Here is a 230,686-nt window from a genome sequence, read left to right on the forward strand (position 1 = left end):
TCGAACCTGTGCTCGGAGATCCTGCAGGTATCCACGCCGTCCACGTTCAACGAGGATCTCTCGTACAGCCATGTGGGCAAGGACATCTCGTGCAACCTGGGTTCGCTGAACATCGCGAAGACCATGGACTCGCCCGACTTCGCGCAGACCATCGAGGTCGCCATCCGCGGCTTGACGGCCGTGTCGGACCAGACCCACATCTACTCGGTGCCGTCCATCGAGCAGGGCAACAACACCTCGCACGCCATCGGCCTCGGCCAGATGAACCTGCACGGATACCTCGCTCGTGAGCGCATCCACTACGGCAGCGAGGAGGGTGTCGATTTCACCGACATCTACTTCTACACCGTGCTGTTCCATGCGCTGCGGGCCTCGAACCGTCTGGCGAAGGAGCGCGGCAGCTACTTCGGAGGCTTCCCGCAGTCCAAGTACGCGTCGGGCGAGTTCTTCGACAAGTACACCGAGCGCGCCTGGGAGCCCAAGACAGCGCGTGTCCGAGAGTTGTTCTCCCAGTCGGGAATCAGCATCCCGACGCAGGACGACTGGGTCGAGTTGAAGGCGTCGGTGCAGCAGCACGGCATCTACAACCAGAACCTGCAGGCCGTCCCGCCGACCGGCTCCATCTCGTACATCAACTACTCCACCAGTTCCATCCACCCGGTGGCGTCGAAGATCGAGATCCGCAAGGAAGGCAAGATCGGCCGCGTCTACTATCCGGCGCCGTACCTGACCAACGACAACCTGGAGTACTACCAGGACGCGTACGAAATCGGCTACGAGAAGATCATCGACACGTATGCGGCAGCGACGCAGCACGTCGACCAGGGCCTGTCCCTCACGCTGTTCTTCAAGGACACCGCGAGCACCCGCGACATCAACAAGGCGCAGATCTACGCGTGGCGCAAGGGAATCAAGACGCTGTACTACATCCGGCTGCGCCAGATGGCCCTCGAGGGGACCGAGGTCGAGGGTTGCGTCAGCTGCATGCTCTAGTGGGCTTCGCCCCCGTGCGCCTTGTGCGCATCTGACGATGCGCACAAGGCGCACGGACGGGTGTCGTACCGGTCGTGCACCATCCCCGCATGCGCATCCGGGGGGACGAACATGAACTGCATCGACTACTGGACGACCAGTCAGGCCTGTTCACTCAATCGCAAGTGACGGGCCTCGGGTACAGCCGAGACAGAGTTCGGCGCCACGTCGAGTCGGGCCGCTGGGCGATCGTTCTTCGGGGCGTCTACGCCATCGCAGCAGGTCCGCTCGATCGGGAACAGACTCTGCGCGCCGCCCTGCTCTACGGCGGCCCGGACTCCTTGCTCAGTCACCGGAGCGCAGCGGAGGAGTGGGGTCTGCGGCGAGTCTCATCGGGTGCACGCGCCCATGTCACGGTTCCCTACGGCCGTTCGGCGCGGTGCCAGAGTCCCACCAGGGTTCGATCCCGAGTGACGGCGACGGGACCGGTGGCCCGCGTCGGGTCAGTTCTACATCCCGGGGTCGTGGTGCATCGGTCCCGCGCTCATGCACACATCGTGCACGACGGGCCGCTACCGAGAACCCGTGCGGCCGACACGGCGATCGACCTTGCGACATCCGAATCGACTGCGCGCGAAGCGATGACGAGTCTGGTGTCCTCCGTGAGCAGTCGGATCGTGCGCCTCGACGACATCCGTGAGCGACTCGAGAAGCGTCGCCCCTACCGCTACCGTGTGGCCCTCGAACAGGCTGTGCGGTACATGTCCGACGGGGTGCAGTCCGTTCTCGAAGTCGCGTACGCACTCGAGGTCGAGCAGGCGCATGGATTTCCCGTCGGTGCACGTCAGAGCCCTGTTCGCGTCGACGGGCGGACATTGTTCGAGGATGTCGACTATTCGAACGTCGGCGTCGACCTGATCGTTCGCCTGGACGGCCGTCGGTTCCACGCGATGCCCGGCGTGGCCTTCCGCGACCGTCGACGCGACAATGCCGCGGAACTTGCCGGCCGCCCGCGTCTGGTCTTCGGGTACGACGAGGTGGTCGACGATCCCTGCGGTGTCGCACGTGAGGTGACGACCGTCCTCCGTCGTGAGGGGTGGGTAGGCGAGTGGTCGGGCTGCGCCCGTTGTGAGCCTCGTGCGCATCTCTGAACGCGCATGAGGCGCACGGGTCGGAGACACACGGTGTTGTGTTGGCCCCCGGGGCATGCCACAACGGGTAGTGTTGCCGTCAGTGACAATTCGCGGCCACGGCCGCATTTCTCGCAGTCCCCGGCGCACCGCAGGTGCAGCCGTGAAGCAGAGTCATCGATCAGCAGGTAGGTACCCATGGTGAAGCTCATCGATCGCGTCTCCGCGATCAACTGGAACCGCGTCGTCGACGACAAGGATTCCGAGGTCTGGGATCGGCTCACCAGCAACTTCTGGCTGCCCGAGAAGGTGCCGATCTCGAACGACATCCCGTCCTGGGACACGCTGACGGACCACGAGAAGCAGCTCACCATGCGCGTCTTCACGGGTCTGACGCTGCTCGACACGATTCAGGGCACCGTCGGCGCCGTGTCGCTCATCCCGGACGCCATTACTCCGCACGAGGAGGCGGTGTACACCAACATCTCGTTCATGGAGTCGGTGCACGCCAAGTCCTACTCGTCGATCTTCTCGACGCTGTGCTCCACGCGCGACATCGACGATGCGTTCCGCTGGTCGGAGGAGAACCCGAATCTGCAGCGCAAGGCGTCCATCGTCATGGACTACTACAAGGGCGACGACCCGCTGAAGCGCAAGGTCGCCTCGACCCTGCTCGAGTCGTTCCTCTTCTACTCGGGCTTCTACCTGCCGATGTACTGGTCCTCGCGGGCCAAGCTCACCAACACTGCCGACCTCGTGCGCCTGATCATCCGCGACGAGGCCGTGCACGGGTACTACATCGGCTACAAGTACCAGCGCGGACTCGAGACCCGCTCGCCCGCCGAGCGCGAGGAGCTGAAGAACTACACGTTCGATCTGCTCTTCGAGCTGTACGAGAACGAGACCGAGTACACGCAGGACCTCTACGACGAGGTCGGTCTGACCGAGGACGTCAAGAAGTTCCTGCGCTACAACGCGAACAAGGCGCTCATGAACCTCGGCTACGAAGGCCTGTTCCCGAAGGACGAGTGCGACGTCAACCCGGCCATCCTGTCGGCGCTCTCACCCAACGCCGACGAGAACCACGACTTCTTCTCGGGTTCGGGAAGCTCGTACGTCATCGGCAAGGCAGTCAACACCGAGGACGACGACTGGGACTTCTGACCCACCTCACCTCGGGGGACCGTCCGCTTTGCGGGTGGTGCCCTGAGTCATGTCTGGTGAGCACGTCTCGAGTGCGAGGTGCTCCGGAAACCGGAGCACGTGCGCCGTTGCGCCCTCCTGCAACGGTTGTAGCAATCTGCACCGGTTGTGACCGGTGAAGGTGGCCGAAATCGGTGAGGGTGTGCGGGCGCGCCCGACACTGAGCAGCGGTGCACACAGGACGCGGCAGGACGGCACGGTCCGGCGCCACCTACCGCCGGAACCAGGCCTCCGGGCCGTGGTCCAGCGCCTTCGCGATGCGGAGAGTCGAGGTGTCGGTGATGTCCGCGGGCAGCGCATCGCGCGCGAACCACTGCACGTCGAGGTTCTCGTCGTCCGCGACCCGCGCCTCGCCGGCGACGTACCGGGCGAGGAAGCAGACGTCGAGGTACTGGGTGCGGTCGCCGTTCGGGTAGACGATGGGCTCGGTGACGTCGACACTCGTCAACCGCACGAGCTCGGCCGTCACGCCCGTCTCCTCCAGGATCTCCCGGAGGGCGGCCGGTCCGGGTTCCTCGCCGGGCTCGAGGACGCCGGACACCACGGCCCAGAGCTCGTTGTCCTTGCGACGCGTCAGCAGCAGCCGATCGTCGGCGTCGAGCACGACGGCACTGACACCGGAGAGCCAGAGCGGATCGTGACCGATCTTGGCGCGCAGGGTGGTGATGAACTCGGGTATCGGCACTCCCGGAACGCTACCGCCGACGCGTCAGACGTAGCCGTTCAGCGTGTTCGACACGTCGGTGAGGACCGCGCCCGCAGCCACGAGGCCCTCGCCCGACCACACCGTGTCGTCGACGCTGAACACGCGACTGTCCGTCGCGGCGCCGAGGTCCTTCCAGGCGTCCGAGTCCATGACCTCGGTGCCGCGTTCCAGCCCCGCCTGTCCGTCGAACATGACGTAGATCAGGTCGCCCTCCGCGTCGGACAGATCGTCCTGCGGGAGTGCGCGGGTCTCGCCCAGCTGAGGCCCCGGTCGTCGCACGCCCGCCTGCGCGAGTACCTGCCCCGCGAAGCTGTCGTCGCCGAGCAGTTGTGTGCCGTCGGCGCCGAAGCGCACGAGAGACGCCTCGGTGATGCGGGAGTTCTGCTCGCGGCCCACGGTCTCGGCGCGTGCGCGGTACTGCTCCGTCGCACGGGTGGCGGCGTCACGTCGTCCCATCGCCGCGGCCGCGAGCGTGGACCGTTCGAGCCACGACGACGACGCGCGCGTGAGAACGGTCGGGGCGATGCCGTCGAGTTGCGCGGTGACGGCGGGGTCGAGGGCGTCGCCGCCGATGATGACGTCCGGAGCCAGTGCTCGGATCGCGTCGACGTCGGGGGAGCCCTCGGGTCCGACGCCGGCGATCTCGGCGATGCCGGTGCCGAGGTAGTCCGGGCGCAGCAGGCCGGACGGGGGAGCGGTGGGAGCGAGCGGCGCCGTGGGTGCGCCGACGACGCGCTCCCAGGTGCCGACGGCGCACGACGCGTCGAGTGCCGTCATGGTGAGAACCACGACACGTTGCGGATCGGCGGGCACCGTGGTCGCACGGCCGCTGCCGACGACGAGCCGGGTGTCACCTTGCTGACCGACCGAGTCGACCGGCTGCGGGAGCGCGCACAGGCCGGCGGTGTCACGTTCGATGCCGACGACGCCGGCTCCGGCCACGTTCGTGGTGGTCCGCACAATGGTGGAGGCGTCGTCACTCGAGGTGTCGCCGCAGGCAGAGAGGGCGAGCATCGCGGGAATCGTCGCGAGGGCGACGACCGATCGAGCGTGACGACGAGAGCGATCCGACATGGCCGAGACCTTACGGGCAGTCCGGAAGCCGGTCGCTCGGCGAGTGGCGGGCAGGCCGTGCTCCGGTCGTGGAGGCCTTCGGAAGAGGGCCTCCCGCGGGCCGGAAAATGCGACACCCGGGTGGAAGTACGACACTTCGTAGGACCCGTGCCGCAGTTCGTGTGTCATGGGGTTACGATCCATAGAGCGCACGAATTTCATGCGTCCACCTCGGGCACGGGGAGACGCGCTTTCAGGAGGATCAGTGACTGCCCTAGCGCCCCAGCCAGTCCCCGAGCTGACGGCTTCACGGCCGTACCCGCCCCGTATGGGGCCCAAGGGATCGTTCATCCACAAGATGGTGACGACCACCGATCCGAAGACGCTCGGGATCATGTACATGGTCACGTCGTTCGGCTTCTTCTTGTTCGGTGGCGTCCTCGCCCTGCTCATGCGTGCGGAGCTCGCCCTCCCGGGCATGCAGTTCCTGTCGAACGAGCAGTACAACCAGCTCTTCACCATGCACGGCACGATCATGTTGCTGCTGTACGCGACGCCCATCGTGTTCGCGTTCGCCAACTACATCCTCCCGCTGCAGATCGGTGCGCCCGACGTGGCGTTCCCACGTCTGAACGCGTTCAGCTACTGGCTGTACCTGTTCGGCGCACTCATCGCCTCGGCGGGCTTCATCACCCCCGGTGGCGCTGCAGACTTCGGCTGGACGGCCTACACGCCGCTCACCGACGCCGTGCACTCGCCGGGCGTGGGCGCGGACTTCTGGATCATGGGCCTCGCGCTCTCGGGCCTCGGCACCATCCTCGGTGGCGTGAACATGATCACGACGGTCATCTGCCTGCGTGCCCCGGGCATGACCATGTTCCGGATGCCCATCTTCACCTGGAACATTTTCGTGACGATGATCCTCGTGCTGCTCGCCTTCCCGCTGCTCACCGCGGCACTGCTGGGACTGGCGGCCGACCGACACCTGGGTGCGCACCTGTTCGATCCGGCCACGGGCGGTGTGTTGCTGTGGCAGCACCTGTTCTGGTTCTTCGGTCACCCCGAGGTGTACATCATCGCGCTGCCGTTCTTCGGCATCGTGTCGGAGATCTTCCCGGTCTTCTCCCGTAAGCCGCTGTTCGGTTACACGGGCCTGATCTACGCCACCATCGCCATCGCGGCGCTGTCCATCGCCGTGTGGGCCCACCACATGTACGCGACCGGTGCGGTGCTGCTGCCGTTCTTCTCCTTCATGACGTTCCTCATCGCCGTCCCGACGGGTGTGAAGTTCTTCAACTGGATCGGCACGATGTGGAAGGGCCAGCTGACGTTCGAGACGCCGATGCTGTTCTCGGTCGGCTTCCTGGTCACGTTCCTCTTCGGTGGTCTGTCCGGTGTGCTGCTCGCCAGCCCGCCCATCGACTTCCACGTCACCGACTCCTACTTCGTGGTGGCGCACTTCCACTACGTGCTGTTCGGCACGATCGTGTTCGCGACCTACGCCGGTATCTACTTCTGGTTCCCGAAGATGACGGGCCGGATGATGGACGAGGCTCTCGGCAAGTGGCACTTCTGGGCCACCTTCGTCGGCTTCCACGCCACGTTCCTGGTGCAGCACTGGCTCGGCGCCGAGGGATTCCCGCGTCGCTACGCGGACTACCTCCCGTCCGACGGCTTCACGGTGCTCAACTCGATCTCGACGGTCGGTGCCTTCGTCCTCGGCGCCTCGACGTTGCCGTTCCTCTGGAACGTCTTCAAGAGCTACCGCTACGGCGAGGTCGTCACGGTCGACGACCCGTGGGGCTACGGCAACTCCCTGGAGTGGGCGACCAGCTGCCCGCCGCCGCGCCACAACTTCGTGGAGCTCCCGCGTATCCGCTCCGAGCGCCCCGCGTTCGAGCTGCACTACCCGCACATGGTCGAACGCATGCGAGACGAAGCGCATGTGGGACCGGGCCACGGTGGAGGCAAGACCACCGAGGTGCTCGAGCAGGCACGCCGCGCGCCGATCGCGACCAGCGATCACGAAGGTTCGGGCGACCGCGACAAGTAGTCCTCTCGTTCCACGACCGTTCCAGCGACGAGCCCCTCTCCTCACGGTGAGGGGCTTTTCGTGTGACAAGGAGATACCTCGATGGTGGAGACACCACCCCCGCCGACGTCCGTGCTCGTGACGGTCACCGGCGGTGACAAGCCCGGTGTCACATCCGTGCTCTTCGCCTCGCTGGCGCGACACGACGTCAGCGTCGTGGACGTGGAGCAGGTGGTCATTCGCGGTCGCCTGACGCTCGGTGTCCTGGGCAGTTGCCCCGGGGACGTCGAGAGTTTGCAGGAGCACCTCGAGGAGGCCATGGGCACGGTGGGTGTCCACGTCGACGTCGAGGTCGGGGGAGCGCACGGTCGTTCGCCCCTCTCCACCCACGTCGTCGTCGTGTTGGGACGGCCCGTCACCGCGCGAGCCATCAGCGTGCTGTCGAGCGAACTCGCGCGACAGGGCGCCAACATCGACTCGATCCGCGGTATCGCCGACTACCCGGTGACGGGACTCGAGCTGTTGGTCTCGGCCCGTCCGCAGGAGGAGGGCGGGCTGTCGAGCGACGAGGCCGACGAGGCGTTGCGGTCGGCGCTCGCGACCGTGGCTGCCGGAGTCGGTATCGACGTCGCCGTCGAACGGTCCGGACTGGCTCGTCGAGCGAAGCGCCTCATCGTGTTCGACGTCGACTCGACGCTGGTGCAGGGCGAGGTCATCGAGATGCTCGCGGCGCGGGCCGGAGTCGAGGACGAGGTCCGAGCCGTCACCGAGGCGGCCATGCGAGGCGAGATCGACTTCGCGGAGTCACTGCACCGTCGAGTCGCGACCCTCGCCGGGTTGGACGCATCGGTCATCGACGACGTCGCCGAGGATCTCGAGCTCACGCCGGGCGCGCGCACCACCATTCGGACGTTGCGACGACTCGGCTATCACTGCGGCGTGGTGTCGGGCGGTTTCCGGCAGGTGATCGAGGGCTTGGCGCACGAGCTCGAACTGGACTTCGTGAAGGCGAACACCCTGGAGATCGTCGACGGCAAGCTCACCGGCCGCGTGATCGGCGATGTCGTCGATCGCGCGGCGAAGGCGGTGGCGCTGCGCCAGTTCGCCTCACAGGTCGGTGTGCCGATGGAGCAGACGGTGGCGGTCGGCGACGGTGCCAACGACATCGACATGCTCACCGCGGCGGGTCTCGGCATCGCCTTCAACGCGAAGCCGGCGCTGCGCGAGGTCGCGGACGCGGCGCTGTCCTATCCGTTCCTCGACGCGCTGCTCTTCGTCCTCGGTGTCACCCGCAGTGAGATCGAGGCCGCCGACTCCCTCGACGGCGGGGTTCGCCGCATCCCCATCCCGTGATCGACGAGGGTCCCCTGGAGGACGTCCGGCCGTCCACCCTCGAGGAGCGCCACGCGGTGCTGGTGGCCGGGACGAGTGCGGCCGGTTCCTACGGCTCGCGAGTCGATCCGCCCGATCCTGCCGACGTGCGCGCGATGCCGCTGGTGCTCCACATCCCCAAGGTCGATCCGCCGGCCCGGTCCGACCTGCTGGCCGCGGCGGCGTCCGCGACGCTGCAGGTGTGCCTGGACGAGCGCATCGCCCCGGGCGGTCCCTGGCACGAGGAGTACACGGCGTGGCTGGGTGCGCGGATCCGCAAGGTGTCCCGTCGCGCGCGGGGCGCGCAGTGGACGGCGGCGCAGGAGGTGGACGGCGTGACCGTCGACGCGGGCGGGGCGTCGGCTCGGGCCTACGTGCCGTGCCGTGTGGGTGATCTGGACCCGAGGCTGCGCAAGCTCCAGGTGGGAGGCACCGACCTGCCGGCCGACGACCCGGGACCGCACGCCGAGGGTGCCGTGCGGCTCTGGGTGGACGCGGAGCTCGAGATGACCGTCGGCAAGACCGCCGCCCAGGTGGGACACGCCGTGATGCTCGCTGCCGGTGCCATGACGGTCGAGGACGTCCGGGCGTGGCAGGACGCGCAGTGGGCCGTCAGCGTCCGTGATGCCGATGCCGAGACCTGGTCTCGCCTCGTGGCCGAGTGCGAGCGCGGCACCGCCGTCGGCGTGCGGGACGCGGGCTACACGGAGGTCGCCCCCGGGTCGATGACCGTGATCGCCGAGCTGGACGTCCCGCGCACCGCCTGAGTCAGGACGGGATCGTCGAGATGTAGACGAGCACGATCGGACCGGCCACTCGGACGGTGCTTCCCGCGGAGACGGGCGACGCGTCCACCGGTCGACCGTCGGGTGTCGCGGAGTCGAAGACGGGAACGTAACCGGGAGCCTCGTTCGGCCCGTGTCGACGGTGATCGGGGAGGACGATGTTCGCATCGCCTCCCGAGTGCACTACCAGCAGAGCCGAATCGAAGGTCTCCGCCTCGACCCCTGCGTGTCGGAGCGCGGGGATGCGCACGTCGGATCCGTCGACCCAGGCCTGCAGGGTCCGGGCGTGATCGTCGTTCCACCGATCGCCGACGATCTCGGCCCCGTCGTGGTCGAACCACATGAGATCCGGTTCGCCGCTGGGTGTGTCACGACCGGCGAAGAACTCCTGTTGGCGCAGAACGGGTGCCGATCGACGCAGCCGCAGTGCTCGTCCCAGAGTCGCCGTCAGGGCGTCGTCCCGTCTCGACCAGTCGATCGCGTGCGCATCCGCGGCCGATGTTCCCTGCGGCACGCAGTAGGCATTGTTGTTGCCGTGCTGCGTGTGTCCCAGTTCGTCGCCGGCCAGGAACATGGGTGTCCCGGTGGACAGGGCCAGGGTCGACAGCAGCGCACGCACGTGTCGATCGCGCGCCGCGAGCACGGCGGGGTCCTCGGTCTCGCCCTCGACGCCGTGATTCACCGAGAGGTTGTTGTCGGTGCCGTCACGGTTGGACTCGCCGTTGGCCTCGTTGTGCTTGGCGGTGTAGGACACCAGGTCTCGCGCGGTGAAGCCGTCGTGAGCGGTGACGAAGTTGACGGACGCCCACGGCCTGCGTCCGGTCGGCGCGAACAGATCCTCGGATCCCGCGAGGCGTGACGCCAGCTCACGCACACCGCCGTGCCCGGCGAAGAAGCGGCGCAGCGTGTCTCGGTAGCGGTCGTTCCACTCGCTCCACACGCCGCCGAACCCGCCGACCTGGTACCCGGGCCCGGTCGCGTCCCACGGCTCGGCGATCAGCTTCGCGCGGCACAGGATCGGGTCGGCCGCGATGGCGCTCAACATCGGGGCGTGCGGATCGAAGCGCCATCCGCCCGGCCTGCCCAGAGTGCTGGCGAGATCGAAGCGGAAGCCGTCGACCCCCAGTTCGGTGACCCAGTACCGCAACGAGTCGCAGACCATCCGGACGACGGCCGGGGACGCGGCGTCGACGGTGTTGCCGCATCCCGTCAGATCGATGTCGTGACCGCGGGCGTCCAGCAGGTAGTACCCGCGCGCGTCCAGGCCGCGCCACGAGAGGGAGGGGCCGTCGACACCGCCCTCGCAGGTGTGGTTGTAGACGACGTCGAGGATCACCTCGATACCCGCCTCGTGCAGCGTGTCCACCATCGTGCGGAACTCGGTGACCTCGGCGCCGGGGACCGAGGCGTAGGACGGTTCGACGGCGAAGTACGAGCCGGTGCTGTAGCCCCAGTGGTTGCGCATCCCTCGGGCGCGCACACCGGGTTCGGTGAGGCACGCGTGCACCGGAAGCAGTTCCACCGCCGTCACACCCAGCGTACGAAGGTGCTCGAGCACCGCAGGGTGAACGAGTCCGAGGTAGGTGCCGCGCAGATTCTCGGGGACGTCCGGATGGGCGCCGGTGAACGACCCGACGTGCACCTCGTACACGACGGTGCGGTCCCAGTCGGTCTCGAGTCGCGGTGCGTCCGAGGCCGGCAGGGGAGCGGTGACCACCGCGAGGGGAGCGTGTCCCAGCGAGTCGACCGTCGACTGCGGTCCGAACGGGTCGTCGCGATACGGCAGGAGGGCTCGCGCGTCGCCGAGGCTGCCGACGATGCGCCGTGCGTAGGGGTCGAGAAGGATCTTGTGCGGATCGAACCGGTGACCGGCCTCGGGATTCCACGGTCCGGAGACGCGGTAGCCGTAGACGGATCCGACGCCGGCCTCGGCGACCACGCCGTGCCAGATGCCGTACGTGCGCTGGGTGAGGAGGTGACGCGACTCCCGTGAGTCGGGGCCCGACCCGTCCACCAGACACACCTCGACGGCGTGCGCGTCGGGTGCGTGCACGGCGAAGCAGACGCCGCCCTCCACGGGGTGGGCGCCCAGCGGGAAGGGCCTGCCCGACGCGGCGGCGGACTTCGGTGAGTTCTGTTCGTGCGACACGCGTGCTGATCCTGCCGTGGATGCACCCCGCGCGTGCGGGAAGATGGAAGGCGTGTCCTCTCCTGACCCAGACCTGCTCGTCGAACTCGCCGATGTCTCCGTCGTCCGCGGAGGGACGACCCTCGTCGGCCCCGTCTCCTGGAACGTGGAGCTGGACGAGCGGTGGGTGGTCCTCGGACCGAACGGTGCGGGCAAGACCACGCTGCTGCGCGTCGCCGCGGCGGAGATCTACCCGACCTCCGGCACCGCGCACGTGCTCGGCGAGACGCTCGGGCACGTCGACATCTCGGAACTCAAGCCGCGCATCGGCCTGTCGTCCTCTGCTCTCGCCGGACGCATCCCGTCCGACGAGGTGGTGGCCGATCTGGTCGTGTCGGCGGGGTACGCGGTGCTCGGTCGCTGGCGTGAGAAGTACGACGAGGTGGACGACGAGCGTGCGGTCGACATGCTCGAGACGGCCGGTATCGAGCATCTCGCTCGCCGTACCTTCGGGACGCTGTCCGAGGGCGAACGCAAGCGTGTCCTGATCGCCCGCGCTCTGATGACGGACCCCGAGTTGCTGCTGCTCGACGAGCCGGCCGCGGGTCTCGACCTCGGAGGCCGCGAGGATCTCGTCGCCATCCTCACCGACCTCGCACTCGACCCCGACGCCCCCGCGACGGTGCTGATCACGCACCACGTGGAGGAGATCCCACCGGGCTTCACCCACGCGATGCTGCTCAAGGAGGGCGGAGTCGTGGCGCAGGGTCTCATCGACGACGTCATCACGGAGGAGAACCTGTCCACCGCGTTCAGTCAGGCCATCGCCCTCGAGCGCACCGACGGGCGCTTCTTCGCGCGGCGCAAGCGGTCGCGGTCGTCCCATCGGCGAGCGCGGTGACCGAACCGGTCGCGCTGCGGGACGCCTCCACCGTCATCCTGCTGCGCGATGCGCCGGCAGGGCTCGAGGTCTTCCTGCAGCGGCGAGTCGGACGGATGGCGTTCGCCGCCGGCATGACGGTCTTCCCGGGCGGCGGTGTGGATCCGACCGATCGCACGCCCGCGGACGGGGAGGACCGGTGGGCCGGCCCGTCACCCGCGTGGTGGGCGGCACGGTTCGGCACCGACGACGACGCCGCGGCGCGGGCCCTGGTGCTCGCCGCGGTGCGCGAGACCTTCGAGGAGTGCGGTGTCCTGTTCGCCGGGCCCGACGCGCACACCGTCGTCGCGGACACGTCCGATCACGCCGACCGGCGTCGTGCCGTCGAGAAGCATGAGATCTCTTTCGGTGAGTTCCTGGCCGAGACCCGACTGGTGGTGCGCTCCGATCTGCTGCGCCCGCACGCCCGTTGGATCACGCCCGAGGGCGAGACGACCCGTCGGTACGACACCCGCTTCTTCGTCGCGGCGCTCCCGTCCGGGCAACGTCCCGACGGCGAGACGTCCGAGGCCGTCGACGCCGCGTGGGTGCGGCCCGCGGATGCCCTCGACGAGTTCCGTCGCGGCGACCGCATGCTGATGCCGCCCACCTGGGCGTGCCTGCGGCATCTCGCCGGTCACGGGTCGGTGGCCGAGGCCATGGCCGCAGAGGCCGATCTGGCGCCGGTGCAGCCCGTCATCAGCGGATCGGGTGGATCCGTGCGGGTGAACTTCGACGGCGCCGACGAGTATCGCGCCGACCTCCCCCCACGCACCGAGCGGACGTCGAACAGCTAGCGTGCTGGCCATGGCTGAATTCGTGACTCTCGACGTGACCGACGGCATCGGCACCATCCGGCTCTCCCGGCCGCCGATGAACGCTCTGAACCGCCAGGTGCAGGGTGAGCTCCTCGAGGTGTCGCGGGCCGCCGCCGAGGATCCGGACGTCAAGGCGGTCATCGTGTACGGCGGTGAGAAGGTGTTCGCCGCCGGCGCGGACATCAAGGAGATGGCGGAGATGTCCGCGGGTCAGATGACCGACGCGATCGGCGCTCTGCAGGCCGGTCTCGGAGCGATCGCGTCCATCCCGAAGCCCACCGTCGCCGCCATCACCGGATACGCCCTCGGCGGCGGTCTGGAGGTCGCCCTCGGTGCCGATCGCCGCATTGCGGGCGACAACGCGAAGCTCGGCGTCCCCGAGGTGCTGCTCGGCGTCATTCCCGGCGGTGGCGGCACCCAGCGACTCGCCCGGCTGATCGGCCCGAGCCGCGCGAAGGACATGGTGTTCACCGGCCGTTTCGTCGGGGCCGAGGAGGCGCTCGCCGTCGGCCTCGTGGACGAGGTGGTGGCCCCCGATGCCGTGTACGAGGCGGCGCGCACGTGGGCCGGTCAGTTCGTCCGCGGTGCCTCGCGCGCCCTCGCCGCAGCCAAGGCGGCCATCGACGAGGGTCTGGACACCGACCTCGCGACGGGCCTGAAGATCGAGGCGCACGTCTTCGCCTCGCTGTTCGGTACCGAGGACCGCGCGATCGGCATGGCGTCGTTCCTCGAGAACGGCCCGGGCAAGGCCGACTTCACCGGCAACTAGCCTCCCGCACTCGTTCAGATAGGGTTCCCTTCCATGACCGCTCGTGAACCGCACACCGACACCGCCGCCTCGACCGCACCGTCGGATCCGGCGCCGCGCCCGCACGCGAGTGCCGAGGAAGTGCAGGCCGCACGGTCGGACACCAAGCTGGCCCAGGTGCTCTACCACGACTGGGAAGCGGAGACCTACGACGACAAGTGGTCGATCTCCTACGACCAGCGCTGCATCGACTACGCCCGCGGCCGTTTCGACGCGGTGGCCGGATCCGAGGCCCTGCCGTACGGTCGCGCGCTGGAACTGGGCTGCGGTACCGGCTTCTTCCTGCTCAACCTCATGCAGAGCGGCGTCGCCGCGACCGGGTCCGTCACGGACCTGTCGCCGGGCATGGTCAAGGTCGCGCTGCGCAACGCCGAGAACCTGGGCCTCGACGTGGACGGCCGCGTCGCCGATGCCGAGACCATCCCGTACGAGGACGACACGTTCGATCTCGTCGTCGGTCACGCGGTGCTGCACCACATCCCGGACGTGGAGCAGTCTCTGCGCGAGGTGCTGCGCGTGCTCAAGCCCGGCGGCCGGTTCGTGTTCGCGGGCGAGCCGACGACGGTGGGCAACTTCTACGCGCGGTGGCTGGGGCGTCTCACGTGGGAGGCCACGACCCGCACGACGCGGTTGCCGTTCCTCGCGGACTGGCGTCGCCCGCAGCAGGAGCTGGACGAGTCGTCCCGTGCCGCGGCACTCGAGGCCGTCGTCGATCTGCACACCTTCGACCCGACGGAGCTCGAGAACATCGCCGTCGCCGCCGGTGCGGACGACGTGCAGGCCAAGACCGAGGAGTTCGCCGCAGCGCTGCTGGGCTGGCCGGTCCGCACCTTCGAGGCGGCGGTGCCGGCGGAGAAGCTGGGTTGGGGCTGGGCGAGGTTCGCGTTCAACGGCTGGAAGTCGCTGTCCTGGCTCGACGAGAACGTGCTGCACCACGTCGTGCCCCGTGGCTACTTCTACAACGTGATGATCACAGGCACGAAGCCGGACACCGGCGCGCTCTGACGCGTCGGTGGGATACTCGTTCGACCTCGACGACGTCGAGTACCTGGCCGGGGCGTCCGACGCGCTGGCCGCGGTCGGTGACCGTGCGCTGACGCCCGCCACGCTGGTCTCGGACATCGGCCGGATCCGCAGCGCCTTCGGTGACCGCGCCGCCGCGCTGATCGAGACGGTCACCCTGCGTCGCAAGGCCGCGACCAAGCTGCCGTTCGCCGGAACGTGGTTGGTCACCGACGACGCGGTGCAGCAGGCCACCACCGAACAGGTGTCCCGGCACCGGGCCGAGCGGCTGCGCGGACGTCGCATCCACGACGTCACCTGCTCGATCGGCACCGAACTGCACACCCTGCACTCGGTCGCGGACATCGTGGTGGGCAGCGATCTCGATCCGGTGCGGTTGGCCATGGCACGACACAACGTTCCCGACGTGGCCGTGCTGCGTGCCGACGCGGTGGTCCCCACCACGCGCGGCACCGTCGTCGTCGCCGACCCCGGCCGCCGCGCCGGCGGCCGCCGCCGTCACGACCCCGCAGCCCTCGAACCCCCGCTTCCGGACCTCCTCGACGCCTATGCCGGCCGCGACCTGGTGGTCAAGTGCGCACCGGGTCTCGACGTCGACCGTCTCGACCTCGCGAGCCGACACACGCGGGCCGAGGTCGAACTCGTCTCCCTCGACGGCGCCGTCCGCGAGGCGTGCCTCTGGCTGGGGGAGGTGGCGGACCCCGCTGTGCGTCGCCGTGCGACGGTGCTCCGGTCGGACGGTTCCGCGTGGGAGGTGACGGACGCCGACTCGGACGCCATCGACGACGATCGCGCCCCGGGCAGGTACATCGTCGATCCCGACGGCGCCGTCGTGCGGGCCGGTCTCGTGCGCCACTACGCCGCGAGACATGAATTGTGGCAACTGGATCCACGCATCGCGCACCTCACGGGAGACGCGATACCGGAGGGGACGACGGGCTTCGAGATCCTCGACAGGTTGCCCTTCACCGAGAAGGTGTTGCGCAAGCGGCTCGCGGAGCTGGGATGCGGGTCGCTCGAGATTCTCGTCCGCGGCATCGACGTCGATCCTGCGTTGCTGCGCCCCCGGCTCGATCTCCGGGGCACCGTGCCGCTGGGGCTCGTGATCACCCGGATCGGGCGCTCGGGGGTGGCCTTCGTGTGCGGGCCGCGCACCGGGCCTCAGCGGAACGAGTAGAGGGATCCCAGCGCGGTCGGGACGACCACCTCGCCGTCCGAGCCGACGACGACTCCGGGGCTGTAGCCCTCGGCGCCGGGGAGCGCGTCGGTGTCGACCGTCTCGCCGGTGGCCGTGTCGAAGGTGACGAGTGCGAGCCCGTCACCGTCGCCGACCACCGTGTAGCCCGTGGTGCCACCCGCCAGTGCGGAGGAACCCTGTGTCACGAGATCTGGCCGCTCCCACAGCGTCTCGGGTCGCTCGCCCGCATCGCGGATCGCCCGCAGATGCGACCCCGCGCCGCCCGCGGGGACGATGGTGCCGTCCGCAGCGACGGACACGCTTCCTGCCGCGCGGTCACCGACGAAGTAGGACCAGATCTCGGAGCCGTCCTCGGTGGAGTACGCACGCACGGTGCCCTCGACGTCCGTGAGGTACACACGGTCACCGTCGGGTGACACCACGGGGCTCGATGTCACGGCGGAGGGAAGCAGGGGCGACGACCACGCCTCGGTGAGGCCGGGGGAGTCGCCGCCGGTGTAGGACAGCGCCACGAGCTGGGGAGCGATGGCGCCGGCGCGCCACAGGACGAGGTAGACGGTCGAGGACTCCAGATCGACGGCCGGTGCCGCCGCGACGGCGCAGTCCGGCCCACCGCCCAGGCAGGCCAGCAGACCGTCGTCCGCGGGCCGCAGCGTGGTGTTCGGCGCGTCCAGGGGCGTGGGATTGGGGTTCAGGTCCAGTACGGGTGCGACCGCGTTCCCGGTCTGGTTGCTCAGCACGTTGATCTGACCGAACTGGGTGACCACCAGGACGTTGCCGTCGGGCAGGAACTGCGGGGTGCGCGGTACCCCGTAGACCGGTGTGCGCCAGCGCAGTTGACCGTTCTGGTTGATCGAGCTCATGCTGCCGTCGTCACCGGCGTAGAGGTTGGACGCCGAGTCGGCGACCGCGGTCGACGAGACGCCGGAGGGTCCGAGCGAGTTGCAGAACCGCTTGCGTCCGGTCTCGCCCTGGAACGATCCGAGCGCGCAGCCGGCGTCTCCGGTCATCGTCACCGTGATCTGACCGTTGGGCGCGACGGAGGGACGTGTGGACGTGGGAGCGCCGAGAGGGCGGGTCCAGTCGAGAGCGAGGGAGCGACTGCCCTCGGTGGTCACCGAGGCGGAGTTGTGGGCGTCGGCGAGACCGCCGCGCCAGCCCTCGTCGCCCAGGATGTCGATGGGCCCGGAGTCACTGCCACAGGCCCCGAGGGCGAGGGCGCCGACCGCGAGGAGAGCGGCACCGGCTCGACGAGTGCGCACCGAGGTACGCGGGTTCTCGTCGTGCATGCACTCTCCTGATGTCGGGTGATCGGCTCGCACGAGACTAACGGCTGAAACGATGCGTCACGGTTCCGACCCCCGGTGGTCGGCCCCCGGGTTCCCTGCGGCGGCGCCGACAGTAATGTGCCGCCCATGACCAGCATGTGGAACGCGCCGTTGCGCACCCGGTGGCGAGGATCGCGGCGACGTGACCCCGACCAGGCGCGCTTCCTCACGCTCGCGTCGATGCGCTGGGTGATCGGCCACAAGGCGTACACGCCCTGGTACCTGGTGCGGTACTACCGCCTCGCGCGTTTCAAGGCCGCGAACCCGCACGTGGTGCTGCGCGGAATGGTGTTCCTCGGCAAGAACGTCGAGATCCACGCGACGCCCGAGCTGGCGCGACTCGAGATCGGTCGCTGGGTGCACATCGGTGACGGCAACGCGATCCGCTGCCACGAGGGGTCGCTGCGCATCGGTGACAAGGTGGTGTTCGGCAAGGACAACGTCGTCAACACCTATCTCGACATCGAGATCGGTGCGTCCACCCTCGTCGCCGACTGGTGCTACATCTGCGATTTCGATCATCGGACCGAGGACATCACGGTGCCGATCAAGGATCAGGGCATCGTCAAGTCGCCGGTGCGGATCGGCCCGGACACGTGGATCGCCGCGAAGGTGACCGTGCTGCGGGAGACCGTCGTCGGTCGCGGCTGCGTCCTGGGCGCGCACGCGGTGGTCAAGGGGCATGTGCCCGACTACGGGATCGCGGTCGGCGCACCCGCACGAGTGGTCCGGAACCGTCGCACCGACTGGGAGGCCGGCGCGGAGGACCGCGCGGCGTACGTCGCCGCACTGGAGGACATCGCCCGCAAGAAGTCGCTCGGGAGCGAGTGACTCAGTCCCGTTCGGGCAGTGGACGTTCGCTGATCGTGGGCCTGCCCAGCGGAAAGCGCACCCGGCGCTTCGCGGTGGAGTAGACCGTGGCGGTCTCGCGGGCCACGGAGTGCCAGTCGAAGTCGGACGTGAGTCGCGCACGTGCCGCGTCACTCCGGGTACGTGCCGCAGCGGGGTCGTCGAGTGTACGCCGCACCGCCGTCGCCAAGGAGCCGACATCGCCGGGAACGAAGGACATCCCGGTGACGCCGTCGACGACGGCTTCGCCCAGGCCGCCCGCGGTGGAGGCGACGAGCGGTGTGCCGGCCGCGGCGCCCTCGAGGGCGATGATGCCGAAGGGCTCGTATCGACTCGGCAGCACCAGCGCGTCCGCCCGGTGCAGATGCCCGAGAACGCCGTCGTGGCCGAGGGATCCGACGAACGTCACCGCCCGGCGCACCCGGTGCACACGCGCCAGATCGACGAGGTGGTCGAGCTGGGTCCCGTCGCCGACGACGGTGAGCGTGGTGCCGGGGTGCGTCCGTCGGACACGGGGGAGTGCCGCTATCAGATCCTGCACCCCCTTCTCGTACTCCAACCGACCCACGAAGAGCAGGGACGGGGCGCCGGTGCGCGCCGCGCGAGGACGGTACGTCCAGGTCCGGGTGTCGATGCCGTTGCGTATCACGTGGACCGGGGACGGAAGCGGACCGAAGAGGCGGACCACCTCGTCCTCCATTCCCGCGGAACACGTGATGACGGAATCGGATTCGTGCGCCAGCCACCATTCCACGGAGTGCACCTGGCGGTTCACGCGGCCGGAGACCCATCCGCTGTGGCGTCCGGCCTCCGTCGCGTGGATCGTCGAGACCAGCGGGACGTCGTAGTACTCGGCGAGCGCGATCGCCGGGTGCGCCACCAGCCAGTCGTGGGCATGGACGACGTCGGGAACCCACCCCTCGCCGATGCCGGGCTTGGAGAGTGCGAGGCCGGCGCGCACCATCGCGTGACCCATCGCGAGCGTCCACTCCAGCATGTCCACTCCGAAGGTGAAGTGCGCCGGATCCTCGGCCACGGCGACGACGAGCACGCCCTCGGCTACCGAGCTCACGGTGGGGTGGGTCGCCGCGTCGGAACCCGTGGGGCGGCGGGAGAGGACCACCACCTCGTGTCCGGCCGCGGCCAGTTCCACCGCGAGATGGTGGACGTGGCGACCGAGGCCGCCGACCACCACGGGCGGGTACTCCCACGAGATCATCAGGACCTTCACGCCCGCACCTCCCGACCCGTCGGTTGCAGACGCCGCGCATCGAGGTCCGGGAACAGATCGTCCGCCTGGTTCCACCCGGATGCAAGGTCGGCGGCTCGTGCGTGATGCCCGTGCACGCGGGCGTCGGCGATCTCGCGCACCGCGTGAGCGTGCTTGTGGGCGCGGTCGCGGGCGTACTGCGCGGCCGAGTCCTTGCTCACCATGAAGGCCCAGTCGCTCGAGACGGTGAGCATCGTCTCGCGCAGGATCTGGTCCGCGACACGGTCTCGCAGACCGCCGGGGGGTGCCGCGTCGACGGCGTCGAGCGCGGTGGCGGTGACCTCGGCGTTGAGATCGACCAGGTCGCGGACGGGATCGCCCGCCCACACCCGCCAGTCCTTCCCGCTGCCCCAGGAGGTGTCCGGGAGGTCGACGGGGTCACCGACGTAGCCGTCTCGCTTCGCGCCCGCGAGTGTCCCGACGCGGATGCCGGCCTCGGGGAGCGCACGCAGGATGCCGGCCAACCATGCCGGACCCTCGTGCCACCAGTGTCCGAAGAGCTCGGTGTCGAAGGCGGCGACCACCAGTGCCGGGGACCCGGTGCGCGCGTGTTCGGAGCGCAGCCGGCGGCGAACCGCGTCGACGAAGTCCTCGACGTGCGAGCGGACGGCTGCTGCGGCGCGCTCCGGTTCGTACGGTGCCTTGTCCGGGCCCGCGACGCTTCTGCCGGTGACCCGGGACGGCTTCAGCCCGGTGTCGTGGTCGTAGGTGTGGAAGTCGCGGTACGCGGAATGACCGGGATAACCGGACTTCGGTGACCACACGCGATAGCTGACCGGGAGATCGCGACCGAACGCGACGACGTGGGTGTCGCCGACCGGACGGCCGCACGTCGTGTCTCCGTGCAGAGCCGGGCCGTCGACCATGAAGTGTCCGACGCCCGCGGCGGCGTAGTCGAGTTCCATCCCTGCGGTGAAGGCGCACTCGGGTGCCCAGATGCCCTCGGTGCCGCGGCCCCACCGGCGTACGGCGTCGGCGCGTCCCTCGCGGAGCGCGAACGTCCGCAGTCGTGGGTCGAGCAGAGGTTGGAACGGGTGCATCGACGGCCCACCGAGCAGTTCGACGGCGCCGGAGTCGGCCAGTTCGCGCAGTCGGGGGGCGCCGCCGTGGCGCCAGCGGGTCTCGAACTCGTGCAGAGCGGCAGCCGATCGCCGGTGTTCGCGGTGACCGAGCGCGCGGCGGTCCGGGTCACGGGACCCGGCGGCTTCGGCGGCGCGGAGCTGCCAGTTGCCGAGCCAGTGATGCATCCCGTCGAGGCTGTACGGATCGTCCAGTTGGGCGGCGAGTACCGGGGTGACGCCGAGGGTCAGCAGATCGGTGCGGCCCTCGTCGGCCAGGGTCCGCAGGTGACAGCCCGGTGTCGAGGTGGCGAGCTGGGCCTCGGCGGAGCGGTAGGCCTGCAGGACGAGTTCGGGAATGCCGAGTGCGCCGACGAGCACGGCGGACAGCGGCGCCGCAGCAGCGGCCGGGGCGCCCGCGGGCGCGGCGACGGCTGGTTTCGGAGACCGGAACGCGACCGGTTGCCGATCGGCGGGCTCGACCAGGCCGACAGCGCGCTCCCGTGGTGGGAGTGTCGGCGCCGCAACCGATTCGGCGGCCGCCATCGCGACGGAACCGTGCGCGGAACTCGGCGTCACCGAGCCGGCGGCCAGCGTGACCGCGCTGAGAAGAAGAATCGAGGCACTCAGTGCACCTCCGAGTCGAGAGTCTCGACCGACGCGCATACGACAAACCCCCACGAACACTCGGCTGCGCACTCACCGAGACCCGACGCGCAGTGTGACCGAGGTTACCGTCGCGTGTCCTCGCTGTGGTCGAAACGAGTTGTTTCCTCGACGGAAGGGGCGGCGGCGAACGAGGTGGAGTCCTCGTCGACCGACTTCTTGCGAGACTTCTTGCGCGCCTTCTGTTCCTCGGCCGCCGCCTGCGCGGGATCGAGCAGCGCCGCGCGCAGGTCGTCGAGTTCGCGGCGGAGGTAGTCGCGCGTGGCGACCTCGCCGACCGCGATCCGGAGCGCAGCGAGCTCACGAGCGAGGAACTCGGTGTCCGCCTTGGTCTGCGCGGCGCGCGAGCGATCCTCCTCGAGCGACACCCGGTCGCGGTCGTCCTGCCGGTTCTGAGCGAGCAGGATCAGCGGGGCCGCGTAGGCGGCCTGCGTCGAGAACGCCAGATTGAGCAGGATGAAGGGGTAGGGGTCCCACTGCAGGCTCACCGCGAAGACGTTGAGCAGGATCCACACGATGACGATCCCCGTCTGGATCGCCAGGTATCGCCCCGTACCGAGGAATCGCGCGACGTTCTCGCCGGTCCGGCCGACCGAGTCGACGTCGATGTCGAGCTTGAACCGTCGGGATCCGCGTGGAGTGTCGAGGCGCTGTCTGGCGGTCGCCGCCGACTTCTCACTCATGTCCCACGTGCTCCTGTTCGCGCCAGTCGTCGGGAAGAAGGTGGTCCAGGACGTCGTCCACGGTCACGGCGCCGATGAGATGCTCCTCGGCGTCCACGACCGGTCCGCAGACCAGGTTGTACGCCGCGAAGTATCGCGTGACGGCGGCGAGACTGTCGTCCGGGGAGAGCGTCGACAGTGTCGTGTCGATCACGCCGCCGACCAGACTGGCGGGCGGTTCGCGCAGCAACTGTTGGAGATGCACGCAGCCGAGGTAGCGGCCCGTGGGTGTGGCCGTCGGCGGTCGCACGACGAAGACCAGCGACGCGAGGGCGGGCGTGAGGTCGGGGTTGCGCGCACGAGCGAGCGCCTCGGCGACCGTCGCGGACGCGCTCAGCACCACCGGTTCCGGTGTCATCAGACCACCCGCCGTGTCGGGGGAGTGCTCGAGGAGACGTCGCACCGGCTCGGAGTCCTGCGGATCCATCAGGCGCAGCAGCGATTCGGCCTCCGGCTCCGGCAACTCGCCGAGCAGGTCGGCTGCGTCGTCGGGGTCCATGGCCTCGAGCACGTCGGCGGCGCGGGCGGGGGCGAGCGCCTGCACCAGGTCGATCTGATCGTCGTCGGGCATCTCCTGGATGACGTCCGCGAGGCGCTGGTCGTCCAGGGCGAAGGCGACCTCGAGTCGCCGCTTCTCCGGGAGGTCGCGGATCGCGTCGGCCACGTCGGCGGGCCGGAGTCCCTCGAACTGGGCGAGGAGCTGTGACACACCCTGACCCGGCAGGGACAGATCGGACCAGGTGAGGCCCTGCACGTTCTGCCAGTCGAGCACGTGGATGCTGCCGCGGCGACCCAGCCGGGTGCGGTGGGGGCGCACGGCGACGCGCGCGATGACCCAGTCCCGCGTGCGGGTCTGCTCGATACCGAGGTCGACGACGACGCAGTCCACGCCGTGCAGGTCCTCGGCGTCCGGATCGTCGGTTCGCACCCGCGAGTCCAGGACCTGGGCCAGGGCCAGCACCTCGCCCGGTCGCTGGACGAAGCGGCGCATACTGACGTTGCCGGTGGTCAGCGTCACCGACGTCGGTTCGACGGCCGTCACGCGCAGCATCGGAACGAAGATCTTGCGCCTCGTGGCCAGATCGACCACGAGGCCGAGGACGCGGGGTTGCTGGCGACCGACGCGCACGGTCACGACGATGTCGCGGACGCGGCCGATGCTCTCACCGTCGGGTCCGAGCACCACGAGGCCCGCGAGCCTGGCGGCGAACACCTTGTTCACTGCTGCCATGGGCGCAACAGTAGACGGGGGCCTCGCACGCGGTGCGGGCCGATAGTGTGCCGTGGTGACCACCACAGTGCCGCGCGCCCGCCTCCGACGCTCCGTGCTCGCCGCGCCGGGCAGCAGTCCGAAGATGATGCGCAAGGCTCTGGGCCTGCCCGCCGACGCCGTCTTCCTGGATCTCGAGGACGCGGTCGCGCCGGCCGCCAAGGCGCAGGCGCGCATCGACGTCGCCGACGCGCTCGGATGGGCCGGGTGGGGCACGCAGCTCCGGCTCGTGCGGGTCAACGACTGGACGACGGAGGCCACGTTCCGCGACGTGCTCGAGGTGGTCGGACGGGCGGGTGCCCACCTCGACGCCCTCGTCCTGCCCAAGGTGCGCTCGGCCGGTGAGGTGCAGGCGCTCGATCTGCTTCTGACACAACTCGAACGCGAGTCGGACCTACCCGTCGGCCGCATCGGGATCGAGCCGCAGATCGAGGACGCCGTGGGTCTGCTCCACATCGACGCCGTCGCGACGGCCTCGCCGCGGGTGCAGACCCTGGTGTTCGGGCCGGGTGACTTCATGGCCGACGTCGGCATGCGCACCCTCACGGTGGGTGAGCAGCCGCCCGGCTACGAGCGCGGCGACGCCTACCACCACGTGCTGATGACGATCCTGCTGTCGGCGCGGGCCCACGGGCTCCAGGCCATCGACGGACCCTGGGTGCAGGTCCGCGACACCGACGGGTTCACCCGCGCCGCCCGGCATTCCGCGGCTCTGGGCTACGACGGCAAGTGGGTGCTGCACCCCTCGCAGATCGACATCGCCAACGAGACGTTCTCGCCGCGCCAGGCCGACGTCGACCGCGCCCACGACATCGTCGAGACCTACCGTCGGTACCTCTCCGTCGACGGGGGAGCGCGCGGGGCCGTCATGGTGGGGGACGAGATGGTCGACGAGGCGGGTCATCGAATGGCTCGGGCCCTCGTCGAGGCCGCCGACGCGGCCGGCATGGTGCGCAGCGGTGCGCGGCCCGCACCGGACCCCACGACCGACCCGCCAGCAGGCACAATGGAGTCATGACGAACCCCATGTCGCAGTCCGGCCGCCCCGGACAGGGCCTCCCCACCCCGCCGTCGGGCTGGCCCATCGGTTCCTATCCCACCTACGCCGAGGCGCAGCGCGCGGTCGACTACCTCTCCGATCAGGAGTTCTCGGTCCAGGACGTCACCATCGTGGGTGTCGACCTCATGCAGGTCGAGCGTGTCATCGGTCGCCTCACCTGGGCCAAAGTGATTGGCGGCGGCATCATCTCGGGCGCCTGGCTCGGTGTCTTCCTCGGACTCGTTCTCGGAATCATCACGAACACCAACTACCTGAGCGCGCTCCTCGTCGGTGTGCTGGGCGGCATCGTCTTCGGACTGATCTCGGCCACCATTCCCTACGCGGCGACCAAGGGGCAGCGCGACTTCGCGTCGACGATGCAGTTGGTCGCGGGGCGGTACGACGTGCTGTGCGAGCCGAAGACGGCCGAGAAGGCGCGCGATCTGCTGGCGCGTCTCGCCATCTGACCTCTCACCACCGACCCGTCGGTACCGAAAGCATCACGGGATTGCAACAAGCCACCGTTTTCCTCTCAGCTTTCGACTAGGTTCCACTTCGCAGGGAATGCGTGTCCAACGAAGCACACGCTGCGGAGTCGGGCCGACTGTGGCGCCTTCTCTTGCGGCAGAGGAGGCGGTCGTGCCGAAGAGGTACAGGGCGAGGAAACTCGCAGCGACAGGGGCCGCCGCGGTGGTGGCCGGAAGTCTGTTGGCGGGGTGTGGATCCTCCGACGACGGAATCGTGTTGAGCTTCTACACCGCCGCCGACGGCGCGGAGCAGTACGCGGCGGCGGCGCAGGCGTGCACCGAGCAGTCGGGCGGCGCGTACCGGGTGGAGCAGCGCACGCTCCCCAAGAGCGCCAACGATCAGCGCCTGCAGCTCGCTCGCCGTCTGGCGGGCAACGACCGCACGCTCGATCTGATGACACTCGACGTGGTCTGGACCGCCGAGTTCGCCGAAGCCGGTTGGGCACTGCCGGTTCCGGACGATCTCGAGGCGAAGCTGCGTGACGGATCGGTGCTCGAGGGCCCGCTCGCCACCGCCGAGTGGCTCGACCCCGAGACAGAGCAGAAGGACAAGCTGTACGCGGTCCCGCTGAACTCCAACACCCAGTTGCTCTGGTACCGCCCGGACATGGTGCCGAACGGCCAGCCCCCGGCGACGTGGGACGACCTCATCGCCACCGCCGGCGAGAACGCCGCCTCCGGCAAGCCCGCGGCCATCGGTGTGCAGGCGAAGCAGTACGAGGGCTTCATGGTCTGGTTCAACACCCTCCTCGAGAGTGCCGGCGGATCCGTCGTCGGCGAGGACGGCACCACCGTGACACTGAACGACACCCCCGAGCACCGCGCGGCCACCGAGAAGGCGCTCTCGATCATCAAGAGCGTCGCGACCGCTCCCGGCGCCGACCCCTCGGTCTCCCAGAGTGACGAGGGCACAGCACGTCTCGGCGTCGAGGCGGGCACCATGTTCGCCGAGGTGAACTACCCGTTCGTGCTCCCCGGACTCAAGGAGAACGCCGCCGCGGGCGGCGTGTCCTTCCTCGACCTGTCCACCGTTCCCGCCGACCAGCAGGACGCGGCGGTGAACGAGGTGTTCCGCAGCGCGCCGTACCCCTCGGTGAACCCCGGTGAGCCCGCCAAGGTCACCATCGGCGGGTTCAACATCGGTGTCGCCAAGACCACCGAGCATCCCGACGAGGCGTGGGCCGCCGTCGCGTGCCTGACCGACGAGCAGAACCAGCGCAACAACGCCGTCGACGGCGGTGTGCCGCCGGTGATCCGCTCGCTCTACGACGATCCCGAGTTCCAGGCCGCCTACCCGGCATGGGAGGGCGTTCTCGGCTCGATCGAGAGTGCCGCGGTCCGACCGGTGTCGCCCGCGTACCAGTCCATCTCGATCCTCCTGACCGACGCGCTCAACCCCCCGCAGGACATCGATCCCGTGGGAGACGTCGACAGGCTCGCCGATCTGGTCCGCCAGGCCGTGAACTCCGAAGGGCTGATCCCATGACCGTCACCGACGAGCCCCGACGCCCGCAGAAGCACGCCAAGGCGGCCGAGGCGGTGTCCGAGGGCAAGAAGGCGGAGCGCCGACTGGGGCTCCTGCTGGTCGCTCCCGCCGCGATCCTGATGATCGCCGTCACCGCGTATCCCATCATCTACGCCTTCTGGCTGAGTCTGCAGAAGTACAACCTGGCATTCCCGGACGACAAGGAATTCGTCGGACTGTCCAACTATGTCTCCGTCCTCACCGACGGTTACTGGTGGACGGCGTTCGCGGTGACCGTGGGCATCACCGTCATCTCGGTGATCATCGAGTTCGTCCTCGGCCTCGCGGTCGCGTTGGTCATGCACCGCACCATCTTCGGGCGCGGCGTCGTCCGCACCGTCGTGCTGATCCCGTACGGCATCGTCACCGTCGCCGCCGCGTACAGCTGGTACTACGCGTGGACACCGCAGACCGGCTACCTGGCCAACCTGCTTCCCGAGGGCAGTGCGCCTCTGACGCAGCAGCTTCCGTCGCTCGCCATCGTCGTGCTCGCCGAGGTGTGGAAGACGACGCCGTTCATGGCACTGCTGCTGCTCGCCGGTCTCGCGCTCGTTCCCGACGATCTGCTCAAGGCGGCCCAGGTGGACGGCGCCGGCGCGTGGACCCGACTGATCCGCATCATCATCCCGTTGATGAAGCCGGCTATCCTCGTGGCGCTGCTGTTCCGCACGCTCGACGCGTTCCGCATCTTCGACAACATCTACGTTCTGACGAAGGGCAGCAACAGCACCGGTTCGGTGTCGATCCTCGGGTACGACAACCTCTTCGGGGCGTTCAACCTCGGTATCGGGTCGGCCATCAGCGTGCTGATCTTCTTCTGCGTGGCCATCATCGCCTTCGTCTTCATCAAACTGTTCGGGGCCTCCGCACCCGGCTCCGACGCGGAAGGACGCTGACCCATGGCAGCCACCACGAAGACGAAGGCCGGCTGGTCCATCGTCAACCTTCTCGTCCTGCTGTACGCGCTGATCCCGCTCGTGTGGATCATCAGCCTGTCGTTCAAGCCGGTGGCGAACATCGCCGACGGCAAGTTCATCCCGACGACGTGGACGTTGGACAACTACAAGGGCATCTTCCAGACGTCCCAGTTCACCAGCGCCCTGATCAACTCCATCGGCATCGGTCTGATCACCACGCTCATCGCGGTGGTCATCGGCACGATGGCGGCCTACGCCGTCGCTCGTCTCGACTTCCCCGGCAAGAAGCTCCTCGTCGGCGCCGCGCTGCTCATCGCGATGTTCCCCCAGATCTCGCTCGTCACACCGCTGTTCGACATCGAGCGTGCGCTGGGCCTGTTCGACACCTGGCCGGGCCTGATCATCCCGTACATCACGTTCGCGCTCCCGCTCGCCATCTACACGCTGTCGGCGTTCTTCCGTGAGATCCCCTGGGAGCTGGAGAAGGCCGCCAAGATGGACGGTGCCACCCCGGGACAGGCGTTCCGCAAGGTCATCGCACCGCTCGCGGCACCGGGCATCGTCACCGCGGCGATCCTCGTCTTCATCTTCGCGTGGAACGACCTGCTGCTCGCCATCTCGTTGACGGCCACCGAGCGTTCGGTCACGGTGCCGGCAGCGATCTCACAGTTCACCGGTAGTTCGCAGTTCGAGGAACCGACGGGCTCGATCGCGGCTGCGGCCGTGGTCATCACCATCCCGATCATCATCTTCGTCCTGTTCTTCCAACGTCGTATCGTGGCGGGCCTGACGTCCGGCGCAGTGAAGGGATAAGTCCATGGCCGAAATCGTTCTCGACAAAGTGACCAAGCTGTACCCGGACGGTGCCGCGGCGGTGAGCGACGTCGACATCACCATCGCCGACGGCGAGTTCATCATCCTGGTCGGACCCTCCGGCTGCGGAAAGTCCACCACGCTCAACATGATCGCCGGCCTCGAGGACATCTCGAGCGGCGAGCTGCGCATCGCCGGTGAGCGCGTGAACGAGCGGGCACCGAAGGATCGCGACATCGCGATGGTGTTCCAGTCGTACGCGCTCTACCCCCACATGACGGTGCGCGACAACATCGCCTTCCCCCTCACACTCGCCAAGATGAGCAAGGAGGACATCGCGAAGAAGGTCGACGACGCCGCCCGCATCCTCGACCTGGGCCAGCACCTCGACCGCAAGCCGTCCAACCTCTCCGGTGGTCAGCGTCAGCGCGTCGCGATGGGACGCGCGATCGTCCGCAGCCCCAAGGCGTTCCTCATGGACGAGCCGCTGTCGAACCTCGACGCCAAGCTGCGCGTGCAGATGCGGACCGAGATCGCCCAGCTGCAGAAGCGTCTCGAGACCACCACGGTGTACGTGACGCACGACCAGACCGAGGCCATGACGCTCGGCGACCGCGTCGTCGTGCTCCGCGGCGGGCTGGTGCAGCAGATCGGCTCGCCGCAGGAGCTCTACGATCACCCGCGAAACCTGTTCGTGGCGGGCTTCATCGGGTCGCCGTCCATGAACTTCGTGTCGGGTCGTCTGACGGACGGCGGGGTCACCACCTCGCTCGGCGAGATCCGGTTGAGCGACGAGGCGCGGCAGAAGATCGCCTCGAAGAACGCGAAGGGGGACGTCGTCGTCGGCATCCGCCCCGAGCATCTCGAGGACGCCTCGCTCGTCGAGTCGTACCAGAAGATCAACGGCAGCACGTTCTCGGCGCGAGTCGAGGTGCTGGAGTCGATGGGGTCGGACAAGTACATCTACTTCTCCGCCGAGGGCCCCAAGGTCACCTCGCGCGAACTCGACGAGCTGGCCGCGGACTCCGGCGCGGACGGCGGCCAGTTGGTCGCTCGACTCTCGGCCGAGTCCGCCGCTCGCATGGGTGAGTCCATCGAGCTGTGGTTCGACCAGAAGCGCGTGTCGGTGTTCGACGTCGAGTCGGGTGCCAATCTGACGCTCTGACCGCTCGAACGCGACGACGGCCCCCACCGCACGGTGGGGGCCGTCGCCGTCTCGGTCGGCGCCCGTCTCAGTTCGGGGCGGCCTCCTTGAGCTGCGCGATGATCTCGTCGTTCCAGATGTGGCTGCGCACCAGGCGGTAACGCTCGCGCGCCACCCACATGTAGGCCTCGGCGTCGGTGTGGCGGGTCAACATGCCCCCGACGGACCGCACCATCCGGACGACCGGCAGGAACTCCTCACCGAACCAGCGGCGGGCGACGGTGCGCCGGTCGACGAACTCGCCGAGCTCCTGCATCAGCCGGAAACCCCAGGCCTCCACCGCATCCGAGAGTTCGGCGTACTGCCACGGATCCGTGAACTCGATCGCCTCGCGCGACTTCCCGGTGAGGGGGACACGGCTGAGGAAGATGCGCCGGTGATCCTTCACGAGGAGATCGCCCCTCGTGGTGATGCCGTCGGGGGAGATGCGGGTGATGATCTCGGTGACGTAGGCCTCGATGGTGAGACTGTGCATCGCGCAGGCGATGGACACGCGATGGTGCCCGTCGATGACGAAGTGCATGCCGCCGACGCGATACACCTCGATGGGCGGCATCGGTTCGCCGCGGCGCCAGGCGGTGGCGAGGCGCTGCCAGCGTTCGCGTGTCCGCGTCGACGTCGGGCGGAAGTACCGGTCGAAGTCGCGGGTGCGATCCACGCTGCCCACGATCGAGTCGACCCGGATGACCTCGAGTCCGACGCGGCGCTCCCGCACCTTGCCCAGGGCGGCGACCACCTCGTCGAACGGCAGGATCGTGTTGATGTCGTCCGGTTGACGGCGCAGCCAGCCGACCAGCCGCGCCACGTCCGCGCGCCGGCGCTGGCGGGAGAAGTCGTTCTGCGCGTCGGCAGCGGGGAATCCGGTGTCACGAGCCATGACGTCGCCTCTCGATGATGGGCGCGGTGTCGCCGCCCGGGGTGATGTCGATCAGGGCGTAGCCGACGGTGTTGATCACCGTGGCTCCGTGCAGCTGTCGGTCGGCCGGCCTCGTGCCGTGCGGGTGGATGTGTCCGTGGACGAGGAGCTGAGGCCGCAACCGCTCGGTGAGCGGATCGAGACACCGGAAACCGCGGTGTGGTGCGTCCTCGGCGTCGCCGACACCGAACGGTGGGCTGTGGGTCAGCAGGACGTCGACCCCGTGTGCGTCCGCTCCGCGTCGCAGCAGCGGGTGCCAGGTGTGGGTCCGGATCAGGGAGCCGGAGCGCCGCTTCTGCTGCCGTTCCGTCCACTGGTTGGGTCCGTCGCGGTAGCGGATGGACCCGCCCAGCCCCGCGATCCGCAGACCGGCGGCGCTGACGATCCGTCGATCGGCGTTGACGGCGCCGTCCGGACCGGGCCAGCTCGACGGCAGCCCGGCACGCATCCAGCCGGCTCGACCGGCCGAGTACCCGGTGAGGTCGGCGTCGTGGTTGCCGGGGACGAAGACGCACGGGGCGTCGGCGGCCTCGGCGAGGTGCTCGAGGTACTCGAACGGCAGGTCGCCCGCACCGAGGACCAGGTCGACGTCGAACGGGAGTGTGCGGGCGTTCCACAGGCCTTCGACCACCTCGTCGGACACGGTCAGCACAGTCACCACACGCAGGACCGTACCGGCACGCCGGTCCCGTCGGAGCCGGTACGGACGTCGTGGGGTTGGATGGACGGTGTGAGTGGGAGCGACGTGACAGCGCAGGTGCGAACCCATCTGCAGACGGTGCTCGGTCAGGACGACCCGTCCAGCGCGTCCGTGACCTTCCTGGGCCTCGAGCCGCTGGAGGTGTTGCTGTTCGCTGCCGACGTCGAGGGAGTCGTGCGGTTCACCACTCTCGGGTGCTCGCGGCATCCGATGGCCGACCCGTCCGACATGGTCACCGACTCGCAGCGAGGCCCGCGCGCCGAGCTGATCCTGGCCCTGCGCGGAGTCGACGAGTCCGTCGCCGAGGTCTGGCGCACGCTCGCCGTCTTCGCCGCGTCGCCCGCGGTGGAGGGCATCGTGCTGGTGCCCGACGCCCTGCTGGACGCCGGCGAGCCTCTCTGGCCCGGCGCTCCGTTCACGGCGGTGCTGTTGACGGCCGAGTCCGGAGTGGCCGACCTCGAGCTGCCCGAACCGTACGATCCGGTGCGGTTCCTGCGGGCAGTCCCGATCACCGGCACCGAGGCCGCGTGGGTGCGCCTGCGCGGAGCCGATGCGTTGCGCGACGCGTGGACCGAGGCGGGCATCGACATCGCCGACCCGCGGCGCTCGGCGGCGTCGCTGCGCCCGCCCACCTGAGCGCTCGCGCACCTGACAGACTGGGCGCGTGCTGATCGATCTCCACACCCATTCCACGTCGTCGGACGGAACCGAGACGCCCACCGAGCTGATCGCCACGGCGACCGCCGCGGGCCTCGACGTGATCGCGTTGACCGACCACGACACCACGCTCGGCTGGGACGAGGCCGTGGCCGCGGTGACCGCGACGCCCGGTGCGCCCACCCTGGTCCGTGGCATGGAGATGTCGTGCCAGGGCCGCGGAGCCGACGGTGACCCGGTGACGGTGCATCTGCTCGCGTACCTCTTCGACCCCGGGCACGTCGCCTTCGCCGAGGAGCGCAGCCGGTTGCGTGGGGAGCGGGAAGTGCGTCTGCGCAGCATGATCGACCGTATGGCGGCCGACGGCTACGACGTCGACGCCGACACCATCCTCGCCGCGGCAGGTCCGTCGGCGGGCCGCCCGCACCTCGCCCGTGCACTCGTCGCGGCCGGAGTCGTCGAGACCGTGAACGACGCGTTCACCGACCTGCTGCGGACCGGTGGGACGTACTACGTCGAGAAGGCGGACACCCCACTCGACCTCGCCGTCGAGTTGATCGCCGACGCCGGGGGAGTGCCCGTCATCGCCCACGCCCGCGCGCGCACGCGAGGTCGACTCCTGCACACCGACCACATTCTCGAGCTCGCCGCCGGTGGGCGACTCGGCGGACTCGAGGTCGATCACCCCGACCACAGCCCCGAGGACGCGGACGTCCTGCGCGACATCGCGCGCGAGCACGATCTCGTCGTGACCGGATCCTCCGATTACCACGGCACCAACAAGACGACGCCGATCGCGGCCCGCACCACCGCCGAGGACCAGTTCGACGCGTTGGTGAGCCGGGCGACGGGCGTGCCGCTCGTCGTACCCGGAGGCCGCCGGTGAAGGCGCTCAGCGGATCGATCACCGCGGGTCTCGTCGTCCTCACGGCGCTCGTCATCGCCGCCGCCGTCGTCGGAGGTGATCGGGGATTCCCCGGCCCCGGCACCGCGTCCATCGCGTGGCACGTCGCCGCCGTCGTCGCGGCGCTCCTGCTCCAGCGGATCGCCGACCATCGCTCGCGTGGGGTGTCGTTCCTCGGCTCACTGGGCGTGCTGGTGGTCGCGGGAGCCCTGCTGTGGACGCAATGGTGGGGCTGACGAGACAAGGGTGAGGCTGACCGGCACCTGTTTGCTCCCGAGGAACCGGCGGTGGCACACTGGCTCCACTCGCGATCACCGCCACCCCGTGGTGATCGACCCCGGTCACCGCTCGTCGGTGGCGCGCGAAGTCGGCTCACCCGCCGCGCACGCATCGAGATGTCGCCTGCCCTCGGTTCTCATCCCCCGGGCGCGCATCTCGACTTCCCCTCACGCCTGTGATCCGCACCCTCCGTGCGGACGATGAAGGAGCGCCCCCCAGTGACCGCCGCAACAGATCCGACCGAACACCCGACCGGCCTCCGGCCTGCCCGCGAAGATCTCACGACCATCACGGACGACGAGATCTTCCTCAGCCACGTGGGCGGCAAGCTGTCCGTCGAGCTCACCGCGCCGCTCGAGACCAAGCGCGACCTCTCCATCGCGTACACCCCCGGGGTGGCCAAGGTGAGCAGTGCGATCGCCGCCGATCAGGAGCTGGTGAACAAGTACACCTGGACCGAGCGACTCGTGGTGGTGGTCAGCGACGGCTCCGCGGTATTGGGTCTGGGCGACATCGGCCCGCGCGCCTCGCTGCCCGTCATGGAGGGCAAGGCGGCACTGTTCAAGAAGTTCGCCGGCCTCAACTCGATTCCGCTCGTGCTCGACACCAACGACGTCGACGAGATCGTCGAGACGCTGATCCGCCTGCGGCCCAGCTTCGGAGCCGTGAACCTCGAGGACATCTCGGCACCCCGGTGCTTCGAGATCGAGAAGCGCGTCGTCGAGGCACTCGACTGCCCGGTCATGCACGACGACCAGCACGGTACGGCCATTGTCGTCCTGGCTGCGCTGAAAGGCGCTGTGGCAGTGCAGAAGCGCGAGCTCGCTGGTCTGCGTGTCGTCATCTCCGGTGCGGGAGCCGCGGGCGTCGCGTGCGCGAACATCCTGCTCGCCGCGGGCATCTCGGACGTGGTGGTGCTCGACTCGAAGGGCATCGTCGGTGCGGATCGCGCCGACCTCAATCCCGTGAAGGTCGACCTCGCTTCGCGTACCAACCCGCGCGGCCTCTCCGGGACGGCTGCCGACGCCCTGACCGATGCGGACGTGTTCCTCGGGGTCTCCGCGGGGAAGATCGGGCACGAACTCATCGCCTCGATGGCAGACGACAGCATCGTCTTCGCCCTCTCCAACCCGAACCCGGAGATCCATCCGGAGGACGCGAAGAAGTACGCCGGCATCGTCGCCACCGGACGCAGCGACTTCGCCAATCAGATCAACAACGTGCTCGCGTTCCCCGGTGTGTTCCGCGGTGCTCTCGATGCGGGCGCGCGGCGCATCACCGAGAACATGAAGCTCGCCGCCGCGGACGCGATCCTGTCCGTGGTCGGCGACGATCTGAGCGTCGACATGATCGTGCCCAGCCCACTCGACCCGCGGGTCGCTCCGGCCGTCGCGGCGGCAGTGGCCGCGGCTGCGAAGGCGGACGGCGTCGCCTGAGAGGTCTCAGAGACGGGGCGCGCGGCGCAGCCGCCCCGTCCCGGGCGCCGAGACCCACACGGCGAGGGCCAGCAGGCCGTCCGCCACGAGAGCCAGCACGGCCACCAGGATCGCGCCGACCACCACTCGGTCGTAGCTGTAGAGCGCCAGACCGTCGAAGATGTACCGCCCGAAGCCGCCCAGGTTGACGAAGGCGGCGACGGTGGCGGTGGCGATGACCTGCAGGGTGGCGTTGCGGATGCCCCCGAGCAGCAGCGGCAGCGCGTTGGGAATCTCCACCCGCAGCAGCACCTGGCGTTCGGTCATGCCCATCGCCCGTGCCGCGTCCACGACGGTGGCGTCGACATTGGCCACACCCGCATACGTCCCGGCGAGGATCGGCGGAATGCCCAGGAGCACGAGGGCGATCAGTGGTGGCACCAGGCCCAGCCCGAGCAGCAGGACGAGGAACGTCAGCACGCCGAGCGTCGGCAGCGAGCGCAGACTGTTCACCAGGCCGACCAGGGCCACCTCACCGCGGCGCAGGTGCCCGATCAGCAGTCCCAGCGGAACCGCCACGACGACGGAGAACAGCACGGCGAGAAAGCTGTACCAGACGTGCTCGGTGAGACGCGTCGCGATGCCGGTGCCGCCGGACCAGTTGGCGCCGTCGAGGATGTAGCCGATCGCGTCGGAGAAGATGCTCATGCGCGGGCCCCCGTCACTCGTCGCCGGCGCGTCGAGGGCGCACCGGCGCGGGTCCACGGCGTCAACGCACGCCCGAGCAGGAACAGCAGCGCGTCGAAGACCAGGGCCAACACGACGATCGCGATGATGCCCGCCAGGATCTGGTCGGGGTAGTCGCGCTGGTAGCCCTGGGTGAAGAGCTGTCCGAGACCACCGATGCCGATGACCGACCCGACCGACACCATCGAGATGTTGGTGACCGCGACGACGCGGACGTTCGCGACGAGCACGGGAAGTGCCAGCGGCAGTTCGACGGTCGCGGCGCGGCGGAACCGTCCGAAGCCGACCGCGGTGGCCGCGTCGACGACGGCGGGGGACACCGAGTCGAGTGCCTCGGGCACTGCGCGGACGAGCAGCGCCGTGGAGTACACCGTGAGCGCGATGACCACGTTCAACGGATCGAGGACACGCAGTCCCGCGATGAGCGGGATGGTGACGAACAGTGCGAGCGAGGGGATCGTGAACGCGACGCTCGCCACCACCAGGGTCAGGCGCCGCAGCCAGCCCACCGTGCGCACGGCCGCGCCCACGGGCACCGCGACGACCAGTCCGACGAGCAGCGGCACCAGCGACAGGTACAGGTGGGTCCGCGTCAGCTCGAGGACGATGTCGATGTTGTCGATCAGCCAGCGCATCAGGGCTTCTCGAAGTACTGGCGGCCGCGCTCGCGGTCCTCGGCTCGACGCTGGTCCGCCAGCAACGCCACCACCTCGGTGGCGTCGATACCGCCGAGGACGGCGCCGTTCGCGTCGACCGCCACGCCGACGCCGGACGGCGACGAGATGGCCGCGTCCAGCGCCTGTCGCAGATCGCCCGACGGCGGGTACAGCGAACCGCCCGCGGAGGTGCTGTCCGCGATGCTCGCGCCGGATTTGAGCGCCTCGAGGCCGGTGACGTCCATCCAGCCTCGCGGACGGCCCTCGGCGGAGACGACGAGAAGCCACTGGCCCTGGTCGAGACGGATCGACGCCGCGTCCTGTTCCGACGCCGTCGTGATGGGATGCAGGGACACCCCGTCACCGTGGCGGAACGACAGTCCACGGTAGCCGCGGTCCCGACCGACGAAGGACGCGACGAAGTCGGTCGCGGGAGCCGACAGCACCACGTCCGGGGTGTCGTACTGCTGCAACGTTCCGCCGGTGCCGAACACGGCGATGCGATCGCCGAGTTTGATGGCCTCGTCGATGTCGTGCGTGACGAAGACGATGGTCTTCTTCAGATCGGCCTGCAGCCTGAGCATCTCGGTCTGCAGGTCTTCGCGCACCACCGGATCGACGGCGCTGAACGGCTCGTCCATCAGCAGGATCGGAGGATCTGCCGCCAGGGCACGCGCGACCCCGACGCGCTGCTGCTGGCCGCCCGACAGCTGAGCGGGGTACCGGGTGGCCAGCGACAGATCGAGGCCGACGCGCTCGAGGACCTCCATCGCGTCGCGACGGGCCTCCTTGCGTGAACGACCCGTCAGCACCGGAACGGTGGCGACGTTGTCGACGACGGTGCGGTGAGGCAGCAGGCCGGCGCTCTGGATGACGTAACCGATGCCCAGACGAAGCTTGACGGCGTCGACGGTCGAGATGTCTCGACCATCGACGCTGATCGTGCCCGACGTGGGCTCGATCATCCGGTTGATCATCCGCATCGAGGTCGTCTTGCCGCAGCCCGACGGGCCGACGAAGACGGTGAACGACCGGTCCTCGATCCGGAGATCGAGAGAGTCGACCGCGAGCGTTCCGTCCGGGTACTGCTTGGTGACTCCCTCGAACGAGATCACGAGACCGGCTTGTCCAGACCCTGCTCGACGACCCAGGCGTTCGCGGCGGCGGCGGGCTCGGTCTTCGCGTCGCCCGACACCTCCTGGTTCAGCGCCAGCAACTCGACCGTCGTGAGCTTGGCCGACACGGCGTCCAGGACGGCGGTGAGCTTGTCCGACTTCTTCGACGAGTTGTAGACCGGGACCACGTTCTGCGCCGGGAAGTTGTTGTCCGGGTCGCCCAGTGCCACGAAGTCGTTCTCGACGATCGCGGGCGTGGTGGTGAACAGGTTCGCCGCGGTGATGTCCCCCGCAGCGAGGGCGGCCACGGTGGCAGGGCCGCCGCCGTCGGAGATCGGGACGAAGTTGGCGGCCGGGATGTCGACGCCGTACTTGTCGCGCAGGCCGGGCAGGCCGACGGGACGCTCGGCGAACTCGGGCGGCCCACCGAACTTGACCTCACCCGCGTACGGCGCGAGATCGGCGATGTTGGTCAGGTTCCAGCGCGTCGCGGTGTCCCGCGTGACGACGACGGCGTCCTTGTCCTCGCCGGGGGCCGGCGTGGATGCCAGGAGATCGTCGCTCAGTGCCGCCGTGAGGGCGGTGTTCACCTCGTCGGGCGCCGTGGCCGTGGCCTCGGGGTCCAAGTACAGCAACAGGTTTCCGGTGTAGTCCGGGATGAGGTCGATGGAGCCGTCGCGCACGGCCGGGATGTAGGCCTCACGGCTGCCGATGGACAGGCGTGTGCTGGCGTCGAAACCGTTGGCCTTCAACGCGTCGGCGTAGATGTTGGCGATGATCTCGGACTCGGTGAAATTCGCGGAACCGACGACGATGGTGTTCGGATCGCCTCCGCTACCACCCTCACCGCCGCTGCTCAGTGGATCGGAGTCGCCGCCGCAGGCGGACAGGGTGAGTGCTGCAGCGGCCACCAGAGCGGTGGCGGCGACGCGCACGGAACGTGAGGTGGTGCGACGTGTCGTGTTCACTGTTCGAGTGTAACGATAGGCCCCGACACCGGCCCGCTTTCGGCGCCGGAACGCCGGTACCGGGTTCGAGAGGATGGTCGATGCGGGTCTGCAGGTCGGCCGTCGCGGCGCTGCTCGCGGCCTCGATGGTGGCCGGGTGTTCGAGTACCGGCGGCCCCGAGGGGACGACGCGCCCGCAGCCGCTGGTGGTCGCCGACACCGGAACTCCGGTGCAGGCGGTGCTGGCGCACCTGTACGCCGACGCGCTGTCACGCGGGGGAGCGGCCGCTCGGGTGGACACGGTCGACGGTCTCCCCGGCGCGCTCGCCGGCCTCGACGACGCCTCGGTCGCGCTCGTCCCCGGCTTCACCGGATCGTTTCTGGCGCAACTGGATCCGTCGTCCCCCGCGCGGGCGCCCGAGGACGTCTACGCCGATCTGGCGCGTGCACTGCCGGAGTGGCTGGCGGTCACCGACCAGGGTCTCGCCGAGAACGGGCCGACGGTGTCCGTCACCGCGGCCGCGGGATCGGCTCTCCCCGAAGCCACTTTGTCGGCTCTGTCTCCGCAGTGTTCCCGCCTCTCCGCCGCCGTCGACCCGGCCGTCGATGCGTCCGCGGTGACACGGGCCCTCTCCGAGAGTTACGACTGTGCGTTCGCCCCTGCCGGCCCCACCGAGGTGACGATCGTCCGGGCCACGGACCGGGTCGCCGTGGTCGATGCGACCGCCGTGGTGCTGGCCGACGATCGAGACGGCCTCACCGCCGACGTCCTCGTCCCCCTCGTCCGCAAGGGCTCCGTGGACGAGACGCTGGACCGTCCGCTGCAGATCATCGCCGGCGAACTCACCACCGCGGATCTCGCGGAGATGGTCGACCGTGTCCGCGGCGGCGAGGATCCGGGCGCGGTCGCCGCGAGTTGGCTAGGGACGCAGTCGTTCTGAGTGGGCGGTCGCGTCGCGGACGAAGGCGCCGATCTCCCGGACCGCTGTCGCCGCCTCGGCCAGCAGGGTGGCCTGCAGGTGGGCGACGTGCCACAGATCCGTGAGTTCGGTGCACCGCACCGAGACACCGGCCTCGGTCAATGCGTCGACGAAGCGAAGGATCTGGGGCCGCAGGATCTCGTCGGCGGAGTACTGGATCAACGTCGAGGGGAAGCCGGTCAACGTGCCACGCACGGGGGCGTAGCGCGGATCGGTCGGGTCGCCGTCGCCCAGATACTGCCGCGCCGAGTTCCGCAACCAGCGAGCGTCGAGCAGGAAGTCGCGCGGCGCCGGGAAGTCCTGGTCCGCCGGATCGGCCCACGGGGAGATCATCGCGACGCACGACGGTGGTGTGCCACGGTCGACGAGCGCCTGTGTCGTCGCCGCGGCCAGACCGCCGCCGGCCGAATCGCCGACCACGGCAATGTGATCGGCCGCGACACCGTCGGCGACCAGCCCGTCGAACACGGCCAGTGCGTCCTCGAGCGCGGCCGGGCAGGGGTGCTCCGGAGCCAGACGGTAGTGCGCCGCCACCACGACGGCGCCACTGTCGCGGGCGAGCGACGACGTGACGACGCGGTGCGTCAGCGGCGACCCCAGCGTGTACGCGCCACCGTGCAGATACAGCACGGCGGTGCGGCGGACGGTGGCACCGACGGTGACCCGTTCTACCGGGACACCGCCCACGGTCTCGCTGCGGATCACCGTGCCCTCCGGCAGCGGTAGCGACCGGGCCGCGACCTCGAGCAGTGTGCGCTGCACCGGAACCGGGAGGCGCGGGTTCAGAATCACCCGGAACACGGGTTTCAGAACTCGCGACACCACGGGCAACGGCAGAGTCATCGGTCGCATCGCCCGAACCTACCGTCAGCCCTACCGCTGGGTGGTCGTCCGCGGCAGGACGCGCGAGGACAGCCTGACGATGATGTCCTGGTACCGCGATCCCGTGATGCGGGCGAGGGCGTCGAGCGCGCGGGCGTCGTTGCCGATGAGCACGCGGGCCTTGTTCTTCTCCACTCCGCGCAGGATCACCAGGGCGGCCTGCTCCGGGGTGGTCTTCGCGAGGCGACGGTCGAAGAACTCGGCCACCGACTTCTGGTCCTGGCCCTCGGCGACGGTCGCGTTGCGGGCGATCGCCGTCTTGATGCCGCCCGGGTGGACACATGTGACGTGCACCGGGTGGCGGGCGATCAGCATCTCCTGGCGCAACGCCTCGGTGAAGCCGCGCACGGCGAACTTGGCTGCGTTGTACGCGGACTGGGACGGGATCGAGAGGAGGCCGAACAGGCTGGACACGTTGACCACGTGACCGTCTCCCGACTCGACGAGATGCGGGAGGAATGCCTTCGTACCGTTGACGACGCCCCAGAAGTCGACGTCGATCACGCGCTCGAGATCCTTGAACTCGGTCTTCTCGACGTCGCCGTGGAAGGCGATGCCGGCGTTGTTGTAGACCTGGTTCACCACACCGAAGTGCCGACGCACGGTCTCCGCGTAGTCGAGCACGCTGCCGCGTTCGCTGACGTCGAGGTGGTCGCTGCGGACCTCTCCGCCGCGCTGCTCCACGGCCGCCACGGTGGCGGCCAGGCCGACCGAGTCGACGTCGGACAGCGCGAGTCGTGCTCCCCGCGAAGCCAGTTCGAGAGCCAGCGCACGGCCGATCCCCGATCCGGCTCCGGTCACCACGGCCACTCGTCCACGGAACTCGCTCATCGGGAGATCGCCTTCTCGTCGTCGTTGTCGGTCGTCGCAGGGGTGGGGGTGCCGTCGACGGCGCTCACAGGCCTCGTGACGTCGCCGGCCGCGAGGGCGTCGTATGCCTCGAGGTCGAAGTTGCGGGTGATGCGGCGGAACTCGAAGGTGAAGTCCGGCCACAGCGTCGTGTTGTTGCCGTGCTTGTCGAGGTACCAGCTCGCGCACCCGCCGTTGAGCCACACCGTCTTGTTCAGCTTGGTCTGCAGGTCGGCGTTGAACTCGTCCTGCACCTCGCGGCGCACCTCGACGACACCGAGATCGTGCTTGTCGATCGTGTTGAGCGCGTCGATGACGTAGTTCAGCTGCGACTCGATCATGAACACCATCGAGGTGTGTCCCAGGCCCGTGTTGGGTCCGACCAGGAAGAACAGGTTGGGGAAGCCCGCGACCGTGGCGCCCTTGTATCCCTGCTGTCCGCGCTCGTCGAAGACCTCGGCGAGCGAGCGCCCGTCCTTGCCGAAGATGCCCTGGAAGGTGGGGGAATCGGTCACGTGGAATCCGGTGGCGACCACCAGGGCGTCGATCTCGCGCTCGGTTCCGTCGGCCGTCACGATGGAGTGCGCCCGCACCTCACGGATACCGTCGGTCACCAGGTCGACGTTCGGTCGATCCAGTGCCGGGTAGTAGTTGTTGGAAATAAGCATGCGCTTGCAGCCGATGCGGAAGTTCGGCGTCACCTTGCGACGCAGCTCGGTGTCGCGGATGCCCTTCGCGATCTGTCGACGCGCGATGAACTCGAACGCCTTCATGAGCTTGGGGACGCGGGTGAGGCCGACGACCTGGGTCTCACGCGCGGCGTAGATGCCGGTGCGTGACAGACGCTGGTAGCCGGGGAGGTACTTGAACGCCAGCTTCTCGATGCGGGTGTACTCGCGGTCGAAGCGCGGGAGGACCCACGGGGCGGTGCGCTGGTAGACGTCGAGATGGGCGACCGTCGGCGCGATGGCCGGGACGATCTGGATCGCGGAGGCGCCGGTACCGATGACGGCGACGCGCTTGCCCTCGAGGCTCGCGTCGTGGTTCCAGCGGGCCGAGTGGAAGATCTCGCCCTGGAAATCGGTGATGCCGGCGATGTCCGGGAGGTTCGGCTCGCACAGGGCGCCGACGGCGGAGACGACCTTCTTGGCCGTGAAGTTCCCCCGGGTGGTCACGATGTCCCACTGCGAGGTGGCGGTGTTCCAGCGGGCCGACTCGACGTGGCAGTCGAAGACGTGGCGGTCGTACACGCGGTACTGCCGCGCGACGCTCTCGATGTACTTCTGGATCTCCGGCTGACGGGAGAACGAGCGGGTCCAGTCCGGATTCAGCGCGAACGAGTACGAGTAGAGGTGCGAGGGCACGTCGCAGGCGGCACCGGGGTAGGTGTTGTCGCGCCACGTGCCACCGACGTCGCTGCCGCGCTCGAGGACCAGGAAGTCGGTGCTTCCCTGCTGGCTCAGCTTGATCGCGGCGCCCAGTCCTGCGAAACCGCTGCCGATGATGATGGTGTCGACGTAGCGTGCAGCGACAGCGTCGGTATCTGTAACTGGAAGACTCATGAACTCAGACTAGGTCCTTATTGAGCGCAGGTCAACAGTTACTGACGAACGTTCAGTAGTATGGAGCGCATGGACAGCGTGAAGCGAACGCGGCTCAGTCCGGAACAGCGGCGGGCCCAGCTCATCGACCTGGGGGTTGAGATGCTCTCGGAGCGCACGCTGGACGCCATCTCGGTCGAGGACATCGCCGACCAGGCGGGCGTGTCGCGTGGGCTGCTCTTCCACTATTTCTCGTCCAAGCACGACTTCCACGTCGCGATCGTCGAGCACACCAGCCGGCAGATGCTCGACGCCACCGAGCCACCCGTCGGGCTCGACCCGTTGACGACGCTCGCCGTGGCACTCGCGTCCTACGTCGACTACGTCACCGAGCACCGCTCCAGCTACGTCTCGCTGCTGCGCGGCACCGCGAGCGGGGATCCGGACATGCGGGCCGTCTTCGAGCGCACCCGCGACGTCATGGTCGAACGGACGGTGTCGCAGCTCCCGCTGCTCGGTGTCGAGCGCACTCCGCGGATCGCACTGGCCATCCGCGGCTGGGTGGCGTTCTGCGAGGAGGTCACCATCACCTGGCTGAACCAGGAGGACCTCAGCCGGGACGAGCTGATCGAACTGCTGGTGCACGCGCTGCCTGCCGTGGCGCTGCCGACGGCGGACACGACCGAGTTGTCGTGGGCGAGTGCCGACGCGGGATGACACCTCGAGCGACACCCCCTTCGATCGACGGGTCCGCACCAGTAACGTGAGGGCGTACACCGGCGCACGAGCGGCGGTCGGCAGCACGAGAGGACGGCCTTCGATGGGCGCGCAGATCAGTATCCCGACCGAGACGCGACACTCGGGAATCCTGGGAATCGGGGCCTACCGGCCCGAGCGTGTCGTCACCAACGAGGAGATCTGCAAGACCATCGACTCGAGCGACGAGTGGATCCGTACCCGTACGGGCATCGAGTCCCGCCGTTTCGCCGGGGAGAACGAGAACGTGGTCTCCATGTCGATCGAGGCCGGACGCCGTGCCCTCGAGAACTCCGGCGTGGACGCCGCCGAGATCGGCTGCGTCATCATCGCGACGTCCACTCACCTGTTGCTCACACCGCCCGCCGCGTCGATCATCGCGGACGCGCTCGGCACCGGTGGCCCCGGCGCCTTCGACCTCGGCGCGGGCTGCGCGGGCTTCTGCTACGGCCTCGCACTCGCCTCGGACATGGTTCGCGCGGGCACGTCGGACAAGGTGTTGGTCATCGGCACCGAGCACCTGAGCGTCACGACGCGACCCGACGATCGCGGCACGCGCATGATCTTCGGCGACGGTGCCGGCGCCATGGTCGTCGGCCGCACCGAGGAGCCCGGTATCGGACCGGTCGTCTGGGGTTCGGACGGCTCGCAGGCCGACGCCATCAAGCAGGACAAGGACTGGCTGCAGTACTTCGCGGACCTGAAGGAGGATCCGAACGCCGATCGTCCGTGGATCGCGATGACCGGTATCGCGGTCTTCCGCTGGGCGGCGTTCGAGATGGCCAAGGTGGCGCGCGAGGCCCTCGACAAGGCAGGCGTCAAGGCCTCCGAGCTGGACGTCTTCGTGCCGCACCAGGCGAACTCCCGCATCACCGATCTGCTGGCGAAGAGCCTCGAGCTCGCCGAGGACATCCCGGTGGCACACGACATCGCCGAGGCCGGCAACACCTCGGCCGCTTCGATCCCGCTCGCGGTGGAGGAGGTGCTGCGCACCGGCAAGGCGAAGAAGGGCGACACCGCCCTGCTGCTCGGTTTCGGTGCCGGCCTGTCGTTCGCCGGCCAGGTCGTCACGTTGCCGGAGGCCCCGACCGCCTAGGCGTGTCAGAGGTGGCGCAGGAACCGGTCGGGGGCGTCGAAGAACGCCGACCAGTCCCGGACGACCTGCGCCTCCTCCCACGTCGTGGACGACAGACCGTCCTCGCCGAGTTCGAGCAGGCGTGCACCCGGCATGGCGGCGAGCACCGGCGAGTGCGTCGCCATCACGATCTGTGAGCCCTCCTCGACCAGTTCCTTCATCACCGAGATCAACGCCAGACACGACTGGAACGACAAGGCCGCCTCGGGCTCGTCCATCAACCAGAGTCCGACTGCGACAGGGCGATCCGCGACATAGCGCAGAAACGACTGTCCGTGGGACAGCGCGTTGTAGACGACGTCGGTGTCGCGGACTCGCCGTGCGTCCGCGGACTCGAACAATCCGTGCATCGTCTCGGCGCGCAGGAAACACCCGCCCTGCGGCCGCGGTCGGGCACCGTGGCACGTCAGGTGCTTGTGCAGGTCGGTGTCCTGCGCCCCGCCGCTGGGTGACCACATCGCGTCGGCCGCACCGAGACCGAAGGCCCAGCACGCGGCCAGCGCCTCCATCAGCGTCGACTTCCCGGTTCCGTTCTCCCCGACGATCACGGTCACGGGACTGTCGAAGTCGAGCCCGGTGCGCACGATCTCGGCGACCACGGGTACCTGCAGATACCACGAAGCCGGGTCGAATCCCCTCCGTGGAGTGAACTCGACCCGGCTCAATGGCAGCGTCACAGGTGAACGGTCACCCGTTGAAGGCCGTGTCGATGATCTCGGCCTGCTCGACCGCGTGGACCTTGCTCGAACCCGACGACGGTGCGGACATCGGACGCCGCGAGACGCGCTTGATGCCGGACAGACGCTCGGGCAGCAGCTCCGGGAACGCGAGACCGAACGTCGGCCACGCACCCTGGTTGGCCGGCTCCTCCTGGACCCACCGGTACTCGGTGGCGTTGGGGTAGCCGTCCAGCGCCTCCGCGATGCGGCGGCTCGGGATCGGGTAGAGCTGCTCGACCCGCACGATGGCGACGTCGTCCCGCTTGTTCTTCTGCTTGAAGGCGAGCAGCTCGTAGTACAGCTTGCCGCTGACCATGAGCACCCGCTCGACCTTCTTGCGGTCACCGTCGCCCGAGTCGTAGGTGGGCTCGTCGAAGACGGAGTGGAACTTGCCGTCGGTGAAGTCCTCGATGTTGCTGACCGCAGCCTTGTTGCGCAGCATCGACTTCGGGGTGAACACGACCAGGGGCCGCTGGATGCCGTCACGTGCGTGACGACGCAGCAGGTGGAAGTAGTTCGCCGGCGTGGACGGCACCGCGACCGTCATCGATCCCTCGGCGCACAGCTGCAGGAACCGCTCGATGCGTCCCGAGGTGTGGTCGGGGCCCTGGCCCTCGTGGCCGTGCGGCAGCAGCAGCACGACGTCGGAGAGCTGACCCCACTTGGCCTCACCGGACGAGATGAACTCGTCGATGATGGACTGGGCACCGTTGACGAAGTCGCCGAACTGCGCCTCCCACAGCACCAGCGCGTCCGGGTTGCCCACGGAGTAGCCGTACTCGAAGCCGACCGCCGCGTACTCGCTCAGCGCGGAGTCGTAGACCAGGAACTTGCCCGGATCGTCGCTGCCGAGATTGTGCAGCGGCGTGTACTCCTCACCGGTCTTGCGATCGATGATGACCGAGTGCCGCTGCGTGAACGTGCCGCGACGGGTGTCCTGGCCGGACATGCGCACGAGCTTGCCCTCGTCGATCAGCGTGCCGAGTGCGAGCAGCTCGCCGAACGCCCAGTCGACCTTGCCCTCGTAAGCCATCTCGCGACGCTTGTCGAGGACGGGCTGCACGCGCGGGTGCACGGTGAAACCGTCCGGGACGTTGACGAACGCGTCGCCGATGCGGTGCAGAACCGACTTGTCCACCGCGGTGGTGAGCTTGGCGGGCAGCTGCTGGTCGAGCTCGACGGACTCGCTCGGCTCCGGGGTGTACTTCTCGAGTTCGCGCACCTCGTTGAAGACGCGTTCGAGCTGGCCCTGGTAGTCGCGGAGTGCGTCCTCGGCCTCCTTGAGGCTGATGTCGCCACGACCGATGAGCGACTCGGTGTAGCTCTTGCGGACGCTGCGCTTGGTGTCGATCACGTCGTACATCGCCGGCTGCGTCATCGAGGGATCGTCACCCTCGTTGTGGCCGCGACGGCGGTAGCAGATCATGTCGATGACGACGTCCTTGTGGAACTTCTGACGGAAGTCGACCGCCAGTCGAGCCACCCAGGCGCACGCCTCCGGGTCGTCGCCGTTCACGTGGAAGATCGGTGCGCCGATCATCTTCGCGACGTCGGTGCAGTACTCGCTGGAGCGCGAGTGCTCCGGCGCCGTCGTGAAGCCGACCTGGTTGTTGACGACGATGTGCACGGTGCCGCCGGTGCGGTACCCGCGCAGCAGCGCGAGGTTCAGCGTCTCCGCCACCACGCCCTGGCCCGCGAAGGCCGCGTCGCCGTGCAGCATGAGCGGCAGGACGGAGAAGCCGTCGGACGAGTCGCCCTTGTTCAGCATGTCCTGCTTGGCGCGGACCAGGCCCTCGAGGACCGGGTCGACCGCCTCGAGGTGCGAGGGGTTGGCCGTGAGCGACACCTTGATGTCGTTCTCGCCGAACATCTGGATGTAGTTGCCCTCGGCACCGAGGTGGTACTTCACGTCGCCCGACCCGTGTGCGGCGGCCGGATTCATGTTGCCCTCGAACTCGGTGAAGATCTTCGAGTACGGCTTGCCGACGATGTTGGCGAGCACGTTCAGGCGTCCACGGTGCGGCATGCCGATGACGACCTCGTCGAGGGCGTGCTCGGCGGACTGGTCGATGACCGAGTCCATCATCGGGATGACGGACTCCGCGCCCTCGAGCGAGAAGCGCTTCTGTCCGACGTACTTCGTCTGCAGGAACGTCTCGAACGCCTCGGCCGCGTTGAGCTTGCTCAGGATGTACTTCTGCTGAGCGACCGTCGGCTTGACGTGCTTGGCCTCGACGCGCTCCTGGAGCCACGCCACCTGGTCGGTCTCGAGGATGTGCGTGTACTCGATGGCGGCGTGCCGGCAGTAGGAGTCGCGCAGCACGCTGAGCACGTCGCGCAGCTTCATCTTGTCCTGGCCGTGGAAGCCGCCGACCTGGAACTCGCGGTCGAGGTCCCACAACGTCAGGTCGTGGCTGATCACGTCGAGGTCCGGGTGCATCCGGAACTTGTCCTTGGTGAACATCAACGGATCCGTGTCGGCCATGAGGTGGCCACGGTTCCGGTAGGCCGCGATGAGCTCGAGGACGCGCGTGTTCTTGTCGACGCCGCCGGTGGGCAGGTCACGACGCCAGCGGATCGGCTCGTACGGGATGGCCAGACCGTGGAAGATCTGGTCGTAGAACTCGTCGCTGATCAGCAGGTTGTGGATCGTGCGAAGGAAGTCGCCCGACTCCGCGCCCTGGATGAGGCGGTGGTCGTACGTCGAGGTGAGCGTCATCAGCTTGCCGACGCCCATCTCGGCGATGCGCTCCTCGCTGGAGCCCTGGAACTCTGCGGGGTACTCCATGGCGCCGGCGCCGATGATGGTGCCCTGGCCGTTCATCAGACGTGGAACCGAGTGCACGGTGCCGATGGTGCCCGGGTTGGTCAACGAGATCGTGACGCCGCTGAAGTCGGCGGCGGTGAGCTTGCCGTCGCGCGCACGACGGACGATGTCCTCGTAGGCAGTGTGGAACTGGTTGAACGTGAACTCCTCGCACCCCTTGATCGCGGCGACGACGAGTGACCGCGAACCGTCCTTGCCCGGCAGGTCGATGGCGAGGCCGAGGTTGGTGTGCGCGGGGGTGACCGCGTTGGGCTTGCCGTCGATCTCGGCGAAGTGCCGGTTCATGTTGGGGAACGACTTGACCGCCTGCACGATGGCGTAGCCGAGCAGGTGAGTGAACGAGATCTTGCCACCGCGGGTGCGCGCGAGGTGGTTGTTGATCACGAGACGGTTGTCGATCATCAGCTTCGCGGGGATGGCGCGCACGCTGGTGGCCGTCGGGATCTGCAACGAGGCGGCCATGTTCTTGGCGACCGCGGCCGAGGCGCCGCGGAGCACCTTGGTCGTGTCCTCCTTCGGCGCGTCCGACTCCGGCTGTGCGGGCGGCACGGCCGCGGACTTCTTCTCCGCCGGCCCGGCGGCGGCGGTCGACTTCGCGGGGGCAGCTGTGGTCACGGGCTTGGTCTCCGCCTTCGGTGCCGGCTTGTCGGTCTTCGCGGCGGCCGGCTTGTCGGCCTTCGGCGCGGCAGGCTTCTCCGCCTTCGGCGCAGCAGGCTTGTCGGCCTTCGGCGCAGCTGCCTTCGCGGAAGCGGGTGCGGCTGTGGTGGTCTCGGTGTCGGTGGCGGGATCGCCGCTACCGTTCTGCTCGGGCGTGTAGTCGGCGAGGAACTCGTGCCAGCTCTCGTCGACCGACGACGGATCGGTCTTGAAACGCTGGTACATTTCGTCGACCAACCACTGATTCTGTCCGAACTGTGTTGTAGAGCTGCTGCTCACGGCAGGTGTTCGCCTCGTTTCCTTCTTCGTTCTCGCTCAGCGCACGGCACGATCAAGGTTAGACCTTTCGGTCCGCGGCCGTGTGTCCGGATCACCCTTGTGATCGGCTTCACCGGTGTGTGGCGTGGTCGTGCCGTCGTCGGCTGCGTGACCCGCGCCACTCGCAGCCGTGGTACGTCCCTCGGTGGTTTCCCAGAGTTCGGCGTAGAAACCGTCCGAGCGCACCAGGTTCTCGTGGGTTCCGCTCTCCACGATGCGCCCGTCGTCGACCACCACGACGAGATCGGCCCGCGCGGCGGTCGCGAGGCGGTGCGCCACGATCACCGATGTCCGACGGGTGGTCACGGTGCGGCCGGCGTCCAGGACGGCTCGTTCCGTCGCCGGGTCCAGGGTCGCCGTCGCCTCGTCGAGCAACAGGATGTCGGGATCGACCAGCTCGGCGCGCGCCAGCGCCAGTAACTGCCGGGTTCCCGCCGCGAGGCCGCGGCCACGTTCTCCGACGGGCGTCGCCATGCCGAGAGGGAGTGTGGCGATGGCGGGCAGTGCCCCCACGGCGCGGGCCGCGCTCTCGATGTCGGCGCGCGTCGCGTCCGGACGCCCGAAAGCGATGTTGGAAGCGATGGTGCCGCTGAAGAGATGCGCCTCCTGCGGAACGACTCCCAGACGTCGGCGGTAGTCGCCGAGCGGGTACGACCGCACGGGCACGTCGTCCACGACGACGTCCCCGGTGGTCGGGTCGTAGAACCGCGCCATCAACTTCACGATGGTCGACTTGCCGGCGCCGGTGCGACCCACCAGTGCCACCGTCGATCCCGCCGGAACGTGCAGGTCGACCGACGTCAGCGCATCCCGCGGAGCCCCGGCGTAGCGGAAGGTGACGTCCTTCAGCGCGATGTCGCCGCGCAGTCGCGGTGGGACCGAGACCGGCGTCGACGACCCGGCCTGCTCGATCGAGCTGCGGGTGCGCAACAGGTCACCGATGCGAGTGAGACCCACGGACGCCTGCTGATAGCCGTCGAACACCTGGGACAACTGTTGGATGGGGCCGAAGAGCAGACCCAGGTACAGCACGAAGGCGACGAGGGCGCCGGCCGAGGTGCGCCCGTCGGCCACGCGGTACGCACCGACGAGGACCACGGCGGCGAGGGCGAGGTCCGACAGGAACGCGATGAACGGGAAGAACACCGAGATGGCCCGTTGCGACCGCATCCGGCTGCGGCGGTACGACTCGGAGCGGGCGAGGAACGAGCGTGCCGCAGCCGTCTGATGCCGGTACGCCTGCGTGACCCGTAGTCCGGTGACGTTCTCCTGGAACTCCGCGTTAACGGCCGAGATGCGCTCGCGTGACGTCGAGTACGCGCGAGCGGAGATGCGACGGAACACCAGCGTCGCCACCACCAGGATCGGGACGACCGACAGGGCCACCGCGGCGAGGACCCCGTCGGTGAGGATCAATGCGGCCGACACGCCGACGATCGTCAGGAGGCTGACGACGGCCGTCGACAGACCCGTCTGCATGAACGTCGACAACGCGTCCACGTCGGTCGTCATGCGGGTCATGATCCGGCCGGACAGTTCTCGCTCGTAGTAGTCGAGGCCGAGACGCTGCAGGTGCGCGTAGCTGCGGACGCGGAGCCCGAAGAGCACGCGCTCACCGGCCCGCGCGGTCACCACCGTCATGGTGCGGACCACGAGCCAGTCGACGATCACCAGCGCCAGCGCGATGCCCGACACCGCCGCGAGGATTCCGGTGGACCTCTCGGCGACACCGTGGTCGACGGCGAACCGCACGATCGACGGGAAGGCGATGGTGACGGCCGAGTCGAACGCCAGGCAGACCATGACCACCGCGAGCAGTCCGGCGACGGGGGCGAGGGTGCGCCGCAGGGTGAACGTCGACTCGTCCCGCCGAGCGGCAGCGGTGTCGACGCGCGGGTCCTCGTCGGCCGGGGCGATTCGGGCCAGGATCTCGGTCACGGCCTCGGTGGGCACGGCGCCGCCGAGTGACGACGCCATGTGACCGCCCGGACCGGGAGGGCCGCCGGCAGCCGCGCCGTCCGCGCTCGCGCGGGAGGCGGGTGAGGACGCGAACTCGGTGGAGGCGCCGTCGTCCGGCCACAGCGAGTCGGCGGGCACGTCGTCCTGCGCCGGCTCGGACTTCTCGCCTGCGCCGGACATCAGCGCGCGGAACAGGGGGCAACGCTCGTCGAGTTCGGCCTCGGTGCCGATGTCGACGATGCGCCCCCGGTCCAGGACGGCGACGCGATCGGCCAGCGCGAGCGTCGACCGGCGGTGCGCGAGCACCACCGTCGTCCGGCGTGGACCGGAACGCAGCCGGTCGAAGATCGCTGCCTCCGTGCGGGCATCGACGGCCGAGGTGGCGTCGTCGAGGACCAGGACGCGCGGGGAGGACAGCAGGACCCGCGCGAGCGCGATGCGTTGGCGTTGGCCACCGGACAGCGAGAGCCCGCGCTCACCCACCGTGGTGTCGTAACCGTCGGACAGGTCGCGGACGAAGTCGTCGGCCATGGCGCGCGTGGCCGCGTCGCGGACACTCGCCTCCGACGCGTCGGGGGCACCGAGGGCGATGTTGCGCGCGACGCTGGAGGAGAACAGGAACGGATCGTCGAACGCGACCGACACCGCCGCGCGGAGGTCGTCGGCGGACAGGTCGGCGATGTCGACGTCGCCGTTCTCGGACGTGAGCACGATGCTGCCCGACGACGGTCGGTAGAACCGCGGCAGCAGCATGGACAGGGTCGACTTGCCGCTGCCGGAGGGGCCCACCACCGCCACCGTCTCGCCCGGCGCGACCGTGAGGTCCAGTCCGTCGAGCACGGGGGCGTCGGGGTCGAAACCGAATCGGACGTCGCGCAGACGCAGCCCCAGCGCTCCGTCCGGGATCGGTACCGGATTCTCGGGTTCCTCGTGCGCCGGCCGGGTGTCGATGACGCCGTACACCCGTTCGACCGCGGCACGGGACAGCTGGGCCATGACCACGACGGACGTGAGTGTCCGGGTCACGGCGGCCATCGTGGCGACGTAACTCGCGAAGGCCAGGAACGTGCCGACGGTGATGGAACCGGACAGAGCCAACCACCCACCCAGGGCCACCACACCCACCAGACCGAGCTGCGGCAGCGCCGCCATGCCAGGGGCGAATCGGGAGTTCACGACGGCGGCGCGCAGGCGCTCGGCGTACAGCCGCCGGCCGATGCGCTCCAGCGTGTCCACGGCACGCGATTCCTGGCCGAAGCCTTTGACCACCCGCACACCGGTGACCGTCTCCTCCACGTGCCCGGCCAGTTCCGCGGCCTGCTGCTGGGCCGACCAGGTGGCCGCGTACAGCGTGGGGCGCATGCGGACCACCAGCACGCTGATGGCCGGTACGACGGCGAGCGCCACCAGGGTGAGCAGCGGCGACAGATACGCCATCACGCCGAGAGCCAGGACGAACTGCAGCAGGGCGCCCGCCGACAACGGGACCATGGCGAGCAGACCCTGCACCAGCTGCAGGTCGGTGATCGAGCGCGACACCACCTGACCGACCTGTACCTCGTCCTGCCGCTCGCCGTCGAGGCGGTGCAGCGACGCGAGCAGGCGTTGGCGCAGTCCGTGTTGCACGTCGATGGACAGGGCGCCGGCGAGGAGGCGCCGCCCGAACTGGCACGCGAAGCGGACGACGGCCAGTCCCGCGATGGCCGCGGCGATGGTGGCGATGTGGTCGGTGCGGCTGGCCGACGCGCCGTCGACGGCGGCGCGGGTGAGGAGGGGGAACATGATGTCGATGGCAGCGGCCACGAAGGTCACCGCGAGTGCGCCCACCGCGACGCGGCGATGAGCGAAGCAGTCCGACGCCAGCCTGCGGATCCACCCTCGCGAATCGGGAGTGCTCACGTCACGTCTCGGCGAGTGGTGCGCAGCCACCCGGCTCCGGCGATGCCGATGGTCCACAGCAGCAGTCCGATGACGGCAGCGGAGAACGGAAGCAGCATGTCGCCGTCCGTCCCCTTGTCCGCCGCCATGATCGCGACGGTGGTGGCTCCGGGGAGCAGGGCGGCGACCGCCTCCGCGCCGATGCCGCTGAGCACCGCGATCACGACGAGCTCTCCGATCGGTAGCCACGCGACCACGACGATCGCCGCGATGGCAGGGGAGCCGGTGAGCAGCCCGAGCCCGCAGCCGAGGACACACCACAGCGCGGAGACGACGATGCCGAGAAGACAGACCGCGATCACCAGTCCGTCGTCCACCACTGTGTTGCCCCCGAACAGTGCGAGCGACGCCACGCTGACGAGGACGGACACCACGGCGTACGCGGCACCGACGGCGGCCGAGACGAGAATCCTGGCGGCCACCACCTGACCGCGACGCGGCGCGGCGAGGAAGGTCGTGGACGCGGCGCCGTGGCGCAGGTCGGTCGCGGCGTGCACCGCGCCGAACACGGCGGCGAACAGCACCGACACGCCCACGGTGACGTACAACCCGATGAGAGCGGCGACGCGATTGGCGTCGTCGACGCCGGTGAGCGCGTCCGACGACGCGATGGCGGCGTACACGGCGCTGGCGAATCCGCCGATCAGCACGGGCGGTAGACCCAGTGCCCACCACGACCGCAACGATCCGACCCGCCGGATCTCCGCTCGGAGCAGACCGCCTGCCGTGGGGCTCATCGCCGAGCTCCGGTGAAGGCGGGATGCGGACCGACCGGGCTCGTGAGGGACAGGTAGATCTGCTCGAGGTCCACGGCGGACACCACGGTTCCGTGGACGGTCACCCCGGACGCGTGCGCCGTCGACCGGATCACGGCCTCGCCGACACCGGTGACCACGAGTCGGCCGTCGGGACCCAGCACGGCGTCGGTGTGGCCGGACGCGGCGAGGCCCAGTGCCAGGGCGGCGGGGTTCGAACTGTGCACCAGGATGCGGGCGGGACGGGTACCGCGGAGCTCACCGATACTGCCGTGGAAGACGACCGAGCCGCGGTCGAGGATCACGACGTGGTCGACGACCGCCTCGAGCTCGCGAACGACGTGGCCGGACACCAGAACGGAGCCGCCCGCACGAGCGAATCCGCGCAGGAAGTCGCGGAGCCACACGATGCCGCCGGGGTCGAGACCGTCGGTCGGCTCGTCCAGCACGAGGATGCGAGGTGTGCCGAGCAGTGCCGCCGCGAGCGCGAGGCGCTGCCGCATCCCGAGAGAGAACTCGCCGACGCGGCGACCGGCGACGTCGTGCAGACCGACGAGTGCGAGCACCTCCTCCACGCGGGAGTCGGCGACACCGAGGACGGGCGCGAGAGTGCGCAGGTGTGCGCGCGCCGTGCGGCGGGGGTGCGCGCCGCCGCCGCCGAGCACGGCACCGACGGCGCGGCCCGGCTCGACGAGTGCCGCGTACGGCAGGCCCTCCACCAGCGCCGCACCCTCGTCGGGCTGTACGAGCCCGAGGAGCATTCGCAGCGTGGTCGACGTGCCGGAGCCGACGGGTCCGAACAACCCGGTCACCGATCCGCGCGGTACGACGAACCCGATCTGCGCGGCGGCGACCGCGGTTCCGTAGGTCTTGGTGAGGTCACGCGCCTCGAGCGCGTGTCCGGGGCTCGTCTCGGTGGTGACGTGCACGCGTCAGGCGTCCGGCTCGACGACGCCCGGTGCGTCCTGCCACCGCGCCGGCGGCGGCCCGAAGGCGTCCCGTGCATTGGTGACGACGCCTTTGCCCAAGGCGCGGTTGCCGGCTCCGCCGATGACGGCTCCGATGCCCGCGGGCAGCAGCGTGCCGAGCATGACCGCCCCTCGCTTCGCGGCGTACTTGGCGACGAACTTGCGGACGAGCCGCTTGTTCAGACTGCCGAGGTTCGCGCCGGGGATCCCGGCGGTGAGCACGCGGCCCACGTTGCCGCGGCCGAGTGTCCTGCCGACGATCTCCCGGCCGGACTCACCGAGAGCGACCGCCAGCACCAGCGCACGCCGCTGTTCGTGGTCGTGCACGGCGATGCCGTGGACAGCGGCCACCGACAGGGTGAGCAGTGCGGAGGCCTCGACGAAGAAGGCCGTCTCGGTGCCGACGGCAGCGACCGACGCGACGGTGCCGATGCCGGGCACCGCGGCGGTGGCCCCGGCAGCCCCGCCGCTTCCCGTCACGGCGTTCAGGAACGTCTTCTCCAGGCGACCGATGATCTGCGCCGGCGACTCGGTGGGATGCGCGCGGCGTATTCGCCAGACGTACTTCTCGACGGCGGGGCCCTGCAGTCGGCTCCCGTTGTCGAGGATCGACACCAACGCCTTCTCGACGCGTCCTGGATCCTCGGCCATCGATCGGTCCTCCTCGTCCGCAGCGTGTGCACGAATGCCGTGCGGCCTCGCTCGTACCGTTCTACCGTGTGCCCATGACAGCCGTGTCGGACGGCGCGACCGCGGTGCCGTCGCGGCCACTCCGCGGCCTCGTGCGTCGCTACGAGGGGTACCGCCTCTCCGGCTTCGCGCCGGGCTCGCACGTCGGCATGCCGTCCGTCGACCTGACGATCATTCTGCCGATCGGGCCACCGCTCACGATCTCCCGCACCGCGATGGCGGATCAGCGGCCGGGGGAGTTCGGTGCCCTCGCGTCGGGTCTGGGGACCGAACCCGTCGTGATCGAGCACGACGGCGAGCAGCACGGTGTCCAGATCACGGTGACGCCGGCGGGGTGCCGCGCGCTGCTCCACGTCCCGCCCGCCGAGTTGCGCCAGTACATCGTGCCGTTGGAGGACCTGCTCGGGCGCGATGCCGCTCGGCTTCTCGACGGCGTGCACGCAGCGACCGGATGGCGTGAGGCATTCGCGCTGCTGGACCGCACGCTGTGCGCGCGACTGGGCCGGGCCCCGCAACCGGATGCCCGGCTGGAGCGGGCGTGGGCGCGGACCACCGGCCCCACCGCGATGTCGGTGGAGCAGGTCGCCGCGGAGGTCGGATGGAGCCGTCGACGCCTCGAGACCGCGTTCGCCTCCGAGTACGCCGTCACGCCGCGGGACGCGGTCCGGCTGGGGCGGTTCGCCCGAGCGCACGCGATGCTGCGGGTGGCCGAACCGCCCCGGCTCGCCGAGGTGGCGTCGGTCTGCGGCTACTTCGACCAGGCACACATGGCACGGGACTGGCGCGCGCTGGCGGGATCGGCGCCCTCGGTGTGGCGTGCGAACGAGGTGTTCGCATCCGTACAAGACGAGCGCACCTCCGCGGCGACAGGATCGACGGCATGACCGAGACACAGCACACCGAGACCACCCCGACCGTCGTCTGGCCCGCACTCCGCTACGACGACGCGCGTGCCGCGATCGCCTTCCTCGTCGACGTCCTCGGCTTCACCGAGGCCGCCGTGTACGGCGAGGGGGAGCGCGTCGACCACGCCGAGCTCGTCCGCCCCGGCGGCGGAGCCGTCATGCTCGGCTCGGCGCGACCGGACAGCACCATCGCGGGCCTGCCGCCCGGAGTCGGCGCCGTCTACGTTGCCGTGGGACAGGACGAACTGACGCGACTGCACGATCGCGCGCGCGAGGCCGGCGCCCGTATCGTGGAACCCCTGCGCGACGAGGACTACGGCGGCCAGGGTTTCACCTGCCTCGATCCCGAGGGAGTGCACTGGTCCTTCGGCACCTATCGGGGCCATTCGGGCTGATAGTGCTCCGCGCCTGTCGACGGCTGGTTTGGCCTGCTCGCTCCGACCCGGTAACATGGAACGTCGGTGCGTTCACGCGTGCCTGCACGAAGTGTGGTTACGAGACGTCAATCAGGTGTGCAAACCAGGATCGCGGAGGATATGGCAAAGAAGGACGGCGCAATCGAGGTCGAGGGCCGAGTAGTCGAACCCCTGCCCAATGCGATGTTTCGCATCGAGCTGGAGAACGGTCACAAGGTGCTCGCTCACATCAGCGGCAAGATGCGGCAGCACTACATCCGCATCCTCCCCGAGGATCGCGTCGTGGTCGAGCTGTCTCCCTACGACCTGACACGCGGGCGGATCGTCTACCGCTACAAGTAGTCAAGAGTCCCCGGTTCCTCGCGAGCCGGGGATCAACCATGTCCGAGGTTCGACGGGTTCGCGCGTGATCCTCGGACGCGACCAGGAGATCGAACAGACGTGAAGGTCAAGCCGAGCGTCAAGCCGATCTGCGAGAAGTGCAAAGTGATCCGCCGTAACGGCCGGGTCATGGTGATCTGCGACAACCTGCGCCACAAGCAGCGTCAGGGCTGATCAACCCCCCTCTCGAAGATCTACTTGGCTCCACATGCCAGAAGAAGACCTCCCAGCACCAGCTGCCCACACGCGGGTAGTACACCCCCGGCCGCGGAGGCCGGGGCCCCGAGCACCACATGTATGGGGACGGACTGGGAGCAGACCTCCGCACGAATGAAGGAAAACGCCACATGGCACGTCTAGCCGGTGTGGATCTTCCGCGCGAGAAGCGCATGGAGATCGCACTCACCTACATCTACGGCATCGGCCGTACCCGTTCGCAGGAGATTCTCTCCGCCACGGGCGTCAGCCCCGATCTCCGGAGCAAGGACCTCACCGACGAGGACCTGACCAAGCTCCGCGAGTACATCGAGGAGTCGCTCAAGGTCGAGGGCGACCTGCGCCGCGAGGTGCAGGCCGACATCCGTCGCAAGATCGAGATCGGCTGCTACCAGGGCCTTCGCCACCGTCGTGGTCTGCCCGTCCGTGGACAGCGCACGAAGACCAATGCGCGCACCCGTAAGGGACCGAAGCGCACCATTGCCGGCAAGAAGAAGGCGAAGTAATGCCCCCGAAGTCACGCACCTCCGGTCCGAAGAAGACCCAGAAGACGCGCCGCAGGGACAAGAAGAACGTCCCGCACGGCAGCGCTCACATCAAGAGCACGTTCAACAACACGATCGTGTCGATCACCGACCCGTCGGGCAACGTCATCTCGTGGGCGTCCTCGGGCCACGTGGGCTTCAAGGGCTCGCGCAAGTCGACTCCGTTCGCCGCTCAGCTCGCTGCCGAGAGTGCCGCGCGCAAGGCGCAGGAGCACGGCGTCAAGAAGGTCGACGTCTTCGTGAAGGGTCCCGGCTCCGGCCGCGAGACCGCGATCCGTTCGCTCCAGGCGGCAGGCCTCGAGGTCGGCACCATCTCCGATGTCACCCCCCAGCCGCACAACGGCTGCCGTCCGCCCAAGCGCCGTCGCGTCTAGCGGGAAGGAAGTAACAGAACATGGCTCGTTATACCGGACCCATCACCCGCAAGTCGCGTCGACTGCGCGTCGACCTCGTCGGAGGCGACCAGGCCTTCGAGCGTCGCCCGTACCCGCCCGGCCAGCACGGCCGCGCGCGTATCAAGGAGAGCGAGTACCTGCTCCAGCTGCAGGAGAAGCAGAAGGCACGCTTCACCTACGGCGTCATGGAGAAGCAGTTCTCGCTGTACTACAAGGAAGCGAACCGCCTCAAGGGCAAGACGGGTGAGAACCTGCTCCGCATCCTCGAGACGCGTCTCGACAACGTCGTCTACCGTGCGGGCCTCGCTCGCACGCGTCGTCAGGCACGCCAGCTGGTCACGCACGGCCACTTCTTGGTCAACAACAAGAAGGTCGACATCCCCAGCTACCGCGTCTCGCAGTACGACATCATCGACGTCCGAGAGAAGTCGCTGAGCACGCTGCCTTTCCAGATCGCCCGCGAGACCTACGGCGATCGTCCCGTTGCCGGTTGGCTGCAGGTCGTTCCGAACCGTCTCCGCATCCTGGTCCACCAGGAGCCGGAGCGTTCGCAGATCGACATCCCGCTGACCGAGCAGCTCATCGTCGAGTACTACTCGAAGTAGGGCGCTTCGCGCCCCGTGCGCCTTTTGCGTATCTCCCGATACGCACAAGGCGCACGGGGCCGTAGGCCACATCCCGAGCGTCAAATAGCGGACGCTCTTCCCAGGAGGACATCAATGCTCATTTCTCAGCGACCCACGCTGACCGAAGAGGTCATCGCTGACAACCGCTCGAAGTTCGTCATCGAGCCCCTCGAGCCTGGCTTCGGGTACACCCTCGGCAACTCGCTTCGCCGCACGCTTCTCTCGTCGATCCCCGGCGCTGCTGTCACCAGCATCCGTATCGACGGCGTTCTGCACGAATTCACCACGGTCCCCGGCGTGAAGGAGGATGTCACCGACATCATCCTGAACCTCAAGGGTCTCGTCGTGTCCTCGGAAGAGGACGAGCCGGTCACCATGTACGTCCGCAAGCAGGGCCCCGGCACTGTCACCGCAGGCGACATCGTTCCTCCGGCCGGCGTCACCGTGAACAACCCGGATCTGCACATCGCGACCCTGAACGACAAGGGCAAGCTCGAGATCGAGCTCGTCGTCGAGCGTGGCCGCGGATACGTTCCGGCTGTTCAGAACAAGGCGTCGGGCGCCGAGATCGGCCGTATCCCGGTCGACTCGATCTACTCGCCCGTGCTGAAGGTGACCTACAAGGTGGAGGCCACCCGCGTCGAGCAGCGCACCGACTTCGATCGGCTCGTTCTCGACGTGGAGACCAAGAACTCCATCACCGCGCGGGACGCGCTCGCCTCGGCGGGCAAGACCCTGGTCGAGCTGTTCGGGCTTGCCCGTGAGCTCAACGTCGAAGCAGAAGGCATCGAGATCGGACCCTCGCCCGCCGAGGCCGATCACATCGCATCCTTCGGTCTGCCGATCGAGGATCTGGACCTCACCGTCCGGTCCTACAACTGCCTCAAGCGCGAGGGTGTTCACACCGTCGGCGAGCTGGTCGGCCGTACCGAGTCGGATCTGCTGGACATCCGTAACTTCGGACAGAAGTCCATCGACGAGGTCAAGGTCAAGCTGCACTCGCTCGGCCTCTCGCTCAAGGACAGCCCCGCGACGTTCGATCCGAGCACTGTCGCCGGATACGACGCCGCCACCGGTACCTGGAGCGACACCGACACCGCCGTGAGCGATGCCGACGGCGCCGAGCAGGACTACGCCGAGACCGAACAGCTCTGACGCACTCGCGTCCCGAGCTCTTGATCAGGAGAGATTGACATGCCCAAGCCCACCAAGGGTCGCCGTCTCGGCGGATCGGCGTCGCACCAGAAGGCGATTCTCGCCAACCTGGCGACGGCGCTGTTCGAGCACGGACGGATCACCACCACGGAGTCGAAGGCCAAGCGCCTCCGCCCCTACGCCGAGAAGATCATCACGCACGCGAAGGCCGGCTCGCTGGCTCACCGTCGCGAGGTCATGAAGGACATCCGCAACAAGGACGTCGTTCACACTCTGTTCGCAGAGATCGGCCCGCACTTCGCCGAGCGCGCAGGCGGCTACACCCGCATCATCAAGACCGTCCCCCGCAAGGGTGACAACGCTCCTCAGGCCATCATCGAGCTCGTTCGCGAGCAGACGGTGTCCAACGAGGCGGACCGTGCTCGTCGTGTCCAGGCATCGCAGGCCGCGCCTGCCGCCACGAACGACGAGACCGCCGCTGACGAGGCTGCATCCGATCAGAACGTCGTCGAGGCCGTCGAGGCCGAGGCAACCGACGCTCAGGTCGAGAATGCAGACGCTGTCATCGAGGGTGTCGAGGCAGAGGACGCTCACGCGGCCAACGCCGATGAGGCAGACAAGAAGTAAGAGTGTCCTCGGACTCTCTGGGCGAGCCCGTCACCCCTTCCGGGGGTGGCGGGCTCGCCCGTTTGCGTCTCGATGTCGCCTACGACGGCACTGCCTTCGCCGGCTGGGCTCGACAACGCGACCAACGGACCGTGTGCGGTGTGCTCGAGCAGCGACTGTCCGCCATCTTCGGTACCCCACTCGAGCTCACCGTGGCCGGGCGGACGGATGCCGGCGTGCACGCCGAGGGCCAGGTCGCCCACGTCGACGTGCCGCGAACCGCGTTGGCCCGCATCGATCCTCGCGATCCCGACCGCGCACCCGACCCGTCGTTGCTGGTGCGGCGACTCGCGCGTTTCCTGCCGACGGACGTCCGCGTCCTGCGTGTGACGTTCGTGTCCGACGATTTCGACGCCCGGTTCTCCGCACTGCGGCGGCACTACGAGTACCGACTGTCCACCGCGCCCTACGGAACTCCGCCCCTCCGAGCGGGTTTCGTGGTGCCGTGGACCCGCACACTCGACGTGGCGGCGATGCAGGAGGCGTCGTCGACCCTCGTCGGCCTCCACGATTTCGTCGCCTTCTGCAAGCGCCGTGACGGTGCCACCACCGTGCGGGAGCTGCAGCGCTTCGACTGGGTGCGGGACGGAGACGATCTCACCGCGCACGTGAGCGCGGACGCGTTCTGCTGGTCGATGGTGCGTTCCCTGGTCGGGGCGATGCTGGCTGTGGGCGAAGGACGCCGTGACCTGACGTGGGTACGCGGCCTGCTGGGAGCCGGTGCGAGGTCGAGTTCGATCACCGTGGCCCCGGCGCACGGCCTGTCGCTGGTGCGTGTCGACTACCCGGTCGATGCGGAGCTGGCCGATCGCAGTCGCACGACCCGGGCCACGCGATCGTTGCCCGGTGCCTGCTGCGGCTAGCCTCTTCAGGCATGGCTCCTGTTCTCGGCGTGATCATCGGCTCGGTCCGGACGGGGCGTGTCGGCCCCACAGTGGCTCAGTGGTTCGTGCGCCGCGCCTCGGCGGACGGGCGATTCGAGGTCCGGGTACTCGACCTCGCGGATGTCGTTCTGCCGATGGATCTCTCGGGTGGCCCCGGTGTCGACGAGCTGACCCGCTGGGTGGACGGCTGCGATGCCTTCGTGCTCGTCACTCCCGAGTACAACCACGGTTGCCCGGCATCGCTGAAATTGGCACTGGACTCGGTGAAGCTCGAATGGCGTGGCAAGCCGGTGGGTTTCGTCTCCTACGGCGGCACGGCCGGGGGAGTGCGAGCCGTGGAGCAGCTGCGTCTGGTGGTCGCGGAGCTGCACATGGCATCCGTGCGCGACGCCGTGCTGTTCCCCCGAGTGAAGAAGGCGTTCGACGCGCACGGCGAGACGTCCGACGGTGCCGCGATCGATGGCGCACAGCGGATGATCGATCAGTTGCTGTGGTGGTCAGAGCGCGCCGGGCAGCCCTACCCGCGCGGCTGAGCCCGGTCGTGGGAGACCCCGCGGTCGACCGATGGCCTCGGTCTCGGCCGCGGTGGTGACGAGGCGCAGGGTGATGCTCCGCGACGCCATCGTCAGGGACACCTCGTCGGTGACGTCCGGGGACTGGTCGATGACGATGTCGGTCCCGCCGGTCGACGAGGCACGGTTCACCCGCAGCACCGTTCCCGGTACCGGAGTCGGTCTGTCTCCGGCATGATCGGCGACCACCAGATCCACCGCGGTGCCGGACTCGACGTCCGACACGGGAGTCACCACCGAGAGGGTGCCCGAATCCGCCACCGCGACGGCGAGATGGCGCCATGCATGGGGTCGGTCGGTCATCACCAGGACCACCGCACCGACGGCCACGGCGCGGAAGACGATCTGGTGGACCACGTACAGCTCGCCGTGGACGTCGACGGTGTGGACGTCCCTTCCGAACAGTCGTGCGGTGACCGTGGTTCCGTCGGAGTCGACACCGACGACCTGACCGCATCCCGCGACCGGCAGCACGAGGGTGCTCCACTGCGCTCCCTCGACGGGGTGCGTGGGCGTCGCCGGCCGGGCGGTCGACACGAGGACGTCCTCCAGGCCCTGTCGATGCAGGCCGTCGAGCGTGCTGGACCCCGCGACCCGGATCGATCGGCGCTGCGGAGATTCGGCCGACAGGTAGCCGTAGGTCGCCGTCGCTTCGGTGGTGGTCGAGAGAGCCGCCCGGACGGCGAGACTCGTGACGTCCGCGTCGTGATCGCCGATCGAGTCGACCGCCGCCGCGGTCCAGGCGGACGGTGCGAGCCGCCGGGAGCGCCAGGTCGATCCGCCGAGCCGGGCGAAGCGCCACTGCGGACGGACGTGACGGAGGGGAGCCCCACTCGTCACCAGAAGATCCGCCGCACGGATCTGATCGGCGGTGAGAAGGCTGCCCACGAGACCGTGGGTGCGCAGGACGTGCTGCAGTCGGGCCATGGTCGTGGCGAGCATCTGCACCGACCCCGCAGCAGTTCCGCCCCGACGCGCCGCGGCCGTCTCACCCTCGTGGACATCGGTCGAGAGGGAGAGGAAGGTTCGCCGCCGCGCCACCGACGCGAGCGGTCCGGCCATGGACAGGTAGGAGTCCGCGGCGCGGCGACCCCGTGCCGGACGCGTGCCGACGGAGGTGACACCCAGGTGGGTGGGCGCGTCCGTGCCCTGCGACAGTCGGTCGACGAGGTCGCGGAGCGGCACCACGGCATCGGGTGTCGCACCGCGTGAGCCGACCGTCGACCATCCGGCCGCAGCCGGTTCGACGTGGAGTTCCGCGACGATCGTCAGGTCGGATCCGTTCCACACCACACCGATCGGACCGCCGGGACGATCGAACGACAGCACCGTGCGCGCGGGTACCGGTCGATGCGCGAGAAGCCGTGGCCACGCCGAGAGGTGACCCACGACAGGACGCCCGTCCCGGGGGAGGCAGAGTCCGATCACGACGACCACTGCGGCCGTGATCGCCCATCGTGCAGGCACTCCCGACGTCGTGAGCGCGACGGCCACGCCGAGCGCCACTGCCTGCGACACCACGACGTCGCGTGCGGCCGTCATCCCCGGGCGAGTCTCGGACACCATGGCTCCTTCTCTGCGGTCGTTGTACTGTGCCCTCACGCGGGACCCCTCCATCGGGTCCGGCGTGTCCGGCGGGGGGCCGGGCCGCGTCGCCGCGGCACCGAGGGCAGGGGATATCGATGGCAGGAACACCGACCACGCGATGGCAGATCGGTGCGCATCGGTTCTCTGTGAGACGGCTCGATCACGCACTGGTCCTGGGTGACACGTCGATGCGGCACGAACCGCTGCGATCGACGGCGCGGGCCTCCGGGGTCGGCGTCGTCGTGGCGGTCCTGATCCTCGCCGGTTGCGCCGCGCTCGCCTTCGTCCGACCGGCCGCACGTATCGGTGATGCCGTGATCGTGCTGGACGACGAGAGCGGCGCTCTGTACGTCGTCGAGGACGACACGCTCCACCCCGCGTCCGATCTGGCGTCCGCCCGGTTGTTCGCCGGTCGGCCGGACGAGCCCACCGCGGTCGGTCCGGACGAGATCGCTCGACGCGCCCGAGGCGCCGCGATCGGTATCGGCGGTGCGCCGCAGGCGCTTCCGGTCACGACCGGTGCGATGGTCTGGTCCGTGTGCGAGGAGTCGGACAGCGGCACGACCGATGTGACCGTCGAACCGGTGGGGACGCAGTCCGTCGCACCGCGTCGCGCACTCGACCCCGACGACGCGCTGGTGTGGCGCCGCGACGGCGTCGACTACCTGGTGCACGGACAGGTGCGCGCACGGGTGGACCTGCAGAACACCGCCGTGACCCGAGCCCTCGGCCTTGAGGACGCGGTACCCACTCCGGTGTCGGCGGGGCTCTTCGACGCGGTGCCCGAAGCGCCGGAGATCGTGACCCCCACGGTGATCGGGTCGGGCGCTGCTGCCCCGTACCCGATCGGGGGTCGGCCCGTCGGATCCGTGGTGACGGTCGATCTCGGGGATCGCAGCGAGCACTACGTCGTTCTGCAGGACGGCGTGCAGGCGATCGGAGCGGCCACCGCGCAGCTGCTGCGCTTCTCCGATTCGGCCGGCCGGGTGGGTGTCGACGCCGTCCCGCCCGATGTGATCGCTCGGGCTCCGAGAACCGCTGCACCTCTGGCGGTCGACACGTTTCCGGAGCGACCACCGATCATCGTGACGGGCGGCGACGCCACCTGCGTGGAGTGGGTCGGGCCGGACGACTCGACGGGGCGCGGGGCGCAGACGAGGATGACGATCGGTGCGACTGCCGACGCGCGCGCCGTGACGCTGGCCGGGGCGGACGGTGCAGGGGATGCGCTGGACACCTTCTTCGTGGCACCGGGGTCCGGGCTGTACGTCGCCACCACCGGGCAGGCCGCCGACGACCCGCGCCGCGATTCCGCCTTCTACGTCGCCGACACGGGAACCCGCTTCGGCGTCCCGTTCACGCAGGACGCAGAGGCACTCGGACTCGGCGATCCGGCACCGGCGCCGTGGCCCGTCGTGGGACTGCTGCCGACCGGTCCGGCGCTGACCGTCGATGCGGCCCGTGTGGGTCACGACGGGTCCTGACGCCGGACCACCGCGCGTACCGCCAGTGCGCCGGACACGAGCAGCAGGATCCCGACGGAGGACGCCAGGGCGAGTAGTGCGTCGCGACGGTCGGTGACCGGCGGTGTCGTGCGCGGGTACAGTCGCACGGACGCGTCGTCACCCCGTGCGACCGCGCTGCCCGTCACCGCCGCCACCGGATCCAGACTGCCGTGGCCGACAGCCGAGTCCCAGTCACCTGCCGGTGAGTGCGCCGTCGTCACGATGCGGTCGACGACATCTGCCGCGGACAGCTCCGGATGACGCGCCCGCACCAGGGCGGCCGTCGCGGAGACGAACGGTGTGGCGAAACTCGTTCCCGTGAAGGCTGTTCGGCGCCCCTCGTCGTCGAGGGTGCCGTCGGCCAGACCGGTACCCGTGGCACCGAGGGACGTGACCTCGGTACCCGGAGCCGCGACGTCGACCCACGGCCCGTTCAAGCTGAACGACGACGGCCGCCCGTCCGGGTCCAGCGACCCCACGGTGAGGACGTACTCGTCGAACCACGCCGGCGACGCGAGAGTCACCGGCAACGCCGTGTCTCGTCCGTCGATGCCGCGGATGAGGTCGTTCTGCGTCCGGCACCGACGGCCGTCCAGATTCCCCGCAGCTGTGACGATCACGGCATCCCTGTCCACCGCGGCGTACCGCACGACGGCTCCCAGTGCGCCGTCGCCCATCGACGATCCAGCGCTCGCACAGGCGACCTCCGAGATGTTGACGACGTCCGCGCCCGCGTCGACAGCGGTGCGGATCGCCGCGGCCATCGACTCGACGTCGCCGTACCCCGCCGAGGTGGAACCGTTCTCGTCGGCCTCCCGCTCCGAGGACGTCGCGGCGAAGGCTGCACTGGACTGACGAATCGAGAGGATCGTGGCGTCCGGCGCTCCGCCGGCGAAGCCGGATCCCGGGACCGGCCGAGCAGCGATGAGTCCGGCGACGACGGTGCCGTGTGCATCGCAGTCCTCGAGCCCGTCGCCCGTCGAGACGTAGTCGCCGCCGGCGCGCAGAGTCGGGAGGAGCGGATGTGGTGCGACCCCGGTGTCGATGACGGCGATGATCTGACCTGCGCCTCGGGTGAGGCTCCACACGTCCGAGAACCGGAGCGTCCTCTGAGCCGCGGGTACCACCGCCGTCACGGGCGCCTCGGAGACGGCCGCGCACCGGGTGCGCTGCTCGGTCGGTTCGGACGGGGCCGCGGCAGTCGGCTCGGGGAGCAGTCCGGGATCGATCAACGGTGTGTCCGCGGCTGCCGTACCCGTCGTGGGCAGGGCCAGAACGACCATTGCTGCGACGAGACATGCGGTCACCCCTGGTCGTCGCTGAGCCGTCACAGGCCGCGCGCTGCCGAGTAGGCCCCGACGACGAGACAGACGAGAGGAACGATCGAGACCACGACGGCGAGTTCGGCCAGTTCGGCCGCCCGGCGCGCGACGGGGGAGAATCGCCGACCCGGCGCGACGACACCGATCAGGATCGCGAGGACGCCGACCGCCACCGCAGCCCCGGTCCACCACGGCCACAGGTCGGCGCGTGTGGACGCACCGACTGCGAGGACGACGAGGACGACCGCGACACCCGCGGTGACAGCGACGGCGCAGCGCAGACGATCGACACCCACGCGGCCCCGGCAGCACAGGACGGAGGCGATCGCGGCAGCGGCAGCGAGTCTGCCCGGATCGACGGTCGCGGCGATGTCGTGCGTGGCCACGACGATCGCCCCCATCGAGGCGAGCAGGGACAACCCCGTCGTGTAGCCGGTCAGGTACTGCTGAGCTGTGCGAGCACGTTCCGCGACGACGTCGACGTCGGCGAGAGCGGACTCGTGTGCGGCGACGAGGGCGGCTTCCGACGGCCGCGTCGGCGGTCCCTCGTGTCCCGGGTGGTCGAGACGAGCGCCGGCATCGGCGAGTGGTACCGGGGGAAGGCGTATTCCGGCTCGTGCGGCCGACAGTCGCGGGGCGCGGGTGAGCGCCAGGGTGCACACGCCGGCGGTGACCGCCGCGATCGTCACGGTGGGCACGTCACTCAGCGCCTCGACAGCAGCGGCGACGGCGCCCACGAGGCTCACGGTCGACACCGCGGTGAACGTGGCGCGTCCCTCGCGGCCGGCGACCATCGAGGTGACGACGGACGCCGTCGCGCTCAGCGCGAATCCGAGCACTGCGTCGGCCGCGGCATCCTGGCCGGGAACGAGCATCGTGCCCGCGGCGAACGCGAGGAGACACCCGGTCGACCTGAGACCGAAGCTCAGGGCCGAGGGGACGCGCGCCGCGGTGCACACACACGCGGCCACGACGGTGAGCAGCGCGAGGACGGCGAGACTCGCTGCCGCAGGGACTCCGCTCGTTCTCGTCGCGGTCCATCCCGCGGTCGCCAGTGCCGCCGTCGACACGACGGTGGCTGCGACGACCGAGTCGGACCGGGTCCACGAGTGGCCGTTGCAGAGAACGGCCACCGCCTCCGTCAGATCGTCGAAGACCGGCGGTGAGGACTCTCGTCCGCGGTGGAGAACCAGCACGTCGCCGTCCCGAACACCGTTGTCCAGCAACGAGAGACGCGCGTCGAGCGGCACTCCCACCATCGTCGAGAGCGACCGTGGGCCCGGCGAACGATCCGAGTCCGCGCGCTCGTCGATCAGCGCCGTCAGAGCGGGCACCGTCGCGGCGACGGCGACTCCGCCGGGAACCGAGACGTCCACCTCGACGTCCCCCGTGATCACGGTGATGCGCAGCACGGCCGGCTCGATCCGGCGTACCGCGGATTCGCGCGTCGTGGACAGCGGCGCAGCGGTCGGCGCGATGGTCATCGAAAGTCCCCCCGAACTCTCTTCCCGCGGTCGCACCGCGGGTCGTGCGAGCACTATAGGTCAGTTCGGTGACATCGCCTCGCGATATGCACAGGCACGAGGGTTCGTCCACAACCCTCGTCGTCTTCCCTCCCGGTCGTCGGCGTCCGGCGCTACGGTCTGACCCGACTCGCCGAACGGGGCGGCGAGCCACTGGGGGGTGGACGTGGTGGTCGGACGTGAGGGCGAGTACGCGACGGCGGTGGACACGCGGGTGGTCCAGGGTCGATCGCAGCGCGAGGAGGCGCCGCGGGTGCCGGGCGGCACCGTCGAGATGGAGCCGCCACCGGAGATTCCGCGGGTGGTCCCGGGGAACCCGCTCCTGAAGATGCTGCCTCTGGTCATGGTGGTCGCGATGGTCGGCATGGTTGCCCTCATGATCACGTCGGGCGCGGCCGCCAACCCGATGACGCTGCTGTTCCCGGCCATGATGGTGGTGTCCATGTTGGGGATGTTCGCCGGTGGGGGCCGCGGAGGCGGGCCACGGACGGCCGAACTCGACGAATCGCGCAAGGACTATCTGACGTACCTCGGTGCGATGCGCGAGCGGGTCCGGTCGACGGCGTCGGCGCAGCACGAGGCACTGGCCTTCTCCCATCCTGATCCGTCGACGCTGTCCTCGTTCGCCGGAACCTCACGCATGTGGGAGAGGCGGTCGACAGACGACGACTTCGTCCATCTGCGGGTGGGCGTGGGCGACCAACGACTCGCCACTCGCCTCGTCACACCCGACACGGGTCCGCCCGAGGGTCTCGAGCCGGTGTCGGCCGCCCTCCTGCGCTCGTTCGTCCGGACCCATGCCATCGTGTCGGACCTTCCCACCGCGGTCTCGTTGCGCGCGTTCTCCGTGATCGGTGTCGACGGCCCCGTCGAGGCGGCGAGAGCGCTCGTGCGCTCGATGGTGTTGCAGGCGTGCACTTTCCACAGTCCGGACGACATCAGTGTGGTGGTCGTCGTGGACGACTGCATCGCGGCGACGTGGGACTGGACGAAGTGGTTGCCGCACCACGGGGACGAGACCGCGTCGGACGGTGGCGGGCGACGGCGGCTGACCTTCGGATCGCCGGCGGAGGCAGCGCGGGACCTCGCCGTCCCGGCGGCAGACTCGTCGACCGGTGCGCGTCCCCATCGCATCGTGGTCGTGGATCGCGGTGCCGAGGACGGTGTCGAGGATGCCGAGACATGGGAGACCGTGACGAGAGGCGGGGACGTGACGGTCCTGACCGTGTCCGGTGCGGGCCGGGACGGCACCGCGGATCGCACACTCGTCCTGGTCGTCGGCGACGGCGCGGACAGGCCTGCGCTCGGCGCACGGAGCGCGGCCGGAGTCGAGATGTTCGGTACCGCGGACGGTGTGGACGTGGTCACCGCCGCCGTGGTGGCGCGGGGACTCGCTCGATTCCGGACGGGCGACACCGTCGTGCGGGCGGAGGGTGGCCCGCGCGTCCGAGCATGGGAACACCTGCCCGGCATGACGTCTCCCGACAGTCTCGACCCCGGCGTCGCCTGGTCCTCCCGTTCCGGGCGGTCGCGACTGCGCGTCCCGTTCGGACTCGACGACGACGGTCGCGTCGTCGAGCTCGACCTGAAGGAGGCCGCCGAGGGGGGTATGGGACCGCACGGACTCTGTATCGGCGCCACGGGATCGGGAAAGTCGGAACTGTTGCGGACGCTGGTGCTCGGACTCGTCGCGACGCACCCGCCCGACGTCCTGAATCTCGTCCTCGTCGACTTCAAGGGTGGGGCCACGTTTCTCGGACTCGAATCGGCGCCTCACGTCGCGGCCGTCATCACCAATCTGTCCGAGGAAGCGCAGATGGTCGAGCGGATGCGCGACGCGCTCGCGGGCGAGATGACTCGACGGCAGGAACTGCTCAGGGCCGCCGGCAATTACGCGAACGTCTCCGATTACACCCGTGCGCGCGAGGGTGATGCCGCACTCGCGCCTCTACCGGCGCTCTTCGTCGTCGTCGACGAGTTCTCCGAACTGCTGACCCGGTTCCCGGAGTTCGCCGAGCTCTTCGTCGCGATCGGGCGACTCGGGCGCTCGCTGCACATCCATCTGTTGCTGGCGAGCCAGCGGCTCGACGAGGGTCGGCTGCGCGGACTCGACAGTCATCTCTCCTACCGCATCGGTCTGAAGACGTTCTCGGCCTCCGAATCTCGATCGGTTCTGGGTGTCGCCGACGCGCATCACGTGACCGGGGGTCCGGGAGTGGGGTTCCTCAGAACGGACTCCAGCGAGCTGGTGCGCTTCACCGCGATGTACGTCTCGGGTCCCCGTCTGCGGAGCGACGAGCCCGCAGCGCTCTCGGTCGGCGCAGGCTCGACCGGGCCCCGTCTCTTCACGGCGGCGCCGGTGCCGCTGCTCGACGAGACCGCCCTCGAACCGGCGGTCGAACCGCCGTCTCCGTCCGAGTCGTCGGACGGCGGCACCGTCCTCTCCGCCGTCGTCGCGCGAGTGCGCGGTCACGGGCGTCCCGCACACCGGGTGTGGCTACCGCCGTTGGACCGGCCCGTCACACTCGACTCGGTGTCACCGGACACGGCGCTCGGCGGTGACCGGCCCGACGCGGCGGGGTCACTGCGCGCCGTGGTCGCACTGGTCGACCGGCCGTACGACCAGCGACGCGATGCACTCGAACTCGACCTCACCGGTGCGTCCGGGCACGTCGCGATCGTCGGGGGACCGCAGTCCGGCAAGTCCACCGCGCTCTGCACGCTCGTCCTCGATCTGGCTCTGCGGTACTCCCCGCACCACGTGCAGTTCCACGTCCTGGACTTCGGCGGTGGATCCGTCGGACGGCTGGTAGGCCTTCCTCACGTCGGATCCGTCGCGGTCCGCTCGGAGGCGGACGCCGTGCGACGCATCGTCGCCGACGTGGTCGGAACCGTTCGGCGCCGCGAGGAGTTGTTCCGCACCGGCGAGATCCGGTCGATGGCCGACGCGCGGCGCAGGCGAGAGTCGGGTGGAGACAGTGCACCGCCGGTGCCGGACATCGTTCTGGTCGTCGACGGGTGGAGCACGATCCGAGCCGAGTTCGAGGCCCTCGAACCGTCCCTGCACCAGCTGGTGTCGAGCGGACTCTCCTACGGGGTGCACGTCGTCCTCGCCGCGAGTCGGTGGGCCGAGCTCCGTCCCGTGGTGAAGGATGCCGTCACCACGAGAGTCGAACTGCGCATGGGTGATCCGTCGGACTCGGACATCGGCCGAGCACGGGCGATGCACGTCCCGACGCGTCGGCCCGGTCGAGGCATCACCCCGGACGGGTTGCATCTGCTCGTCGCGCTCCCGCGTGTCGACGCCATCGCCGACACCGACGATCTCGGACACGGGACCGACCGCGCGATCGCCGAGTCGGTCCACCGGTGGCGGGGTGACGCACCGACGCCCCCGGTGCGACTGTTGCCGCGTCGACTCGAGCGCGACGACCTTCTGTCGTCCGTGTCGGAGTGGTGGCCACCGTCCGCCTCGGGGACATTCGTCGCCACCGTGCCGGTGGGTGTCGACGAGAACGATCTCGCGCCGGTCGTTCTCGATCTGGCCGAGCATCCGCACCTTCTCGTCCTCGGCGACTCGGGCTGCGGGAAGACCAGTCTGCTGCGATCGATCTGCCGTTCGCTCGCGCAGGCCAACGACGCCACGTCGCTGAGAATCCTCGCCGTCGACTACCGACGAACCCTGCTGGGCGACATCCCGTCCGATCGGCTCGCCGGTCACGCGTCCACGGGCGAGCAGGCCACGACGATGGTCGCCGAACTCGCGACCTACCTGCGTGCCCGCCGTCCGGGACCGGACACCACTCGTCGCGAACTCGCTGCGAGATCCTGGTGGACCGGTCCCGAGATCGTCGTGGTCGTCGACGACTACGACCTCGTCGTCACGCCGCACGGAAACCCGCTGACCGAGTTGCTGGAACTGCTGTCGCAGGCGCGGGACGTCGGTCTGCATCTCGTCGTCGCACGTCGGTGCGGCGGATCCGCTCGGGCACTGTACGAACCGGTCCTCGCGAGGCTCAAGGACCTGGCATCACCGGGACTGGTGATGAGCGGGAGCCGAGAGGAGGGCGTCCTGCTCGGCTCCGTCCGTCCGTCCGAACTCCCACCCGGACGCGGTGTGCTGGTCGGGCGCGGAACGGCGACACTGGTGCAGACCGCGCTGTGCGAGACCGCGCCGGACGAGCGGTGACGTCGCCCGTCGGACTCGTCACGACCGTGGACGCGGTGTGGTGTTCACGGTTCGGGGTGCTGTCGAGAACTCCCGCAGACGGTTCCGCGTCCGTGGACGTCCTCGGCCACATCGACGACCGCGTCGTCACTCTCGCCGACGGACACGAGGTCGAGGTGTCGACGATGGTGTCCGAGATGTTCACCGACGCTCTGCGCGATGCGGGTGTGCACGGTGGGGACCACGACCTGGTGCTGGTGCACCCACCGCACTGGGGAGCCGTGCGCTGCAGCGTCCTCACCGCGGCCGCGCGACCCCTCGCGCGTGACGTCCTCCTCGTGTCGTCGGCGCTCGTCGCGCGGGACGCGGCGCAGTCGGCCCGGCCCTGCCCGTGCGGTGGATCACGCTGCCGAACAGTGGTTCTCGACCGCACACCGCACCGCACCACGGTCTCGACCGTGGTGAGTACGGCCCTCAGCAGCGACGTCGTGGACTGTGTTCTGACCGACCCCACGATCGGAGGGGACGACGAGCTGACGGTGTCGCGCACTCGTGCCGCGGTGGACGGAGCTCTCGCTGCCGCGCCGGCCTGCCGACTCGTCGTGCACGGCACGAGTGACACCTTGCCGCGATCCGTACTCGACGAGATGAGCGATCTGACGGTGGTGACGGTGGACGGCGAGGAGATGGCGGCAGCCGTGGTCCCGAGCGCGGGCGCGAGCCCCCTTCCGATTCCGGCCGTCACATCGTCCGTACCGGCCGAGCTCACGCCCGGTAGGACGGGCGCGTGGCTGGCCGAACGAGCCGCGGCGGCGGCCGTGGACCGTCGGCGCACGACCCGACGGCCGGTCCTGGTGGCAGCGGTGGCGACCGCGCTGGTGTGCGTCAGCATCGGCGTCGCGGCACTGACCAGCGGACAGTCGCCCGCGCCTGCGACGGAGCGGCCAGGAGCCGCAGAGCCGTCCATGATCCCGGCCGGGCCCACCCGACCCACCGCGCCCACCACCGAGCCGGCCGCCGCGACGACGACGAGCGCCCCCGCCGGCACCGACTTCTCGATCGCGGGAACGCACCTGATCGTGCCGGTGGGGTGGCATGTCGAGCCGGGTACGGAGCGGGTCGAGATCCGTCCCGACACACTCGCCGGCATGCGACTGGTGCTGGTGGTCCGCGAACTCGGTGTGGGCGTCGGACTCCCCGACGTGCAGGCCACCCTGTCGGCCGGGGTCGACGCCGCACCCGATCGCCTCGGCGGGCTCGATCGACGGTCGGACGTATCCGATCGTCCCGCGCTCGTCTACACCGAGAAGGCGTCCGACGGCTCGACGGTGGCGTGGACGGTGATCGTGTCACCGGGGGAGCAGACGAGTCTCGGCTGTCAGAGCACCGAGGCCGCGAACCCCGTGATGGCGGAGGTCTGCACCGCGGTCCTCGCGTCCCTCGTCGTCGGGTGACGCCGTGGCGGAGACGGAACCGTTCGCCGAGTCGTCGCGTCGAAGGAGGTGCAGGGGAAGTTCCGGGTACCGGCCCGGACCACACCGAGGGGGGATCGAGAGACCATGTCGCAGATGAAGACCACCGTCGAGACGATGCACGTCACCGCAGGGAAGGTGGACCAGCTGACGCTCGAGATCAAGGCGCTGCTGGACCAGCTGCGTGGCGACGTCCAGGCCGTCGGAGGGAGTTGGGAAGGCGCGGCGGCGATCGCGTTCCAGAACGTCATGACCAGCTGGGACGGCAGCGCGAACAAGTTGCAACTCGCGCTGGGTTCGATCGGGGACGCCATCAAGTCGAGCGGGACCGCCTACGGCGCTGCCGACGACGACAACACGCGCACCGTCACCGCCGCGGGCGGTTCGCTCAACCTCTGACCCGCCGATCATCTGATCTGCCCATCACTCACGTCAGGAAGGACGTTCACCATGAGATACGTGTTCGGTGCCATCGACCAGGTCACTGCTCAGATCGACGCGAAGCAGGCCACTCTCAACAGCAAGCTCGACGAACTGCGCCAGATCATCTCGCCGCTGGTGGCGGAATGGGAAGGCACGGCGTCGGAGTCGTACCAGGACAAGCAGCGCCAGTGGGACTCGGCCGCCCTGGAGCTCAATCAGGTTCTCGAGGCGGTCGGCAGTGCCGTCGGTCAGGGCAACGCCGACATGCAGGCACGCGAGGCGGCGAACCGGGGAATGTTCGCCTGATCACGGACGAGGTGGGCAACCGGGGCGCGGGGGGTCTCCGGTTGCCCATCTCCGACGGTCCGTACGACTGCGGTCGGCGCGGGGCGGATACTGGACGTCGTCATGACACTGCCGGATCAGCCCGTCACCGACCCGAGCGACCGCGACCACGCGGCTCGGGCAATCGCCCGCAACCGGGTCGCGGCGGAACGTGCGCTCACCGAGGCCCGCATCGTGTCGCTCGCACGACAGCACCAGGCCATCGTCGAAGGGTCGCGGTGGACCACGGACGACGACGAGCACGACCCCGAGGGGTCGACCATCGCGTTCGAACGCGCCGCCATCGCATCGATGTCGAGAGAGGCGCGGGAGGAACTGCGCGAACTCGACGACGCGGAGATGCGGATCGAGCGCGGCACCTACGGACAGTGCGAGGTGTGCGGCGGGGCGATCTCCGACCCCCGCCTCGAGGCGCTGCCCACTGCTCGCCGCTGCATCGACTGCACCTCTCGTCGGCGATGACGGTCGAGGGGTTTTGACCTGCCAGTACGTGGGCCGGTAAGGTACACCGTTGGCGTTCGGTACATCGAGTCGTCATGCACGACCGATACCGGTCCCTCGGGTCTCCACTGGCCGCCGAGACGACCGACCACGCGCCTGGCCAGCACCATCAGCGATGAGACAAGGAAGTTCTGTGTCCACGTACAGCCAAAAGGCCGGGGATGTCACCCGGACCTGGCACGTGATCGACGCCACCGACGTCGTTCTCGGCCGCCTCGCAGTCCAGGCAGCAACTCTGCTGCGTGGCAAGCACAAGCCCACGTATTCCCCCAACCTCGACGGCGGAGACTTCGTCATCGTCATCAACGCTGAGAAGGTCGCGATCAGCGGCAACAAGCGGACCGACAAGTTCCACTACCACCACTCGGGCTTCCCGGGCGGTCTCCGTGCGCGCAGCATCGGTGAGGTTCTGGACAAGAACCCCGACCGCGTCGTGGAGAAGGCCATCAAGGGCATGATCCCCAAGACCAAGCTCGGCAACCAGATCGCCGGCAAGCTCAAGGTCTACGCAGGTCCCGATCACCCCCACACGGCTCAGCAGCCCGTCCCGTACGAGATCAAGCAGGTGTCCCAGTGACCGCTCCCGAAGAGAACGTCGTGACCGAGACGGCCGAAGAGACCGTCCCCATCGGTGACTCCGTCGAGATCGCCGACGAGTTCGTCTCCGTCGAGGAGCCCGAGGTCGTCGCCGACATCGAGGCCGCCGCTCGTCCCGCCATCTACATCGATCGCCCCGTCACCACGGTCGGTCGTCGTAAGGAAGCCGTCGTGCGCGTGCGCATGACCCCCGGCTCGGGCGACTTCAAGCTCAACGGCCGCACCCTCGAGGACTACTTCCCCAACAAGGTGCACCAGCAGCTCATCAAGTCCCCGTTCGTCACCGTCGAGCGTGCGGACGGCTTCGACATCGTCGCCCTCCTGCACGGTGGCGGCCCGTCCGGCCAGGCAGGCGCCCTGCGTCTCGCCATCGCCCGTGCCCTCATCGAGGTCACCCCGGACGATCGCCCCGCCCTCAAGAAGGCCGGCTTCCTCACGCGTGACCCGCGTGCCGTGGAGCGCAAGAAGTACGGCCTGAAGAAGGCTCGTAAGGCATCGCAGTACTCGAAGCGCTGATCTCAGCACTTCTGGAGAAGCAGGCGCTCCGGCTGGTCCTCGGACCGCTGCGGGCGCCTGCTTCGTGTCACGGCACCTGCATTCGCTCCACCTGCTCGGAAGAGGTAACTGTCATGGCCCGGTTGTTCGGTACCGACGGAGTTCGGGGACTGGCGAACGAGGAGGTGACGGCAGACCTCGCACTACGACTCGGCCGTGCCGCCGCAGCGGTGCTCGGCGAGGTCGCCTCGTCGACCACCCGCCCCCTGGCCGTGGTCGGACGGGACCCGCGCGCGAGCGGCGAGATGCTCGAAGCCGCGATCGTGGCCGGACTGTCCTCCGCCGGAGTCGACGTCCTCACGGTCGGTGTCGTCCCCACCCCGGCCCTGGCCTACTTGACCGACGACTACGACGCGCAGCTCGGCGTCATGATCTCCGCATCGCACAACGCGATGCCCGACAACGGCATCAAGTTCTTCGCGGCCGGCGGCCACAAGTTGGACGACGACCAGGAGGACCGCATCGAAGCGTTGCTCGACGCGCCCGCCACGGGCCCCGTCGGTGCCGCCATCGGCCGCGTGCGACAGGCCCCGGACGCCCTCGCCCGCTACGAGAGCCATCTCGCGACCATCGTCACCCGACGCCTCGACGGCATCACCGTCGTCGTGGACTGCGCTCACGGAGCCGCCTCGACCGCCGCGCCGGACGCCTACCGCGCCGCGGGAGCGACCGTGATCGCCATCAACGCAGACCCGGACGGCCTCAACATCAACGACGGATGCGGGTCCACTCACCTCGACGTGGTGCAGAAGGCCGTCGTCGAGCAGGGCGCAGACCTCGGACTCGCCCACGACGGCGACGCGGACCGTTGTCTCGCAGTGGACGCGAGCGGCGCCGTGGTCGACGGGGACGCGATCATGGCGATCCTCGCGATCGCGATGCACCAGCGCGGCGAGCTTCCCGACGACACGCTGGTCGCCACCGTCATGAGCAATCTCGGACTGCACATCGCGATGCGTGACGCCGGAATCACGGTGCGCACCACCGCTGTCGGCGATCGCTACGTTCTCGAAGAACTGCGCGCCGGCAATTACGGACTCGGCGGTGAGCAGTCGGGGCACATCGTCCTGCCCGCCTTCGGCACCACCGGTGACGGTGTGCTGACGGGCCTGCAGATCATGGCCAGGATGGCCGAGACGGGACGCACCCTCGAGGACCTCGCCTCCGTCATGCGCACGCTGCCCCAGGTGCTGATCAACGTGCCCGTGCAGGACAAGTCCGCCGCGACGTCGGCTCCGCTCGTGCAGGACGCGGTGACCCGTGCAGAGGACGAGCTCGGACGAGAGGGGCGAGTGTTGTTGCGTCCCTCGGGAACCGAGCAGCTCGTCCGCGTGATGGTGGAAGCGGACACTGCAGACACCGCCCGCCGGCTCGCCGACCACATCGCGGATGTGGTCGGCGCCGTCGGCTGACGTCTCGGCCCGTCAGCCGATGAGGGCCTTGAGCTGCTCCACCTGACCCACGCGGCCAGCGGTGTCGGCTGCGATGGGGTGGATGTTCAGTGTGGTCACACCCGCGGACTCGAAGGCGGCGAGGCGCTCCTTGACGTAGCTCTCGGTGCCGATCAGCGAGATCGACCGGACCAGCTCGTCGGGAACGGCGGCCGTGGCCTCCTCCTTCTTGCCGGCCAGGTAGAGGTCCTGGATCTTCTCTGCCTCCGCCTCGTACCCGTACCGCACCGCGAGGTCGTTGTAGAAATTCTTGCCCTTGGCGCCCATGCCACCGATGTAGAGCGCGAGCTGGGGCTTGATCCACGGAAGGAACTGGTCGGCGTCGTCGCCGATGGCCACGGCGGGGCTGGCGTAGACGTCCAGCTCACCCAGAGACGGGTCGCGCTTCGCCTTACCGGCCGCGAGCGACTCGCCCCACACCGACTCGGCCTTCTCCGGATGGAAGAAGATGGGCTCCCAGCCCTGGGCCAGCTCGGCGGTGAGCGCGACGTTCTTGGGTCCGAGTGACGCGATGACGATCGGAATGTCGGCTCGCACAGGATGATTGATGAGCTTGAGGGGCTTGCCCAGACCCGTGCCCTGATCGGCGGGCAGAGGAATCTGGTAGTACTTGCCCTCGAACTGCACCTTCTCGCGGCGCCACACCTGGCGGCAGATCTCGATGATCTCGCGGGTGCGGCCGAGCGGGGCGTCGTACTTGACGCCGTGGAATCCCTCGATCACCTGGGGGCCGGACGCGCCGATACCCATCACGAATCGTCCGCCGGAGACGTAGTCGAGACCGGCGGCAGTCATCGCGAGCAGCGACGGCGTGCGGGTGTAGATCTGGAAGATGCCCGACGCCAGCTGGATCGTCGAGGTCTTCGCCGCGAGGAAGCCGATCTGGCTCACCGCGTCGAACGAGTACGCCTCGGGAATGAACGCGATGTCCATTCCCGCCCTCTCCAGGGCCCCGACCTCCTCGACCGTCTCGCTGAACCCGCCCGAGTAGTTCAATTGCATACCGATGCGCATGGGGCTCCCTGATCGCCGAAGTGTGTGTTACTCACCTGTGAAATCGGAGGTTACCGGTCCGACCGGCCGTGCCCACCGACGGCTGCCGTTTCGCGGGAACGCGGGGGAGCGGCGCTGCGTCTGATCTGTGGGGATCGCGCTCTCGAGCATCACTTCGGAAGGGACGACATGGCCAGTGGAACGTCGCGAGGCGGAACGACGCTGGACGAGGGGGCAGCCCGAGCGGCGATCGCGGCCCTCGAGGAGTCCGCGACAGCCGTACGAAGGTCCGCCGAGAGCGGTGTGGGCGGTCTGTTCGGTGTCGAGTCGGCGGGCCGGAACCATTGGGCGGAGGCGGCCGCCCTGCAGGACAGCCTCGGGCGGCTGCCGGAGGGCCTGAGGTCCTGGTCGGACGCCACCGCTGCGACCTCGGCCGCCCTGCGGGCGTCGATCGACGGCTCGGTGTCGCTCGACGATGTCACCGCCCTGCGCGTCGCGGCGCCGGGTGTGCCGGCACGGCGAGGTGACCGGTGACCGCACCGGTGCCGCCGACGATCGACGGTCTGCTGGATCTCGGGAGCGAGGGCCTGACGTTCTTCGCGACGTTCCTCCCGCTGGTCGGAGCGAGCGGCGCGCCGATGACCACGACCCACGTCGCGCTCTGCGCTCGCTACGACGAGCAACGCGGACTCGACACCGAGGCTCTCCGGGCTGACGCCGACCGCCTCGGCGCCGCGGCGGCCGAGGCGCGCGCGGAGATCGGGCGTCAGTCCGACGCAGCGGAGTCGTTGGGGCAGGCCTGGTCGGGAGATGCCGCCGACGCCGCGCTCGACCTCCTTCGACGGCAGTGCGCGAGGTCGACCGGCCACGCCGATCAGCTCGAGGCGATCGGTTCAGCGATGGCCTCCGCGTCGGCGGGGTTGCACGCGATCGTCGAGGACAAGTCGATCGCCGCCTCCGCGTTCCGCACCGACGAGGTGGGCGGTCGCGATGCAGCGCAGGTCGCGGCCACCATCGCCGGAGCCGGAGGTGCATCCGCACCCGACGCGGTGCGGACGCTGGCCTCGGTGTTCCCGGGCCTCGAGGCGATGCTGCTGTCCGCGTCGGATCCCGGCCGGCGGCAGGCCGAGGTCCTCGAACCGGTCGCAGCCCGATGCCGAGAGTGGTTGGACACCGTGTTCGTGCCGGCGATGACCGAGCGTGTGGCCGCATTCGAGGAACTGTGCACCTCGACGGAGACCGCCGTGTCCGAGATCTACGCGGCACTCTGCGCCGCTGCGGCGGACATCGACGGCTCGCCGTGGCCGAGTGGTCACGGGTCCGTCGAGGACGACGCGTGCGAGTGTGTGCCGGCGGAAGGCACCGCGCCGGCTGCAGCGACCGCGCCGGCGTCGGTGACGGCGCCGGCCGCTGCACCCGAGCCGCCGTCGCTCGCCGTCGCGCCCTCTCCTGTGGTCGCGGAGCCGCCCGCGACGCTGCCTGTCGCTCCCGTCGAGGATCGCTCACCGCTCGCCGAACTGATCGGGCGGGCGGTGCGGGACGCGGTGACCGAGGTGGTGTCGACTGCGGCGCCGTGCGACCCACCGCCCGCCGAGGCGCAGATCTCACCGGAGGCGGCGCTGACTGCGCCTGCCGAGAACGTCGAGCGCGGTCACCTCGAGGCGGAGCTCGACGGTCGCGGGGTGAGTGTCGCCCTCGGCGCGGACGGGGCTGTGGACATCCGCACCCACGACGCGGCGGGGGAGTCCCATCACTTCGCTCTCGCTGCCGGGCCTCTCGGACTGCCCGTCCTCACCGAGGTGATGGACGAGGCGGCGCCGCGATCGGATCAGCCTGCAGAGTCGTCGTCCGAGACCCCGGACACAGCGGAACGGGACGAGCCGCATCGGGAGGCAGTCGAACAGGACGCAGCGGATCAAGGGCTCCCGGTCGTCGAGGCCCCGGTCGTCGAGGCCCCGGTCGTCGCACCACCGGTCGTCGCACCACCGGACTGCATTCCCACTGCTGCGGAATCCGGCGGTGTCACGGAACCCGCTGCGCCGCAACCGGTCACGGACCCGATCGGTGAGGCAGCGACGGTCGGCGAGCCGGCGCGACCCGAGCTCGCGGAAGCCGGTCCGCTGTGAACTCGCAGAACACCGCGGACATCATCGACGCCGTCGTGCGGGAGCACCGGCGGGCGACGCGACGTGTGCGGACCCGCCTCGCAGCCATCGACGAGGAGGCTCGGAAGCGCTCGGAGGCCGCGCGGGTGGTGCCGCGTCGCGCCGGAGTGATCCTGCGATCGCCCACAGAGGCGGTGGCCGGCGACGAGGCTCCGCCGGCGGCGCCTCAGCGACCGGCGAGGTGGCTCAGCTGACGGATCGCGCTGACCTTCTTGGGGGCGTCCGCGGTCGGCGCGTTCGGGTCGACCACCTCGGTGCCCTTGACGACGGCGTCGGGATCGGAGAAGTCGGAGTACGTGTCGTCGCCCGCGAGGCGGTGCAGGAGGAAGCCGGTGAGCAGTGCCTGCACCGAGCGCCGAGTCTTCGGCTGGGCGTTGCCGACGCCGAGGAAGCTGAGCAGCTTCCGGCCCTCGACCATGCCGTCACCTTCCGACTTGTCGATCACGCGGAGCAGGGTGGGGCCACCGAGCGCATCGGCGAGCGCGACGGGCTCGGCGGTGAGGGAGTTCAGTTCGGAGGGACTGCCGAGAACCAGAGCGGGCGCCGTGACCGCGTCGGCGATGCCGGGCGACAGGGCGCGCGGAGAGGTGGGCGCCGGATAGAGCGCACCGAGAGCGGCGACGTCCGATCGCTGAGCCGCGGCGATCACCGCGGCGCCCGCGCCCATGGAATGGCCCACCAGGCCGAGCTTGGCGGGGTGCACGCTGATGTCGCCGGTGCCGAGACGGATGCCGGTGCACACGTCGAGCGCGACGAGGAGATCCTGCGCCAGGGCACTGTGGGAGGGCACCGGTCCGCGCTGCGTGTTCGGCGCGACGACGACGATGCCCCACGACGCGAGGTGCCGCAGCGTGGAGTCGTAGTGCGAGGCGCCGGTCATCCAGCCGTGCGCGAAGGCGATCGCCGGCAGTCCCGTGCCCTCACTGGGCGTGTAGATCACACCGGGCAGGCCCGCGAGAGCGAGGTCACCGCGCAGCACGCGATGGGGACCCCGCTTGGTCAGGTCGGCGACCAACTTCTGCGTCTTCGGCACAGCACTGACCGTAGTCGACGCGGCAGTTCGCCATGCCGTCGACGTGCGGGCGGCCGGAGCGCCGTCCGCGCCGAAGTAGGCTGTCGTCCCATGTGCGGAATCGTCGGGTACGTCGGACATCGTCGAGCGCTACCGGTGGTGGTGGAGGCGTTGCGCCGGATGGAGTACCGCGGATACGACTCGGCCGGCATCGCCGTCCTGGACGGGTCCGGGGGTATGGCCGTCGAGCGCAAGGCCGGAAAACTGGCGAACCTCGAGGCCGAACTGGACGAACTCGGGCGGGACACCTTCGTCGGCACCAGCGGGATCGGCCACACCCGGTGGGCCACCCACGGACGGCCCACCGATCGCAACGCCCACCCGCACCGCGACCGCGCCGACCGCGTCGCCGTCGTGCACAACGGCATCATCGAGAACTTCGCGCCGCTGCGCGCCGAACTCGAGAACGCAGGCGTCGAGTTCGAGTCGGACACCGACACCGAGGTGGCCGTCCATCTGGTCGCCGCCGCCTACGACGAGGGCCCCACGGCCGGAGACTTCGTCCAGAGCGCCCTCGCGGTGCTGCAGCGCCTCGAAGGCGCCTTCACGCTCGTGTTCACCCACGTCGATCACCCCGACACCATCGTCGCGGCCCGTCGCTCCACCCCGTTGGTCGTCGGCGTCGGCGAGGGCGAGATGTTCGTCGGGTCCGATGTCGCCGCCTTCATCGAGCACACGCGCGACGCGGTCGAGCTCGGGCAGGACCAGGTCGTGGTGATCACCGCCGACGGCTACGACGTCATGAACTTCGACGGGTCCGAGGCCGAGGGGCGTCCGTTCCGCATCGACTGGGACCTCGCCGCCGCCGAGAAGGGTGGTCACGACTACTTCATGTTGAAGGAGATCCAGGAGCAGCCCGCGGCGGTCGCGGACACCCTCCTCGGACACTTCACCGACGGTCGCATCGTCCTCGACGAGCAGCGACTGTCGGATCAGGAGCTGCGCGACGTCGACAAGGTGTTCGTCGTCGCGTGCGGCAGCGCGTACCACTCGGGGCTGCTGGCGAAATACGCGATCGAGCATTGGACGCGCCTCCCCGTGGAGGTGGAGCTGGCCAGCGAGTTCCGTTACCGCGACCCCGTTCTCGACCGCTCGACACTCGTGGTGGCCATCTCTCAGTCGGGCGAGACCGCCGACACGCTGGAGGCGGTCCGGCACGCGAAGGAGCAGAAGGCCCGAGTCCTGGCCGTCTGCAACACCAACGGTTCCCAGATCCCGCGCGAGGCCGACGCGGTGCTCTACACGCGGGCGGGACCGGAGATCGGTGTCGCGTCGACCAAGGCGTTCCTCGCCCAGGTGACGGCCAACTACCTGGTCGGTCTGGCGTTGGCGCAGGCTCGCGGTACCAAGTACCCGGACGAGGTCGCACGGGAGTACGCAGATCTCGAGGCCATGCCGGACCTGGTGAGGAAGGTGCTCGAGACGGTCGAGCCCGTTCGCGCTCTGGCCCGCGAGTTGGCGTCGTCACCGACGGTGCTGTTCCTGGGTCGCCACGTCGGTTACCCGGTGGCCCTCGAGGGTGCGCTCAAGCTCAAGGAGCTCGCGTACATGCACGCCGAGGGTTTCGCCGCCGGCGAGCTCAAGCACGGTCCGATCGCCCTCATCGAGGACGACCTGCCCGTGATCATCGTGATGCCGTCGCCGAAGGGCCGAGCGGTGCTGCACTCGAAGATGCTCAGCAACATCCGTGAGATCCAGGCGCGCGGCGCCCGGACCGTCGTGATCGCCGAGGAGGGCGACGAGACGGTGCGGCCGTTCGCCGATCACCTCATCGAGATTCCGGCCGCGCCGTCACTACTGCAGCCGCTGTTGTCGACGGTGCCGCTGCAGGTGTTCGCCGCCGAGGTCGCGCAGGCGCGCGGCTACGACGTGGACAAGCCGCGCAACCTCGCGAAGTCGGTCACCGTCGAGTGATCAGCTCTCTCGGACGATGACGGTGCCCGTCATGTTCGGGTGCACCGAGCAGAAGTACGGGTACGTGCCGGGGTCGTCGAACGTCTGACTGAACTGACCCGACGAGATCATCGGGCTGTGCAGCAGACGGGACGCCGCGTCGATGCCGATCACGTTGTGCGCGACACCGGTGTCGTCGAAGAACCACGTGACGGTGTCGCCGGGTGAGATGGTGACGCTGGCGGGGGAGTAGGCCATCGCGGCGACCGTGACGACGTTCGGCCCGGTCGGACGTTCGGCGGTGGGGGCGTCCTCGGTGCACGATGTGAGCGACAGTGCCAGTGCGGCAGTGACTCCGATCGTCGCCGCGAGTGTTGTCAGGCGAGCCATGATTCCCACGGTAGACCTGCCGTGCATTGTGGCCGGTCGGCGCTACCGTGGGACGCATGCGCCACTTCCACACCGCCGACGAGGTGCGAGCGGCGGAAGCCCCGCTGCTGGCCCGACTGCCCGAGTACGCGGCGATGCGCCGCGCGGCCCACGGACTGGCGACGGTCGTCGCTCGTGAACTCCGGGCCCGCACCGGCGGGGTGGCCGGCAGACGGGTGCTCGTTCTCGCCGGATCCGGGGACAACGGCGGCGACGCGCTGTTCGCCGGCGCCGAACTACGCCGGCGCGGCGTTGCCGTGGAGGCACTGCTGCTCCGCCCCGATCGCGCCCACCCCGCCGCACTGGCGGCGTTCCGGGCCGCCACGGGACGTGTGGTGACGCTGGCCGGCGACCCCGATCTGGTGATCGACGGCATCGTCGGCCTGTCCGCGCGGGGATCGCTCCGACCGGACGCGGCCGCGATCGTCGACGGACTCACCGCCCCCGTCGTGGCTGCGGACCTGCCGTCGGGTGTCGACCCGGACACGGGCGCCGTCGACGGTCCCGCCGTCCGTGCCGCCGTGACGGTGGCGTTCGGCGCCTACAAGCCGGTGCACGTGCTCGCGAGCGCGTGGTGCGGCGAGCTGCACCTGATCGACATCGGCCTCGTTCCGGCCGCCGCGACGATCACGTCTCCCGACGACGGCGAGGTAGGCCGCGCGTGGCCGGTACCCGGACCTGCGGACGACAAGTACTCCCAGGGCGTCACCGGAATCATGGCGGGCAGCGAGAAGTATCCCGGCGCGGGCGTGCTGTGCACGGGCGCTGCGGTGGCGGCGACGTCCGGCATGGTCCGCTACGTCGGGCAGGGCGGCGCCGAGGTGGTGCATCACTACCCGGAGGTGGTCACCGCCCGTTCGGTCGACGAGGCAGGACGTGTACAGGCCTGGGTGGTCGGGCCTGGCTTCGGCACCGACGACGACGCGGCCGACCGGCTGCGCTCCGTCCTGGAGTCCGACGTCCCGGTCCTCGTCGACGCCGACGGACTGACCGTGCTGTCGCGGCGACCCGAGCTGGTGCGCGGACGGTCGTCGGCGACCGTGCTGACACCGCACGCGGGAGAGTTCGAGCGACTCACCGGGTCCGCGCCCGGACCCGATCGTGTCCGGTCCGTCCGTGCCCTCGCGGCCGACTGGAACGTGACGGTGCTGCTCAAGGGGCGAGCGACGGTGATCGCGGATCCCGACGGCGCCGTCTCCGTCGACGACGCGGGGTCGTCCTGGTCCTCGACGGCCGGGTCCGGCGACGTGCTGTCCGGCATGATCGGAGCGCTCCTCGCGGCGGGCGTGCCGGCCCGTACCGCCGCCGTCATGGGCGCTCGCGCGCACTCGCGGGCGGCCGCGCTCGCCGCCACCGATCGAGGTCGGCGTACCGCTGCTCCCATCTCCGCCTCACCGCTGCTCCGCGCCGTTGCGGACGCGGTCGGCGACCTCCGCGCACAGGCCTGACACCCGCCACCGCACGTCGGTGCGGGGTGTCGATGGCAGAATGACGCCGGTGAACAGCGCGCAGGAGGTGCCGACGAGTCCGGTCGCACCGGCTCCGACTTCTCGCCCGCAGGCCGAGGCGCTGATCGATCTGGACGCCGTCGCGCACAACATCCGCATCCTGATCGAGCACGCCGGCGATGCTGCGGTGATGGCCGTCGTCAAGGCGGACGGCTACAACCACGGCGGAGTGGAGGTCGCTCGGGCGGCGCTCGCGGCCGGTGCTCGCGAACTCGGTGTCGCCACGGCTGCGGAGGCGCTCGGACTGCGCACCGCGGGTCTCACGGCGCCGGTGCTGTGCTGGTTGCACGCCCCCGGCACCGACTTCACGGGACTGATCGACTCGGACGTCGAGATCGGCGTGTCCTCGCCCCGTCAGATAGCGGAGGTGGGCGACGCCGCACGCCGTGTCGGCCGTCCCGCCGTGGTGTCCCTCAAGGTCGACACCGGCATGAATCGCAACGGGGTGGGTGCGGACGAGTTCGACGCGGCCGTCGACGCCCTGGTCGCGGAGCAGCGTGGTGGCGCGCTGCGCGTGCGCGGCCTGTTCTCCCACCTGGTCGATGCGGACGTGCCCGGCGATCCGATCAACGACCGGCAGAAGGAGCGCTTCGACGCCGCCGCAGACGCGATGGCCCGAGCGGGCGTGGCACCCGAGGTACGGCACATCGCCAATTCCGCCGGTGCCCTGACCCGCCCCGACCTGGCCTACGACATGGTCCGACCGGGCATCGCGCTGTACGGCCTGTCCCCGGCACCCCATCTCGGATGGTTCGGACTGCGCCCCGTGATGACGCTGCGCGCCACGGTGATCCTGCTCAAGCGGGTGGCTGCCGGCGACGGCGTCTCCTACGGCCACGAGTGGATCGCTCCCGTCGACACGACGGTGGCGTTGCTGCCCGTGGGCTACGCCGACGGCATCACGCGTGCGCTGAAGAACCGGTACGAGGTGTCGATCCACGGCGTGCGGTATCCGGCGGTGGGCCGGGTGTGCATGGACCAGATCGTCGTCGACCTCGGACCCGGCCGTCCCGACGTCGCCGAGGGGGACACCGCGTACCTCTTCGGACCGGGCGACCACGGGGAGCCCACGGCCCAGGACTGGGCGGAGACGCTCGACACGATCAACTACGAGGTGGTGACCGGTATCCGCGGTCGAGTACGACGGACGTTCGCCGGAGGGGTCTCGTGATCAGCGCCCGTCTCGCCGGAATGGCCGGGGGCGCAGCGAGTATCGCGGCCGTGGCCGCCGTGGCCGGCATCACGGCGGTGCGGCGCCGGGTGGGCCCGCCGGTGCCCGACGCCGGTCGGCGCGAGGACTTCGAGTCGATGGAGTTCGATCGCGGGTGCGTCGTCGCCAGCGGAGACGGAGTGCCGCTGGCGGTGCGCGAGGTCGGTCCACTCGAGGCGCCGCTGACCGTGGTGTTCGTGCACGGGTACTGCCTGCGCATGGAGTGCTGGCACTACCAGCGCCGCGAGCTCGCCCGCCGGTGGGGCGACGACGTGCGGATGGTGTTCTACGACCAGCGCGGTCACGGCCGATCCGGCGACGTCTCGCCGGACGAGTGCGACATCGCCCGCCTCGGCATCGATCTCGCCGACGTGATCCGGGCCGTCGCACCGCGTGGGCCGCTGGTGCTGGTGGGCCACTCGATGGGCGGCATGTCGGTGCTCGCGGCCACTCGCCAGTTCCCCGACGCGGTGGCCGAGCGGGTCGTCGGAGTCGCGCTGATGTCCACCACCGCAGCGGGTCTCGCGCGTACCGGTCTCGGACGGAACCTCCAGAATCCGGCCGTCGACGCGTTCCGGCTCGCGGTGCGGACCGCTCCGGGTGCGGTCCAGTTCGGCCGCGGTGTCGTGCGCGGGGTCATCGCCCCGGTGCTGCGCGCGGCGTCGTTCGGCACCGCGGTCAGTCCCGCCCTCGAGGCGTTCGCCGAGCAGATGATCCACGACACCTCGGTGGTGACGATGGTCAACTTCCTCCAGGCGCTCGAGCTGCACGACGAACTGGAGGCGCTGCCCGTCATCGCGGACACGGCGACCCTGGTGCTGTGCGGCGACGACGACTGGGTCATCCCGTTCGACAAGTCGGAGCAGCTGGCCGACGCGCTCCCGCACGCCGAGATGGTCCGGGTCCGCCGCGCCGGTCACCTGGTGCAGCTCGAGTTCCCCGACGAGGTGAACGACGCCCTGGACCGTCTGGTACAGCGTGCACGCGACGGACGGGTCCGCGCCGAACCGACGAGGCGAACCGTTGGCTGACGCGGTGCCGGTCGAAGGGGAGGCCGTCCTCTCGACGGCCGAGGACACCGAGCTCCTGGGCGAGCGCCTCGCCGCGGAGCTCGAAGCGGGCGACGTCGTGGTGCTCGACGGACCCCTCGGCGCAGGTAAGACGACGCTGACGAAGGGTCTCGCCCGCGGACTCGGCGTGCTCGGCCGCGTGAGCTCGCCGACGTTCATGATCGCGCGCACCCACCGCGCCGGCGGGGACACCGGCCCCGGGCTCGTGCACGTCGACGCCTACCGGCTGGGGCTCGGAACCGGCGCCTCGGCGATGGTCGAGCTCGACGCCCTCGACCTCGACACCGAGCTGGCGGACTCCGTCGTCGTCGTGGAGTGGGGCGAGGGCATCGCGGAGGCCCTCGCCGACCGGCACCTGCTGATCCGGCTGCGGCGCGAGCCGGAGTCCGACGTCCGCACCGCCACGTGGCAGTGGATCGGGTGAGCACGGGTAATCTGGATCCCCGTGCTGATACTCGCCGTGGACACCTCCACTCCCGCCGTGACGGCCGGGGTGGTGCGGCTCGACGACACCGGCCCGCAGCCGCTCGCGACGCGCGTCACCGTCGACGCCCGTAAGCACGCCGAAGTTCTCACCCCACACATCCTCGAGTGCCTCGCCGACGCCGGCATCAGCGCGGACGACCTGTCCGCTGTCGTCGTCGGCACCGGACCGGGGCCGTTCACCGGCCTGCGCGTGGGCATGGCGACGGGAGCCGCCTTCGGTGACGCCCTCGGCATCCCGGTGCACGGTGTCGGCAGTCTCGATGCCATCGCCGCGGCCGTGCCCGGTGATCGCGAGGTCCTCGTCGTCACGGATGCGCGTCGCCGGGAGGTGTACTGGGCACGGTTCCGCGGCGCCGAGCGCATCGCCGGACCGTTCGTCTCGCCCGCCGCGGACATCGTCGTGGGGGAGTCGACGGTGGTGGCCGGATCGGCACTGCACGTCGATCTGGTGGACCTGCCCGTGGAACCGGTCGAGAGTCCGTCCCCGGAATGCCTCGTCGCCGTGGCCGCGCAGGCGCTGCGCTCCGGCGCGGAGCCGACGTCGTTGGTGCCGCAGTATCTCCGGCGTCCCGACGCGGTCGCGACGGCCGATCGAGCGGCGAAGACCCGCGCATGATCGGCACGGTCGAACCGATGCGCGTCGAGGACGCGGACCGGTGCGCGGAGCTCGAGGCCGTGCTGTTCCCCACCGACGGGCCCTGGCCCGCATCGGCCTTCGTCGAGGAACTGCGCGGCCCGCACGTGCGGTACTTCGTCGTGCGAGAGGACGACGGTCGGGCCGTCGGGTACGCCGGGATCGCGTTGCTGGGCAAGGGCGAGGACACCGAGTCCGAGGTCCACACCATCGGCGTCGATCCCGCCGCGCAGCGTCGCGGTATCGGCAGGGCACTGCTCGACGCGTTGCTGCACGAGGCGGACCTGCACGGCGGTCCGGTGTTCCTCGAGGTGCGCACCGACAACGAGCCGGCCATCGAGTTGTACCGCCGGGCGGGCTTCGACATCGTCGGGACGCGCCGCCGCTACTACCAGCCCAGCGGTGCGGACGCGTACACCATGACCAGGCCCGCCCCGACTACGAGAGGTGGTCACCCGTGATCGTCATGGGGATCGAGAGTTCGTGCGACGAGACCGGTGTCGGCATCGTCCGCTACACCGGAGACGCGTCGGGCACCGGCACGTGCGAGATGCTCGCCGACGAGGTCGCGTCCAGTGTCGACGAGCACGCCCGCTTCGGTGGTGTCGTCCCCGAGATCGCATCGCGCGCACACCTCGAGGCCATCGTGCCCACGATGCGACGAGCGTTGGCGCAGGCGGGCATCCGTCGCCCGGACGCCGTCGCCGTCACCATCGGACCGGGCCTCGCCGGAGCGCTCCTCGTCGGTGTCGCGGCGGCGAAGGCCTACGCGGCCGCGTGGAACGTGCCGTTCTACGCGGTCAACCATCTCGGTGGTCACGTCGCGGTGGACACCCTCGAGCACGGCCCGATGCCGGAGTGTGTCGCGCTGCTGGTCTCGGGCGGACACACGCACCTGCTCGAGGTGTCCTCCCTCGCCGAACCGATCGTCGAACTGGGCAGCACCGTCGACGATGCGGCGGGAGAGGCCTTCGACAAGGTCGCCCGGCTCCTCGGACTCGGGTATCCCGGCGGTCCCGTGCTCGACGCGCTCGCCGCAGAGGGTGATCCGCGCGCCGTCGCGTTTCCTCGCGGCATGACCGGACCACGCGACTCCCGCTACGACTTCTCGTTCTCCGGCCTCAAGACCGCGGTGGCTCGCCACGTCGAGTCGGCGCAGCGCGCCGGCCGTCCGATCGTGGTGGCCGACGTGGCCGCGTCGTTCCAGGAGGCCGTCGCCGATGTCCTGACGATGAAGGCGCTGCGCGCTGTGACCGACCGGGGGATCGGCACCCTCGTCCTGGGCGGCGGTGCCACTGCGAACTCGCGTATCCGATCGCTCGCCGAGGAGCGGTGCGCCGCGGCCGGGGTGACGTTGCGCGTGCCCACTCCGCGTCGATGCACCGACAACGGCGTCATGATCGCCACGCTCGGGGCGCACATCGCTGCATCCGGAGCCGAGCCGTCACCACTGACGGCGGCGACCGATCCGGGCCTGCCCGTCTCGGTCAGCCAGGTCGTCTGACGGCCCGTCAGGCGGGTGGTGCAGTCGACGGTGTGACCGCCGGTGCGGACGTGGTCGGTACGGGAACGAGGCCCTCGGGGAGCACGGACTCCGGCACCACGGCACCGGGCGCGGGCGACACCGGTGTCGATCCGGACTCGGGCGTGCTCTCCGGCGTCGTCACCGGCGGGGTCGGCAGCACACTGGTCAGGTCCGTCCACCACGGCGGGATTCCGGGAACGTCCGGCAGGACGATGACCGGAAGATCGGGAGCCGGGCGGAGTGTCGGGGTGGTGGATGTCGGCGGCGCCACGGTCGTCGTCGCCGTGGCCGACGGTGACGACGAGCGAGTCGGGTAGGGACGCACCTCGGGGGTGTAGGTGTAGTCGGTCGTCGGCCACGGTTCCGCGGCCGTGGGCTCCGGCGCGTCGTCCTCCCAGCCACCGGTCAGAGCGGGCGGCGCCGCCTCGGGTGCCGACGCGCTGGTGGCCGTCTCCTCCGTGGTCGAGTTCGGGAGTTCCGAGGTGGCCACCGTGGTGACGGCCGGCTCGCTCGACGGGGTCAGGGCCTGGACGCCGTACGCGAGCACGACGGCCATGGCCGCGCACGCCGCGGCGAGCAGCCCGACCGTTCGCAGGCCCCCGGCGATCGAGGTGGGCGGCCGGGTGGACGCGGGCAGCCCCGAGTGGCCGAGGTCGCGGGCCAGCAGGGCTGCGCCCTTGGCCACGGCGGCATCGGGTTCGGGCGTCGGCACCGCGGGCACGTCGGCGGCGTGGGTGATGGTCTCGACCACGGCGGGCACGTGGGCGCCGCCGCCGACCACGGCGGCCGCCTCGGGGCGTGCGGTCGGGCCGGCCTCGTCGAGCACCTCGAGAACCAGCTCGCGCAGCGCAGCCAACGGTGCGGCGATGGCGACGACCATCTCGGAGCGAGTCACGGTGAGCGTCTCGGCTCCGGGCAGATCCACGGTGACGGACTCGTGGAAGGACAGTTGCTCCTTGGCCGTGCGCAGACGTGCCGCGACCACTGGGCGATCCGAGGTGGTGACCGCGGGCAGCCTCTCGGCGGTCAGGGCGAGGAGGTGCGCGTCGAGGACGGCTCCGCTGACCTCGTCGGTGCGCCGGACCGCGCGCACGGTGCCGTCGACCTGATCGATCACCGTCGTGGTGGTGCCCGAGGCGCCGACGTCGACGAGCAGGACGTGGCCGTACCGCGCCACCTCGCCGGTGTGCCGGAGCCAGCACAGCAGAGCGTCGGTGTCGGTCACCAGATGGTCGTCCGTCACGTGATGACGACGGGTCGCCGACAGAATGGACCGCGACCCGAGACCGCCGCGATGCGCCACGGCGATACGTCCGCCCGACGTGGCGGGGCGGGTGTCGTCGTCGACGAGGTGGTGGGACGCGAGATCGAGCGAGGTGGCGACCAGGTCACCGACGTCGGAGCGGGCGCCCTCGGCGGTCACGGTGCGGTAGTCGAAGGTCTCGGTGCCGTCGGGAGCGGTGGTGAGGACGGCGCAGCACACCACCTCGGATCCTGCCGAGACCCCGATGGTGGGTTCGGGGACCACACTCTCCTGCTGTGTGTCCGACACGTGCATGCACCTCCTCGGGCGGTCGTTCCTACTCTGCCGTTATACGAATGTTACCGAACTCCGCCGGAAATAGTGCACATCCCGCGCTGGTTCCGGCCGCGGAGGGACACCGAACCCCTTCCTGACCAGTGCAATGACGAGACGTCACGAAAGTGAGAAAGGGGCGCGTCACCGTGTCTGCGAGCGTCGAGATCGGCATCACCACCTTCGCCGAGACCTACCCGGAGGAGGGAGTCCAGGAGGTGCGCGGCCACGGTCGACGACTGCGCGAGGTGGTCGAGGAGGCCCAGCTCGCCGACGAGGTGGGACTGGACGTGTACGGCGTCGGTGAGCATCACCGCGAGGACTTCGCCGCGTCCGCGCCCGCCGTCGTGCTCGCGGCGATCGCGGCGCGGACCGAGCGCATCCGTCTGACGCATCAGCGTCGGCACGCTGCCCCACGAGACGGTGCTGCGCTCCATCGAACTTCTGGGCCGCGAGGTCGCGCCTCTGGTCCGCGAGGCGATGGCGTCCTCGACGCGACACGAGAATGTGCACTCGTGAAGGTTGAGTGCTGGCACTCGCGTGTATAGAGTGCTAGTCGACGACAGGTTCAGTGACCCGGCACCCGCGACGACGGGCCACCGCAATCGTGCGTCGTGAACCAGAGCAGTACCCAGCAGGACGAACACCAGCACAATCCGTGCCGGGGACCAGCCCCGGACCGACAATCGTGAAAGTGGAGGGCTCATCGTGGCAGGCGTGAACATCAAGCCGCTCGAGGACAAGATCCTCGTCCAGGCCGTCGAGGCCGAGACGACGACCGCCTCCGGCCTGGTCATCCCCGACACCGCCAAGGAGAAGCCCCAGGAGGGCACCGTGGTGGCCGTGGGTGAAGGCCGAGTGACCGACAAGGGAAATCGCATCCCTGTCGACGTCAAAGAGGGTGACACCGTCATCTACAGCAAGTACGGCGGCACCGAGATCAAGTACGCCGGCGAGGAGTACCTGATCCTGTCCGCACGCGACGTGCTGGCAGTCATCTCCAAGTAAGCCCCACGCCTTCCGCCCCGGTGTCCTTGTCTCGAGGACCCGGGGCGGAATGCGTCACGCCGTACTGATGAGGAGTTGGTAGGCCACATGTCCAAGCAAATCGAATTCAACGAGGTCGCACGACGCAGCCTCGAGAGGGGCGTCGACAAGCTCGCCGACGCCGTCAAGGTCACCCTCGGGCCCCGCGGCCGGCACGTGGTGCTGGCCAAGGCCTTCGGTGGTCCCACCGTCACCAACGACGGCGTGTCCATCGCCCGTGAGATCGACCTCGAGGATCCCTTCGAGAACCTCGGCGCACAGCTCGTCAAGAGCGTCGCCACCAAGACCAACGACGTCGCCGGTGACGGTACGACGACGGCGACGGTACTCGCACAGGCCCTGGTCAAGCAGGGGCTCAAGAACGTCGCCGCCGGTGCCAACCCCATCGCGCTCGGCGCCGGCATCACCAAGGCCGTCGAGCACGTGTCCGAGGCACTGCTCGCCGCCGCGGTTCCCGTGCAGGGCGAGAAGTCCATCGCGCAGGTCGCCACCGTGTCGTCCCGCGACGAGGTCATCGGCCAGATGGTCGGCGAGGCGCTCACCCGCGTCGGCGCCGACGGTGTCGTGACGGTCGAGGAGTCGAGCTCGCTCGTCTCCGAACTCGTCATCACCGAGGGCGTGCAGTTCGGCAAGGGCTACCTCTCGCCGTACTTCGTCACCGATCCGGACAGTCAGGAAGCGGTGTTCGAGGACGCGCAGATCCTGCTGTACCGCGAGAAGATCTCGTCCCTTCCCGATTTCCTGCCGCTCCTGGAGAAGATCGCGGAGTCGGGCAAACCGGTTCTCATCATCGCCGAGGACATCGAGGGCGAGGCACTGTCCACGCTCGTCGTGAACTCGATCCGCAAGACGGTCAAGGCCGTCGCGGTGAAGGCGCCGTTCTTCGGAGACCGCCGCAAGGCGTTCCTCGAGGACCTCGCCATCGTCACCGGTGCCACCGTCATCAACTCCGACATCGGCCTCAGCCTCAAGGATGCGGGCCTCGACCTGCTCGGCAGCGCACGCCGCGTCGTCGTCACCAAGGACGAGACCACCATCGTCGAGGGTGCGGGCACCGCGGAGGCCATCGCCGACCGCGTCGGACAGCTCCGTCGCGAGATCGAGGCGACCGAGTCCGACTGGGACCGCGAGAAGCTCGAGGAGCGTCTGGCGAAGCTGGCCGGCGGAGTCGCGGTCATCAAGGTCGGTGCCGCCACCGAGACCGACCTCAAGGAGCGCAAGTTCCGCGTGGAGGACGCCGTCAACGCCGCCAAGGCAGCTGTCGAGGAAGGCATCGTCTCCGGTGGAGGCGCCGCGCTCGTGCACGCCAGCCGCGGCCTGAAGGACCACCTCGGTCTGACGGGCGACGAGGCCATCGGCGTCGAGGCAGTGCGCCTCGCGCTGCGGGCCCCGATGTACTGGATCGCGAGCAACGCCGGTATCGACGGTTCCGTCGTCGTCGGCAAGCTCGTCGACGCGGACGACGGCACCGGCTTCAACGCCGCCACGCTGACGTACGGCGACCTGGTCGCCGACGGCGTCATCGACCCGGTCAAGGTCACTCGCTCGGCCGTGGTGAACGCCGCGTCCGTCGCGAAGATGATCCTCACGACCGAGTCGACCGTCGTCGACAAGCCCGAGGTCGTCGAGGACGAGGGCGGCCACGGTCACGGCCACAACCACTGACCACCCTCTCGACGAGCGAGGCCCCATCGGACACTGTCCGGTGGGGCCTCGCTCGTTCGTGGGGTCAGGAGGCCAGACGGCGACGGTTGCGCCGCGCGAAGACCTCGCGCTCGGTCTCGGACATGCCGCCCCAGATGCCGTACGGCTCGCTCACGGCGAGCGCGTGGCTCCGGCACTGGGCGAGGACGGGGCACGCGCGGCACATCTCCTTGGCCTTCATCTCGCGTTGCGCTCGCGCTCGTCCTCGTTCACCATCGGGATGGAAGAACATCGACGAGTCCTCGCCGCGGCACGATCCGTGCATCTGCCAATCCCAGATATCGGCATTGGGTCCGGGAAGGTGATTGGGCTGGGGCATTGTGTACTCCTAGGACTCTCACGCACGGTCGTGAATTCTTCTGGTGCAGTTCACGATCTGTCGCAACCGTAGAGCCGGGCGAGTTTCACCGTCAACAGTCTCGATCGTGGTGATCTGCATACTCCGAGCAGGCATTAATTAACTCGGACGACACTTTTCTCTGGTGTCGAGCCGGTAGGGGAGTCCTCGTAATGTCCCTGTCACATCGTCGACAAGACACCGACACACTGTGCCCGGAAATGTCGTGACATTTCGTGTGTAAATTCCTGGATAACGCCCGAAGACTATTCTGTTTCCCGTGCAGTCCTCGTGTCCTCCCGTGCCCGGTCCGGACTTCCTGACACGGTGGTCGGAGGCCGTCGACGCCGGGGCCCGCGGGTGGTACGCCGCCTCGCTCACCGGGGCCCGGTCGCTGCGGCGCGACGCCGATCCGGCCGTGCGGTCCCTGAGCGCGAGCCTCGAGGGGTCGCTGCTGCGCCAACTCGGCCGCCACACCGACGCCGCGGTGCGTGACGGCGCGGCGCTCGTCGACAGCGGCTTCTCCCGTGGGACAGGTCCGCGCCGGGCGATCGACGTCGACGCCGCCGTGGACGCCCTCGTCGGTCTCGCCGCCGATGCCATCGGTCCCCGCCGCCTCGCGCGGGCCGACGTCCTCCTCGCCCGGGCGGAGTCGGTGCTCGCCACCCGGCCGGGGCACCAGCGAGTGTCACTCCGCGTGCTGTGGGTCCGGGCGGAGGTGGCGATGGCGTCGGGTGACGCGCGGCGCGCCCTCGACGCGGCGGAGGCATCCGTTCGGGCGGCACGGGAGTTCCGGTCGCCGCGGCACCTCGTCAAGTCCCGTGTGGTGCACGCCGCGGCCCTGCTGGTGGGGGGTGATGACGCGGGCGCCGCGACGGCAGCGCGCGCGGTGCGCGACGACGCCGTCGCCGCCGACCTGCTCCCGCTCGCGTGGGCCTCCGCCTGCCTGTCCGAAGCGTGCGGTGACCGCGACGCCGGCGCTGTCCGACGAGGGTTCGAGGTTGCGATCCGGTCACGCGGTGGGCAATTCTCGTGACCGAACCGTACGGTTCGGTCGAGCCGCGTCGGGCGGCGACTATCCTTGAGAGGTTCCGCACCGGGCCGTCGGGGACCGGGAGGAAGCGCGCTCGATTCCGGAGCGGGCCCGATGTGAGGTGGGAAACACTCTGACGATGATTGCCACGGGTGAGGGGCTGGACTCGGCCGTCGCCGCAGCTGCTCGCGGCGACCGAAGGGCTCTCTCCGTCGTCCTCGAAACCATCAGGCCGATCGTGGTCCGGTACTGCCGCGCGCGCGTCGGTGCAGGTGAGAGGGGTCAGTTGTCGGCTGACGACGTCGCCCAGGAGGTGTGCCTCGCGGTCATGACAGCGCTGCCGCGCTACGAGGACCAGGGCCGCCCCTTCATGGCGTTCGTGTACGGGATCGCATCGCACAAGGTCGCGGACGCCCATCGCAGCTCGTCGCGTAACAAATCCGAACCGATGGCCGATGTACCGGATGTCATGTCCATCGAGGACGGCCCCGAGCAACGGGCGCTGGATTCGGAGGCAGGACGCCGCATGAACGAACTGCTGTCGACGCTGTCGGAGAAACACCGCGAGATCCTGGTGCTCCGGTTGGTGGTCGGGTTGTCGGCAGAGGAGACGGCCGCCGCCGTGGGTAGTACCGCAGGCGCCGTTCGTGTGGCGCAGCACCGGGCAATAGCGAAGCTGAAGAACGAAGTAGTGGGAGCAGGTGACAAGTATGGCTAGGGACTCGTGGCGCGGCAGCGCTGGAGATTCTCGGCACGGCGCCTCCGGACACGGAGCCACCGGCCGCCCCGACGCCTCCGGCGCAGGTGGCGTCGATCCCCGAGCCGTCGACGACCTCGAGTCGTCCGGCCCCGTCGACATCATGGCCGTGCGCCGTGACGACGCGCTCATCGATGCGATCGCGAGCAACGGTCCCGTCGCGACCGTCGACTCCGACGAGTATCGCCTGGCCAGTCTGCTGGCCGAATGGCGTTCCGACATCCTCGCCGACCCGCTCCCCGAGGGTCCCGATCTCGATCAGGTCGCCGCGGCGATCGATCTCGCGCTGGCCGAGGACGCGCTGCACCGTCAGCGCACGCGGAGCCGGATGCGTTTCCTGCGCCCCGTCGCCGGTGCCGCGGCCGCCGTCGCGTTCCTTGCGGGTGGTGTCACGGCGTTCTCGTACAGCGCGATGCCGGGCGATCCCCTGTGGAAGGTGAAGGAGGTCGTCTTCACCCAGCAGGCCGATTCGACGGTCGCGCAGGTCGACACCACGTCGGCGCTGCAGGAGGTCGAGGATCTGCTCGCTCGTGGTGACGCGGAGACGGCCAAGACTCGTCTGGCCGAGGCCGCACAGCGCACGGAGAGCATCCGCGACGAGGACGAGCGCGCCCAGCTGCAGATGTGGTGGACGCGCCTGTCGGACGAGTTGGCGAAGCTGACCGCACCGGCTGCCGTTCCGCCGCCGCCGGTGCCGACGACCACGTCGGTCACCACGGTGCCGACCGTGCCGCAGGACATCATCCCGGAGATCCCCGTCGATCCGAGTCTGCAGCTCCCGGAGGTCCCGTTCCCGACGGAGATCCCGCAGCTGCCGACGGACATCCAACTGCCGGGGATTCCGCTGCCGACGGACCTGCCGTTCTTCCCGCAGGCGCCCACCACCACGGTCACCGTCCCGCCGGAGATCCTGCGGGCACCGATGCCCGTGCCGTCGACGACGGCGGCGGTCACCCCGGACACGTCCGTGGTGCCCAACTGACCTCGAGTCACCGACCACGTGCACGACGAAGGCCCGCAGACACTGTCTGCGGGCCTTCGTCGTGAAGTGGTGTCGCGCGCCGACGCCCTAGGAGTCGTACCCGTCGCCCTGCAGCGCATCGTTCATGGACGCGTCCGCGTATCCGCGGCAGTAGTCCCACGTGACGTACGCGTCGGGAATCGGGTCGTACGCGGGCTCGTGGGGACGCACCGTGCCGTCGACGAGAAGCTGCAGCAGGTTCGCGCGCAGCATGTCCCAGTCGTGGTAGTGGTCCTGCTGGCAGTCCTCGCAGCACACGACGAGGCCTCGCACGCCGCGGTGGGCGAGCAGTGCCTCGTAGACGGCGAGATCCGCGAGATCCTCCTCGACCGCCAGGCGTTCCTGGGGATCGAGGGGCTGTCCGGGCTCGATGGCGTCGAGGGCGGCCGAGGGGTCGGCTGGATCGCCGGCGAAGGGATCCGGCGGCAGACCTGGAGGCAGTTGATCGCGCACACGTCCACGGTACGCAGCAAGTGCCGGTCTGCGCCAGCGCTACACGGCTCCGCGGGGGTCCGGCGGCCTCCGGCGCACGGGGTGACCTGCGCCGGGCGGGGGACCGATACGATGTACCGCGAGCGGACGAGGGAAGTCCCCGGCTCGCACATCGATCGACCGCAGCTCAGGAGGGCCCGATCCGTATGAGTACCCCCGACAGGCCCGTGACCGCCGCAGAGGACTCGACCGCCCGCGTCGAGGCGACCCGTGTCCGCACCGGTGGCGACGACCCGAACAAGGTTGCCATGCTGGGCCTCACCTTCGACGACGTTCTCCTCATACCCGCCGCATCGGATCTCATTCCGAGCAAGGTGGACACGTCCAGCCAGCTCACCCGCGAGATCCGGCTGCGCGTCCCCCTGGTGTCCAGCGCCATGGACACCGTCACCGAGGCACGCATGGCCATCGCCATGGCTCGCGCCGGCGGTATGGGCGTCCTGCACCGCAACCTGTCCGCGGCCGATCAGGCGGCGCAGGTCGAGGTGGTCAAGCGGTCCGAGGCCGGCATGGTCACGGATCCGGTGACGTGCTCGCCGTCGGACACGCTCGCCGAGGTCGACGCGCTGTGCGCCAAGTTCCGCATCTCCGGCCTGCCCGTCACCGACGAGCGCGGCGAACTGGTCGGCATCATCACCAACCGCGACATGCGGTTCGAGGTCGACCAGAACCGCACCGTCGCGGAGGTCATGACCAAGGCTCCGCTGGTCACCGCGCGCGAGGGTGTCACGGCCGACGCCGCGCTGGGCCTGCTGCGTCGTCACAAGATCGAGAAGCTGCCCATCGTCGACGGACACGGCCGGCTCACCGGTCTGATCACCGTCAAGGACTTCGTCAAGACCGAGCAGCACCCCTACGCCACCAAGGACCGCGACGGTCGCCTGCTGGTCGGTGCCGCCGTCGGCGTCGGCGACGACTCCTGGTCCCGCGCGATGCTTCTCGCGGAGGCAGGGTGCGACGTGCTCGTCGTCGACACGGCGCACGGGCACAACTCCCAGGTCCTCGAGATGGTCAGCAAGATCAAGGCCGAGGTGGGCGAGCGTGTCCAGGTCGTCGGCGGCAACATCGCCACCCGCTCGGGAGCGCGCGCCCTGGTCGAGGCGGGTGCGGACGCCGTGAAGGTGGGCGTGGGTCCCGGTTCCATCTGCACCACCCGCGTCGTCGCCGGCGTCGGTGCCCCGCAGATCACGGCCATCCTCGAGGCGGTCGCGGTGTGCAAGGCCGCCGGTGTGCCCGTCATCGCCGACGGCGGACTGCAGTTCTCGGGTGACATCGCCAAGGCTCTCGCCGCCGGCGCCTCCACGGCGATGCTCGGATCCCTGCTCGCCGGCACCGCGGAGTCGCCCGGTGAGCTGATCCTGGTGGGCGGCAAGCAGTTCAAGAGCTACCGCGGCATGGGTTCGCTGGGCGCCATGCAGGGACGCGGCGCGACGAAGTCCTTCTCCAAGGACCGCTACTTCCAGGACGACGTGCTGGCCGAGGACAAGCTGGTGCCCGAGGGCATCGAGGGGCGCGTGCCGTTCCGAGGCCCGCTGTCCCAGGTCATCCATCAGCTCACGGGCGGACTGCGGGCCGCAATGGGCTACACGGGGTCGAACTCGGTGGAGGAGCTGCAGGAGGCGCAGTTCGTGCAGATCACCTCTGCCGGACTCAAGGAGAGCCACCCGCACGACATCACGATGACCGTCGAGGCACCGAACTACACTGCCCGCTGACTCGATTCCGGCCGGAGTCGAGCGCCTCCCGACCCACGAGGTCCGGGAGGCTTACGAGAGAGGACGCGCGTGCGCGACCTGGTGGAAATTGGCATGGGCCGCACGGCTCGACGGACGTACGAGCTCGAGGACGTGGACATCGTCCCGTCCCGGCGTACCCGGTCGTCGAAGGAGGTGTCGACGGCGTGGCAACTGGACGCCTATCGCTTCGACATCCCGATCGTCGCCCACCCGACCGACGCGTTGGTGTCTCCGTCGTTCGCGATCGAGCTGGGCAAGCGCGGTGGCCTCGGCGTCATCAACGGTGAGGGCCTGTGGAGCCGCCACGCCGACGTGGAGTCGGTGATCGATCAGCTCGTCGAGCTCGCGGAATCGGACGTCGACGCGGACGCGCCGGTGAAGATGCTGCAGAAGCTCCACGCCGCACCCCTGCAGCCGGACCTGCTGGCCGCCGCCGTCGCGCAGGTGCGGGAGGCCGGTGTCACGGTCGCCGTGCGCGTCAGTCCCCAGAACGCACGGTCGCTGACTCCGGCACTGGTGGCCGCGGGCATCGACCTGTTGGTCGTGCAGGGCACGATCATCTCTGCGGAGCACGTGGGGCACCCGAGCGAGGAACCGCTCAACATGAAGACGTTCATCGCCGAGCTCGACGTTCCCGTCGTGGCCGGCGGCGTGAGCGACCACCGCACCGCCCTGCACCTGATGCGGACCGGCGCCGCGGGTGTCATCGTCGGGTACGGATCCACCGAGGGTGCCACCACCACGGGCGAGGTCCTCGGTATCGGTGTCCCGATGGCCACCGCGATCGCCGACGCCGCCGCCGCCCGTCGTGACTACCTGGACGAGACCGGCGGCCGGTACGTGCACGTGCTCGCCGACGGCGGGATCTCGACATCGGGTCATCTCGCGAAGGCCATCGCCTGCGGTGCGGACGCCGCCGTGCTCGGCGCACCGCTCGCCCTGGCCGACGAGGCTCCCGGCCGCGGCTGGTACTGGCCGTCGGCAGCGGCGCACCCGTCGATGCCGCGCGGTGCGTTCCTGCCCGTGTTGTTCGGCGAGGACCGTCCGTCGCTGGACCGCGTCCTGTCCGGTCCGTCGACGGACCCGTTCGGTTCGCTGGACCTGGTCGGCGGCCTGCGACGGTCGATGGCCAAGTCGGGCTACTCCGATCTCAAGGAGTTCCAGAAGGTGGGCCTCAACATCCGCGGATAGTCGCGACCAGTTCCTGTCACCCGGATTCACACGTACGGTATCGTGGTGCCGATCACGTCCGGGTCTATCAGGAGGTCTCGATGAGCGACGCAACCACGACGAGCGCCACCCCGCACTACGACGTCCTCGTCGTGGGGTCCGGCTTCGGTGGCAGTGTCACGGCGCTGCGGCTCGTCGAGAAGGGGTACTCGGTCGGCGTTCTCGAGGCCGGGCGTCGGTTCGAGGACGACGACTTCGCGGCGACCAGCTGGGACCTGAAGAAGTTCCTCTGGGCGCCGAAGCTGGGCTGTTTCGGCATCCAGCGCGTCCACCTGCTGCGTGACTGCCTCATCCTCGCCGGCGCCGGTGTCGGCGGCGGGTCGCTGAACTACGCCAACACGCTCTACCAGCCGCCGCGGACGTTCTTTCAGGACCAGCAGTGGTCGCACATCACCGACTGGCACTCCGAGCTGACGCCGTTCTACGAGCAGGCGCAGAAGATGCTCGGTGTCGTGCAGAACCCGCACATGACCCCGGCGGACCACGTCATGAAGTCCGTCGCGGACGACATGGGCGTCGGCCACACCTTCATCCAGACGCCCGTCGGCGTGTTCTTCGGCGACGAGCCCGGCAAGACGGTGCCCGATCCGTACTTCGGCGGCATGGGCCCGGACCGCACCGGCTGCATCGAGTGCGGCGAGTGCATGACGGGCTGCCGCCACAACGCCAAGAACACGCTGCTCAAGAACTACCTCGGCCTCGCGGAGAAGGCCGGCGCGGACATCGTGCCGATGACCACCGTCACCGACCTGACACCGCGACCGGACGGTTCGTGGGTCGTGTCCACCGAGCGGACCGGCGCGCGCTTGCGCAAGGGCCGTGCCACATACACCGCGGGGCACGTCGTCCTCGCCGCCGGCACGTGGGGCACCCAGCAGCTCATGCACAAGTTCCGCGACACGGGTTCACTGCCGAACCTCTCGCCCACGGTCGGGCGCCTGACGCGCACCAACTCGGAGTCCATCGTCGGCGCGGGCAAGCTGACCTACGACCCGTCGATCGACCTCACCCGCGGTGTCGCGATCACGTCGTCGTTCCACCCCAGTGCGGACACGCACATCGAACCGTGCCGCTACGGCAAGGGCTCCAACGCGATGGGCCTGCTGCAGACGCTCATGACGGACGGCGGCGGCCGCACCCCGCGGTGGCTCAAGTTCCTCGCCGAGGTGGTCAAGAATCCCGTCCGGTTCCTGCGCATGATGAACACGCGGCACTGGAGCGAGCGCACCATCATCGCGCTGGTGATGCAGAACCTCGACAACTCCATCACCACCTTCACCAAGCGTGGTCCGTTCGGGCGTCGCCACGTCAGCAGCCGGCAGGGACACGGCGAGCCGAACCCCACGTGGATCCCGATGGGCAACGAGGCCACCCGGCGCATCGCGAAGAAGATCGACGGGATCGCCGGCGGGACGTGGGGAGAAGTCTTCAACATCCCGCTCACCGCCCACTTCCTCGGCGGCTGCGTCATCTCCGAGGACGTCGAGAACGGCGTCATAGACCCGTACCACCGCGTGCACAACTACCCGACGCTGAGCATCGTCGACGGCTCGTCGGTGTCCGCCAACCTGGGCGTCAATCCCTCGCTGACCATCAGCGCGCAGGCCGAGCGGGCCGCGTCGCTGTGGCCGAACAAGGGGGAGAAGGACCTTCGGCCCGCGCAGGGTCTGCCGTACGAGCGCATCGAGCCCATCGCACCCCGCAGCCCGGTGGTTCCCGCGCACGCACCGGCGGCGCTCGTGCTGCCCATCGTCGAGATCCGGACGCCGACGAGTACGCCGCCGTCCTCGACGCGGGTCGCCAGCCACGCGGGCAGCACCGGCGCGGCATGAGGGCGGACGCGCTCTCTAGACTGTGCGCGTGACCGACTCCCCGCAGCAGGATCCCGTCCCGCCCCTCGAGAACGCGAATCCGGTGCTCGTCGTCGACTTCGGCGCGCAGTACGCCCAGTTGATCGCGCGGCGCGTCCGTGAGGCACGGGTGTTCTCCGAGGTCGTGTCGCACACGATGACGGTCGACGAGATCGCGGCGAAGAAGCCCGCGGCGATCGTGCTGTCCGGTGGTCCGTCGAGCGTCTACGCCGAAGGTGCGCCGCAGCTCGATCCTGCGCTGTTCGACCTGGACGTCCCGGTCTTCGGTATCTGCTACGGGTTCCAGGCAATGGCGGGCGCGCTGGGAGGCACCGTCACCCACACGGGCACCCGCGAGTACGGGCGCACCGACATCGACGTCTCCGGCGGAACGCTGCACGACGGGCTGCCGTCGACGCAGCCCGTGTGGATGAGTCACGGCGACGCCGTCACCGAAGCTCCCGAGGGCTTCGAGGTCGTGGCGACCAGTGCCGGCGCCCCAGTCGCCGGCTTCGAGAACCGGGCACGACGCCTCGCCGGGGTGCAGTATCACCCGGAGGTCCTGCACTCCCCGCACGGTCAGCAGGTGCTGTCCCGTTTCCTGCACGACATCGCCGGCATCGCGCCGACGTGGACGGCGGCGAACATCGCGGACGCACTGGTCGAGCAGGTGCGCGAGCAGGTGGGCGACGGCCGGGCCATCTGTGGTCTCTCCGGCGGTGTCGACTCGGCGGTCGCCGCGGCGTTGGTGCAGCGCGCGATCGGTGACCGCCTGACGTGTGTGTTCGTCGATCACGGACTGCTGCGAGCGGGAGAGCGCGAGCAGGTCCAGCAGGACTTCGTCGCCGCCACCGGCGCCCGGTTGGTGACGGTGGACGCCGTGGACACCTTCCTGCGCGAGCTCGACGGCGTCTCGGATCCGGAGACCAAGCGCAAGATCATCGGCCGCGAGTTCATCCGATCGTTCGAGGGTGCGGTGAGCGCGGAACTGGGTGACAGTGCGGCGCACGGGGAGTCGATCGACTTCCTCGTCCAGGGCACGCTCTACCCGGACGTGGTCGAGTCCGGCGGCGGCAGCGGTACCGCCAACATCAAGAGCCATCACAACGTCGGCGGTCTGCCCGAGGATCTGCAGTTCTCGCTCGTGGAGCCGCTCCGGCTGCTGTTCAAGGACGAGGTCCGCGCCGTCGGCCGGGAGCTCGGCCTGCCCGAGGAGATCGTGGCGCGGCAACCGTTCCCCGGCCCGGGTCTGGCCATCCGCATCATCGGATCCGTGACGCCCGATCGCCTGGCGACGCTGCGCCACGCCGACGCCATCGCCCGCGAGGAGCTGACGATGGCGGGTCTGGACTCCCAGATCTGGCAGTGTCCCGTGGTGCTGCTCGCCGACGTCCGCAGTGTGGGTGTGCAGGGCGACGGCCGGACCTACGGTCATCCCATCGTCCTGCGTCCGGTGTCGAGCGAGGACGCGATGACCGCGGACTGGACCCGGCTGCCGTACGACGTGCTCGAACGGATCTCCACCCGGGTCACCAACGAGGTGCGCGAGGTGAACCGGGTGGTGCTCGACGTGACGAGCAAGCCGCCGGGCACCATCGAATGGGAGTGAGCCCGGCGGCGGACCGCGTGCGGTCGAACGGCGAGAGCTCTACTGCGAGCGGGACTTCCGGCGCCTGACGGGTGCCAGGACGAGGACCACGCCGACGACGATCGCGGCGATCACCAGGGTCCAGCCCGACGCGGCGCCGGCGACGATCGCGGTGGGGTCCGCGCCGACGAGCGTCGGGATCGCCAGCAGCAGTGCCGCCACACCGGCGATCAGCAGGACCGGTGAGGGTCCGCGGCGATCGGTACCGCTCGTGTCGTGTCCGGTCTCATCGGTCACGGTGCACCTCCAGATTTCCCAGCGCAGTGCTGGCCTCGATGGTCAGGGTCGGTCCTGCCGTCCCGTCGGATCCGCCGTCGACCCCGCCGGCGCCGATGCAGTTCGCGTTGCCGACGGCGCTACTGCAGTCGGTGACGACGTTCATGGTCGGTGACAGCAGGATCTCGGTGTTGCCGACGGCCTTCTCCACGGTCACGGTGCGGTCCTCGGTGAGGTCGAGCCCGCGCAGGTCGAGGACGAAGTTCCCCACACCGGACTCGTACGCGGGCGCCAGCGCGGCCATCGACGTGGGCGCGATCGTCACGTTGCCCATGTTCGGGGACTCGACACCGCGCAGGTCCTGCACGTCGACCAGGGACGACACGAGGACGAACCCGGCGAGCGGGGCCGCGAGAACGAGCAAGCCGTAGCCGCGCCGCAGGAACGCGCCGATGATCAGTCCGATGCCGACGACGGTCAGCGCCACCGCGCCGACACGGGGAGCGGTCACGACGGCGGCGCCCGTGGCGGCGCCGATGCCGATGGTCACGGCGGAGGCGATGATGGCGAGGCCGATCACCGTGGACGTCAGGTGCGACTTCCGCGTCGGTGCGGGGACCGGGAGAACGGGCCGACCCGGTTCGGGGAGGTCCCAGGCGAACGGGGCGACTCCCAGAGGATCCCAGCTCGGCGGCGGCGGAGTGGACGGTGTGTCCGGGTCGTCCTTCGACAACGAGACGGGCGCGGGGTGGGCGGCGGGTTCCGGAACGTACTGGTCGGGGAGCGTCGAGTAGGCGTTCCACTGCTGTGCGGTCGGATCGTGCGCGGAGAGGGGAGCGCCGGCGAGCTCGGCCGGTGTCGGCGCGTTCGGAGTCCGACGGAACAGCAGGTACAGGGCCCCCAGCATGGCGATGGTGGACACCAGCCCCGATCCCATTCCGAGTGGTCCGACCGTGAGGACCGAGATGACGAGAGCGACGGACAGCACCACGGCCGTCGTGTGGGAGTCCGATGTGCGGCCGCGGCCGAGCAGCGACTCCGCCGGCGACACGACGTCGCCGCGGCGCGGAAGCACCAGCCAGGCAGCGAGATACAGGACCAGGCCGGATCCACCGAACAGGGTGGAGACGACGAACGCGACACGGACGAGAACGGGGTCGACGCGGTAGCGGTGGCCGATTCCGGCGGCGACACCGGCACCGGGGCCCTGATCGGGCAGGCGCACGGGTCGGGTTCGCCAGATCTCGGACAGCTGGGCGGACGCGGTGGCGTGGGTCATGGATACATCCTGGGCTGCCGAGGCGCCCCGGCGCATCGGGGCGAACCCTGATTTCGCCGGTGTCCACGCGTCGCGCGACTCGACCGAGATGGGGGAGAACCCCGATACCGCGGAGCCGTGAGCCGTGCCAGTATCGAGGCGTGTCCACCCTGCCCGCACAGCCTCCGCACACGCGGGAGCCCCCCGGCCGTCCGCCGTTGCCGACGCCGGCGCTCCGTCGCCGTGCCGCCGGCCGTGTCGTCGGCGGTGTCGCGGGTGGTGTCGCCGATCACCTGGACGTCGACGTGTTCCGGGTGCGGGTCGTCTTCGCGGTGCTGTGCGCGGCGGCCGGCGCCGGTGCCGTCGCCTACGGACTGCTGTGGATCTTCACCTCCGCGGGTACCGACGTCCGCAGGCCGGACCGCTCGGAGAAGCGTCGCGCGTACGGGCTGATCGCCCTCGGGATCGGCGGCGCCGTCGCGCTGGGGTCGGGGCTGACGGGCAGCTCGTCCACGATCATCGCCCCTGTCGTCGTCGTCGCGCTCGGCGCCGCGCTGGTGTGGCGGGAGTTCGACGCGGCCGGGACCCGGACGGCGGACACCCGGCCTCGGCACGCACGCACGTCGGTACTCGGGTGGGCGCGCATCGTCGCCGGGGTCACGCTCGTGATCATCGGGCTCTGTGTCGTGCTCGTCGCCCGCGTGGACGTGCGGGCGCTGCAGTCGTCCCTGCTCGCCGTCGTCGTGACGCTGGTCGGGGCGGTACTGCTCACCGTCCCGCTCTGGATGCGGTTGTGGCGCGCCCTCGGTGACGAGCGCGCGGCACGCATCCGGAACGACGAACGCGAGGAGATCGCGTCGCACCTGCACGACTCCGTGCTGCAGACCCTCGCCCTGATCCAGAAGCAGTCCACCGACTCCGCCGAGGTGATGCGCCTCGCGCGCAGCCAGGAACGAGAGCTGCGCAAGTGGCTGTTCGGGGGAGACCGGGACGACCACGCGTCTCTCGTCCGCGCGTTGGCCACCATCGCCGGTGAGGTCGAGGACCACTACGGTGTGACCGTGGATCCCGTGACCGTGGGCGACGTGGCCCTGGACGAGCCGGTCGAGAGTTCGGGGTTGAGCCGTGAGGTCGCCACTGCTCTGCTCGGAGCCACGCGCGAGGCACTCGTCAACGCCGCCAAGCACTCCGGGGTGACCTCCGTCGACCTGTACGCCGAGGCGGGCTGCGACACCGTCGAGGTCTTCGTCCGCGACCGCGGGTGCGGATTCGATCCGGACAGCGTGCCGCAGGATCGCCAGGGCCTGGCGCGCAGTGTGCGGGCACGCATCGAACGCCGCGGCGGCTCGGTGCGGGTGCGGTCCGCACTCGGTCAGGGTTCCGAGATCCACATCTGTGTGCCGCGGGTGCGCGGCACGGGTACCACCGGGCACGCGGACTCCGTGCCCGACACCGCGAGAGAGGAACGGTCCGCGTGACCCTGCGAGTCTTCCTGGTCGACGATCACGGAGTGTTCCGGTCGGGGGTGCGCGCGGAACTGGGGCGCGAGACCGACATCGAGGTGGTCGGTGAGGCCGGGGGCGTCGCGGACGCGGTCCGCGGTATCGACGAGATCCGTCCCGACGTCGTCCTGCTCGACGTGCACATGCCCGACGGCGGTGGGGTCGCCGTTCTGCAGTCCATCGCGGAGGGCCCGGTGTGCCTGGCGCTCAGCGTGTCCGACGCCGCCGAGGACGTCATCGCCGTGATCCGCGCCGGTGCTCGGGGTTACGTCACCAAGACCATCTCGGGGTCCGATCTCGCCGACGCGGTGCGCCGCGTCGCGGGCGGTGACGCCGTGTTCGGACCGCGGTTGGCGGGGTTCGTCCTCGACTCGTTCACCGGTCGCTCCGCGGCACCGGAACCGCCGCTCGATCCGGAGCTCGACTCCCTGACGCCGCGCGAGATGGAGGTGCTGCGTCTGCTCGCCCGTGGCTACACCTACCGCGAGATCGCCGAGACGCTCTTCATCTCGATCAAGACCGTCGAGACCCATGCCTCGAACGTGTTGCGGAAGACGCAGCAGTCCAACAGGAACGCCCTCACCCGCTGGGCACACCGACGGCGCATCGAATGAGGGCCCGTGCGGTCGCGGCCGTCGTCGTCGGCCTCGGTGGGCTCGCCGCGGGTCTGGTGGCCGTCGTCTCGTCGATGCTCGAGACCCGCAGCATGGTGGTCGTGGGTCCCGCTTCCGCGGCGCCGATCCTGTTGTGCGTGACCGTCGTCGGAGTCCTGGTGTGCCTGCTCGCGCGGCGGTGGTGGATCGCCGCGGCGTCGGCCGTTCTCCTGGGGTCGGCCGCAGTGGTCGTGGTGCCGTTGTACGTACCGGGCGCCGCGGGAGTCGCCGATGCCGCCCCCGGTGAGCCGCTGCGCGTGATGCAGGCGAACGTCAAACTGGGAGAGGCGGATCCACAGGCACTGGTGGCGTCGGTGCGGGAGCGCCGCATCGACGTCCTGACCGTGCAGGAGCTCACCGAGGAGTCGGTGGGGGCGTTCGACGCGGCCGGGCTCTCCGCCGCGTTGCCCTACCGGTTCGTGGCGCCGTATCAGGGCGGCGCGGGCGCCGCGATCTACAGCCGGTTCCCGCTGTCGAACGGCCGGGAACTGCCCGGTTACCTGCTCGCGAGCGTGACGGCAGATCTCGATGTCGGTGCGGCGCAGCCGCTCCGGGTCTACGCGGTGCATCCGGTGCCGCCCTGGCCGACACCCACCCCGGTGTGGGCGTCGGAGCTCGACATGCTCGGTGACGAGTTGGCGCAGGCGTCGCCGGGAGCGGTGATCGTCGGCGGTGACTTCAATTCCACGCACGCGCACAAGCGGTTCCGCGATCTGCTCACCGGTGGCTACGTGGACGCCGCGGACGCTGTCGGTGCCGGGCTGATCCCGACCTACCCGATGGACACGTGGTACCCACCGGTGGTCGGGATCGACCACGTCGTGGTGCGGGACGCGCAGGTGCGCTCGCTCGAGCCGGTCGACATCGTGGGATCGGATCACCGGGGGCTCGTCGCGACCGTCGACGTCCCCTGACCCACCTCGATCTCTCGCCGGGGTCGGGAGCGGGTCAGAGCACCAGGAGCAGGACGATGAGCAGGAGCAGCACCGCGCCACCGATCGCGAGGTAGAGCGGTAGACCGGCGGGGGCGGTGAAGGACTTGGGTTCCTTCGTCTCGAACGCGGGCGGCGAGTACGTCGGGCGCGGAGCCGGCCCGGGTGCCGGCGTGGTGGACGCCGCCGTCGGACGCGGAACCCGATCCAGAGGGGTGGCGGTGTCGGCTGCCGGGAGCCCCGTCATGGTGCGGCCGTGGATGCGTTCGCCTCGCCGGGAGGTGCCCGGGACTCGGGAGCCGCGCAGCGCCCAGAACGGGACCTGACCGTCGGCCGCGCGCAGCGGGTGGTTGATCACCGATCCGGCGTTGCCGTTCTTGCCCACGGCGAGGGTGACGAAGCGGGTGCGGACCTCGGCCATGGTGGGGCGGCGCGCGGGGTCGGGTTCGAGCATGTGCAGCAACGTGGCCGTCATCGGTCCGCTCTTGCGCGGCGGGATGATGCGCCCCCCGGCGACGCGGTGCAGCAGGGCGATGGAGTCGGCGTCGATGCCGAAGGGTGGTTGTCCCTCGGTCGCGGTGTACAGCGTGGCGCCGAGCGAGAAGACGTCGCTGGCCTCGGTGGGGTCCGCGCCGCGCGCCACTTCGGGTGCGAAGTACGCGGGGGTGCCGGTGATGACGGCGCTGTTCTCCTCGTGCGTGTCCGTCTTGGCGCGCGAGATGCCGAAGTCGCTGATCTTGACCATGCCCAGCGCGCTGCCGCGATCGGCGACCAGGATGTTGCCCGGCTTGATGTCGCGGTGCACGATGCCGGCGGCGTGGGCGGCGGTGAGGGCGTCGGCGATCTGGGCACCGATCTGGATGACCTCGTCCGGGGGCAGCGACTCGGCGATGTTGAGGGCCATCGCGAGGCTGCGGGCGGGGAGGTACTCCATGATGAGCCAGGGCTCGCCGCTGTCGAGTGCGACGTCGTGCATGGCGATGGCGTGCGGGTTGTTCAGCTGGGCCGCCATCCGCCCCTCGCGCATGGCGCGTTCGCGGATCTCGCGGGCGGCCTCGGGGGTGAGGTCCACGGTCGAGGTGGCCTGTTTGACGGCCACCTTGCGGCTGAGCAACGTGTCGCTCGCGAGCCACACCGCGCCCATTCCGCCGCCGCCGAGCTTGGAGTCGAGTCGGTAGCGACCGGCGAGGAGGTAGTCGGGTCCGATGACCGGTCGCGTGCGCCCCGAGCCGGCCACCGCTCCGCTGGGCTGCTGGTGATCAGTCACGGTGTTCGAGGTTATCGGACGAGCCGATCGAGTGCCGGGCAGGGCTGTCACCAGGACGTTTCCGGGCGTCTTGACGTTCGAACGGGCAGCGGCTTTACTGGTGTGAGCGTTCGAAAGTATGTTCGAATTCTCGGTCTTCCCCCGGGTCTCCAACGCAGTCTCGACCGTCCCGACCGGGGAGTGAGTATGCCTGTTTCCGTTGATCTCGAAGGCCTCGAAGGGCTGTCCCGCACCGAGCGGATCGAGTTCCTGCGGCGTCGTATCCGGTCCTCACCTGCGCGTGTGGCCGATGCCCCCGCTCCTGCCGCACCGGTCACCCTCACGGCCACCGCGCCTGCCCCGGATCCTGCGCCGGCCCGGGTCCGCCCGGTTCTCCCGGTCCCGGAGGCGTTGTCGGCGCTGCTCCCCGAGGGTGGGTTGGCCCGCGGCACGGTGGTCTCGGTGTCCGGCGCCGGATCGTTGCTCCTCGGGATCCTGGCGTCGGTCACCGGATCGGGACGGCACGCCGCCGTCATCGGTTTGCCGCGGCTGGGACTGTTGGCAGCGTCGGAGATGGGGGCGCATCTGCAGCGGGTGGCGCTGGTCCCGGATCCCGGGCCGGACCCGGTGGAGGTCGCCGCCGTGCTGCTCGACGGCATCGATCTGGTGGTGCTGGGGCTGGGCGGCATGTCGGTGCCGCCGTCGCGAGCGCGGGCGGTGGTCGCTCGGGCGCGCAACAAGGGCGCCACGCTGATCGTCACCGACGGACGCTGGGACGGCGCCGAGCTCCGGTTGGACGCCCGCATCCGCGGGTACGGCGGGCTCGGCTCGGGGGCCCGTACGGGTCACGGCCGGGTGCGCGCCGTGCATCTGGGCGTCGAGGTGCAGGGCCGTGCCGTCCGGCCGCGGACCGGCCGGTTGACCCTGACGTCCACGGGCGACGGGGTCGAGTGGGGATCGGCCGACTCCACCGTGTCGCATCAGGATCCGGTGCTGGAAGCGCTGCCGTCGTGAGCACCGACCGCCGGAGCCGGGTACTGGCTCTGTGGTGCCCCGACTGGCCTGCCGTGGCCGCTGCCGCCGCGGCGGAGATCCCGGCCTCGTCGCCGGTGGCGGTGGTCTCCGCCAATCGCGTCGTCGCCTGCTCCGCGACGGCACGCGCCGAGGGGGTCCGTCGCGGCGGACGTCGCCGTGAGTCGCAGGCCCGCTGTCCGGAACTGTATGTGGCGCGGGCGGATCCGGATCGTGACGCGCGACTGTTCGAGCCGGTCGCGTCGGCGGTGGACGAGGTGGTGCCCGGTATCGAGGTGCTGCGGCCCGGCCTGTTGCTGCTGTCGGCGCGCGGTGCGGCGCGGTACTTCGGTTCGGAGGAGGCCGCGGCGGAGCGACTGGTGGACACCGTCGCGGCGGTCGGTGTCGAGTGCCAGGTGGGGATCGCCGACGAGGTGTCGACGGCCGTCGTCGCGGCTCGGCACGGCGCGATCGTGCCGCGGGGGAGCGGCGCGCAGTTCCTGGCTCCGCTCCCGGTGGCCGAGTTGTCGGCGGAACCGTCTCTCGCGGCGCCGGAGCGGGTGGACCTGGTGGATCTGCTGGTGCGGCTGGGTCTGCGCACGGTGGGGGACTTCGGGGCACTGTCACCGGTGGACGTGGCCTCCCGCTTCGGCACCGACGCGGTCCTCGCGCACCGCAGCGCGCGAGGTGAGCCGGAGCGGCCGCCCTCGGCGCGGGTACTTCCTCCCGATCTCGAGGTCGAGTACCGCTGCGACCCTCCGATCGATCGCGTCGACGCGGCGGCGTTCGCGGGTCGCGCCCTGGCCGAGAGACTGCACGTGACGCTGTCGGCCGCGGCCGTGGCCTGCACCCGGTTGCTGGTGCAGGCCACCACGGCCAACGGTGAACACCTCTCCCGCACGTGGCGATGCGCGGAACCGCTCACTCCCGAGGGCACCGCGGATCGCGTGCGATGGCAGCTCGACGGCTGGCTCACCGGCCGCAGTGAGAACAAGCCGACCGCCGGCATCGTCCTGCTGCGTCTCGAGCCGGTGGAGGTGGTGTCGGCGGGTGCGCTGCAGCTGGGACTGTGGGGCGGAGTCGGCGACGAGGACGAGCGGGCCCGCCGTGCCCTGGTGCGGGTGCAGGGTCTGCTGGGCGGCGACGCCGTCCAGGTGGGTGTGCTCAGCGGTGGTCGGGGGCCGGGTGAGCGCGTGACGATACTGCCGTGGGGCGACGAGCCGGTGCCCGATGCTGATCCCTCCGCTCCGTGGCCCGGCCGGTTGCCGTCCCCGTCGCCCTCGGCGCTGATGCCGACGCGTCCGGAGATCGCCGTGACCGACGAGTCGGGAGTGGCGGTGCAGGTCACCGAGCGCGGCATGTTCGATCGCGTGCCCGGCCGGGTCGACTGGGGATCGCGGAGCTGGGTGCTGCACGGCTGGGCGGGACCGTGGGCCGCGGACGAGCGGTGGTGGGATCTCGGCGCCACCTCCACGGCCCGCCAGGTGGCACGGGCGCAGGTGCTGCTGGAGGACACCCGTGCCCTGCTGGTCCTGCACGACGGTGGACGATGGTTCGTGGAAGGGATCTACGAATGACGGCGGAACGCGCACGGGAACGCACGGGCGAGGCCACGATCCTGCATGCGGACCTCGACTCCTTCTACTCCTCGGTGGAGCAGCGGGACGACCCGTCGCTGCGCGGGCGACCCGTCATCGTCGGCGGTGGTGTGGTTCTGGCGGCGAGCTACGAGGCCAAGGCCTTCGGCGTGAAGACGGCCATGGGTGGCCGGCAGGCGCGCGCTCTGTGCCCGCAGGCGGTGGTGGTGCCGCCCCGGATGGCCGCCTACTCGCAGGCGAGCAAGGACGTCTTCGAGGTGTTCGAGAACGTCACCCCGCTGGTCGAGGGCATCTCCATCGACGAGGCCTTCCTCGACGTCACCGGGTTGGCGCGGCTGTCCGGATCGCCGTCGGACATCGCTCGGGACCTGCGTCGCACGGTGGCGGAGGACGTCGGTCTCCCCATCACCGTCGGGGTGGCGCGCACCAAGTTCCTCGCCAAGATCGCCAGTGCCGTCGCCAAGCCCGACGGCCTGCTGGAGGTTCCGCCGGACCGTGAGCTCGAGTTCCTGCATCCGCTTCCGGTGGAGCGCATGTGGGGCGTCGGCAGGATCACCGCCGACAAGCTGTACGCGCAGGGCATCCGCACCATCGGTGACCTCGCCGCGCACCGCGAGGGCGCGCTGGCCGCCGTCCTCGGATCGGCCGCGGGTCGGCACCTGCACGCCCTGTCTAACGGTGTCGACGCGCGCCGGGTGAGCACCGGCAGGAGCCGGCGGTCGGTGGGCGCCCAACATGCTCTGGGGCGTCGTCACAAGACCCCGGCGGACATCGACGCAGCCCTCGTCGGACTGGTCGACCGTGTCACTCACCGCATGCGGAAGGGTCACCGGGCAGGTCGCACGATCACGCTGCGCCTGCGTTTCGACGACTTCACGCGAGCGACGCGATCCACGACGCTGAGCCGCGCGACGGCCGACACCCACGTCGTGCTCACCGCGGCCCGATCGCTGCTGGGCGCATCGATGTCGACCATCACGATGCAGGGCCTCACCCTTGTCGGCGTGGCGGTGTCGAATCTCGAGGACGGCGCCGCGATGCAGCTCGAGCTGCCGTTCGAGACGCCGGAGGACGAGCATCCGACCATCGACCGGACGGCCCTGGACGAGGCGCTCGACGGAGTGCAGCGCCGGTTCGGCACCTCCGCGCTCACGCGCGGTGTGCTGCTCGGGCGAGAGGAGCAGACATCGGTGCCCATGCTCCACGAGTGAGGGTCGGCGCCTCTGGGAGGATGGCTCGATGATCATGACGGACGGCGTGGTGGACGCCGAGGGCGTGCGGCTGCACTATCGAGATTCCGGTGGTGCCGACGTGCTGGGGTCGCCCGTCGTGCTGGTGCACGGCATGGGCGGCGACGGCCACACCTGGGACGCGTTCGCGCGCACGCTGGTTCGGCGGGGCCGCCGTGTCGTCGTCCCCGACCTCCGCGGGCACGGCCGCAGCGGACGCGCACGGAGTTACCTGTTCGGTGAGTTCGGCGACGACCTCGAGGCGCTCCTGGATCATCTCTCGCTGACTCGCGTCGACCTCGTCGGCCACTCCCTGGGAGGCCACGCCGCGACGCTCGTCGCCCAACGCCGTCCGACGACAGTGCGCAAGCTCGTGGTCGAGGAGGCCCCACTCCCCATCCGTCCTGGTGACGAGACCCCGTCGATCACGACGAAGTTCCCGTCCGCGCGCGAACTGTTGCACGCCACGACCAGCGTGATCCGACACCCCCGCGCCGTGCTGGCCTTCGATCGGTCGATGACCTCGTCCGCGCTCACCCAGTTCCGCGCCCCCGATCCGCTGTGGTGGGAGGCGCTGGCGCACATGGAGAGTGATGTGCTGTTGGTCGTGGGTGGTCCCACCGGCATGGTCGACCGCGCGCGCCTCGAGGCGATGACGGCGCTGGTGCCGCGCAGCCGGGTCGTCGCCGTGGACAGCGGCCACAGTGTGCATCGGGATCGGTTCGCCGAGTTCGACGCCGCGGTCGGCCCGTTCCTCGCCGAGCACCAGGAAACTCCCCGCGCCCTGTGAGAGGTCCAGAACCGACGACGTCCTCGCCGTCCCTGGCGACCACAGTCGTTACCGTCGGCGCATGACGGCACCCACCCAGCAGTTCACCGTGACCCGGACCGACGGCGAACTCGCTGCTCGGGCCCTGATGTACGCCGTGTCCGAGCTCAGCCTCATCAGGGTCACCGGCCAGGGCGGGGCCGCCTACGCGCAACTGCAGGTGTGTCCGTCGGGTGCGCGCTACCGGTCGGTCGTCGACGGGATGAGTCCACGCGCCGCGCGGGAGCTGACCAACGGATACCACGCCAACTTCCACCACCCGGTGCTCTACGCGGCGGCGCTGCGGCTGGGCGCCGTGCGGCTCGCCGAGCTGGTTCCCATGTCGCGGTCGTTGCGCGCGGTGCTCGTCGCCGCCCCGGCCGTGGCGGCCACCGCGGACATCACCGAGAACGTCGTCAACCTCTACCTCCACCGCGACACCCGCCGCATCACCGACACGACCGCGACAGTGTCGAGTGCGCTCAGCATCGTCAAGTGGGGCGGGACGGTGGGACCGTTGGCCTACATGACCGTCGGCTTCCTCCCGATCTGGGGCCGAGCCGTGCGGGGCCGGTTCGCACGCGGTCGATAGGACCGCACAGCCGCCGAACGATCCGCCGGTTACCGTCGTGTCATGACCGTCACCCGGCCCCGCGCGGCGACGCTGTCGCTGCGGAGTCGCATCCGACTTCTCACGGTGAGCGTGGCGGCGCTGGCCGTCGCGATCTGCTCCTTCGTGATCTACATGGTCACCGAGGACGCTCTGCGTGCGCAGCTCGCCGATCGGGTGGGCCGGGACGCCGACAAGTTGATCGCCAGTGACTCCTCCGGACTCTCGCCCGCGGCCTTCGGTTTCGCTGCCGGACCTCGCGCGGGACGCTATCTGCAGGTGGGCATCGTCAGCGAGGACGGTGACGTGTACTCCGCGTCCGGAAGTTTCACTCCGTTCGCCTCTCCCGACGGCGTGCTGGAACCGGTGGTCGCGTCGGTGGTCGCGGGGGAGTCGGACCGCGTCGTCACCGACCTGAACGGCTACGCGGTGGCCATCGAGAAGGCGCCGAGCGGGTCGACGGTGCTGGTCGGAGAGTCCTACCGGTCGCTCGACGGGGTGATGAGTGGACTGCTTCTCATCTTCGTCACGGTGGGCGGCGCACTGGTGGTGCTGGCAGGGCTGTCGGGGTACCTGGTGGCGCGGACGGGCCTGCGCCCGGTCGGAAGACTCACCCGCGCCACGCGGCGGATCACCGAGACCGGCGACCTCAGTCCGGTGGCCGTGGTGGGTGACGACGAACTGGCGCATCTCGCCGATCGGTTCAACGACATGCTGGCGGCCCTGCAACGCTCGCGGCTCGCACAGAACCACCTCATCGTCGACGCGGGTACCGAGCTGCTGGCGCCGCTCACCGCCTTGCGCACCAACATCGAGTTGCTCATCGAGATCGGTGACCCCGATCGTGCGCCCGCGGTGCCGCTGGATCAGGATGCGGTGGACCAACTTCGGCGCGACATCGTCGATCAGCTGGACGAGGTCGCACGCCGTATCCACCGCCTCGTCGACGAGGCGCGGGAGGCGCACACGCGGGACGGGTGAGTCAGGTGTCCGCTCGGTAGCGCGCGGGGGGACCACCCACCAGGGCGGTGAACGCCCGAATCAAATGGCTCTGATCCGCGTATCCGAGGTCGGCGGCGAGCGCCGCCCAGTCCACCGTGCCGTCGGTGTGCGCGGCACCCGCCACGTCCAGGAGTCGGCACCGCTGCACCACCCACTTGGGCCCGACGCCGACATGGTCGGCGAACTGTCTCTGCAGCGTCCGCAGGCTCACTCCCGCACGATCCGCGAGCTGCTGCGCCCGGATGACCGTCGTGTCCGTCTCGGCCAGCTCCACGAGGTCCGCGATGTCGGCGGCCACGGGGTCGGCCGTCGCGGTCCGCTCGATCAGCCACGAGGACAGTCGGTCCACACACGTGGTGACGTCCGCGTCCGGGTCGAGGAGGAGACCGGCGAGTCGGCGATCGTCGGTGCCCAGCACGTCCGCGACGGTCCCGACCCGATCGGTCATCGAGCTCACGGGCCGGCCGAGAACGGGGCGGAAACCTGCGGGACGGAACGCTGCGGCGACCGTGCGCCCGTCGCCGACGAGGGTGCGCTGGAAGCGACGTCGCATCACGCCGTGCACCAGCAGCCGCGGAGCGCCGTCCCGAGATTCCGCCGTCAGATGGACCACCGGGCGCGGGACGACCTCCTGCACGTGCGGTTCGGGGCAGTGCCACTCCACCCACCAGAAGTAGTCGACGAGGGTCGCGAGGCCGTCGGGAGGGCGGGAGCGGCCGACGGTGATCCGACCCTCCGCACGCGCGGGGTGCAGGATCGCCGACTGCGCCCGTCGGCCTGCTCGGGTCAACGGATCCTCCGTCACGGAGCGAACCGTACCGCTCGGGGTGGCGCGTTTGTTCAAGTCACGGTGTCGATCGTGAGGGAGGCTGAGGTCATGACGACGACGCGACTGGCGATGACGACCCTGGACTGTGCCGAGGTTCCTCCGGTGGCCGAGTTCTGGGCGGCGTTCCTCGGTCTGACCCAGACGATGGGTGACGGCGAGAACTACGCCATGCTCGCTCCCGCGAACGGGGGCCCGGCGCTGGGCTTCGGCCGCGTGGACGGCTATCGGCCACCCGCCTGGCCGGACCCCGACGGGAGCAAACAGTTCCACTTCGACATCGCGGTCGAGGACATCCCGGTGGCCGAGGCCCGTGCGATCGAGCTGGGGGCGACGCTCGCCGAGCCGCAGCCGGGCGAGACGTGGCGCGTTCTCCTCGATCCGGCCGGCCATCCGTTCTGCCTGACGGATGCCGCCAACTGGGGCTGACCACACGCGTGGTGAACTGGCATCGACAGCGATCCCCGACCGAACGGACGTCCCGTGGCCATCACCGCTCTGCTCGAACTGCGTCTCGATCCCGCCCGCCTCGAGGAGTCGCACCGCATCATCGACGAGACCCTCGTCGCCACCCGTGCGTTCGAGGGATGCCTCGGTGTCGAGGTGACGGCGGACGTGAAGGATCCGGCGCACGTCGTCATCGTCGAGAGCTGGGCCAGCGTCGAGGCCGACGCCGCCTACCGCGCGTTCCGGGCGACGCCCGAGGGTCGCAGTGAACTCGGTTCGATCGTCACCGCGGCGCCGGTGCTGACCGTGCTGGCGCCCGTTCGATGACGACGGACGCGACTCCCTCGGTGGCCTTCGTCCAGGCCACCTGGCATCGCGAACTGGTGGACCGGGTGCGCCAGGGTTTCGTGCGGGAGTTCGGGCGTGACGTGGACACCTTCGAGGTGCCCGGTGCGTTCGAGATCCCCCTGCACGCCAAGCGACTCGCGCTCACGGGCCGGTACTCGGCCGTCGTCGCGGCGGCGCTGGTGGTGGACGGCGGTATCTACCGGCACGACTTCGTCGAGACGGCCGTCATCGACGGACTCATGCGGGTGCAGCTCGACACCGATGTGCCCGTGTTCTCGGTGGTGCTGACCCCGCACCACTTCCACGAGCATGCCGACCACACGAGCTTCTTCGCGGAGCACCTCGAGAAGAAGGGTGTCGAGGCGGCGAGCGCGGTGGTGCGCACGCTCGCGTCCCTCGACTCGATCGGCCGCTAGCTGTCGGGTCGGTCCTGCCAGACCGAGGGGTCGACGAGCGCGAGCTTGGCTGGTGACCGGATCATGTCGATCCGCGACACCAGGCCCGTCGACGACACCTCGAACGAGACGACGCCGACCAACCCGTCGCCCGCCACGAGGGCGAGTCCCGTTCTGCCGTTCACACGGCACGGACGCACCCGCAGACCGTCTCCCGCCTTCGCCGCGATGCCGAGGAGGAATCTCGCGACGTGGTCGGCGCCGATCACGGGACGCCGTGCCGCCGAGACGACTCCGCCCCCGTCGCTGACGAGAACGACGTCAGGGTCCAACGTCGTCAGCAGATCGGCGAGCACTCCCGTACCGGCGGCACGGGTGAAGTCACGCACGGCGCCGGCATGCAGCTCGGGCGACACCGCGAAACGTGGAGCCCCCTCCGTCACGTGCCGTCGTGCACGAGACGCGAGCTGCCGCACGGCATTCGGAGTGCGGCCCACGACCCGCGCGATCTCGTCGAACGGGACGTCGAACACGTCGTGCAGGACCCATGTCGTGCGTTCGGCCGGGGACAGCGTCTCGAGCACCACCATGAGCGCGAAGCGCACGCTCTCGTCGAGCGTCACCCGGTCGGGCGGCGAGTCGGCCGGTCCGACCAACGGCTCGGGCAACCACGGTCCCACGTACGTCTCTCGTCGCACGCGGGCCGACCGCAGCACGTCCAGTGCTGCGCGCGAGACAGCGACCACGGCCCACGCCTCGACGTCGAGAACGGGTGACGTCGCATCGGCCGCGACCAGTTTCGGCCAGCAGTCGGACACGACGTCCTCGGCGTCGGCGTGCGAACCGAGGACGGCGTAGGCGATGCGGACCAGCCGTGGGCGGACGCGGACGAAGTCGTCGGTGACACTCACCGGGTCGAGGCACCCACGCGCGCGAGCCACTGATCGAACGTCTCCTCACCGTGCGCAGCGTCCGGACCGGGAAGGAGCCCACCGTTCGCCATGCCGCGACCCCCGGCGCCCGGCAGCCGCAGGGGGAGGACGAGACGCTTCGATCCACGCGCGCGCAGCAGCCTCCGGGCAAGATCGGGTTGGTACTCCGGGCGCGGACCGGCGTACTCCACGACCGAGGTGAGCGGTGTCCCCACCGCCAGGTCGACGATGTGGGCGGCGACCTCGGCGGTGCTGACCGGCTGACTCCGCATCGTCGGGACCATCGCGACCGGACCCGAAGTCATCGCGAGAGCCTGATCGGTGAACTCGTGGAACTGCGTCGCACGGAGGATCGTCCATGGCAGCGTCGACTCGCGTACGAGCTTCTCCTGCAGACGTTTACCGGCGTAGTAGCCGTAGTCGACACGATCGCACCCCACGATGGACAACGCCACGTGGTGACGGATTCCCGCGCGCTCACCGGCGGCCAGCAACGTCGACGTGACGGCGCCGAAGAACTTCTCGGACGCGCGCGCCGACATCGTCGTGACGTTCGCGGCGTCGATCACCGCGTCGACGTCCGTCAGTGCCCGGTCGAGCTCCGGCGTCGGCCGCACGAGATCGATTCCGGCCGATCTCGCGAGTACCACGGGAGTGTGTCCTCGCGCCCGCACCTGCTCCACCACGTGCCGCCCCGCTGCGCCCGTTCCGCCTGCCACTGCGATCCGCATGGCGTCATCCTTCCCTCGTGCGAGTCCTCGGTGGAACCCGTTCGAGAGTAGGACGAGAGAGAGCCGGCATCTGTGACATCACCAGTGGGCGCCGGGAACCCATCGTCCGGCCCGCCGCACGACCCGGGGCATCCGGAACTCGCGTCGGTTCTTCTTCGGTGCACGGGGACCGGACGACCACGAGCTGGTGTCGGTGATTCCCTTGGCGGCGGCACTGTCCGGATACGCCTTGTAGTACGACGCCAGCACGCGGTCCTTCGAGCGAGGCATCAGCAGGTTGCCCCACTCCGCGGCGGTTCCGGTGGGAACGTCGATGCGCTTGGGCTTCTCGATCAGTGCCCGCATCACCATCGCGGCGGCCTTCTCCGGCGTCTCGACCTTGTTGACGTTCTTGTTGCCGGTGGGGGCGATCATCGGGGTGTCCACGAGGGGCATGTGCACGGTGGTGAACGAGACACCGTCCGCCAGGGTCTCCGACGCGGCGACCGAGGTGAAGGCGTCGAGCGCCGATTTGCTCGCCACGTACGCGGCGAAGCGCGGCGGGTGGCTCTGCACCGAGGCGCTGCTGATGTTGACGATGTGGCCGTACTTCCGCTCGCGCATGTGGGGGAGCAGCGCGAGAATCAGGCGGAGTGCCCCGAAGTAGTTGACGGCCATGGTCCGCTCGAAATCGTGCAGACGGTCGGTCGACAGGGTGAGTGAGCGCCGGATCGATCTGCCCGCGTTGTTGACGAGCATGTCGACGTGGTCGTGGTCGCGCAGGATCGCGGCCACGGTCTCGGCGACGGACGCGTCGTCGGTGATGTCGCAGACGTAGCCGTGCGCGTCGCCGCCGTTCGCCCGGATCTCCTCCACGACGGCCGCCAGCTTGGCCTCGTCGCGGGCGACGATGATGACGCGCGCGCCCTTGCGGGCCGCAGCGAAGGCAGAGGCCTTGCCGATACCCGAGGAACCGCCGGTGATGACGACGTGTCGGTCGACCAGTGGCCCGGCCGGATCGTCGCGTCGCGCTCGGTACGGGTCGAGATGCGCACGCCAGTACGACCACAGTGCGGGTGCGTACGTGCGGAACTCCGGTACGCGCGCCGCGTTCTCGCCCATCGCCTCGTTCAGTGCGGCACGGGTGAGGGTCGAGTCGAATCGGGTGGGCAGCGTGAGGTGCTCGGCCATGACGGGCGGGATGTCGTAGTTCTCGAACACCGCGTCGCGGGCGGCGACGACATGACGATTGGTCGAGCGGAGCAGCGGCGTGACGACGGAGCCGGGAATGCTCCCCACGGCGCGGGGTGCGCCGGCCGCGTCGGCGAGAGCGGAGTAGATCTCCCGCATCGGTTGCGGACGCGGGTTGACGAGGTGGAACACGCGGCCGTCGAGATCCGGGGCGTGCAGGAGGGCGACAAGCGCGTCGGCGACGTGGTCGACCGGGACGATGTTGGTCGCGCCGAGTGCGGGCACCGTCATCGGCAGGGCCGAGGGCAACTCGGCGAGGAGGGAGACGAGCCGGAAGAGGTAGTACGGGCCGTCGATCTTGTCGATCTCGCCGGTGGTCGAGTCACCGACCACCGCTGCCGGTCGGTAGACCCGCCAGGTGAGGCCCGGAGTCTCGCGGACCACCTTCTCCGCCTCGAACTTCGTGCGGTGGTACGCCGTCGGAAAGTTCTGACCGAGGTCGAAGTCGTTCTCGGTGAACACCCCTCGATGGTCTCCGGCCACCGCGATGGACGACACGTGATGCAGGGTGGCGCCGAGTGACCGGGCGAGTTCGGCGACTGCGGCCGTTCCCTGCACGTTGGTCGATTCCTGGTCCTCGCCGGCGGTCAGGTCGTAGATCGCGCCGAGATGGATCACGTGGTCGACCGCTGTCAGAGCGGACAGTGCTGAGTCGTCGATGCCGAGACCGGGTCGCTCGAGATCGCCGATCAGCGGGCGAACGCGGTGACCGGACGACTCCGCGACGCCGCTCAGGCGGTGTTCCGAGGTCGGTCGCACGAGAACGTGGACCACAGCGTTGGCGTCGCGTTCGACCAGCCGGCGCACCACGGCCCGGCCGAGGAATCCTGTGCCACCGGTGACCACGTAAGTACTCATGCGCGGACCTTACCGCGGAGTAAGTACCGGCGGTATCAGTGACCGATGCCGACTTTTTCGTGCACCTTCTTCATCCACGCGGGTGCCCACCAGTTGGCCTCGCCCATGAGCTTGACCAGCGACGGGACCAGCAGCATACGGATGATCGTGGCGTCGATGATCAACGCCAGAATCATGCCGACACCCAGGAATCGCATGATGGACAGTCCGGACATCGAGAACGCCCCCGTCACGATGATCAGGATCAACGCCGCCGCGGTCACGATGCGTCCGGTCCGCTGGGCGCCGATCAGCACCGCCTCCTCGGTGGTGGCACCGGCCGTGCGCGCCTCCACCATGCGGGACATCAGGAACACCTCGTAATCGGTGGACAGCCCGAACACGACCGCGAGGATGAGAACCACGAACGTCGCCTCGAGCGGTGCCGGTGTGACGCCGAGCAGGCCCGCCCCGTGACCCTCCTGGAAGATGAACGTCAGAGCCCCGAACGTCGCGGCCATGCTCAGTCCCGCCATGGCAACAGCCTTGATCGGCAGCACCACCGAGCCGAACGCCAGGAACAGCAGGATCAGCGTCGACACCACCATGATGGTGAGCATCACCGGCAGCCAGTTCACGATGGCGTTGTTGCCGTCGAGGACCAGGGCCGCCGCTCCGCCCACCGTCAGGTCGGTTCCGTCGGGTGCCGGGATCGCGCGGAGTTGTTGCACCACATCCTGTTGCGCTTCCTGGGACACGTCCGAGGAAAAGGTCGCGTTGATGACCACGAAGTCGCCGCTGGCCGTGCCGAACTGAACGTTGGCGATCCCGCTCACCGCGCGCGCAGCCGTCGTGACCGCATTGATGGCGGGGCCGTCCGGCCGCGCCGACTCTCCGTCCAACACGATGGTGGCGCTGTCGCCGGTGCTGCTGAAGTCCGAGGCGAGGGTTTCGAACGCGATACGCGCGGGATCGTCGGCGGGCAGCGCGGTGTAGGACACCTCGCCCAACTGGGCCTTGACCAGCGGTGCGGCAACGACCAGCAGGCCGACGATGATCAGGGTGGCGACAGCGATGGGGCGCTTCATCACCTTCGTGACGACCCCGCCCCAGAACCTGTGTGCGCGTGCATCTCCGCGATCCGAGGCGGTCCTGGACCAGGTGATGGCATTGATGCGGTCACCCAGCATGGCCAGGACGGCCGGTACAGCCGTCAACGACAGCAGAGCCGCACATCCGACGGCCGCCATCGCGCCGAAGCCGAGGGATCGGATGATGGCCTGCGGGAAGACGAGCATCCCCGCGAAGGCGCAGATGAGCAGCAGACCGGAGAAGACGATGGTGCGCCCGGCGGTGAGCATCGTGCGTCGTGCGGCCTCGTGGGACGTGGCTCCGCCCCTGAGTTCCTCGCGGAACCTGCTGACGATGAAGAGGCCGTAATCGATGGCAAGTCCGAGACCCAGCAGGCTGGCGACGTTGACGGCGAAGGAACTGATCTCGGTGAACGTGGTGAAGATGCGCAGGACGGTCAGCGCGCCGGCCACCGAGAGCGCTCCCACGATCACGGGCACTGCGGCGGCCACGACGCCGCCGAAGATGACGACCAGAAGAATCAGCGTGATCGGGATGGCGATGATCTCGGCACGGACCAAGTCTTCCTGGAGCTGGGTGTTGAAGGAGACGCCGGCGACGGAGGCGCCCGCGAACTGCGTGTCGATGCCGGCGACCTCGAGCTTGGGGAGCAACTCCGAGAACGACGCGACCGTGATGCCGCTGGCGTCGCCGAGGGTGACGGTCGCGAGTCCCTTCGTGCCGTCCTTGCTCTCCAGGAACGGCTTCTGCACCGGTCCGGCCGTCCAGTAGGAGGTGATGTCGTTCGGACCCACCTCCGCCCGGAACGCGTCGAGCACCGGCGTGACGTCCGCGCCGATGTCGTCGAGCGTGCGGCCGTCGGGCGCGGAGTAGATGACGATGATGTCCGGGGCGGCGGTTCCCAGGCCCTGGATCTGTCGGGCGACCTGCACGGCCTCGCTGCCGGGATCCTCGTATCCGCCCTGGCTGAGGCTGCCGAAGACCCCGAGTCCCCACGTGGCGCCTGCCAGAACGATGACGATCGCGGCGGTCAGGACCCACCGTGCCCGCGACACCACGAACGAAGCCCAGCGAGTCACAGAAAATCCCCATATCGGTCAGGTCGAGCATCCACGGTCGTGTGTGACTGTAGTGAACGGTTCTGGGGAAGCTCTGAGAGCGGGGACAGACCGGGCGGTACAGTTCGGGCCATGCGAACGGCACGGCAGATCAGCGAACGGCTGACGGTGGCGATGCTCGTGCTCTCGACGACTCTCACGCTGATCGTCGCGATGCCGCAACCCATCGAGGTCGCCGTAGCTGTGGCCGTCACCGTATCGGTGGCTCTGCTCGCCGCCGCGTTCCTGCGACCCGAGTCGTTCGTGGCGCGCGTCGAGTCGGCGAACGGCCCTCCCGCCGACGAACGCCGACTGCGCGGATCCTTCCGCCGTCAGTCCCACCCCGCCACGCCGGGCCGTCCCATGCCCCGAGCACCCGGAGCTCTCGCGGGGGCGCAGCCGAGCTGATCGGCGCCGTGCGTCTCCGCACCGACGACACCGTTCACATCTCGGATCGTGGGAGAGAGACCTCATGTTGCACCTTTCCGGCATCACCCGTGCCCACGGAGAGTTCACCGTCTTCCGGCACGTCGACCTCACTGCTCGTCCCGGCTCGGCCTGCGCCGTGGTCGGTGCCAACGGCTCCGGAAAATCGACGCTCCTCCGCTGTGCCGTCGGCGCAGACGACGTCGACGAGGGGCGCGTGCTCCTCGACGGCACCGACCTCGACGAGACCGATCCCGCCACCCGTACGGCGATCGCGGCCGTCCTCGACGACGGGGGCATGTTCCCTCACCTGTCGGTGCGCGAACATCTGACACTGATCGCCACGGCCCATGCGGTCGACGACGCGGAGGCCGTCGTGACGGCGATCCTCGACGGGCTCGCCCTGTCCGCCGCGGCCGATCAGCTCCCGGTCACGCTGTCCAGTGGTCAGCGTAGGCGGCTCGTCCTGGCCTCCGCCTTCGTGCGACCTCGTCGCGTCCTCGTCCTCGACGAACCGGAGCAGCATCTCGACTCGGACGGGCGCGCGTGGCTCGCCCGCACACTGGCGGCCGAGAAGGAGGCCGGAGTGGCGGTGCTGTTCGTCTCGCACGACAGGGCAATCGTCGACGCCGTGGCCGACGTCGTCGTCGACGCCGACACATGGCGATGACCTCCGCCGCCGATCTGCACCGAGAGCTCCGCCGACGCCGCCGCGGCACCGAGAGTGCGGTCGAGCAGGTGTCGATCTGGGGTGGCGGCGCCTTGTCGACGGTGGCCGTCGCGCTATGGGTGCTGTCCGGCCGCGGGACGGGATTCACATTGGACCCGGTGCTGTCGGCGTCGGCATCGACGAGTGTCGGAATTGTCCTCGCGGCGGCCGCACTCCATGTCCTGCGCGTCGTCGGACCGATCGGTACCGACGCGGCCATGACGCATTGGCTCGTGTCTGCGCCGCTCGATCGACGCACTCTTCTGCGCGGCCGAGTGCTCGCCTGGACCGGCGCGCTCGTCGCACTCGGAGTGCTGGTCGCTCGTCTGCTGGCACTGGTCGCGGGTGCGACGTCCTGGTGGCCGTTGGCCGTCGTCGGGGCGGCGACCGGTGCGCTGGTGGTCGTCCTGGCGGTGCTGGGTCAGCAGTCCCGCAGGTGGTCGTCCGCGCTGCCGATGATCGAGCTTGGAACAGTCGTGTCGGCGGGCGTCGCGACGCTCGCACCGCCTCCTCCAGCTGTCGCGTGCGCGACTGTGCTCGCCGTCGTGGCCGTCATCGGATGGTGGGCGGCCGACTCCCGCCTCGGGCGAATTCGTCGAACGTCCCTGACGTCGGGGGCCGATCTGCTGGCGGCCGGGTCCGCTGGACTGTCCTTCCTCGACGTCGGGTTCCTCGTGTCCGCGCTGGAGACCAGGGCCCACCGACGCCGAGGGGCGGTGCGCCCGCGGGGTCGTGCCGGAAGATCCGTCGGCCCGGTCCGCGCCCTGGTGCGGTCCGACCTGATGCGGCATCGCCGGAACACGATGCTGCAGGCGGTCCTGGTGACCGGACTCGGTCTCGTGCTCGCCGCCTCCGCGGTGTCGATGCCGTACTGGGCGGGCGTCGTGGGCCTTCTCGTGGGCTACGTGGCGACGTCGGCGGCCAGCATCGGATTCCGAGACGTGTCGGCGGACAGAGCATTGCGATTCTCACTCGCCCTGCCGGACCGCACGGTGGCCGGTGCGTTCCTCGTGGTGCCGTCGATCGTGGCACTCACCGTCGCCGTCACGGTGGCGGCAGCGGTGTCGTGGTGGGCGGGCATCGTGGTCGGGTCGACGTCGCTGGTCGCCGTTGTTCGCTCCCGCACCGCGCCGCCGCGTGTCTACGACGGCCTCGCCGTGGTGACCATGTTCGGCACGGTGCCGGTCGACGTGATCCGGCAGGTCCTGCGTGGCCCGGGCCTGCTCCTCGTCGGTGCCGTGCTGCTCCTGCTGTGACAGGACGCGATCACTCCAACCCTGCCAGGTCGACGTCCACCCTCGACGGGGGTCGCAGTGCAGTGGCCGTCGCCCATCCGCGGGCGACGAGGCCGGCGTCGCTGTCATCGTCGTCCCGCGCGTGGATGGCATCGAAGCGAACGGTGACGAACTCGTCGTCGGTGTCGCCGATCTCCGCCTGCACGGCGCCGAAGGCTGCGAGGTCGGCCGGGCGGATGCCGCGGAGCTCCGATGGCGCGACCGGGGGGATGTTGACGTTGAGAACCCAGTCCGCTGCACCGTGGTCGACGAACCAGTCGAGTGCGCGCCGGGCCACGAGGTGGGCGGTGTCCCAGCTCGGAGCGCCCGAGGCGACCTCACGGTCGATCTGGTCGTGGATGTCGCCAGGCGCGGCGAGAGACGCCGTGTCGAGGCCGGCGAGGGACAGGGCCATCGCCGGAACCCCGTGGGTGGACGCGGTGAGGGCCGCCCCCACGGTGCCGGAGTGCAGAACGGCGGAGCCGGTGTTCGGACCGTGATTGATGCCGGACAGCAGGATGTCCGGCCGCGGACCGAATGCTCCGCGCGTCGCGACGAACGCGATCATGGCGGGCGAGGCCTGCACGGCGAACGCGTCGACGTCCAGGTCGGCGACCGACGCGCGGGAGACCACGAGCTGGTCGCGGTTCTGGAGCGCCGACAGCGACGCACTCGCACCGCTGCGCTCCTCGTGCGGCGCCGCCACCACGACGTCGTGACCGGCCTCGACGGCGACCCGAGCGAGCACGGCGATCCCGTGACTGTCGATTCCGTCGTCGTTCGTGATGAGCACGCGCACGTGTGCCTCCTGCGAGTGGGTGCAGCCGGTCAGGACGAGAAGGGGCGTACCTCGACCGTCGACATGATGGTCTCGACGAGCCCCACCTGTCCTGTACCCAGTCCGCGGCGGGTCACGTTGGCGGTGCCGGCGGCGCCGCCGAGGGCGAGTGCCTCCTCGATGGACATGCCGCGGGCGAGTCCGGTGGCGATGCCAGCGCTCATGGAGTCGCCCGCACCATGGTGGTCCGTCTGTTCCAGGTCGGGAGTGACCACCTCGAGCACCGTGCCGTCGACGAGGGCGAGCGCCGGGTCCGCCGCGCGGGAGAGAACCACGATGTCGGCACCCTCGTCGTGCAGGGCGCGCATCGCCTCGATGAGGACGTCGGGGTCCTCCGACTCCGCGCGCCCGTCCTCGATGAGGTCTTCGTGGCTCATCTTGAGCACGGTGAGCCCGCCCTGCAGAGCCGCCGTCGCGGTCGGTCCGGACAGGTCCGCGACGACGGGCTTCGACAGCGATCGCAGATCGGTCGTGAGCCGTCGGTAGAAGTCTGCGGGCACCACCGACCCGGTGTGCGGGCCCCCCAGCAGCACGATGTCGGACGAGGCTCCGGACTCGAGGGTGATCCCGTAGAGGTCGTCGAGCGCGTGCCGGGCGAGGTGCGGGGGATCGATCGTCGCCACCTCGGTGCGGTCGCCGTCCCGCCGGTCGTGAATGTAGGACCCGGACTCGTGACCGATGTCCACGGCACGCACGGTGATTCCCTCGCGGTGGATCAGATCCCGCAGTACGCCGCCGCTCTCGCCGCCGAACGCGCCGGTCAGCGTCACGTCCATGCCGAGGTTGGTGGCCATGCGGGCGATCCAGTGGCCTTGGCCGCCGGCGTGCACGTGGAGTTCGGTGTCGCCGTTCGGCGCTGCGTCCAGGGTGATGGTGAGCAGCGGGGACGGCGCGAAGACGGTGGCGGTGGGCGCGTGTTCGGCAGTCGACATCGCCGTGATGTGCCCGATTCGTCCGTTCCCCAAACCCGACGTCGAACGGTCGACAGGTCAGCTGCCGAAGGCGTCCGCGAGGTCGTCGAGCGACGGGAAAGCCTGTTCCGGTGCTGCCTCGGGCACCGTGATCACCGTCGACGCCTGCTGGACCGTGTACACGGTCCAGGGCAACACCGTGGCCATGTACTCAGCGAAACCGGGGTAGTCGGACACCCACATCGCCTCGGTCGCGTCGCCGTCCTGGAGTGCGCAGGTCGCCAGCACGACGTACGAGCCGGGAGGAACGTCGGACACCGTCTGGGTCGACGTGCCGGGCTCGATGTCACCGCCGTCGTAGAGGGTCTGCCCGGGTCCGAGAATGTCTTCCAGCGGCGGCAGAACGCCGTCCTGTGCGGGTGCCAACGACGTGGCACAGCTGAGGGTGCCGTCGGCAGCAGAGGTGATGGTGTTGCTGACGGACGTGCCGTCGACAGCGAACGAGTAGGTGACGTCGGTGGGTTCCGCCGCGGCAGCGAGACCGGGAGTGGCGAGGGCCAGGGGAATCGCTGCTGCAGTGCCGAGAAGGGTTCGGGTGAGCATTCGCACGGCATGTCCTCTTCGTCGTCGATGGTCGCTTCCGGAGGAAGTGTGCAACGGAAGCGGACCATTCGGCACCTTTCGTACCGGGTGTCCCCGTGGGGGTGTGGTTCCGGGCGAGACCACGGTTTCCGTCGACTTGCCGTCGGAGTGGAGGTGGTGGTCCAATGGGAACATACGTTCGAAGAGTGGGGGTGCGTCATGGGCTGGAACGACGGGCCGCCCACGTGGACCGAGATGGAGCGTCTGCTCTCGGGAAAGCCCCGCGTCATCGATCCGCTCGCGATGGGCGACGGCGGTGACAGTCCGGCGTGGTCGCGCAAGCGTGATCCCTACGAGGGTGCGGTGGTGCGGCCGCGTGACACCGTTCCCTACGCGGAACTGCACGCCCACTCGTCCTTCAGCTTTCTCGACGGAGCCTCCCAGCCGGAGGAAATGGTCGAGGAGGCCGTACGGCTGGGTCTGGACGCCATCGCGCTGACCGATCACGACGGCATGTACGGCGTCGTGCGGTTCGCGGAGGCGGCACGCGAGTTGGAGATGAAGACCGTCTTCGGGTCCGAGTTGTCGCTCGGTGACCCGGGTATGCCGACCGAATCACGCACCGGCGCGACCGATCCGGACGGAACGCATCTGCTGGTGCTCGCACGCGGACAGGAGGGGTACCGGCGCCTGTCCCGCCAGATCGCCGCCGCGCATCTCGCCGGGGGCGAGAAGGGGCGTCCGCGCTACGACATCGATGCGCTGGCCGAGGCGGCTGGGGGGCACTGGCAGATCCTGACCGGGTGCCGCAAGGGCAGCGTGCGTCGCGCGCTGAGCGAGGGTGGTCCCGCGGCTGCCGAGCAGGCGCTGCGCGACCTGGTGGATCGGTTCGGCACGGACCGTGTGACGGTGGAGCTGACGCGGCAGGGCGTCGCCGAGGACGACGATCGCAACGACGCCCTGGCGGACATCGCCGCGCGTCTCTCGCTGCCCGTCATCGCGACGACGTCGGCACACTTCGCGCGGCCGAGTCGGCGCCGGCTCGCGATGGCCATGGCCGCGGTCCGTGCGCGGCGCAGTCTCGACGACGCGTCCGGGTGGCTCCCGCCGCTCGGCGGAACCCATCTGCGCTCCGGGGCCGAGATGGCGGCGATGTTCTCCGCCTATCCCACCGCCGTGTCCCACGCCGCGGCGCTGGGGGAGGAGTGCGCGTTCGACCTGCACCTCATCGCGCCGCAGCTGCCGCCGTTCGACGTGCCGGAGGGCCACACCGAGATCACGTGGCTCCACGAGTTGACGATGCGCGGTGCCGAGCGACGTTACGGTCGACGCGAGGACGAACCTGCGGCCTACGCCCAGATCGACCGCGAACTCGCCGTCATCACCGAACTCGACTTCCCCGGCTACTTCCTGGTGGTCCACGACATAGTCGACTTCTGCAAGAGGGCCGACATCCTGTGCCAGGGGCGAGGATCCGCGGCCAACTCCGCTGTCTGCTACGCGATCGGCATCACCAACGTCGACCCGGTGCGCAACGGTCTGCTGTTCGAGCGGTTCCTCTCCGTCGAGCGCGACGGCCCGCCGGACATCGACGTGGACATCGAGTCCGACCGTCGGGAAGAGGCCATCCAGCACGTCTACGCCAAGTACGGCCGCGACTACGCGGCACAGGTGGCCAACGTCATCACCTACCGCGGGAAGTCGTCGGTACGCGACATGGCGAAGGCGCTGGGGGCATCGCAGGGTCAGCAGGACGCGTGGAGCAAGCAAATCACCCGCTGGTCGGGGGTGCCGGGGCGAGACCTGTCCGCCGAGGCCCGCGAGACCAGCATCCCGCTCCCGGTGCTCGAACTCGCCGCGCAGATCGAGAACTTCCCACGGCATCTCGGCATCCACTCCGGCGGCATGGTGATCTGCGATCGGCCGATCGCCGACGTGTGCCCCGTCGAGTGGGCGCGCATGGAGAACCGCACCGTGCTGCAGTGGGACAAGGACGACTGTGCCGCAGTGGGTCTGGTGAAGTTCGACATGCTCGGGCTCGGCATGCTCTCGGCGCTGCACTACATGATCGACCTGGTGAAGGAGCACAAGGGACTGCACGTCGATCTCGCCGAACTCGACCTCGGCGAGGCCGCGGTGTACGAGATGCTGCAGCGCGCGGATTCGGTCGGGGTGTTCCAGGTGGAGTCGCGGGCCCAGATGGCGACGCTTCCTCGCCTCAAGCCGCGGGAGTTCTACGACCTCGTCGTCGAGGTGGCCCTCATCAGACCCGGACCCATCCAAGGACATTCGGTGCATCCCTACGTCCGGCGACGTAACGGACTCGAGCCCGTGACGTTCGACCATCCCTCGCTCGAACGTGCTCTCGAACGCACACTGGGTGTCCCGCTGTTCCAGGAGCAACTGATGCAGATGGCCGTCGACGTCGCAGGGTTCTCGGCCACCGAGGCGGACCAACTGCGCCGGGCCATGGGGTCCAAGCGCAGTCCGGAGAAGATGGACCGCATGCGGCAACGCTTCTACGACGGGATGCGCGACCTACACGGCATCACCGGCGCGAAGGCCGACCGCATCTTCGACAAGCTCTACGCCTTCGCCAATTTCGGCTTCCCCGAGAGTCATTCGCAGAGCTTCGCATCGCTGGTCTTCTACTCGTCGTGGTTCAAGCTGCACCACCCGGCCGCGTTCTGTGCGGGGCTGCTCCGCGCGCAACCCATGGGTTTCTACTCGCCGCAATCGTTGGTGGCCGACGCTCGACGGCACGGTGTCCTGGTGCACGGGCCCGACGTCCGTGCCAGTCTCGCCCACGCCACCGTGGAGAACAACGGCCTCGAGGTGCGCCTGGGATTGTCGGACGTGCGGTCCATCGGGACGGCGTTGGCCGAGAAGATCGTGGCAGCGCGGGAGTCCGGCGGGCAGTTCACGTCTCTGCTCGATCTCACCGGACGTGTCGAACTCTCCGTCACGCAAGCAGAGTCGCTGGCCACCGCCGGCGCCCTGGCGTGTTTCGGTGTGACACGTCGAGAGGCGCTGTGGGCAGCCGGTGCCGCCGCAGCCGAACGCCCCGATCGACTCCCGGCGCTGGGTGCGTCCACCCGCGCGCCGTCGCTCCCGGGAATGAGTGCGTGGGAGTTGGCCGCCGCGGACATCTGGGCCACCGGTGTCTCGCCCGACAGCTATCCCACCCAGTTCCTGCGCGAGCGGCTCGACGAGATGGACGTGGTCCCTGCCGACCGCCTGCTGTCGGTGGCCGACGGAGATCGGGTGCTCGTGGCCGGGGCGGTCACCCACCGTCAGCGTCCCGCCACCGCGGCGGGTGTCACGTTCATCAATCTCGAGGACGAGACCGGGATGATCAACGTGGTGTGTTCGGTGGGACTGTGGCAGAAGTACCGCTCGGCGGCGCAGTTGTCGCAGGCTCTGTTCATCCGCGGCATCGTCCAGAACGCCGAGGGGGTGGTGACGCTGGTGGCCGACAAACTCGAGACCCTCGACCTCCGCGTCCTCCTGCGTTCGCGAGACTTCCGCTGATCCTGCGGTCTGTCCCGGCCGTCAGACGCTGCCCTCGAAGTCGTATTGACGCCACGCCTCGTAGACCACGACCGACGCGGCGTTGGTGATGTTCATCGACCGGCGCCCCGCCAGCATCGGGATGCGCAGGCGGTCGGTCACGTGCTCGTCGGCCAGTACCTCCGGTGCGAGGCCGGTGGGCTCGGGCCCGAACAGCAGCACGTCGCCGGGCCGGTACGACACCGACGCGTAGGACGTGGTGGCATGGGCGGTGAAGGCGAAGACCCGCTCGGGCGCGAGGGTGTCCCACGCCGCCTCGAGGTTCGGGTGCACCGTGACCGACGCCAGGTCGTGGTAGTCGAGGCCGGCGCGCCGCAGCTTGGGCTCGGACAGGTCGAAGCCGAGCGGTTCGATCAGGTGCAGCTCACACCCCGTACCGGCGACGAGGCGGATGGCGTTTCCCGTGTTCTGCGGGATACGCGGTTCGTGGAACATCAGACGGAACACCCGTTCAGCCTGCCATGTCCCACCCGCCTGCCAGAGCGTGGGAAACTGTGCGGTGTGACCGCAACGCGACTGGACGGCAAACTCACCCGCGACGAGATCTTCGTCGACCTCACCGCGCGGGTCACCGCACTGCGCGAGCGTGGGATCACCCCCGGCTTGGGGACGGTGCTGGTCGGTGACGATCCGGGCTCCGCTGCCTACGTACGCGGCAAGCACAACGACTGCGCCAAGGTGGGCATCGCCTCCATCCGGCGCGACCTCCCGGCGGACGTGTCCAGCGACGAGCTCGACGCCGTCATCGACGGGCTGAACGCCGACCCGGCCTGCACCGGATACATCGTGCAGCTCCCGCTGCCGAAGCACCTGGACGAGAACCGCGCCCTCGAACGCGTGAACCCCGAGAAGGACGCCGACGGCCTGCATCCCGTCAACCTCGGCCGACTGGTCCTGGGCGAGGACTCCACCCTCCCGTGCACTCCCCGCGGCATCGTGCACCTGCTGCGTCGCTACGACGTCCCCATCGCCGGTGCTCATGTGGTCGTCGTCGGACGCGGCGTGACCGTCGGCCGGCCTCTCGGGCTCATCCTCACCCGGCGCTCCGAGAACGCCACCGTGACGCTGTGCCACACCGGTACTCGTGACCTGGCCACCGAGGTGCGGCGCGCGGACATCGTCGTCGCCGGTGCCGGCGTCGTCGGACTGATCACCCCGGACATGGTCAAGCCCGGTGCCGCGGTCATCGACGTCGGCGTCTCACGCACCGACGACGGGCTGAAGGGCGACGTGGCCGACGGTGTCGACGAGGTCGCCGGCTTCCTGTCCCCGAATCCCGGCGGCGTCGGACCCCTCACGCGCGCCTTCCTGCTGAGCAACGTCGTCGAGCGCGCGGAGCGCATGCTGGCCGCATCGGAGTCGGTCTCGTCATGAGCGGGAAGGCCGGAGGCCGGTCGGTGACGGGCGGGAAGGCCGGAGGCCGGTCGGTGACGGGCGGGAAGGCCGGAGGCCGGCCGTTCGTGAGAAAGCCGACGCGGCGGAGGCCTGCGCGGGACATGCTCCGGCGCAGCATCCCGGTGGTCGCCGTCGTGCTGGTGATTGTCGTCGCCGTGGTCCTGGTGCTCGCCGACCGGTGGCGCCGCGGCGCGTTCGTGTTCGGTGTCGCGACCCTGATCGCCGCCGCGTGCCGGTTGTGCCTCGGAAGTGAGCGTGTCGGGATCCTGGCCGTGCGGTCGCGCGCCTTCGACACATTCTCCCTGGCTGCTGTGGGCAGCGCGGTGGTGTGGCTCGCCGTCTCGATCGATCCGCTCGGGACGGACTAGCCCTCGCGTGAGCGGGTCACCCGTAACGTCAACGGGACGAAGATCGCGAGAATGAGCAGCGAGACGATCACGGAGTACAGCATCGGGTGTGTCGACGCCCAGTTGATCGGTTCGCGGATCGCGACGGACGGCGCGGTGGGATTGCCGAACGACTCGCGCGTCGACCGGGCCACCGAGGTGATCGGATTCCACTGTGCGACAGCGCGGAGCGGACCCGGCAGCGTCGAGGACGGCACGAACGCGGACGAGATGAACGTGATCGGGAACAGAATGATCATGAGCGCGCTCTGGGCACTCTCGGCAGTGCTGGCGACGGATCCGACCACGGCGCCGATCCACGACATGGCGAAGCCGAAGAACATCAGCAGCAGTACGGCGCCCAGCGCGTCGAGAGCGCTCCCGCGGATACGCCACCCGACGGCGTAGCCCGCGCCGATCATCACGGCGATGCTCACCACCGACACGAGCATGTCGGAGAGAGTGCGCCCCAGCACGATGGACAGACGCGACATCGGCAGGGAGTGGAACCGGTCGACGATGCCTTCCTTGCTGTCGGTCGCGAGACCGATGGCCGTGAACGCGGCGCTGAACACGACGGTCTGCGTGAAGATGCCGCCCATGAGGAACTCGCGGTAGGTGGCACCGCCCAGTGCTCCGCCGAAGACGTAGCTGAAGAGCAGGACGAACATGAGGGGCTGAATCGTCGCTCCGAGCAACAACTGTGGGACCCGCAGGATGGTCAGCAGGTTGCGCTGGGTCATGGTCACGCAGTCGACGAGGAAGCTCGAGGCGTTCTGCTCCCGGACTCCGCGGGGACCGACCAGTTCGGCGGTCATGCGGTGGCCGTCGCGAGGGCGGCGGCGGGGGACGCGCTACCGGTCGACTGGAAGAAGACGTCGTTGAGATCGGGCACGTTCACCCGCGCGTCGCCGACACGGATACCGGTGCCGTGCAGGCGACTCAGCACGTCGACCATGGATTCGCTGCCCCACGGCGCATCCACCGTGAACCACCCGGCAGACGCAGAGGCGCGGTGCACGCGGAAGTTCATCCGCGGGAGCAGATCCGCTGCCAGGCGCAGGTCACGAGGGTCGGCGAGGCGCACCTCGACGGACGGCGGGCGGACGCGCGACTTCAGATCGGACGGGGTGCCCCTGGCCACGACGACACCGCCGTCGACGACGACGATCGCGTCGGCCAGTCGGTCGGCCTCCTCGAGATACTGGGTGGTGAGCAGCACTGCCGTTCCGTCCGCCTTGAGGTCGGTGACGATGTCCCACATGTCGTTCCGACTGCGGGGGTCGAGACCGGTGGTGGGTTCGTCGAGCACGATGAGGGGTGGCCGCGCCACCAGCGCGCCCGCCAGATCGAGACGACGGCGCATACCGCCGGAGAATGTGGAGACCGAGCGGGTTCCCGTGTCGTCGAGGCGGAACCGGGTGAGGAGCTCGCGCGCCCGCGCGCGTGCGTCTCTGCTGCTGAGCCCGTAGAGCCGCCCGAGCATACGGAGGTTCTCGTAGCCGGTGAGCCGACCGTCGACGGCGGCGTACTGGCCGGACAGCCCGATGAGCCCACGCACGGTGCGCGGGTCCTTCACGGCGTCCACGCCCGCGACGTGGACGGAACCCGACGTGGGCCGGATCAGCGTCGCGACGATCCGCACCGTGGTGGTCTTGCCGGCGCCGTTGGGGCCGAGTACCGCGGTGACCTGTCCCGCAGCGGCCGTGAGGTCGACGCCGTCGAGGGCCCGGTGCGTGTTACGTCGTCCCGTGTAGTCCTTGACCAACGATCGGACGTCGACGGCGAGAGTCGCTCCTCCGGAGAGTCCGGCGGTCACCGGGCACCGGCGAGCAGCGCCGGACGCACACCGCCGAGGCGACGTGCGACGGCGGCCAGCGCGTCCGGCGTGCCCATCGCGTTGTGCGGGACGTCGACGGGGTAGTCGGTGATCGACCCGGCGATGTAGCGCCGCCATGCCCACGGCGTGAGGGTGGGATCGGAATCGACGGTCGCGGAGAAGAACTGGAGATCGCCCGAGAACCGGGCCGGGGTGTGGTCGTGGCCGAGGTCGACGAACAGCTGGTAGCGCTCGTACAGCCGTCGCATCTGCCCCTCGTCGAGATGGGCGGTCGGTCCCCCCGCGCCGCGGATCATGGCGATGGCCTCGTCGAGATCGATGTCGTCGTCGACGGTCACCTCGAGAGGAAGAAACTCACGCATCAGCGACGCCACGGACATCTCGGTGCGCGGGCGGTCGCTGCCGGCGAGGGGATACGCGTCCATGACGAACAGTTCGACCTCGTCGCCGAGCTTCTCGATCTCCACGGCCATCGCGTGGGCGATGAGACCGCCGAGCGACCACCCGAGGAGTCGATAGGGGCCGGTGGGGAACTGGGCGCGCACGGTGTTGACGTAGTCGCGCGCGATCTCCGCGACCGACGCGGGCTCGGGTGCGGGGATGCCGATGCCGCGGGCCTGCAGACCCAGCACCGGGATCGACGGATCGAGGTGTGGCAGCAGTCCGGTGTAGCTCCAGGAGAGCCCGATCGCCGGATGCACGCAGATGAGGGGAGTCACACCGTCGTCGCCGGCACGCAACGGCAGCACCGCGTCGGTGCTGGTGCGGCGGACCGGCGGCTTCGGGGTGCGAGCGGACGGCTCGGCGACGGGCGGGGGTGCCGCGTGTGATCCGGTCCTCGTGGCGGTTCCGTTGGCTGCGGACCCGTTCGTGCCCGAGCCGTTCGTGGAGGAACCGTTCGCGTGGCTGCCGCCGTCGCCTCGGGTGCCGTGATTGTCGTCGAGCATGATCAGCTCCTGTAAGCGAGCGGACAACGCAGCCGGGGTGGCTGCGTCGAAGAACCAGGTGACGTCGATGGAATCGGGGTCGACGTCGGTAGCGATGTCGGCACGGAGGCGCTCACGTAGGACGTCCATGACCCGCACCGCGGCGAGGGAGTTCCCGCCGAGAGCGAAGAAGTCGTCGTCCGGGCCGACGGCGTCCACCCCGAGCACGTCGGCGAAGACGCTCCGGACGGTGTCGAGCAACGACCGGGCGGGCGCGATCGCCGTGGCGGTGGTCGCCCGGGCAGGTGCGGCGCTCAGATGATCCGGAGCCAACGGTTCGAGCCGGCCCAGGGGGATGAGCAGTGCGCGTCGGTCGACCTTGCCGTGCGGGGTGCGCGGCAACGACGAATGCACGGTGACCGTCGCGGGGACGAGGGCACGGGGGAGCTTCTCGGCGGCGAAGCTCCGCAGGGCGGCGGAGTCGACGGTGCCGTGCACCGTGACGTGTGCCGCGAGCGCCGCGCCGACGGAGTTCTCCTCGACGACGACGGCCACCGACGTCACGGCCGGATGTGCGGCCAGCACGGCCTCCACCTCGGCGGGTTCGATGCGGACACCGCGGATCTTCCTCTGGGTGTCCGATCGGCCCGTCATCTCGACCATGCCGTCGGATGCGACCCGCACCAGGTCGCCGGTGCGGTACGTCCTGCCACCCGGGCGGCCGGACGGGTCGGCCACGAAGCGTGCCGCCGTGAGCCCCGGGCGTCCCGGATAGCCCTGTGCCACTCCGGGTCCGGAGACGTACAGCTCACCCACGTCGCCGTCGGCGACCTCGGCGAGTGTCGTGTCGAGCACACGCAGGGCGGTCCCGGGCACGGCGAGTCCGATGTGGGGTGCGCGGCCGGCGCGCTGGACGCCCGTCGTCGCCGCCACCGTGGTCTCGCTGGGGCCGTAGGCGTTGACCATGCGGCGACCCGGGGCCCACGCCTCGAGCAGAGCCGCGGGAAGCGCCTCGCCGCCGGTGCCCACCGACCGCACGCCGGACACGGTGTGAGGATCCAGGGTCGCCAGCGCGGCAGGCGTCAGGAACAGCACGTCCACGCGCTCACGCTCGATCAGGGCCTCGAGCGCCCTGCCGGCGTAGGCGGCGGGCGGCGCGACCACGGACGTCGATCCGCGGATCACCGTCAGCAGCATCTCGAGGATCGCCGCGTCGAACCCCGGTGACGCCGCGTGCAGGACGCGAGACGTCCGGTCGGTGTCGAACGCGGTTCCGAGGGCGACGGCGAGGCTCTCGATGCCGCGATGGGTGACGCCGACGGGTTTCGGGCGCCCGGTCGTTCCCGAGGTGTAGACGAGGTAGGCGACGTCGTCGAGGCTGCGCCGGACCGCGGCCGGCGGGGCCGCGTCGGGCGTGGAGGGGTGATCGGGCGTTCCGTCGGTGTCGAGGGTCCACCACCTGACGGCGTCCGGCGCGACCACGGGATCCGAGGCCGCTCGCAATGCCAGGACGGGTTCCGCGTCGTCGAGGATGTAGCTCAGACGTTCCTCGGGATAGGTCGGATCGAGAGGGAGGATCGTCGCGCCGGTCCTCGCGACGGCCCAGAACGCCGTCACCGAGGACGCGGACCGGCTCATCGCGAGCGCCACGGTGCGTCCGGGCCCGGCGCCGGCCGCGCGGAGGCGGTCGGCGAGAGCGTCTGCAGCGGTGAGGAGTTCACCGTAGGTGCGGGTGCCCTCGGGAGCGACGACGGCCACGCGCTCCGGGGAGTCGCGCGCGACACGCTCGACGAGCACGTCCAGGAACTCCGTCTCGGACGGGAGGCGGGACGGGCCCGTGAGGCTCGCGATCGACAGTGCGGGATCGGACGTGGCGCGGTCCACGGTGTCCACCACGGCGTCGGCCAGGTGACGAGCGGTGCTGGGCAGGAACAGGTCTCGGGCATAGGTGACCGACACGTCGGCACCACCGTCCGTCCGGGCGCGGACGGTCACGACGAGATCGAAGGCGGATCGCTCCACGGGCAGGCGGAGGGCGGAGACGGTGCGCCCGCCGAGATCGAGGTGCAGCGGCGGTGCGGCGTGGACCGAGAGCATGATCTGGACGATCGGGTGGCGTGCCGGATGACGTTCGGGCTGCAGTGTCGACACCAGCGTCTCGAACGGAACCGCGGCATGGTCGAGCGCCGCGAGATCGCGGTCCCGCACCAGCTCGACGATCTCGTCGAAGGTGGATGCCAACGACACCGGCACCCGCAGCGCGAGGGTGTTCACCGCCATGCCGACCATCGACTCGGCTCCGGCGCGGTCCGCGTAGGGGGTGCCGACGACGACGTCCGCCGTTCCGAGCAGCGGGTCGATCCCGGGGGTGTGCGCGGCCAGCACGGCGGCCAGTGCTGCGTGCACCACCATGAACTCGGTACCGCGGTGATCGGCCGCACAGGCGAGCACGCGTTCGCGGACCTGCGGACTCAGGACCGCGTCGACGACGTCGGCGCGGCCGGTGGGCCGGTCGGGGCGCGGGCTGTCCGGCGGTACCGAGTGCACGGGGGGAGCGCCGTCCAGGGCGGAGCGCCAGAAGTCGACGGCGCGGGTGTGGTCGGCGCTGCCCACCGAGAGTGTGAGTGCCAGCGCGTGATCGATGTACTGCACCGGCTCCGTCGGCCACACCGGTGCGACTCCCGTGCGGCGAGCCTCGTAGGCCAGCAGCAGGTCGGTGGTGAGCGGCGCCACCGATTCGCCGTCGGCGGCGATGTGATGGACCGCGACGCCGACGACGTGGCTGTGCTCCGACAGGCGCACCACGACGGCACGGACGGGAGCCTCGGTCGCGAGATCGAACCGTCGCCGGGCGACCTCGTCGAGTGCCGCCTGCACCTCGGGCGCCGACGGATCGAGGTCGGAGTCGGAGGGTGTGACCAGCTCGACGGAGACGGGAGCGGCGTCGAGGACCACCTGCACCGGCTCGCCCGCGACCGTGGGATACACGGTGCGCAGCGATTCGTGCCGCGCGATCACGTCGTTCACGGCCGCACCGACGGCGTCGACGTCGAGCGGACCCTCCACGAGCAGTCCGGCCACGATCGTGTACGCCGTGGCGGTGCTCGCCACCTTCGACGAGAACCACATCGACAGCTGCGCCGGGGTCAGCGGGACGGGATCGGGTCGCTCCGCGGGTGTCACCGCGGCGGCCGATGGGAGGGTGCCCGGATTTGTTGTCACGTCGGCGAACTCGGGCAGTTCGGCGAGCTCGGCGACCGTGGGTCGATCGAAGATGGCGCGCACGGCGACGGGCACACCGGTGACCTCGGTGATGCGCGCGGCGTAGCGCGTCGCGGTCAGCGACGTCCCGCCGAGCGCGAAGAAGTCCGCTGTGACACCGACCCGCTCGACACCCAGGACCTGCGCGAGCACACCCGCGAGGGCTGCCTCCGCGGCGGTTCCGGGAGCGCGGTCGTCCTCGTCGACGAGGACGGACGGCATCGGCAACGCCGCACGGTCGAGCTTGCCCACCGGTGTCAGCGGAAACGCGTCCACGACGACGATCGCGGTGGGCACCATGTGACGCGGCAGTCGAGTGCGGGCGAGGCGGAGCAGATCGCTCGATCGCAGGGCGGCCGACTCGTCGACGACGGGATGGACGAAGGAGACGAGCAGGGTCTCGCCGGTCGGTCCGGGCGTCGTCAGCGTGACGGCTCCACCGACACCCGGTGCCGACGCGAGCACGGCGTCGATCTCGCCGAGCTCGATCCGCAGACCACGGATCTTGACCTGGAAATCGCTGCGACCGGTGATGCGGACGACCGGTTCGGTGCTGTCGGGATCGGCCGCGAAGGTCCACCGGGCCAGGTCGCCGGTGCGGTAGGTCCGGCTTCCCGGCGGGCCGAACGGGTCGGCGACGAAGCGTGTCGCCGTGAGGCCCGGCCGGTCGAGGTAACCCCGTGCGAGTTGTACTCCGGCGAGGTGCAGTTCGCCCTCGACTCCGGGCAGCACCGGTTGCAGCGAGGCGTCGAGCACGGTTGCCCGCATCCCGGCGACGGGGCGCCCGAGTGCGACGTCGTCACCCTCGTGCAGCCTCCTGGCGTGGGTGCAGATCGCGGTCTCGGTGGGCCCGTAGATGTTGATGACGGTGCGTCCGGGCGCGACCGCATCGAGCAGTTCCGAGCCGAAGTTCTCGCCGCCGACGCCGAGTGCGGACAGTAGCACCGGGTCGCCGGGGACGAGGTCGTCGGCGGAGAGCGTCGACAGGACGGAGGGGGTGAGAAAGCAGTGCGTCACGTCGTGGCGGCGCAGCAGCGTCGCCAGTTCCGTACCGCCCACGACTCCGGGGGGCACCACCACCAGCGCGCCTCCGGATCCGAAGGCGAGGCCCAGTTCCAGCATCGAGGCGTCGAAACTGGGAGAGGCGAAGGCGAGCACGCGGGCGTCGGTGTCCGCCCCGTAGGCGCGCACCAGTTCGCTGGTGATGTTCGCGTATCCCTGACGTGTGACCTGGACGCCCTTGGGGCGTCCGGTCGTTCCCGACGTGTAGGTGACGTAGGCCGTGCAGCCGAGCGGAACGACCCAGCCACCGTCGTCGGGACACGTCGGGACGTTCTCCTCGGCGAACAGTGAGTCGGTCGTGGACCACAGGAAGCCGTCGCTCGGGACGTCCGAGGGATCGGAGCACACGGCGTGCAGCGTCTTGCTGTCCCGCACCATGAACGAGCGCCTGTCCGCCGGGTAGTCGGGATCGACCGGCACGATGGCACCGCCCGCGCGTGAGACGGCGAGGATCGCGGCCACCGACTCGGTCGAGCGTCGCAGCAGGCCGATCACACGCGTGTCGGCGGAGACGCCGTTGTCCACGAGGCGTGCGGCGCCGCGGGCGACGAGTGCCTCGAGCTCTGCGTAGGTGGTCCGCCGGTCGCCTTCGACCACGGCCACCGCGTCCGGAGAGACCGCGGCGTGATGCGCCACGAGAGCGTCGAGCGCGGAGGTCGAGTCCGTCGACCGAGCTCGCGCTCGTTCCCGCATCGGTACCGTCGCCGCGCGCTCGGGAGGCAGCAGGACGTCGATGTCGGCGACGAGCGCGTCGGGGTCGGCGGCGATCGCGTCGAGCACGGCCAGCAGTCGATCGAGGACGGCCCGCGCGGTGCGCTCGTCGAACAGGTCGGTGGCATAGGTGAGATCGATGCTCGACCGCGGGCCGGCATGCCCGGGTGACTCGTCGAGCACCAGTTCCAGGTCGTACTTCGCCCGCGCGACGTCGATCCCGTGGGCGGTCACCCGTGCATCGCCCACCGCGCCCGACGTGTCCGGCGTGCTGCGGGTGGTGAGCATGACGTCGAACAGCGGGTGGCGGCCCGGAGTGCGCGGTGGGTCGAGGAGATCGACGAGGGTGTCGAAGGGCATGTCCGCTCGGGCCAACGCGTCCAGGTCGGCCGCCCGCACGGCGTCGAGATGGTCGGCGACGGTCGCCGCGCCGTCGACCACGGTGCGCAGCACCACGGAATTGACGAACATGCCGACGACCCCGTCGAGGTCCGGGTGATCGCGTCCGGCGACGGCAGTGCCGATGGTGACGTCGTCGCCTGCTCCGGACCGACTCAGCACCAGGACCAGTGCGGCGTGCACGATCATGAAGTGGGACAGGCCGACTCGGCGGGCGAGGGCATCGACGTGCACTCCACGATCGCCGTCGAGGACGACGGACACCGTCGCGCCCTGTCCGGACGGTTCCGCGCGACGCGGGCGATCGGCACCTGGAGTGGGGACGTCGGGGAGATCCGCGAGCGCGTCGGCCCACCAGGCCGCGGACGTCGCGAGAGCCGACTCCGGATCGTCCGCGGACCCGAGTGCCAGCCGCTTCCATTCCGAGGCGTCGGCGTACTGCACGGGCAGCGGGGACCACGCCGGGGTGCGACCCTCGAGCCGCGCGGAGTACGCGACGACGAGGTCCGTGGCCAGCACGCCGAGCGACCACCCGTCGACACACACGTGGTGGAGGACGAGAGCCAGGACGTGATCGGACGCCGGTCCGGACGTGCCGGCGACGCGGACGATCCGGGCGCGCAAGGGCAGGTCGACGGCGAGATCGAAGGGGCGGGAGGCGACGTCCGTCAGTGCCGGGAGGACGGCGTCCGTGTCCGGCGCGTCGAGCACGTCGACATCGAACAGAGCTGTGGCCGTGTCGATGTCGAGGACACGCTGCACGGGGCCGTCGACGGCGTCGTCGCGGTCGAAGAGTGTGCGCAGGCTCTCGTGACGATCGAGGACGTCGAGAAGCGCGGCCCGCGCCGCCTCGACCGAGAACGTACCGGTGACGCGGAGAGCGAGCGGCACGTGATAGGTCGCCGACGGCCGGTACTGCTCGATCCACCACATGCTGCGCTGGGACGGCGAGGCGGGGATCGGCACGGAACGGTCGACGGGCACGGGCCCGTCCTGATCGCCGGTGGACGGGGTGCCGTCGTCCAGGTGCAGTGCGAGCGCTTCGACCACGGGATGCCGGAACACCTCGCGAACCCCGAGGGCATGGCCCCCCACCGCGGAGATCCGGGCGGCGACCCTCGTCGCGAGCAGGGAGTTGCCGCCCAGTTCGAAGAAGTCGTCGGTGGCGGCCACGTCGTCGAGGCCGAGGACGTCGGCGAGGACGCTGGCCACCAGGAGTTCGTTCTCCGATTCCGGAGCGCGCGCGGGACGGCTCTCACGGGCACGCGGTTCGGGGAGGCGTCGCCTGTCGATCTTGCCGTTCGGCGTCAACGGCATCTCGTCGAGGATCGTGAGCCGGTTCGGCACCATGTAGTGGGGGAGCAGAAGAGCGAGATCGTCGAGCAGCGTGTCGGCGACGGCGCCCGCGTGCGTCATGCGCACGTAGCCCTCGACGGTGCGGAGGGTGCCGTCACCGCGGACCACCACGGCGGCGTCCGCGACGTCGGGCAGCGCGCGCAGCGCCTCCTCGATCTCGCCGAGCTCGATCCGGAATCCGCGCACCTTCACCTGGCTGTCCCGGCGCCCGAGGTAGACCAGGGTGCCGCGGGAGGTCCACTTCACCAGATCGCCTGTGCGGTAGAGCCTGTCGGAGTGTCCGAACGGATCGGCGACGAAACGTTCGGACGTGAGGGCGGTACGGCCGAGGTACCCGCGAGCGATGCCGGTACCGCCGAGGTAGAGCTCACCCACACAGCCGGGCGGTGTCAGTGCGAGCGAGCTGTCGAGGACGAAGGCACGGATGCCCGGGAAGGGCGACCCCAGCTCCACCTCGTGTTCGGCGACCAGGGGACCGAACGTCACCGCCACCGTGCTCTCGGTCGGCCCGTACACGTTGACCATCCGGCGTCCGGGCGCCCACTCGTCCACCAGCGCGACCGGGACGACGTCCCCGCCGACTCCGATGGCACGCGGACCCGCGCCCGGCGCCACGGGAACGGTGGCGAGGGCCGAGGGCGTGATGAAACCGGCGTCGATGCGCTGGGAGTCGAGCACCTCGGCCAGCTCCTCGCCCCCGTGCACGTCGGTCGGCACGACGACCAGCGTCCCGCCGGACCCGAAGGCCAGCACCATCTCGAGGACGGAGGCGTCGAATCCCGGTGACACGAAGTGCATCACCCGCGCGCCGCGCGGCAGACGATGCGCCGAGACGGCCGCGTACGTCATCGCGGCGAAGCCCCGGTGCGTCACCGCGACGCCCTTCGGCGTCCCGGTGCTGCCGGAGGTGTAGATCACGTAGGCGAGGTCGTCCGGTCCGGGGCGCCGTGCTCCCACGAGGCCCTCGGCGGTGAGCGGTGCTCTGTCCTCGTCGATGAGGACCCATTCGACCTGCGCGGGAAGCGAATTCACCCGTGCGCTCGTCGTGATGCCGACCAGTGCGCCGCTGTCGCCGATGATGGTGGTGATCCGGTCGGCAGGCAGGGCGGGGTCGACCGGCACGTACGCGCCGCCCGCTTTCGCGATGGACCAGGCCGAGGTGACGGACGCGTGGGAGCGGGGGAGCGCGGACACGACCATGACGTCGGGACCGACACCCAGATCCAGCAACTCGCGGGCCAGGGCGTCCGAGCGGCGGTCGAGCTCGGGATAGGAGAGTGCGATGTCGCCGTCGACGACGGCGGGCACCTTCTCGCCCAGCACCAGCCCGTGCGTGAGGATGTCGGCGAATGTGGCGAACGGCGGCACCAGCGGATCGAGTGCCGGCAGGACGGCGGCGCGGTCCTCGTCGGTCACGAGGGACAGCGCGCGCAGCGGTGTGTCGACGTCGGCCTCGGCGAAGTCGACGAGGAAGCGGGCGAACCGTTCGCTGTGGACGACCAGTTCGTCGGCCGTGTACAGGGCGGGGTTGCCCTCGAGGTCCACCCGCAGGCGACCCGTGGTGGTGCTCTCGTGCACCGTCACGGCCATGTCCGCGGTCGGTCCGGAGGTCAGTAGTTCGAGATCGGCCGGGATGTCGCCCAGCACCACACGTTCGCCGAACATCATGAGGTTGATGGTGGGACCGAGGGTGACGCCGGGGGCACCGAGCAGGTGGGCGATCTCCGAGGCGGGAAGCAGCTGGTGGCGGAGTGATTCGCTGACGCGGTTCCCGACCTCGCGGACCACCGAGCCGATGTCGACGCCGCCGCCGCAGTGCGCGGGCACGGGTACCGCGTTGGCGGCCATGGACGCCGATTCGCGCATCCACGACGTCACGCGGGCGGCCATCGGCATCGTCAGGACGACGTCGGGTGTGTCGGTGACACGTGCGAGGAACGCGGCGAACGCGGCGGCGACGACGACCGCGACGGTGGATCCGTGACGCTCCGCCGCGTCGTGAACCGTCCGGTCCGCCGAGGTACCGAGCAGCGTGTCGCAGCGGTGGTTGAACGCGGACGGCGGCGCGACCCGCCCGGACATCGAGACCGGCTCGCCGAGGACTTCGCGTAGACCGGCCCAGTGGGCTCGATCGCGCTCGTACCGCGACGACGCCCGGTAGCGCGCCTCGGCCTCGGCGAAGGCTCGGGGATGCCGTGCTCGCGACGGCGGTGGATCCTCGCCGCGTACCAGCGCGGTGTAGATCTCGGCGGTGCGAGCGGCGGCGACCGAGGCTCCGTAGCCGTCGATGGCCACGTGATGGCCGCGGGCGTACCAGTAGTGGTGGTCCTCGGCCAGGGTGATGACGGCGGTGTAGCCCAGCGCGTCCCGATACATGTCGAGGGGACGGGTGAACTCCGTCATGATCTCGGCCGCCGCCTCCTCGGGAAACTCGTCGTCGCTGACGTCGATGCGATCGAGGTCGATGTCGAGGAGCGAGAGGTCGAGCCGCTGGCGGAGCGAGTCGGAGTCGACGCGCTCGTCCTGCGCGTCACTCGTGACGAGTCGGGTGAGCATCGAGCCGGTGTCGAGAGTGGCGAGGCGCATGGCCTGCTCGAGAAGGTCGACGTCGAGCGGGCCGCGGATGTCCATGTAGTGCGCGACGGCGAAGGTGACCTCGGGGTCGAGTTCCTGCAGCAACCACATGTCCCGCTGCGCGCGGGTGAGATCGAAGACCTCCGTGTAGTCGTCCGCTCCCGCGCCCGAGCCCGGGTGATCGTCCGACATGCTGTTCCCCCGGCTCGCTCGCATCCCCACGGTGGGCCCTTCGGTCACCGCAGCGTCGAGCGCTGCGGTGCAGACCACACGATGTCGAACACTAACAAACCAGAAACTTGATTTCCCTCGTCCTCGAGGACTTCAGGTTTCTTTGTGAGAGTTGCCAAGCTCAGGGGAGCGTGAGGGTCAGTCCTTCGCCGCGAGTGCGTCGGAGGCCAACGCCATGGTGGCCACGAGCATCGTGGACACCGCGTCGGGCTCGGTGAGGAAGCCGTCGTGGCCGTCGCGCGAGGAGATGATGCGCAACCCGTCGCACCCGGGGATCAGATCGGCGATCTCCTGCTGCTGCCGCAGGGGGTACAGCCGGTCGGAGTCGACGCCGCCCACGATGGTGGGCGTGCGGACCGACCCCAGGGCCGCCTCGAGCCCGCCTCGCCCGCGGCCCACGTCGTGCCGGTTCATGGCCTCCGACAGCAGCACGTAGGTCCCGGCGTCGAAGCGGTCGACGAGCTTGGTCGCCTGATGCTCGAGGTAGCTCGCGATCGCGTAGCGCCCGCCGTTCAGCGGGTCCTCGCCGATCTGGGGCTCGTTGCCGAACCGGGCGTCGAGTTCGTGCTCGGTGCGGTAGGTGAGGTGCGCGATGCGCCGAGCGACGGCGAGTCCGGCACGCGGAGCGCGACCGGAGGCGTGATAGTCACCGCCCTGCCAGTCGGGGTCGGCGGTGATGGCGGCGATCTGCGTGGTCTGGGTGCCGATCTGGTCCGCGGACGCGCGCGCACCGACGGCGAGCACCAGTGCCGAGGCGACACGGTCCGGGTAGGAGACCAGCCACTCGAGAGTGCGCATACCGCCCATGGAGCCGCCGACGACCGCCGCGAAGCGGTCGATGCCGAGGGCGTCGGCGACCATGCGCTCCGCCGCCACCTGGTCGCGGATGGAGATGGCCGGGAATCGGGATCCCCACGCGACACCGTCCGGATCGAGCGACGCGGGACCCGTGGTACCTCGGCACCCGCCGAGCACGTTCGTCGCCACCACGCACCAGCGATCGGTGTCGAGGGGTGCGCCGGGACCCACCATGCCGGTCCACCACCCGGGCGACGGGTGATCCGGTCCGGCCGGTCCGGTGACGTGCGAGTCCCCGGTGAGCGCGTGCTGGACGAGAACGACGTTGTCCCGCGCGGGCGAGACCTCGCCCCACCGCTGCACGGCGACCGTCGCGTCGGGAACCACGCGTCCGCTCTCGAGGAGAACGTCGCCGATGTGCACGGTGCCCACCTGCCCGTCCGCCGGCGGAAATGCCGACGGACGGGCAGGCGAGTGGAGATCGAGTGTCAAGATGCGGCCCGGAAACCCTTCTCCAGATCGGCCAGGATGTCGTCGATTCCCTCGATACCGACTGCGAGTCGCACCAGGCCCGGAGTGACTCCGGAGGCCAGCTGCTCCTCGGGCGTCAACTGCGAGTGCGTCGTCGACGCGGGATGGATCACCAGTGAACGCACGTCTCCGATATTAGCGACATGGCTGTGCAGCTCCAGCGCATCCACGAAACGCTTGCCCGCGTCGACACCGCCCGCGAGTTCGAACGCCACGATGGCACCCGCTCCGCGCGGGGCGAGTTCCTGTCCGCGCTCGTACCACGGGGAGGACGGCAACCCGGCGTAGTTCACGCTCGTCACCTCCTCGCGCTGCTCGAGGAACTGTGCGACCGCCGTCGCGTTCTGCACGTGTCGCTCGAGGCGCAGGGACAGTGTCTCGATGCCCTGGCCGATGAGGAACGCGTTGAACGGGGAGACCGCCGCGCCGATGTCGCGCAGCAGTTGCACGCGGGCCTTGAGTGCGAAGGCCGGAGCGCCGAGATCGGCGAACACCACACCGTGGTAGCTGGGATCGGGGGTGGTGAAGTTGGTGAAGCGACCCTGTGTCCAGTCGAAGCCACCGCCGTCGACGATGACGCCGGCGATCGCGGTGCCGTGGCCGCCGAGGTACTTGGTGGCCGAGTGCACCACGATGTCCGCACCGTGCTTCAGAGGCTGGATCAGATACGGCGTCGCCACGGTGTTGTCGACGATCAACGGGATGCCGTGGCGGTGTGCCACGTCGGACACTCCGCGGATGTCGAAGATGTCGTTCTTCGGGTTGGAGATGGTCTCGCCGTAGAACGCCTTGGTCTCGGGGCGGACGGCCTTCTCCCACTGGTCGAGGTCGTCCGGATCGTCGACGAAGGACACGGTGATGCCCAGCTTGGGCAGCGTGTAGTGGAAGAGGTTGTACGTGCCGCCGTACAGACGGGGGCTGGAGACGACGTGGTCGCCGGTCTCGGCGATGTTCAGGATCGCCAGCGTCTCGGCGGCCTGGCCGGACGAGACGAGCAGTGCGGCGACGCCGCCCTCGAGCGACGCGATGCGCTGCTCGACGACGTCCTGCGTCGGGTTCATGATGCGGGTGTAGATGTTGCCCGGCTCGGCGAGCCCGAACAGCGCGGCGGCGTGGTCGGTGTTGTCGAACGTGTAGGACGTCGTCTGGTAGATCGGCAGGGCGCGCGCGTGGGTGGTGACGTCGGGAACCTGTCCGACGTGCACCTGCCGCGTCTCGAAGCTCCAGTTCAGTGCCGGATCCTCGACGGGTGCTCCGGCTGCGTCGACGACGTCGCCCTCGGTGGCACCGGTGTCGGAAGTGTGATCGGTCATGGGTGTCGTGCTCCTCGTGGGGTGGTGCTCGAGTGGGGTGCTCGAGTGGGGTCCACGTCGGCAGCCGCCACGCCCGCAGCACGAGAGGCACCTCACCGTGTGCAGAGCGCAGTAGGCGAGCCGATCTTCGTGGAGAGAAGGGTCGGGGCCTATCGCCGGCTACAACACAGTCGGTGGGAGAACATGGGTACCTCCGAGATCGTCGGTCGGTGGGCCCGAGGAGACGGGCCCGCGCTTGCTCTCGGCCCGTGCGGGCCGAGTAACCCGGTCATCACCCGGGGCACCCCACCGCGGTTGGAGGGTTGCCGGCCAGCAAGCCGGGGCTCGATGCTGGCACTCATGACCTTGGCGGGAATGGTAGCGGGTCGGGTGTCGACGGCACGAGGGTGGCCGAACTCACGATCGTTCGATTGGCGAATGATCCTGCCGACGGTCAGACTGGTCAGGTGATCGGGCGCCTCTCGGGGGCGCCCGTCGTCGTTGACCACCCGAGCGTTTCTGAATCGATCATGAACGATCGACGACGGGCGCAGACCCGAAAGTGAGCTCGTGACACCCCCCTCCGTCGCGTTCGACGTCCTTCCCGCTGCTGCCGCGGACCCCGCGGCGGATCGGCTGCGGGTGCGCCGCCGACGCGTCGCGATGCTGGCGCTCGCGCTCGGCGGTTTCGGCATCGGCACCACGGAGTTCGTCTCGATGGGCCTGCTCCCGGAGATGGCGACCACGATGGGGGTGTCCGAGCCCAGCGCCGGCCACCTCATCTCCGCCTACGCCGTCGGTGTCGTGGTGGGTGCGCCCGTCATCGCCGCGCTCGCGGCGCGGGTGCCGCGGCGGACGTTGCTTCTCGCCCTCATGGTGGCGTTCACTCTCGGCAACCTGGGCACGGTGTTCGCGCCCAGCTTCCACGAGCTGATGGCCTCCCGCTTCGTCGCCGGACTGCCGCACGGCGCGTACTTCGGTGTGGCAGCGCTGGTGGCCGCCCACCTCGCCGATCCCGGTGCGCGTGCCAAGTCGGTGGCCATGGTGATGATGGGACTGTCCGTCGCCAATGTCGTCGGTGTGCCGGCGGCCACGTGGATCGGCCAGGCGTTCGGCTGGCGCAGCGCGTTCGGCATCGTCGCCGTCATCGGTGCCATCACCGTCACCGCCCTCGCGGTGTGGCTGCCGCGACTGGACTCGATGCCCACCACGAACCCGCGGACCGAGCTGGGCGCCTTCCGGCGCACGCAGGTGTGGATGACCCTCTTCGTGGGCATGGTGGGCTTCGGCGGCATGTTCGCCGTGTACACCTACATCGCCACGACATTGACGGACGTGGCCGGTCTGTCCAAGGCCGCGGTGCCCTTGGCGCTGATGATCTACGGCCTCGGCATGGTGGTCGGCAACATGGCCGGCGGATGGATCGCGGACCGCATGCTCGTCCCCGGGCTCTTCCTGGCGATGACGTCCGTCGCGGTGAGCCTGGCGGTGTTCGTCGCCGCGGCGCACAACCCGGTGACCGCTCTGATCGTCGTGTTCCTCATCGCCGCATCGGGATCCGCCATCGTGCCCGGACTGCAGACGCGACTGATGGACGTGGCCGCCGATGCGCAGACCCTCGCCGCCTCGCTCAACCACGCGGCGTTCAACTTCGCGAACGCGCTGGGGGCCGCCCTCGGCGGCGCCGTCATCGCCGCGGGCTTCGGCTACACGGCGCCGGCCGTGGTGGGTGCCGGTCTCGCGATCGCCGGCATCGCCGTTCTGGCCACGTCGGTGGCGATGCAGCGTCGCACCGACGCTCGTCTCGCCGCCTGACGGTCCTGTCCGCCCTGTCGGATACGGTGCTGCGGTGTCTCACACCATCACGTCGGTCAACGTCAACGGGGTGCGCGCCGCGGTGCGCAAGGGCATGCTCGAGTGGCTCGAGCAGTCCGCGGCGGACATCGTCTGCCTGCAGGAGACGCGGGCGACGGACGAGGAGCTGCTCGCCTGCCTCGCTCCCGCGCTGGGCGAGGGCTGGCATCTCGTGTCCGCCGAGCCGTCCGCGAAGGGCCGCAACGGTGTCGCCATCCTGTCGCGGGTTCCTGCGGACAGTGCCGTCGTCGGGTTCGGGAGCGCCGAGTTCGACGACGCGGGGCGCTGGATCGAGGCCTGCTTCCCGGCAGTCGGAGCAGATCCGGCCGTCACCGTCGCCAGTCTCTACCTGCCGTCCGGTGAGGTGGGCACCGAGAAGCAGGACTCCAAGGAACGGTTCATGGCCTCGTTCGAGCACCGTCTCGCGGCGCTCGCGTCCTCGGGCGAGCATCACGTGGTCTGCGGCGACTGGAACATCGCGCACACCGAACGGGATCTGAAGAACTGGAAGGGCAACCGCACCAAGTCCGGCTTCCTGGCGAGCGAGCGCGCCTGGCTCGACGCTCTCGTCGGTGAGTCGGGAGCGTGGGTCGACGTGGTGCGAGCGCTCCACCCGGACGTCGACGGGCCCTACAGCTGGTGGTCGTACCGCGGTAAGGCCTTCGACAACGACGCCGGGTGGCGCATCGACTACCAGATGGCCACCCGGGACTTCGCGGACCGCGCGAAGGACGCCGTGGTCGAGCGGGCCGACACCTACGACCAGCGGTGGTCCGACCACGCACCGGTCACCGTCGTCTACCGCTGACCGGTCGGCTCACAACGCGGCGGCCAGTCTGTGGTACGCCGCGTTCCAGCGCAACGTGCGCTGGAAGTCTCGTGTGGTGGTGCCCTCCTCGATCGTGAGCAGCTCCACCGCGATCATGTCCGAGAACGCTTCCAGTACCGGCAGATCGAGCGCGGTGCTCAGCACCGTGTGATGCGGTGCGCCGGCTGTGAGCCACGACTCCGCGGACACCGACAGCGAGGGCTGCGGCTTCCACACGGCGCAGGCCACCGGCAGGGAGGGCAGCGCCTCGTCCGGCTCGACGACCTCGATGACGTTGGCGGTGAGGCGGAACCGTTCGCCGACGTCGGAGATGCCCACGACGATGCCGGCGCCGGGATCCGCCGTGAAGCGCAGTCGTACGGGATCCTCGCGCCCGCCGATCGACAACGGATGGATCTCGAGAGTCGGGGTCGCCGTGGTGATGGACGGGCACACCTCGAGCATGTGTGCCCCCAGGATCTTCTCCTCGCCGGGCACGAGGTGGTACGTGTAGTCCTCCATGAACGACGTGCCGCCGGGCTGCCCGATGGCCATGGTCTTCATGGCGCGCAACAACATCGAGGTCTTCCAGTCGCCCTCGCCGCCGAAGCCCCACCCGTCGGCCATCAGCCTCTGGACCGCGAGTCCGGGGAGCTGACGCAGGCCGCCGAGGTCCTCGAAGTTCGTGGTGAAGGCGCCGAATCCGCCCTCGGTCAGGAACTGTCGCATTCCCGCCTCGACCCGTGCGCCGTAGCGCAGCGACTCGTGTCGATCGCCGCCCGGCCGCAACGCGGACGCGACGTCGTAGGTCTCGACGTACTCGTCGACCAGGGCGGACACCGCGGCCTCGTCCACCGCGGAGACGACCTCGACGAGATCGTTGACACCGTAGGTGTTCACCGAGACGCCGAACCGCAGCTGAGCCTCCACCTTGTCGCCCTCGGTGACGGCCACGTCGCGCATGTTGTCGCCGAAGCGCGCCAGCCGGAGCGACCGCATGTCGGCACGACCGCGCGCCGCACACGTCCACTGTTCGACGCGCCGGACGACGGCGGGATCGTCGACGTGTCCGGCGACGGTGGTCCGCAGCACACCGACGCGGGACTGAATGTGACCGAACTCCCGGTCGCCGTGCGCGGCCTGGTTGAGGTTCATGAACTCCATGTCGATGGTCGACCACGGCAGCGACATCCCGGCCTGCGTGTGCAGATGCAGGAGGGGCACGTCGAGGGCGTCGAGGCCGGCGATCCACATCTTGGCGGGGGAGAAGGTGTGCATCCAGGTGATCACCCCGATGCAGTCGTCGGTCGTGTTGGCCTCGCGCATCCGGTTCAGGATGGACGACGCGTCGAGGAGCACCGGCTTCCAGACCACCGTCACACCCAGTGCGTCGTCGAGTTTCTCGGCGATCGTGCGGGACTGCACCGCCACCTGCTCGAGAGTCTCGGGACCGTACAGACTCTGGCTGCCCGTGAGGAACCAGACCTCGGGTCGGGCGACACCGGACGGTGCGGGCGAGGGGGACGGGGCGGACCTGGTTTCGACGACGGACATGGGAACCTCCTGGTCACCGCAGAGGCGGTGGAACGAGTGCGGGTGAAGACGGGTGCGGAGCGAGTGGTGCTGCGGCGGTTCAGCGTTGGCCGTACACGTTCTGGTAGCGGTCGTGCAGCGCGTCGACGGCGTCCGGTGGGATGGGCAGAGGCCGGCCGAGCTGGTGTGCGAGATGCACCGACCGTGCGACGTCCTCGCACATCACCGCTGCCTTGACGGCGGACCGCGCCGTCGGGCCCACCGCGAAGACGCCGTGGTTCTGCATCAGCACGGCGGGCGACCTGCTGCCACGCAGCGTGTCGACGATGCCGCGTCCGATCGAGTCGTCACCGATCGCGGCGAACGGTCCGACGGGGATGTCGCCGCCGAACTCGTCGGCGCACATCGTGGTGACCACCGGGATCGGCTCGCCGCGGGCGGCCCACGCCACCGCGTAGGGGGAGTGGGTGTGCACCACGGCGCCGACGTGATCGAGGTGGCGGTAGACGTAGGCCTGGGCCGCGGTGTCGGAGGACGGGGCATGATCGCCCTCGACCACGGTGCCGTGCAGATCGCACAGCACCATGTTCTCGGGGGTGAGGTCGTCGTAGGAGACGCCGCTCGGCTTGATCACGAAGAGGTCGTGGCCGGGGACCCGAGCGGACACGTTGCCGGCGGTCCACACCACCAGTCCGTACCGCACCAGTTCGGCGTGCAGCGCGCACACCTCGGCGCGGACCGCCTCCACGGTGCCGCGAGCGCTGTCGAGAACGGTCATCGTCGAACCGCCTTCCGGTCGAGCACGTCGCCGCGGAGGGCCCGCAGTTCGCGCATGGTGGACACCTGACGTCCGAAGTGGTCGTGAAGATCGGAGTAGATGCGGAACAGAGCGTCGTAGGCCTGCGACCGGCCCTCGTCGGGTTGGTACGCGCCGCGGTGCACGCGGCCCATCGCCTTCGAGGCCACGGGCACGTCGGCGTAGCAGCCGGCCGCGACTGCCGCGTGGATCGCCGATCCCAGCGCCGGACCCTGGTCGGACCCGATGACCGAGAGCGGCATGCGCAGCACGTCGGCGTAGATCTGCATCAGCAGTGGGTTCTTCGCCAGTCCGCCGGCGACGACGAACTCCTCGACCGGAACACCGCTGGCGCGGAAGGTCTCGACGATGACCCGCGTGCCGAAGGCCGTGGCCTCGAGCAGTGCCCGATAGATGTCCTCGGGCCTGGTGGCGAGAGTCGCACCCAGCAACAGTCCCGACAGTCGGTGGTCGACCAGGACGGATCGGTTGCCGCTGTGCCAGTCGAGGGCCACCAACCCGTGTTCGCCGACCTCCTGCTCGGACGCCAGCCGGGTCAGGTACTCGTGGACCGACTCGCCGGCCTCGGCGGCGGCGTCGCGGTAGTCGGCAGGAACCCCGGTGCGCGTGAACCATCCGAAGATGTCGCCGACTCCGGACTGCCCGGCCTCGTATCCGTAGGACCCCGCGACGATGCCGCCGTCGACGACGCCGCACATCCCCGGAACCTCCCGCAGTACGTCGGCGCTCATGACGTGACAGGTGGAGGTGCCCATGATCGCCACCATGCGACCGGGTTCCACGGCGCGGGCCGCCGGCGCCGTGACGTGCGCGTCGACGTTGCCGACGGCCACGGCGATTCCCTGGGGCAGTCCGGTCCACGCGGCGGCCTCGGCGGTCAGAGACCCTGCACGAGAACCCAGTTCGCCGATCGGCTGGTCGAGCTTGTCGGTGACGAACGCGGCGAACCCGGGTGCCAGGGCGGTGAGGAACTCGGCCGACGGGTACTCGCCGTCCTGGAGAATGCCCTTGTAGCCGGCCGTGCAGGCGTTGCGGACGTAGCGTCCGCACAGCTGCCAGACGATCCAGTCCGCCGCCTCGACCCACCGCTCCATGGCGTCGTAGACCTCGGGGTCCTCCTCGTGGATCTGCAACGCCTTGGCGAACTCCCACTCGGACGAGATCAGTCCGCCGTAGCGGGGGAGCCACGCCTCGCCGCGCTCCGCGGCGAGGGCGTTGATGCGATCGGCCTGGCCCTGCGCCGCATGGTGTTTCCACAGCTTCACGTAGGCGTGCGGCCGATCGGCGAACTGGGCGATCTCGTCGAGCGGGGTGCCGTCGGCGAGCGTGGGCACCATCGTGCACGCCGTGAAGTCGGTCCCGATGCCGACCACCCGGTCGGGCGGGACACCGGCATCGCGCAGGGCTGCGGGAACGGCGGTGCGGAGCACGTCGCGGTAGTCGTCGGGAACCTGGAGGGCCCAGGCGTCGCCGAGTCGCACGGAGCCGCCGGGCAGCGTCGACTCCAGGACTCCGTGTCGGTACTCGTGCACGGCCGTACCCAGCTCGGCACCGTCGGAGACCCGCACGACGACGGCCCGTCCGGACAGCGTGCCGAAATCGACTCCGATGGTGTAGGTCTCGTGATCGGGCGTCGTCATGGCTGTTCTCCTGTGGCTCGGGTGGTGCTCGCGCGCACGACGAGTTCCGGAGCGATCTGCGTCTCGGGACCGCCGGTCCCGTCGATCGCCGCTCGCAGGATCTCGATGGCGCGTCGGCCCACCTCGGTGAAATTCTGTCGGATCGTCGTCAGCGGAGGGATGAGATAGGCGGCTTCGGGGATGTCGTCGAAGCCCACGACGCTCACGTCCTCCGGCACCCGACGGCCGTGCTCGTGGAACGCACGCAGCAGGCCCAGCGCCATCTGATCGTTGGCGCAGAACACCGCCGTGACGTCGGGATCGGCCGCCAACCGGGAGCCGCGCTCGAACCCACTGCGCGCGGACCAGTCACCACGGAGCGGAGGGGTCCACGGCAGCCCCGCCTCGTCGAGGACCTCCCGCCACCCCTGTTCGCGCGCGCGAGCCTCGGCCCAACCCAGCGGACCCGCGAGGTGGGCGATGCGTCGATGTCCGGAATCGACGAGGTGACGGGTGGCCAGGCGGGCGCCGCCGACCTGGTCGATGCCGACCGTCCAGCGCGAGGTCAGCGGATCGCCCTCCACGACGACGACGGGCACCACCGCCTCCTCGGAGCGCGCCGCGGCCACCGCGTCGTCGGTCGCGGCGATGAGGACGATGCCCTCGACGCCCTGGTCGTGCAGGTGGTGCATCGCGTCGACGAGCTCGTCGCGCGAGAGGGTCGTGAGACTGACCGCGCTGACCGAGAAACCGGCCTCGCGGGCGGCGCTCTGGACGGTGCGGTGGGTGGTGCTCGGGCCCCAGAACCCGAGCTTGGAGCCGATGATGCCGATGGTGGCCGACCGCTTCGTCACCAGGGCGCGGGCGGCCCGGTTGGGCCGGTACCCGAGCTGGTCGATGGCACGCTGGACCCGTTCCCGAGTCTCCGGGCGAAGGTTGTTCTGTCCGTTGATGACTCGGGAGACCGTCTGATGGGACACGCCGGCGAGCCGGGCGACGTCGGCCATGACGGGAGGTCGACCGTCCGTGCCGGTCGTGGTGGTCATGCTCGCCTCGGACGGAAGCGGGCCCGCGGCACCGTGGTCAGACGCTGAGCGACGACGAAGACGAGCAGCAGTGTTCCGACCGTGATCCGGGTCCACCACGAACTCAGGGTCCCGTCGAACGCGATGAACGTCTGGATGGCACCGAGGATGAGGACACCGACGACCGAGCCGAGAACGTAGCCTCGGCCACCCGTGAGCAGCGTCCCACCGATGACGACGGCGGCGATCGCGTCGAGCTCCATGCCGACCGCGTGGAGGCTGTAACCCGACAGGGCGTAGAACGCGAACAGGAGTCCGCCGAGCGCGGCGCAGAAACCGCTGATCGAGTAGACACCCACCTTCACCGCCGCCACACGCAGTCCCATCAGCACGGCCGACGCCTCGTTGCCGCCGATGCCGTAGACCGACCGGCCGAAACGGGTGCATGCGAGGACGTAGGCCGCCACCGCGACGGTCACGAGTGCGATGACGACGCTCCACGTGATGGTGTAGCCGCCCGGGAGCTCGATCACGGCGAACGCGATGGAGCTGAACGTCTCGTCGGTGATGGGGATGGACTCGACGCCGATCATGTAGCAGAGACCACGGGCGAGGAACATGCCGGCGAGCGTGGCGACGAACGGCTGGATCTGGAGGTAGTGCACCAATACGCCCATCGTGGTGCCGAGCAGCGTGCCGCACAGCAGCACGGCGGCGATGACGAGGACGGGGGACCAGCCGAGTTGCAGTGTGCGCGCTGCGATCATGGTCGACAGCGCCACGACGGAGCCGACCGAGAGATCGATACCGCCGGTCAGGATGACGAAGGTCATGCCCACAGCGAGGACGATCAGGAACGCGTTGTCGACGAACAGGGAGAGGAACAGCTGCGGGTCGGCGAAGCCGGGGTAGCGCATCTCGCCGACGCCGAACAGGCCGACGAGCAACGCGAAGGTGGCGATGACCGGCAGGAACCTGCTCGGCGGCGAATAGCGCCGGATGCGGTCCCAGCGGGACGGCGCGGTGGAGGTGGCCGGGGGGCGTGTCAGCAGATCGGTCATGACCGGGCCGCCTTTCGAGTCGTCGGTCTCCTGTGTCGAAGGCCCAGCAGTGACGCTCGGGCACGCGGTGACTGCAGGAGGCAGACGACGATGACGACCAGAGCCTTGCAGAGGTAGTTGGCCTCGGAGGGGATGCCGAGATTCGGGATGGTGCGGGTCAGGGTGCCGATGAGCAGCGCACCGACCACGGTGCCGGCGAGCGAGAAGCGTCCGCCCGTGAGTGCCGTGCCGCCGATCACCACGGCGAGGATTGCGTCGAGCTCGATCCACAGACCGAGGCTGTTGGCGTTCACCGAGTTGGTGTTGGCGGCGATGATGAGACCGGCGATGCCGGAGCATGTCGCCGCGAAGACGTAGACGGTCCACACGATCGTGCGGGCGCTCACTCCCGCGAGGCGACTGGCCTCGGGATTGATGCCGACCGCTTCGACGAGCATGCCGAGGGCGGTACGGCGGGTCAGCAGGGCGGTCACCACGACGACGGCGAGCGCGATCAGCAGTGCCACGGGGAGTCCGAAAACGATCCCCGAGGCGAGCGAGCTGAAGGCCCCGTCCTGCACGGTGGTGATCTGACCGTCCGTGATGAGCATGGCCAGGCCGCGGCCGGCCACCATGAGGACCAGGGTCGCGATGATCGGCTGAATCCCGAACACCGACACCAGCAGTCCGTTCCACAGGCCCAGCAGCACACTGGCTCCCAGTGCCCACACGACGGCCATGACGACGGTGGTGACGGCGCCCTCGTCCGGGGCGGCCGCGATACGGGTGCAGGCCACGGCCGCCGCGATGACGGCGACGGCGCCGACTGACAGGTCGATGCCGCGGGTCGCGACCACGAGCGTCATGCCCACCGCGACGAGGATGAGCGGTGCGGAGTTCCGCGCGATGTCGACGACGTTGCCGAACAGGCCACCGTTCTCGATCCTGATGTTTAGGAAGTCCGGTGTCGCGACGACGTTGACGACGATCAGCGCGATCAGGGCGAGCAGCGGCCAGACGACCGGGTGCGACATCCATCCCGGGGTCCGGCGACCGGCCGGGGCGTCGGACGCCGGCCGTGGCGGGGGAGTCGACGTCGGTCGTACTCCCAGAGTGTCGGTCATGCCTCGGAACTCCTGTCGTCTGCGCGGGTTCCCGCCGCGATGGTCGCGAGGACGTCGTCGACGGAGACTCCTCGGTTGACGCGCTCGTCGATCAGGTGGTGATCGCGCATCACGACGACGCGGTCGCTGAGGCGCAGGATCTCCTCGAGCTCGGCCGAGATGAACACGATCGACATCCCGCGTTCGGCGAGATCGGCCACGAGAGCCTGGATCTGCGCCTTGGCGCCGATGTCGATTCCGCGGGTGGGCTCGTCCAGGATCAGGATCTCCGGTTCCGTGACGAGCCAGCGCGCGAGCAGCACTTTCTGTTGGTTGCCGCCGGAGAGGTTGCGCATCAACGCGTTCGGGTCCGCGGGGCGGATGTCGAGTGCAGTGATGTACTTCTCCACCAGGGCGGTGCGGGTGGCGCGGGGGATCGGGCGCATCCACCCACGAGTGGCCTGGAGCGCGAGCATCATGTTGTCGGCCACCGTCAGGTCGCCCACGACGCCGTCCGCCTTGCGGTCCTCGCTGGTGAGCGCGACCCGTCGATCGACCGCGTTGCGTGGTGTGCGGAAACGTCGACGGGTGGAGTGGATCTCGATGGTGCCGGAATCTGCGCGGTCCGCCCCGCCGAGCAACCTCGCCAGTTCGGTGCGGCCCGATCCCAGCAGCCCCGCGACGCCGACGACCTGCCCGGCGTACAGCCGGAGATCCGTCGCCTCGAGGGCGCCCTTGCGGCCGAGGCCGAGCACCTCCATGACGGGTTCGGTGGTGGGATCGACCACCGTGGGCTCGCGGTCGTCCAACTCGCGCAGGGTGTCGAGCTCCCGGCCGATCATCAGTTCCACCAGGGTCAGTTGCGGGGTGTCCGCCACCGACCGCTCCTCCACCAGGCGTCCGTTGCGCAGGATCGTCATGCGATCCGAGATGCGATAGACCTGGTCGAGGAAGTGGGAGACGAAGACGACGGCCGTACCCGCGTCCCGCAGCCGCTCGATGACCCCGTACAGGGTCTCCACCTCGTCCTTGTCGAGGCTGGAGGTGGGCTCGTCGAGGATGAGCACGCGGGCGTCGACGTCCACCGCACGAGCGATCGCGATCAACTGCTGCACGGCGATGGGGTGATCGCCGAGCACCGACGCGGGATCGACCGCGAGGCCCAGTCGATCGAGCGTCGCACGTGCGCGGCGGTTCATCGCCCGGGTGTCGATACCGCCCACGGCGTCGAGAACGGTGCGCACCGCGCCGCCGGTGCCGCCGAGCAGTCGGTCGAGCCGCCGCGGCTCGCGCCCGAGCAGCATGTTCTCGGCCACGGTGAGGTTGGGCAGGAGGTTGACCTCCTGGTACACCGTGCTGATGCCGGCGGCCTGAGCGGCCGCAGGACTCGCGAACTCGTGCACGGTCCCGTCGACGGTGACGGTGCCGCTGTCGATCGGGTAGACGCCGGTGAGCGCCTTGATCAACGTCGACTTGCCGGCACCGTTCTCGCCCATCAGCGAGTGGACCTCGCCCGGGTAGAGCCGCAGGGAGACGCCGTCGAGGGCACGGACGGCGCCGAAGGTGATGGAGATGTCCGTCATCTCCACGATCGGTTCCGTCGCCGTCGTGGTCGGCGGGGGGACGATCATCTCGGTGCTCATGTCAGTACTGGCGGTCGGCGAGCACGGAGGCGGCCTGCTCGCGGGTGAACGTGGTCTCCTCGGTGACCACGCGCTTGGGTACCTCTTCGCCGGCGACGACCTTCTTCGTCAGGTCCATCAGTTGCGGTCCGAGCAGCGGGTTGCACTCGACGATGTAGTCGATCTTGCCGTCGGCCAGCGCCTGCATGCCGTCCTTGACCGCGTCGACGGTGATGATCTTGATGTCCTTGCCGGGGACGAGGCCGGCCGCCTCGATGGCCTCGATGGCGCCGAGGCCCATGTCGTCGTTGTGGGCGTAGACCACGTCGATGGCCTTGTCGGAGTTCAGGAACGACTCCATGACCTGCTTGCCGCCGTCGCGGGTGAAGTCACCGGTCTGGGACTTGGAGATGGTGATGGTCGGTTGTGCGGCGATGGCCTCGCGGAAGCCCTCGGCGCGATCGATGGCCGGTGCGGCACCCGTCGTGCCCTCGAGCTCGACCACGTTGATGCGTCCGTCGGCGTTGACGTCCGACGTCGCGCTGTTCTCGACGAGCCAGTCGCCGGCCTTGACGCCCTCGGCGACGAAGTCGGATCCGAGGAACGTGGCGTACAGCGACTCGTCCGTCGTGTCGACCGAGCGGTCGGTGAGGATCACGGGGATGTTCGCGCGCTTCGCTTCCTGCAGCACCGGCTCCCAGCCCGTCTCGACGACGGGGCTGAAGGCGATCACGTCCACCTTCTGCTGGATGTAGGTGCGGATGGCCTTGATCTGGTTCTCCTGCTTCTGCTGTGCGTCGGAGAACTTGAGATCGATTCCGGCCTCGCTCGCCGCGCCCTGGATCGACGTGGTGTTGGCGGTGCGCCAGCCGCTCTCGGCTCCGACCTGCGAGAACCCCAGAACGGTCCCGCCTCCGCCGCTCGCGGAGTCGCCTCCGCCGCCGCAGGCACTCAGGATCAGCGCACTGCTCACCAGGAACGTGCTCGCTGCAACGACTCTCTTCGACGTCATCGTGGTCTCCTCTGTAGGCATCACTCCGTGTGACGCGTGACACAGAGTGTGAGCGTTAACATTCCTCCGCGTCAAGAGGTTCGCGAACATCGTCGAAACTCGATGTGAACGCTCACATCAGTGGCATCATGGGCCGGTCGTGAGGCGGCAGGGCCGGACGACCACACCGCGGGAAGGCTGGAGGTGGGCCGACTATCGCGCGGCGAACCTGTACTCGATCACGCAGCGAGACGTCTCGCCCGGGCGCAGGACGGCCGACGGGAACGCCGACCGGTTCGGGCTGTCGGGGAAGAACTGGGGCTCGAGCGCGAGTCCGTCGCCCTGACGCAGCGCGGTACCGCGTCGGGACACGGTGCTGCCGTCGAGGAAGTTGCCGGTGTAGACCTGCAGCCCGGGCCGATTCGTCCACACCTCGAGCGTCGTGTCGCTGCGATGCGACGTGACACGCGCGGCGCGGCGCAACTCCCCGCCGTCCTCGGGTCCGTCGAGGACGAAGTTGTGGTCCACCCCTCGCGTGGCCGCCACATGAGGATCGTCGGACCGGACGACGTCGCCGATGCGGCGCGGGAGCCGCAGGTCGAGTGCCGTGCCGTCGACCGGGACGACACCGTTCGTGGGAATTCCCGCGGAGTCCACGGGCACGAACGAGGCCGCGTCCACCTGCAGTTCGAGGTCGTCGACACCGTGTCCGTCGAGATCGATGTAGGCATGGCTGGTCAGGTTCACCACTGTCGTACGTGAGGTCTGCGCGAGGTACTCGATGCGCATCGTGTCTCCCCGGACCGAGTAGACGGCGCGTGCCCGCACCTCGCCGGGGTAGCCCTGGTCGCCGTCGGGACTCACCAGGGACAGTTCCACCTCGTCAGCGGTGACCCGCTCCACCGTCCAGGTGCGGGAGTCGAAGCCGTCGACTCCGCCGTGCAGGTGGTTGTCGCCGTCGTTGCGCGACACCTCCACCCGCTCACCGTCGAGGTCGAATCGCCCGTGCGCGATGCGATTGGCGTAGCGCCCCACGGTCGCCCCGAGGTAGTCCGTGCCCGCGCGCAACTCGGCTTCGCCGGCGACGCCGACCGACACGTCGCGGCGTACACCGTCCCCGCCCGTGACGGTCAGGCGCAGCAGGGTCGCACCGTACGGCAGCACCTCCACCTCGATCCCCGGCGCCGAGCCGATGGTCACGGCGGTGTCGGACGTCCTGTCAGTGGTCATGGCGCAGACCCTACGACGGTGATGGCGCAGACCCTGCGACGGTCATGGCGCAGACCCTACGACTGTCAGGGCGCAGACCCTGCGACCAGAGGTGATTGAATCTGTAGATCATGACGACCGACACCGCGACCGACAGCGCAGGAGTCGCACCTCGGCACCGAGTGCTCTCCGGCATCCAGCCCACGGCGGATTCCTTCCACCTGGGCAACTACCTGGGCGCGGTGCGGCAATGGGTCGAACTGCAGGACGAGTACGACGCCTTCTACTTCATTCCGGACCTGCACGCCATCACGGTGCCGCAGGATCCGAAGGAGTTGCGCGCCCGGACTCGCCGCGCCGCAGCGCAGTTGCTGGCCGTCGGCATCGACCCCGCGCGCTCCACGCTGTTCGTGCAGTCCCATGTACCCGAACACGCCCAACTCGCATGGGTTCTCAACTGCATCACCGGATTCGGCGAGGCCGGCCGCATGACGCAGTTCAAGGACAAGTCGGCACGCCAGGGCAGCGATCAGGCGAGTGTGGGCCTGTTCACCTACCCCGTGCTGCAGGCCGCGGACATCCTGCTCTACCGCCCGCAGCGAGTGCCCGTGGGGGAGGACCAGCGCCAGCACCTCGAGCTGACCCGCGATCTCGCCCAACGCTTCAACTCGCGCTACAAGAAGACGTTCGTCGTGCCGGAGGCGCACATCGTCACCGGTATCGCGAAGATCTACGACCTGCAGGAGCCGACGGCGAAGATGAGCAAGTCCGGCTCCGGCGTGTCGGGCCGGATCGACATCCTGGACGACCCCGCCGTGTCGGCCAAGAAGATTCGCTCGGCGGTCACCGACAACGAGCGTGAGATCCGCTACGACACGGCGGAGAAGCCCGGTGTCAGCAATCTGCTCACCATCCAGTCCGCCCTCACCGGCACGCCCGTCGCGACGCTCGTCGAGGGATACGTCGGAAAGGGATACGGTGATCTCAAGAGCGACACCGCGGATGCGGTGTCGGCGTTCTCCGCCCCGGTGCGCACGGCGTTCACGGAGTACATGAACGATCCGGCCGAACTCGACCGGATTCTTCGGGACGGGGCCGAGCACGCACGCTCGATCGCGTCCAGGACGCTGGCACAGGTGTACGACAGGGTCGGATTCCTTCCACCGAAAGGCTGAGCGCCATGCCGGACTTCGCGGCGATCATCGAGGAACGTCGACGGCGGTGGCCGTGGTTCGATCACCTCGCGCGGGCCGGCTCGGTGTACCAGCAGCAGAAGGGCGACTACTACGCCGCGGGTATCACCTACTTCAGCGTTCTGGCCCTCTTCCCGCTGCTGATGGTCGCGTTCGCCGTGGTGGGCTTCGTTCTGGCCTCCCGGCCGGACCTGTTGACGGAACTGCAGTCCCAGATCGCCGAGAACGTTCCCGGGAGTTTCGCGGGCACCATCAACGAACTGGTCTCGAGTGCCATCGAGTCGCGCACCAGCGTGGGCATCATCGGTCTCCTGGGTGCGCTCTACGCAGGCCTCGGATGGACGGCCAATCTGCGGGAGGCGCTCACCGCGATGTGGGAGACGCCGCACGAGGCGGGCAGCTTCTTGGCCACCAAGGCCAAGGATCTCGGAGCGCTGCTCGGTCTGGGTCTGGCCCTGGTGATCTCGCTCGGCCTGTCGGCGGTGGCCAGCGGGTCGGTGGTCCCCGCACTCCTGAAGGCCGTCAATCTGGACGATGTTCCCGGTGTCGGCGTCGCCGTGCAGATCGCGTCGTTCGCCCTGGCGGTCGCCGCGACGTGGGCACTGTTCGTGTGGGTCATCGCCCGGCTGCCCCGTGAGCCCGTGACCGTGCGCAGCGCGGCACGCGCCGCGCTGTTGGCGGCCGTGGTGTTCGAGATCTTCAAGCAGGTCGGCGCGGTCTACCTCGAGAGCGTCACGTCCGGTCCGGCCGGTGCCACGTTCGGACCGATCATCGGCATCCTCGTGTTCGCCTTCACGACGTCACGCTTCCTCTTGTTCTCGACGGCGTGGGCGGCGACGGCCACGGAGAACCTTTCCCTCGCGGCACCCGCCGTGCCCGACAGTGCGGTGATCGCACCGCAGGTGGTGGTCCGCGAAGGGGTCTCACCCGCCGGTGCGGCAGCTCTCGTCGGCGCCGGCGTGCTCACCGTGCTCGGCCTGGGCGGATGGCGCGGCCGGCGCCGACGCTGACGTGCAGCGTGGTCAGGACCGTCTGCGGTGCAGCGTGCGCGCCCACAGGAGGAGCCCGATCACGACGATCAGACCCAGAACTCCCGCACCGACCCTGATCGCCACCTCGCTCTCGTCGTCCACTCCGGCATAGGCGCCGCCACTGCTCGCCTCGGTCCGCCGATCGGTCGGCGCGGTCGAGGCGGGGGTCGACGAGGTCGGCGCCGCCGCCGCGTCCGGGCTCCCGGTCACCAGGGTGCCCACCACCGTGTCGGCAGGCTGCGTGAAGCCGTAGTCGAGCAGGCGGGCGGCCTGCTCCCAGGGCCGGATGGGCAGCACGTCGGCATTCATGAGCGACACGGCCAACCGGCGGCCACCGCGTTCGGCCGCGCCGACGAAGGTCTGGCGTGCGTCGTCGGTGTAGCCGTTCTTGCCGCCCAGTGCATCCGGGTAGTTGAACAGCAGCGCATTGTCGCTGGCGAGGGTGAAGCCCGGCCGGTCCTCGTTGAGCGGCAGATCGGGGTTCACCGGCACGCCGGGCATGTCGGGCCGCGAGGGATTGTCCGGCTTCGACGCGTCCTTGGGATAGCCCGGGAACGGAACCGATTCGGTGGCAACGAGTTCCGCGAAGGTCGGATCATCCATCGCGGCCCGGAAGATGAGCGCCAGATCGTAGGGTGAGCAGGCCATGCCCGGTCCGTCGAGACCCGACGGCGACGCGGTGCGCGTGTCCAGGGCACCGAGCTCACTGGCCTTCGCGTTCATCTTCTCCACGGCGGTGTCGACGCCGCCGAGCTGGACGGCGAGGGCGTGCGCGGCATCGTTCCCCGACGCCATCACCAGCCCCTGCATCAGCTGGCGCACCGAGTACACGCCGCCGGTACCGATGCCCACCGCGCTGCCCTCGGCGGCCGCGTCCTCCGCGGTGGCCACCACGGTGCGATCGAGATCGAGCTCGTCGAGCGCGACGAGCGCCAGCAGGACCTTGATCGTGCTCGCCGGCCGGTACCGGCCGTGCGGATCCTTCGCCGCGATCACCGCGCCGGAGTCGAGATCGGTGAGCACCCATCCCGCCGCCGAGATGTCTGCGGGAAGAGCGGGCGCACCGGCAGCGGTGATCACACCGCACGCCGCCAGTTCCTCGCCGCCGACCGTCTCGGCCGGGACGGGTACGGGCTGCGGTTCCGCGTCGCCGGGAGCGGGGACCTCGGACGCGTCGATGGCCGGTGGTGGCACGTCACGGTGGGGACAGGCGTCGGTGTCGGGCGTCCGGAACGGGGTGGACGTCGGAGGCGGTGCGGGCTGCGCCCCGGCGAGACTCGGAAGGAGTGCCGGCGTACCCACGAGCACGACCGCCGTCGCGATCGCCGCGGCTGTCCGTCGGCCGCGTCCGGTGCGGTCGTGAATGTTCATCACCGGTCACCCTAGGCGGCGCGCTCGCGCACGCCGCCCCGGGTGACCGGGTGTGTCCGGATCGAGAAGTCAGTCGGCGGACGGCCGGAGGTACGGCCGCTGGACCTTCTTCCACGCCTCGTACGTCTCGTACGCCGTCTGCGTGCTCTCGAGCGTCGAGGTGGCGCTGACCGGGACGTCCCACCAGGACTCGCTGTCCGGAGCGGCGATCAGCGGATCGGTCTCGACGTGGATGACCGTGCAGCGGTCCGCCGCCTTGGCCACCTTGACGGCGTCGGCGAACTCGCCGGCGGTGTTCACGCGGATGACGTCGGCGCCGAGACTCTGGGCGTTGGCCGCCAGATCGACGGGCAGTACACCGCCGTCGAGTCGACCGGACTCGGATCGGTAGCGGTACGCGGTGCCGAAGCGCTGGGAGCCGAGCGACTCCGACAGTGATCCGATGGAGGCGAAGCCGTGGTTCTGCACCAGCACCAGGATGACCTTCACGCCTTCCTGGACCGCGGTGACCAGCTCGGTGGCCATCATGAGGTAGCTGCCGTCGCCGACCATGACGAAGACGTCGCGATCCGGTGCCGCCATCTTGACGCCGATGCCGCCGGCCACCTCGTAGCCCATGCAGGAGAACCCGTACTCGACGTGGTAGCCCTTGGCATCGCGTGTGCGCCACAGCTTGTGGAGGTCTCCGGGCATCGAGCCGGCGGCGCACACGACGATGTCGCGTGGGTCGGACAGCGAGTTGGTGAGACCGATGACCTGGTTCTGGTTCATGCCGAGGTTGTCGTCGTCCACGGCGTAGACCGAGGCGACCGTGCGATCCCACTCGGCGGCGAGTTCGGTGGCGCGCGCACGGTACTCGGCGCTCACCTCGTGGTCCGCGAGCGCGTCCGTCAGTGCTTCGAGCGCCTCGCGGGCGTCGGCGACCACGGAGAGACCGCCCTGTTTGACCGAGTCGATGGACGCGACGTTGATGTTGACGAACCGCACGTCGGGGTTGGAGAAGGCAGTGCGCGACGCGCTGGTGAAATCGCTGTAGCGCGTGCCGATCCCGATGACGACGTCGGCCTCGGTCGCGAGGGCGTTGGCGGCCGTGGTGCCGGTGGACCCGATCGCGCCGACCGACTGCGGGTGGTCGTACACGAGGGAGCCCTTGCCGGCCTGGCTCTGGCCGACGGGGATTCCGGTCTTCTCCGCGAACGACGCGAGCGCCTCGGTGGCACCGGAGTAGATGACGCCGCCGCCGGCGACGATCAGCGGCGCCTTCGCCGAGCGGATGATCTCGGCGGCGCGGGCGACGACGGACCGCTCGGGCAGCGGGCGGGCGACGTGCCAGGTGCGCGGTGCGAAGAACGACTCGGGCCAGTCGTGTGCCTCGGCCTGGACGTCCTGCGGGACGGCGACCGTGGCGGCGCCGGTCTCCACCGGGTCGGTGAGGACGCGCATGGCGCCGAGCAGAGCCGCGGGCAGTTGCTCGGCGCGCCACACTCGATCGAAGTAGCGCGAGAGCGGCTTGAACGCGTCGTTGACGGTGACGTCGCCGCTGGACGGGAGCTCCAGCTCCTGCAGCACCGGTGAGGAGGCGCGGGTGGCGAAGGTGTCCGCCGGGAGCAGCAGGACGGGCAACCGGTTGATGGTGGCCAACGCCGCGCCGGTGAGCATGTTGGTCGAGCCCGGTCCGACACTGGCGCTGACGGCCCAGGTCTGGAGACGGTCCTTCTGGCGGGCGAAGCCGACGGCGCTGTGCACCATGGCCTGCTCGTTGCGGCCGAGGACGTAGGGGAGCTCCGGTTCGGTGCCCGCCTCGACGGCGTCGATCTCGGCTTGCAGCAACGCCTGTCCGAGACCGGCGACGTTGCCGTGGCCGAAGATGCCGAAGCAGCCCGCGAAGAACTTGGTCCGGACCCCGTCACGCTCGACGTACTGGTTGGCGAGGAAGCGGACGATGGCCTGGGACACCGTGAGGTGCACCATCGGCTCGGCGTTCTCGGTCTTGCTCTGTGACATCGGTGCGGTGGACACCATCGTCAGGCTCCTTTTCCACGGTGCGCTGAGTCCAGCGGAGGTCGGGGGGTGAGGGGGAGGCGTGGATCGACGTCCTGGCCGTCCCACGTGCTGCGGATCCAGGTGTGGTCGGGATCGTCGACGATCTTCCAGGCGCGCTCGCTGCCCGGTCCGGCCATGACGTTGAGGTAGTACATGTGGTAGCCGGGCGCCGCGACGGACGGCCCGTGATACCCGTGCGGAACCAGGACGACGTCACCCGTGCGCACCTCTTCGAGCACCTCGATGGGACGCTCGGGTGTGCCGTACACGCGGTGGTACCCGAAACCGGCGGAACCGTCACGGCCACTGTCGATCTCGAAGTAGTAGATCTCCTCGAGTGCCGATTCGGTCTCGGTCTCCTCGTCGTGCTTGTGGCCGGGGTAGGACGACCAGTTGCCGCCGGGGGTGATGACCTCGCACGCGATGAGCGAGTCGGCCTCGAAGGTGTCGGCGGTGCCGAAGTTGTGCACCTGCCGGCTGCAGTTGCCCGCGCCGCGCAGTTCGACGGCGACGTCGGTGGCGGGAACGTACCGGAACGGCAGGGCCCGCGAGGCGCGTGCGCCGCACAGCGCGAAACGTCCACCCGACTCGCTGCGCAGGGTGTAGCTGCTGTCACGGCCGACGTACGCGAAGTCGGAGGGCCCGTCGAAGACCGACGCGCGCCCCGTCAGCGCGAACGACTCCTCGCCGCACGTGACGGTCGCGGATCCCTGCAGAGGGACCACCATGATCTCGTCGTCGTCGGAGGTGAGATCGACGGACTCGCCGGGTGCGAGAAGCACTGTGCGCAGACTGGACTCGGTCCATCCCGCGCTCTCCGGGGTGACGGTGACTCCGGCGCCGGGGACGGCGGGAATGTAGAACTCGCTGTTCACTCGTCCGCCCCGCCCCGCACCATGTCGACTGCGGTCGCCACCGCGGTGGCGACGTCGCCGTCCTTCGGGTAGAGCAGTGTGCGGCCCACGATGAGGCCGCGGACGGCGGGGATCTTCAGTGCGCGTGCCCAACTGGCAAAGGTCTCGTCGGGCGCGGTCTGCGGGTCGCCGCCGAGGAGCAGCGTCGGGAGCGTGGTGGCGTCCATGACGCGCTCCATCTCGTCGACCACGGGCAGCTTCATCCAGGTGTACGCCGACGAGGCGCCGAGGCCCTGGGCGATGTGGATGGACTTGATGACGGCGTCGGCACGCAGATCGTTGACCACCTTGCCGTCGCGGCGCGACGACAGGAACGGCTCGACCATGGCCATGAGGCCCTCGGCCGCGAGTTCGTCGATGGCCTGCGCGCAGGCGGTGAGGGTGCCGAGCGTGCCGGGATCGTCGAGGTCGATGCGGGTCAGCATCTTGGCGCCGTTCATCCGCGCCTTCGCGGTGGACGCCGCGGTCGCGCCGGTCATCCGGTCGTCGAGCTCGAACGACGCGCCGGCGAGTCCGCCGCGGTTCATCGAGGAGATGACGACCTTGTCGTCGAGGGCGCCGAGCAGGACGAGGTCGTCGAGGATCTCGGACGTCGCGAGGACACCGTCGACTCCCGGGTCGGCCAGCGCGGTGCGCAGGCGGTCGAGCAGTTCGGTGCGACTGTTCATGGCCGTCGGGTTCGAGCCGACCGACAGGGCACCGCGGGCGGGGTGATCGGCGGCCACGATCATGAGCCGCCCGTCTCCGCGCACCGTCTCACGGGTGACGCGAGAGGCCCAGGCGCGGTCGATCGCGCCCGGGTCGTGCGCCCGGATCTCGGTGACGTCGGCGTACGTGGTGCAGGTCGCGGTGATGGTCTCAGACATGTGCTTCCTCGGAATCGGCGAGATCGGAACCCGGTGCGGTGACCGCGGACTCGGCGAGGGCGGCGACCTCGTCGGCGGTGGGCATGGCGGTGGAGCATTCGAGGCGCGACGCGACGATGGCGCCGGCCGCGTTGGCGTGGCGGAGGATCTTCTCGAGTGGCCAGCCGGACAGCAGTCCGTGGCACAGCGATCCACCGAAGCTGTCGCCGGCACCGAGTCCGTTGACGACGTCGACGAAGTTCGGTGGCACCTCCACGCGCTCGGTGCGCGTCTTGCCCAGTACGCCCTTGGGACCCTGCTTGACGATCGCCAGTTCCACCCCCATGTCGAGCAGCGCGTCGGCGGCCCGGTCCGGTTCGGTCTCGCCGACGGCGATCTCGCACTCCTCGCGGTTGCCGACGGCCACCGTGACGTGTCGCAGTGCGCGCTGGACCTGCTCGGTCGCGGCGGCGGGGCTCTCCCAGAACATGGGCCGGTAGTCGAGGTCGAGCACTGTCAGCGGAGCGCGTCCACGCGCCTCCCAGGCGGTGAAGTGTGCACTGCGCGAGGGCTCCTCGGACAGACCGGTGACCGTCGACCAGTACAGAGCGGCGCTCCGGACGGCCTCGGTGTCGATGTCCTCGGGACGCACCTGCAGGTCCGGCGCGGTGGGCTTGCGGTAGAAGTACAGCGGGAAGTCGTCCGGCGGGAAGATCTCGCAGAACGTGACCGGGGTGGCGTACTGGCCGTCGACCACGACGTAGCGGTTGTCGACGCCGAGGCGGGCGAGCTCGGCGCGCACGAAGCGGCCGAACGGATCGTCGCCGGCGCCGGAGATCAGCGCGGTGCGGCGCCCGAGTCGCGCGGCGGCGACGGTGACGTTGGCGGCGCTGCCACCGAGGAACTTGCCGAACGTCTCGACGTCCTCGAGGCCCACACCGACCTGCAGGGGATAGATGTCGACTCCGCTGCGTCCGATGGCGAGCACGTCGAAACGTGCATCACCGGTGGGGCCGGTGTTGTTCACTGTGGTCAAGGTCTGCTCCATCGATACTCGGGGCGTGTGCGTGGGGGCCGGTATCACTGTGCTCCGCGCCACACCAACCTGTCAATAGTTTGTCCTGACATTCTAACTTGCCGTCATATTGCGCACGGTCACTTACACTCTGTTCTCGGGCAGCCCGCCCGCACACCCGCCTAGTTTCGGATCGGAGCTGGTACGTGAGTCAACCGCTCGCCGTGGAGCTCGACAGGTCGAGTCCCGTTCCGCTCTACTACCAACTCGCGCAGGCCATCGAGGGCGCGATCCTCGGCGGCAGTCTGGCCCCGGGTGACCGCTTCGAGAACGAGCTCGCCCTCGCGAAGCGCCTCAACCTGTCGAGGCCGACCACGCGTCGGGCCATCCAGGAACTGGTGGACAAGGGGCTGCTGGTGCGCAAGCGTGGCGTCGGCACACAGGTGGTGCAGAGCCCGGTGCATCGACCGGTGGAGCTCACCAGCCTCTTCGACGACCTGGCGCGCGCCGGCCAGGACCCGACGACGAAGTTGCTCGAGTACTCGGTCGGGCTGCCCACCGAGGACGTGGCGCGCGAGCTCAACATCGCGCCGGAGTCCGAGGTGGTCACCGTGCGGCGTCTGCGACTGACCAAGGGTGAACCGCTCGCGCTGATGATCAACTACATGCCCGTCGACGTGGCGCCGGAGCCCGCCGAGCTCGAGGCGCACGGCCTGTACCAGTCGCTTCGCACCAAGGGAGTCCACATCCGCCTCGCTCGCCAGCGCATCGGGGCGAAGGCGGCCGATCGCGACGAGGCGCACCTGCTGGACGAGAAGCCGAAGGCGCCGCTGCTCACCATGCACCGGACGGCGTTCGACGACTCCGGCAAGGTGGTCGAGTACGGGTCGCACGTGTACCGCGCGTCGCGGTACTACTTCGACACGACCCTCGTCGACCGCTGACCCGGAGGCGTCAGCCTGCGATCGACCGGAGTGTCGGCCGAACCTTCTCCAGCGCGTACGTCAGCGACGCCGGTGACGGTGTGTTCAGCGCGATGATGGTCGCGTAGTCCGTGATCAGCATGCCGCCCGAGCGCACCGAGGGCAGATCGGCCCAGCCGGGCAGTGCCTCGAGATCGGCGGCGGTACCGCCGTTCACGAGGATGATCACCAGGTCGGAGTTCAGGACGTCGACGTGTTCGGGCCCGACGACGAGCCGGTTGCCGGCCGTGGCGGGCAGGTCGACGGCCGGCAGCGTCATCCCCAGTTCCTGGTAGAACGCCGAGGCGCCGTCGTCGGGATCGGCCACCACGACGAGCTGCTGGGTGGCCGGGATGTACTGCGACAGCAGCGCCGTCCTCCCCGCCAGTCCGGGCAGCTCCGCGGCGGCGTCGGCGAGGGCGGTCCGCGTCCGCGCGATCACCGCGTCGGCGTCGTCCTCGCGGCCGAGCGCCGTGCCCAGCGCGCGCGTCAGCGCGTCGTAGGGCGAGACCGTGTCGCCGATGACGGGAATGGTCGGGGCCAGTGCGGTCAACTGCTGGTACTGGGTCGGTGTCGACGCGGCGAAGTCGGCGAGTATGAGATCCGGTGCGTACGAGGCGATCTCCTCGATGGGGAGGGTGCCCTCGACGGGGACGTGAATGAGCGGTACGTCCGCCGCCAGCTCCGACTGCCAGGGATAGCGGCCGTCCGGTGCCCCGGTCGTGTCCGAGGCGAAGGCCACCGGCTGCACCCCCAGGGCGAGCGCGGCGTCCACGGCCGGAGCGGTGAGGGCGACGATGCGGGGGTCGGACCCGAGTTCGGCGCGGTCGATCGCGGTGGAGCCCAGTGCGTGCTCGATGGTCACTGTGCCCGTCGGGGCGTTGCTGTCGGGCACCGCGTCGGACGCCTGATCACTGGTGCACCCGGCCGCCGTGAGGAGTGTCAGAACGGCGACGGCCGTGGCGAATCGTCGTGATGTGGTGCTGCGCATGCGGTACCCCTGCTGCTCGCGATGCCTCCGGAGACCGCGGAGGTAGGGGTACCCTAAGTCACCCGGGAGGCCGCGTGGGGAGCTACGTGTCGGCCGGCGGTGCCGTGCTTCCGCGCACCTGCAGTGTCGGCGCGATGAGGTCGAGGGTGCCGGCTGCCGTCGGACGAGCGATCCGGTCGATCACCGCCGCTGCGGCCCGGTGACCGACCGACGCGCTGGCGTTGTCCACCGACGTCAGGGAGACGTGGCGCAGTTGCGCGATGGAGGTGTTGTCGTATCCGACGATCGAGATGTCCTGCGGCACGGCCAGTCCCGCTTCCTGACAGGCCGTCATGACACCGACCGCGGCGATGTCGTTCACCGCGTACACGGCGGTCGGGCGGGGGGTGCGGGCGAGGAGTCTCCGGGCGGCGTCGTATCCGCCGTCCTCGGTGAGGTCGCACGGTTCGACGAGGCCGTCGGTGTCCAGACCGCGCGACGCCATCGCGGCGCGGTAGCTGTCGGCGCGCAAGGCGGACACCGCGCCGAACGACCCGCCCACGTGGGCGATCCGGCGGTGACCCAGTTCCGCGAGATGCGCCACCGCCAGCGCGGATCCCGCGGTGTCGTCGTTGGCCACGACGTCCGCGCGGGGGAGTTCGAGGTCGCGGCTCGCGACGATCACCGTCGGCATGGACGTCGCGGCATCGGCGACCAGGGGAGTGGGTGACCGGGTGCCGACCAGGACGAGCGCGTCGAGTCGCAGTTCGGTGAACTTGCGGACGACGGTGTCGTCCCCGCTGCGGTCGGCTCGACCGTCGCCGAGCATCATGGTCAGCCCGTGTGCCTCGAGCACCGGGGCCATGCCCTCGAGGCAGTCCACGAACCACGGGTTGCGGAGGTCGTTGATGAGGACCCCGACGATGTCCGTCCGTTGCCGGGACAGGTTGCGGGCCGACAGGTTCGGCCGGTAGCCCAGCTCGTCGATGGCGGCGTGCACGGCCGCGCGCTTCTCGTCGCTGACGTTGGGGGAGTCGTGCAGGACCAGGGAGACGAGCGACTTGGACACGCCGGCGCGTTCGGCCACGGTGCGGATCGTGGGTGGCCGCTCGATGTTCGTCACGGCTTGCTCCGTCCGGTGAGGCGGCCCCGCCGAGTTGGACCGTGCCAAACGCAGCCTAGCGGGACGGACGCGGTGAACGGAAGAGCGTTGACAGCGCGATCGGGCGACGGGCAGACTTCGGGCGAGCTTCCGTTTGGAACGGTCCAACAACCCATCGTCTGGAGTGCACCCATGTCCGACCCTCGCCTCACCACTCTGCCTGTCGCCGTCGTCGGCTTCGGCTGGATGGGCCGCGTCCACACGCAGGCCTACAGCCGCGTGCGCCACCACTACCCCGCGATCCGACCCCTGCCCGTTCTCGCGACCGTGGCCGACGAGGTGCCCGGCCGCGCCGCCGAGGCTGCCGAGCAGTTCGGCTTCGGCTCGTCCACCGAGTCGTGGCGCGACGTCGTGGCCGACCCGTCCATCGGTGCCGTGTCGGTGACGTCGCCGAACTTCCTGCACCGGGAGATGGGCGTCGCGGTGGCCGAGGCCGGGAAGCACCTCTGGATCGAGAAGCCCGTGGGGCTGTCGGCGGACGATGCCCGTGCAGTGGCGATCGCCGCGGAGAAGGCAGGCGTGCAGACGGCAGTGGGCTTCAACTACCGCAATGCACCGGCCGTGGAGCAGGCGCGCGGCATCATCGCGTCCGGCGAACTGGGCGAGGTGACGCATGCACGCTTCCGGTTCTTCAGTGACTACGCGGCCCACCCGGACGGCGCACTGAGTTGGCGTTTCGAGCGTGAGCGCGGCGGCAGCGGCGTGCTCGGCGATCTGGCGTCCCACGGCGCGGATCTGATCTGGTACCTGCTCGGCGACATCGCCTCGCTGGTGGCAGACACCGCCGTCTTCATCCCGCAGCGTGCCAAGCCGACGGGGGTGACCAGCGGCCACATGCGCGCCTCGGGTGGTGAGCAGGGCCCGGTGGAGAACGAGGACTTCGTGTCCGCGCAGCTGCGCATGGCGACCGGCGCCCGGTGCGTCCTCGAGGCCAGCCGCGTGGCGGTGGGTGACCAGAACTCCTACGGGTTCGAGATCCACGGGACCAAGGGCTCGGTCTCGTGGGACTTCCGTCGGATGGGGGAGCTGCAGCTGGGCCTGCGGGCGGCCGGCGAGGATCAGCCGCTGTATCAGGACCAGCCGCAGTCGACGCTCTTCGTCGGTCCGGGAGCGGGCGAGTACGGCGTCTTCCAGCCGGGGTCCGCGTCCGCGATGGGGTACGACGACCTGAAGGTGGTCGAGGCGGCGCGCTTCCTGCAGTCGATCGCCGAGAACGCCTCCGTCGGCGCGACCGTGCGGGATGCTGTCCGCAGCGCCTCGGTGCTGGACGCGATGACGGAGTCGGTGGAGTCGGGAAGGTGGGTCACGCTCTAGCGGGTATGTCCAGCTGCAGTCCTAATGTCCGAACAAAGCCTTGACTTATGGCTGTGATGCGTATTACATCGACATCACACGGAACGTTCGCCGCTCGCCTCCCTCACGGAGTGTCATCCGAACGAATGCTCCGCCAGCGCAGAGAATCCCCCGTCAGGTAAGGAAGTCCATGTCCACTCAGGCAGATCTCGATCTCGCCACGCATACCGTCGTGACCGACGAGCGGGTGAAGAAGCAGAAGCCGTTCCAGCGTCTGCTGGTCCGTCCGGAGATCGGTGCCCTCTTCGGCGCCGTCATCATCTTCGTGTTCTTCGCCATCGTCGCCCCGCCGTTCCGGAGCCCCGAGGCCCTGGCCACCGTGCTGTACGCCTCGTCGACCATCGGCATCATGGCGTGCGGCGTGTCGGTCCTCATGATCGGCGGCGAGTTCGACCTGTCGACCGGTGTGGCGGTGACGTTCTCCTCGATCGCCGCGTCCATGCTGGCCTACAACCTCCACCTCAACGTGTGGATCGGCTCGGTCCTCGCCCTGGTGCTGGCACTGGGGGTGGGATTCCTCAACGGGTACCTGGTGATGAAGACGAAGATCCCGTCGTTCCTCATCACCCTGTCCTCGTTCCTGATGTTGACGGGCATCAACCTCGCGGTGACCAAGCTCGTCACCGGCCAGGTCGCGACGCAGTCCATCTCCGACATGGACGGGTTCGAGTCCGCCAAGAAGGTCTTCGCCTCGTCGTTCTCGGTCTTCGGTGTCTCGGTCCGCATCACCGTCCTGTGGTGGCTCGTCTTCACGCTCATCACCACCTACGTGCTGATGAAGACGCGCGTCGGCAACTGGATCTTCGCGGTCGGCGGCAACCAGGACTCGGCTCGCGCCATCGGTGTGCCGGTGACCAAGGTCAAGATCGGCATGTTCATGTTCGTCGGCTTCTGCGCCTGGTTCGTCGGCATGCACCTGCTCTTCGCCTTCAACACCGTCCAGTCCGGCCAGGGTGTCGGCAACGAGTTCCTCTACATCATCGCCGCGGTCATCGGTGGCTGCCTGCTCACCGGAGGTTTCGGTACCGCCATCGGTGCGGCCATCGGCGCCTTCATCTTCGGTATGACCAACCAGGGCATCGTCTACGCCGGCTGGAACCCGGACTGGTTCAAGTTCTTCCTCGGTGCGATGCTGCTCTTCGCCGTCATCGCCAACAACAGCTTCCGTTCCTACGCTGCGAAAAGGTGACACCTGACATGAGTGCAACCATCGAGACTCCCCTCGAATCGAACAGTGGCGGCAAGACCCCGCTGATCGAGCTGAAGAACGTCGGCAAGAGCTACGGCAACATCATCGCCCTCGGCGGGATCAACCTGCGCGTCGGCGCCGGCGAGGTCACCGGTGTTCTCGGCGACAACGGTGCCGGCAAGTCGACCCTCATCAAGATCATGGCCGGCCTGCACCAGCAGACCGAGGGCCAGCTGCTCGTCGACGGCGAGGAGGTCAAGTTCTCCTCACCCAAGGACGCGCTCGACAAGGGCATCGCGACGGTCTACCAGGACCTCGCCGTCGTGTCCCTGATGCCCGTGTGGCGCAACTTCTTCCTGGGCCAGGAGCTCCGGAAGAAGGGTGTCTTCCGCACCCTCGACGCCGCCGCGATGCGCGCGACGACCAAGGAGGAACTCCACAAGATGGGCATCGACCTGCCCGACGTGGACGCCCCCATCGGTTCGCTCTCCGGCGGTCAGCGCCAGTGTGTGGCCATCGCCCGCGCCATCTTCTTCGGCGCCCGTGTCCTCATCCTCGACGAGCCGACCGCCGCGCTGGGCGTCAAGCAGTCCGGCATGGTGCTGCGCTACATCTCGGCAGCCAAGGAGCAGGGCTTCGGCGTCGTGTTCATCACGCACAACCCGCACCACGCGTACATGGTTGGTGACCACTTCGTGCTGCTCAACCGTGGCCGCCAGAAGCTCGACTGCTCCTACGACGAGATCAGCCTCGACGATCTCACCAAGGAGATGGCCGGCGGCGACGAGCTCGAGACGCTCACCCACGAACTGCGCCGCTGACGCTCGACTCCCGGGCCCCGCACCTCACACGAGGTGCGGGGCCCGTGTCGTGTCGGCACCCGGAACGCGCGCGCGAGTGCTCGTGAGCAGAACTGCACCGACGATGACGGCCCCGCACCCCAGGTTTTCGCCAAGGGGTGCGGGGCCGTCGGTCGGGGTCTAGCGGAGAGGGAGACCTGCCGCCGTGTACGCGGCATCGACGAGCTCCATGGTGGCCACCGCGTCGTCGGCGTCGAGGGGGATCGGAGCGCTGCTCTGCACGTGCGCCGCGAAGGCCTCGAGCTGGTACTCGTACGACGGGCGGGTGCCGAGGTGCTCCACCGTCGTCCCCGACGCATCCGTGACGGAGACGCGGTCGTCGGTGTTCGGCTTGATGTGGTTGTGCGCGAACGCCGTTCCCTCGGAGAAGGTCAGCAGCACCGTGAACTCGTGCTCGGCGTGCTCCATCGAGTTCGTCACGGTGCCGGTGGCGCCGTCGGGGAACGCGAGTTCGATGGTCGACGTCGCGTCGACGCCGGGGTCACGTTCGGTGGCGACGGCGGAGACCACGCGGGGAGGCCCGCCGGCGACGTCGGCGAGCAGGCGGTGCACGTGGAGCCCGTAGCAGCCCAGGTCCATGACGGAACCGCCCGCGAGGTCGAGCGACCATCGCGGATCGTCGTCGGCGGGTGCGGGCATGGCCATGACGACCTCGACCCGCGTGAGGCGACCGAGGGTGCCGTTCGCGGCGATGTCCAGCAGCCGCCGCGTCACCGGGTGGAAAAGGTAGTGGAACCCCTCGACGATCACTGCGCCCGTCTCGCGAGCCACATCGCGCACTGCCCGCGCCTCGGCGGCGTTGCGCGCGAACGGCTTCTCCGTCAGGACGGCCTTGCCGGCGCGCAGTGCGCGCATGTTCCACTCGGCGTGCAGGGCGTTGGCGAGCGGGTTGTAGACGGCGTCCACCTCGGGATCGTCGATCACCGCGTCGTAGTCGTCGGCGACGCGCTCGACGCCGTACCGCTGTGCGAAGGCCTCGGCGCGGCCGCGATCGCGTGCCGCGACGACCACCAGTCGATGACCGAGCGCGTGAGCCGGTCCGATGATCGCCTGCTCCGCGATGCGCGACGCGCCGAGGACCCCGATGCGCAGAGGTGCCGTCACACCGCGGCCGTTCGGGCGGCGACGATGTCGTGGAGGTGCTGCACGCTGGCGACGACGTCCGTCACCGGGCCGCCCACCTCGCCCGGCTCCTCGGACAGGATGGTGTCCTGCTCGAGCACGAACCAGCCGGTGTATCCGGCGTCGAGGAGCGAGTCGACGACGCCGCCGATGCCCACGTCCCCGGTTCCGAGCGGCGTGTACATGCCGGCGCGGACCGCGTCGGTGTAGGTGAGCTCGCCGGCCTGGACCCGTGCTGCGAGGGCGGCGTCGACGTCCTTGAGGTGAGCGTGCGCGATGCGATCGGCTGCCGCGGTGGCCAGTTCGGCCGGATCGGTGCCGCCGATCATGAGGTGCCCGGTGTCCAGGCACAGTGGGATGGAGGAGCCGTCGAGCACGCGGTGCACCTCGTCGCGCTGCTCGATCATGGTGCCGACGTGGGGATGCACGACGGCGAGGATTCCCCGCTCGGCGGAGGCGGCGGCGAGACGATCGAGGTTGCGCAGCAACACGGTCCACTGATCGGCGGTGAGCGTAGGACGGGCGTCGTAGCCCTCCTGGCCGGTGGACGCGGCGAGGACGATGACGTCGGCGTTCGCGGCCACGAAGCCGTCGAGCAGCGAGGCGATGGTCGGCACCGGATCGTGCGACTCCTCGTGCAGCAGAACGGGAGCGAAGCCCCCGACGGAGGTGAGGTCGTGACCGGCGAGCACTGTGGCCAGGGATGCCGGATCGGCCGGGAGAAAGCCCTCGGGACCGTTCTCCGTCGCGGTGAGTCCGGCGCCGCGCATCTCGCGGAGCACACGGTCGTTGTCCATCTGGTATCCCCAGCCGGGGACCTCGCAGACGCCCCACGAGATGGGTGCTCCGGCGATACGTACGGGTGCGGCGGTCATGAGCGGACCTCTTCCAGGGTGACGGGTGCGCCGCGGCGCAGGGATTCGGTGGCGGCCTCGGCGATCCAGGCGACCTCGAGGGCGTCCTGCGCGGTGCAGGGGGACGGGCGGGTGCCGGCGCAGACCTCCAGGAACGCGGACAGCTCGGCGCGGTAGGAGGCGGCGAACCGGTCCATGAAGAACCCGTGGGGCGTGTCCGACGGGAACAGCTCGCCGTGCGGGAAGAGCTGGGGCGCTTCCATGTTCCGGACCGGGGTGTGGGGATCCCAGCCGGCGACGACCGTGTCGTCCCGGCCGTGGACCTCGAGCCGGCAGTCGTAGCCGCGGCCGTTGTAGCGGGAGTTCGACACGACACCGACGGCGCCACCCTCGAACGTGAGGAGCACGGTGGCGGAGTCGACGTCGCCGGCGGCGGCGAACGCGGGATCGCCCTGGTTCGAGCCGGTGGCGAACACGGACACGACCTCGCGACCGACGATCCAGCGCACGACGTCGAAGTCGTGGACGCTGCAATCGCGGAAGATGCCGCCGGACTCCGCGATGTACGCCATCGGCGGGGGAGCGGGGTCGAGAGTGGTGGACCGCACGGTGTGCAGGAACCCGAGTTCCCCACTGCGCACGGCACGTTCGGCGGCCGCGACGGCCGGATCGAACCGCCGGTTGAACCCGATCTGGACGGGCACGTCGGAGGTCGCGATGCCGTCGACCACGGCCTTGCTCTCGGTGGCGGTGAAGGCCAACGGCTTCTCGCAGAAGACGGGGATCCCGGCGTCCACCGCGGCCAGCAGCAGCGAGGCGTGCGCGGGCGTGGCCGCCGCGACGACGATGCCGTCCACGCCGGCGGTGAGCATCGCGTCGACCCCGTCGACCTTCTCCGCGCCGTACTTCGCGGCGACGGCGTCGGTGACCTCCGGTCGTCCGTCGGTGACCACGAGGCTCGAGACCCCGTCGAGTCCGGCGAGAGTCTCGGTGTGGAACGCACCGATGCGTCCCAGTCCGACGACTCCGATTCGCTGGTTCCGAACGTCGTTGCCCATCAGTCCTGCCCTCCTACTACCTGTTGATCCCATTCGATGACCGAGCCGGTGACGACGCCGCTGCGCGGCGACAGCAGGAACACCACCATGTCGGCGATCTCGTCGGGCTGTCCGAGCTTGCCCATCGGCATGCGCGCGGCCGCGTCGGCGGCCCAGTCGTCCGGCGCGTCGTGGAACGTCCTCTGCGTCACGGCTTCGCCCTCGGTCTCGGTCCAGCCGATGTCGAGTGCGTTGATGCGGATCCGGTCGAACCGGTGAGCGTGTGCCGCGTTCTTGGTCAGCCCCGACAGGCCGGCCTTCGCCGCCACGTACGGGGCGAGGTAGGACTGCCCGCCGCGGCCGCTCACGGAGCCGATGTTCACGATGGTGCCGGGAGCCGAGCGCGAGAGCATGTCTCGGACGGCGGCCTGCATGACGAAGAACGGTCCCCGCAGGTTGACGGCCATGTGCTGGTCGAACAGCTCGGGGGTGGTGTCGAGCAGTGACCCTCGGGAGGTGAGTCCGGCCGCGTTGCACACGGCATCGACGCGGCCGTAGTGCTCGACGGTGCGCTCGACGCTCGCGATCGCCTCGATGGGGTCGGCGATGTCGGCGCGCACGAAGGTCGCGTCGTGGCCGCCGGCGCGCAGCTCGCGTTCGTACGCGGTGCCCACCTCGTCACGTCGGCCGCTGAAGGCCACGCGTGCGCCCGCGGCGAGGCTCGCTCGCACGACGGCGGCGCCCACACCGGACGTGCCACCGCTGACGAGAACGACGGTGTCGTCCAGAAGAGTGCCCACACCGGGAAGTCTTGCGGTCCCGGCGCCGGTGATCAACACTCTGAACGCATCAAAAACACCTCGAGAGGACACCGCTGTGGGACATCGCTACAAAGTGCGGGAGATCGCGCAGCAGTCGGGCCTGAGCGAGGCGACCGTGGACCGGGTGCTGCACGAGCGGCCCGGTGTCCGGGAGGACACCCGAGCGGAGGTGCGCCAGGCCATCGCCGACCTCGACAAGCAGCGCACCCAGTTGCGGTTGTCGGGGCGCAAGTTCTTCGTCGACGTGGTCATGCAGGCACCCGAGCGGTTCTGTTCCCAGGTGCGGTCCGCCCTCGAGGCCGAGTTGCCAATGCTGTCACCGGCCGTGGTCCGGTCGCGGTTCCACTTCCGGGAGACGGAGTCGGTGCCCGCGATGCTCGAGACGCTCGACGGCATCCGCGCGCGCGGCTCGCACGGACTGATCGTCAAGGCGCCGGACGATCCGCAGGTGTCCGACGCGCTCGACGCCGTCGTGGCAGCCGGCATCCCGGTGGTGACCTACGTCAGCGACGTGCCGTCGAGCGCGCGCACCGCGTACGTGGGCATCGACGACGGCGCCGCGGGCGCCACCGCGGCGTACCTCGTCGATCAGTGGCTGGGGGAGTCGACGTCGAGCGTGCTGGTCACATTGAGCCACGACACGTTCCGCAACGAGGGTGAACGGGAGATCGGGTTCCGTCGGGCCCTGCGCCGCACGGCGTCCGGGGTGCCGCGGGCCGTGTTCGACATCGCCCGCAGCAGCGGACTCGACGACACGGTCGAGGACCTGGTGGTCGAGGCATTGACGCAGCACCCCGACATCGAGGCGGTCTACTCCATCGGCGGCGGTAACGTCGCCACCGTGCGGGCCTTCGAGCGGGTGGGTCGTCGGTGCCGGGTGTTCATCGCCCACGACCTCGACGCGGACAACCGTCGGCTGCTGGCCGAGCGCTCCATCTCGGCTGTGCTGCATCATGATCTCCGTGCCGACGCGCGGTCGGCGTGCCGGTTGCTCATGCAGGCCGCCGGTGCCCTGGACGGTGTTCGGGACGAGCCGTCACCCGTGCACGTGGTCACTCCGCACAACACTCCCCGATGACGCGCTCCGGCCGACGAGCCAGATGGCGAGTGCGGCGAGGGAGATCGCTGCCCCGGTGAGGCACAGCACCGCCCACCCACCGACGGAATAGCTGACGGACGCAGCGACGGAACCGAGGACGCCGCCGCCGAAGTAGCTCACCATGTACGCGGTGTTGAGACGGTTTCGCGCCGGCGGATCCAGGACGAACACGACGTTCTGATTGCTGATGTGCGCGCCCTGGGTGCCCAGGTCGAGAGCCATGATGCCGACGATCAGGACGACGACGGCCCACCCGGCGGAGCTGCCCGATCCGAGGAAGAGCAGCGCCCAGCTGGCCAGCAGGATCGTCAGGCACAGCGTCGTCGCGCGCCGTCCGTGTCCCTTGTCGGTCATGCGCCCGGCGATGGGTGCCATCAACGCACCGGCGACCCCGGCGATGCCGAACAGGCCGATGACGGCGTCACCGTAGGAGAACGGCGGAGCCGCGAGCAGGAACGCGAGCCCGGTCCACAGCACCGAGAACGCGGCCATGAGGAGCGCGCCCAGAGCCATGCGCAACCGGAGCTCCCGGAGTTCGCGTACGAGCGTCAGGATGGAGCCGAGAATGCCGCGGTAGGTGTCGGTCACCACCGGGGTCGACACCGGGACGTACTTCCGCAGCACCACCGCGAGCAGGGCGATGGACACGGCGGCCACCCCGTAGACCAACCGCCAGCCGCCCAATTCGGACAGGAACCCACTGACGGTGCGGGCGAGCAGGATTCCGGTGAGCAGGCCGCTCATGACGGTGCCCACGGTGCGTCCGCGATCCTCCTCCGCGGCGAGGGCCGAGGCGAGCGGGACGATGACCATGGCGGCGGACGCTCCCACCCCGGCGAGGACGAGGGCGGCGGCGAGCATCGGGAAGCCGGGGGACACCACGGCGATGCCGTCCGCGACGGCGCAGATCAGGGCGGCGGTGACGATGAGGCGCCGCCGTTCGATCAGGTCGCCGAGCGGGACGAGGAACGCCAGACCGATGGCGTAGCCGATCTGCGCGGTGGTGACGAGGATCCCCGCCGTGCCCTCCTCGATGTCGAAGGAGCGGGCGATCGTGTCGAGCAGCGGTTGCGCGTAGTACAGATTCGCGACCAGGACACCGCAGGTGACGGCCAGCAGGAGGACCAGCCCGCGGCCGATGGTGGGTTCGGTCGTCGATCTGCCCCCGGGTTCTGTCACCGCTCAACTATGGCCTCACCTCGTCGAGACCGCACAGCGGGGACTCCGGAGACCTCGAGATCACCTCGAGATCCGTTCGACGGGTTCGACTGATCTGGGGACAGTCGGGGTATCCGTGCAGCACGGTGACAGACACAGGCGTCACCCGACCACTCGCCGGACGACCGACACAGGAGCCGCACATGAGCAAGCACGAACCGCTGGGACCTCTCGCGAAGGGGTTCCTCGCCGCGGACATGTTCGGCTACCAGGGCATTCTGACGGACGAGGAGTCGGAGACGGTAGGGGTGGTGCGTCGCTTCCTCGAGGACGAGGTCGCCCCGCGCGCGAACGAGTTCTGGGAGAAGGCGGAGTCACCGGTCCATCTGCTCCCGCGCCTGGCCGATCTCGGGATCGTCGGTCTGGAGTACGAGTTCGACGGTCGCGCGCCCGCACGCAAGGTCTTCACCGGGTGGCTGGGCATGGAGTTCTCGCGGGTCGATCCGTCCACGGGCACCATGTTCACCGTCCACAGCGGGCTCGCGATGAGCAGCATCGCCATCCTGGGCTCGGACAAGCAGAAGGAGCGGTGGCTCCCGGCCATGCGCCGCATGGAGAAGATCGGCGCCTTCGGCCTGTCCGAGCCGCACGGCGGTTCCGACGTCGCCGGCGGGTTGGAGACCACGGCGCGTCTCGACGGCGACCACTGGATCCTCAACGGCAGCAAGCGGTGGATCGGCAACGCCACCTTCGCCGACCTGATCATCGTCTACGCGAAGGACGAGGCGGACGGTGAGGTGAAGGGCTTCGTCCTCGAGAAGGGGGACGACGGCTTCCCCGAGGGGTTCCGTGCGGAGAAGATCGAGCGCAAGTACTCGCTGCGCGCGGTCGAGAACGCAGATCTGTACTTCGAGGACTGCCGGGTGCACACCGCGAACAAACTCGAGCACGCGAACTCGTTCGCCGACACCGCCAAGGTCCTGTCCCTCACCCGCGGCGGCGTCGCGTGGGGCGCGGTCGGAGTGATGATCGGCGCCTTCGAGAAGGCGGTGGCCTACGCACAGGAGCGCGAGCAGTTCGGGGCGCCCATCGCGTCGTTCCAGTTGATCTCGGACCTGATCGCGCGCATGGCCGGCAACATCACCGCGTGCCTCGGGATGGCCCTGCGGGTGTCGCAGCTGCAGGACTCCGGGGTGCAGCACGACGAGCACGCGGCACTGTCCAAGAGCTACACCACCACGCGATTGCGTGAGGTGGTGGGCTGGGCCCGAGAGATCATGGGCGGCAACGGCATCGTGCTCGACTACGACGTGATCCGATACTTCACCGATGCCGAGGCGCTGTACTCGTACGAGGGCACGTCGCAGATGAACAACCTCATCGTCGGCAGGGGAGTGACGGGGTACTCGGCGTTCGTCTAGTCCGAAGCGCACGAGAGCCCGCTCATGCAGTGCAGGAGCGGGCTCTCGTGGTGGTGCGCGAGGATCAGCGTGCGAAGAGCAGTGCGCGCTTGACTTCCTGGATCGCCTTCGTCACCTGGATCCCACGGGGGCACGCGTCGGTGCAGTTGAAGGTGGTGCGGCAGCGCCACACACCCTCGACGTCGTTGAGGATGTCCAGGCGCTCGGGAGCGCCCTCGTCACGGCTGTCGAAGATGAAGCGGTGTGCGTTGACGATGGCGGCGGGACCGAAGTAGCTGCCGTCGTTCCAGTACACGGGGCACGAGGTGGTGCAGCACGCGCACAGGATGCACTTGGTGGTGTCGTCGAACCGCGCGCGGTCGGCGGCCGACTGGATGCGCTCACGCGTGGGCTCGTTGCCGGACGTCATCAGGTAGGGCTTGACGGCACGGAACGCGTCGAAGAACGGCTCCATGTTCACGATGAGGTCCTTCTCCACGGGCAGACCGCGGATGGGCTCGATCGTGATGGTGAGGGACTTCGAGGAGTCCTTCGGGAGCATGTCGCGCATCAGGACCTTGCAGGCCAGACGGTTGACACCGTTGACACGGACCGCGTCGCTGCCGCACACGCCGTGCGCGCACGAGCGGCGGAACGAGAACGTGCCGTCCAGGTAGTTCTTCACGTACAGCATCAGGTTGAGAAGACGGTCGGTCGGCAGGGTGGGGACCTGGAAGCTGTCCCAGTGCGAACCCTTGTCGTCCTCCGGGTTGAAGCGAGCGATCTTCAGTGTGACCATCACTGCTTCGTCCGGAACCGCAGGCAGACCGCCCTTGTCTTCGGACTTGTCGATAGCGGGTGCGCTCATCAGTACTTACGCTCCATCGGCTCGTAGCGGGTCTGCACCACGGGCTTGTAGTCGAGGCGGATATCGGAGAGCAGACCCTCGCCCACCTTGTACGCCATGGTGTGGCGCATGAAGTTGACGTCGTCGCGCTCCGGGTAGTCCTCGCGGGCGTGTCCGCCGCGAGTCTCCTTGCGGTTGAGAGCACCGGCGACGGTGACCTCCGCCATCTCCAGCAGGAAGCCGAGCTCGACGGCCTCGAGCAGGTCGCTGTTGTAGCGCTTGCCCTTGTCCTGCACGGTGATCCGGCCGTAGCGCTCCTTCAGTCCCTGGATGTCGCTCAGGGCCTGCTTGAGGGTGTCCTCGGTACGGAAGACGGACGCGTTGTTGTCCATCGACTGCTGCAGCTCGGTGCGGATGGTCGCGACCTTCTCGTTGCCGTGATCCGAGAGGATGAGTTCGAGCCATTCCTCGACCATCTTCTGCGGAGCCTCGGGCAGCGGGGTGAAGTCGACGCTGTTGGCGTGCTCGGCGGCAGCGATGCCGGCGCGACGGCCGAACACGTTGATGTCGAGCAGCGAGTTGGTGCCGAGACGGTTGGAGCCGTGCACGGACACGCAGGCGCACTCGCCGGCGGCGAAGAGGCCGGGAACGACGTCGTCGTTGTTGCGGAGCACCTCACCGCGGATCTTGGTGGGGATGCCGCCCATGACGTAGTGGCACGTCGGGTACACGGGCACCAGCTCGGTGACCGGGTCGACGCCCAGGTACGTGCGGGAGAACTCCGTGATGTCCGGGAGCTTCTCCTCGAGGACGTCGGCGCCGAGGTGGGTCACGTCGATGTAGACGTAGTCCTTGTTCGGTCCGGCACCGCGACCTTCGAGCACCTCGAGCACCATCGAGCGGGCGACGATGTCGCGCGGCGCGAGGTCCTTGATGGTGGGGGCGTAGCGCTCCATGAAGCGTTCACCGTCCGCGTTGCGGAGGATTCCGCCCTCACCGCGCACGGCCTCGGAGATGAGGATGCCCAGTCCGGCGAGGCCGGTCGGGTGGAACTGGTGGAACTCCATGTCCTCGAGCGGCAGGCCCTTGCGGAAGATGATGCTCATGCCGTCACCGGTGAGGGTGTGGGCGTTCGAGGTGGTCTTGTAGATACGACCCGAACCGCCGGTGGCGAACACGATCGACTTCGCGTGGAACACGTGCAGCTCGCCGGTGGCCAGCTCGTAGGCGATGACGCCGGTGGCCACGGGGCCCTCGTCGGTCTCCGTCAGCGCGATGTCCAGTGCGTAGAACTCGTTGAAGAACTCCACGTCGTGCTTGACGCACTGCTGGTACAGCGTCTGGAGGATCATGTGGCCGGTGCGGTCGGCGGCGTAACACGCACGACGCACTGGCGCCTTGCCGTGGTCACGGGTGTGCCCGCCGAAGCGGCGCTGGTCGATCTTGCCCTCGGGCGTGCGGTTGAACGGCAGGCCCATCTTCTCGAGGTCGAGGACCGCGTCGATGGCCTCCTTCGCCATGATCTCTGCGGCGTCCTGGTCGACCAGGTAGTCGCCGCCCTTGATCGTGTCGAAGGTGTGCCACTCCCAGTTGTCCTCCTCGACGTTGGCGAGGGCGGCACACATGCCGCCCTGCGCCGCGCCGGTGTGGCTGCGAGTGGGGTAGAGCTTCGTGAGCACCGCGGTGCGGGCGCGCGGACCGGCCTCGATCGCCGCGCGCATACCTGCACCACCGGCACCGACGATCAGTACGTCGTAACGATGTTCCTGCATGTGCACTCTCCCCTAGCTGGCGGTGATGTTGGGGTCGAACGTGAAGATGACGTACGTGCCCAGACCCATGATGAGGATCATCGAGAGCACCAGAAGCGTGGTGAGCCAGAACCGCGTGGAGTCCTTGCGCGAGTAGTCGGCGATGACGGTCCGCAGACCGTTGCCGCCGTGCAGCTGCGCCAACCAGAGCATCGTCAGGTCCCACACCTGCCAGAACGGGCTCGACCAGCGGCCGGCCACGAAGGCGAAGTTGATGCGGTGAACACCGTCGTCGAGCAGCAACATGATGGACATGTGGCCGAGGACGAGGACGACGAGCGCGAGTCCGGAGAAGCGCATGAACAGCCATGCGTAGAGCTCGAAGTTGCCGCGGTTCTTCCGGCGCGGTGAGCGCGGATTGTCGAGGCTGGCGGGACGGTCGTGAGACGTTCCCAGCGTGCGTGCCTGCTTGGCACCTGCGTCGGTGGTCGCCATGGCTCAGTGCCCCCCGGTGAAGGTGTTGTAGAGGATGCGTGCCGCGCCCGGGATCATGACGACGAACCAGATGCCGAGGATGACCCACAGCATGAGGCGCTGGTACTGGGTTCCCTTCGACCAGAAGTCGACGAGCATGACTCGGATGCCGTTGAGTGCGTGGTAGAGCACCGCGGCCACGAGGCCGAGCTCCATCAGGCCGACGATCGGCGTCTTGTACGTGTCGATCACGTCGTTGTACGCCTGGGGATCGACGCGGACGAGCGCCGTGTCCAGGACGTGCACGAACAGGAAGAAGAACGTGACGACACCGGTGATCCGGTGCAGAACCCAGGACCACATGCCAGGGTCTCCGCGGTACAGAGACCGCGTGCGCTCCCGCGTCGGGGCGGCTTCGGTCGTGCTAGCCATCGAGTGCAGTGCCTCCAACATCATTGATGGACGCGACGAGCGAAGACGCCCGGAGAGATACCGGAGAAATCCAGCTCGATCGTGTGTGTGAAACGACTTCTTCGAACTCTAATCCCATGCTCGGACACGCACTAATTCGCGTTGGGCCTGGCGTTTCCCTGCCGACCGGAAGTTAGGTTTGCCTGTCCAATGACCTGGTGGGTCGCTCGGAGTTGCCTGCAGTGGCAGCCTCGACGTGACAGGATCGCCCCCATGCCGGAAGTCGACTGGAAATCCTTGCGCGACAGTGCTCGTGAGGCTATGACCCACGCCTACGCGCCCTATTCGAACTACCCCGTGGGGGCCGCTGCGACAGTGGACGACGGACGCATCGTCGCCGGATGCAATGTGGAAAATGTCTCATACGGTCTCGGGCTCTGCGCCGAGTGCGGACTGGTGTCGGCGCTGAATGCGAGCGGCGGCGGACGCCTGATCGCGTTCTCGTGCTGCGACAGTCGAGGCTCGATCCTGCTGCCGTGCGGCCGTTGTCGGCAGCTTCTGTTCGAGTTCGGCGGAGGCGATCTGCTGATCGACACGGCGTCGGGTGTGCGTCCACTGAGCGACCTCCTCCCCGAGGCGTTCGGCCCCGACGATCTCGCCGCCGGGCAGGTCTCGAACACCGCCGAGAAGGCGGTGACCGATGCCTGATGCCGTATCGGTGATAGCCACCAAACGCGATGGCCACACCCTTTCTTCGGACCAGATCTCGTGGATGGTCGACGCGTACACCCGTGGCGACGTGGCGGACGAGCAGATGTCGGCCCTCACGATGGCCATTCTGCTGCGCGGCATGACACGCGTGGAGATCCGTCAGTGGACCGACGCGATGATCGCCTCGGGCAGCCGCATGGACTTCTCGTACATCTCGCGTCCCACCGTCGACAAGCACTCCACGGGCGGTATCGGGGACAAGATCACGCTCCCGCTCGCACCCCTCGTCGCGGCGTGCGGTGCGGCGGTGCCGCAGCTGTCGGGACGCGGTCTCGGCTACACCGGCGGCACGCTGGACAAGCTGGAGTCCATTCAGGGCTGGCGGGCCGATCTCGCGGCCGACGAGATGACCCGACTCCTCGACGATCCTGCTGTCGGCGCCGTCATCTGTGCCGCGGGTGCGGATCTGGCCCCGGCGGACAAGAAGCTCTACGCCCTGCGTGACGTCACCGGCACCGTCGAGTCGATCCCGATGATCGCCGCGTCGATCATGAGCAAGAAGATCGCCGAGGGGACGGGCGCACTGGTCCTGGACGTGAAGTGCGGATCGGGTGCGTTCATGAAGTCGCTGGATCAGGCGCGCGAGCTCGCCGCGACGATGGTCGAGCTCGGCACCGACTCGGGCGTCAACACGGTCGCCCTGGTCACCGACATGTCCACCCCGCTCGGCCTCACCGCCGGCAACGCTCTCGAGGTGCAGGAATCACTCGACGTCCTGGCCGGCGGCGGCCCCGCGGACGTCGTCGAGCTGACTCTCGCGCTGGCGCGCGAGATGGTCGCGGCCGCCGGACTCGACGGTGTCGATCCGGCCGACAAACTGCGCGACGGCACGGCCATGGACCGGTGGCGGTCGATGATCGCCGGACAGGGTGGCGATCCCGATGCGCCGCTGCCCGTGGCACGACATACTCACGACGTCGTGGCCGACCGCGACGGCGTGGTCACCCGTGTGGACGCCATGGCGGTGGGTATCGCTGCCTGGCGGCTGGGTGCCGGGCGCGAGCGGCAGGGCCAGCAGGTCCAGGCAGGAGCAGGGGTGCGCATGCATGTCAGACCGGGAGAGCGGGTGTCCGCCGGGAGTGTGGTCTTCACGCTGCACACGGACACCCCGGAACGGTTCGACGGTGCGCTCGAGGCACTGACGGACGGATGGGCCGTCGGCGACGACGCTCCTGCCGTCTCGCCGCTGATCCTGGATCGGATCGGTACGTAGTGTGACGCGCGCTCGGTGGTTCCTCGTCACGCTGGTGGGGGTGATGCTCGCGATCCTGCTGGGCGCGTGCGGGTCGTCCTCGGACGAGCCGTTGATCGACACGGTCACCGACAACGGTGTGCTCGTGGTCGGCACGGAGGGCACGTACAGCCCCTTCAGTTTCCAGGGGTCCGACGGTGACCTGACGGGGTACGACATCGACGTCGTCCGCGCGGTCGGGGAGAAACTCGGCGTACGCGTCGAGTTCGTCCAGACGCCGTTCGACTCGATCTTCGCCGGTCTCGAGTCCGGCCGGTTCGACCTCATCGCAAACCAAGTGACCGTCAACGACGAACGGCAGGCCAAGTACGACCTCTCGCGGCCGTACACCGTCTCCGAGGGCGAGATCGTCGCGCGGGCCGGGGACACGTCGATCACCTCGCTGGCGGATCTGGCCGGCCGGACCACGGCGCAGTCGTCGACGAGCAACTGGGCCGAGGTGGCCACCGACGCAGGCGCTCAGGTGCAGGCCGTCGAGGGATTCGTCCAGGCGGTGACGCTGGTCAAGGACGGCCGTGTCGACGCCACCGTCAACGACTCGCTCGCCATCGCCGAGTACTTCGCGCAGACCGGGGACACGGGTGTCGCCGTCGCCGCCCAGACCGGAGACACCAGCCTGCAGGCCTTCGCCGCCCGCAAGGACAGCGGCCTGATGGAGCAGGTGAACACCGCGCTGGCGGAGCTGCAGGACGACGGCACGCTGGCGGCGGCCTCGGAGCGCTACTTCGGGTCCGACGTCGCGGTGCCGGATCCGCAGACCGCCGCGGCCACCGCCCCCACCGCCGAGGCAGGGGCCACCGAGTCGACTCAGGAACTGATCACCCGCAACCTGGTGCCGATGCTGAAGGCCACCGTCACCACGACGTTGCCGCTCACCGCGATCAGCTTCGTCATCGGTCTCGCGATCGCGCTGGCCGTGGCACTGGCCCGGATCTCCTCGATCCGACCCCTGTCGCTGCTCGCGCGCTTCTACGTCTCGATCGTCCGCGGCACGCCGTTGCTGCTGCAGCTGTTCATCGTGTTCTACGCGTTGCCGCAGTTCGGGGTGGTCATCTCGCCGTTCCCGGCGGCGGTGGCGGCGTTCAGCATCAACGTCGGTGGGTACGCGGCCGAGATCGTGCGGGCCGCCATTCTCGGCGTGCCCAAGGGCCAGTGGGAGGCGGCCGAGACCATCGGCATGGGGTACCGCACCACGCTGCAGCGCATCGTCCTGCCGCAGGCGCTGCGCACCGCGGTGCCGCCGTTGTCCAACACGTTGATCTCGTTGGTGAAAGACACATCACTGGCGTCCACGATCCTGGTCACCGAGCTGCTCCGCGTGGCGCAGCTCGCGGCGGCCCCCACCTTCGACTTCTTCGCGCTCTACTCGGTGGCCGCGGTGTACTACTGGATCATCTGCATCGTCCTGTCCTCCGTGCAGGGCAGACTCGAGACCCGACTGGACAGGTACGTGGCGCGATGACCGAGAAGCCCTTGATCGAGGCGACGGGACTGCGGAAGTCGTTCGGCGACAACCACGTCCTGCAGGGAGTCGACTTCACCGCCGACCGCGGCACGGTCACCGTCGTCGTGGGTCCGTCGGGCTCCGGCAAGACCACGCTGCTGCGCGGGCTCAACGCGCTCGACCCGGTGGACTCCGGCACCGTGCGCATCGGCGACGTGTCCGCGGACTTCGGTGAGCTGGCGTCGGCTCCGCGTGGCCGCGTCCGGTCGGCGACGGCAGCGCTGCGTGCACAGAGCGGCATGGTGTTCCAGAGCCACAACCTGTTCCCGCACAAGACGGTGCTGCAGAACGTCGTCGAGGGTCCCGTGATCGTGCAGAAGCATTCGCGGGCGGAGGCCGAGGCGGCGGGCAGGGAACTGCTCGCGCAGGTCGGTCTCACCGGCAAGGAGGACCAGTACCCGTTCCAGCTGTCGGGTGGGCAGCAGCAACGCGTCGGGATCGCCCGCGCACTCGCCCTGGCGCCCGAGCTCATGCTGTTCGACGAGCCCACCTCGGCGCTCGATCCCGAGCTCGTCGGCGAGGTGCTGTCGGTCATGAAGAACCTCGCGAGCGAGGGCTGGACCATGGTCGTGGTCACTCACGAGATCCGGTTCGCGCAGCAGGTGGCCGACCAGGTGCTGTTCGTCGACGGGGGAGTCGTGGTCGAGAGAGGCACCCCCACCGATGTGCTGACGCACCCGGCGCAGGAGAGGACGCAACAGTTCCTCAAACGCATCCTCGACCCGCTGTAGGCGAGGGGCGCGGGGCGCGGCCGCGAACACTACAGTCGGGACATGGATGACGATCTGACGGTTGCTCCGGACAGCGCGGCACGACTGAGCGGTCCGGCACCCCTGGACATGCAGAACATCGCCCGCGCGCCGAAGGCGTTGTTGCACGACCATCTCGACGGCGGGCTCCGGCCGTCGACCGTGCTGGAACTGGCGAGCGAGTGCGGGTACGACGGGCTTCCCGCGTCGGACGCGGAGAGTCTCGGCCGGTGGTTCCGCGACGCCGCCGACAGCGGCACCCTGGAGCTGTATCTCGAGACGTTCGCGCACACCGTCGCCGTCATGCAGACGGCCGAGGGCCTGCAGCGCGTGGCGCGCGAGTGCGCCGAGGATCTGGCCGCCGACGGTGTCGTCTACGCCGAGGTGCGCTACGCGCCCGAGCAGCACCTGGAGAAGGGGCTGACACTGGACGAGGTGGTCGAGCACACCCTGGAAGGGTTCCGCCAGGGCGAGAGCGCCGCCCGTGCGGCCGGTCGACCCATCGTCATCGGATGCCTCCTCACCGCGATGCGGCATGCCGCGCGTTCCCGCGAGATCGCCGAACTGGCGGTCCGGTACCGCGACCAGGGTGTCGCGGGCTTCGACATCGCAGGCAAGGAAGCGGGCTTCCCCCCGAGCCGGCACCTCGACGCGTTCGAGTACATGCGTGCGAATAACGCGCACTTCACCATTCACGCCGGCGAGGCGTTCGGCCTGCCTTCCATCCACGAAGCGATCGCGTTCTGTGGCACGGACCGGTTGGGCCACGGTGTGCGCATCGTCGACGACATCACCACGAACGCCGACGGCGCCCGCGAACTCGGCCAGCTCGCGAACTACGTGCGAGACAAGCGCATTCCGTTGGAACTGTGCCCCAGCTCCAACGTCCAGACGGGCGCCGTGGCCAGCATCGAGGAGCACCCCTTCGACATTCTGGCCCGCTTACGGTTCCGCGTCACCGTGAACACGGACAACCGGTTGATGAGCGACACCTCGATGAGCAAGGAGATGTACCGGCTCGCCACGGCCTTCGGCTACGGGTGGTCCGACCTCGAGCGGTTCACCATCAATGCGCTGAAGTCGTCGTTCCTGCCGTTCGATCAGAGGTTGGCGTTGATCGACGACGTCGTGAAGCCTGGGTACCGGGTGTTGTTGGGGTAGGGGTGACGAGCAGTCGCCGGACGACCGGGCCTCATGTCCGCGCAGGTGCGAGCACAATGTCGAACGTGACGCGGGACCACGTGTCGTCCCCGAGATCGCGCCCGTCCGGCGTGGGTGTGCCGGCCGGTTGCTCGACGAAGTCCTTGATCAGCGAGTCCTTCACGCCGAACACGGAATCCCGGTCCAGTAGCTCGTCTCCGCTCACGAAGATGTGAGTGATCAACGTGCGTTTGCCGTCTGCGGTGACCATGAAGTGCAGGTGCGACGCGCGCATGGGTGATCGCCCGACGGCGTCGAGCATCCGGCCTACCGGGCCGTCGTGAGGAATGGGATACGGGGTCGGAGTGAGGCCCCAGAATGCGTATCGCCCCTCGGCGTCGGAGAACAGATGCCCGCGCGCAGCCACTCGTCCGTCGGAGTACTGCACGTCGTAGAAGCCGTCGTCGTCCGCTTCCCAGACTTCGATCCGCGCGTTCGGTACCGGCTTGCCGTCGGTGTCGGTCACGGTGCCCTCGACCCAACATGCCTGTCCCGGTGCGCCTCCGGAGATGTCACCGCCCGGGGGAGTGGCGGGTGCGTCGTCGACGAAGAAGGGCCCGAACACAGTCGCTTCCGTCTCGTGGGCGACGGCCTCGTTGTTGACCGTGACGGTCTGCATGGACGCACCGAAGACATCGGAGAGAAGAATGAATTCTTGTCGTTTGTCGTCGGTGATGTGCCCGACCCGAGTGAGGAACTCGATGGCGGTATTCCATTCCTCCTGAGTCAGGCGCACGTCACGTATGAAGGCGTGCAGGTGCTCGGTGAGCGACGTGAGCACGTCTCGCAGCCGAGGATCGGGCGCGTCGGCGAAGCTGGCGACGACCTTGTCCGTCAGCTCGCGTTCTCTCTGCTGCTGTTCGATCGACGTTTCGGTCATCGGGTGGCCTCCAGATCCGTCGACGTTCCCGCCCATGCGTCATGCAACAGAGCGGTCAACGACTCGGCGGTCACCGGTCGCGGGTTGGACGGGGGGACCGCCTCGAGAACGAGGTTCGCGGCGTCCGGTAGGTCCTTCTCGTTCAGACCGTAATCGCGAAGCGCGCGAGGAGCATCGAGGTCGGCGCGAAGTGATGCCAGGCCTTCTACCGCTGTCGCCGTGGAGAGGGCGGCGGCGATGCGCCTCTCGGCAACCGGTGCGTAGGGAGCGTTGAACTCGAGTACGTGTTGCAGAACCACGGCGTGGGTCTGGGCATGAGGCATGTCGTACGCCCCACCGAGGACATGGCAGATCTTGTGGTGCAGACCCGAACCGGCCGAGGCGAATGCCACGGCCGACAGGTAGGCCCCGTACAGAGTCTGCTCGTGGCCGTCCTGACTCGTGGAGTCCCGCTTGATGTGTCGTAGTCCGCCCGACAGTGCGCTGATGGCCTCGACGGCCAGTGTCGAGTTGATCGGGTCGGCCCGCGGCGCCCACATCGAATCGATCGAATGTGCCAGGGCGTTGAGACCCGACGCGACGCTCAGCTCCACCGGAAGCGTGAGTAGCGACATGACGTCGTAGATGACGGTCGTGGGGAGAACCCGCGCGTCGACACCCGTCGTCTTCCGTGACGCCTCCGTCATGCCCCAGACGTTCGTGGCCTCGGATCCCGCATAGGTCGTCGGAATGGCGACAATCGGTATCCCGGTGGTGAGGGCCACCGCCTTGGCGAGGCCGGTGGTCGAACCGCCACCGATACTGACCAGGAGGTCGACGTCGTGGTCAGCGGCCGCGGCACGCGCCTTCTCGGCTTTCTCGACCGGAACATGCGGTGCGACGTCGGAGTACATCAACCGCGGGGTGATCGATCGACAAACCTCGACGGCCAACTCGGCCTCCGCGGGTCCGGCGATCACCATGACGGAGTTCGAGCGCAGTCGCTCGACCTCCGAGGCGAGGTTGGATGCAGCTCGTCCTGCGCCGAACAGAACTCGTTGAGCGAGTGTGTCGTGGTCGAACTCGAGCACGGGTGCCTCCTGATGTCGTGGGAGTTCGGTCAGGATGCCGGTCGCGGCGTGGGCTGGTACGCCAGGAGAAGCCACGAGCCGTTCTCGCGCACCCACACGGCGATGCAGTTGTTGACCAGGTCCTTGTCCTTGCCGTTCGCAGTGATGCTCGCGTTCATCTCGCCGACCACGATCGCGGTGTCCCCGGACACCAGAACGTCGTCGGTGGGGTGGTCGATGCGGTGATAGACGTAGAACCCGGATTCCACCTTCTCCAGATACGACGCTACGGAATCGCGGCTTCCGTCGGAGTGGGTGTACACGAGATCGGGGTGGCACAAGCTACGGAAGGTGTCGAAGTCACCGTCGACCACTGCCTGGTAGCGGCGGTCCTCGAGGTCGAGTATCTCGGCCTTGACCGTGTCGATGTCCAGTACCCGGGGTTCGGTCATGGGGTTCTCCTAGAAGTCGTGCGGCCGAAACGATGCCGATGGTTGTCGACGTTATGGATCCGACCGACAAGTGTCAACTGTCACAGAACACCCGATTTCTGCTGCGTTCACCTCGCAGAGACAGGCCGACGATCTCCGTCGGCGACGAACAACTTCAGAAAACTGCACTACAGATGCCATACGAACTGGTGAGAGTGACTGGTTACCCAAGCTCCTTGACAAGTGACTCAACGCACAGTTCAATCAGCACAGGACACGACATGCAGCGTTACTGGACACGCGTTCGTCGGAGCTCGACTCACTCACTCGCTCGATCAACGGAGACTTCTCGTGACATCAGACGATCAGTCGGGCACCGGCCCGCCGCCGGCCGGAGGACTTGTCAGGTCCGCCATGAGCGGACGCGCTCGGGGTGCTGTCGCGATAGGCATCGCCACGGTCGTGCTGTTCGTCATCAGCGCGATCGTGGCACCTCAAAGCGTCAGCGGTGGAGCCATTTCCGCGATGCTGCCCTTCGCGGCCATCCTGGCGGTCGTCGCCATCGGTCAGACGCTCGTCGTACAGCAGGGCGGTATCGACCTGTCCGTGCCGGGCGTCTTCTCGTTGTCCGTCGTCGTCGTCACCAAGGTGGCGAGCAGCGGGACGACGGGAGCGATCGTGATGGCACTGGTTGCAGCATTGGTCATCGCGGCGGGTGCCGGAGCAGTATCCGGTTTCGTCGTGGCGCGTTTCGACGTCGCTCCCATCGTGGCGACTCTCGGTGTCAACGCACTGTTGATCGGTGCCACCTGGGCGGTGTCCGGCGGAGCCGCTCGCCGTACCCCGAACGGTCTGTCCGACGTCATCGGATCCTCGTTCGCCGGCATTCCCGTGACCGTGCTGGTCGCAGTCGCTCTGACCGTCGTCGTCGGACTGTTCGTGCGGCTCACACCGTCGGGACGCAAATTCGAAGCCGTGGGTGCCAGTCCCCGCGTCGCCACCGCCGCCGGCATCAGGCCGCTCGGATACACCCTGAGCGCGTACTCCGGCGCGGCGGTTCTCTACGCGATCGCCGGAATCCTGTTGACAGGCATCGTGAACACACCGGGCATCACCGAGGGCAACACGTATCTGCTGCCGTCCGTCGCCGCCGTGGTCCTCGGCGGTACGTCGCTCCTCGGGGGCAAGGGCAGCGTGCTCGCCTCCTTGATCGCAGCGCTCTTCTTCACCCAGGTCGACCGTCTCGCGTCGACCCTCGGGCTCAGCTACGGCTGGCAGATCGTGATCCAGGCACTCGCTCTGGGTCTCGGCGTGGCCTTCCACAGCGGTCTGAATCCCGGGGTCCTCCGCAGACGCCGCACCGAAACAGCACCACGAGATCTGGTGTCGTCCGAGTGACACGACCGACCGCCGAACCGCTCACCCGCAACTCGAGGACGAATGCGATGACGTACAGAAACTCAGCCACCCGAGCACTGACGCTCGCCTGCGCCGTATCCATGGTGGCCGGCTGCTCGGTCGGCGGATTCGACACCGTGTCCGCCGACGAACCCCGGCCGACTTGGTGCGGCCCCGACTCCGCCATCATCGGCTTCGCCGACGGTAGCGGCGGAAACAGTTGGAAGAGAACCAACATCGAGGAGCTGAAGGACGAACTCGCCAAGTGCTCGTCGGTGACGGACTTCATCACCACGGACGCTCAGGGCGACACCCAGAAGGCGATCGCCGATATCAAGAGTCTCGGGGCCCAGGGCGTCGACGGCATGTTGGTGTTCCCCGATTCCGGTAAAGCGGTACTGCCCGCACTCCGCTACGAGTACAAGTCGGGAGTCGCCGTGGTTCCGTACCGTGTCTCTCCCGGCGGCTCGGAGGGGTCGGAGTACACGACGTTCGTCGCCGCCGACTTCAACGAGATCGGCCGGATCTACGGTGAATGGCTGGTCGAGTCGTTGCCGAACGGTGAAGGCAACGTCCTCTTCCTCGGTGGTCCACCCGCGAACTCGCAGGATCTCGCGGAATACGAGGGACTGCAGCAGGTTCTGGTCGATCATCCGGGAATCAAGCTGATCGGTGACCAGCCGTTCACAGTCACCAACTGGACTCCCGCAGAGACCCAGCAGGCTACGTCGACCATGCTGTCGCGCTTCCCCCAGATCGATGCGGTGATGACCGACTTCGCCGCCACCAGCATCTTGACCGCATTCCAACAGGCCGGTCGGCCACTGCCACTGTTGGCATCGGCGGATGTGAACGGATTGTCGTGCCAGTACGAGCAGTTGAAGGACGCGAATCCGGAGTTCCAGCTGTTGACCGTCACATCACAGACCTACATGGTGCGACTGGCTGTGCAGCACGTGGTGGCGGAGGCCACCGGAGGAGTCGCTCCCGAGTCGAAGATCGACGTGCCGAGGGCCTTCGAGGACTCGATCAGCGGTACTCCCTCCGCACCCGTATGCGACCCGACACTCCCCGAGGATGCCCTCCTCTCCAGCTCGCTCGATCCGCAACGTATCGGAGAGGTACTCCAGTGACCGACATGATCCATGCGAACTCCGCCACCCTGGCCACCCCGTATCTGCAGGTTCGCGGAGTCGGGATGACCTTCGGACCCGTCACCGCTCTGTCCGGCGTCGACATCGACGTCGTGCCCGGCCAGGTTCATGCCCTGCTCGGTGAGAACGGTGCCGGCAAATCCACACTCATGTCGATCATCTCCGGGACACTCACGCCCACATCGGGTTCGGTGAGTGTCGGTGGGATAGAGCGCACGGGTCTGACACCGGCCGAAGCACTGGAACTGGGAATCTCGATCGTCCATCAGACTCCGGCCCTGCTGCCTGACCTGACGGTCTCCGAGAACATGGCACTCGCCATTCCTCGCAGTCTCCGGCCGTCCGTCTTCGAGATCGGTCCCTGGGTCACCGAGAAGTTGGCCGCCGTGGGGTGCGTCGTCCACCCGGACACCAAGTGTGGTGATCTGCCGATCGCCGAGCGTCAGTTGATCGAGATCGCGAAAGCCCTTGCCACCGAGACCAAAGTGCTCATTCTCGACGAGCCCACGGCGCCGTTGGTCCAGGACAAGGTCGACCTTCTCTTCGAGCGGGTACGCAGTGTGGCTGCTGCGGGGGTGGCCGTCGTCTACATCACGCACCGCATCCCCGAGGTCCGAGAGTTGGCCGACACCATGACGATCCTGCGCGACGGACGCGTGCGCGGATCCTACGACCCGCAGACGCTGACGGACGACGAGATCATCACCCTCATCGCCGGACGCGACGTCGACGCGGTGTTTCCTCCGAAGCGACAAGGCCCGGCCGGTGACGGCCTGGTCGTCGACGCGCTGTCCGGCAGAGACTTCGACGACATCTCGTTCTCGGTCGGTGCGGGGGAGATCGTCGGACTTGCCGGCGTCGCCGGCAACGGGCAGGTGTCCCTCCTCCGTGCGCTCGCCGGTCTGACGCCGTCGACCGGTTCCGTCCGCCTGGGCGGTACCGAATTGTCGTCGACTTCCTCCGCGAACGCCCACAGAGCAGGAGTCGCCTTCATGCCTGCCGATCGTGCGGGCGAAGGTGTCCTTTCCGAGTTCTCGATTCGCGAGAACGCCGCGCTCGGAGCTTTCGGTCGCTTCCTGCGGAACGGCATCATCGATCGCGGCCGCGAGAGCCGGCTGACCACCGAGATGTCCTCGGCTCTGACCGTGAAGGCGCCGAGTGTCGAGACGCTGGTCGGAAACTTGTCCGGTGGTAATCAGCAGAAGGTGGTCCTGGCCAGAGCGCTTCTGGCACAGCCCACCCTGATTCTTGCCGAGGAACCCACGCAGGGTGTCGACGCCGGTGCACGCGCCGAGATCTACGCTCAGTTGCGGGCGGCCGCCGACGACGGCATGGCCGTCGTGGTCCTGTCCTCGGACGCACTGGAACTCGAGGGTCTCTGCGACCGTGTCCTCGTGATCTCACGCGGAACCATCGTCGAATCGCTGACCGGTGACGACCTCACCGAACGCAACATGATGTCCGCGATGGTCTCGTCCACGGGACATCGAACCGAGAAATCCGAGTCCGCCGACGCACGCGGCAGGGGATCCGTTGCGACGGCGCCGAGCCGTGTCGCACGATCCCTCCCGAGCTACATCCTTCTGGGGGCAGTAGTCCTGCTGGCGTTGATCGCGACCACACAGAACGTCCGCTTCCTGGGCGAGGCCAACATCTCGTCGATACTGCTCACGACAACTGCCCTGGGTTTCATCGCGCTGGGCCAAATGCTGGTGGTGATGACGGGCGGGATCGACCTGTCTGTCGGCCCTCTGACCGGACTCGTCCTGGTGATCATGTCGTTCTTCTGGTACGACGGCGCGTCGGTGACCCGGTTGCTCGGCGGCATCGTCATCGCGGTCGCCGCGGCGATCGTCGTCGGTGCGATCAACGGTGGTCTCATCCGCGGATTGAAGTTCACGGCCGTAGCCGCAACGTTGGTGACCTACATCGGTATCCAGGGTGTGTCGCTGCTGCTCCGCCCCGAGATCGACGGATACGTCGACTTCACCATTCTCGACGTCATCAACTACAGCCTCGGCCCTGTCCCTGTCGCCTCCGTGATAGTGGTGCTCGCCGCCGTCGGCCTCGCTGTCGCGTTGCGGTACGCACGGCCCGGTATCGCGTTGCGCGCCTCCGGATCGAACGCGTCCATCGCGGAGAAGTTCGGCGTCCGGACCGGCGTCACCGTCACCGCGGCGTACGTGGGGTGCTCGTTGCTGACCATGCTCGGCGGCATCATGCTGGTCGGCCAGGTGGGCGTGGGCGACCCCAATCAGGGGATCACCTTCACCCTTGCCAGCATCACGGCCGTCGTCGTTGCCGGAACGTTGCTGCGCGGTGGTAGCGGTTCTCCGATCGCTGTGCTGTTGGGAGCGCTTCTTCTGCAGGTGATCCTGGCGATGGCGAACTTCCTGCGGCTCGGCACAGCGTGGCAGTACTGGCTGCAGGGCGGGATCGTCATCATCGCGGCCGTGCTCTACATCGGCCTACAGAAGCGCCAGGAAACCCGTCACCACTGACACCGCACCCCACTCGATATTTCCCGAAAGGCATGTGACGTGAAAGCACTCAGATTTGTCGCAGAGAACACGGCCGAGGTCCAGAACATCGACGTTCCGCAGATCGCCGCCGACGAGGTTCTCATCGCGGCCCGATCCGTCGGTGTGTGCCATTCCGACATCGAACTGCTCGAAGGTCGGTACATCATTCCGTTCGAGTATCCCGTCATCCCCGGGCACGAGTGGTCCGGTGAGGTGGCGAAGGTCGGCGCGGATGTGACCGAATTCGTCGTCGGAGACCGGGTGGTCGGCGAATGCGTCATCGGTGAGGACCACTTCGGGTTCTCGATCAGTGGTGCGGCGGCGGAGTTCTTCGTCGTGAAACCTGCCTGGCTGCACAAGCTTCCGGACGAGGTGTCCTTCACCAGCGGGGCTCTGGTGGAGCCGTTCAGTTGTGGCTACTACGGGCTGATGCGCGCTGGGAACGTCAATGCCAGCGATGTGCTCGTCGTCCTCGGTGCCGGACCGATCGGCCTCGGCGTCGTCGCCGGTGCGGCAGCGCTCGGCGCCACGACCATCGTCGTCGAGCCGTCCGACGCGCGACGTGCGGCAGCGCTGGAACTCGGTGCGGCGCACGCGGTGACACCCGAAGACGTCGAGCGTGTCCTGCGCGAGGAAAGCCGGGGACGGGGAGCCGACGTGGTCGTCGAGGCTACCGGCCGCCCGGAGGTCATGGCCACCGCGCTCGAACTCGCCGGCCACCGTGCACGGTTGGTGTACATCGGTATCGATGTCGGACGTTCCGCGCCGGCGAAGCTCGGCCTCATCCAGTCCAAGGAACTAGACATCAGGGGGGCGATCGGATCACCGGGGGTGTGGCCGGCCACCCTGCGCTTCATCGCCAGGAGCGGCATCGACCTCGGTCGACTGGTCACCCGGGAATTCTCGGCCGACGACGCGGTGACCGCACTCGCCGAGTCGCGCAAGACTGCCGAGAACATCAAGGTGCACATCACCTTCGACGCCACACTCTGATCGTTCGACCGACCGAGGGACTGCTCATGCCACGCCTGCACGGAAAAATTGCGATCGTCACCGGGTCGGGGAACGGAATGGGTCGTGCGATGGCCGTTCTGTTCGCCGCCGAGGGAGCCGCCGTCGCCGTCACCGACGTCTCGGAGAAGGACGGTCTCGAGACCGTGCGCCTCATCGAACAGAGCGGAGGGCAGGCGAAATTCTGGTCGCTGGACGTGAGTTCGGAGGACTCCGTGTCCGCCGTGTTCGACGAGGTGCGCCGTCACTGGGGAAAACTCGACATCCTGGTCAACAACGCCGGGATCTCAGGAGTCGACAAGCCCACCGACGAAGTCACCGAAGCGGAATGGGACGCGGTGTTCGCCGTCGACGTGAAAGGTGTCTTCTTCTGCACCAAACATGTCATCCGCCATCTGCGCGACAACGGTGGCGGAAGCATTGTCAACATCTCGTCGATCTACGGACTCGTGGGCTCGCACGAGATGGCGCCCTACCACGCAGCCAAGGGTGCCGTGACGCTCATGACCAAGAAGGATGCCGCGACGTACGGTCGTGACCACATCCGGGTCAACTCCGTGCATCCGGGAACCATTCTGACGCCGTTCGTCCGGGAGCTCGCCGAGCGCAGTGAGGGCGGATTGCGCGGATATCTCGACATCATGGAGCCCAAACACCCCATCGGACATGTGGGTGAGCCGGAGGACGTGGCACAGGCGGTGTTGTTCCTGGCCAGCGACGAAGCACGCTTCGTACACGGCTCCGCGCTGGTCGTCGACGGCGGTTACACTGCCGTGTGACGCTCGGGGTGTGTCAGCGTTTCAGTGCTGGCGCCCCACGACGAACCACATCGCGATGCACGTCTCGGCGTGCGGGTTGCTGAGCCTGTGAGGGATCGACGAATCGAAATGGAGACTGTCGCCCGGCCCGAGTACCTGGCGAGCGAACGCCACCTGGATCTCGAGCTTGCCCGAGAGGATGTGGATGTACTCCTTACCGCCGTGGTTCATCAGGTTGTCCGGGGGACACGATTCCGTGTTCGGCGGATACGTCACCCGGAGGAACTCGACATTCGGATCGTCGTCGGGCGTCAGGCGTTCCCACCGCACGCCGCCCAGATAGAGCTCGGGCCGCTCGTCGGCGCGTTGGAGCCCGGGGAGTGACCCGACTTCCGGCAGCGGGACGACACGGGAAGCGGGTGCGCTTCCGAGCGCGTGACTGACGCCGTGTCGGTCGTCCTCGACCGGAGTCGGTTCGGGCTCGGCGCTTTCCATGTCGCGCGGCGCGACGTCTTCCGCCATCAGTGAGTCGAGCGACAGCCCGAGTTCGGTCACGATGGCATAGAGGGTGCCGACCGAGGGAGCTGTGCGGCCCAACTCGACCTGTGAGATGAAACTGGGGGAGAGGTTCACGCGTCGAGCCATTTCACGCAGCGACATTCCCGCGCCCTCGCGGGCCCCGCGCAACCGCAGACCCATCTGGACGTTCATCTGTGCTGCTGTGTCCGAGGTACCGACTTCGATCGCCGTGTCGCTCATCGCACGCCTCCCCTTCCAGATCCGCGGGCACTGCTGCCATGTGTGTGTCCACTGGACGCACGACGCTTGTACCTGAGTATTGCACTCGTTTCCTGTTTTATCTCGGACGAACACAGGTGCTTTGCGGTGGACATGTGCAGTGTTACTCTACAAACACAGTTGCTTGCATCACACTTCGAGCACGTCGAGGAGTCTCCTTGTCTCAGACCATGAAAGCCGCCGTGTATCACGGTGCGCGCGACATCCGCATCGAAGACGTTGCAGGCCCCGATCCTTCGAGTGGCGACGTTCTTCTCCGCGTGTTGCGGTCGGGAATATGCGGGACGGATGCCTCCGAGTGGGTCGCCGGCCCGAAGACGTTCCCCGTCACGCGCCGTCATCCCATCAGCGGGCACATCGGACCGTTGATTCTCGGACACGAGTTCGTGGGTGAAATAGTCGATGTTCCGACGGGTTCGTCCTTCGCGGTGGGTGACCTCGTGGCGACCGGCGCGGGCATCTGGTGCGGCGGATGTCGACGCTGCCTGGAGGGCCGGACGAATCAGTGCTCGACGTACAGAACACTCGGGTTGAACGTGAACGGTGGGATGGCCGAATTCGCCGCGGTACCGTCGAAGACGTTGCGCGCGTTGCCGGCCGGGCTGTCCGTGGACCATGCCGGTCTTGCTCAGCCGCTGGCAGTGGGAATCCATGCGGCCCGCAGGTCCGGCGCGCGCGACGGCGACAACGTCGTCGTCATCGGTGCCGGCGCGATCGGTTCGTTCGTCCTCGCCGGCCTGAAATACCTGGGCGACGTGAACGTCACGGTCGTCGACTTCCCGGGTCCTCGTCTCGAGCGCGCAACGCGGCTCGGGGCCGATCGCACCCTCGGCGCATCGGACGACATCGCCGCCGACGTCGTCGAGGCGCTGGGCGGCAAGCCCGATGTCGTGATCGAAGCGAGCGGTGCACCGGGCCAGCTGGTGTCCGCGCTGCAGATGGTCACCGACGGCGGGCGCGTTCTCGCCGTCGGCATCCCCAAGGAGAAGCCTGCTCTCGACATGCACTCGATCGTGTTCCGCGAGATCACCCTCGAGAGCACATTGGCCCACGTCTGCGACACGGATCTGCCTGCCGCCCTCGACATCCTCGCGACCGGTCGGCTCGGCCGCGAACTCGCCGAGGCGCCCGTCGGGCTGTCCGACCTTCCCTCGTCCCTCGATCGTCTGTCCACAGGCCAGGTCGAGGGCAAAGTCCTGATCGACCCAGCGAAATGAGTTCACCCGTGTCAGAAGAGAACCACGCACGCACAGCACTTGTCGTCGGTGCTACCGGTATTGCAGGACAGACGGTCTCACGCCGACTCGTCGAGTCGGGATGGACCACGTACGGACTCTCCCGCGGATCGAAGAACCCCGTCGACGGCGTCATCCCCGTTGCGGGAGATCTTCTCGACCCCGAGTCCCTGGCCACGGCCCTCCAGGGCGTCGACCCCGAGATCGTCTTCATCACGGCGTGGATGAAGCAGGACTCCGAGCAGAAGAACATCGAGGTCAACAGCGCCACGGTGCGCAACGTCCTCGCGGCACTGAAAAGCAGCGGATCCGTACGGCACGTCGCGCTGCTCACCGGGCTCAAGCACTATCTGGGCCCCTTCGACGACTACGCCACCGGTGTCATGGCCGAGACGCCGTTCCACGAGAACGAGCCTCGACTGGACAGCCCGAACTTCTACTACGCGCAAGAAGATGAGCTGTTCGCTGCAGCGTCCGAGCAGAATTTCACGTGGAGCGTGCACCGCGCTCACACCGTGTTCGGCTTCGCCGTCGGTAACGCCATGAACATGGTGCTGACCCTCGGCGTCTACGCCGAGATCTGCCGCGAGAAGGGCGAACCCTTCGTGTTTCCCGGTTCGCAGACGCAGTGGGACGGCTTGACCGACATCACGGATGCCGACCTGCTGGGTGAGCAGATGATCTGGGCGGCAACCCATCCGGAAGGTGAGAACGAAGCCTTCAACATCGCGAACGGTGACGTCTTCCGGTGGCGATGGATGTGGCCGAAGATCGCCGCGGTGTTCGGCGTCGAGCCTGTCGGGTACGCAGACAGTCCCAAGCCTCTGGACGATCGCACCGAGGACGCACCGAAGATCTGGGCGGAGATCGCCGCCCGACACTCCTTGGCAGAAGACGACGTCGACCGACTGGCGTCGTGGTGGCATACGGACAGCGACCTGGGCCGCAACATCGAGTGCCTGACCGACATGACCAAGAGCCGTCAGGCGGGCTTCCTCGGATTCCGTTCGACATTCGACAGTTTCGTCGAGAAGACCGACCGGTACCGCGCCGCCTCGATCCTGCCGACGCGATGAGTGAGGCATCCTTCGCCGGGAAAGGCGCCGTCGTCACCGGAGCGGGCAGTGGAATCGGACGGGCGGTGGCCTTGCGGCTCGCCTCGGCCGGCGCGCGGGTGCTCGCCGTCGATCGTGATGTGGCGGGCGCGGAGCGTGTCGCATCGGAGTCGGTCGGCGACATCCACCCGTACCAGGCGGACGTATCCGACCACGCACAGGTCGAGGCGTACGCGAACGCCGCGACGACGCTGCTCGGTGACGTGCATCTGTTCTTCAACAACGCGGGCGTCGAGGGCGTGCACAAGTCGATCATCGACACCACGGAAGCAGAATGGCGTTCCGTCGTCGATATCAATCTGTCGAGTATGTTCTTCGGCCTCAAGCACGTTCTGCCTCTGATTCGCAGGGCAGGCGGTGGTGCGGTGGTGAACACCGGGTCGATCCTCAGCCTGAAGGCGGCGCCCGATCGCTCGGACTACGTGGTGACGAAGCACGGCGTTCTGGGTCTGACCCGAACGGCCGCAGCAGAATCCGCTCCCTATGGCATCCGGGTCAACTGCATCTGTCCCGGACCCATCGATACCCCGCTCATGTCCCGGTCGGAAACACTCGTCAACCCCGACGATCCGGGATTCGAACGGGAACGTTTCATGGAGGGGACGCCGCTACGCCGCTACGGCAGCGTGACCGAGATTGCGGAACTGGTCGCCTTCCTCCTCCGCGAGGATGTCGGCTACCAGACCGGCGCCGCGATCACTATCGACGGTGGCATCACCGCTGTGTGATGCACGAACGTCGACCACACCGAACACAGGAGAGAAAGATGCGCGCTGCCGTATTTCACGACCGTCACGACGTCCGAGTGGAAGACGTCGCGCCGCCCGCAACCGTCGGGCCGAACGAGGTTCTGCTTCGGCCGTTCTTCTGCGGCATATGCGGGACGGACCTGCACGAGTACGCCTTCGGACCGATCGTCATTCCTACCGAGCCGCACGCGTTGACCGGCGCCAGCGCCCCGCAGATCTTCGGACACGAGTTCTCGGCCCGAGTGGTGGAACTAGGCGCGGACGTCACCTCGGTGGCGGTGGGTGACCGCGTCTCGGTGATGCCGCTGATCACGTGCGGCACGTGCTACTACTGCCGTCGCGGACTGAACCACCTGTGTGTGGTGATGGCCTGCACAGGTCTGAGCTGGGGTGGTGGCGGTATTGCCGAACTGGTCGTGGTGCAGGAACGGCAGGTATCGGTGTTGCCGGACGCCGTGAGCGATGTCCAGGGCGCACTCATCGAGCCTGCTGCGGTCGCGGCCTACGGTGTCGACCAGACGGGGTTCGGGGCGGGCGACACGATCCTGATCACCGGAGCCGGGCCGATCGGCGCCCTGTCGGCGTTGTACTCCCACGCGGCCGGCGCCTCACGGATCTTCGTCTCAGAACCGAATGCCGAACGTCGTGCGCTGATCGAGGGCTTCGGCATCGCCGAGGTTCTCGACCCGACGGTGCAGGACGTTCCGGCGGTCGTACGCGCACTGACGGGCGGAATCGGCGTCGACGTCGCGGCGGAATGCTCGGGCCACCAGAACGGTCTGACGGCAGCGCTGGACAGCGTGCGCTCGGCCGGCACGGTTTCGCAGGTCGGTCTGCATGTGCGGCCGGCGACCATCGACCCGATGGCGTTGTCCAACAGAGACATCACTCTCGTAGGCACGTGGTGCTACCCCGTGTACGACTGGCCCCGCATCATCGCTCTGGTCGCCTCGGGTCGCTTCCCCGTGGAGAAAGTGGTCAGCGAGATCATCGACGTCGAGAACATCGTCGCCGGCGGATTCGACCGACTCCTCGACCCCGAGGGTGACGCCCAGAAGCTCCTGGTCCGAGTCGGCGGTTCGCCGTCGTGACCACCATCGACGAAGGACGACACATGAACATCGGTTTCGCCGGCATCGGACGTATGGGCGCGCACATGGTCCGTCGTCTCCTCGAGGCCGGACACTCCGTGACCGCCTACGACCTGTACCTGTCCGCGGATTCATTACCCGAAGGATTGGAAGCGGTCACCGTCGCGTCCGGCCCGTCGGATCTGGCCCGAGCCGATGTCTCGTTCAGCATGCTGCCCGACGCCGCGGCCACCGACGACGTGTTGTTCGGCGAGGGCGGCATCGTTCCAGCCGCTGCTTCCGGCCATCTGCACGTCGTGATGGGGACGGTCGGACCCACCGCGGTCCGCGCCTTCGCCTCGCGGGCAGAGGCTGCCGGTGTCGCCGTCGTCGACGCTCCGGTGTCGGGCAGTGTCAGCCTCGCTGAGACCGGTCAGATCAGCACGATGGTGGGAGCCGATGCAGACCAGTTCAGGCGACTGCAGCCGGTGCTCGCCGCCATGACGAAGGCTCAGTTCCACACCGGGCCGGTAGGTACGGCGTCGGTGGCGAAGCTTGCCGTGAACTCGGTGCTGGCCTCGCTCAATCAAGGCATCGCAGAGGCGTTGCTCCTGGCCGAGGCCGACGGGCTGACCGCGTCGGCGTTCTACGACGTTCTCGGGTCGAGCGCAGTGGCAGCCCCGTATGTCGGATACAAACGTGACCATTTCCTGGATCCTGACGGGGCGGGTGTCGCGTTCCCGCTGTCTCTCCTGCACAAGGATGTGGGCCTGGGGTTGGAACTCGCTCGGCGCCACGACCTGAACCTTCCCCAGGCCGCGACGGTCGGGAACGTCCTGGACCGTGCGTTGGCTACTGGGCTGGGCGACAAGGACATGGCAGCCGTGCTCGAGTACCTGGGATTGTCGGACCAACCGTAGTGCTGCCTTCCGCGATGGCGATGGGTCACCCGATTCACCGCCGTCCGGATAAGATCCACCCGTGCACCGCATCTTCACCACCCCCGTCTCGTCCGTGTACCCGCACTACGTCACCAAGGTGGAGCGCAAGGGTCGGACGAAGGACGAGCTCGACGAGGTCGTCCGCTGGCTCACGGGCTTCGACGACGCCGAGTTGGCGCAGCACCTCTCGGCGGACACGACGTTCCTCGACTTCTTCGAGGCCGCGCAGCTGAACCCGAACGCGCCGCTCATCACGGGGTCGGTGTGTGGGGTGCGGGTGGAGTCGGTGGAGGACCCGCTGATGCAGAACATCCGTCGCCTCGACAAGCTCGTCGACGAGCTCGCCAAGGGGCGACCGATGGCGAAGATCCTCCGCGCCTGATCCGCGCGCCGACCGTCAGGTGGTCGGACGCAACCGGGTCTCGAACTCGCGCTCGAGGGCGCGCCACGACTCCGCCTCCGCGTCGAACGGAGCACTCGGGGCCATGCGTCCGTCCACCGGCTCGAGGATGTAGGAGATGAGCCAGCCGAGGGGAGTGGCCGGCGCCAGTGCCTCCTCGACGGACGCGTCCTTGGCGTAGTCGGCTGCGTCGGTGAACAGTTCGACGGCGAGATCGAGCTGATCGGCGTCGACGGATTCCGGCCCGCGGGCCAGGTCGTCGGCGAGCCCGGGCAGCACGTACACGTTCTCGTCGGTCACCTGCACGTCGAGAGAACCGTCGACGGCCGCGGTACGCACGTCGTCGTACGTGCTGACCGTCGTGAGGTCGTGGTCGTGATCGTCGGCCAGGTAGCGGGCGAGCGCGCGCTCACTTCCGAACACGAAGATCGCGCCTGATCGTCCCAGGAACAGCGGCTCGTCGTCGAGGTAGCAGCGCAGTGTGTAGTAGGTGTCCTCGGAGGTGATGATGCGCACCGGATCGATACCCACCGAGCCCCAGAAGGTCTCGTCCTCCTCGTCCTCGTCGTCGGTGTCGACGGGGACCACGACTACGTCGGAGTCGTCCGAGGAGGTGTCGTCGTCCGTGTCGATGTCCTCGTCGTCCAGATCCTCTGCGTCCACGATGTTCTCGGCTGCGGCCGTGATCTCCGCATCGGCCACGGCGGTCGCGTCGGCATCGACGTCGGGAGTGGTCAGGACGGTGTCGATGGCGTCGAGGACGGCGTCCCACCCCTTCGCCACGACGGCACCGATACGGTTCCACAGCTGCGAGCCCTCACGCCCGACGAAGGCGTCGGCACCGCGGGACAGCACTCCGAGAAGCGCATTGGCAGAGAAGAAGCGAGTGACGGCATCCAGTTCGCAGACCTCGCCGAGGGTGCGTGCCATCTCGAGGGAGCGGGCCAGCTCGATGATGGAGTCCTCGTCCGGATCCCCCGCGGCGAGCTCCGGAACGCCCACGAGGTCGTAGACGTGGGCGTCGTCCGGCTCGATGTGCGCTGCGGAGAGCGCGACGACGGTGCGCCACTGCGGATGGTCGACGAGGTCGTTGTCGGTGTCGGTGCGGATGAACGCCGCCATCTCGGCCACCGACGGGAACGCGTAGAGATCGTCCTCGCGACCGAGGAAGGCCTCCCACTCCTCGCCGTCCTCACGCCACTCGGGCGCCCACAGGGTGACGAGGTCGCCGGCAGTCACACCGAGTTCGATCGGGACGATGTCTCCAGCCATGGCCGCGAGCCTATCCCAGCCGCCGGGCGTCCTCACTGGACGCCGTGTCGAGCCCCAGACGCAGGGCGGCGTGGATGTCGGCACGCTCGAGAACGACGGCCAGAACGGCTGTGTTCACCGCGTGGACGATCGCCGCCTCGACCCGATGACAGCGCATCTCCCGGACGTCGTCCTCGACGGTGAGGCCGACCAGACGTCCGTGCGCGTCCACCTCGGCCCGGACGAGCGCGTCGTCCCTGTCGTTGCGACCGCGCACGCGGGCCAGGTCGTCGATAGTCCGGTGCAGCAGGGCGGACACGCGTCGTGCCGAACCGGACGAGTCGATCTCGACGAGCTCGTCGTCGGCAGGGCCCGCCGTGGGTACCGGCGCCACCGGATGTGCGAGCCCGTGCAGCATCCGCACCGCGGCAGCCACCGCGGAACCCCCGAAGGCGAGCTCCCTACGTTCGAGCTCCAGGTCCACGATCTCGCCGGACGGCAGCACCACGATGCGTCCGGCGCGCGAGGTGGCGTGTCCGCCGGTCATGCGGTCGGCCGGTAGAAGCCGTGGAAGCTCATGCCGACGTTCGACGTCCGGACGGCACTGACGCTGACCGGGTCGCCCGCCTCCACCATCTGACCGTTCCCCACCACCATCGCGACGTGACCGTCCCACACGGCGAGGTCGCCCGGCATCAGGTCCTCGGCACTCACCGGGCTGCCCACCGCCTGGTCGGCCGCGAGCCGCGGCAGGTCCACTCCGGCGGTGCCGTACGCGCTCTGTGTGAGTCCGCTGCAGTCCAGGCCCTGGCCGGGGGTGGTGCCGCCCCACACGTACGGCGTGCCCTGCTGGGCGAGCGCGAAGCGGACGGCTCCGGCCGCGCGCTCGTTGGGCGCCATGGCGGTGCTGCCGTCGGGAAGCGTCACGAGCGTGCCGGTCCCGTCGGCGCCGGGCGACGCCGGATCGGCCGGCTGCTCCGGAGCCGTCGGCGCGAACAGCCCGCGGAGAGCCGCGTCCGGCGACGCGGGCAGAGACGGAAGTGCGGGAACCTCCGGCACGACGAGTGCGCCGACGCGGGCGGCCAGGGCATCGAGCTCTGCTCGCACCCGAGCGTGGACGGCGAGAGCATTGTCGAGGTGGTGCGTCGCGTGGGCGATGAGTGCGGTCTGTCCCGGGGGAGTGAGGGCCGCGGGCGCGAGTGCCGCTGCGCCCGTGAGGAAAGCGGCCATGATGGTCTGCAGCTCGGCGACCCCACGCGCGACGCTCGCCTGCGCCTCGGCGGAGAGTGACTGCAGCGCGCCGGCGTGCTCGATCATCGACCCGGCCGCGGCGGCGCCGCGCACGGTGAGGTCGAGAGCGGCCTCGGACGCGGGTCCGGACCACGCGTCCGAGAGAGCGGTGACTCCGTCGGTCACCTGTCGCGAGGCGTCGGACAGTGACGCGATGCCCGAGTCGAGGGAATCGGTGTCGGGGGACGGACAGCCGGTGCCGAGAGAGCGGATCAGAGTCTCGAGGGGCGCGGCCAGCAGATCGATCATCGCGGTGCACCGGTGCCGACGAGCACGTCGGACAGCGCGGTGTCGCCGTCGCCGTAGGACCGCGCTGCGGACTGCACGGACGACCCGAGGTGCTCGAACAGGTCGGACAGCGCGCCGAGGCCGTCGGCGTAGCGCGCCGCGGCACCGGCGAACGCGACTCCGAAGTCGGCTCCGACGAGGCCGAGCGTCGCCGCGGAGCCCGTTGCCGCCCGCGCCGCCGCGGATGCGTCCCGCACGAGGAGTGCGGCATCGGTCAAACGACCGGCACCGTCGTGCAGACCGTCCACTCGGACGTCGAATGTCGTACCGCTCTCGGCCACTGCAGTCCACCGTTCACTCGCGTGCTCGCACCGTCTCGAAGTCAGACGGTGCGGAGCGGCTCGCGGTTCCCCGATCACGCGGATCCGTTCGACCGGGAGTGGGCGCCGATCGCCGACTAGGGTGATCCCGGTGAACACCACGCCCGACATGGACACCCGCGTACTCGACCACCCCCTCGCGTCCGCGCTGCTGACCCAGATGCGCGACCAGTCGACGGACAACCCCGCGTTCCGATCCGCACTGCGCCAGTTGACGCAGATGCTGGTCTACGAGGCGCTGCGCGACGCGCCCGTGGTCGAGTTCGACGTCACGACGCCGGTCGCGGTGACCACCGGGACGCGCCTGAAGTCGCCGCCGCTGCTGGTGCCGGTGTTGCGCGCGGGCCTGGGCATGGTGGAGAAGGCCAGTTCGCTGATTCCGCAGTCGCGGATGGGCTTTGTCGGCATCGCGCGCGACGAGAAGACACATCAGCCGGTGCCGTACATGGAATCGCTGCCCGACGACCTGGCCGGTTACCCGGTGTACGTCCTCGACCCGATGCTCGCCACGGGCGGGTCGATGGTCCACACCATCGAGCTGCTGGTGCAGCGCGGCGCGGACGACGTCACGTGCATCTGCGTCGTGGCCGCCCCCGAGGGAGTGCAGGCACTCGCGTCGTCGGGACTGCCCGTGCGCCTCGTCGCCGCGAGCATCGACGAGGGGCTGAACGAGAACGCATACATCGTGCCGGGCCTCGGTGACGCCGGGGACCGCCAGTTCGGTCCCCGCTAGAGCGAGCGGGCGAAGTCGGCCAGGGACTCGAGCGTGTCGGCCGCGCGAGTCCTGGCCGGAGCCAGATCCTCCGCCGTCGCCACCGGCTCGACCACTTCGAGGTAGGCCTTCAGCTTCGGTTCGGTTCCCGACGGCCGAACGATGACGCGGAACCGTTCGCTGGTCAGTTCCACTGCATCGGTGCGGAGTTCGGCGTCGGGTGTGTTCAGGTCGCGTACGGCCACCGTCGCACCCGCCAACGTCGTCGGTGGGGCGGAACGCAGGCGCGTCATCATGTCGCCGATCTCCGAGAGGTCGGTGACGCGCCGCGACACCTGGGTGCCCACGCGCGCTCCGAACTCGCGGTCGAGATCGTCGAGGACGTCGAGGATCGTGCGTCCTTCCTCGGCCAGCTCGGCCGCGATGTGTGCGAGCAGCACGGCCGCCGAGATGCCGTCCTTGTCTCGCACCGCGTCCGGGTCGACGCAGTGTCCGATCGCTTCCTCGTAGGCGTACACCAGGTCGTCGCCGGCGCGCACGAGCCACTTGAAGCCGGTGAGCGTGCGCCGGTAGCGGGCACCGCGGGCCGGCGCGAGCGCCGAGAGCAGGCTCGACGACACGATGGTGCTGGCCACGAGTGATCCCGGCGGCGCCGACCGCAGGATGTGGTCTGCGATCACCGCTCCCGTCTCGTCGCCGGTGAGCAAGCGGACACCGTTCGGTCCGCGCACGCCGATCGCGCACCGGTCCGCGTCCGGGTCCAGAGCGATGGCCAGTGCCGCGTCGACCTCGGCGGCGAGCGCCAGCACCTGGTCCGCCGCGCCCGGCTCCTCGGGGTTGGGAAAGGTGACGGTGGGAAAGTCCGGGTCGGCGTCGAACTGCGACGTCACGATGTGGACGTCGGTGACACCGCTGCGGCGCAACGCCTCCACGGCCACGGGCCCGCCGACCCCGTGCATCGGAGTGAGTGCCACACGGAGGGTGGAGTGCGACGGCCGCTCGGGAACGCGCTGTGCCACCCGGTCGAGGTACTGCTCGATCACGGGGTCCGCGGTGGGCGTGACGGCGGTGCGTGCGATCGAGGACGCACCCGGCGCCTGCCGGATGAACTCCTCGATCTCCCGGTCGGCGGGCGACACCAACTGGGCGCCGCCGTCGAGGTAGACCTTGTAGCCGTTGTCTGCCGCGGGATTGTGCGAAGCGGTGATCTGAATGCCGGCGACGGCGCCGCGTGACCTCGTGGCGAACGCGAGCACCGGGGTCGGCGCCGGGTCCGGGAGCAGGGTGACGCGGAAGCCCGCCGCGGCCAGGACCTCGGCCGCGGCGACGGCGAACTCCGCGGAGCCGTGCCGGGCGTCCCGGCCCACCACCACCTCGGAGCCTGTCGCGTGACGACGCGAGAGATACTGCGCCACACCGTGTGTGGCCCTCGTGACGACGGCGACGTTCATGCCACTGGGCCCGGCCTGCACGGGTCCGCGGAGACCCGCGGTGCCGAACGTGAGCGCACCGGCGAACCGCGAGGCCAGATCACTCGCGTCGAGATCGCGCAGTTCCGCCTGCGTCGCGGGGTCCGGATCGTCCTCGATCCACTGCCGGACGACGGCGTCGAGTTCTGTCACAGTTGCGGGACCAGCCGTCGCAGCAGAGTTCCCATCCGCTCGGCCGAGGCGGCGCCGGCGGCGATCACCTCGTCGCCGTCCAGATGCTCTCCGGTCATCCCGGCCGCGAGGTTGGTCACCAGCGAGATACCGAGGACACGGGCACCCGCACCCCGAGCCGCGATGGTCTCGTGCACCGTGGACATGCCGACGAGGTCGGCGCCCAGCGTGCGGAGCATGCGGATCTCGGCGGGCGTCTCGTAGTGCGGGCCGGGCAGTCCGGCGTAGACGCCGTCGGTCAGGCTCGGGTCGATTCCTCGGGCCACCTCGCGCAGGTCGGCCGAGTACGCGTCGACCAGATCGACGAACTGGGCGCCGATCAGCGGTGACCGCGCCGTCAGGTTGAGGTGGTCGGAGATCAGCACGGGATCGCCTACAGCCATGCCCTCACGGATGCCGCCCGCCGCGTTGGTCAGGACGATGGTGCGAGCGCCGGCGGCGGCCGCCGTGCGGACGGGATGGACCACGCGGCCGAGATGATGTCCCTCGTACGCGTGGGTGCGCCCGAGCAGGATCAGGACCTGTGTGCCCTCGACGTCCACGGACCACATGGCGTTGGAGTGGCCCAGCGCCTTGGGCGCGGCGAAGCCGGGCAGCGAGGACATGGGAACGATGTGCTGGGGTGTGCCGAACTGCTCCGCGGCCTTCTGCCACCCGGATCCGAGGACCACTGCCACGGGATGCTCGGCGATGCCGGTGATCCGGGCCAGGGCGGCGGCGGCCGCCTCCGCGGCTCCGGTGGGATCGGTCTCGGGATCGGCGAGTGCGTTCTCCGAGTCGGCCGGTACGGGGGGAGTGCTCACATGTCCGACCCTATCGCCGCGGGCGGGTGTTCGCTGCGGCAGGCGAGACGGCGGAGTGTCAGGTGTGGGCTCGGTAGAGACGCCAGAACCACACAGACGCGGCCGAGGCGATCACGGCGCCCGATCCGAACGCGCCGACGAACAACAGCATCGCGGAGAGGACCGCGAGCAGCACGATCACACCGAGCTGGAGGATCGCCGCGAGAGCCATGACTGCACGGTCCTCCGGAAATCGGTCCCGCGCAACCGAGCGTCGCCGGCGTCGATCGGGGTCTGGTTACCGACGAGTACCATCCGTCCATGCCTTCACTCGATCGCCACGGAGACGTCTTCGTCCTCAGCCTCGCCCACGCCGACGGCGTCAATCCGGAGAACCGCTTCCACCCGGAGTGGATCGAGCAGGTGCACACGCTCCTCGACGAGGCCGAGGCGTCGGAGGGTCCGGCCGCGTTGGTGACCGTCGGCGGCGGCAAGTTCTACTCGAACGGCCTGGACACCGACTACCTGTTCAGCCACGCGGACTCCATTCCGGAGTACCTCGACCTGGTGCACACCGTCTACACCCGGCTGCTGCGCTTCCCGATGGCCACGGTCGCCGCCGTACAGGGCCATGCCTTCGGCGCCGGCGCGATGCTCGCCCTGTGCCACGACACGTCCGTCATGCGCGCGGACCGGGGCTTCTTCTGCCTTCCCGAGGTGAACCTCGGCATGCCGTTCACCGAGGGCATGTCGACGCTGCTGGCCGAGCGACTGCCGAGTCGGACGATGATCGACGCGATGACCACCGGCCGTCGCTACGGCGGCGCGGACGCCCTCGAGTTCGGCATCGTGCAGGCCGTCGCCGGCGAGGACGAGCTGCTGTCCACCGCGGTGGCGCAGGCGGCCGAACGGGTGTCCACCCGCGGCGCCAACCTCACGTCCATCAAGGACAGCATCCACGTGCGCACCCTCGCCGCGCTGTCCGTCCCCACGGCGGAGAGCACCTTCTCACTGGGGCAGTGACACACTGAGTCCCGTGTCCTCGACCCTCGATTCCGTTCTCGACGCCGCGACCGGCGATCTCGTCGCCCTGTCGCACGCCGTGCACGCGCGTCCGGAGCTGGCCTTCGAGGAGCACTTCGCGTCGGCGGCGACGGCCGATCTGCTCGCAGGTGGCGGATTCGAGGTGCGGCGGGGTGTCGCGGGCCTGCCGACGGCGTTCGACGCGACCTACGGTTCGGGCGAGCTGGTGGTCGCCGTGTGCGCCGAGTACGACGCACTGCCGGAGATCGGCCACGCCTGTGGACACAACATCATCGCGGCGTCGGCGGTCGGTGCGGGGCTGGCCCTCGCGTCGGTCGCCGACGAGCTGGGGCTGACCGTCCGGGTGCTCGGCACCCCGGCCGAGGAGTCCGGCGGCGGCAAGGTTCTCATGCTCGACGCCGGGGTGTTCGACGACGTCTCGCTGGCGATGATGGTGCATCCCGGTCCGTTCGACATCGCCGCCGCGCGCTCCCTCGCGTTGTCGGACATCGCCGTTCGATACGCAGGGCGTGAAGCGCACGCCTCCGCGGCGCCCGAGTGGGGCATCAACGCGGGCGACGCCGTCACCGTCGCGCAGGTCGGTGTCGGCCTGTTGCGCCAGCATCTGCGCCCGGGTCAGCAGATCCACGGCATCGTCGGTCACGCCGGCACCGCCCCGAACATCGTCCCCGGATCGGCGGAGATGTTCTACTACCTGCGCGCGGACACTGCGGAGGCACTCGCCGATCTCGATCGCCGCGCGCGGGGATGCTTCGAGGCCGGAGCGGTGGCCACCGGGTGCACCCACGAGATCGTCACCGTGTCCCCGACCTACACCGAACTCACTCCCGATCCTTGGCTGGTGGCCGAATACCGTCGTGTCGCAAGCACTCTCGGTCGCGCACTGGTTCCCGAGGAGTTCGAGACCTCGCGCCCGTTCGGCAGCACGGACATGGGCAACGTCACCGCGCGGATCCCGGGCATCCATCCGGTGATCGGTCTCGATTCCGGCGGCGCGGTCACTCACCAGCCAGGTTTCACCACGGCGTGCATCACCGAGTCGGCCGACCGCGCCGTCGTCGACGGGGCCCGCGCCCTCGCTCGGGTGGCCGTCGCGGCGGCCACCGACCCACAGCAACGCTCTCGACTCGTCGAGGGCACACACGAGAGGACGGTACGACGATGAATCCGGCCGACGCCTGGATCGCAGCACACGGGGCGGATCTCGTGACGTGGCGTCGACGGATCCACATGCACCCCGAGCTGGCCAGGCAGGAATTCGAGACGACCAAGTTCGTCGCCGAGACCCTCACCGCCGCGGGACTGTCCCCGGTGGTGCTTCCCAGTGGCAGCGGCGTCATCTGCGACATCGGCCCCGCCGGTCCGCGCGTCGCTCTCCGGGCCGACATGGACGCGCTGCCCCTGACGGAGTTCACCGGCGCCGAGTACTCGTCGACGGTCCCGGGTGTGTCCCATGCGTGCGGACACGACGCCCACACGACGGTTCTGCTGGCGACCGGGCTGGCGCTGGCCTCACTCGACTCGCTGCCGCACGGCGTCCGGCTGATCTTCCAGCCCGCCGAGGAAGTCATGCCCGGGGGCGCTCTCGACATGGTGGCCGCGGGCGCGCTGGAGAGCGTGTCGCAGATCTACGCGCTGCACTGCGATCCCCGTCTCGAGGTCGGACGCGTCGGCATCCGCGTGGGCGCGATCACCTCCGCGGCGGACACCGTGGAACTGCGGTTGGACTCGGCCGGCGGACACACCTCCCGTCCGCACCTGACGTCCGACCTGGTGTACGCGCTGGGCACGGTCATCACCGGTCTGCCGGGACTGCTGAGCCGCCGCGTCGACCCGCGTACCAGCACCGTCATGGTGTGGGGCGCCGTCGTCGCAGGTCAGGCTCCGAACGCCATCCCGCAGAAGGGGATGCTCACGGGCACGGTCCGGACGGGCGACCACGAGACGTGGGCACTGCTCGAGCCGCTGGTGCAGGAGATCGTCGCCGGCGTGCTCGCGCCCACCGGCGTGAAGTACGAGGTGCACTACCGCCGCGGCGTGCCGCCGGTGGTCAACGACGAACACGCCACCCGGCGCTTCGAGGCGGCCATCCGCTCGCTGGGCCCGGATGCCCTGGCCGACACCGCACAGTCCGGCGGCGGCGAGGATTTCTCGTGGTACCTGGAGCACGTGCCGGGCGCGATGGCGCGTCTCGGCGTGTGGTCGGGCGTCGGACCCCAGCTCGACATCCATCAGCCGACGTTCGACCTGGACGAGCGTGCGCTGGCCGTCGGTGTCCGCACGATGACGGCACTGGCGCTGGGACTGGGAGACGACCCCGTCGCCTGAGAATCAGAGCTGCCCGAGAATCAGAGCTGCCCGAGGATCAGAGCGACGAGGTCCCGGGGCCGACGTTGCGGCTGTTGCGGGTGCGCAGGTCGCGCACGTAGTCGGCCGGGGCGCCGGCGATCTCCGCAGCCTCGGCCATGACGCCGAGATAGCGCGCCGAGGGCAGCCCACCCTCGTAGGCGTCGAGCACGTAGAGCCACGCCAGGACGGGTTCGTCGTCCGTCTCGACGCGGAGGCGGATCTTGCGGTGGATGCCGAGCTCGGAACCCTCCCACCGGTCGAGGCTCTCCTCGTCCTCCGGTGAGACGTCGTAGAGCACGACGAACACCTTCGAGTCGGGGTCCTCCACGACGGTCGCGAGCGCGCCCTCCCAGCCGATGTCGCCGCCGCCGAAGGTCAGACGCCACCCCGGCAACCACCCGGTTCCGGCCGCAGGGGAGTGGGGGCACCGCTCGAGCATCTGCTCGGGGTGCATGTTGGAGCCGTAAGCGGCATAGATCGGCACGGCGGTCAGCCTAAACCGTCGTACCCGATTCGCGCGGATCGAGGTGCCCACCGATATGGGCTCGGCCTGACGTGCAGCCGCGGCACCCCGTGGAATAGGTTTGATGCTGTGAGCAACCCTCACTCGCCAGGACTCTCCCGAAAACCCGCAACGGAGGACGAATGACCCGCATCGTGATCATCGGAGGCGGACCGGCCGGATACGAGGCCGCTCTGGTCGCCTCCCAGCACGGCGGGACGGTGACGCTCATCGACTCCGACGGAGTGGGCGGCGCCTGCGTCCTCTGGGACTGTGTTCCGTCCAAGACCTTCATCGCCTCGACCGGCATCCGCACCGACATGCGTCGCGCGTCCGACCTCGGTATCGAGCTCGACCCGACCTCGGCCACCATCGACCTGCCGCAGATCCACAACCGCGTGAAATCCCTTGCGCAGGCTCAATCCTCCGATATCCGCGCCCGTCTGCAGACGGTCGGCGTGACCGTGCTGTCGGGAACGGCGAAGGTGGTGGACACGCAGCCCGGCCTGGCCGCCCACCAGGTGGAGGCCACCCTGGCGGACGGGTCGACGCAGGAGATCGACGCCGAGGTCGTGCTCATCGCGACCGGTGCGAGCCCGCGCATCCTGCCCGGTGCCGAGCCCGACGGTGAGCGCATTCTGACCTGGCGTCAGCTCTACGACCTCGACTCCCTGCCCACCCACCTCATCGTGGTCGGGTCCGGCGTGACCGGAGCCGAGTTCGTCTCCGCGTACACCGAGATGGGCGTCAAGGTCACCGTCGTGTCCAGTCGCGACCGCGTCCTTCCCGGTGAGGACGCCGACGCGGCACTCGTGCTCGAGGACGTCCTGTCCGAGCGTGGTGTCACGTTGATCAAGAACGCACGCGCGGACTCGGTGACCCGCACCGCCGACGGCATAGTCGTGACGATGTCCGACGGCAAGACCGTCGAGGGTTCGCATGCGCTGATGACGGTCGGCTCCGTCCCGAACACGCAGAACCTCGGCCTCGAGAGCGTCGGCATCGAGCTCGACCGCGGCGGTTACCTTCGCGTGGACCGGGTCTCGCGTACCCGCGTGCCCGGCATCTACGCGGCGGGCGACTGCACGGGCCTGCTGCCACTGGCCTCCGTCGCCGCCATGCAGGGCCGCATCGCGATGTACCACGCGCTGGGCGAGGGCGTCAGCCCCATCAAGCTCAAGACGGTCGCCTCCGCCGTGTTCACGCGACCCGAGATCGCCACGGTGGGTGTCGGCCAGTCCGCCATCGACAACGGGGACGTCCCAGCGCGCACGGTCATGCTGCCGCTGAACACGAACCCCCGCGCCAAGATGTCCGGCCTGCGTCGCGGCTTCGTCAAGATCTTCTGCCGTCCCGCGACGGGTGTGGTCATCGGCGGAGTGGTCGTCGCTCCCACCGCGTCCGAGCTGATTCTCCCCATCGCCATCGCTGTGCAGAACAACCTGACGGTGAACGATCTCGCCGCCACCTTCTCGGTCTACCCGTCTCTCACCGGATCGATCACCGAGGCGGCGCGTCAGCTCATGCGCCACGACGATCTGGACTGACACCCTCGCTCGACCGTGATCCCACACTGTGAGACAGTGGTTCCACTGTGTGAGTCACCGCGCTACGCTTCGAGAACGGTGCCCCACCCGCGGCACCGTTCTCGTCACGACCGACTCCGAGCCCACCCCGGTGAGCGCGCCGCGACGCCTCGTGTCCCACGATGCTCGGAGAATCCATGTCGTCCTCTGTTCTGCCACCCCTGTCCGTCCGCGCCTCGGCGATCACCGGATCGGCGATTCGTGACCTGCTCACGCTGACCGCGCGGCCTGACATTCTGTCCCTCGCGGGCGGTCTGCCCTCGTCGGACGTCATGCCGCACAGCACCATTCGTGACGTCACGCATCGGATACTGAGTGGCTCCACCGCCGCCCTGCAGTACGCGGAGACCACGGGGGTGCGGCGGCTCCGAGACGTCATCGCGGCGCGGGAGTCGGCGCTCGTTCGGGACGAGGTGCCGTCCACCTCGGTGGTGGTGACGCACGGCTCCCAGCAGGCGCTCAGCCTGCTCGCGTCCGTGCTGGTCGATCCCGGCGACGTCGTCGTGGTCGATCGACCGGTGTATCCCGGTGCGCTGCAAGCGTTCCAGGCCGTCGGTGCCCGCATCGAGTCGGTCCCGGTCGATGCGGACGGCACCGACACCGATGCCCTCGCGCGGCTGCTCGAGTCAGGAGTGCGCCCTCGCGCCGTGCACACCGTCAGCAACTTCCACAATCCTCGCGGGGGAGTGCTGTCGGTCGGGCGTCGCCGCGCCCTCGTCGACCTCGCGGAACGGTACGGCTTCTGGGTCGTCGACGACGATCCCTACGGCGACGTGTGGTTCGACGCACCCCCGCCGGGCCCCATCGCGTCCGATCGGGTGATCCGTCTGGGCTCGGCGTCCAAGATCCTCGCACCGTCGTTGCGCGTCGGGTGGCTCACCGCGGCCCGACCGGTGTGCGACGCCGTGGAGCGGATCAAGCAGAGCGCCGATCTGTGCGGGTCGTCGTTGACGCAGCTGGTCGCGGCGGACCTGATCGCCGACGAGCCGTGGTTGCGACAACACCTGGACGACGTGCGTGCGGTCTACTCGGCACGGGCGGAGGTGTTGGTCGGAGCACTGCGGAGCGAACTCGGTTCGGCGATCGAGGTCGATGCGGCCCGTGGCGGGATGTTCCTGTGGGTGCAGTTCACCGACGGCACGGACACGTCGGCGCTGCTGCCGGCAGCGCTGGACCGCGGCGTCGCGTACGTTCCCGGTCGCGCCTTCGATCCGGCCGGTGGCGACGAACTCGGTACCGCGTTGCGCGTCTGCTTCGCGACGTCGACCGACGACGAGCTGCGGGAGGCCGTGCGACGTCTCGCCACTGCGCACGTCGCGCGGTAGTCGCCTCCGGTTTTCCGACTCCCGCCGGACCTGGCATCGTGTCGGCATGCGGTCCGTCGACGGCGTCCAGCCACCGAGTGTTCGGCACGGAACCGCCCAACTCCGCACCCGCCTGCTGCGCCAGTATCTGCTGGTGACCACCTGCCTCTATGCGGTGGGGGTGACCGTCTCGCTGCTGCCGCACGGCGACCGGGTGACGTCACCGGTGGCGGGCGGCGTGGTGGCTGTCGTCCTCGGCGTGGCAGCGCTGCTCGTCCTGGCGGTCCGACCGCGCGGACGCACCGCTCTCGGCATCGCGGTGGGCGCCGCCCTGATCGCGACGCCCGCCGTCATGGCCTTTCACGTCCTCGCCGCGTCGCAGTTCATGTGCCTCATCGCGGTGATGTTCCTGGCCATGTACATCCGGGCCTTCCATGGACGGACGGTGGCACTCGTTCTCGTGGTCGTGCTGGTGGTGGCCGTGTGTGGTGCCGCGGCGGCATCCCCCGCGACGCTGTATCCCATCAGCTACCTGGTCTTCGTGGTCGCGATCGTCGGAGCGGCCGAGGCGTTCGGATCGGTGACCAGGGCGCTCATCGACGCGTCCCACACGGATCCGCTCACCGGTGTGCGGAACCGGGCGGGGTGGGAGATGGCCGTCAGCGAGGTGACGACGTCGTCGATCACCGTCGTCGCGCTGGACGTCGACGGCTTCAAAGCCATCAACGACACGTCCGGTCATCCCGCGGGCGACCGATTGTTGATCTCACTTGCTCGCTCCTGGTCCGATCTGGCACCACCGGGGACGGTGATCGCGAGACTGGGCGGCGACGAGTTCGCGGCACTCGTGCACGGAGCGTCTCCGACCGTGAGCCGTGCCTTCGTCGACGCGACCGCCGCTGCCTTCCCCCACGTCAGCGTCGGGTGCGCGTCGTCCGCGTTCCCCGGCGAGCCGGCGTCGGACGTTCTCGCACGCGCCGACGCCGACCTCTACCAGGTGAAGCGGAGGAAAGCCGGCGTCGACGAGCAGGCGTGAGTGGGTCAGTCCTTCGGATCGAGCGCGGAGGGCTTGTGCACCGCGTCCTTGCCGGACTTGTCACTCTCCACTCGGTACTGCGGGTCGTCCTTCGACGCCTTGACCGTGCGCCCACCGGCTTCGGTCTCGGAGGTGATCTTCTCGACCACCTCGCCTTCGGTCGTGGTGCCGTGCGTCCTCCACTCGACCTTGTCGCCCTTGCTGAACTCGTCCTTCGACACGTGCCGGTTCCTTCCGTCTGCCGATTCCTCTTGTCCGGTGTGGGGCTCATACCCGAGAAGTGCTGTCGGCACACACGACCGTCCGGTGGTCGATAGTGCAACTTGCATGGTGCAAAGTACACAGTCGGCGTAGGGTCTCGAACCGATCGGTCTCCAGCCCATGTTCGTGGGACGGGGACTCGGCACGTCGAACGGGGAAGACGAGATGGCCGCGAGAATTGCTGCGACGATACTGACGCTGGCCTTGGTGGCAGCGGGATGCAGCTCGGAGGAGGCGTCGCCGGAGCCACTCGCGGACAGCCCGCCGACCGTCCCTGCCGCCCAGATCGACCGCGCGGACGTCGACGCGGCCGTCGGCGATCTCGACGGGTACGTCGAGGCGATGATGGCGCGGACCGGGACGCCGGGAGTCGCGGCTGCCGTCGTGTACCAGGACGAGGTGCTGTACTCGCGGGGTTTCGGAGTCCGGAAGGTCGGCACCGACGAGCCCGTCGACACCCACACCCGGTTCCAGCTCGCGTCGGTGTCCAAGCCGGTCGCGTCGAGCGTCATCGCTGCCTCGGTCGGAGACGGAGCGGTCGACTGGGCCGATCCTGTCCGACGGTACGAGCCGGAGTTCGCGGTGGCGGATCCGTATGTGAGCGAGCACGCGACGTTCGTCGATCTGCTCTCGCACCGATCGGGTCTGCCCGATCACGCCGGTGACGTGCTCGAGGACTTCGGCTACGACTACGACGACATCATGGGCCGCCTCGACCAGCTCCCGCTGGCGTCGTTCCGGGACAGCTACGCGTACACGAACTTCGGGTTCACCGCCGCCGGCAACGCCGCGGCCAAGGCGCAGGGCACCGACTGGCCCGAGCTGTCTCGTCGTCGCATCTACGAGCCCCTCGGCATGGCCGACACCTCGTCACGATTCGAGGACTGGGCGAACTCGCCCAACCATGCGGTGAACCACGTGCTCGCCGAGGGTTCGACCACCGAGTGGGAAGCGAAGTACGTCCGCGAGCCCGACAACCAGTCACCTGCCGGCGGAGCGAGTTCGTCCGTCGACGACATGACGAAGTGGATCCGCATGGAACTCGGCGGGGGAGAGTTCGAGGGACGTCGCATCGTCGACGCGGACGCACTGCAGTACACGCACACCTCGCACTCCCTGTCGGGCGCGTCCGGGACGGAGGGCGCGCGAGACTCGTTCTACGGGTTGGGGTTCAACGTGGGCACGGACGACAAGGGGCGCGTCGAGCTGTCGCATTCCGGAGCGTTCGCCCTCGGGGCGAGCACCACGGTGTTCATGTTGCCGAGTGAACAGCTGGGCATCGTCGTCCTGTCCAACTCGGCACCGGTCGGGGGCTCGGAAACTGTTGCCGCGCAGTTCATGGACCAGGTGAGGAACGGTCGGCAGACCGTCGATTGGGCACCGTTGATCGCCGGGATCTTCGACGGGATCGCAGAGGAGGAGGCGTCGCCGATCGACTACGCGACGCCGCCGGCCTCGGTGACCCCTGCTCGTCCCGCGACCGAGTACGTCGGAACGTTCGACAGCCCGTTCCACGGACCGGCTCGGGTCTCGGCGGACGGTGATCGGCTCACGCTCACCGTCGGAAAAGACGGCCGGCTGACGTACCCCCTGACCCACTACGACGGTGACACCTACTGGTTCGAGACGTCCGGCGAGAACGCGGTCGGACCGACAGGAGTCACGTTCGAGATCGTGAACGGTGCTCCCGCCTCGTTCGCGGTCGAATACCTCGACAAGCAGGGACTCGGAAGGTTCACACGCTCATGACTGTTCGCACTGTCTCCCGTTCCGTCGGTATCGCGACGGCCTCTGCCTTGATCTTCGTCGCGGGTTGCTCGTCCGGCAGCGGTGAGGCGCCGGCACCGGTCACGTCGTCAGCGACCGAATCGGCTCTCCTGCCACTCGATCCCGCAGCTCTCGACGCGATGGTCGAGGACGTCGCCACGACGTCGCGGGAGATCGGCATGGTCGTGCTGATCACCACGCCGGACGGTGAGTACGTCAAGACCTGGGGGTCGGTGGCGGCCGATCGGTCGGAGGCCCCGACGCTCGACACCAAGGTGCGGATCGGGTCGAACACGAAGACGTGGACGGGCACGGTCATCCTGCAGATGGTCCAGGAGGGGTTGCTGTCCGTCGACGATCCGGTGAGCACGTTCCGACCCGATGTGCCGAACGGCGATGCCATCACGATCGGGCAATTGCTCGACATGCGCAGTGGGCTCTACAGCTACACCCAGACCGTGGAGCTCAACGAGGCACTCGACACCGATCCCGGCCGGGTGTGGACCGCCGAGGAGCTTGTCGCACTGGGGCTGAGCAACCCGCCGAACTTCCCACCGGGAGAGGGCTACAGCTACTCCAACACCAACACGGTGCTGCTCGGACTGATCGCCGAGAAGCTCGACGGCAAGCCCATCGCTCAGATCTTCCAGGACAGGCTCTTCGGTCCGCTGGCGCTGGCGGGGACGTCGTATCCCGCCACCACCGATACGAGCATCCCGGCGCCGTTCACCCGCGGGTACAGCTACAGCGGCAACGTCGAGACGCTCGGGGAGGGCAAGGAAGCGCTGTCCCCGGACCGGATCGCTGCGATCGACGCCGGCTCGGTCCAGCCGAGGGACACCACGAACGACAACCCGTCGTGGACGAGTTCGGCCGGTCAGGGCATCTCGACGGCGAACGATCTGGCCACGTGGGTCCGGGCGCTGGTCAAGGGCGACCTGCTCGACGCGGACACCCAGACGTTGCGGATGGACAGTGTGCAGCCGACCGACCCCGACAACCCGTCCTCTGCCGGGTACGGCTACGGGCTCGCGCAGATGGGACCGATGTTCGGCCACATCGGCGAGATGCCCGGGTACAACTCCTTCATGGGGTACGACCCGGACAACGACATGACCATGGTGGTCTGGGCGAACATGGCGCCCGGGACGGACGGGAGTGCGCCGGCGGCGGCGCTGGCCCTCTCCGTGGCGAAGGCTCTCTACCCGCAGGATTCCGCCGAGGACACAGCGGACGACATCGACGAGGTGGCGGAGGACACCGGCAAGTAGGCTCGCTGCCGGGGGAGAAATCCAGAGGTGGAACCGGTGGCTCAGGGCGACCTCACCACGACGTCCTACGTCGTGCTCGGCATGTTGGTGTCGCGGGACCTCACCGCGTACGACATCTCGGAACTGTTCAGTCGTGGTGTGGGCGAACTGTGGCCTCGGGCGGGACGGCAGCACTACAACGCGCCGAAGAAGTTGCTCGAGCGCGGTCTCGTGTCAGCGAGGGCCGATGCCGTGGGCGCGCGTCCCCGCACCGTCTACTCGATCACCGACGAGGGGCGCGCAGCCCTGACGGCATGGTTGGCGGAGAAGTCTCGCCCGTCGGCCCTCGAGTTCGAGGGCATGATGCGGGTGCTGTTCGCCGAGCAGGGTTCCATCGAGGATCTGCGCGGCAACCTACGGACGATGCGGGAGCAGGCCGACGCCACCCGCCGACTCTTCGGGCGGCACGCCGTCACGCTCCGAGACACCACCGTCGCGACGTTTCCCGAACGTCAGCACCTGATGGCACTCGCCAATCGCTTCATGGTCGGACACTTCTCGCACATCGTCGAATGGAGCGACTGGGCGCTGGCAGAGATCGAGGACTGGCCGGACACCACGACTCCGGCCACCTCGCACCGGGATCGGACCGAGACGATGCTCGACGCCTCGGCGCGACTGGGTGCACCGGAGGTGCACGAGGAGTCGTGACCCAACAGTCGGTTCACGGAGCGGGTTGGCACCTCGGGCACCAGTAGATCTGCCGTTCCTCGAGAGGGTTGTCCCCGAGAAGCCCGTCGCGGATGCGTGTTCCGCAGCGACGACACGGCTTGTTCTCCCGGCCGTAGACCCAGAAGTGCCGGCCCGCACGGAGATCTCCGGTGAAGGTGCGCGCGTTGCGGTTCTTGTTGGCCGTGATCGTGCGGTGCGACAGATCGATCATCTTCGCCAGGTTCCCCGCCGCGGAGACCGGCGTGTGCGGGTCCACGCCGCGGAGGAACAGGATCTCGTTGCGGTAGACGTTCCCGAGTCCGGCGATGACGCGCTGGTCGAGCAGAGCGAGGCCGATGGGTCGATCGGGCTCCGCTTCCAGCTTTCCGAGAGCGACGGCCGGATCCCACAGGGGCCCCAGCAGATCCGGCCCGAGATACCCGACCGCCTCCTCGACGGTATCCAGTATCTCGACGACACCGAGTTCGAACCCGACCGCGACTCGGTCACTCGTTCCCAGCACGATGCGCGCTTGGTAGGCGGGCCGTCGCCACGGTGTGTCCGGCTGGTAGACGTGCCACGCACCTTCCATCTTCAGATGGGAGTGGATGACCTTGCCGCCGACCTCGATGACGAGATGCTTCCCCGCCGACAGAACCGATTCCACTGTCTCGCCGGTGAAGTCGACCGTGGCGTAGCGCGGCACGCGGACATCACACGTGGTGAGAACCTTGCCGTCGAGTGCATCGCGCAGACTGTTGGCCGTGCGCCAGACGGTGTCGCCTTCGGGCATGGATCAGGCCCTGATCCGGAGGCCACGCGGCGTCGCCGAGAAGCCCGCCTCGGTGAGGATCGTCGCGAAGACGGAGCCGTGGATGTCGCTCCCGTCGGTGCGTTCGATCACCAGCTTGTCGACGGACCTGGTGGTCACCAACGACACGAGAGCCGACGCCGCGGTGACCAGCACGTCGCGCTCCTCGGTGAAGGTGAGCACCGTCTTGCCGCCGCGCTCGACGTACAGCACGAGTTCGCCGTCCACCATGACGACGAGGGCACCGGCCTTGCGTCCGGGGCGGTGCCCGGATGCCGCGTCCACAGGACTCTTGGGCCAGGGCAGTGCGGCGCCGTACGGGTTGGCGGGATCGGTCGCGGCAAGTGCGACGGCTCCGACAGGACGTTCCGACTCGCTGCGCAGTCGGTCGACGACGTCCGAGGTGGAGAACTGGGCGCCGCCGAGCGAGTCGACGAAATAGCCGCGACGGGCCCGGCCGCTGTCCTCGAAGCCGGTGAGCACCTTGTAGACACCGCCGAAGCCGCCGGGGACGCCCTCGTTCATGACGGACCCTCGGGTGACGACGCCGTAGCGCTCGAGCAGGATGTCCGAGGTGGCATGTGCCCGGATGGTGGGGTCCGACTCGGCCTCCGGAAGCAGGGCCCACCGGCCACCCGCGGAGGGTGGGCCCGTGCGCGTCGGTAATGAGGGCCGCGCGAACCGCTGGTAGGACCGCGCCCGCGGCGAGCGTCGCGCGGGGCGGTGGCTCGGCGCGGAACGGGTGGTGCCGTGCAGCAGCGCTCGCAGCGGGGCGAACGTGTCGTTGGTGAGGTGCCCGGTCCACACCAGATCCCACAGTGCCGCAACCAGAGTCGGGTCGTCGGCCGGGGCGCCGGACTCGGTCTGGTGCAGCTGCCCGACGGTGTCGGACAGCTGTCGGAAGAAGTACGCGCCGCCGCCCGAGAGCACCTGCAGCACGGTCTGCTGCAAGTCCGTCAGCTCGTCGTCCTTGGCAGGCGGCAGCGTCACCGGGGCGGCGTCCGCAGGGTGCAGACAGATCCATCCGTCCTTGGACGAGATCGCGCCCTGGCCGGACCACACCACTTCGCCGGTGGCGGTGAGCTCGTCGAGCATCGCGGGGGAGTAGTCGCGGACACGCTGCGGCAGGATCAGCGACTCCCAGGCCGAGGCAGGAGCCGGGACACCTGCGAGCTGGTCGATGACCGTCGCCACACCGTCGAGTCCGCGCAGGGTGCCGCCGACGTGCTGCCAGCGCGGCAGGAAGCGGCCGAGGACACCGGTGGACACGGGTTCGACGTCCTGGCGTGCTGCGGCGAGCGAACGCCGGCGGAGCCTGCGCAGCACCTCGGCATCACACCACTCGCTGCCGGAACCGCCGGGCCGGAATTCACCTTCCACCACCCGCTTCTGGGCGACGAGGCGCAGCAGCACGTCACGGGCGACCGCCGACCCGATGCCGAAGCGGCCGGCGACGTCCGCGACGGAGAACGGACCGTGGGTGCGGGCGTAGCGGCTCACGAGGTCCCCGAGCGGATCCTCGACCGGCTCGATGAACGCCGCCGGGGTGCCGATGGGCAACGGGACACCCAGCGCGTCACGCAGTCTGCTGGCGTCCTCGATGGCGACCCACCACTGCGACCCGGCGAACGAGACCTCGAGGGCGCGGCGTGACGCGGTGAGCTCGCCGGCCCACTGCGCTGCGGAGCCGGGCGACTCGATGCGTGCCTCGATCTCCGCCGTCGTGAGCGGGCCGAGCAGGCGCAGCAGATCGGCCACGCCCTCCGCGTCACGGGCCTTGCGGTCGTCGACCAGGCGCTGCAGTTCGAGCTCGGTGTCGGTGACGACGTCGCCGTCGAGCAGATCGCGCAGCTCGACGCGTCCGAGCAGCTCCGCCAGCAACGAGGCGTCGAGAGAAAGCGCAGCAGCACGACGCTCGGCGAGCGGGGA

The 230,686-nt window shown here is 69.2% G+C and carries 208 protein-coding genes, 1 pseudogene and 1 riboswitch (2 of these 210 only partly in view); of the genes and pseudogenes, 120 read left to right on the forward strand and 89 right to left on the reverse strand.

Translation table 11 applies throughout. The features are described 5' to 3' along the window. The 3 genes from nrdE to nrdF form a co-directional block, all read left to right on the forward strand. Positions 1 to 993 carry the 3' end of a class 1b ribonucleoside-diphosphate reductase subunit alpha gene (gene nrdE, locus OG947_RS19520; protein ID WP_027507046.1) on the forward strand. 1,170 nt of this gene lie to the left of the window's left edge, so 993 of the gene's 2,163 nt are visible here — the last part of the coding sequence; the start codon falls outside the window, past its left edge; it ends in the stop codon at positions 991 to 993. Between the two features lie 89 nt (positions 994 to 1,082). Beyond that, on the forward strand, positions 1,083 to 2,123 hold the full coding sequence (locus tag OG947_RS19525; RefSeq protein WP_328812666.1) for a type IV toxin-antitoxin system AbiEi family antitoxin domain-containing protein: 1,041 nt from the start codon (positions 1,083 to 1,085) through the stop codon (positions 2,121 to 2,123). Between the two features lie 177 nt (positions 2,124 to 2,300). Continuing rightward, the gene (gene nrdF / locus OG947_RS19530; protein WP_056445506.1) at positions 2,301 to 3,266 is read left to right on the forward strand and encodes a class 1b ribonucleoside-diphosphate reductase subunit beta; all 966 of its coding nucleotides are present in this window, start codon (positions 2,301 to 2,303) and stop codon (positions 3,264 to 3,266) included. Between the two features lie 250 nt (positions 3,267 to 3,516). Here nrdF and OG947_RS19535 read toward each other — a convergent pair whose 3' ends face one another. Both OG947_RS19535 and OG947_RS19540 read right to left on the reverse strand, forming a co-directional pair. Continuing rightward, positions 3,517 to 3,990, reverse strand: a complete 474-nt coding sequence (locus OG947_RS19535) for an NUDIX hydrolase (RefSeq protein ID WP_027507044.1) — start codon at positions 3,988 to 3,990, stop codon at positions 3,517 to 3,519. Between the two features lie 24 nt (positions 3,991 to 4,014). After that, on the reverse strand, positions 4,015 to 5,085 hold the full coding sequence (locus tag OG947_RS19540; protein WP_027507043.1) for an ABC transporter substrate-binding protein: 1,071 nt from the start codon (positions 5,083 to 5,085) through the stop codon (positions 4,015 to 4,017). 244 nt (positions 5,086 to 5,329) lie between these two features. Between OG947_RS19540 and ctaD the strand changes: the two genes are divergently transcribed. From ctaD to OG947_RS19555, 3 genes are all read left to right on the forward strand, one after another. After that, positions 5,330 to 7,117 (forward strand): aa3-type cytochrome oxidase subunit I, encoded by a 1,788-nt coding sequence (gene ctaD / locus OG947_RS19545; protein ID WP_027507042.1) that lies wholly within the window; start codon positions 5,330 to 5,332, stop codon positions 7,115 to 7,117. An 81-nt stretch (positions 7,118 to 7,198) separates the two neighbouring features. Next, positions 7,199 to 8,449, forward strand: coding sequence for a phosphoserine phosphatase SerB (serB, locus tag OG947_RS19550; RefSeq protein ID WP_027507041.1), 1,251 nt, complete (start codon positions 7,199 to 7,201; stop codon positions 8,447 to 8,449). After that, positions 8,446 to 9,234, forward strand: coding sequence for a peptidyl-tRNA hydrolase (locus tag OG947_RS19555; protein WP_442973073.1), 789 nt, complete (start codon positions 8,446 to 8,448; stop codon positions 9,232 to 9,234). The genes serB and OG947_RS19555 overlap by 4 nt, the downstream gene beginning before the upstream one ends. Before the next feature lies 1 nt (position 9,235). Here OG947_RS19555 and glgX read toward each other — a convergent pair whose 3' ends face one another. Next, positions 9,236 to 11,401: a glycogen debranching protein GlgX gene (gene glgX / locus OG947_RS19560; protein WP_328812667.1), complete on the reverse strand. Its 2,166-nt coding sequence runs from the start codon at positions 11,399 to 11,401 to the stop codon at positions 9,236 to 9,238. Between the two features lie 43 nt (positions 11,402 to 11,444). On the opposite strand from glgX, the gene OG947_RS19565 reads away from it, so the two are divergent. The 5 genes from OG947_RS19565 to OG947_RS19585 are packed head-to-tail and all read left to right on the forward strand — an operon-like array spanning position 11,445 to position 16,125. Then, positions 11,445 to 12,281: an ABC transporter ATP-binding protein gene (locus tag OG947_RS19565; RefSeq protein ID WP_027507055.1), complete on the forward strand. Its 837-nt coding sequence runs from the start codon at positions 11,445 to 11,447 to the stop codon at positions 12,279 to 12,281. Continuing rightward, the gene (locus tag OG947_RS19570) at positions 12,278 to 13,096 is read left to right on the forward strand and encodes an NUDIX hydrolase (protein ID WP_222645392.1); all 819 of its coding nucleotides are present in this window, start codon (positions 12,278 to 12,280) and stop codon (positions 13,094 to 13,096) included. The genes OG947_RS19565 and OG947_RS19570 overlap by 4 nt, the downstream gene beginning before the upstream one ends. A gap of 10 nt (positions 13,097 to 13,106) precedes the next feature. Next, positions 13,107 to 13,886: an enoyl-CoA hydratase/isomerase family protein gene (locus OG947_RS19575; protein ID WP_056446209.1), complete on the forward strand. Its 780-nt coding sequence runs from the start codon at positions 13,107 to 13,109 to the stop codon at positions 13,884 to 13,886. A 33-nt stretch (positions 13,887 to 13,919) separates the two neighbouring features. Further along, complete coding sequence (locus OG947_RS19580) at positions 13,920 to 14,930, forward strand: class I SAM-dependent methyltransferase (RefSeq protein WP_027507036.1); 1,011 nt, start codon at positions 13,920 to 13,922, stop codon at positions 14,928 to 14,930. A gap of 7 nt (positions 14,931 to 14,937) precedes the next feature. Then, positions 14,938 to 16,125 carry a THUMP-like domain-containing protein gene (locus OG947_RS19585; protein ID WP_328812668.1) on the forward strand — a complete coding sequence of 396 codons (1,188 nt, stop codon included), beginning with the start codon at positions 14,938 to 14,940 and terminating at the stop codon, positions 16,123 to 16,125. On the opposite strand, the gene OG947_RS19590 is transcribed toward OG947_RS19585, so the two are convergent. Next, entirely contained in the window at positions 16,110 to 17,435 is a 1,326-nt protein-coding gene (locus OG947_RS19590; protein ID WP_328812669.1) for an outer membrane protein assembly factor BamB family protein, read from the reverse strand. The genes OG947_RS19585 and OG947_RS19590 overlap by 16 nt on opposite strands. Before the next feature lie 126 nt (positions 17,436 to 17,561). On the opposite strand from OG947_RS19590, the gene OG947_RS19595 reads away from it, so the two are divergent. Beyond that, positions 17,562 to 18,305 (forward strand): acyltransferase, encoded by a 744-nt coding sequence (locus OG947_RS19595; protein ID WP_328812670.1) that lies wholly within the window; start codon positions 17,562 to 17,564, stop codon positions 18,303 to 18,305. Position 18,306: 1 nt separating this feature from the next. Here the strand turns inward: OG947_RS19595 and OG947_RS19600 are convergent, their stop codons facing one another. The 4 genes from OG947_RS19600 to OG947_RS19615 form a co-directional block, all read right to left on the reverse strand. Continuing rightward, positions 18,307 to 19,554 carry a glycosyltransferase family 4 protein gene (locus OG947_RS19600; RefSeq protein WP_027507032.1) on the reverse strand — a complete coding sequence of 416 codons (1,248 nt, stop codon included), beginning with the start codon at positions 19,552 to 19,554 and terminating at the stop codon, positions 18,307 to 18,309. Continuing rightward, complete coding sequence (locus OG947_RS19605) at positions 19,551 to 21,317, reverse strand: glycoside hydrolase family 57 protein (protein WP_328812671.1); 1,767 nt, start codon at positions 21,315 to 21,317, stop codon at positions 19,551 to 19,553. Before OG947_RS19605 ends, OG947_RS19600 begins: the two co-directional genes overlap by 4 nt. A gap of 65 nt (positions 21,318 to 21,382) precedes the next feature. Beyond that, complete coding sequence (locus OG947_RS19610; RefSeq protein WP_081821023.1) at positions 21,383 to 22,000, reverse strand: DUF1003 domain-containing protein; 618 nt, start codon at positions 21,998 to 22,000, stop codon at positions 21,383 to 21,385. Then, positions 21,993 to 23,270, reverse strand: a complete 1,278-nt coding sequence (locus OG947_RS19615; RefSeq protein ID WP_027503853.1) for a magnesium transporter MgtE N-terminal domain-containing protein — start codon at positions 23,268 to 23,270, stop codon at positions 21,993 to 21,995. Before OG947_RS19615 ends, OG947_RS19610 begins: the two co-directional genes overlap by 8 nt. A 55-nt stretch (positions 23,271 to 23,325) precedes the next feature. Between OG947_RS19615 and OG947_RS19620 the strand changes: the two genes are divergently transcribed. From OG947_RS19620 to OG947_RS19645, 6 genes are all read left to right on the forward strand, one after another. Further along, the gene (locus tag OG947_RS19620) at positions 23,326 to 24,327 is read left to right on the forward strand and encodes an HpcH/HpaI aldolase/citrate lyase family protein (RefSeq protein WP_328812672.1); all 1,002 of its coding nucleotides are present in this window, start codon (positions 23,326 to 23,328) and stop codon (positions 24,325 to 24,327) included. Next, positions 24,324 to 24,815: a general stress protein gene (locus tag OG947_RS19625; RefSeq protein ID WP_027503852.1), complete on the forward strand. Its 492-nt coding sequence runs from the start codon at positions 24,324 to 24,326 to the stop codon at positions 24,813 to 24,815. Before OG947_RS19620 ends, OG947_RS19625 begins: the two co-directional genes overlap by 4 nt. 172 nt (positions 24,816 to 24,987) lie before the next feature. Further along, the gene (locus OG947_RS19630; RefSeq protein WP_231476097.1) at positions 24,988 to 26,361 is read left to right on the forward strand and encodes an extracellular solute-binding protein; all 1,374 of its coding nucleotides are present in this window, start codon (positions 24,988 to 24,990) and stop codon (positions 26,359 to 26,361) included. After that, complete coding sequence (locus OG947_RS19635) at positions 26,358 to 27,296, forward strand: carbohydrate ABC transporter permease (RefSeq protein WP_027503850.1); 939 nt, start codon at positions 26,358 to 26,360, stop codon at positions 27,294 to 27,296. Before OG947_RS19630 ends, OG947_RS19635 begins: the two co-directional genes overlap by 4 nt. Positions 27,297 to 27,299: 3 nt before the next feature. After that, positions 27,300 to 28,130 carry a carbohydrate ABC transporter permease gene (locus tag OG947_RS19640; protein ID WP_027503849.1) on the forward strand — a complete coding sequence of 277 codons (831 nt, stop codon included), beginning with the start codon at positions 27,300 to 27,302 and terminating at the stop codon, positions 28,128 to 28,130. Positions 28,131 to 28,134: 4 nt separating this feature from the next. Next, entirely contained in the window at positions 28,135 to 29,295 is a 1,161-nt protein-coding gene (locus tag OG947_RS19645) for an ABC transporter ATP-binding protein (RefSeq protein ID WP_056442586.1), read from the forward strand. A 67-nt stretch (positions 29,296 to 29,362) separates the two neighbouring features. Here the strand turns inward: OG947_RS19645 and OG947_RS19650 are convergent, their stop codons facing one another. Together OG947_RS19650 and OG947_RS19655 are read right to left on the reverse strand one after the other, a co-directional pair. After that, complete coding sequence (locus tag OG947_RS19650) at positions 29,363 to 30,211, reverse strand: chromosome partitioning protein ParB (RefSeq protein ID WP_328812673.1); 849 nt, start codon at positions 30,209 to 30,211, stop codon at positions 29,363 to 29,365. Beyond that, positions 30,201 to 30,911 carry a metallophosphoesterase family protein gene (locus OG947_RS19655; protein WP_027503846.1) on the reverse strand — a complete coding sequence of 237 codons (711 nt, stop codon included), beginning with the start codon at positions 30,909 to 30,911 and terminating at the stop codon, positions 30,201 to 30,203. Before OG947_RS19655 ends, OG947_RS19650 begins: the two co-directional genes overlap by 11 nt. 60 nt (positions 30,912 to 30,971) lie before the next feature. Here OG947_RS19655 and OG947_RS19660 point away from each other — a divergent pair, with 60 nt between their 5' ends. From OG947_RS19660 to OG947_RS19675, 4 genes are all read left to right on the forward strand, one after another. Then, entirely contained in the window at positions 30,972 to 31,586 is a 615-nt protein-coding gene (locus OG947_RS19660) for a suppressor of fused domain protein (protein ID WP_222627377.1), read from the forward strand. Positions 31,587 to 31,614: 28 nt separating this feature from the next. Then, a complete protein-coding gene (locus tag OG947_RS19665) occupies positions 31,615 to 32,493 on the forward strand; it encodes a PHP domain-containing protein (RefSeq protein ID WP_328812675.1) in 879 nt (292 codons plus the stop codon). Then, positions 32,490 to 32,747 (forward strand): hypothetical protein, encoded by a 258-nt coding sequence (locus OG947_RS19670; protein WP_027503843.1) that lies wholly within the window; start codon positions 32,490 to 32,492, stop codon positions 32,745 to 32,747. Before OG947_RS19665 ends, OG947_RS19670 begins: the two co-directional genes overlap by 4 nt. 261 nt (positions 32,748 to 33,008) lie before the next feature. Continuing rightward, positions 33,009 to 34,226 (forward strand): NAD(P)-dependent malic enzyme, encoded by a 1,218-nt coding sequence (locus tag OG947_RS19675; protein ID WP_328812676.1) that lies wholly within the window; start codon positions 33,009 to 33,011, stop codon positions 34,224 to 34,226. 6 nt (positions 34,227 to 34,232) lie between these two features. Here OG947_RS19675 and OG947_RS19680 read toward each other — a convergent pair whose 3' ends face one another. The 4 genes from OG947_RS19680 to OG947_RS19695 are packed head-to-tail and all read right to left on the reverse strand — an operon-like array spanning position 34,233 to position 37,691. Then, the gene (locus tag OG947_RS19680) at positions 34,233 to 34,913 is read right to left on the reverse strand and encodes an ABC transporter permease (protein ID WP_027503841.1); all 681 of its coding nucleotides are present in this window, start codon (positions 34,911 to 34,913) and stop codon (positions 34,233 to 34,235) included. Then, positions 34,910 to 35,587, reverse strand: coding sequence for an ABC transporter permease (locus OG947_RS19685; protein WP_222638152.1), 678 nt, complete (start codon positions 35,585 to 35,587; stop codon positions 34,910 to 34,912). Before OG947_RS19685 ends, OG947_RS19680 begins: the two co-directional genes overlap by 4 nt. Beyond that, the gene (locus OG947_RS19690; protein ID WP_027503839.1) at positions 35,587 to 36,723 is read right to left on the reverse strand and encodes an ABC transporter ATP-binding protein; all 1,137 of its coding nucleotides are present in this window, start codon (positions 36,721 to 36,723) and stop codon (positions 35,587 to 35,589) included. The genes OG947_RS19685 and OG947_RS19690 overlap by 1 nt, the downstream gene beginning before the upstream one ends. Beyond that, positions 36,720 to 37,691 carry an ABC transporter substrate-binding protein gene (locus OG947_RS19695; RefSeq protein WP_027503838.1) on the reverse strand — a complete coding sequence of 324 codons (972 nt, stop codon included), beginning with the start codon at positions 37,689 to 37,691 and terminating at the stop codon, positions 36,720 to 36,722. The genes OG947_RS19690 and OG947_RS19695 overlap by 4 nt, the downstream gene beginning before the upstream one ends. Positions 37,692 to 37,771: 80 nt before the next feature. Here OG947_RS19695 and OG947_RS19700 point away from each other — a divergent pair, with 80 nt between their 5' ends. Beyond that, entirely contained in the window at positions 37,772 to 38,611 is an 840-nt protein-coding gene (locus OG947_RS19700; RefSeq protein ID WP_328812677.1) for a glycine betaine ABC transporter substrate-binding protein, read from the forward strand. Here OG947_RS19700 and OG947_RS19705 read toward each other — a convergent pair. From OG947_RS19705 to OG947_RS19715, 3 genes are read right to left on the reverse strand one after another with little or no spacing between them, the layout of a single operon-like run. Further along, entirely contained in the window at positions 38,591 to 39,502 is a 912-nt protein-coding gene (locus tag OG947_RS19705; RefSeq protein ID WP_328812678.1) for an alpha/beta hydrolase, read from the reverse strand. The two genes, OG947_RS19700 and OG947_RS19705, sit on opposite strands and share 21 nt — an antisense overlap. A 21-nt stretch (positions 39,503 to 39,523) precedes the next feature. Then, a complete protein-coding gene (locus tag OG947_RS19710) occupies positions 39,524 to 40,363 on the reverse strand; it encodes an SDR family NAD(P)-dependent oxidoreductase (protein WP_056442564.1) in 840 nt (279 codons plus the stop codon). After that, positions 40,360 to 41,943, reverse strand: a complete 1,584-nt coding sequence (locus tag OG947_RS19715; protein WP_027503834.1) for a flavin-containing monooxygenase — start codon at positions 41,941 to 41,943, stop codon at positions 40,360 to 40,362. Before OG947_RS19715 ends, OG947_RS19710 begins: the two co-directional genes overlap by 4 nt. 69 nt (positions 41,944 to 42,012) lie before the next feature. Here OG947_RS19715 and OG947_RS19720 point away from each other — a divergent pair, with 69 nt between their 5' ends. Both OG947_RS19720 and OG947_RS19725 read left to right on the forward strand, forming a co-directional pair. Next, entirely contained in the window at positions 42,013 to 42,639 is a 627-nt protein-coding gene (locus OG947_RS19720) for a TetR/AcrR family transcriptional regulator (protein WP_027503833.1), read from the forward strand. Between the two features lie 103 nt (positions 42,640 to 42,742). Beyond that, positions 42,743 to 43,774 (forward strand): beta-ketoacyl-ACP synthase III, encoded by a 1,032-nt coding sequence (locus tag OG947_RS19725; protein WP_027503832.1) that lies wholly within the window; start codon positions 42,743 to 42,745, stop codon positions 43,772 to 43,774. Positions 43,775 to 43,779: 5 nt separating this feature from the next. On the opposite strand, the gene OG947_RS19730 is transcribed toward OG947_RS19725, so the two are convergent. From OG947_RS19730 to OG947_RS19755, 6 genes are all read right to left on the reverse strand, one after another. Beyond that, the gene (locus tag OG947_RS19730; RefSeq protein WP_328812679.1) at positions 43,780 to 44,412 is read right to left on the reverse strand and encodes an AAA family ATPase; all 633 of its coding nucleotides are present in this window, start codon (positions 44,410 to 44,412) and stop codon (positions 43,780 to 43,782) included. Positions 44,413 to 44,500: 88 nt separating this feature from the next. Continuing rightward, a complete protein-coding gene (locus OG947_RS19735) occupies positions 44,501 to 48,295 on the reverse strand; it encodes a multifunctional oxoglutarate decarboxylase/oxoglutarate dehydrogenase thiamine pyrophosphate-binding subunit/dihydrolipoyllysine-residue succinyltransferase subunit (protein WP_082544354.1) in 3,795 nt (1,264 codons plus the stop codon). A gap of 36 nt (positions 48,296 to 48,331) precedes the next feature. After that, a complete protein-coding gene (locus OG947_RS19740) occupies positions 48,332 to 52,192 on the reverse strand; it encodes an ABC transporter ATP-binding protein (protein ID WP_328812681.1) in 3,861 nt (1,286 codons plus the stop codon). Beyond that, positions 52,189 to 52,968, reverse strand: a complete 780-nt coding sequence (locus tag OG947_RS19745; RefSeq protein WP_037183839.1) for an ABC transporter permease — start codon at positions 52,966 to 52,968, stop codon at positions 52,189 to 52,191. Before OG947_RS19745 ends, OG947_RS19740 begins: the two co-directional genes overlap by 4 nt. After that, on the reverse strand, positions 52,965 to 53,915 hold the full coding sequence (locus tag OG947_RS19750; protein ID WP_328812682.1) for an ATP-binding cassette domain-containing protein: 951 nt from the start codon (positions 53,913 to 53,915) through the stop codon (positions 52,965 to 52,967). The genes OG947_RS19745 and OG947_RS19750 overlap by 4 nt, the downstream gene beginning before the upstream one ends. Positions 53,916 to 53,918: 3 nt before the next feature. Then, on the reverse strand, positions 53,919 to 54,605 hold the full coding sequence (locus OG947_RS19755) for a hypothetical protein (RefSeq protein WP_056442559.1): 687 nt from the start codon (positions 54,603 to 54,605) through the stop codon (positions 53,919 to 53,921). Positions 54,606 to 54,679: 74 nt separating this feature from the next. On the opposite strand from OG947_RS19755, the gene OG947_RS19760 reads away from it, so the two are divergent. From OG947_RS19760 to OG947_RS19810, 11 genes are all read left to right on the forward strand, one after another. Then, positions 54,680 to 55,528, forward strand: coding sequence for a helix-turn-helix domain-containing protein (locus tag OG947_RS19760; RefSeq protein WP_222650295.1), 849 nt, complete (start codon positions 54,680 to 54,682; stop codon positions 55,526 to 55,528). Continuing rightward, complete coding sequence (locus tag OG947_RS19765; protein WP_027503826.1) at positions 55,525 to 55,944, forward strand: VOC family protein; 420 nt, start codon at positions 55,525 to 55,527, stop codon at positions 55,942 to 55,944. Before OG947_RS19760 ends, OG947_RS19765 begins: the two co-directional genes overlap by 4 nt. Positions 55,945 to 56,085: 141 nt before the next feature. Continuing rightward, positions 56,086 to 56,307: a translation initiation factor IF-1 gene (infA, locus tag OG947_RS19770; RefSeq protein ID WP_005140011.1), complete on the forward strand. Its 222-nt coding sequence runs from the start codon at positions 56,086 to 56,088 to the stop codon at positions 56,305 to 56,307. Between the two features lie 99 nt (positions 56,308 to 56,406). Continuing rightward, positions 56,407 to 56,520 (forward strand): 50S ribosomal protein L36, encoded by a 114-nt coding sequence (gene rpmJ, locus OG947_RS19775; protein ID WP_009679193.1) that lies wholly within the window; start codon positions 56,407 to 56,409, stop codon positions 56,518 to 56,520. 173 nt (positions 56,521 to 56,693) lie between these two features. Further along, positions 56,694 to 57,068, forward strand: coding sequence for a 30S ribosomal protein S13 (gene rpsM, locus OG947_RS19780; RefSeq protein WP_027503825.1), 375 nt, complete (start codon positions 56,694 to 56,696; stop codon positions 57,066 to 57,068). Then, the gene (gene rpsK, locus OG947_RS19785; RefSeq protein ID WP_027503824.1) at positions 57,068 to 57,481 is read left to right on the forward strand and encodes a 30S ribosomal protein S11; all 414 of its coding nucleotides are present in this window, start codon (positions 57,068 to 57,070) and stop codon (positions 57,479 to 57,481) included. The genes rpsM and rpsK overlap by 1 nt, the downstream gene beginning before the upstream one ends. Before the next feature lie 20 nt (positions 57,482 to 57,501). Further along, the gene (rpsD, locus tag OG947_RS19790) at positions 57,502 to 58,107 is read left to right on the forward strand and encodes a 30S ribosomal protein S4 (RefSeq protein ID WP_027503823.1); all 606 of its coding nucleotides are present in this window, start codon (positions 57,502 to 57,504) and stop codon (positions 58,105 to 58,107) included. A 114-nt stretch (positions 58,108 to 58,221) separates the two neighbouring features. Beyond that, positions 58,222 to 59,283, forward strand: a complete 1,062-nt coding sequence (locus OG947_RS19795) for a DNA-directed RNA polymerase subunit alpha (protein WP_027503822.1) — start codon at positions 58,222 to 58,224, stop codon at positions 59,281 to 59,283. A 39-nt stretch (positions 59,284 to 59,322) separates the two neighbouring features. Then, positions 59,323 to 59,910 carry a 50S ribosomal protein L17 gene (gene rplQ / locus OG947_RS19800; RefSeq protein ID WP_027503821.1) on the forward strand — a complete coding sequence of 196 codons (588 nt, stop codon included), beginning with the start codon at positions 59,323 to 59,325 and terminating at the stop codon, positions 59,908 to 59,910. 62 nt (positions 59,911 to 59,972) lie between these two features. Then, the gene (gene truA, locus OG947_RS19805; RefSeq protein ID WP_222628666.1) at positions 59,973 to 60,812 is read left to right on the forward strand and encodes a tRNA pseudouridine(38-40) synthase TruA; all 840 of its coding nucleotides are present in this window, start codon (positions 59,973 to 59,975) and stop codon (positions 60,810 to 60,812) included. 11 nt (positions 60,813 to 60,823) lie between these two features. Continuing rightward, on the forward strand, positions 60,824 to 61,366 hold the full coding sequence (locus OG947_RS19810) for an NADPH-dependent FMN reductase (protein WP_328812683.1): 543 nt from the start codon (positions 60,824 to 60,826) through the stop codon (positions 61,364 to 61,366). On the opposite strand, the gene OG947_RS19815 is transcribed toward OG947_RS19810, so the two are convergent. After that, positions 61,331 to 62,971: a type VII secretion protein EccE gene (locus OG947_RS19815; RefSeq protein WP_328812684.1), complete on the reverse strand. Its 1,641-nt coding sequence runs from the start codon at positions 62,969 to 62,971 to the stop codon at positions 61,331 to 61,333. The genes OG947_RS19810 and OG947_RS19815 overlap by 36 nt on opposite strands. Before the next feature lie 116 nt (positions 62,972 to 63,087). Here OG947_RS19815 and eccB point away from each other — a divergent pair, with 116 nt between their 5' ends. Continuing rightward, positions 63,088 to 64,476: a type VII secretion protein EccB gene (gene eccB, locus OG947_RS19820; RefSeq protein ID WP_328812685.1), complete on the forward strand. Its 1,389-nt coding sequence runs from the start codon at positions 63,088 to 63,090 to the stop codon at positions 64,474 to 64,476. Here eccB and mycP read toward each other — a convergent pair. Further along, a complete protein-coding gene (gene mycP / locus OG947_RS19825; protein WP_328812686.1) occupies positions 64,461 to 65,780 on the reverse strand; it encodes a type VII secretion-associated serine protease mycosin in 1,320 nt (439 codons plus the stop codon). The genes eccB and mycP overlap by 16 nt on opposite strands. A 44-nt stretch (positions 65,781 to 65,824) precedes the next feature. Continuing rightward, positions 65,825 to 67,303 (reverse strand): type VII secretion integral membrane protein EccD, encoded by a 1,479-nt coding sequence (eccD, locus tag OG947_RS19830; protein WP_328812687.1) that lies wholly within the window; start codon positions 67,301 to 67,303, stop codon positions 65,825 to 65,827. Between the two features lie 313 nt (positions 67,304 to 67,616). Here eccD and eccCa point away from each other — a divergent pair, with 313 nt between their 5' ends. The 8 genes from eccCa (at position 67,617) to glmM (ending at position 76,815) form a co-directional block, all read left to right on the forward strand. Further along, complete coding sequence (eccCa, locus tag OG947_RS19835) at positions 67,617 to 71,531, forward strand: type VII secretion protein EccCa (RefSeq protein ID WP_328814074.1); 3,915 nt, start codon at positions 67,617 to 67,619, stop codon at positions 71,529 to 71,531. Next, positions 71,528 to 72,964 carry a type VII secretion-associated protein gene (locus tag OG947_RS19840; protein ID WP_328812688.1) on the forward strand — a complete coding sequence of 479 codons (1,437 nt, stop codon included), beginning with the start codon at positions 71,528 to 71,530 and terminating at the stop codon, positions 72,962 to 72,964. The genes eccCa and OG947_RS19840 overlap by 4 nt, the downstream gene beginning before the upstream one ends. Before the next feature lie 114 nt (positions 72,965 to 73,078). Further along, complete coding sequence (locus tag OG947_RS19845) at positions 73,079 to 73,381, forward strand: WXG100 family type VII secretion target (protein ID WP_162246747.1); 303 nt, start codon at positions 73,079 to 73,081, stop codon at positions 73,379 to 73,381. 51 nt (positions 73,382 to 73,432) lie between these two features. Further along, positions 73,433 to 73,711, forward strand: a complete 279-nt coding sequence (locus tag OG947_RS19850) for a WXG100 family type VII secretion target (protein WP_027503812.1) — start codon at positions 73,433 to 73,435, stop codon at positions 73,709 to 73,711. A gap of 102 nt (positions 73,712 to 73,813) precedes the next feature. After that, positions 73,814 to 74,212, forward strand: a complete 399-nt coding sequence (locus OG947_RS19855; RefSeq protein WP_328812689.1) for a TraR/DksA family transcriptional regulator — start codon at positions 73,814 to 73,816, stop codon at positions 74,210 to 74,212. Between the two features lie 172 nt (positions 74,213 to 74,384). Then, positions 74,385 to 74,828 carry a 50S ribosomal protein L13 gene (gene rplM, locus OG947_RS19860; protein WP_027503810.1) on the forward strand — a complete coding sequence of 148 codons (444 nt, stop codon included), beginning with the start codon at positions 74,385 to 74,387 and terminating at the stop codon, positions 74,826 to 74,828. A gap of 50 nt (positions 74,829 to 74,878) precedes the next feature. Continuing rightward, positions 74,879 to 75,364, forward strand: coding sequence for a 30S ribosomal protein S9 (gene rpsI, locus OG947_RS19865; protein ID WP_371831715.1), 486 nt, complete (start codon positions 74,879 to 74,881; stop codon positions 75,362 to 75,364). Between the two features lie 113 nt (positions 75,365 to 75,477). After that, positions 75,478 to 76,815: a phosphoglucosamine mutase gene (glmM, locus tag OG947_RS19870; protein WP_328812690.1), complete on the forward strand. Its 1,338-nt coding sequence runs from the start codon at positions 75,478 to 75,480 to the stop codon at positions 76,813 to 76,815. Positions 76,816 to 76,827: 12 nt separating this feature from the next. Here the strand turns inward: glmM and OG947_RS19875 are convergent, their stop codons facing one another. Beyond that, a complete protein-coding gene (locus OG947_RS19875) occupies positions 76,828 to 77,868 on the reverse strand; it encodes an LLM class F420-dependent oxidoreductase (RefSeq protein WP_222627338.1) in 1,041 nt (346 codons plus the stop codon). A 168-nt stretch (positions 77,869 to 78,036) separates the two neighbouring features. Between OG947_RS19875 and OG947_RS19880 the strand changes: the two genes are divergently transcribed. The 3 genes from OG947_RS19880 to OG947_RS19890 are packed head-to-tail and all read left to right on the forward strand — an operon-like array spanning position 78,037 to position 80,206. Next, positions 78,037 to 78,381: a hypothetical protein gene (locus OG947_RS19880; protein WP_328812691.1), complete on the forward strand. Its 345-nt coding sequence runs from the start codon at positions 78,037 to 78,039 to the stop codon at positions 78,379 to 78,381. Beyond that, positions 78,378 to 79,973, forward strand: a complete 1,596-nt coding sequence (locus tag OG947_RS19885; RefSeq protein ID WP_328812692.1) for a hypothetical protein — start codon at positions 78,378 to 78,380, stop codon at positions 79,971 to 79,973. Before OG947_RS19880 ends, OG947_RS19885 begins: the two co-directional genes overlap by 4 nt. Further along, positions 79,970 to 80,206 carry a hypothetical protein gene (locus OG947_RS19890; protein ID WP_222627333.1) on the forward strand — a complete coding sequence of 79 codons (237 nt, stop codon included), beginning with the start codon at positions 79,970 to 79,972 and terminating at the stop codon, positions 80,204 to 80,206. Before OG947_RS19885 ends, OG947_RS19890 begins: the two co-directional genes overlap by 4 nt. Here the strand turns inward: OG947_RS19890 and OG947_RS19895 are convergent. Continuing rightward, positions 80,179 to 81,045 (reverse strand): dienelactone hydrolase family protein, encoded by an 867-nt coding sequence (locus OG947_RS19895; protein WP_027503804.1) that lies wholly within the window; start codon positions 81,043 to 81,045, stop codon positions 80,179 to 80,181. The two genes, OG947_RS19890 and OG947_RS19895, sit on opposite strands and share 28 nt — an antisense overlap. A gap of 90 nt (positions 81,046 to 81,135) precedes the next feature. On the opposite strand from OG947_RS19895, the gene glmS reads away from it, so the two are divergent. Then, positions 81,136 to 82,998 carry a glutamine--fructose-6-phosphate transaminase (isomerizing) gene (gene glmS, locus OG947_RS19900; protein WP_027503803.1) on the forward strand — a complete coding sequence of 621 codons (1,863 nt, stop codon included), beginning with the start codon at positions 81,136 to 81,138 and terminating at the stop codon, positions 82,996 to 82,998. Here glmS and OG947_RS19905 read toward each other — a convergent pair whose 3' ends face one another. Then, positions 82,999 to 83,367, reverse strand: coding sequence for a plastocyanin/azurin family copper-binding protein (locus OG947_RS19905; protein ID WP_037184149.1), 369 nt, complete (start codon positions 83,365 to 83,367; stop codon positions 82,999 to 83,001). 56 nt (positions 83,368 to 83,423) lie between these two features. On the opposite strand from OG947_RS19905, the gene OG947_RS19910 reads away from it, so the two are divergent. The 7 genes from OG947_RS19910 to tsaD are packed head-to-tail and all read left to right on the forward strand — an operon-like array spanning position 83,424 to position 89,818. Beyond that, complete coding sequence (locus OG947_RS19910) at positions 83,424 to 84,854, forward strand: NAD(P)H-hydrate dehydratase (RefSeq protein ID WP_328812693.1); 1,431 nt, start codon at positions 83,424 to 83,426, stop codon at positions 84,852 to 84,854. A 40-nt stretch (positions 84,855 to 84,894) separates the two neighbouring features. Then, the gene (alr, locus tag OG947_RS19915; RefSeq protein WP_442973074.1) at positions 84,895 to 86,085 is read left to right on the forward strand and encodes an alanine racemase; all 1,191 of its coding nucleotides are present in this window, start codon (positions 84,895 to 84,897) and stop codon (positions 86,083 to 86,085) included. 20 nt (positions 86,086 to 86,105) lie between these two features. Then, a complete protein-coding gene (locus OG947_RS19920; protein ID WP_027503799.1) occupies positions 86,106 to 87,155 on the forward strand; it encodes an alpha/beta fold hydrolase in 1,050 nt (349 codons plus the stop codon). 4 nt (positions 87,156 to 87,159) lie between these two features. Continuing rightward, positions 87,160 to 87,618, forward strand: coding sequence for a tRNA (adenosine(37)-N6)-threonylcarbamoyltransferase complex ATPase subunit type 1 TsaE (gene tsaE / locus OG947_RS19925; protein ID WP_328812695.1), 459 nt, complete (start codon positions 87,160 to 87,162; stop codon positions 87,616 to 87,618). A gap of 21 nt (positions 87,619 to 87,639) precedes the next feature. Continuing rightward, complete coding sequence (gene tsaB, locus OG947_RS19930; RefSeq protein ID WP_328812696.1) at positions 87,640 to 88,296, forward strand: tRNA (adenosine(37)-N6)-threonylcarbamoyltransferase complex dimerization subunit type 1 TsaB; 657 nt, start codon at positions 87,640 to 87,642, stop codon at positions 88,294 to 88,296. After that, a complete protein-coding gene (rimI, locus tag OG947_RS19935) occupies positions 88,293 to 88,775 on the forward strand; it encodes a ribosomal protein S18-alanine N-acetyltransferase (protein ID WP_027503796.1) in 483 nt (160 codons plus the stop codon). Before tsaB ends, rimI begins: the two co-directional genes overlap by 4 nt. Further along, on the forward strand, positions 88,772 to 89,818 hold the full coding sequence (tsaD, locus tag OG947_RS19940) for a tRNA (adenosine(37)-N6)-threonylcarbamoyltransferase complex transferase subunit TsaD (protein WP_056442507.1): 1,047 nt from the start codon (positions 88,772 to 88,774) through the stop codon (positions 89,816 to 89,818). Before rimI ends, tsaD begins: the two co-directional genes overlap by 4 nt. A gap of 7 nt (positions 89,819 to 89,825) precedes the next feature. On the opposite strand, the gene OG947_RS19945 is transcribed toward tsaD, so the two are convergent. Then, the gene (locus tag OG947_RS19945; RefSeq protein ID WP_328812697.1) at positions 89,826 to 91,391 is read right to left on the reverse strand and encodes an Hsp70 family protein; all 1,566 of its coding nucleotides are present in this window, start codon (positions 91,389 to 91,391) and stop codon (positions 89,826 to 89,828) included. A 242-nt stretch (positions 91,392 to 91,633) separates the two neighbouring features. Between OG947_RS19945 and OG947_RS19950 the strand changes: the two are divergent. From OG947_RS19950 to groL, 3 genes and pseudogenes are all read left to right on the forward strand, one after another. Continuing rightward, positions 91,634 to 91,807: pseudogene (locus tag OG947_RS19950) on the forward strand (LLM class flavin-dependent oxidoreductase); the annotation flags it as partial. Between the two features lie 316 nt (positions 91,808 to 92,123). Further along, on the forward strand, positions 92,124 to 92,423 hold the full coding sequence (groES, locus tag OG947_RS19955; RefSeq protein WP_027503792.1) for a co-chaperone GroES: 300 nt from the start codon (positions 92,124 to 92,126) through the stop codon (positions 92,421 to 92,423). Between the two features lie 87 nt (positions 92,424 to 92,510). Next, on the forward strand, positions 92,511 to 94,127 hold the full coding sequence (gene groL / locus OG947_RS19960; RefSeq protein ID WP_027503791.1) for a chaperonin GroEL: 1,617 nt from the start codon (positions 92,511 to 92,513) through the stop codon (positions 94,125 to 94,127). Between the two features lie 64 nt (positions 94,128 to 94,191). Here groL and OG947_RS19965 read toward each other — a convergent pair whose 3' ends face one another. Then, on the reverse strand, positions 94,192 to 94,485 hold the full coding sequence (locus tag OG947_RS19965; RefSeq protein ID WP_037183820.1) for a WhiB family transcriptional regulator: 294 nt from the start codon (positions 94,483 to 94,485) through the stop codon (positions 94,192 to 94,194). 298 nt (positions 94,486 to 94,783) lie between these two features. Between OG947_RS19965 and OG947_RS19970 the strand changes: the two genes are divergently transcribed. The 3 genes from OG947_RS19970 to OG947_RS19980 all read left to right on the forward strand — a co-directional run bounded on the left by OG947_RS19970 (position 94,784) and on the right by OG947_RS19980 (position 97,275). Continuing rightward, on the forward strand, positions 94,784 to 95,539 hold the full coding sequence (locus OG947_RS19970) for a hypothetical protein (protein ID WP_328812698.1): 756 nt from the start codon (positions 94,784 to 94,786) through the stop codon (positions 95,537 to 95,539). 136 nt (positions 95,540 to 95,675) lie between these two features. Then, positions 95,676 to 96,254 carry a sigma-70 family RNA polymerase sigma factor gene (locus tag OG947_RS19975; RefSeq protein WP_027503789.1) on the forward strand — a complete coding sequence of 193 codons (579 nt, stop codon included), beginning with the start codon at positions 95,676 to 95,678 and terminating at the stop codon, positions 96,252 to 96,254. After that, a complete protein-coding gene (locus OG947_RS19980) occupies positions 96,247 to 97,275 on the forward strand; it encodes an anti-sigma-D factor RsdA (protein WP_328812699.1) in 1,029 nt (342 codons plus the stop codon). The genes OG947_RS19975 and OG947_RS19980 overlap by 8 nt, the downstream gene beginning before the upstream one ends. An 87-nt stretch (positions 97,276 to 97,362) precedes the next feature. Here OG947_RS19980 and OG947_RS19985 read toward each other — a convergent pair whose 3' ends face one another. Then, on the reverse strand, positions 97,363 to 97,767 hold the full coding sequence (locus OG947_RS19985) for a DUF5319 domain-containing protein (RefSeq protein WP_027503788.1): 405 nt from the start codon (positions 97,765 to 97,767) through the stop codon (positions 97,363 to 97,365). Positions 97,768 to 98,054: 287 nt separating this feature from the next. Here OG947_RS19985 and guaB point away from each other — a divergent pair, with 287 nt between their 5' ends. The 4 genes from guaB to guaA all read left to right on the forward strand — a co-directional run bounded on the left by guaB (position 98,055) and on the right by guaA (position 104,231). Beyond that, the gene (gene guaB, locus OG947_RS19990; RefSeq protein ID WP_027503787.1) at positions 98,055 to 99,521 is read left to right on the forward strand and encodes an IMP dehydrogenase; all 1,467 of its coding nucleotides are present in this window, start codon (positions 98,055 to 98,057) and stop codon (positions 99,519 to 99,521) included. Positions 99,522 to 99,590: 69 nt separating this feature from the next. Continuing rightward, on the forward strand, positions 99,591 to 100,733 hold the full coding sequence (locus tag OG947_RS19995) for a GuaB3 family IMP dehydrogenase-related protein (RefSeq protein ID WP_328812700.1): 1,143 nt from the start codon (positions 99,591 to 99,593) through the stop codon (positions 100,731 to 100,733). Between the two features lie 80 nt (positions 100,734 to 100,813). Continuing rightward, complete coding sequence (locus OG947_RS20000) at positions 100,814 to 102,604, forward strand: FAD-dependent oxidoreductase (RefSeq protein ID WP_051612917.1); 1,791 nt, start codon at positions 100,814 to 100,816, stop codon at positions 102,602 to 102,604. A gap of 28 nt (positions 102,605 to 102,632) precedes the next feature. Continuing rightward, positions 102,633 to 104,231, forward strand: coding sequence for a glutamine-hydrolyzing GMP synthase (gene guaA / locus OG947_RS20005; protein WP_056442621.1), 1,599 nt, complete (start codon positions 102,633 to 102,635; stop codon positions 104,229 to 104,231). A gap of 39 nt (positions 104,232 to 104,270) precedes the next feature. Here guaA and OG947_RS20010 read toward each other — a convergent pair whose 3' ends face one another. Together OG947_RS20010 and OG947_RS20015 are read right to left on the reverse strand one after the other, a co-directional pair. Further along, positions 104,271 to 104,507, reverse strand: a complete 237-nt coding sequence (locus OG947_RS20010; RefSeq protein WP_056442488.1) for a hypothetical protein — start codon at positions 104,505 to 104,507, stop codon at positions 104,271 to 104,273. Continuing rightward, entirely contained in the window at positions 104,497 to 105,765 is a 1,269-nt protein-coding gene (locus tag OG947_RS20015; RefSeq protein WP_328812701.1) for a PspC domain-containing protein, read from the reverse strand. Before OG947_RS20015 ends, OG947_RS20010 begins: the two co-directional genes overlap by 11 nt. 140 nt (positions 105,766 to 105,905) lie before the next feature. Here OG947_RS20015 and OG947_RS20020 point away from each other — a divergent pair, with 140 nt between their 5' ends. Genes OG947_RS20020 through OG947_RS20030 form a run of 3 tightly spaced genes read left to right on the forward strand, consistent with a single transcriptional unit; the run spans position 105,906 to position 108,813 of the window. Beyond that, on the forward strand, positions 105,906 to 107,222 hold the full coding sequence (locus OG947_RS20020) for a sensor histidine kinase (protein ID WP_442973075.1): 1,317 nt from the start codon (positions 105,906 to 105,908) through the stop codon (positions 107,220 to 107,222). Between the two features lie 2 nt (positions 107,223 to 107,224). Beyond that, a complete protein-coding gene (locus tag OG947_RS20025; protein ID WP_037184132.1) occupies positions 107,225 to 107,860 on the forward strand; it encodes a response regulator in 636 nt (211 codons plus the stop codon). After that, entirely contained in the window at positions 107,857 to 108,813 is a 957-nt protein-coding gene (locus OG947_RS20030; RefSeq protein WP_222638122.1) for an endonuclease/exonuclease/phosphatase family protein, read from the forward strand. Before OG947_RS20025 ends, OG947_RS20030 begins: the two co-directional genes overlap by 4 nt. Positions 108,814 to 108,847: 34 nt before the next feature. Here the strand turns inward: OG947_RS20030 and OG947_RS20035 are convergent, their stop codons facing one another. Next, positions 108,848 to 110,098 (reverse strand): serine/threonine-protein kinase, encoded by a 1,251-nt coding sequence (locus OG947_RS20035; protein WP_308115391.1) that lies wholly within the window; start codon positions 110,096 to 110,098, stop codon positions 108,848 to 108,850. Between the two features lie 186 nt (positions 110,099 to 110,284). Between OG947_RS20035 and OG947_RS20040 the strand changes: the two genes are divergently transcribed. The 6 genes from OG947_RS20040 to OG947_RS20065 all read left to right on the forward strand — a co-directional run bounded on the left by OG947_RS20040 (position 110,285) and on the right by OG947_RS20065 (position 116,314). Continuing rightward, positions 110,285 to 111,091 (forward strand): hypothetical protein, encoded by an 807-nt coding sequence (locus tag OG947_RS20040; RefSeq protein ID WP_222638771.1) that lies wholly within the window; start codon positions 110,285 to 110,287, stop codon positions 111,089 to 111,091. After that, positions 111,088 to 112,665, forward strand: coding sequence for a DNA polymerase Y family protein (locus OG947_RS20045; protein WP_328812702.1), 1,578 nt, complete (start codon positions 111,088 to 111,090; stop codon positions 112,663 to 112,665). Before OG947_RS20040 ends, OG947_RS20045 begins: the two co-directional genes overlap by 4 nt. Then, positions 112,662 to 113,897, forward strand: coding sequence for a DNA polymerase IV (gene dinB, locus OG947_RS20050; protein WP_328812703.1), 1,236 nt, complete (start codon positions 112,662 to 112,664; stop codon positions 113,895 to 113,897). Before OG947_RS20045 ends, dinB begins: the two co-directional genes overlap by 4 nt. 28 nt (positions 113,898 to 113,925) lie before the next feature. Next, entirely contained in the window at positions 113,926 to 114,705 is a 780-nt protein-coding gene (locus tag OG947_RS20055) for an alpha/beta fold hydrolase (RefSeq protein ID WP_328812704.1), read from the forward strand. 61 nt (positions 114,706 to 114,766) lie between these two features. Next, entirely contained in the window at positions 114,767 to 115,315 is a 549-nt protein-coding gene (locus tag OG947_RS20060; RefSeq protein WP_222627301.1) for a hypothetical protein, read from the forward strand. Between the two features lie 42 nt (positions 115,316 to 115,357). Further along, positions 115,358 to 116,314 (forward strand): sensor histidine kinase, encoded by a 957-nt coding sequence (locus OG947_RS20065; protein WP_027503775.1) that lies wholly within the window; start codon positions 115,358 to 115,360, stop codon positions 116,312 to 116,314. 1 nt (position 116,315) lies between these two features. Here the strand turns inward: OG947_RS20065 and OG947_RS20070 are convergent, their stop codons facing one another. Beyond that, positions 116,316 to 117,140, reverse strand: coding sequence for a helix-turn-helix domain-containing protein (locus OG947_RS20070; protein ID WP_328812705.1), 825 nt, complete (start codon positions 117,138 to 117,140; stop codon positions 116,316 to 116,318). 72 nt (positions 117,141 to 117,212) lie between these two features. Here OG947_RS20070 and OG947_RS20075 point away from each other — a divergent pair, with 72 nt between their 5' ends. The 3 genes from OG947_RS20075 to OG947_RS20085 are packed head-to-tail and all read left to right on the forward strand — an operon-like array spanning position 117,213 to position 118,372. Further along, complete coding sequence (locus tag OG947_RS20075) at positions 117,213 to 117,590, forward strand: VOC family protein (RefSeq protein ID WP_328812706.1); 378 nt, start codon at positions 117,213 to 117,215, stop codon at positions 117,588 to 117,590. 54 nt (positions 117,591 to 117,644) lie between these two features. Then, on the forward strand, positions 117,645 to 117,935 hold the full coding sequence (locus OG947_RS20080) for a putative quinol monooxygenase (protein ID WP_027503772.1): 291 nt from the start codon (positions 117,645 to 117,647) through the stop codon (positions 117,933 to 117,935). Then, a complete protein-coding gene (locus OG947_RS20085; protein ID WP_027503771.1) occupies positions 117,932 to 118,372 on the forward strand; it encodes a 6,7-dimethyl-8-ribityllumazine synthase in 441 nt (146 codons plus the stop codon). The genes OG947_RS20080 and OG947_RS20085 overlap by 4 nt, the downstream gene beginning before the upstream one ends. Here the strand turns inward: OG947_RS20085 and sigJ are convergent. From sigJ to OG947_RS20105, 4 genes are all read right to left on the reverse strand, one after another. After that, complete coding sequence (sigJ, locus tag OG947_RS20090; protein ID WP_328812707.1) at positions 118,369 to 119,262, reverse strand: RNA polymerase sigma factor SigJ; 894 nt, start codon at positions 119,260 to 119,262, stop codon at positions 118,369 to 118,371. The two genes, OG947_RS20085 and sigJ, sit on opposite strands and share 4 nt — an antisense overlap. After that, positions 119,259 to 120,014, reverse strand: a complete 756-nt coding sequence (locus tag OG947_RS20095; protein WP_328812708.1) for an SDR family oxidoreductase — start codon at positions 120,012 to 120,014, stop codon at positions 119,259 to 119,261. Before OG947_RS20095 ends, sigJ begins: the two co-directional genes overlap by 4 nt. Before the next feature lie 78 nt (positions 120,015 to 120,092). Continuing rightward, a complete protein-coding gene (locus tag OG947_RS20100; RefSeq protein ID WP_328812709.1) occupies positions 120,093 to 122,102 on the reverse strand; it encodes an SDR family oxidoreductase in 2,010 nt (669 codons plus the stop codon). A gap of 35 nt (positions 122,103 to 122,137) precedes the next feature. Continuing rightward, entirely contained in the window at positions 122,138 to 124,252 is a 2,115-nt protein-coding gene (locus OG947_RS20105) for an MMPL family transporter (protein ID WP_285188630.1), read from the reverse strand. Between the two features lie 111 nt (positions 124,253 to 124,363). Between OG947_RS20105 and OG947_RS20110 the strand changes: the two genes are divergently transcribed. The 3 genes from OG947_RS20110 to OG947_RS20120 all read left to right on the forward strand — a co-directional run bounded on the left by OG947_RS20110 (position 124,364) and on the right by OG947_RS20120 (position 126,661). Then, positions 124,364 to 124,678: a DUF6412 domain-containing protein gene (locus OG947_RS20110; RefSeq protein WP_285188631.1), complete on the forward strand. Its 315-nt coding sequence runs from the start codon at positions 124,364 to 124,366 to the stop codon at positions 124,676 to 124,678. Between the two features lie 64 nt (positions 124,679 to 124,742). Continuing rightward, positions 124,743 to 125,366, forward strand: a complete 624-nt coding sequence (locus OG947_RS20115) for an ABC transporter ATP-binding protein (protein ID WP_222650327.1) — start codon at positions 124,743 to 124,745, stop codon at positions 125,364 to 125,366. Further along, a complete protein-coding gene (locus tag OG947_RS20120) occupies positions 125,357 to 126,661 on the forward strand; it encodes a DUF6297 family protein (protein WP_328812710.1) in 1,305 nt (434 codons plus the stop codon). Before OG947_RS20115 ends, OG947_RS20120 begins: the two co-directional genes overlap by 10 nt. A 10-nt stretch (positions 126,662 to 126,671) precedes the next feature. On the opposite strand, the gene surE is transcribed toward OG947_RS20120, so the two are convergent. Genes surE through OG947_RS20135 form a run of 3 tightly spaced genes read right to left on the reverse strand, consistent with a single transcriptional unit; the run spans position 126,672 to position 129,031 of the window. Further along, positions 126,672 to 127,478 (reverse strand): 5'/3'-nucleotidase SurE, encoded by an 807-nt coding sequence (surE, locus tag OG947_RS20125; protein ID WP_328812711.1) that lies wholly within the window; start codon positions 127,476 to 127,478, stop codon positions 126,672 to 126,674. A 29-nt stretch (positions 127,479 to 127,507) separates the two neighbouring features. Next, entirely contained in the window at positions 127,508 to 128,449 is a 942-nt protein-coding gene (locus tag OG947_RS20130) for a 1-phosphofructokinase family hexose kinase (RefSeq protein ID WP_222627280.1), read from the reverse strand. Positions 128,450 to 128,506: 57 nt separating this feature from the next. After that, positions 128,507 to 129,031, reverse strand: coding sequence for a hypothetical protein (locus tag OG947_RS20135; protein WP_328812712.1), 525 nt, complete (start codon positions 129,029 to 129,031; stop codon positions 128,507 to 128,509). Positions 129,032 to 129,229: 198 nt separating this feature from the next. Between OG947_RS20135 and OG947_RS20140 the strand changes: the two genes are divergently transcribed. Next, the gene (locus OG947_RS20140) at positions 129,230 to 132,541 is read left to right on the forward strand and encodes an error-prone DNA polymerase (RefSeq protein ID WP_328812713.1); all 3,312 of its coding nucleotides are present in this window, start codon (positions 129,230 to 129,232) and stop codon (positions 132,539 to 132,541) included. Between the two features lie 21 nt (positions 132,542 to 132,562). Here the strand turns inward: OG947_RS20140 and OG947_RS20145 are convergent, their stop codons facing one another. Then, positions 132,563 to 133,027 carry a tRNA (cytidine(34)-2'-O)-methyltransferase gene (locus tag OG947_RS20145; RefSeq protein ID WP_027503764.1) on the reverse strand — a complete coding sequence of 155 codons (465 nt, stop codon included), beginning with the start codon at positions 133,025 to 133,027 and terminating at the stop codon, positions 132,563 to 132,565. A gap of 54 nt (positions 133,028 to 133,081) precedes the next feature. On the opposite strand from OG947_RS20145, the gene OG947_RS20150 reads away from it, so the two are divergent. Further along, positions 133,082 to 133,954 (forward strand): bifunctional methylenetetrahydrofolate dehydrogenase/methenyltetrahydrofolate cyclohydrolase, encoded by an 873-nt coding sequence (locus tag OG947_RS20150; protein WP_027503763.1) that lies wholly within the window; start codon positions 133,082 to 133,084, stop codon positions 133,952 to 133,954. 122 nt (positions 133,955 to 134,076) lie between these two features. Beyond that, positions 134,077 to 134,343 carry a DUF3017 domain-containing protein gene (locus OG947_RS20155; RefSeq protein ID WP_027503762.1) on the forward strand — a complete coding sequence of 89 codons (267 nt, stop codon included), beginning with the start codon at positions 134,077 to 134,079 and terminating at the stop codon, positions 134,341 to 134,343. Here the strand turns inward: OG947_RS20155 and OG947_RS20160 are convergent. The 5 genes from OG947_RS20160 to OG947_RS20180 all read right to left on the reverse strand — a co-directional run bounded on the left by OG947_RS20160 (position 134,340) and on the right by OG947_RS20180 (position 149,363). Continuing rightward, on the reverse strand, positions 134,340 to 135,179 hold the full coding sequence (locus tag OG947_RS20160) for an ABC transporter permease (protein WP_056447645.1): 840 nt from the start codon (positions 135,177 to 135,179) through the stop codon (positions 134,340 to 134,342). The two genes, OG947_RS20155 and OG947_RS20160, sit on opposite strands and share 4 nt — an antisense overlap. Continuing rightward, positions 135,176 to 136,180, reverse strand: coding sequence for an ATP-binding cassette domain-containing protein (locus tag OG947_RS20165; protein ID WP_056447647.1), 1,005 nt, complete (start codon positions 136,178 to 136,180; stop codon positions 135,176 to 135,178). The genes OG947_RS20160 and OG947_RS20165 overlap by 4 nt, the downstream gene beginning before the upstream one ends. Continuing rightward, a complete protein-coding gene (locus OG947_RS20170; protein WP_328812714.1) occupies positions 136,177 to 146,682 on the reverse strand; it encodes a non-ribosomal peptide synthetase in 10,506 nt (3,501 codons plus the stop codon). The genes OG947_RS20165 and OG947_RS20170 overlap by 4 nt, the downstream gene beginning before the upstream one ends. 177 nt (positions 146,683 to 146,859) lie before the next feature. After that, positions 146,860 to 148,011: a homoserine O-acetyltransferase MetX gene (metX, locus tag OG947_RS20175; protein ID WP_328812715.1), complete on the reverse strand. Its 1,152-nt coding sequence runs from the start codon at positions 148,009 to 148,011 to the stop codon at positions 146,860 to 146,862. Beyond that, on the reverse strand, positions 148,008 to 149,363 hold the full coding sequence (locus OG947_RS20180) for a bifunctional o-acetylhomoserine/o-acetylserine sulfhydrylase (protein ID WP_081821014.1): 1,356 nt from the start codon (positions 149,361 to 149,363) through the stop codon (positions 148,008 to 148,010). Before OG947_RS20180 ends, metX begins: the two co-directional genes overlap by 4 nt. A gap of 226 nt (positions 149,364 to 149,589) precedes the next feature. Further along, positions 149,590 to 149,708, reverse strand: a riboswitch (SAM riboswitch). 297 nt (positions 149,709 to 150,005) lie between these two features. On the opposite strand from OG947_RS20180, the gene OG947_RS20185 reads away from it, so the two are divergent. Together OG947_RS20185 and OG947_RS20190 are read left to right on the forward strand one after the other, a co-directional pair. Then, on the forward strand, positions 150,006 to 151,157 hold the full coding sequence (locus tag OG947_RS20185; protein WP_328814077.1) for an MFS transporter: 1,152 nt from the start codon (positions 150,006 to 150,008) through the stop codon (positions 151,155 to 151,157). A gap of 94 nt (positions 151,158 to 151,251) precedes the next feature. Next, entirely contained in the window at positions 151,252 to 152,004 is a 753-nt protein-coding gene (locus OG947_RS20190) for an exodeoxyribonuclease III (protein ID WP_261782277.1), read from the forward strand. Positions 152,005 to 152,013: 9 nt separating this feature from the next. Here OG947_RS20190 and araA read toward each other — a convergent pair whose 3' ends face one another. The 9 genes from araA to OG947_RS20235 all read right to left on the reverse strand — a co-directional run bounded on the left by araA (position 152,014) and on the right by OG947_RS20235 (position 162,984). Then, complete coding sequence (gene araA, locus OG947_RS20195) at positions 152,014 to 153,558, reverse strand: L-arabinose isomerase (RefSeq protein ID WP_222628131.1); 1,545 nt, start codon at positions 153,556 to 153,558, stop codon at positions 152,014 to 152,016. A gap of 79 nt (positions 153,559 to 153,637) precedes the next feature. Next, on the reverse strand, positions 153,638 to 154,315 hold the full coding sequence (locus OG947_RS20200) for an L-ribulose-5-phosphate 4-epimerase (protein WP_222627238.1): 678 nt from the start codon (positions 154,313 to 154,315) through the stop codon (positions 153,638 to 153,640). Continuing rightward, the gene (gene araB / locus OG947_RS20205) at positions 154,312 to 155,994 is read right to left on the reverse strand and encodes a ribulokinase (protein ID WP_328812717.1); all 1,683 of its coding nucleotides are present in this window, start codon (positions 155,992 to 155,994) and stop codon (positions 154,312 to 154,314) included. Before araB ends, OG947_RS20200 begins: the two co-directional genes overlap by 4 nt. Further along, entirely contained in the window at positions 155,991 to 157,019 is a 1,029-nt protein-coding gene (locus tag OG947_RS20210) for a LacI family DNA-binding transcriptional regulator (RefSeq protein WP_027503751.1), read from the reverse strand. Before OG947_RS20210 ends, araB begins: the two co-directional genes overlap by 4 nt. Continuing rightward, positions 157,016 to 158,059, reverse strand: a complete 1,044-nt coding sequence (yjfF, locus tag OG947_RS20215) for a galactofuranose ABC transporter, permease protein YjfF (RefSeq protein WP_037183810.1) — start codon at positions 158,057 to 158,059, stop codon at positions 157,016 to 157,018. Before yjfF ends, OG947_RS20210 begins: the two co-directional genes overlap by 4 nt. Further along, positions 158,056 to 159,162: an ABC transporter permease gene (locus tag OG947_RS20220; protein ID WP_328812718.1), complete on the reverse strand. Its 1,107-nt coding sequence runs from the start codon at positions 159,160 to 159,162 to the stop codon at positions 158,056 to 158,058. Before OG947_RS20220 ends, yjfF begins: the two co-directional genes overlap by 4 nt. Beyond that, positions 159,159 to 160,784: a sugar ABC transporter ATP-binding protein gene (locus tag OG947_RS20225; RefSeq protein ID WP_328812719.1), complete on the reverse strand. Its 1,626-nt coding sequence runs from the start codon at positions 160,782 to 160,784 to the stop codon at positions 159,159 to 159,161. The genes OG947_RS20220 and OG947_RS20225 overlap by 4 nt, the downstream gene beginning before the upstream one ends. A 1-nt stretch (position 160,785) precedes the next feature. Continuing rightward, positions 160,786 to 161,775, reverse strand: coding sequence for an ABC transporter substrate-binding protein (locus OG947_RS20230; RefSeq protein ID WP_328812720.1), 990 nt, complete (start codon positions 161,773 to 161,775; stop codon positions 160,786 to 160,788). A 192-nt stretch (positions 161,776 to 161,967) separates the two neighbouring features. Next, positions 161,968 to 162,984 carry an aldose epimerase family protein gene (locus tag OG947_RS20235; protein ID WP_328809986.1) on the reverse strand — a complete coding sequence of 339 codons (1,017 nt, stop codon included), beginning with the start codon at positions 162,982 to 162,984 and terminating at the stop codon, positions 161,968 to 161,970. A 110-nt stretch (positions 162,985 to 163,094) separates the two neighbouring features. Here OG947_RS20235 and trpS point away from each other — a divergent pair, with 110 nt between their 5' ends. Beyond that, positions 163,095 to 164,138 carry a tryptophan--tRNA ligase gene (gene trpS, locus OG947_RS20240; RefSeq protein WP_056447663.1) on the forward strand — a complete coding sequence of 348 codons (1,044 nt, stop codon included), beginning with the start codon at positions 163,095 to 163,097 and terminating at the stop codon, positions 164,136 to 164,138. A 5-nt stretch (positions 164,139 to 164,143) separates the two neighbouring features. Continuing rightward, a complete protein-coding gene (gene yhjD / locus OG947_RS20245; protein WP_328812722.1) occupies positions 164,144 to 165,166 on the forward strand; it encodes an inner membrane protein YhjD in 1,023 nt (340 codons plus the stop codon). Between the two features lie 12 nt (positions 165,167 to 165,178). Here yhjD and OG947_RS20250 read toward each other — a convergent pair whose 3' ends face one another. The 5 genes from OG947_RS20250 to iolC all read right to left on the reverse strand — a co-directional run bounded on the left by OG947_RS20250 (position 165,179) and on the right by iolC (position 171,408). Then, positions 165,179 to 166,558 carry a D-alanyl-D-alanine carboxypeptidase family protein gene (locus tag OG947_RS20250; protein ID WP_328809984.1) on the reverse strand — a complete coding sequence of 460 codons (1,380 nt, stop codon included), beginning with the start codon at positions 166,556 to 166,558 and terminating at the stop codon, positions 165,179 to 165,181. A gap of 69 nt (positions 166,559 to 166,627) precedes the next feature. Further along, complete coding sequence (gene iolD, locus OG947_RS20255; protein ID WP_222638737.1) at positions 166,628 to 168,580, reverse strand: 3D-(3,5/4)-trihydroxycyclohexane-1,2-dione acylhydrolase (decyclizing); 1,953 nt, start codon at positions 168,578 to 168,580, stop codon at positions 166,628 to 166,630. 2 nt (positions 168,581 to 168,582) lie between these two features. Next, positions 168,583 to 169,476 carry a 5-deoxy-glucuronate isomerase gene (gene iolB / locus OG947_RS20260; protein ID WP_328812723.1) on the reverse strand — a complete coding sequence of 298 codons (894 nt, stop codon included), beginning with the start codon at positions 169,474 to 169,476 and terminating at the stop codon, positions 168,583 to 168,585. After that, positions 169,473 to 170,381 (reverse strand): Cgl0159 family (beta/alpha)8-fold protein, encoded by a 909-nt coding sequence (locus OG947_RS20265; RefSeq protein WP_027503740.1) that lies wholly within the window; start codon positions 170,379 to 170,381, stop codon positions 169,473 to 169,475. The genes iolB and OG947_RS20265 overlap by 4 nt, the downstream gene beginning before the upstream one ends. Beyond that, positions 170,374 to 171,408 (reverse strand): 5-dehydro-2-deoxygluconokinase, encoded by a 1,035-nt coding sequence (gene iolC, locus OG947_RS20270; RefSeq protein WP_373425228.1) that lies wholly within the window; start codon positions 171,406 to 171,408, stop codon positions 170,374 to 170,376. Before iolC ends, OG947_RS20265 begins: the two co-directional genes overlap by 8 nt. A 173-nt stretch (positions 171,409 to 171,581) precedes the next feature. Here iolC and OG947_RS20275 point away from each other — a divergent pair, with 173 nt between their 5' ends. Further along, positions 171,582 to 172,319 carry a GntR family transcriptional regulator gene (locus OG947_RS20275; RefSeq protein ID WP_328812724.1) on the forward strand — a complete coding sequence of 246 codons (738 nt, stop codon included), beginning with the start codon at positions 171,582 to 171,584 and terminating at the stop codon, positions 172,317 to 172,319. A 10-nt stretch (positions 172,320 to 172,329) separates the two neighbouring features. Here the strand turns inward: OG947_RS20275 and OG947_RS20280 are convergent, their stop codons facing one another. Together OG947_RS20280 and OG947_RS20285 are read right to left on the reverse strand one after the other, a co-directional pair. Then, positions 172,330 to 173,328, reverse strand: a complete 999-nt coding sequence (locus OG947_RS20280) for an ABC transporter substrate-binding protein (RefSeq protein WP_328812725.1) — start codon at positions 173,326 to 173,328, stop codon at positions 172,330 to 172,332. A gap of 82 nt (positions 173,329 to 173,410) precedes the next feature. Next, positions 173,411 to 174,430: a LacI family DNA-binding transcriptional regulator gene (locus OG947_RS20285; RefSeq protein WP_328812726.1), complete on the reverse strand. Its 1,020-nt coding sequence runs from the start codon at positions 174,428 to 174,430 to the stop codon at positions 173,411 to 173,413. Between the two features lie 171 nt (positions 174,431 to 174,601). On the opposite strand from OG947_RS20285, the gene OG947_RS20290 reads away from it, so the two are divergent. The 3 genes from OG947_RS20290 (at position 174,602) to OG947_RS20300 (ending at position 177,832) form a co-directional block, all read left to right on the forward strand. After that, entirely contained in the window at positions 174,602 to 175,783 is a 1,182-nt protein-coding gene (locus tag OG947_RS20290; RefSeq protein WP_328812728.1) for a Gfo/Idh/MocA family protein, read from the forward strand. A gap of 169 nt (positions 175,784 to 175,952) precedes the next feature. Continuing rightward, positions 175,953 to 177,011, forward strand: a complete 1,059-nt coding sequence (locus OG947_RS20295; RefSeq protein ID WP_027503734.1) for an ABC transporter permease — start codon at positions 175,953 to 175,955, stop codon at positions 177,009 to 177,011. A gap of 8 nt (positions 177,012 to 177,019) precedes the next feature. Further along, the gene (locus OG947_RS20300; protein ID WP_027503733.1) at positions 177,020 to 177,832 is read left to right on the forward strand and encodes an ATP-binding cassette domain-containing protein; all 813 of its coding nucleotides are present in this window, start codon (positions 177,020 to 177,022) and stop codon (positions 177,830 to 177,832) included. Positions 177,833 to 177,991: 159 nt separating this feature from the next. Here OG947_RS20300 and OG947_RS20305 read toward each other — a convergent pair whose 3' ends face one another. The 4 genes from OG947_RS20305 to OG947_RS20320 are packed head-to-tail and all read right to left on the reverse strand — an operon-like array spanning position 177,992 to position 181,684. Then, positions 177,992 to 178,975 (reverse strand): Gfo/Idh/MocA family protein, encoded by a 984-nt coding sequence (locus OG947_RS20305; RefSeq protein WP_328812729.1) that lies wholly within the window; start codon positions 178,973 to 178,975, stop codon positions 177,992 to 177,994. Next, complete coding sequence (locus OG947_RS20310) at positions 178,972 to 179,868, reverse strand: sugar phosphate isomerase/epimerase family protein (RefSeq protein ID WP_328812730.1); 897 nt, start codon at positions 179,866 to 179,868, stop codon at positions 178,972 to 178,974. Before OG947_RS20310 ends, OG947_RS20305 begins: the two co-directional genes overlap by 4 nt. Next, on the reverse strand, positions 179,865 to 180,905 hold the full coding sequence (locus OG947_RS20315) for a Gfo/Idh/MocA family protein (RefSeq protein ID WP_328812731.1): 1,041 nt from the start codon (positions 180,903 to 180,905) through the stop codon (positions 179,865 to 179,867). Before OG947_RS20315 ends, OG947_RS20310 begins: the two co-directional genes overlap by 4 nt. After that, positions 180,905 to 181,684: an SDR family oxidoreductase gene (locus tag OG947_RS20320; RefSeq protein WP_328812732.1), complete on the reverse strand. Its 780-nt coding sequence runs from the start codon at positions 181,682 to 181,684 to the stop codon at positions 180,905 to 180,907. Before OG947_RS20320 ends, OG947_RS20315 begins: the two co-directional genes overlap by 1 nt. A gap of 76 nt (positions 181,685 to 181,760) precedes the next feature. Here OG947_RS20320 and OG947_RS20325 point away from each other — a divergent pair, with 76 nt between their 5' ends. Continuing rightward, positions 181,761 to 182,783: a LacI family DNA-binding transcriptional regulator gene (locus OG947_RS20325; RefSeq protein WP_027503728.1), complete on the forward strand. Its 1,023-nt coding sequence runs from the start codon at positions 181,761 to 181,763 to the stop codon at positions 182,781 to 182,783. Here the strand turns inward: OG947_RS20325 and OG947_RS20330 are convergent. Next, positions 182,742 to 183,983, reverse strand: a complete 1,242-nt coding sequence (locus tag OG947_RS20330; RefSeq protein WP_328812733.1) for an MFS transporter — start codon at positions 183,981 to 183,983, stop codon at positions 182,742 to 182,744. The two genes, OG947_RS20325 and OG947_RS20330, sit on opposite strands and share 42 nt — an antisense overlap. 182 nt (positions 183,984 to 184,165) lie before the next feature. Between OG947_RS20330 and OG947_RS20335 the strand changes: the two genes are divergently transcribed. Further along, on the forward strand, positions 184,166 to 185,383 hold the full coding sequence (locus tag OG947_RS20335) for an acyl-CoA dehydrogenase family protein (protein WP_328812734.1): 1,218 nt from the start codon (positions 184,166 to 184,168) through the stop codon (positions 185,381 to 185,383). Positions 185,384 to 185,447: 64 nt separating this feature from the next. On the opposite strand, the gene OG947_RS20340 is transcribed toward OG947_RS20335, so the two are convergent. The 4 genes from OG947_RS20340 to sdhC are packed head-to-tail and all read right to left on the reverse strand — an operon-like array spanning position 185,448 to position 188,866. Next, complete coding sequence (locus OG947_RS20340; RefSeq protein ID WP_027503726.1) at positions 185,448 to 186,230, reverse strand: succinate dehydrogenase iron-sulfur subunit; 783 nt, start codon at positions 186,228 to 186,230, stop codon at positions 185,448 to 185,450. After that, entirely contained in the window at positions 186,230 to 187,981 is a 1,752-nt protein-coding gene (gene sdhA, locus OG947_RS20345; RefSeq protein WP_027503725.1) for a succinate dehydrogenase flavoprotein subunit, read from the reverse strand. Before sdhA ends, OG947_RS20340 begins: the two co-directional genes overlap by 1 nt. A 12-nt stretch (positions 187,982 to 187,993) precedes the next feature. Next, positions 187,994 to 188,455, reverse strand: a complete 462-nt coding sequence (locus OG947_RS20350) for a succinate dehydrogenase hydrophobic membrane anchor subunit (RefSeq protein WP_027503724.1) — start codon at positions 188,453 to 188,455, stop codon at positions 187,994 to 187,996. Positions 188,456 to 188,458: 3 nt separating this feature from the next. Continuing rightward, positions 188,459 to 188,866 carry a succinate dehydrogenase, cytochrome b556 subunit gene (gene sdhC / locus OG947_RS20355; protein WP_081821085.1) on the reverse strand — a complete coding sequence of 136 codons (408 nt, stop codon included), beginning with the start codon at positions 188,864 to 188,866 and terminating at the stop codon, positions 188,459 to 188,461. A 252-nt stretch (positions 188,867 to 189,118) separates the two neighbouring features. On the opposite strand from sdhC, the gene OG947_RS20360 reads away from it, so the two are divergent. The 5 genes from OG947_RS20360 to OG947_RS20380 all read left to right on the forward strand — a co-directional run bounded on the left by OG947_RS20360 (position 189,119) and on the right by OG947_RS20380 (position 194,282). Continuing rightward, the gene (locus OG947_RS20360; RefSeq protein WP_027503722.1) at positions 189,119 to 189,553 is read left to right on the forward strand and encodes a cytidine deaminase; all 435 of its coding nucleotides are present in this window, start codon (positions 189,119 to 189,121) and stop codon (positions 189,551 to 189,553) included. Beyond that, the gene (locus OG947_RS20365; protein WP_328812735.1) at positions 189,546 to 190,829 is read left to right on the forward strand and encodes a thymidine phosphorylase; all 1,284 of its coding nucleotides are present in this window, start codon (positions 189,546 to 189,548) and stop codon (positions 190,827 to 190,829) included. The genes OG947_RS20360 and OG947_RS20365 overlap by 8 nt, the downstream gene beginning before the upstream one ends. 43 nt (positions 190,830 to 190,872) lie before the next feature. Continuing rightward, a complete protein-coding gene (locus OG947_RS20370) occupies positions 190,873 to 192,330 on the forward strand; it encodes an ABC transporter permease subunit (protein ID WP_328814078.1) in 1,458 nt (485 codons plus the stop codon). Beyond that, on the forward strand, positions 192,327 to 193,103 hold the full coding sequence (locus OG947_RS20375) for an amino acid ABC transporter ATP-binding protein (protein WP_328812736.1): 777 nt from the start codon (positions 192,327 to 192,329) through the stop codon (positions 193,101 to 193,103). The genes OG947_RS20370 and OG947_RS20375 overlap by 4 nt, the downstream gene beginning before the upstream one ends. 108 nt (positions 193,104 to 193,211) lie before the next feature. Then, positions 193,212 to 194,282: an adenosine deaminase gene (locus OG947_RS20380; protein ID WP_328814079.1), complete on the forward strand. Its 1,071-nt coding sequence runs from the start codon at positions 193,212 to 193,214 to the stop codon at positions 194,280 to 194,282. Positions 194,283 to 194,313: 31 nt separating this feature from the next. Here OG947_RS20380 and OG947_RS20385 read toward each other — a convergent pair whose 3' ends face one another. Genes OG947_RS20385 through OG947_RS20395 form a run of 3 tightly spaced genes read right to left on the reverse strand, consistent with a single transcriptional unit; the run spans position 194,314 to position 196,702 of the window. Further along, on the reverse strand, positions 194,314 to 195,201 hold the full coding sequence (locus tag OG947_RS20385) for a dioxygenase family protein (protein WP_222650353.1): 888 nt from the start codon (positions 195,199 to 195,201) through the stop codon (positions 194,314 to 194,316). After that, on the reverse strand, positions 195,198 to 196,271 hold the full coding sequence (locus OG947_RS20390) for a maleylacetate reductase (RefSeq protein WP_328812737.1): 1,074 nt from the start codon (positions 196,269 to 196,271) through the stop codon (positions 195,198 to 195,200). The genes OG947_RS20385 and OG947_RS20390 overlap by 4 nt, the downstream gene beginning before the upstream one ends. Positions 196,272 to 196,300: 29 nt before the next feature. After that, entirely contained in the window at positions 196,301 to 196,702 is a 402-nt protein-coding gene (locus OG947_RS20395) for a nuclear transport factor 2 family protein (protein ID WP_222650355.1), read from the reverse strand. Between the two features lie 393 nt (positions 196,703 to 197,095). Here OG947_RS20395 and OG947_RS20400 point away from each other — a divergent pair, with 393 nt between their 5' ends. The 5 genes from OG947_RS20400 to OG947_RS20420 are packed head-to-tail and all read left to right on the forward strand — an operon-like array spanning position 197,096 to position 203,545. Beyond that, positions 197,096 to 198,079 carry an ABC transporter permease gene (locus OG947_RS20400; RefSeq protein WP_261781654.1) on the forward strand — a complete coding sequence of 328 codons (984 nt, stop codon included), beginning with the start codon at positions 197,096 to 197,098 and terminating at the stop codon, positions 198,077 to 198,079. A 47-nt stretch (positions 198,080 to 198,126) separates the two neighbouring features. Beyond that, on the forward strand, positions 198,127 to 199,212 hold the full coding sequence (locus OG947_RS20405) for a substrate-binding domain-containing protein (RefSeq protein WP_222650357.1): 1,086 nt from the start codon (positions 198,127 to 198,129) through the stop codon (positions 199,210 to 199,212). 5 nt (positions 199,213 to 199,217) lie between these two features. Further along, complete coding sequence (locus OG947_RS20410) at positions 199,218 to 201,734, forward strand: ATP-binding cassette domain-containing protein (RefSeq protein WP_328814080.1); 2,517 nt, start codon at positions 199,218 to 199,220, stop codon at positions 201,732 to 201,734. 39 nt (positions 201,735 to 201,773) lie between these two features. Then, positions 201,774 to 202,748, forward strand: coding sequence for a zinc-dependent alcohol dehydrogenase (locus OG947_RS20415; RefSeq protein WP_328812738.1), 975 nt, complete (start codon positions 201,774 to 201,776; stop codon positions 202,746 to 202,748). A 26-nt stretch (positions 202,749 to 202,774) separates the two neighbouring features. After that, on the forward strand, positions 202,775 to 203,545 hold the full coding sequence (locus OG947_RS20420; RefSeq protein ID WP_328812739.1) for an SDR family NAD(P)-dependent oxidoreductase: 771 nt from the start codon (positions 202,775 to 202,777) through the stop codon (positions 203,543 to 203,545). A 21-nt stretch (positions 203,546 to 203,566) separates the two neighbouring features. On the opposite strand, the gene OG947_RS20425 is transcribed toward OG947_RS20420, so the two are convergent. Then, on the reverse strand, positions 203,567 to 204,283 hold the full coding sequence (locus OG947_RS20425; protein WP_222650360.1) for a helix-turn-helix domain-containing protein: 717 nt from the start codon (positions 204,281 to 204,283) through the stop codon (positions 203,567 to 203,569). A gap of 197 nt (positions 204,284 to 204,480) precedes the next feature. On the opposite strand from OG947_RS20425, the gene OG947_RS20430 reads away from it, so the two are divergent. The 6 genes from OG947_RS20430 (at position 204,481) to OG947_RS20455 (ending at position 209,814) form a co-directional block, all read left to right on the forward strand. Next, positions 204,481 to 205,539: a zinc-dependent alcohol dehydrogenase gene (locus OG947_RS20430; RefSeq protein ID WP_328812740.1), complete on the forward strand. Its 1,059-nt coding sequence runs from the start codon at positions 204,481 to 204,483 to the stop codon at positions 205,537 to 205,539. Positions 205,540 to 205,547: 8 nt separating this feature from the next. Next, positions 205,548 to 206,633 (forward strand): SDR family oxidoreductase, encoded by a 1,086-nt coding sequence (locus OG947_RS20435; RefSeq protein ID WP_308119405.1) that lies wholly within the window; start codon positions 205,548 to 205,550, stop codon positions 206,631 to 206,633. Further along, entirely contained in the window at positions 206,630 to 207,400 is a 771-nt protein-coding gene (locus tag OG947_RS20440) for an SDR family NAD(P)-dependent oxidoreductase (RefSeq protein WP_328812742.1), read from the forward strand. The genes OG947_RS20435 and OG947_RS20440 overlap by 4 nt, the downstream gene beginning before the upstream one ends. Before the next feature lie 38 nt (positions 207,401 to 207,438). After that, entirely contained in the window at positions 207,439 to 208,512 is a 1,074-nt protein-coding gene (locus OG947_RS20445) for a 2,3-butanediol dehydrogenase (protein ID WP_328812743.1), read from the forward strand. Continuing rightward, positions 208,509 to 209,411, forward strand: a complete 903-nt coding sequence (locus OG947_RS20450; RefSeq protein WP_328812744.1) for an NAD(P)-dependent oxidoreductase — start codon at positions 208,509 to 208,511, stop codon at positions 209,409 to 209,411. Before OG947_RS20445 ends, OG947_RS20450 begins: the two co-directional genes overlap by 4 nt. 61 nt (positions 209,412 to 209,472) lie before the next feature. Beyond that, entirely contained in the window at positions 209,473 to 209,814 is a 342-nt protein-coding gene (locus OG947_RS20455; RefSeq protein ID WP_027503713.1) for a DUF2200 domain-containing protein, read from the forward strand. 15 nt (positions 209,815 to 209,829) lie between these two features. On the opposite strand, the gene OG947_RS20460 is transcribed toward OG947_RS20455, so the two are convergent. The 4 genes from OG947_RS20460 to OG947_RS20475 are packed head-to-tail and all read right to left on the reverse strand — an operon-like array spanning position 209,830 to position 212,942. Continuing rightward, on the reverse strand, positions 209,830 to 211,104 hold the full coding sequence (locus OG947_RS20460; RefSeq protein ID WP_328812745.1) for a primosomal protein: 1,275 nt from the start codon (positions 211,102 to 211,104) through the stop codon (positions 209,830 to 209,832). Positions 211,105 to 211,114: 10 nt separating this feature from the next. Next, positions 211,115 to 211,630, reverse strand: coding sequence for a hypothetical protein (locus OG947_RS20465; protein WP_328812746.1), 516 nt, complete (start codon positions 211,628 to 211,630; stop codon positions 211,115 to 211,117). Then, the gene (locus OG947_RS20470; protein WP_328812747.1) at positions 211,627 to 212,622 is read right to left on the reverse strand and encodes a C40 family peptidase; all 996 of its coding nucleotides are present in this window, start codon (positions 212,620 to 212,622) and stop codon (positions 211,627 to 211,629) included. Before OG947_RS20470 ends, OG947_RS20465 begins: the two co-directional genes overlap by 4 nt. Continuing rightward, positions 212,619 to 212,942, reverse strand: coding sequence for a hypothetical protein (locus OG947_RS20475; RefSeq protein ID WP_222647908.1), 324 nt, complete (start codon positions 212,940 to 212,942; stop codon positions 212,619 to 212,621). The genes OG947_RS20470 and OG947_RS20475 overlap by 4 nt, the downstream gene beginning before the upstream one ends. 148 nt (positions 212,943 to 213,090) lie before the next feature. On the opposite strand from OG947_RS20475, the gene upp reads away from it, so the two are divergent. Continuing rightward, positions 213,091 to 213,714 (forward strand): uracil phosphoribosyltransferase, encoded by a 624-nt coding sequence (gene upp, locus OG947_RS20480; protein WP_027503708.1) that lies wholly within the window; start codon positions 213,091 to 213,093, stop codon positions 213,712 to 213,714. Here upp and OG947_RS20485 read toward each other — a convergent pair. Genes OG947_RS20485 through OG947_RS20495 form a run of 3 tightly spaced genes read right to left on the reverse strand, consistent with a single transcriptional unit; the run spans position 213,711 to position 216,368 of the window. Beyond that, positions 213,711 to 215,315, reverse strand: coding sequence for a phospho-sugar mutase (locus OG947_RS20485; RefSeq protein WP_328812748.1), 1,605 nt, complete (start codon positions 215,313 to 215,315; stop codon positions 213,711 to 213,713). The genes upp and OG947_RS20485 overlap by 4 nt on opposite strands. After that, complete coding sequence (locus OG947_RS20490; protein WP_328812749.1) at positions 215,312 to 216,157, reverse strand: purine-nucleoside phosphorylase; 846 nt, start codon at positions 216,155 to 216,157, stop codon at positions 215,312 to 215,314. Before OG947_RS20490 ends, OG947_RS20485 begins: the two co-directional genes overlap by 4 nt. Before the next feature lie 58 nt (positions 216,158 to 216,215). Next, positions 216,216 to 216,368 carry a hypothetical protein gene (locus OG947_RS20495; RefSeq protein ID WP_328812750.1) on the reverse strand — a complete coding sequence of 51 codons (153 nt, stop codon included), beginning with the start codon at positions 216,366 to 216,368 and terminating at the stop codon, positions 216,216 to 216,218. An 89-nt stretch (positions 216,369 to 216,457) separates the two neighbouring features. Here OG947_RS20495 and OG947_RS20500 point away from each other — a divergent pair, with 89 nt between their 5' ends. The 3 genes from OG947_RS20500 to OG947_RS20510 are packed head-to-tail and all read left to right on the forward strand — an operon-like array spanning position 216,458 to position 219,508. After that, the gene (locus OG947_RS20500) at positions 216,458 to 217,159 is read left to right on the forward strand and encodes an enoyl-CoA hydratase/isomerase family protein (protein ID WP_222627188.1); all 702 of its coding nucleotides are present in this window, start codon (positions 216,458 to 216,460) and stop codon (positions 217,157 to 217,159) included. Positions 217,160 to 217,172: 13 nt separating this feature from the next. Beyond that, entirely contained in the window at positions 217,173 to 218,345 is a 1,173-nt protein-coding gene (locus tag OG947_RS20505) for a M20 family metallopeptidase (protein ID WP_222627186.1), read from the forward strand. Continuing rightward, positions 218,342 to 219,508: a M20 family metallopeptidase gene (locus tag OG947_RS20510; protein ID WP_027503703.1), complete on the forward strand. Its 1,167-nt coding sequence runs from the start codon at positions 218,342 to 218,344 to the stop codon at positions 219,506 to 219,508. The genes OG947_RS20505 and OG947_RS20510 overlap by 4 nt, the downstream gene beginning before the upstream one ends. A 37-nt stretch (positions 219,509 to 219,545) precedes the next feature. On the opposite strand, the gene OG947_RS20515 is transcribed toward OG947_RS20510, so the two are convergent. Continuing rightward, positions 219,546 to 220,013, reverse strand: a complete 468-nt coding sequence (locus OG947_RS20515) for a gamma-glutamylcyclotransferase (protein WP_027503702.1) — start codon at positions 220,011 to 220,013, stop codon at positions 219,546 to 219,548. 161 nt (positions 220,014 to 220,174) lie between these two features. On the opposite strand from OG947_RS20515, the gene OG947_RS20520 reads away from it, so the two are divergent. From OG947_RS20520 to OG947_RS20530, 3 genes are all read left to right on the forward strand, one after another. After that, positions 220,175 to 221,578 carry an NAD(P)H-quinone dehydrogenase gene (locus OG947_RS20520; protein WP_027503701.1) on the forward strand — a complete coding sequence of 468 codons (1,404 nt, stop codon included), beginning with the start codon at positions 220,175 to 220,177 and terminating at the stop codon, positions 221,576 to 221,578. A gap of 176 nt (positions 221,579 to 221,754) precedes the next feature. Continuing rightward, a complete protein-coding gene (locus tag OG947_RS20525; RefSeq protein WP_328812753.1) occupies positions 221,755 to 222,942 on the forward strand; it encodes an aminotransferase-like domain-containing protein in 1,188 nt (395 codons plus the stop codon). Between the two features lie 46 nt (positions 222,943 to 222,988). Beyond that, positions 222,989 to 223,957, forward strand: a complete 969-nt coding sequence (locus tag OG947_RS20530; RefSeq protein ID WP_328812754.1) for a GGDEF domain-containing protein — start codon at positions 222,989 to 222,991, stop codon at positions 223,955 to 223,957. A 5-nt stretch (positions 223,958 to 223,962) separates the two neighbouring features. Here OG947_RS20530 and OG947_RS20535 read toward each other — a convergent pair whose 3' ends face one another. Further along, positions 223,963 to 224,178, reverse strand: a complete 216-nt coding sequence (locus OG947_RS20535; RefSeq protein WP_328812756.1) for a DUF2945 domain-containing protein — start codon at positions 224,176 to 224,178, stop codon at positions 223,963 to 223,965. Between the two features lie 205 nt (positions 224,179 to 224,383). Here OG947_RS20535 and OG947_RS20540 point away from each other — a divergent pair, with 205 nt between their 5' ends. Genes OG947_RS20540 through OG947_RS20550 form a run of 3 tightly spaced genes read left to right on the forward strand, consistent with a single transcriptional unit; the run spans position 224,384 to position 227,946 of the window. After that, on the forward strand, positions 224,384 to 225,967 hold the full coding sequence (locus tag OG947_RS20540; RefSeq protein WP_328812757.1) for a serine hydrolase: 1,584 nt from the start codon (positions 224,384 to 224,386) through the stop codon (positions 225,965 to 225,967). Beyond that, positions 225,964 to 227,256, forward strand: a complete 1,293-nt coding sequence (locus OG947_RS20545) for a serine hydrolase domain-containing protein (protein ID WP_328812758.1) — start codon at positions 225,964 to 225,966, stop codon at positions 227,254 to 227,256. The genes OG947_RS20540 and OG947_RS20545 overlap by 4 nt, the downstream gene beginning before the upstream one ends. A 36-nt stretch (positions 227,257 to 227,292) precedes the next feature. Then, a complete protein-coding gene (locus OG947_RS20550) occupies positions 227,293 to 227,946 on the forward strand; it encodes a PadR family transcriptional regulator (protein WP_328812759.1) in 654 nt (217 codons plus the stop codon). Positions 227,947 to 227,959: 13 nt separating this feature from the next. On the opposite strand, the gene OG947_RS20555 is transcribed toward OG947_RS20550, so the two are convergent. Further along, positions 227,960 to 228,739, reverse strand: a complete 780-nt coding sequence (locus OG947_RS20555) for a DNA-formamidopyrimidine glycosylase family protein (RefSeq protein ID WP_328812760.1) — start codon at positions 228,737 to 228,739, stop codon at positions 227,960 to 227,962. A 3-nt stretch (positions 228,740 to 228,742) separates the two neighbouring features. Next, a protein-coding gene (locus OG947_RS20560) for an ATP-dependent helicase (protein ID WP_328812761.1) crosses the window boundary here: on the reverse strand, positions 228,743 to 230,686 show its end. The gene runs 2,616 nt beyond the window's last position; 1,944 of the gene's 4,560 nt are visible here — the last part of the coding sequence; its start codon lies beyond the right edge, outside the window; its stop codon occupies positions 228,743 to 228,745.

Source organism: Rhodococcus sp. NBC_00297 (genome assembly GCF_036173065.1).
Taxonomy (GTDB): domain Bacteria; phylum Actinomycetota; class Actinomycetes; order Mycobacteriales; family Mycobacteriaceae; genus Rhodococcoides.

Coding starts and splice junctions, on each gene's coding strand:
- OG947_RS19525 (WP_328812666.1), top strand. CDS start 1,083: ATGCGCATCCGGGGGGACGAACATGAACTGCATCGACTACTGGACGAC.
- nrdF (WP_056445506.1), top strand. CDS start 2,301: ATGGTGAAGCTCATCGATCGCGTCTCCGCGATCAACTGGAACCGCGTC.
- OG947_RS19540 (WP_027507043.1), bottom strand. CDS start 5,085: ATGTCGGATCGCTCTCGTCGTCACGCTCGATCGGTCGTCGCCCTCGCG.
- serB (WP_027507041.1), top strand. CDS start 7,199: ATGGTGGAGACACCACCCCCGCCGACGTCCGTGCTCGTGACGGTCACC.
- OG947_RS19565 (WP_027507055.1), top strand. CDS start 11,445: ATGGAAGGCGTGTCCTCTCCTGACCCAGACCTGCTCGTCGAACTCGCC.
- OG947_RS19575 (WP_056446209.1), top strand. CDS start 13,107: ATGGCTGAATTCGTGACTCTCGACGTGACCGACGGCATCGGCACCATC.
- OG947_RS19580 (WP_027507036.1), top strand. CDS start 13,920: ATGACCGCTCGTGAACCGCACACCGACACCGCCGCCTCGACCGCACCG.
- OG947_RS19590 (WP_328812669.1), bottom strand. CDS start 17,435: ATGCACGACGAGAACCCGCGTACCTCGGTGCGCACTCGTCGAGCCGGT.
- OG947_RS19595 (WP_328812670.1), top strand. CDS start 17,562: ATGACCAGCATGTGGAACGCGCCGTTGCGCACCCGGTGGCGAGGATCG.
- OG947_RS19605 (WP_328812671.1), bottom strand. CDS start 21,317: ATGCGCGTCGGTCGAGACTCTCGACTCGGAGGTGCACTGAGTGCCTCG.
- OG947_RS19610 (WP_081821023.1), bottom strand. CDS start 22,000: ATGAGTGAGAAGTCGGCGGCGACCGCCAGACAGCGCCTCGACACTCCA.
- OG947_RS19615 (WP_027503853.1), bottom strand. CDS start 23,270: ATGGCAGCAGTGAACAAGGTGTTCGCCGCCAGGCTCGCGGGCCTCGTG.
- OG947_RS19625 (WP_027503852.1), top strand. CDS start 24,324: ATGACGAACCCCATGTCGCAGTCCGGCCGCCCCGGACAGGGCCTCCCC.
- OG947_RS19635 (WP_027503850.1), top strand. CDS start 26,358: ATGACCGTCACCGACGAGCCCCGACGCCCGCAGAAGCACGCCAAGGCG.
- OG947_RS19640 (WP_027503849.1), top strand. CDS start 27,300: ATGGCAGCCACCACGAAGACGAAGGCCGGCTGGTCCATCGTCAACCTT.
- OG947_RS19645 (WP_056442586.1), top strand. CDS start 28,135: ATGGCCGAAATCGTTCTCGACAAAGTGACCAAGCTGTACCCGGACGGT.
- OG947_RS19650 (WP_328812673.1), bottom strand. CDS start 30,211: ATGGCTCGTGACACCGGATTCCCCGCTGCCGACGCGCAGAACGACTTC.
- OG947_RS19660 (WP_222627377.1), top strand. CDS start 30,972: ATGGACGGTGTGAGTGGGAGCGACGTGACAGCGCAGGTGCGAACCCAT.
- OG947_RS19680 (WP_027503841.1), bottom strand. CDS start 34,913: ATGAGCATCTTCTCCGACGCGATCGGCTACATCCTCGACGGCGCCAAC.
- OG947_RS19685 (WP_222638152.1), bottom strand. CDS start 35,587: ATGCGCTGGCTGATCGACAACATCGACATCGTCCTCGAGCTGACGCGG.
- OG947_RS19700 (WP_328812677.1), top strand. CDS start 37,772: ATGCGGGTCTGCAGGTCGGCCGTCGCGGCGCTGCTCGCGGCCTCGATG.
- OG947_RS19705 (WP_328812678.1), bottom strand. CDS start 39,502: ATGCGACCGATGACTCTGCCGTTGCCCGTGGTGTCGCGAGTTCTGAAA.
- OG947_RS19710 (WP_056442564.1), bottom strand. CDS start 40,363: ATGAGCGAGTTCCGTGGACGAGTGGCCGTGGTGACCGGAGCCGGATCG.
- OG947_RS19715 (WP_027503834.1), bottom strand. CDS start 41,943: ATGAGTCTTCCAGTTACAGATACCGACGCTGTCGCTGCACGCTACGTC.
- OG947_RS19720 (WP_027503833.1), top strand. CDS start 42,013: ATGGACAGCGTGAAGCGAACGCGGCTCAGTCCGGAACAGCGGCGGGCC.
- OG947_RS19725 (WP_027503832.1), top strand. CDS start 42,743: ATGGGCGCGCAGATCAGTATCCCGACCGAGACGCGACACTCGGGAATC.
- OG947_RS19745 (WP_037183839.1), bottom strand. CDS start 52,968: ATGAGCCCCACGGCAGGCGGTCTGCTCCGAGCGGAGATCCGGCGGGTC.
- OG947_RS19755 (WP_056442559.1), bottom strand. CDS start 54,605: ATGGCCGAGGATCCAGGACGCGTCGAGAAGGCGTTGGTGTCGATCCTC.
- OG947_RS19760 (WP_222650295.1), top strand. CDS start 54,680: ATGACAGCCGTGTCGGACGGCGCGACCGCGGTGCCGTCGCGGCCACTC.
- OG947_RS19765 (WP_027503826.1), top strand. CDS start 55,525: ATGACCGAGACACAGCACACCGAGACCACCCCGACCGTCGTCTGGCCC.
- infA (WP_005140011.1), top strand. CDS start 56,086: ATGGCAAAGAAGGACGGCGCAATCGAGGTCGAGGGCCGAGTAGTCGAA.
- rpsM (WP_027503825.1), top strand. CDS start 56,694: ATGGCACGTCTAGCCGGTGTGGATCTTCCGCGCGAGAAGCGCATGGAG.
- rpsK (WP_027503824.1), top strand. CDS start 57,068: ATGCCCCCGAAGTCACGCACCTCCGGTCCGAAGAAGACCCAGAAGACG.
- rpsD (WP_027503823.1), top strand. CDS start 57,502: ATGGCTCGTTATACCGGACCCATCACCCGCAAGTCGCGTCGACTGCGC.
- OG947_RS19795 (WP_027503822.1), top strand. CDS start 58,222: ATGCTCATTTCTCAGCGACCCACGCTGACCGAAGAGGTCATCGCTGAC.
- rplQ (WP_027503821.1), top strand. CDS start 59,323: ATGCCCAAGCCCACCAAGGGTCGCCGTCTCGGCGGATCGGCGTCGCAC.
- OG947_RS19810 (WP_328812683.1), top strand. CDS start 60,824: ATGGCTCCTGTTCTCGGCGTGATCATCGGCTCGGTCCGGACGGGGCGT.
- OG947_RS19815 (WP_328812684.1), bottom strand. CDS start 62,971: ATGGTGTCCGAGACTCGCCCGGGGATGACGGCCGCACGCGACGTCGTG.
- eccB (WP_328812685.1), top strand. CDS start 63,088: ATGGCAGGAACACCGACCACGCGATGGCAGATCGGTGCGCATCGGTTC.
- mycP (WP_328812686.1), bottom strand. CDS start 65,780: ATGGTCGTTCTGGCCCTGCCCACGACGGGTACGGCAGCCGCGGACACA.
- eccD (WP_328812687.1), bottom strand. CDS start 67,303: ATGACCATCGCGCCGACCGCTGCGCCGCTGTCCACGACGCGCGAATCC.
- eccCa (WP_328814074.1), top strand. CDS start 67,617: ATGGAGCCGCCACCGGAGATTCCGCGGGTGGTCCCGGGGAACCCGCTC.
- OG947_RS19845 (WP_162246747.1), top strand. CDS start 73,079: ATGAAGACCACCGTCGAGACGATGCACGTCACCGCAGGGAAGGTGGAC.
- OG947_RS19850 (WP_027503812.1), top strand. CDS start 73,433: ATGAGATACGTGTTCGGTGCCATCGACCAGGTCACTGCTCAGATCGAC.
- OG947_RS19855 (WP_328812689.1), top strand. CDS start 73,814: ATGACACTGCCGGATCAGCCCGTCACCGACCCGAGCGACCGCGACCAC.
- glmM (WP_328812690.1), top strand. CDS start 75,478: ATGGCCCGGTTGTTCGGTACCGACGGAGTTCGGGGACTGGCGAACGAG.
- OG947_RS19875 (WP_222627338.1), bottom strand. CDS start 77,868: ATGCGCATCGGTATGCAATTGAACTACTCGGGCGGGTTCAGCGAGACG.
- OG947_RS19880 (WP_328812691.1), top strand. CDS start 78,037: ATGGCCAGTGGAACGTCGCGAGGCGGAACGACGCTGGACGAGGGGGCA.
- glmS (WP_027503803.1), top strand. CDS start 81,136: ATGTGCGGAATCGTCGGGTACGTCGGACATCGTCGAGCGCTACCGGTG.
- OG947_RS19905 (WP_037184149.1), bottom strand. CDS start 83,367: ATGGCTCGCCTGACAACACTCGCGGCGACGATCGGAGTCACTGCCGCA.
- OG947_RS19910 (WP_328812693.1), top strand. CDS start 83,424: ATGCGCCACTTCCACACCGCCGACGAGGTGCGAGCGGCGGAAGCCCCG.
- alr (WP_442973074.1), top strand. CDS start 84,895: ATGACGCCGGTGAACAGCGCGCAGGAGGTGCCGACGAGTCCGGTCGCA.
- OG947_RS19920 (WP_027503799.1), top strand. CDS start 86,106: ATGGCCGGGGGCGCAGCGAGTATCGCGGCCGTGGCCGCCGTGGCCGGC.
- rimI (WP_027503796.1), top strand. CDS start 88,293: ATGATCGGCACGGTCGAACCGATGCGCGTCGAGGACGCGGACCGGTGC.
- groL (WP_027503791.1), top strand. CDS start 92,511: ATGTCCAAGCAAATCGAATTCAACGAGGTCGCACGACGCAGCCTCGAG.
- OG947_RS19965 (WP_037183820.1), bottom strand. CDS start 94,485: ATGCCCCAGCCCAATCACCTTCCCGGACCCAATGCCGATATCTGGGAT.
- OG947_RS19975 (WP_027503789.1), top strand. CDS start 95,676: ATGATTGCCACGGGTGAGGGGCTGGACTCGGCCGTCGCCGCAGCTGCT.
- OG947_RS19980 (WP_328812699.1), top strand. CDS start 96,247: ATGGCTAGGGACTCGTGGCGCGGCAGCGCTGGAGATTCTCGGCACGGC.
- guaB (WP_027503787.1), top strand. CDS start 98,055: ATGCTGGGCCTCACCTTCGACGACGTTCTCCTCATACCCGCCGCATCG.
- OG947_RS20000 (WP_051612917.1), top strand. CDS start 100,814: ATGAGCGACGCAACCACGACGAGCGCCACCCCGCACTACGACGTCCTC.
- OG947_RS20015 (WP_328812701.1), bottom strand. CDS start 105,765: ATGACCCACGCCACCGCGTCCGCCCAGCTGTCCGAGATCTGGCGAACC.
- OG947_RS20030 (WP_222638122.1), top strand. CDS start 107,857: ATGAGGGCCCGTGCGGTCGCGGCCGTCGTCGTCGGCCTCGGTGGGCTC.
- OG947_RS20040 (WP_222638771.1), top strand. CDS start 110,285: ATGCCTGTTTCCGTTGATCTCGAAGGCCTCGAAGGGCTGTCCCGCACC.
- dinB (WP_328812703.1), top strand. CDS start 112,662: ATGACGGCGGAACGCGCACGGGAACGCACGGGCGAGGCCACGATCCTG.
- OG947_RS20055 (WP_328812704.1), top strand. CDS start 113,926: ATGATCATGACGGACGGCGTGGTGGACGCCGAGGGCGTGCGGCTGCAC.
- OG947_RS20060 (WP_222627301.1), top strand. CDS start 114,767: ATGACGGCACCCACCCAGCAGTTCACCGTGACCCGGACCGACGGCGAA.
- OG947_RS20065 (WP_027503775.1), top strand. CDS start 115,358: ATGACCGTCACCCGGCCCCGCGCGGCGACGCTGTCGCTGCGGAGTCGC.
- OG947_RS20075 (WP_328812706.1), top strand. CDS start 117,213: ATGACGACGACGCGACTGGCGATGACGACCCTGGACTGTGCCGAGGTT.
- OG947_RS20085 (WP_027503771.1), top strand. CDS start 117,932: ATGACGACGGACGCGACTCCCTCGGTGGCCTTCGTCCAGGCCACCTGG.
- OG947_RS20095 (WP_328812708.1), bottom strand. CDS start 120,014: ATGCGGATCGCAGTGGCAGGCGGAACGGGCGCAGCGGGGCGGCACGTG.
- OG947_RS20100 (WP_328812709.1), bottom strand. CDS start 122,102: ATGAGTACTTACGTGGTCACCGGTGGCACAGGATTCCTCGGCCGGGCC.
- OG947_RS20110 (WP_285188631.1), top strand. CDS start 124,364: ATGCGAACGGCACGGCAGATCAGCGAACGGCTGACGGTGGCGATGCTC.
- OG947_RS20115 (WP_222650327.1), top strand. CDS start 124,743: ATGTTGCACCTTTCCGGCATCACCCGTGCCCACGGAGAGTTCACCGTC.
- OG947_RS20120 (WP_328812710.1), top strand. CDS start 125,357: ATGGCGATGACCTCCGCCGCCGATCTGCACCGAGAGCTCCGCCGACGC.
- OG947_RS20130 (WP_222627280.1), bottom strand. CDS start 128,449: ATGTCGACTGCCGAACACGCGCCCACCGCCACCGTCTTCGCGCCGTCC.
- OG947_RS20135 (WP_328812712.1), bottom strand. CDS start 129,031: ATGCTCACCCGAACCCTTCTCGGCACTGCAGCAGCGATTCCCCTGGCC.
- OG947_RS20140 (WP_328812713.1), top strand. CDS start 129,230: ATGGGCTGGAACGACGGGCCGCCCACGTGGACCGAGATGGAGCGTCTG.
- OG947_RS20155 (WP_027503762.1), top strand. CDS start 134,077: ATGCTCCGGCGCAGCATCCCGGTGGTCGCCGTCGTGCTGGTGATTGTC.
- OG947_RS20160 (WP_056447645.1), bottom strand. CDS start 135,179: ATGACCGCCGAACTGGTCGGTCCCCGCGGAGTCCGGGAGCAGAACGCC.
- OG947_RS20170 (WP_328812714.1), bottom strand. CDS start 146,682: ATGTCGGACGATCACCCGGGCTCGGGCGCGGGAGCGGACGACTACACG.
- OG947_RS20180 (WP_081821014.1), bottom strand. CDS start 149,363: ATGACCGATCACACTTCCGACACCGGTGCCACCGAGGGCGACGTCGTC.
- OG947_RS20185 (WP_328814077.1), top strand. CDS start 150,006: ATGCTGGCGCTCGCGCTCGGCGGTTTCGGCATCGGCACCACGGAGTTC.
- OG947_RS20190 (WP_261782277.1), top strand. CDS start 151,252: ATGCTCGAGTGGCTCGAGCAGTCCGCGGCGGACATCGTCTGCCTGCAG.
- araA (WP_222628131.1), bottom strand. CDS start 153,558: ATGTCCGTCGTCGAAACCAGGTCCGCCCCGTCCCCCTCGCCCGCACCG.
- OG947_RS20200 (WP_222627238.1), bottom strand. CDS start 154,315: ATGACCGTTCTCGACAGCGCTCGCGGCACCGTGGAGGCGGTCCGCGCC.
- araB (WP_328812717.1), bottom strand. CDS start 155,994: ATGACGACGCCCGATCACGAGACCTACACCATCGGAGTCGATTTCGGC.
- OG947_RS20210 (WP_027503751.1), bottom strand. CDS start 157,019: ATGACCACCACGACCGGCACGGACGGTCGACCTCCCGTCATGGCCGAC.
- yjfF (WP_037183810.1), bottom strand. CDS start 158,059: ATGACCGATCTGCTGACACGCCCCCCGGCCACCTCCACCGCGCCGTCC.
- OG947_RS20220 (WP_328812718.1), bottom strand. CDS start 159,162: ATGACCGACACTCTGGGAGTACGACCGACGTCGACTCCCCCGCCACGG.
- OG947_RS20225 (WP_328812719.1), bottom strand. CDS start 160,784: ATGAGCACCGAGATGATCGTCCCCCCGCCGACCACGACGGCGACGGAA.
- OG947_RS20230 (WP_328812720.1), bottom strand. CDS start 161,775: ATGACGTCGAAGAGAGTCGTTGCAGCGAGCACGTTCCTGGTGAGCAGT.
- OG947_RS20235 (WP_328809986.1), bottom strand. CDS start 162,984: ATGACCACTGACAGGACGTCCGACACCGCCGTGACCATCGGCTCGGCG.
- trpS (WP_056447663.1), top strand. CDS start 163,095: ATGACGACCGACACCGCGACCGACAGCGCAGGAGTCGCACCTCGGCAC.
- yhjD (WP_328812722.1), top strand. CDS start 164,144: ATGCCGGACTTCGCGGCGATCATCGAGGAACGTCGACGGCGGTGGCCG.
- OG947_RS20250 (WP_328809984.1), bottom strand. CDS start 166,558: ATGAACATTCACGACCGCACCGGACGCGGCCGACGGACAGCCGCGGCG.
- iolD (WP_222638737.1), bottom strand. CDS start 168,580: ATGGTGTCCACCGCACCGATGTCACAGAGCAAGACCGAGAACGCCGAG.
- OG947_RS20265 (WP_027503740.1), bottom strand. CDS start 170,381: ATGTCTGAGACCATCACCGCGACCTGCACCACGTACGCCGACGTCACC.
- iolC (WP_373425228.1), bottom strand. CDS start 171,408: ATGGAGCAGACCTTGACCACAGTGAACAACACCGGCCCCACCGGTGAT.
- OG947_RS20280 (WP_328812725.1), bottom strand. CDS start 173,328: ATGCGCAGCACCACATCACGACGATTCGCCACGGCCGTCGCCGTTCTG.
- OG947_RS20290 (WP_328812728.1), top strand. CDS start 174,602: ATGTCCGACCCTCGCCTCACCACTCTGCCTGTCGCCGTCGTCGGCTTC.
- OG947_RS20295 (WP_027503734.1), top strand. CDS start 175,953: ATGTCCACTCAGGCAGATCTCGATCTCGCCACGCATACCGTCGTGACC.
- OG947_RS20300 (WP_027503733.1), top strand. CDS start 177,020: ATGAGTGCAACCATCGAGACTCCCCTCGAATCGAACAGTGGCGGCAAG.
- OG947_RS20310 (WP_328812730.1), bottom strand. CDS start 179,868: ATGACCGCCGCACCCGTACGTATCGCCGGAGCACCCATCTCGTGGGGC.
- OG947_RS20315 (WP_328812731.1), bottom strand. CDS start 180,905: ATGGGCAACGACGTTCGGAACCAGCGAATCGGAGTCGTCGGACTGGGA.
- OG947_RS20335 (WP_328812734.1), top strand. CDS start 184,166: ATGAGCAAGCACGAACCGCTGGGACCTCTCGCGAAGGGGTTCCTCGCC.
- OG947_RS20340 (WP_027503726.1), bottom strand. CDS start 186,230: ATGAGCGCACCCGCTATCGACAAGTCCGAAGACAAGGGCGGTCTGCCT.
- sdhA (WP_027503725.1), bottom strand. CDS start 187,981: ATGCAGGAACATCGTTACGACGTACTGATCGTCGGTGCCGGTGGTGCA.
- OG947_RS20350 (WP_027503724.1), bottom strand. CDS start 188,455: ATGGCGACCACCGACGCAGGTGCCAAGCAGGCACGCACGCTGGGAACG.
- sdhC (WP_081821085.1), bottom strand. CDS start 188,866: ATGGCTAGCACGACCGAAGCCGCCCCGACGCGGGAGCGCACGCGGTCT.
- OG947_RS20360 (WP_027503722.1), top strand. CDS start 189,119: ATGCCGGAAGTCGACTGGAAATCCTTGCGCGACAGTGCTCGTGAGGCT.
- OG947_RS20365 (WP_328812735.1), top strand. CDS start 189,546: ATGCCTGATGCCGTATCGGTGATAGCCACCAAACGCGATGGCCACACC.
- OG947_RS20370 (WP_328814078.1), top strand. CDS start 190,873: ATGCTCGCGATCCTGCTGGGCGCGTGCGGGTCGTCCTCGGACGAGCCG.
- OG947_RS20375 (WP_328812736.1), top strand. CDS start 192,327: ATGACCGAGAAGCCCTTGATCGAGGCGACGGGACTGCGGAAGTCGTTC.
- OG947_RS20380 (WP_328814079.1), top strand. CDS start 193,212: ATGCAGAACATCGCCCGCGCGCCGAAGGCGTTGTTGCACGACCATCTC.
- OG947_RS20385 (WP_222650353.1), bottom strand. CDS start 195,201: ATGACCGAAACGTCGATCGAACAGCAGCAGAGAGAACGCGAGCTGACG.
- OG947_RS20395 (WP_222650355.1), bottom strand. CDS start 196,702: ATGACCGAACCCCGGGTACTGGACATCGACACGGTCAAGGCCGAGATA.
- OG947_RS20400 (WP_261781654.1), top strand. CDS start 197,096: ATGAGCGGACGCGCTCGGGGTGCTGTCGCGATAGGCATCGCCACGGTC.
- OG947_RS20405 (WP_222650357.1), top strand. CDS start 198,127: ATGACGTACAGAAACTCAGCCACCCGAGCACTGACGCTCGCCTGCGCC.
- OG947_RS20410 (WP_328814080.1), top strand. CDS start 199,218: ATGATCCATGCGAACTCCGCCACCCTGGCCACCCCGTATCTGCAGGTT.
- OG947_RS20420 (WP_328812739.1), top strand. CDS start 202,775: ATGCCACGCCTGCACGGAAAAATTGCGATCGTCACCGGGTCGGGGAAC.
- OG947_RS20425 (WP_222650360.1), bottom strand. CDS start 204,283: ATGAGCGACACGGCGATCGAAGTCGGTACCTCGGACACAGCAGCACAG.
- OG947_RS20440 (WP_328812742.1), top strand. CDS start 206,630: ATGAGTGAGGCATCCTTCGCCGGGAAAGGCGCCGTCGTCACCGGAGCG.
- OG947_RS20445 (WP_328812743.1), top strand. CDS start 207,439: ATGCGCGCTGCCGTATTTCACGACCGTCACGACGTCCGAGTGGAAGAC.
- OG947_RS20460 (WP_328812745.1), bottom strand. CDS start 211,104: ATGGCTGGAGACATCGTCCCGATCGAACTCGGTGTGACTGCCGGCGAC.
- OG947_RS20465 (WP_328812746.1), bottom strand. CDS start 211,630: ATGACCGGCGGACACGCCACCTCGCGCGCCGGACGCATCGTGGTGCTG.
- OG947_RS20470 (WP_328812747.1), bottom strand. CDS start 212,622: ATGATCGATCTGCTGGCCGCGCCCCTCGAGACTCTGATCCGCTCTCTC.
- upp (WP_027503708.1), top strand. CDS start 213,091: ATGGACACCCGCGTACTCGACCACCCCCTCGCGTCCGCGCTGCTGACC.
- OG947_RS20495 (WP_328812750.1), bottom strand. CDS start 216,368: ATGGCTCTCGCGGCGATCCTCCAGCTCGGTGTGATCGTGCTGCTCGCG.
- OG947_RS20500 (WP_222627188.1), top strand. CDS start 216,458: ATGCCTTCACTCGATCGCCACGGAGACGTCTTCGTCCTCAGCCTCGCC.
- OG947_RS20510 (WP_027503703.1), top strand. CDS start 218,342: ATGAATCCGGCCGACGCCTGGATCGCAGCACACGGGGCGGATCTCGTG.
- OG947_RS20520 (WP_027503701.1), top strand. CDS start 220,175: ATGACCCGCATCGTGATCATCGGAGGCGGACCGGCCGGATACGAGGCC.
- OG947_RS20525 (WP_328812753.1), top strand. CDS start 221,755: ATGTCGTCCTCTGTTCTGCCACCCCTGTCCGTCCGCGCCTCGGCGATC.
- OG947_RS20530 (WP_328812754.1), top strand. CDS start 222,989: ATGCGGTCCGTCGACGGCGTCCAGCCACCGAGTGTTCGGCACGGAACC.
- OG947_RS20540 (WP_328812757.1), top strand. CDS start 224,384: ATGGCCGCGAGAATTGCTGCGACGATACTGACGCTGGCCTTGGTGGCA.
- OG947_RS20545 (WP_328812758.1), top strand. CDS start 225,964: ATGACTGTTCGCACTGTCTCCCGTTCCGTCGGTATCGCGACGGCCTCT.
- OG947_RS20555 (WP_328812760.1), bottom strand. CDS start 228,739: ATGCCCGAAGGCGACACCGTCTGGCGCACGGCCAACAGTCTGCGCGAT.